Here is a 230,686-nt window from a genome sequence, read left to right as displayed (position 1 = left end):
TGGGGCCCGGTGATGTGGGTCATGCTGGGCGAGATGTTCCCCAACCAAGTGCGCGGTTCGGGGCTGGCGATCGCCGGGCTGTTCCAGTGGGTGGCCAACTTCGCCATCACCATGACCTTCCCGATCATGCTCGCCTCGATCGGGCTGACCGGCGCCTACGGCTTCTACGCCCTGTGTGCGCTGATCTCGATCTTCTTCGTGGTGCGCTTCGTGCGCGAGACCAAGGGCCTGGAGCTCGAAGAGATGGTCTACGAGTAACACTCGACAAGCCCGCGCCGTCGCTCAAGACGGCGCGGGCTTGCGAGTTGCTCGGAAGGTGTCAGCCGCCCAGCTTGGCCGCCAGCTCGGCGACGTGCTTGCCCTGGAACCGGGCGATCGCCAGCTCGTTCTCGCTCGGGGTGCGACTGCCGTCGGCCCCCGCCAGGGTCGAAGCGCCATAGGGCGTGCCGCCGGTGATCTCGCTCATGTTGGTGAGCTCCTGGCAGGCGTAAGGCACGCCGACCACCACCATGCCGTGGTGCAGCAGCGTGGTGTGGATCGAGGTCAGCGTGGTCTCCTGACCGCCGTGCTGGGTCGCGGTGGAGACGAAGGCGCTGCCGATCTTGCCCACCAACTTGCCCTGTGCCCACAGGCCGCCGGTCATGTCCCAGAAGTTGCGCATCTGCGAGGCCATGTTGCCGAACCGGGTCGGCGTGCCGACGATGACCGCATCGTAGTCGGCCAGGGCATCAGGGCTTTCGATCAGCGGCGCATCCTGGTCGGTCTTGTAGCCCGACTGTTCGGCCACTTCCTCCGGGACCAGCTCGGACACCCGGCGCACGTCCACCTGGGTGCCGCCGACGCCGCCGGCACCTTCGGCGATCGCCTTGGCCAGCGTCTCGACATGGCCGTAGCTCGAGTAATAAAGCACCAGTACCTTGCTCATTGCACACTCCTTGCAGCGGGGGTAGCGCCGGCCGCGGCCGGCAAGTCGGGACCAATCCCGGTGAACACTGATGCAAGGCTAGTCCGCCTGCGGCGGTGGCGACACTGGCTTTTTTCGTGCGCGCGCGTCGATGCGATCGAATCGTCGGCGGCAACGGCACCTAGCTCAGCTATCGAAGAATACCCCGAGCACGTGGTCGAGGTGCGCCGCCATCGCCGCGCGTGCGGCCTCGGCGTCGCGCGCTTCGATCGCAGCGAGGATACGGCTGTGATCCTGCTGCGAGCGGCGCGGCATGTCGGTGGACATGAACAGCGCCTGCAGCCGCCGGAACATCACCCCGTACTGATGGCCGAGCAGATGCTTGAGCAGCATGGCGTAGGCGGCGTTGCCCGAGGCCTCGGCGATGCGGATATGCATCAGCCGATCGCCGACCATGTTATTACCACCGTGGCGGTTGTCCTCGACGTTGCGCTGATAGGCCGCGCGGATCGCCTCGAGATCGTCGTCGCTGGCGTTGAGCGCCGCCAGTGCCGCGGTCTCCGGCTCGATGAAGCGGCGCGCCTCGAGCAGCGCGAAGGGCGGAATCTCCTGATCCAGATCGAGCTCGATCTCGCTTTCGAATTCGGGGTCGATCGCCCACGGCTCCTGGCGGCTGGCGATATGCATTACCGGTGCTTCGACCGGCGCCGCGCGCTCCAGCACCAGCACGCCGTGGCCGACGCGGACCTCGACCTGCCCCACCACTTCCAGCGCGATCAACGCCTCGCGCACCGAGGCGCGGCTGACCCCGAGCTGCTGGGCCAGATCGCGCTCCGGCGGCAGCAGCGAGCCCGGCGGGAACTCGCCCTGGCGGATCAGCGCCAGCAGCTGATCGGCGATCTGGCGATAGAGCCGCTGGGCGCGAATGGTCTGAATCGGCATCCCTGGATCTCCTTTGCATGACGGCTTCCGGGTCGCCGGCAGTACAGCTTAGACATAAGTCGCAGACTGCCACGCAATACCGGGCGCTGGCGCTGCCTATTAGACGTTTGGCGGTTTGCGGTCGCCTCGCGCTTAGGATAATACTCGGCCCAATGGTCAGGCCTTTAGACATTAGAAGCGAAAACCCACCTCTCGACAACGCCCCCAGGAGCCACGCCATGCGCCTTGCCCACAAGACCGCTCTGATCACCGCCGCCGGCCAGGGCATCGGCCGCGCCACCGTCGAGCGCTTTCTGGCCGAGGGCGCGCGGGTGATCGCCACCGATATCGATGCGGCCAAGCTCGACGGGCTCGAGGCCGCCGAGTGCCATGCGCTGGACGTCACCGATGCCGACGCGGTGAGCCGCCTGATCGGCTCTCTGGGCGCGCTGGACATCGTCTTCAACTGCGCGGGTACGGTGCCTGCAGGCTCGATTCTCGAGTGCGACGACGCCCAGTGGGCACAGGCCCAGCGGCTCAACGTCGACTCGATGTTCTACACCTTGCGCGCCGCCCTGCCGGCGATGCTGGACAACGGCGGCGGCAGCATCATCAACATGGCATCGCTCGCTTCCAGCACCAAGGGCGTGGTCAACCGCTTCGCCTACGGCACCACCAAAGCCGCGGTGATCGGGCTGACCAAGTCGATCGCCGCCGACTTCATGACCCGCGGCATCCGCTGCAACGCCATCTGCCCCGGTACCGTGGACTCCCCCTCGCTACGCGAACGGGTCGCCGAGCAGGCGCGCCAGCAGGGGCGCAGCGCCGAGGAGGTGTTCGCCGAGTTCGTCGCGCGCCAGCCCATGGGCCGGTTGGGCCGGGTGGAGGAGATCGCCGCGCTGGCGACCTGGCTGGCCAGTGACGAAGCCGGTTTCATTACCGGGACGGTGCAAATGATCGATGGCGGCTGGTCCAACTAGGGAGACACAGGATAAATGGCTGCGCAGGTGAATCGCGGCGTTACGCGGTGCGCGGAATCCTCACCTATACCCCATAGGCTCCGGTTCCTGTGCTCCGGGCGCCTTGCGCTTCACTCTGCTCGCCTGTTTATCCAGCGCCTCCTGGGTCCTGAAAAAGCTTCCGTCTCAACGTCACTCGATCACTTCGTACCCAAATTCAACCAACGCTTTCCTCAAAGGAGTCTTCATGAAACTGCTACGCCACGGCCCCAAGGGTCAGGAAAAACCGGGAATCGTCGACGCCGACGGTCGCGTGCGCGATCTCTCCGGCGAGATCGATGACATCGCCGGCGAGGTGCTCAGCGCCGCCGGCCTGGCCAAGCTCGCGGCACTCGACCTGAGCCGCCTGCCCGAGGTCGCCGCCGACACCCGCCTGGGCCCCTGCGTCGGCCGCGTGGGCAAGTTCATCTGCATCGGCCTCAACTACTCCGACCACGCCGCCGAGACCGGTGCCGAGGTGCCCGCCGAGCCGGTGGTGTTCAACAAGTGGACCAGCGCCATCTGCGGCCCCAACGACGACGTCGAGATCCCCCGCGACTCGACCAAGACCGACTGGGAGGTCGAGCTCGGCGTGGTGATCGGCACCGGCGGGCGCTACATCGAAGAAGCCGACGCCATGGATCATGTCGCCGGCTTCTGCGTGATCAACGACGTCTCCGAGCGCGAGTTCCAGCTCGAGCGCAGCGGCACCTGGGACAAGGGCAAGGGCTGCGACACCTTCGGCCCGCTCGGCCCCTGGCTGGTGACCCGCGAAGAGATCGCCGACCCCCACGATCTGAATCTGTGGCTGGAGGTCGACGGCCAGCGCTACCAGGACGGCTCGACCCGCACCATGGTGTTCCAGATCCCGCATCTGGTCGCCTATCTGAGCCGCTTCATGAGCCTGCAACCGGGCGACGTGATCTCCACCGGCACGCCCCCGGGCGTGGGCATGGGTCAGAACCCGAAGGTATTCCTCAAGCCGGGCCAGACCATGCGTCTGGGCATCGAGGGGCTGGGCGAACAGCGCCAGCGCTGTATCGAGAGCTGAGCGCCCAGCGACGCCGCGCCGCCTTCCTGAGTCTGGAAGGCGGCCTGTGCACCAATTGGCCTGACCTTTAGGCCGATATATCTCATTCGCCAGGAGAATCTACATGCAAGTCGTGGTCTGTTCACGCCCCGGCGAGATGGCGCTGGTCGAGCGCCCGACGCCCCCGCTGGCGCCAGGCGAGGCGCGGGTCGCCATTCGCCGTATCGGTATCTGCGGCACCGATATCCACGCCTTCGGCGGCAATCAGCCCTACTTCGAGTACCCCCGCGTACTCGGCCACGAGCTGGCCGGCGAGGTGGTCGCGGTGGCCGAAGATGTCGACCCGGCGTTGGTCGGCCACGCGGTCTACGTCATTCCCTATCTGCACTGCGGCGAGTGCCGCGCCTGCCGCCAGGGCCGTACCAACTGCTGCCAGGCGCTTCAGGTGATCGGCGTGCATCGCGACGGCGGCATGGCGCAGACGCTCAACGTACCCGCCAGCCATCTGGTGGCGGTGCCCACACTCTCGGCCGAGGCGCTGGCACTGGTCGAGTGCCAGGCCATTGGCGCCCACGCGGTGCGCCGCGCCCAGGTCGCCGCCGACGAGCTGGTGGTGGTGGTCGGCGCCGGGCCGATCGGTATCGGTGTGCTGCAGGTGGCCAAGAGCTGCGGCGCGCGGGTGGCGATGATCGATACCAACCGCGACCGCCTGGCGCTGTGCCGCGACGCGCTGGGCGCCGATGCGACCTGGCACGCCGACGACGACGTGGTGGCCAGGATCGAGGCGCTCAACGATGGCGCCCTGGCCGATGTGGTGTTCGACGCCACCGGCAACCCGGCGGCGATGAATCGTGGCTTCGACTTCGCCGGCCACGGCGGACGCTATGTGCTGGTCAGCGTGGTCAAGGCCGAGATCCGCTTCAGCGACCCGGACTTCCACAAGAAGGAGCTGACCCTGCTCGGCAGCCGCAACGCCACGCGGGAGGATTTCGAGCACGTGACCCAGCTGATGGCCGAAGGCCGGCTACAGACCGCCCCGCTGATCACCCACCGTGCGACGCTGACCGCGCTGCCCGAGCGGATGCCGGTCTGGTGCGCCCCCGGCAGCGGGGTGCTCAAGGCAATGGTGACGCTGGACGACGCAGAGGCCGAAGCATGAGCAAGACGACCATCGCCAGCGACGCCCCGGCGCGTCAGAGCCTGCGCATCCACCCCGGCGACAACGTCGCGGTGGCGCTGACCGACCTGCCCGCCGGGCGCGAGGTGAGGGTGGGAGAGACGCGCCTCACCCTGGCCGATACCGTGCGAGCCAAGCACAAGTTCGCGCTCACCGACCTCGCCTCTGGTGATCTCGTCACCATGTACGGCGTCACCGTGGGGCGCGCCACCCGGCCGATCCCCCGCGGTGGCGCGATCACCACCGATAACCTGGCCCACGCCACCGCCAGCGGCGACGCCCGCCCCGGCTCGCGGGACTGGACGCCGCCGGATGTCTCGCGCTTCGCCCAGGCCACCTTCGACGGCTTCCACCGTGCCGACGGCAGTGTGGGTACCGCTAACGTCTGGCTGGTGATCCCGCTGGTGTTCTGCGAGAACCGCAACGTCGAGGTGCTGCGTCAGTGCGTCGCCGAGGCCCTGGGCGACGACCCCTACCGTGACTACAAGCGCCTGGCCCGGAGCCTGCTCGAGGGCACCGAGATACCGCCGGTGGGCAGCGAACAGAGCGCCACACCGCGGCGCTTCCCCAATGTCGACGGCGTGCGCTTTCTCACCCACAGCCTCGGCTGCGGCGGCACCGACGACGACGCCGAAGCGCTGTGCCAGCTGCTCGCCGGCTACGTCTGCCATCCCAACGTGGCCGGAGCGACGGTGCTCAGTCTGGGCTGCCAGAAGGCGCAGATTCGCATGCTCAAGGCGGCGGTCGCCGCCCGCGACCCGCAGGGGACGAAGCGCGTCGACTACTTCGACCAGCAGGCCTCGCCCAGCGAGGAGCGTCTGATCCGCGACACCCTGACCTCGATCTTCGACGGCCTCGCCAGCGCCGACCGCGTGAAGCGCCAGCCCGCCCCCCTCGACAAGCTGGTGCTGGGGCTGGAGTGCGGCGGCTCCGACGGCTTCTCCGGGCTCTCCGCCAATCCGCTGGTGGGTGCGGTGGTCGACCGCCTGGTGGCACTGGGCGGCAGCGGCATGCTCAGCGAGTTCCCCGAACTGTGCGGGGTCGAGCACGAGCTCACCGCGCGCTGCACGAGCGAAGCCGTGGCGGCACGCTTCGCCGAGCTGATGAGCGCCTACCAGCGTCACGCCGCGGCGGTGGGCGCCGACTTCTCGATGAATCCCTCGCCGGGCAATATCCGCGACGGCCTGATCACCGACGCGATGAAGTCCGCCGGCGCGGCCAAGAAAGGCGGCGACGCGCCGGTGGTCGATGTACTCGACTACACCGAGCTCCACCGCCGCCCGGGTCTGAGCCTGCTGTGCACGCCGGGCAACGACGTCGAGTCGACCACCGCCCTGGCCGCCTCCGGGGCCAATCTGATCCTCTTCACCACCGGGCTCGGCACGCCCACTGGCAACCCGGTGGCACCGGTGCTCAAGATCGCCAGCAACAGCGCGCTGGCGCAGCGCATGCAGGACATCATCGATTTCGACGCCGGCCCTATCGTGAGCGGCGAGCGCACCATCGACGAACTCGCCGAGGCGCTGTTGACGCTGTGTCTGGAGGTCGCCTCCGGGCGCCATGTCACCCGGGCCCAGCGCCTCTCCCAGCACGACTTCATTCCCTGGAAGCGCGGGGTGTCACTATGAGCCATAGCGCCATGCGTTCCCCCACGGAGGCTCTCGACAGCGATGCCAGCATCGTTCAGTTCGGCACCGGACGCTTTCTGCTCGCCCACGTCGACGCCCTGGTCTCGGAGTCGCTGGCCAGCGGAGCCAGCTCGCGCCGCCTGCTGGTGGTGCAGTCCTCGCCGCGCGAAGAGGGCAAGCGCAAGGCGCGCCTGCTCGCCGCCCAGCAGCGCTATCCGCTGCGCATCCGCGGCCGCCGCGACGGCGTGGAGATCGACCGCGAGCAGACCGTCGACAGCATCGACGCCTGCGTCATCGCCGCCGAGCGGTGGCAGGCACTGACCCGGCATGTCGTCGAGCACGCCGAGATCATCGTCTCCAACACCGCCGACGACGGTTTCGAGGTCGGCGCCGATTCGAGCCTGAATCCGCTGCCGACGAGCTATCCCGGCAAGCTGACCCAACTGCTGCGGGCCCGCTTCGATGCTGGCCGCGACGGGCTGACGCTCTTGCCCTGCGAGCTGATCGAGCACAACGCCCAGGAGCTGCTGGCCCGGGTGATCCGGCTGGCGCGACACGACGGTCACCCCGAGGCCTTCATCGACTGGCTCCAGACCCGCTGCGTATGGGCCGACACCCTGGTCGACCGCATTGTCTCGGCGCCACTGGAGCCGCTGGGGGCGATCGCCGAACCCTATGCGCTGTGGGCCATCGCCCGCCGCCCGGGGCTGACGCTGCCCTGCGTGCATGCCGACGTCGAGGTCGTCGACGACCTGCGCCCGGCGATGCTGCGCAAGCTGCACATTCTCAACCTCGCCCACAGCGTGCTGGTCCACCACTGGCAGCGGCTGGGTCAGCCGGTGGCGACGGTGCGCGAGGCGATGCAGCGCGACGAACTGAGCGAGCCGCTGCGCGCGCTGCTCGACGACGAGGTGCTGCCGACGCTGGCCGCCGAGCTGCCGCTCGACGAGCTCGAACGCTACCGCGACGTCACCCTGGAGCGCTTCGCCAACCCCTTCCTCGACCACCGCCTGGCGGACATCGCCCAGCACCATGCGACCAAGCTGGAGCGCCGCGTGCGTCCGGTGGTGGAACGCGCTGAGCGCCAAGGGCGTCAGGTGCCGGGGCTCATCGACGCACTCGGCGGGGCGAGCTAGCGCCTATCACCTAGCACCTGGCGCCTGGCGGCTCTGACGCCGTCCGTGCACGAAAGAGCACGCCCGAACGATCTCGCACGAACGATCACGAACGATCACGACAAGATCCACAACGAACAGCTCAACGACACAAGGAAACACCCATGACAATGCAGCGCTGGCTCCGTTTCACCGCCTCCCTCTCCCTCGCCGGTCTGAGCGCCCTGGCGCTCACCGGGCCGGCCCAGGCCGCCACCGAGATCCGTGTCGCCTACGGCAACCAGCCGGGCGAGCCGGTCGACGTGGCGGTCAAGGCATGGGCCAAGGAGGTCGAGAAGGCAAGCCATGGCGAGTTGACGCTGAAGGCGTTTCCCGCCAGCCAGCTCGGCGGCGAAACCGAAGTGATGGAGCAGGCACGCTTCGGCTCGCCGCTGATCACGATCACCGCCTACTCCAACTTCATGAGCTCGGTGCCCGATCTTTCGGTGCTGGACGCGCCCTATCTGGCCAAGGACTTCGACAGCAAGCTCAAGGTGTTCGACTCAGCCTGGTTCGCCGAGCAGGAGAAGAAGGTCGAGGGCGCCGGCTATCACATCGTGATCCCCAACACCGTCTACGGCGTGCGCCAGCTGCTCTCCCGCGACCCGGTGGCGACCCCGGCGGATCTCTCGGGGGTCAAGATCCGAGTCCAGAACTCGCCGATGTACGTCGCCGCGATCAAGGCGATGGGCGCTGTGCCCACGCCGATGTCGCTGGGCGATGTCTATCCGGCGCTGGCCCAGGGCCTGGTGGATGGCGTCGAGAACCCGCTGCCGGTGCTCTATGGCGGCAAGTTCTATGAAGTGGTCAAGAACCTCAACCTCACCTCGCACATGCACACCGTCGCCCCCTTCGTCACCGGCGAGGCGTTCTGGCAGCAGCTGAGCCCGGAGGACCAGAAGATCCTCACCGAGACCGGTCAGGCGATGGCCGCCAACCTGCGCACCCTGGTCGAGAAAGAGACCGACAAGTCGCTTCAGCAGCTCAAGGATGCCGGCGTCCAGGTCAACGAGGTGGATATCGCCCCCTTCCGCGAGCGCGCCCAGGAGGAGATTCCCAAGGCGTTCCCGCAGTGGAGTGAGGGGCTTTATCAGAAGGTCAGCAACATCATCAACGACTAGTATCGATGCCTGCGCGAGCGAATCGCGGCGTTGCGCGGGGCTCGAAGCTCTCGCCTAACACCCCGATCGCGTCGACACCCTGGCATGACAGCGCTCCCGCTCGACATCGCGCGGGAGCGCCATGGAGTTGAACATGCAAACGCTTTTCAAGGCGCTCGACCGCCTGATGCGGCTCGATGAGGTCATCGCCAGCCTGGCGCTGTTCGGGCTGTTCGTGGTCGCCATCGCCAACGTCTTCATGCGCTATCTGTTCTCGTCTCCGCTGGCGTGGAGCGAGGAGATCCTGCAGCTCTTGATGGTGTGGGCGACCTTTCTCGGCGCCAGCGCGCTGGTGAGACGCAACGAGCACGTGCTGATCGGCCTGCTGGGGGACAAGCTGCCACCCCGCCTGCGCCGCTGGAATACCCGACTCTTCAATGTCGGCATCGTCATGCTGTGTGCCCTGGCGATGCTCTACTGGGGGCTGGAACTGCTGCCCTTCTCGCGTTTCCGCAGCACGCCGATGCTGCAGATCCCCTACACCTGGATCCATGTCGCCATCCCCATCAGCGCCGCCATGATGCTCTACCACGGGCTGGTGCGGCTGATCACCGATGACCGTGGCGTGGCGTCAGCGGACGCGACCGCCGACGTCTTGAACACCGACGTCTTGCACATCAAGGAGTGATATCGATGGCCGTTGGCATCGCGCTCGTCGCGCTCTTCGTCCTGTTCTGCCTGGGCACGCCGGTAGCCTTCGCGCTGTTCGCGTCGAGCCTGACCTACTTCCTGATCGGCGCCGACCAGCCGATGGTGACACTGATCCAGCGCCTGGCCGGCGGGCTGGAGTCGATCTCGCTGCTGGCGATTCCGTTCTTCATCATGGCCGGGGTGTTCATGAACCACTCCGGCATCACCGAGCGACTGCTCAAGCTGGCCGAGCTGATGACCCGCCGCCTGCACGGCGGGCTGGCCCAGGCCAACGTGCTGCTGAGCACCTTCATGGGCGGGCTCTCCGGTTCCAACATCGCCGATGCGGCGATGAACGCCAAGCTGCTGGTCCCCAGCATGACCCAGGCCGGCTACCCCAAGGCGTTCTCGAGCGCGGTCACCGCGTCGTCTTCGCTGATCACCTCGACCATTCCGCCGGGTATCGCGCTGATCGTCTATGGCTACGTCAACAACGTCTCGATCGGGCGGCTGTTCCTCGCCGGCGTCGTCCCCGGGGTGCTGATGGCGGTCGCCATGATGGTGCTGGTCTCGATCCAGTGCCGGCGTCTCGGCTACCAGAAGCCGCGCCGCGAACGCGTATCGCGTCACGAGTGGATCAGCGTGACCCGCGCCGGGATCATCGCCCTGCTGCTGCCGGTGGTGGTGATCGGCGGTATCCGGATCGGCGTGTTCACGCCCACCGAGGCGGGCGCCATGGCGGTGCTCTACGCGCTGATCGTGGGGCTGTTCGTCTACCGTCAGATGGGTCTGGGTAGCGTCGCCGTGGCCACCCGCGAATCGCTGATGGCCGCGGTCAACGTGCTCTTCATCATCGCCGTGGCGTCGGGCTTCGCCCGCGTGCTCACCTGGGAGCAGATTCCGCAGCAGATCGCGCTGATGCTCTCTTCGGGGGTCGGCAGCGCGATCGCCTTCCTGCTGATCGCCAACCTGCTGCTGCTGATCCTGGGCATGTTCCTTGAGGGCAACGCCATCCTGATCGTACTGTCGCCGCTGCTGGCGCCGGTCGCCGCCCAGTTCGGCATCGACCCGGTGCACTTCGGCATCGTCTTCATCCTCAACGCCTCGATCGGCACGATCACGCCACCGCTGGGGACGGTGATGTTCACCACCTGCTCGATCACCGGCGTCTCGATCGGCGCCTTCATCCGCGCGATCCTGCCCTACTGGCTGCTGCTGGTGGCGCTGCTGCTGGTGGTCACCTTCGTCCCCGCGATCTCGCTGACGCTACCCAACTGGGTGTTCTAGCTAGGTTTGTGCCCGGCGGGCCCGGGCCAATGCCCCGATATCCTCCGGCCCGGTGCGACAGCAGCCGCCGATGGCGCTGGCACCGGCGGCCAGCCAACGCGGCAGGCCCTCGGCGAGATCCCGCGGCGCCGGCGCGTGGGCGCAGCCGGCGTGCCAGGTCTTGGTCACCGGGTCGTAGTGCTCGCCGGAGTTGGGATAGACGATGATCGGCAACTCGGTGACGCCGCGCAGACGCGTGACCAGGCTCTCGATATGAGCCAGCGCCGTGCAGTTGATGCCGATGGCGGCCACCCCGGGTAACGCGTCCAGGGCCTCACCGCAGCGCTCGATCGGCGTGCCGTCACTGATATGCCCCTCATCGCGGGCGGAGAAGGTGAACCAGGCCGGCACCGTGGAAAGGTCGGGCAGCAGCCCGGCCACCGCCAGGGCCTCTTCCAGCGAGGGCAGGGTTTCCACCGCCAGCAGATCGGGGCCTGCCTCGAGCAGCGTGCGCAGCCGTGGACGATGGAACTCGGCCAGCGCCTCGCGCCCGATGGTATAGTCGCCGCGATACTCGCTGCCATCGGCGAGAAAGGCGCCGTAGGGCCCGACCGAAGCCGCCACCAGCGGGTAGGGGCGCGAGGCGTCGGCGTGCGCCGCCCAGCAGGCGTCGCGCGCCTCCTTTGCCAGCGTCACCGCGCGCTGGATCAGGGCGTCGGCCTCGGCGGCCTCGATCCCGGCACGCATGAACCCCTCCCGCGTGGCCTGATAGCTGGCAGTGATGGCGACATCGGCCCCCGCCTCGAAGTAGGTCCGGTGCACGTCACGGATACGTTCGGGCGCCTCGCGCAGCACCCGAGCCGACCACAGCGCATCGTTGAGATCGCAGCCCAGCCGCTCGAGCTCGGTGGCCAGCGCGCCGTCGACGATCATGAAACCGGCCTGGGCGGCGATCGCCGCGATCGGATTGGCGTCGGTCTGGGTAGCGCTCGGATTGGCAGCACTCATGAGGTGGGCTCCTCGGTGACATCAGCGTAGCGGCGGTGCGAATCGCCCGCCGGATCGGCCTGGGTGGCGGGCTGGCGCGGGCGGGTCAGGTAGTAGCAGGCGTAGCAGAGCGCCACGAAAGGCACCCCGAAGTAGAGCGCGATACGCTGCTGGGGGTCGAAGGCGATGCCCACGCAGGCGAACAGGCAGAAACCGAAGGCGGCCAGCGGCACCCACGGATAGCCCGGCGTGCGGTAGACCAGATCGCGCGGGTCATTGCCGGCGCGCACGTAGACCCGGCGGAAGCGCCACTGGCTGGCGGCGATCGCCATCCACACCAGCACCACCGCCAGCCCCGAGATCGAGACCAATGCCAGGTAGACCAAATCCGGCGCATAGACGCTGGAGAAGAGCGCGCCGAAGCCGCCGAGCATGCTCAAAATCACCGCGTTGAGCGGAATGCCCCGGCGGTTGAGCCGACCCAGCGCGCGCGGCAGCGTGCCCTGGCGCGACAGCGTCCAGAGCATGCGCGACGACGCGTAGAGCCCCGAGTTGGCTGCCGAGATCAGCGCGGTGATGATCACCAGATTGATCACGTCCGCCGCCCCGGGCACCCCGATACGGTCGAAGACCGCCACGAACGGACTCTCCACCAGCCCGGCCTGCTCCCGCGGCAGCAGCGCCGCGATCACCACGATGGTGCCGACGAAGAACAGGATCAGCCGCCACAGGGTGGCGCGAATGGCGCGCGGCACGTTGGTCGCCGGATCGACGGTCTCACCGGCGGCGATACCGATCAACTCGGTGCCGGAGAAGGCGAACATCACCGCCAGCAGCGTGGTTCCGATGGCCAGATAGCCGGTGGGAAAGGCCCCCTCGGCCCACAAGTTGGAGAGCCCCGGCGCCGGTGCCCCGGCCGGCGCGTCGGCCAGCGGCACGAAGCCGAGCACCGCCGCGGCGCCCAGCACCACGAAGATCACCACGGTGGCGACCTTGATCAGCGACAGCCAGAACTCGGTCTCGGCGAACAGCCGCGTGGTGAAGGCGTTGGTGGCGAAGACGATGGCGGCGAAGATCGCGCTCCAGTACCAGCCCGGCACCTCGGGGAACCAGCGCCCCATGAACACCGCCGCCGCGGTGAACTCGGAACCCAGCGCCACGGTCCAGGTGAGCCAGTAGAGCCAGGCCACGGTGTAGCCCGTGCCGGGGCCGATATAGCGCGTGGCGTGGGCGCTGAAAGCCCCCGCCTCGGGCATGTGCACGGCGAGTTCGCCGAGACACATCATCACCAGCCAGGCGACCAGACCGCCGATGAGATAGGCCACAATGGCGCCCAGCGGGCCGGCCTGATTGACGGTGTAGCCCGAACTCAGAAAGAGTCCGGTGCCGATGACCCCGCCCAGCGACAGCATCACCAGGTGGCGGCTCTGCATGCTGCGCTTGAACGGGGTCTCTTGGCTCTCTTGCATAGCGAATGTCCGGTTGAAAATCGGGGTGAAGACGACAGGCGCGCCATGTTACCCAATCCATCCCGCTTGCGGGTAACCGTGATCCGGGGCCGAAAGATCGATTTGGAACAAGCTGATAGCGGCCGGCCCGGCACACCGGGCATCGCCACCCGCGGCCCGCGGCGGTTAAGATGAGCGCTATCGGTCCTCGCCGCGCGAGCCCCCCAACCTGGATGCCGAACCATGCCCGAGGTGAAAGCCGCCCGCCGCTCCCCGCCCGCACCGCGCCCCAGCGTCGCCGAAGCGCTGGCCGAGGAGATATTCACCGGCCGCTACCAGCCCGGCGAGTTCGTGCCCAAGGAGATCGATCTCTGCGAGCGCTTCGCGCTCAACCGCTCGGCGGTGCGCAGCGATCTGCGCCAGCTGGTGGATGCCGGCATCATCGAGCGCATCTCCGGCTACGGCTCCCGCGTTCGCCCTTACTCCGAATGGAATATTCTCGACCCTCAGGTCACCGCCTGGATGACCCGCTTCGCCACCCCCAACCCCGGCATCCAGCGCGAGATCCTCGCCTTCCGCTTCGACGTCGAGCCCTACGTGGCAATGACCGCGGCCAAGCGTGCCACCGCCCGCGACCTGGTGGCGATCGAGGAGGCCTTCGACGGCATGGGCCAGCATCTGCGCCAGCCCAGCGATGAGGGCCAGCGCGCGCGGCTGCACAGCGACTGTGACGTGGCCTTCCACGTCGCCATCTTCAAGGCCACTCACAACATCGTCTGGACCCAGCTCTCGCACATCCTGCGCCCGTCGATCCATCTCTTGGTGGAGACCTCCAACGTCAGTGCCAGCGACCCCGAGGAGAGCCTGGAGCGTCACCGGGTGCTGATGGAGAGCATCCGTACCCGGCGCCCTGCCGAGGCTTTTCAGGCCTCGCTGGCGGTGCTCCAGGGCACCGCCAGCGCGCTGGGGCTGGCGCTGCCGGAGACGCTGCTGGGGGAGAGGCCGCCGCCCGGCGACTGAGAGAGTATCGGCAAAAAAAGCGCCCGAGCGGTGAGCTCGGGCGCAGTCGACAGGCGAGACGCGGCCTGTAGAGAAGTCGCTCTGGAGAGGCGCGGCGCTGAAAGAGACAAGCGTCCGGCGTCGCGCTCAGAGGGTGGTTAAAAATTCGCCGAGCGCAGGCATTTTGTAAACACCCGCTCAGCCCCCTCTCAGTGGTTGTCGCGCGGCAAGTCCCAGGCAATGGCGCGGTACTTGGTGGCCGGTGCCAGCGTCATGCCGCGGTCCAGCGGCTCGACCATGCCGCGCTGGATCTCCTGCCACGGCGTCTGGTGATCGCGGTAGGGGTAGCCGCCGCGCGCCTCCAGGCTTGCTCGCCGCCGCGCCAGCTCGGCGTCGTCGACCAGCAGATTGGCCTCGCCGCGACGCAGATCGATACGCACCCGGTCGCCGCTCTCGAGCAGCGCCAGCCCGCCGCCCACCGCCGCTTCCGGCGAGGCGTTGAGAATCGAGGGTGAGCCCGAGGTGCCCGACTGGCGTCCGTCGCCCAGGCACGGCAGCGACTCGATCCCGCGCGCCAGCAGCGCTTCCGGCGGCTGCATGTTGACCACCTCGGCGCCCCCGGGGTGCCCCACCGGGCCGGCACCGCGCATCACCAGAATGGTCTTCTCGTCGATCCCCAGCGTCGGGTCGTCGATCCGCGCGTGGTAGTCCTCGGAACCATCGAATACCGCCACCCGCCCTTCGAAAGCGTCGGGATCGTCGGGATCGGAGAGGAAGCGCCGCCGGAAGTCGTCGGAGATCACGCTGGTCTTCATCAGCGCCGAGTCGAACAGATTGCCCTTGAGGTTGATGAAACCGGCCGCCGCCACCAGCGGGTCGGCGTAGCGGCGGATCACGTCGCTATCCTGGGTCTCGCGCCCCTGGCAGTTGTCGGCGAGGGTGTGGCCATTCACCGTCAGCACCTCGCCGTGAACGCGCCCCGCCCCCAGCAGCTCGTGGATCACCGCCGGCACGCCGCCAGCGCGGAAGAACTCCTCGCCCAGATAGGCGCCCGCCGGCATCACGTTGGCCAGCAGCGGCACGTCATGGCCGAGCCGCTGCCAGTCGTCGTTGGCCAGCTCGATACCGGCGTGGCGGGCGATGGCGTTGATATGGATCGGCGCGTTGCTCGACCCGCCCAGCGCCGAGCACACCACGATGGCGTTCTCGAACGCCTCGCGGGTCAGGATACGGCTGGGGCGCAGGTCCTCCCACACCATCTCGACGATGCGCGCACCGGTGGCGTAGGCCACCATGGGGCGCTCCTTGTAGGGCGCCGGGATCATTGCCGAGCCTGGCAGGCTCATCCCCAGCGCCTCGGCCATGGAGTTCATGGTCGAGGCGGTGCCCATGGTGTTGCAGTGCCCCACCGAGGGCGCCGAGTCGGCGATCCGGGCGAGGAAGGTGGGATAGTCGATCTCGCCGGTGGTGAGGCGCTTGCGCAGCTCCCACACGATGGTGCCGGAGCCGACCCGCTCGGCGCCGCGCCAGCCGTTGAGCATCGGCCCGCCGGAGAGCACGATCGCCGGTAGATCGGCGGTGGCCGCGGCCATCAGGCAGGCCGGCGTGGTCTTGTCGCAGCCGGTGGTGAGTACCACACCATCCAGCGGATAGCCGTGCAGCACCTCGACCAGACCGAGATAGGCGAGATTACGGTCCAGCGCCGCGGTGGGCCGGCGCACGTTCTCGTGGATCGGGTGCAGCGGGAACTCGAACGGCACCCCGCCGGCGGCGCGAATCCCCGCCTTGGTGCGCTCGACCAGCTCGAGATGATGACGGTTGCACGGCGTCAGGTCGGAGCCGGACTGGGCGATACCGATGATCGGCTTGCCCGCGGCCAGCTCCTCCAGGGTGATGCCGTAGTTCATGTAGCGCTCGAGACACAGCGCCGTGGTACCGGCGTGGTCAGGGTTGTCGAACCACCAGCGCGAGCGCAGTGACTCGCGACGGCGCGCGGGGGAATCAGACATCGAAAGGCTCCAGAGAGGCGCCACGCGCCGCGCGGCACCGACGTGCCAGGGACCCCGGACGGCGCCGGGAGAGACGACGTGACATCAGGCGGTTCATAGCGGCTTGGCCGCCGCATAGCCCAGGTCCGTATCGGACTCCAGGGTGTTGCGTAGCGGGCGGCCCAGGGCCGGCAGCTCGATCTCGTAGCGGTCGCCCGGTTCGACCGTCACCTGGTCGGCGAAGCTCAGCGTCGCGGTGCCGAAGAAGTGCACGTGGACATCGCCCGGGCGGCGGAAGTTACGGTACTTGAAATGGTGGTGCTCCAGATTGGCCAGGCTATGCGCCATGTTGGCCTCGCCGGTCAAAAACGGCTTTTCCCACAGGGTCTTGCCATCGCGCACGATGCGGCTGGTGCCCTCGAGGTGCGCGGGCAGCTCGCCCACCAGCAGCTCCGGGCCGTAGCTGCAGGCGCGCAGCTTGGAGTGGGCCAGCCACAGGTAGTTGAAGCGCTCGGTGACATGATCGGAGAACTCGTTGCCGACGGCGTAGCCGACCCGCCACGGGGTGCCGTCGTCGCCGATCACGTAGAGCCCGGCCAGTTCCGGCTCCTCGCCGGCATCCTGGGCGAAGCTCGGCGAGCGTAACGCCGCCTCGGGCGCCACCACACAGTCGCCGTCGCCCTTGTAGAACCACTCCGGCTGCGGCCCTACCTCGCCGGCGCCCGGTTTGCCCGCCTCCACGCCCATGCGGAACATGCGCATGGAGTCGGTCAAGGTGCTCTCGTCGACCTGAGTCGCGGCGTGCATGGCCGAACGCGTGTCGGCACTGCCGAGGTGAGTCAGCCCGGTGCCGGTGACCAGCCAGTGGGCAGGGTCCGGGTGGGTCAGCGGCGGCAGCAGCTGGCCGTTGTCGACCAGCGCGGCGTAATCGAGCCGGGTGTCGGTCAGCGCCGCCTCGACCATCTCGCTCAGCGGGCGCCCCGCGGCGATCGCCTGGCGCGCCAGACCGTAGACCCCCGCCTCCGCGGCCACCACCTGCACGCTCTGGGCGTCGACCACCAGGCCCACCGTCAATCGCCCCTCGTGGCGACATTGAATCAGGCGCATTGTCTTTGCTCTCCTCGGCATTGATTGGGCTCACACTCACGAGCGGTTTCGGGCTCGCTGGACAATCGAGCGGGTTCGGGCGCGGCGGATAGACACCGATGCAGGATATGTTGAACATACTAGCAATAAGTACAACATAGACTTTCGGCGCAAATACCCCACCCGCGAATCACGCTAGGCTGGACAGCTCACTCGGCGAGCGCTGCTGGCCCGATTCATTGACCGCCATGGTGACAGCTTCCGGCCCCAGCGGCAGGTGCACTCGACCAATGTCTAGCTAACACGGATATTGCACTCAATGTTCATTCACCCTAGCTTCGAAGGCGAAAAGCGCGCCATCTGATGCGCCCGAATTCAGCGCCATTCGCACGACCTCAGCTGCCCGGCAGCGGCGTCGATCGATAGCGGCGTAAGTGGCGTATTCAGCGACATGCTTTTCATGTGTTCGCGATCCACTGTCCGGAAAGCGGACACCATGACCACCGCTGCTCTGAGCAAGACCCACGACAACCAACAATCACTACAGAGTCACTCTGGAGACACCGCCATGATCTCGACGACCGCGAAACGCTTCTGCCTCGGCCTGCTCGGTGCCGCCCTGGTCCTGCCCCTGCCGGCGCTGGCCGACTATCCCGAAAAGCCGATTACCCTGATCGTGCCGTGGGCGGCGGGGGGCGGCACCGATGCCACTGCGCGCACCATCGCCACGGCGCTGGAGAAGGAGCTCGGCCAGACCGTCAACGTGGTCAACCGCACCGGCGGCAGCGGCGTTGTAGGACACACCGCCATCGCCATGGCCAGGCCCGACGGCTACACCCTCGGCCTGGTCACCGGCGAGATCAACATGATGCACTGGCAGGGCCTGACCCAGCTCACCTACGCCGACTACACCCCGATCGCCCAGATCAACTACGACTACGCCGGCATCCAGGTCGCCGCCGACGGCCCCTTCGATTCGGTCAAGACCCTGCTCGACAAGGTCAAGGACGAGCCCAAGGGCACCTACAACGCCTCCGGCACCGGCCAGGGTGGCGTATGGCATCTGGCCTTCGCCGGGCTGCTGCTCGACCAGGGCATGGAGGCCGACCGTGTGACCTGGATCCCCAGCCAGGGCGCGGCGCCGGCGATGACCGAGATGGCGGCGGGCAGCATCGATATCGTGCCCAGCTCGGTGCCCGAAGGACGCGCGATGATCGAGGCGGGCAAGGTCAAGAGCCTGGCGATCATGGCTCCGGAGCGGCTCGCCAGCTTCCCCGACGTACCCACGCTTAAAGAGGCGATCGGCAGCGACTACACCATCGGCGAGTGGCGCGGTATCGCCGGCCCCAAGGGCATGGACCCGGCCGTGGTCGAGACACTGGAGAAGGCGGTCGAGGCGGCCTATCAGAGCGACACCTACCAGAACTTCATGGCCAAGCAGGGCTTCGGCACCGAGTGGCGCGGCGCCGATGACTTCGGCAAGTTCATGGCCGAGCAGGATCAGCGCTTCGGCGAGATCGTCAAGCAGGTCGGCCTGGCCAAGTGATAGCGCAGCCCGCGGGAGTCGCACGATGAGAGACTTTCTCCTGGGTCTGGCCTTCGCCATCGGCGGTGGCGTGGTGATCGCCGTGGCGCAGACCTACCCCACCATGCCCTCGCTGCAGTACGGGCCATCGCTGTTCCCCTCGCTGATCGGCGCGGGGATGCTGATCGGCGGTGCGCTGCTGGCACTGAGTCAGGTCCGCGTGCTCGCCGCCCGGCGGCACGCGCCCGAGGATCCGGGGCTCTCGCGCTACGACTACCTCGGGCTGGCGCTGTCTCTGGTGCCCTGCGCCCTGATCGTGTTCTACATCCTGGCCGCCGAGACCCTCGGCGCCGGGCTGTGCATGCTGCTCTCGATGTGGCTGCTGATGCTGATGCGCGGTGCGAAATGGTGGCTGGCGCTGGGCGTCGCCCTGGTGGTGTCGCTCATCGTCACCCTGCTGTTCTCGCGCTATCTGCTGATTCCGCTGCCGGAGGGCGTACTGCTCCCGCAAAGTCTGGCCTGGATCGGGTAATCGCTCATGGAAACCTTCTTGCAAGGCCTGGCCATGGTGTTCAACGCCCAGACGCTGCTGGTGATCGTCGCGGCGGCCGTGTTCGGGCTCTTCGTCGGCGCCATCCCCGGCCTCACCGCCACCATGGCGGTAGCCCTGCTGGTGCCGATCACCTTCTACATGGACGCCACGCCGGCGATCGCGGCGATCGTCGCGACCTCGGCGATGGCGATCTTCGCCGGTGACATTCCCGGTACCTATCTCAATATCCCCGGCACCCCCGCCTCCGCCGCCTATGTCGGCGAGTCGTACCGGCTGGCGCGCCAGGGTCGGGCCCGGGAGACGCTGGGTACCAACCTGCTGTGCTCGGTGTTCGGCGGTCTGTTCGGCACCCTGGTGCTGGTGTTCGTCTCACCCTCGCTGGCCGAGGTGGCGCTCAACTTCAGCTCCTTCGAGTACTTCTGGCTGGCGCTGCTGGGCTTGAGCTGCTCGATCTTCATCGCCATCGGCTCGCGGCTGAAGGCGTTTCTGTCGCTCACCGTGGGCCTGCTGCTCTCCACCGTGGGGCTCGATATGATGAGCGGCGCGCCACGATTCACCTTCGGCGTGCCCGACCTGATGGCCGGGGTCAACTTCATTCCGGTGATGATCGGCATGTTCGCGCTCAACGAGATCATGCTGTTCTACGGCTCGCGCAACGAGGCCCGCAGCGTGCCGGCAATGGCCAAGGACAGCGTGTTCCGTCATGCCCCCGCCACCCTGCGCCGCTACTGGCGCAACATGCTGCGCGGTAGCGCCCTGGGTACGCTGATCGGCGCGCTGCCGGGCGCAGGGGCGGATATCGCCGCCTGGATCGCCTATGCGCTGGGCAAGAGCCGCTCGAAGGAGAAAGAGAAGTACGGCAGCGGCCATATCGAAGGGATCGTCGATGCCAGCTCGGCCAACAACTCCGGCATCAGCGGTGCCTGGGTACCGGCGCTGGTGTTCGGCATCCCCGGCGACACCATCACCGCCATCGTCATCGGTGTGCTCTACATGAAGGGCATGAACCCGGGGCCGACTATCTTCATGAACGGCGGCAGCCAGGTCTACGCCCTGTTCACGGTGTTCTTCGTCGCCAACCTGATGATGCTGCCGCTGGGCTATCTGGCGATCCGCGCCTCCAAGATCTTCATCCTGACCCCGCGCAAGATGCTGATGCCGGTGATCTTAACCTTCTGCATCGTCGGCGCTTTCGCTATCAACAACTCGGTCACCGATATCTGGATCATGCTGGTCATCGGCCTGGTCGCCTTCGTGCTGGCACGCAACGACTTCCCCATGGCGCCGGCGATCCTGGGGCTGGTGCTCGGCGGCACGCTGGAGAACAGCTTCATGAGCTCGATGCTCAAGTCCGGCGGCGATCTGCTCGCCTTCTTCGAGCGCCCCATCAGCGCCGCTCTCGGCGCGCTGGTGATCCTGATCTGGCTGCTGCCGACGCTGATCAAGCACATCCGCCGACTGCGCCGCCCCGCAGCCGCCACCGCCGGAGACGAGAAATGACGCGCTACGACGCCGCCACTCTGCGTACTACCCTGCGCGCCCTGTTCCGCGAGGCGGGGACGCAGGAGGAGGTCGCCGAGACCACCGCCAGGATTCTGGTCGAGGGCGATCTGCTCGGCCACCACACCCACGGCGTGAAGCTGGCCGACGGCTACCTCAAGGATCTCGCCGCCGGCAACGCCAGCGGCGACCCCGGGGTGCTCGAGATTCAGGAAAACACCCCGGTGGCGGCGCTGTTCGACGGCCACTACCTGCTCGGGCCCTATCTGGTGCAGCGCGCCCTCGACCACTGCCGCGCGGCCGCTGCCACCTTCGGCCTGGGCATGGTCAGTCTCAAGCGCTCGCACCATATCGCCTGCCTGGCGGCCTATCTACAGCCACTGGTGGAGGCCAACCTGGTGCCGCTGATCCTGAGTTCGGACCCTGCGGTAGCCTCGGTGGCACCGTTCGGCGGTCTCGATCGGGTCTACACCCCCAACCCGCTGGCAGCAGGCATCCCCGGTCGCGAGCAGCCGCTGCTGATCGACGTCAGCATGTCGACCATCACCAACGGCACCGTGGGCAAGACCCACGCCGCCGGCGAGCGTCTGGCGCATCCGGCGATCCTCTCCGGGCACGGCGCGGTGAGCGATGACCCCGCCGACTACTTCGCCGAGCCGGGCGGCAGCATCCTGCCGCTGGGCGAACTCGCCTTCGGCCACAAGGGCTTTGCCCTGGGGCTGATGGTGGAAGCGCTGACCTCGGCCCTGGCCGGGTTCGGGCGCAAGGATGGCCCTACCACCTGGGGCGCCTCGGTAATGGTGATGGTGATCGACCCGGCGCGCTTCGGCGGTACTCAGGCGTTCCTCGACGAGACCGATCATCTCGCCCGACGCTGCTTTGAGGCGCGCCCGCGCGATGCCGAGCGCCCAGTGCGCCTGCCCGGCCAGTCCGGCCTGGCGCGGCGGCGCGACTATCTCGCCGACGGCATCCCGCTACCCGAAGACGTGGTGGCGGCGATGCGTCAGGCAGTGGCACGCTCATCGCTGGCCGGCACGACGCCCTTCGGCTGAACGCCGGACACCCCTTTATCCGCGCCGCGCAAGCGCAGCGGCGCCCAGTCACCCCTGATCATCGAGAGCTGGTTTTCCCATGACCCAAGCCCAAGCACCCGACCGCCTGCCCGAGTCACTCGACTGTCTGCCCGAGGACGCCGATCGCGCCCTGCTGGTGGGCCGCGCCTGGCTGGGCGACGACCCGCAGCGCGGCGGCCCGGCCATCGTCGCCGTACGCGGCGATGCCCTGGTCGATCTCTCAGCGCATGTCGCCACCATGGCCGATCTGCTCGAGCACCCCGACGCCGCGGGCCTGGTGCGCGACGCCGAGGCACCGCTGATCGCCCCGCTGGCGACGGTGCTGGCCAACAGCGCCGCGGCCGAACCGATCGCGCCCTATCTGCTCGCACCCTGCGACGTGCAGGCCATCAAGGCCTGCGGTGTGACCTTCGCGGTCAGCCTGCTGGAGCGGGTGATCGAGGAGCAGGCCGGCGGCGATCTCAACCGCGCCGCCGAGCTGCGCCGCGAGATCCAGACGCTGATCGGCAGCGACCTGTCGCGCATCCAGCCCGGCTCGGAAGAGGCGATGACGCTCAAGCGCGAGCTGCAGGCGCGCGGCGCCTGGTCGCAGTACATGGAGGTGGGGATCGGCCCGGATGCCGAGGTCTTCTCCAAGGCGCAGCCGCTCTCCGCGGTGGGCCACGGCGCCCGGGTCGGCCTGCATCCGGCCTCGCAATGGAACAATCCGGAGCCGGAGATCGTGCTCGCGGTGGACACCCAGGGGCAGGTGCGTGGCGCCAGCCTGGGCAACGACGTCAACCTGCGCGACGTCGAGGGGCGCAGCGCGCTGCTGCTGGGCAAGGCCAAGGACAACAACGCCTCCTGCGCCATCGGCCCGTTCATCCGCCTGTTCGACGCCCACTTCGGCATCGACGACGTGCGCCAGGCGCGGGTCTCGCTGCGTATCGAGGGCAGCGACGACGGTTTCGTGCTCGAGGGCGACAGCGACATGCGCGAGATCAGCCGCGACCCGCTCGACCTGGTGGGTCAGACCCAGGGGGCGCACCACCAGTACCCGGATGGCTTCATGCTCTTCCTCGGCACCATGTTCTCGCCGATCCAGGATCGCGACGGCGAGGGCCAGGGCTTTACCCACCATCTGGGCGACCGGGTCGACATCAGCACGCCCAAGCTGGGGCGGCTGAGCAACGTGGTCGCACGCAGCGACCAGCTGCCGCCGTGGACCTTCGGCATTCGCCGCCTGATCGCTCACCTCGCGCATCGTCAAGGCGCGTGAGGCGATATCACCCCGTGGCGGCCGGCCCGGCCGTCACGGGGTGAGCCAAGCCGCTGTGCGATCAGCGACCTGAGTCTCTACACGACGAGGAACACGCCATGAAAATCACCCGCGTCCGTGCCCGTGTCTTCGAATGGAAAGGCCATACCGTGCCTCCGACGCCGCATTTCTGCGCCAACGCCATGGACGAGCTGTGGGACAAGAGCGACTCCATGGGTACCTTTCGCTTCCACGGCTGGACCGTGGTCGAGGTCGAGACCGACACCGGTCTGGTGGGGCTGGGCAATGTGGCGCTCGCGCCGCGGGTCGCCAAGACGATCATCGATCAGTATCTGGCGCCACTGGTCCTCGGCCAGGATCCGTTCGACTACGAATATCTGTGGCAACGTATGTATCGCGCCACCCTGGCCTGGGGCCGCAAGGGGATCGGCATGGCGGCGATCTCCGGGGTCGAAATCGCGATCTGGGATCTGATGGGCAAGGCGGCCGGCCAGCCGGTGTTCAAGCTGCTCGGCGGGCGCACCAAGGAAAAGATCCCCTGTTACGCCTCCAAGCTCTACTGCATGGACCTGCCGTCGATGCAGGAAGAGGCGCAGTCCTATCTCGACCAGGGCTTCAAGGCGATGAAGATGCGTGTCGGCTATGGCCCCAAGGATGGTCCTGCGGGCATGCGCGCCAACCTCGACAGTGTCGCCGCGGTGCGCGAGGTGATCGGCGACGACATCGACCTGATGATCGACTGCTACATGGGCTGGAACCTCGACTACGCCAGGCGCATGCTGCCCAGGCTGGAGCCTTTCCAGCCGCGCTGGGTGGAAGAGCCGGTGATCGCCGATGACATCGACGGCTATGCCGAACTCAATCGGCTGACCAGCATTCCGATCTCCGGTGGTGAACATGAATTCACCCATTACGGCTTCCGCCAGTTGCTCGAGAAACGCGCGGTCTCCGTCATCCAGTACGATACCAACCGGGTCGGCGGCATCACCGCGGCGCGCAAGATCAATGCCATGGCGGAGGCCTTCTGCGTGCCGGTGATCCCCCACGCCGGTCAGATGCACAACTACCATCTGACCATGGCCTCCCTCGCCTCCCCCATGTCCGAATTCTTCCCGGTCCACGATGTCGAGATTGGCAACGAACTCTTCTACTACCTGTTCGAAGGGGACCCCGAGCCGGTCGACGGCTGCCTCGACCTCGACGATGACACCCCGGGGCTGGGGCTGTCGCTCAACGAGCGCTACTTCGATCAGTTCCATATCATCGAATGACACCGCCCTGTCGCCGCGTGAAGGCGCAAGCCGCTGTCCCGAGCTGAGTGGACAGCGGCCGCGCCGGTCTCGCAATGCGACGCTCAGCCTTCGGAGCGCGTCATCAGCAGTGAGATGAAGGCTTCCACCACCTCGGCGCGCTCCTCGCCCTTGCGCGTCATCACCCCGTAGTAGCCCAGCGGCTCGCCGATGGTCAGCGGCAGCGCGGCGAAGCGCCCGGAGGAGATCGCCGTGCGCAGTATCGAGGTGGGCAGCAGCGCGATGGCATCCGAAGCGCTGACCAGCTGCAGCGTGGTCTGGGTCGAGGTGGTCTCGATCACATTGCGCGGCGAGCGCACCTGGGCCTCGGCCAGGGCCACCTCGAAGAGGCCGCGCATGGGGCTGGAGGTGGGGTGCATCACCCACGGCCAGCGCACTACCTCGGCCAGGGTCGGGGTGTGCTGGCACAGCGGGTGGCCGGCACGCACCACGATCGAGACCGGCTCGGCCTGGAGCGGCAGGAAATCGAACAGGTGGTGCTGGGCCGGTTCGGTATAACGCCCAAGCACCACGTCGAGACGCTTGTACTCGAGATCGGCCAGCAGACGATCGCTGGAATTCTCCTGAACGTTCACCGCCAGCTGCGGGCGCTCATGCTTGAGCTGGATGATCGCCTGCGGCAGCAGTACCGGTGCCGCGCCGGGGACGCTGCCGATCACCAGCTTGCCGTGGCCCCCCTCACGCAGCGAGATCAGATCGTCGATCAGGCGGTCAGTGTCGTTGAGAATGCTGCGCGCGTAGCGCACCAGCAGACGGCCACCACTGGTCAATGTCATCTGCCGTGGCTGGCGCAGAAACAGCGCCATGCCGAAGAAGTTCTCGATGTCCTTGAGCATCTTGCTGGCGGCCGGTTGGCTCATGTTCATGTGCCGCGCGGTGGCGTGAAGACTGCGACTTTCGTCGAGGGTCACCAGCAGCACGAGGTGCTTGATACGCAACCAGCTCTTGATGTGAATTCGACTATCGTGGGACATGTGCATCCCTGCCTTTATTCTTTGGTCAAAGACAATAACCCCGGGTTATTCCAGTTGCAAAAAAAACGATTATTCGGGGCTTCAGCGCTCCTTTAGGCTGTTCGGAATCGCCGAAGAGACCATCGATTGAGGTCTCGAGAATTGGCGCATTCCCCGACAATAGCGCGACCTATTTCGTGCCGTAAGCCATAAGGAAAACCGCGCCCCATGACCACCATTCAGCGCGTCGAAGCCCAGGACATTCGCTTCCCCACCTCGCGTGAGCTCGACGGCTCGGACGCGATGAACGCGGCGCCGGACTATTCGGCCACCTACGTCATCCTGCACACCGATGCGGACGATGGCATCAGCGGTCACGGGCTCACCTTCACCATCGGCCGCGGCAACGAGATCTGCGTCGCCACGGTCAACTCCCTGGCCTCGCGCCTGGAGGGCCGTACGCTCGAGGAGATCACCGCCGACATGGGCGCCTTCTGGCGCGACCTGACCAGCGGCGACAGCCAGCTGCGCTGGCTCGGCCCGGAAAAGGGCGTCATCCATCTGGCCTGCGCGGCGATGGTCAACGCAGTGTGGGACCTGTGGGCCAAGCGCGAGGGCAAGCCGGTCTGGCAGCTGCTCGCCGACATGACCCCGGAAGCACTGGTCCAGTGTCTGGACTTCCGCTTCGTCAGCGATGCACTCACTCCGGAAGAGGCGATCGCTCTGCTGCGCCGCCAGGCACCGACCAAGGCCGAGCGTGTGGCGCATCTGCGCGAGCACGGCTACCCCGGCTACACCACCTCGGCGGGCTGGCTGGGCTACTCGGAAGAGAAGATGCGCAAGCTCTGCCGCGAGGCGCTGGACGAGGGTTGGCGCCACTTCAAGCAGAAGGTGGGCGGCGACATCGAGGAGGATCGCGCCCGTGCCCGCATTCTGCGCGAGGAGATCGGCCCCGAGTGCACCCTGATGATGGATGCCAACCAGATGTGGGATGTCGACGAGGCGGTCGCCAACATGCGCCGGCTGGCCGAGTTCGACCCGCACTGGATCGAGGAGCCGACCAGCCCCGACGATATTCTCGGCCACGCCGAGATCCGTCACCGTCTGGCGCCGATCGGCGTCGCCACCGGTGAGCACTGCCACAACCGCGTCATGTTCAAGCAGCTGTTCCAGGCCGAGGCGCTCGACTTCTGCCAGCTCGACGCCGCCCGCCTGGGCGGGCTCAACGAGGTGCTGGTGGTACTGCTGCTGGCGGCCAAGTACGGCATCCCGGTGTGCCCCCACGGTGGTGGCGTGGGCCTGTGCGAGTACACCCAGCACATCTCGATGTTCGACTACATCGCGGTCTCCGGTTCGCTGGAGGGGCGCCTGCTCGAGTACGTCGACCATCTGCACGAACACTTCGAGGCCCCGGTGCAGATCCACCGCGGCCGCTATCAGGTACCGGATGCCCCGGGTTACGGGGTGACCATGAAGGCGGCGTCGCTCGCGGCCCACCGCTACCCCGACGGCAGCGCCTGGCACTCCGCCTAGCGCCGTCCCCCGGCAGGCGCGGCCGCCCTCGACAAGCCACAACAAGGTGGCACCGCCCTGCCCCAGACCACCAGCCCACATGCTCTGGAGTCGAAGATGAAAACAACCACACGTCCCCTACGTACCCTGCCGCTGCGCCGCTCGCTGATGTCGCTGCTGACCGCCGGCGTGCTCGGCCTGGGCAGCCTGTCGGCGGTGGCCGCCACCGAGATGCCGCCGCTGCCCGAGGTCAAGGGCAATGTCGTACAGGGCGACGGCAAGGACTACAGCCTCAAGTTCAACATCGGTCTGACCCAGTCCAGCGCCCAGTATCGCGGCCTGGAGTACTTCAAGAAGATCGTCGAGCAGCGCAGCGACGGCCATATCCAGGTGCAGATGTTCCACAGCGCCCAGCTGGGTGACGATCTGCAGTCGGTGAGCGCACTACAGGCCGGCACCCTGGAGATGACCTCGCCCTCGACCTCGCCGATGGTCAACATGTTCCCGCAGTTCGCGGTGTTCGATCTGCCGTTCCTGTTCCCCAAGCCGGAAGTCGCCGACAAGGTGCTCGATGGCGAGATCGGCCAGCGCATGCTGAAGGAAGCCTCGACCAAGGGGCTGGTGGCGATCGGCTGGTCGGAGAACGGCTACCGTCAGCTGACCAACAGCAAGCGCCCGGTCTCCAAGCCGTCGGATCTCGACGGTCTCAAGATCCGCACCATGCAGAACCCGATTCACCTGGATATCTGGCGCACCCTGGGGGCCAACCCGACACCGATGTCGTTCGCCGAGCTGTTCACCGCTCTCGAGCAGCACGTGGTCGACGGCCAGGAGAACCCATGGATCACCATCAAGTCCTCCAAGTTCAACGAGGTGCAGCAGTACGCCACCGAGACCAACCACGTCTACACGCCCTTCATCACGCTGGTCTCCGAACGCTTCTGGAACCGCCTGCCGGCCGACTACCAGCAGCTGCTGCGTGACGCCGCCAAGCAGATGGGCGACTACGAGCGCCACGTCAGCCGCAGCATGAACGACCAGATCAAGCAGGAGCTGAAAGACGAAGGCATGCAGATCACCGAGCTGACGCCGGCCCAGGTCAAGGTGTTCCAGGACAAGCTGGAGCCCGTCTACGCCAACTGGCGCGACAAGATCGGTGGTGACCTGATCGACAGCATCCGCCAGGCCGCCGCCTCGGCCCAGTAATCCCACCCCCGCGGCCGGTCGAGAGACTGGCCGCGCCTCATTGTCTGGGGCGTGCCGGCCTGGCCGTCACGCCCCGCTTGCTCGGAGAGCGCGATGACCGCTTCCTCGTCCACTGCACGCGGCGTGCTGGGGTGGCTCAAGCTGACCCTGGAGATCGCCGTCGGCCTGCTCGTGCTGGGTGTCGTCTTCTGCGTCACCGCCAACGTCTTCGGCCGCTACGTGCTCAACTACTCCTACACCTGGGCCGAGGAGATGTCCCGGGTGCTGTTCATCTGGCTGGTGCTGCTGGGCGCCGGTGTCGGCAGTCTCGGCAACGAGCACGTCGCGGTGACCTTCTTCCGCGACAAGGCGCCGAGCGCGCTCAAGCGCGCCGCCTCGCTGCTCGCCATCGCAGTGATCTATATCGTCTGCATCTGCATCCTGTTCGGCTTCCGCGATCTGATCTCGGGCTACACCAGCGCCACGCCGATGCTGGGCATTCCGCAGACCTTCCTCTACAGCGCCATGCCGGTGATGGCGATCCTCACGCTGATCGCCAACAGCGTCGCGCTCGTCGCCCTGCTGCGAGGAAAAACAGCATGATTCTCTGGAGCATTCTCGTCGGTCTGGCGATCTGTATCGTCATCGGCATGCCGATCTCGTTCGGCCTCGCCGCCATTACGCTGTTCATCTTCTTCGAGTCGGACTATGCGCTGTCGCCGATCGTGGCGCAGGCGGTCAACGGGCTCGACTCCTTCCCGCTGCTGGCGATCCCGCTGTTCATCCTGGTCGGCGAGGTGATGAGCGAGGGCGGCATCGCCACACGCCTGGTCCGCCTGGCCAGCGCCCTGGTCGGCTTCGTCGCCGGCGGCCTGGGGCAGGTCGCGGTGCTGACCTCGATGTTCTTCGGCGGCATCAGCGGCTCGGCGGTGGCCGACGCCTCCGCCGTCGGCAGCATGATGATCGAGCCGATGAAGCGCCACCGCTACAGCGGGCCGCTGGCCACGGCGATCGTCGTCGCGGCCTCGGTGGTGGGGATCATCATCCCGCCGTCGATTCCGATGATCCTGTTCGGCGTGGTCACCAACACCTCGATCTCGGCGCTGTTCATGGCGGGTATCGTGCCCGGCATCCTGATCACCCTGGGGCTGGCGGTGACCACCTACGTGCAGTCGCGCAAGAACGGCCGCGGCCAGCCGTTCTCGCTGCCGGAGCTGGGCCGCGCGCTGAAGGACGCCGCCCTTGCCCTGCTGCTGCCGGTGATCATCGTAGGCGGCATCCTCTCGGGGGTCTTCACCCCCACCGAGAGCGCGGCGATCGCGCTGGTCTACGCCTTCGTGGTGTCGTTCGTGATCTATCGCAGCCTCAGCCTCAAGCGCTTCTTCCAGCTCTGCATCAACACCGGCAAGCTGACCGGCGTGGTGATGCTGCTGCTCGCCTTCGCCAGCGTGCTGGCGTGGCTGCTGACCGCCAACATGATCCCGCAACAGCTGGTGGTGACCCTCTCGGCGCTGACCGACAACCGCTTCCTGCTGCTGCTGATCCTCGCCGCCTTCCTGCTGGTGGTGGGCTTCTTCATGGATCTGACCCCGGCGATGGTGATCCTGGCACCGCTGATGACCCCGGTCGTGGTCAAGCTGGGCATCGACCCGGTCTACTTCGGCGTGCTGATGTCCTTCATCCTCGGCATCGGGCTGATCACGCCGCCGGTGGGTACGGTGCTCTACGTCGGCTGCGGCGTGGGCAAGGTGGGCATGGAGAGTCTGGTCAAGAGCCTGCTGCCGTTCTATTTCACCCTGCTGGGCCTGCTGGTGCTGTTCCTGGTCTTCCCCGGCATCGTGCTGTGGTATCGCTGAGCAAAGGGAGACGACGATGAACCGCGACAACGCCCTGATCGGCGAACTCGAAAAATTGCTGGGCGCGCGCGGCGTGCTCACCCAGGAGGATGACCTGGCCCGCTACCGCACCGACTGGACCGGGCGCCGCGGCGGCATGCCCCTGGCCGTGGTGCGCCCGGAGAACACCGCCCAGGTGGCGGATATCGTCGCCTACTGCCACCGCCACGACGTGCCGCTGGTGCCCCAGGGCGGGCACAGCGGGCTGGTGTGCGGGGCGATGCCGGACGAGGAGTGCGCCGAGCTGGTGCTCAGCCTGGAGCGCATGAACCAGGTACGCGAACTCGACCCGCTCAACTTCAGTCTGAGCGTGGATGCCGGCTGCGTGCTGCAGACCATCAAGGAGGTGGCGGAGGAAGCGGACTGCTACTTCCCGCTGGCCCTGGGTGCCCAGGGCAGCTGTCAGATCGGCGGCAATATCTCCACCAACGCCGGCGGGCTCAACGTGCTGCGCTACGGCATGACCCGCCAGCTGGTGCTGGGCCTGGAAGTGGTACTGCCCGACGGGCGAATCCTCAGTCACATGCGTGCGCTGCACAAGAACAACACCGGCTATGATCTGAAGCAGCTGTTCATCGGCGCCGAGGGCACGCTGGGGATCGTCACCGGTGCGGTGCTCAAGCTCTTCCCCAAGCCCCAGGTCACCCGGACCGCCCTGCTCGCCTGCGCCGACATCGAAGCGGTGCTGGCGCTCTACGCCCTGGCCCGGCGCTGCTGCTGCGATCTGCTCACCGCCTTCGAGCTGATTCCGCGGCACTGCCTGGAGCTGGCCATGCGGGCAGCGCCGGACCTGCGTGACCCGCTCGACGCGCCCCACCCCACTTACGTGCTGATGGAGGTAGCGGCGAGCGGCCCCGCCGATCTGGATGCGATGATCGAGGCGCTGTTCGAACAGGGGGCCGAGGCGGAGCTGCTGGTCGACGGCGTGCTCGCCTCCAGCGAGGCCCAGGCCCAGCAGCTGTGGCTGATCCGCGAGGCGATGCTGGAGGGCCAGCGGCAGACCGGCGAGCATCTGCGCACCGATATCTCGCTGCCGATCTCGTCGCTGCCGCTGTTCCACGCCCAGGCCTGTCACGCCATCGCCGAGGCCTGCCCGGAGGCGACGGTGATCGCCTACGGCCACATCGGCGACGGCAACCTGCACTTCAATATCCTGCCGCCGGCGGCGCTGACGGAGGCCGAGCGCCTGCCGCTGCTACACGATCTGGAGCTGCGCCTGTTCGAGATCGTCGAAGCGTTCGACGGCAGCATCAGCGCCGAGCACGGTATCGGGCGGCTCAAGCAGGCCGCTTTTCTCGATACCCTGCCGGGGCCGGAGTACGACCTGATGCGCGGTATCAAGCATCTGCTCGACCCGCGCGAGCTGCTCTCGCCGGGGCGTATCCTGCCGCGCAGCGGCGATTGAAACCGACACGGGCGGTGCGCGCCGCTCCACGCCGGACCGCGCGCGGCGCATCCGGCAAGACACAGTCAGGTAAGGACAAGGCGAGATGACCACACAAAGACGCGTCGGTGTTCTGGGCACCGGCATCATGGGCGCCCCGATCGCCCGCCGCCTGGCCGCTGCCGGCTATGCCGTCAGCGCCTGGAACCGCAGCCGCGACAAGCTGGCACCGCTGGCCGATCACGCCATCCATCTCGCCGCCACCCCGGCGGAGGCGGCCGCGGTCGATACCCTGATCGTGATGCTCAGCTCCGGGCCGATTTGCGACGAGGTGCTGCGGGGCGACAACGGCGCGATCGCCGCAATGCCTGTCGGCAGCCGGCTGATCGTGATGAGCTCGATCCCGGTGGCCACCGCCCGCGCCCAGGCCGAAGCCGCCGCCGCGCGGGGCATCGACTATCTCGATGCGCCGGTCTCCGGCGGCGAACGCGGCGCCATCGAAGGCACCCTGGCAATCATGGTCGGCGGCGAGGCTGCCGCCTTCGACGCCAGCCGCGAGCTGCTGAGCCACCTGGGCCGCCCCACCCATGTCGGCCCCGCCGGCTGTGGTGAACTGGCCAAGCTGGCCAATCAGATGATCGTCGCCAACACCCTGGCCACGGTGGCCGAGGCGCTGCTGCTGGTCGAACGCGGCGGGGCCGACCCGGCCCGGGTGCGCGAGGCGCTGCTCGGTGGCTTCGCCGACTCGACCATCCTCGCCCAGCACGGCCAGCGCATGCTGGCAGCTGACTTCGCTCCCGGGGGGCCTGCCAAGTGGCAGCACAAGGACACCCAGACCGCTCTGGCCGAAGCCGCCAGCCTGAGCCTGGAGCTGCCACTGAGCCAGCGCGCCGATGCCCTGTTCGGCGCCATGCTCGAACATGGCGACGGCGATCTCGACCACAGCGGCATCATTCGTGAGCTGCGCCGCCACAATGGTCTACCAGTCGATGGCTGACTGGGCGATGGCTGACGGTTCGATGGCCTGGGCGTGCCACCGGATAACGTGATTGCCGCGGCTCAGCAGCGGCTGAGCCAGCGCAGATAGGCAGGAATGCGAATATCGCCATCACGCTGAAAGTTGACCAGCCGCGCCTGCACCAGTGACTCGGAGCAGGCCAGATGGTCGCTCAACGCCTGACTGGCACGTGCCGCCTGCCCCGCCGCCAGCGCCTCGAACACCTGGCGGTGGGCCGCGAAGAAGGGGTCCCCCGGCGGTAGTGCGATCTCGCCCCCCAGCAGGTGCTTGCTGATCAGCAGGATCGGCCGCGTACGCTGCAGCATCGACAGCAGCTCGTCGTTGGCACCGTGGATCAGGGCGTCATGGTGCAGATCCTGCTCCAACGCATCCAGCCGCCCCGGGTCGATATGCGGATAGCGCCGCTCGGCCTGGGCCAGCCGCTGCAGATAGCGCTCGACATCCTGTGCCCCGATACGCGTGCACGCCTTGCCGATCATGAACGGCTCGAGCAGGCGGCGTGCCTCGTAGAGCTGGTGCAGCCGGTCACTATCCAGCGGCACCACGTTCCAGCTCGAATACTTGACCTTGGCCACCACGCCGAGGGACTGCAACTGCAGCAGAATGCGGTGGGTCACGCTGCGACTGACGTCGAGCGTACGCGAGAGCTCCAGCTCGTTGAGCTCCAGCCGGCCCTTCATCGACCCGAGCACCACGTCGTGCTCGACCCGTTCGGCCAGTGCACGCCACGACTCGGTACGCTTGACCGAGGCAAGCCCGCCGGCGGCACGGAAGTCGGCCGCAGTGAGCGAGCGTCGCACCACCTCGCTCGGCTCGCCGCCGACCACGTAGCCGCGCCCTTCGAAGCGGCTGATCGCCCCTTCGTCGTGCAGCCGCGCCAGAGTCTGGCGTACCGGCGAGCGGCTCATGCCGAAGATCTCGGCGATATTGCTCTCCAGCAGCACCAGACCGGGCTCGAGATGACCGCTGGCCATGCTGCGCAGCAGCGCCTGGTAGAGCTGGTCCTTGAGCGTCTTGACCATATCGTTCCTCAGCCATCGGGGCACACCGCGCTGGCGCGACACCTGTCTCGATTCAGCGAACAGAAACGATTATTGCACACCATGATCATTGGTCGCTGTCCGACCATGGCCAAAGCCGGTGGCGGCGGGCGCGAGGCTCGGCGACGACTACCCCGCAAATGTGCGGGGCGCGCACACAAAAACGCCGCCCCTGAGATCAGGGGCGGCGTGGGACCGGCAGTGCCTACGATCAGGCGCGCGAGCGGCGCATCGGCGCATCGCCGTCGTTACGGCGGCGCGGTGCACGCTCCGGCGCGCCCTGATCTTCGGCGATCTCCAGCGAGCGACCGGCGACCCGAGCACGTGCCATCTTGGCCAGAATGGTGCTGGGCAGGCCGCTGGGCAGCTCGACCACCGAGAAGGCGTTGCGGATGTCGATACGACCGATCCGGGCGCCTTCGATACCGCCTTCGTTGGCCAGCGCACCGACCAGCTGGCCGGGCTTGACGCCATCTTTATGGCCGACCGACACACGATAGCGGGTCATGCCTTCACGCGGGGCACTGTCGCGGCGGCGCGGGCCCCGCTCGCGGCCGGCATCGCGGCCACCGTCACGCGGGTTGTCGCGGCGCGCAGGGCCGGCGGTGATACGCCCGATCGGGGCTTCACCGGCGCGTGCCAGGGTCGCCATGGCGGCGGCCAGATCGATGGGGTCGTGACCCTCTGCGACCAGCTTCTCGATCAGCTCACGCTGCTGGCCGGCACCGGCTTCGAGCATCTCGAGCAGACGCGCACTGAAGCGGTCGTCGCGATGGGCGCGGATGGCGTTCTCGTCGGGCAGCGGCATCTCGGTCATCGGCTGGCCGGTGGCCTGCTCGACCCAGCGCACCTTGCGCGTTTCGCGGCCGCCGGCGAAGGTGATCGCCACGCCGTCACGGCCGGCACGGCCGGTACGCCCGATACGGTGGATGTAGGCTTCCGAATCCTGCGGCAGATCGTAGTTGACCACGTGGGTGATACGCGGCACGTCGAGGCCACGCGCCGCCACGTCGGTGGCCACCAGCACGTCGACCTTGGCGCGCTTGAGACGGGTGATGGTGCGCTCGCGCAGGCTCTGGTCGAGGTCGCCGGAGAGGCCGGCGGCGTTGACGCCGCGCGCGGTCAGCTGCTCGACCAGCGTGGTGCAGGCGGCACGGGTGCGCACGAAGACGATCGCGGCATCGACCGGCTCGACTTCGAGGATACGCGCCAGCGCTTCGAGCTTGCTCGGGCCTTCGACCCGGACCACACGCTGCTCGATGTTCTCGCCGGTGCTGACCTTGGATTCGATCGCCACCTTGACCGGATCGACCAGATAGCGGTTGACGATACGCTCGATCTCGCTCGGCAGGGTGGCCGAGAAGAACACCCGCTGGGAGTCGCTGGGGGCATCGGCGACCACGCGCTTGACGTCGTCGATGAAGCCCATGCGCAGCATTTCGTCGGCTTCGTCGAGCACCAGGGCGGAAAGCCCTTCCAGCTTGAGGCTGCCACGATCCAGGTGATCGATGATCCGGCCCGGCGTGCCGACCACCACTTGAGCGCCGCGCTTGAGTGCGCTCAGCTGCTCACGGTACTCCTGACCGCCACACAGGGTGGCGATCTCGAGACCTTTCAGATTCTGACCGTACTTGGAGAACGAGACGGCCACCTGCTGGGCCAGCTCGCGGGTCGGTGCCAGTACCAGCACCTGAGGTTCACGCCGCTCGAGCTCGATACGGCTCAAGAGCGGCAGCGCGAAAGCAGCGGTCTTGCCGGTGCCGGTCTGGGCCTGGCCCAGCACGTCGCGGCCGTCCAGCAGCGCAGGGATGGTCTGCGACTGGATCGGGGATGGTGTTTCGTAGCCCAGGGTATCGAGGGCAGAGAGTACTTCCGGCAATAGCGCCAGATCGCCAAAGCTTGGCGTCGCAACTACAGTCGAGGTCATTTCACACCTTGGAGTGGCCGGTGGAGGTACCGGCGAAAATGTCATGGTGCCGCGGGCTTGTGGCCCGACCAACACCGGTCGCACCTGGCATTGTCACCGAGCCGGCGCGAGTGCCGGAGTCGGAGACGTCTGTGGCGACCTTGCTGCGCCCGATCGTGAGAGTCATCGATCGATAAAAGCGCGCCATCGTTGCATCCGGACGCAGAAGTCGGCTTGCGCCGTGCGTCGTACACGAGATACGTCCGGTAGTGGCATCGACTCACGGGTCGATGGCGTGGATTGCAGACATATCGGCAGGATGGTGGGGTCAACACATGCGAGGAAGCGCAACTATACCATGGGTGAAGCGCCACCTCCACCATGATCGTAAATTTCCTACATCACCTCTCTTTCTTCTACCCCCCCTCTTTCTTCTACGGCTTCTTCTGCGGCGCCTTGTCATCGAGAGGTGCCATCGAGAGGTGTCATCGAGAGGTGAGTGCGCGGCCTATCACCGCTAGAATCGCAGCTGCCCGTCACCCGGCTCCAGGAGAAGCGCCGATGATCCAAGAGATACCCGAAGAGCGCGCGGACGAGACATCCGCCGTGACCCTGTGGGTCGATGCCGACGCCTGCCCGCGGGCAGCCCGCGAGATCATACTGCGCGCCGCCGAGCGCACCCGCACCCAAACCTGGATGGTCGCCAACCACGCCCTGCCGCTGCCGCCCTCGGTCTGGGTCAAGGCGCGTAGCGTGGCCCACGGATTCGATGCCGCCGACGACCTGATCGCGGCCTCGGTACGCCCCGGCGATCTGGTGATCACCAGCGATCTGCCGCTGGCCCAGGAGGTGATCGAGCGCGGCGCCGATGTCATGACCACCCGTGGAGAGCCACTGAGTGCCGACAACGTGCGAGCCAAGGTACAGATGCGCGACTTCCTGGAGACGCTGCGCGCCAGCGGCGAGCAGACCCGCGGCCCCGACGCCTACGGCGACGCCGAGCGGCGTGAGTTCGCCAATGCGCTGGACCGCTGGTTGCGGCGCCATAGGTAATACGCCACACCTGACTCGCTAGCGCGGTATCAGGCGCGTTCGCGGATACCGTGCCCCTCCAGCCGCTCGCGGTCATGGGGGCGCTCGAGATCCAGCTGCGGCCCCCGCGGCACGATGCGCGTCGGATTGATGGTATCGTGACTGTAATAGTAGTGGCGCTTGATGTGGTCGAAGTCGACCGTCTCGGCGATACCCGGCCACTGATAGAGTTCGCGCAGATAGTTGGCGAGCTGCGGGTAGTCCTCGATCCGCCGCCGGTTGCACTTGAAGTGGCCGAAGTAGACCGCATCGAAGCGGATCAGCGTGGTGAACAGGCGAATGTCGGCCTCGGTCAGCCAGGCGCCGGCCAGATAGCGCTGCTCGGCGAGACGCGCCTCGAGCCGGTCGAGGCAAGCGAACAGCGCCTCGTAATGCTTCTCGTAGACCGCCTGCTCGGTGGCGAAGCCGGTCTTGTAGACGCCATTGTTGACGTTGTCGTAGACGTCGGCATTGACCGCATCGATCACCTCGCGCAGATCCTCCGGATAGAACTCGAGCCGATTGCCGGTGAGCCCGTCGAAGGCCGAGTCGAACATGCGCACCAGCTCCGCCGACTCGTTGTTGAGAATCCGACCCTGCTGCTTGTCCCACAGCGCAGGTACGGTGACCCGTCCGGTATAGCGCGGCTCGGTCAGGGTATAGAGCTGATGATGGTACTCGACCCCATTGACGGCATCGCCGCTGGACCCTTCGTCGCGGTGATAGGACCAGCCCTGGTCGAGCATCAGCGGACTGGTGTGGGACACCCCGATCAGATCATCGAGACCCTTGAGCTTACGCATGATCAGCGCCCGGTGGGCCCAGGGGCAGGCCAGCGAGACATAGAGATGGAAGCGCCCGGCCTCGGCGGGCACCCCCGGCTGCCCATCCGGCCCCGCTTCACCGTCGGCCGTGACCCAGTCGCGCAGTTTGGCGGATTCGCGCACGAACTCTCCGCCGTGGCTCTGGGTGTCGTACCACTTGTCCTGCCATTCACCGTTGACCAACAGGCCCATGCGTCTCTCCCTGTTTCGATATTCCCGGCGCGCCGCGCACGCGATTCGCTTTAAGCATGATTCGCCTTCAGCATAGAGGGCCGGAATCGAATATCGAGCGGATAAATTCGCTGCCACCGTTCGGCGCAGACGAACCTTAATGCGCAGTCTGGTCGGCCAGCGGCACCTGGTGCGCCCCCGCGTCCTCCTGCAGTAGTAACTGCTCGGCGTCGCGGCAGCTGGTGACGGTCGCCTCGATCAGCGCCTGGGCCAGGGCCTGAGTCGCCGGGCCGGCGCCATCGATATCGCGGTGGACGATCTGCAGCGAGGCATAGCGGATACCACCGACCCGCAGCGGCAGCGCCTTCAGCCGGCCGCCGTCGAGCGCCGCCTGGATACGCGTCTGCGGCACCCAGGCAAAGCCCAGCCCACGCTCGAGCATGTCGATGGAGGTAGAGAGATGCGAGAGAGTCCAGCGCTGCTCGGCCTTCAGCCAGCCGGCGTCCAGCCGGTGGCGTACGGCGGAGTCACGCACCACCAACTGGCGATGGCCTTCCAGATCACGCAGATCGAGCGCCCGCCCCAGGCTGTGCAACGGATGCTCGGGGTGAGCCACGGCGATGAACGGAATGTCCACCAGCGGCTGCCCCAGAAAGCCCTGCGGGCTGAAGCCCGAAATGATCAGGTCGGCGCGCGACTCGTACAGCATTTCGACAGCGCCGTTGAGCACGGTCTCGTGCAGCTGCACGCGCACGTGGGGATAGGCTGCCGAGAAGCGGGTCAGCGCCTCGGCCAGCGCGCAGCCGGGAAAGATCTGATCCACCGCCAGCGTGATCTCCGCCTCGAGGCCGCCGGCGAGGCGCTCGGCGACATCTTCGAGCAGCGCCGCGTTCTCGATCAGCTGGCGCGCGCGGCGCAGCAGCATCTCCCCGGCCTCGGTCAGCACCACCTGGCGCCCCTTGGGCTCGAACAGCCGCACACCCAGCTGCTCCTCGATCTTGTGAATCGCATGGTTGAGCGTCGAAGGGCTCTTGTGGATCGCCTCCGCCGCCTTGGCGAACCCGCCATGGTCGGCCACTGCCGCCAGCATCTGCCACTGCAGCAAGGTCACTCTCGGCATGCGCTCATCTCCGGCTGAAAAACGCTCATGGGCCCGGGCAGGGAAGCCGCGCCCCCACCAGTTTACCTCGTCACAGGCATCGAGAAACCCATTGCGCGCGGCCATTCGGCCCGTACACTGTGGCCGCGGGCATCCGTATCGGACGAGCCCTTCCAGCACTTCCCGGCAGAGATTTTTCGGTGTCATCGAAAACTGATACAAGGGTTTTACGCGGCACCATTGGCGCGAAATAGCGACGTTTTTATTGCACCATATTAGTGCAAATCGCTGCGCAAAGCGGGGCTATTCCGGGCCTGGAAAGTTAGGCTGCAAAACATCTGCTTGACACCGGGGCACTCTTCTCCGCGTCCCATGGCGTCTGGGATCCGATGCTGTACATTAATACAGACTAGGCAATTAATACCCCCATGGGGTATGGTTCCCGAGCCTTTATATTAGTTTGTCACCTTTTTTACTCGGGCCTTCACCTTCATGCTGCGAATTTTCCATTCGCTACCCCGCACTCATAAAGTGTTGCTGCTTCCGGTCGCCACCATGGTCACCGTGCTGGGTACGCAAAAGATCATCGGCGTCTTCGACCACGCCGACACCGCGCAGACACCGATTCCCGTCGCCTCGACCGCCACGATTTCGCAGTCGATCATCGCCTCGGCTGGCGATCATGATCCTGCGGACGGTCCTTCGACGCTCCAGCGTCTTTCCGATGATATTCCACTGGCGCAGTTGAAGCCGCTGGAAGTGATGGACGTCGATCTGATTCCCCAGGCGCAGGCCAGCGAGGATATCCCCGCAGCCAGCACCCCGGCCGCGACCGGCACCGGCTCGACCACCGCTCCCGCCACCCCGCTGCTCGCCGCCACGGCCCTCAAGTCGGCTCTGGCGCTGGGCGCCAGCGGCCATGATTTCGCCGCCGACAGCGACAGCGACGACGATATCGGCGGCACCTCCTACGAGGACTGGACTTCCGATGGGGCGCTCGATCCCAGCGGCAATCCCGAGCTCGGCAGCGAGATCGCTTCGCATGAGCAGTACGTACCGGAGTGGCAGAGCTACACCATCCAGCCGGGCGACTCCTTTGCCCTGACCGCCGAGCGCACCCTGGGGCTGGCATACAGCGACGTGACCCAGATCCTCGGCGCGGTACCGGACAAGAAGGTGCTGACCCGCTGGCGCGTCGGTCGTACCTTCGATTACAAGCTCGACGAGAACGGCCAGCTACTGGCCCTGCGGGTGATGAAGAACCCCCGCGACGGCTATCTGATCGAGCGTGACAGCGAGACCGCCGAGTTCGCCTACTCGCCGATCGAGAAAGCCGGCGAGGCCACCCAGCGCATGTTCAGCGGTACTGTCAGCGGCTCCTTCGCGCTCTCGGCGCAGTCCACCGGGCTCTCCAGTGCCGAGGTCTCCGAACTGACTCACGTGCTCTCGAAGAAGCTCGATTTCCGCCGCGACGCCCGCGCCGGCGATCACTTCCAGGTGCTGGTCGAATCCGACATGATCGACGGCCAGTCGCTGGACTCCAAGATCCTCGCCGCCAAGTACGAAGGCCAGCGCATGGATCTGACCGTGGTGCGCAACAGCGCCGACGACCACTTCTATACCCCGGACGGCAACGGCCTCGATCCCGCTTTCGATCGCTACCCCTTCCAGGGTCACTACCGGATCAGCTCGCCGTTCAACCTGCGCCGACATCATCCGGTCACCGGTCGAATCAGCCCGCACAAGGGCACAGACTTTGCCATGCGTAGCGGCACCCCGATCGATGCCCCCGCCGACGGCCGGGTCGAAAAGGTGGTCAACCATCCGCTCGCCGGCAGGTACATCGTGATCCGTCACGACAACGGCTACGTCACCCGCTACCTGCACCTGAGCAAGGCGCTGGTGAAGCCCGGCGACCGGGTCAAGATGGGTCAGGAAATCGCGCTCTCCGGCAATACCGGACGCACCACCGGGCCGCACCTGCACTACGAGATCCTGGTCAACAACCGCCAGGTCGACGCCATGCGCGTGAAGCTGCCGGATTCGCAGAAGCTGACCGGCAAGGCGCTGGCCGCCTTCAAGCGTCAGTCGGAAAACCTGCTGGCCAAGCTCGATCAGGGCAACGGCGACGAACCGGCCATCGCCCAGGTCAACCCGCAGAAGACCCAGCGCGGCGACGACAACATCTGATCAGTCGGTGGCCAACACAAGACTGATGGCCAATACCAGAAAAGCCCTGCCTCGAAAAAGCCCCGCCCAGTGCGGGGCTTTTTGCTGTCTGCCTGGGGTAAAAAATGCACCGGCCCGCGTCACGCCAGCGGACCTATCCCGGGGGCACCGATAATTTCCGTATCCCGGGGGGTAGAAGTTTGCGCCGCTTGGGCTCATTCTGAGACTGACTCCGTTACGTCAGGGAGGTATCGCCGACACCGTTCTTGCGTCCGACACGATAGTGGCACTGACGGAGTTCCCTGCCCGACATCGACTTGTCACGGCACTCTGTCAGGGTCGAGAAGCCTTGAACTCACAGGAGTGCTTTTGCCGATGGTGCGTATCGACAAGAAAGCGAACAGGCTCTACGTACTGGACACCAATGTCCTGATCCACGACCCCGCAGCCCTCTACCATTTCGAAGAGCATGATGTGGTCATCCCCATGACCGTGCTCGAGGAGCTCGACAAGCACAAGAACGGCATGCGCGAGATCGCTCGCACCGCCCGTCAGATCAGTCGCACACTCTCCGACCTCACCGCCCACGTCACCCCCGAGGAGATTCAGCAAGGCATTCCCATCCCGCGCGCCAGCGGCGACCCCGCCGGCCGCCTGCGCTTCCTCTGCTATCAGGATCTGGAACCGCTGGAGACCCTGGAGAACTCTCCGGACAACCGCATTCTCGCCGAGACCTGTCGCCTGCGCCGCGACCGCCCGGACGCCTCGGTCATCCTGGTGACCAAGGACATCAACCTGCGGGTCAAGGCCGCCGCGCTCAAGGTGCCGGTGGAGGACTACCTCAGCGACAAGGCCTTCGACGATCTCGACGCCATGATCGAGGGCGCCAAGGTCTATGCCGACGCCGGACGTGACGGCCATGGCCTGTGGGAGTCGCTGGATGTCGAAGTGATGGTCGAGCGTGCCGAGGGGCACACCCTCTACCATCTGGAAGGCACCATCCCCGAGGACTGGCATGTCGGCATGCTGGTCTCCGACAGCGACAACGGCGCCGACTTCGAGGCGATCGTGCGCAGCCACTCGCCCCGCCGTGCCACCCTGCAGTTGCTCACCAACTACCGCCATCACGACGGCGTCTGGGGCGTCCACGCCCACGACAGCCGCCAGAACTTCGCCCTCAACCTGCTGATGGACCCGGAGATCGACTTCATCACCCTCGCCGGCAGCGCAGGTACCGGCAAGACCTTCATGACCCTGGCCGCGGCTTTCCAGCAGACGCTGGACGCCAAGCAGTTCGAACGCATCGTCTTCACCCGCGCCCCCATCCCCATGGGTGAGGATATCGGCTTTCTGCCCGGCACCGAGGAGGAGAAGATGTCACCGTGGATGGGTGCCTTCCACGACAACATGGACAACCTGTTGCGCGACGAGCGCGAGGGCTCGACCAGCTGGAGCGATGGCGCCACGCGTCAGCTGATCGGCTCGCGGGTGCAGATCCGCTCACCCACCTTCATGCGCGGGCGCACCCTCAACGATACTTTCCTGATCATCGACGAGGCCCAGAACTTCACCCCCAAACAGCTCAAGTCCCTGGTCACCCGGGCCGGGCGCAACACCAAGATCGTCTGCCTGGGCAACGTCGGCCAGATCGACACGCCCTACCTCACCGCCAACACCTGCGGCATGGCCGCAGTGGTCGAGCGCTTCCGCAACTGGCCCCATGCCGGACACATCACGCTCAAGAGCGTGGAGCGTTCGCGCCTGGCGCTGGCGGCCGAAGAGCTGCTGTAACCCGGATGTGACCAGACGGCGGGGGTTCGCCCCCGCCGCTCCCGCCAAAGACGAATCCCGATAAACGAAGAACCCCGGCGCTGAGGCCGGGGCTCTTCGTTCATGCAGAGAGCATCACGCCCTCAGAGGGTATTTACAAATTCGGCGAGCGAAGACGAGACAAGGCGAAATCGGACGAAAAAGCGGAGTTTACACGGGGTAAATGAGCATTTTGAGGTCGATTTCAACGCCGTATCGTCGAGCGCAGACATTTTGTAAACACCCTCTCACTCGTCGTCGGTATCGGGCTTCTTATTATTGATCACATCTTCGATCAACTGCTCGGACTCGCTGCGCGGGGTCTCGTCGAGGATTCGCTCGGCCTGGTCCCAGGCGCACACGTCAGTATTGCACGAGGTGCAGAAGACCCGATCATCGGGCTGCTTGGCCTGGGAGACCTTCATCATGTGGTTGCCGCAGTTGGGGCAACCCTTGGGCATCCGGAACTCCACGGAAAAGTCTGACACGGCGTTACTCCTTGTCGGCCGTCGGGAATGAACTTCAGTGTAGTCGACTCGCGGCGCTCAGGCCTGCGCGGCGCGGCGCCACACCAGGCAGAGGTTGTTGGCCGGCATCTCGTGCACCTGCAGCGCCCCCAGCCCGGCCGTGGCGGCCAGCGCTTCCAGCGCCGTCAGATCGCGAATACCCCAGCGCGGGTCGCGCGCGCGCAAAGCCTCGTCGAAGCGGGCATTGCTCGCGGCCAGCGGCGTCTCGGCGCGCTTGAACGGCCCATAGAGCACCAGAAGCCCACCCGGCGGCAGCTGGCGGCCGGCGCCGGCGAACAGCGCTTCGGCCACCGCCCAGGGCGCGATATGCACCAGATTGAAGGCACACACCGCGGCCAGCTCCGCGATCTCCGGCCACTCGGCGGTGACATCGAGCGCCAGCGGCGCCAGCAGGTTGGGCGGCGCGGCGTGCGCGCGCCAGGCGGCGATCGAGCGCAGCGCCTCGGAGCTGGTGTCCGAAGGCTGCCAGCGCAGGCCGGGCAGCGCCTCGGCCAGATAGACGGCGTGCTCGCCGCTGCCGCTGGCGATCTCCAGCACACTGCCGCGGGCCGGCAGCAGCTGACGCAGGATCTCGGCGATGGGCCCGCGATTGCGCTGCGCCGCCGGACTCGATAGCCGCGGGTCGTCGGCTGCGCCGCCGATATCGTCCATGCTGTGCATCGCGATACCCGCTCAGCCCAGCCGCGCCTGGAGCCAGGCCGCGATATCGCTGGCCTGCTCGGGGCACAGGCTATGGCCCATGTCGTAGGTGCGATAGTTCACCGGGTAGCCCAGCGCCTCGACCCGCTCGGCGCCCTCGCGGCCCAGCGCCTCGGGCACCACCGGATCGGCGCTGCCGTGGTGCACCTCGATCGGCAGCTGGCGATTCTCCTCGGCCAGGGCGATGCTGTCGGCAGTGGCGAAGTAGGTCGAGAGCGCGAGCAGCCCGCCCAGCGGATGCGGGCACGACAGCGCCGCCTCGTAGGCCACCGCACCGCCCTGGGAGAAACCGGCGACGATGATGCGCCGGCTGTCGATGCCGGCAGCGATCTGCGCCTCGATCAGGCCGTGCACCCGCTCGGCGGAGGCGCGCAGCTGAGCGACATCGACCCGCCGCCCCAGATTCATCTCGAGAATGTCGTACCAGGCCGGCATGCTCATGCCGCCGTTGACGGTGACCGGCAACTGCGGCGCATGGGGCAGCACGAAGCGCACCGAAAGCGTCGCATCCAGGCCCAGCGCCGGCACCAGCGGCTCGAAGTCGTGGCCGTCGGCACCGAGGCCGTGGAGCAGAATGACGCAGGCGTCGGCGGCGCGGCCGTGACTCGGCTCGACGATGAGTTCCTGAGCGGATGACATGGCGGGTCTCCTGTCGCGTGAATTCGATGGGCGCTAGGTGCTGTCTGAAAAGTCGACGAGCGAAGGCCAGGCAAGGCAAAAATCGGCGAAAACGCGGAGTTTACGAGGTGTAAATGAGCACTTTGAGCCGACTTTTAACGCCGCATGGGCGAGCGCAGTACTTTTCAGACGGTGCCTAGTCTAACGTGGCTGCGGCCACCCTGTCCGCGACGATTACCTTGCACGTCCACCGTGGCCAGGCGACCCCGGTGCTATGCTCGGGCCAAGACTTCCCGCTTACTGGATTCAGGACGCATCATGACGCTTTTCCCCAAGTCGGCCAGCGCCAGGGCCGGCTGGCGCCTGCTGCTGGCGTGGCTGCTGCTCAACGCCCTGCTGCTCACGCCCGAACTCCCCTGGGCGGGCTTCCCGCCGCGCCACTGGCTGGCGCTGGAGGCGCCGCTGCTGCTCGGCCTGCTCCTGCTGATGCCACCGTCACGCCTGCGCCAATGGGCCTGTGCCGGGGTTGCCCTGTTCGGCGTGAGCATCGCCCTGGGCGCCCTCGGCGACGGCCTGATGCAGGCGATGCAGGGGCGCTCGATCAACCTCTATACCGATCTTGCGCTGCTGCCGATCCTGATCGAGCTGCTGGTCGCCAATCTTGGCCTGGCGCTGACGCTGGCAGTGACCTGCGGGCTGGGCCTGACGCTGTTAGCGGTGGGCTGGGCGCTGAGCACGCTGCTGGCGGCGCGCCATCGCTCTCGACTCCCGCGCGGGCTGGGGGTAGCGCTGCTGGCCTTCGGTGCCGGCGGCCTGGCGCTGCAGCACGCCGGGCGCCTCGAGGCCACGCGTATCGGCAGCCCGGCGCTGGGCTTCGTGACCTTCGAGTGGCAGCGCGCCATGGAGACACGCCACGCGCTGGCGGCGTTCGGTGGCCAGCTCGAGAACGATCCCGGCGCGCGGGCGCTGCCGGGGCTGGCAGGGGTCGACGTGGTGCTGGGCTTCATCGAGTCCTACGGGGTCGCCGCGATCGAGCGCGAACCGTTCGCCGACGAGATCCGCCCGCGCCTGGCGCGGATAGAGTCAGAGCTGGCCGCGTCCGGGCTGTCGATGGTCACCGGCCGGGTCACCGCCTCGACCCTGGGCGGCCAGTCCTGGCTCAACCACGCCACCCTGCTCAGCGGGCTGCCGATCACCTCGCAGCTGCGCTTCGAGCTGATGCTCAACCGCCACCGCTCGACCCTGGTCGACGACTTCGCCGCCAGCGCCCACCGCACCCTGGCGGTGATGCCGGGAATCGTCCGCGACTGGCCCGAAGGCCGCCAGCTCGGCTACGACGACATCCACACCGCCGACAGCCTCGGCTACCGCGGCCCGCCGATGGGCTGGGCCAGCATGCCCGATCAGTTCACCTGGAAACGTGTCGGCGACTATCTGGATGCGGCATCGGCAAGCGCCACCGGGCCGTCGTCGCGCGCCACCTTCGCCGAACTGGCCACCCTCTCCAGCCACGCCCCCTGGTCACCGGTGATCACGCTGGTCGACTGGGACAGCGTCGGCGACGGCCAGGTGTTCTCGCGCTGGGCCGGCGCCGGCGACGACTACGCCTCGCTGTGGCAGAACACCGAGGAGATGCGCGCCCACTATGCGCCAGCCATCGACTACGCCCTGCAGGCGGCGGCGGGCTTTGCCGAGCGCCAGGTCGGCGAGCATACGCTGATGCTGATCCTCGGCGACCACCAGGCTGCGCCGAGCATCATTGGCCCGCGTCCGGGCAGGGACGTACCACTGCACGTGATCAGCGGTGACCCGGCGCTGCTCGCAGGCTTCTTGCACAACGGCTTCCGGCCCGGTGCGTTGCCGCCCGGGCCGGAAGCGGCCATTCCCATGTCGCAGATCCGCGCGCTGCTGCACCGGATCTATGCCGCGCCGCCGACCCTCAGCCGGTCTGGCGCTGCCCGCGGCTCTTGATCAGGCTGGCCACGGTGGTCACCACCAGGGTGCCGACGATGATCGTCATCGACAGCCAGATCGGGATCTCCGGCACCAGATGCAGCGGCTGGCCGTCATTGATGAACGCCAGATTGTTGGTGTGCATCGCCTCGATGATCAGCTTGACGCCGATGAACGCCAGGATCAGCGACAGCCCGATCCCCAGATAGACCAGCCGCGACAGCAGCCCGCCGATCAGGAAGTAGAGCTGGAGCAGCCCGAGCAGCGCGAAGGCATTGGTGGTGAAGACGATATAGGGCTCCTTGGTCAGCCCGTAGATCGCCGGGATCGAGTCCAGCGCGAACAGCACGTCGGTCATGCCCAGGGCCACCACCACCATGAATAGCGGCGTCACCAGGCGCTTGCCGTTCTGCACCGTGATCAGGCGGTCGCGATCATAGGTATCGGTGGCGGGAAGACGCTGCTGCACGAAGCGCACGATGGCGTTGGGCTCGTACTCCTCGTTGGCGTCGTGGCCTCCGGCGCCCTCGCGCATCAGCTGAACCGCGGTATACAGCAGGAACAGTCCGAACAGGTAGAACATCCAGCTGAACTGGGCGATCGCCGCCGCCCCCACCGCAATGAAGGCGCCGCGCATCAGCAGTGCGATCACGATCCCGATCAGCAGCGCCTTCTGCTGGTAGGCCGGTGGCACCGCGAACTTGGACATGATGATCAGGAAGACGAACAGATTATCGACCGAGAGGCTTTTCTCGGTGATGAAGCCGGCGAAGTACTCGGCGCCGTGTTGCGGCCCCCAGACCCACCATAGCCCGCCGCCGAAGAGCACGGCGAGGGCGACGAAGAACACCGACCACCAGGCCGCTTCGCGGAAGGTGGGTTCGTGCGGCTTGCGCACGTGGGCGTAGAAATCGAAGACGAACAGCGCAGCGATGCCGGCAATCGTAGCCAGCCAGACCCACAGGGGGACATGCATGAGGAAACCTCCGGTTGACGGTGAACGTCACCGAAAGTCTCTCCCGCTGGCCGCGGCACCCGCTGGGTGCCCGAACAACCGATGATCCCGGGGCAATGTGGCCCGTGCTGACGACATCATCGACCGGCGGCGCACGCGGCGCCGGCGGCGGAATACTCCCCTTCCGTGCCCGCGCATTGTGCGCCCGCCGCGCATCGCGTAGCAAGTAAAAAAGCCCGTGGAAACACGGGCTTTTTCAGCTTTTCGACAGGGGCCGGCGGGGTAAGCCGAGCCGCGCTCAGCCGGAGAGCACCACCGTGCGCCCGGCGTGCAGGAAAACGCGCTTCTGCAGGTGGTAGCGCACCGCCCGCGCCAGGGTCAAACACTCGATGTCGCGCCCGCGCGCCACCAGATCTTCGGGGTAGTGGGCGTGGTCGACCGCCTCGACGCCCTGGGCGATGATCGGCCCCTCGTCGAGATCGTCGTTGATGTAGTGGGCGGTGGCGCCAACCAGCTTCACGCCCTTCTCGTAGGCCTGGTGGTAGGGCTTGGCACCCTTGAAACCGGGCAGCAGCGAGTGGTGGATATTGATCGCACGGCCGGCGAAGTGGTGGCACAGCTCGGGCGACAGCACCTGCATGTAGCGCGCCAGGATCACCAGTTCGGCCCCGCTCTCCTCGACCACCCGGCGCACCTCGGCCTCCTGCTCCGCCTTGGTCTCCGGGGTGATCGGCAGATGGTGATAGGGCAACCCGTGCCACGCCGCCAGCGGCTCCAGATCCGGATGGTTGGAGACAATGGCACGCACGTCGATCGCCAGCTGCCCGGTCCGATAGCGGTAGAGCAGATCGTTGAGGCAGTGGTCGGTCTTGGAGACCATGATCACCACCGGCAGACGATAGTCCGGCGGAGTCAGCTCGAAATGCATGTCGAACGCCGACGCCCGCGCCGTGAACTGCTCGCGGAAGTCGTCGCCATTGAAATCGGGCTGCTCCGGCAGAAAGGCCGCGCGGATGAAGAACTGCCCGCCGCGGTAGTCGTCGAAGGAGTGCAGCTCGGTGATATAGCAGCCCTGCTCCTTGAGGAAGCGGGTCACCACGTCCACCGTGCCCAGCCGACTGGGGCACTGGGCGGACAGAATCCAGCTGTTGTTCTCAGAGTGCATGTTGGCTCCCGCTGAGCGCTGTCGAGATGCCAGACGTTGATCAAACGGGGCGTCTCGACAGGGCCTGGCCCCCGCTATGACGGGGGCGCTCGATGATCAGGGCGACGCGGATTCCACGCGCAGCCCGTACTCGCGCCCGGCATCCCGCAGCCAGCGCACGCAGTAGTCGGCAAAGCTGCGCCGCACCACCAGCTCGAAGCGCTCTTCGCTGGGACGCCGCAGCACCACGCTGGTCTTGGCGAAGACGGTGCCTACCGCCTTGCCCACCGGCAGCCCATGCTCGTGCACGTCGTAGGTGACCGACTTCATCAGCAGCTCACGTGCCTTCTCGCCGGAGAGTTCCAGCAGAGTCTGGCCGCCGCCGACGTTGACGATGGCGAAGTGGGCATCCCCCAGCCGCGCCCGCAGCCGATTCTCCAGCTCGAACTCCTCGCCGGCGGGGACGATCACCAGCCACTCGTCCGGCGAGACCCACTGCACCGAACGACTGCCCTCGGCGTCGAGCACCAACCCCAGCGGCTTGCCTGGCAGGCTCACGCCGAGTTCGGCGCGCACCGCCTCGTCGAGGGTGATGGCGCCGCCGCGCAGCACCAGATGGCCGAGGAATGGCCGTTCGACCACCCTGATCTGCTCGGCCGCGCCACCTTCCTCGGTGACGCGCCCCTGTACCCGGCTCCACTGCAGCGGCGACTCGGGGGTGACGCCGGCGTCGGCGCCCGGATGCGTATCGAAAGTGGCGGCGTTGCCGACACTCGCTTCGGAACGGGCTTCAGACATTCTGGCGCTCTCCCTTGGGATCGATGAAGACGGTACTCACGACTTCGGCCTGGTGGACACTGCCGTCGGACATCGGCAGATAGACGGTCTCGCCCATCCGGTTGCGTCCGCCCTTGAGCACCGCCAGCGCAAAGCCGCTCTCCAGTACCGGGCTGTAATAGCTCGAGGTGACGTGACCCATCATGGTCATGGGAATCTTCTGCTCGGGGTCGAGCACGATCTGCGCCCCCTCCTCGAGGACCACCTTGGGGTCCTTGGGCTTGAGCCCCACCAGCTGCTTGCGATCCTCGCGGGCGGTGTCCGGACGCGTCAGCGCGCGCTGGCCGATCCACGAGAACGGCTTGTCGTAACCCACCGCCCAGTGCATGCCGAGATCCTCCGGGGTCACCGAGCCGTCGGTGTCCTGACCGGCGATGATCAGCCCCTTCTCGGCACGCAGCACGTGCATAGTCTCGGTGCCGTAGGGCGTGAGGTCGTACTTCTCGCCGTGGGCAAAGAGCGCCTTCCACACGTGCATGGCGTAGTTGGCCTGGACGTTGATCTCGAACGCCAGCTCGCCGGTGAAGGAGATACGGAACACCCGCGCCGGGACGCCGGCGACCTTGCCCTCCTTCCAGTCCATGAACTTGAACTGCTCACGGTCGAGGTCGATATCGGTCACTTCCGACATCAGCTTGCGCGCGTCCGGACCGGTCACGGTCATGGTCGCCCAGTGATCGGTGACCGAGTTGAAGTAGACCTGCAGCTCCGGCCACTCGGTCTGGTGCCACAGCTCCAGCCACTCCAGCACGCCGGCGGCGCCGCCGGTGGTGGTGGTCATCAGGAAGTGGTTTTCAGCCAGGCAACTGGTGGTACCGTCGTCCATCAGCATGCCATCGTCTTTGCACATCAGGCCGTAGCGCACGCGCCCCGGTGCCAGCTTGGCCCACTTGTTGGTGTAGACCCGACCCAGGAACTCGCGCGCATCCGGCCCCTGGATGTCGATCTTGCCCAGGGTCGAGGCATCGAGAATACCCACACCGCGGCGCACCGCGAGGCACTCGCGTGCCACCGCCTCGTGCATCGTCTCCAGCTTGCCGTTGACCCGGCGCGGGAAGTACCAGGGGCGCTTCCACTGGCCGACATCCTCGAACTCGGCGCCGTTCTCCACGTGCCACTGGTGCAGCGCGGTATAGCGCTCGGGATCGAACAGATCGCGGCAGTGGCGGCCGACGATGGCGCCGAAGCTGACCGGGGTGTAATTGGGACGGAAGACCGTGGTCCCCACCTCGGGAATCGAGCGATTGAGGCAGCGCGCGGCGATCGCCATGCCGTTGATGTTGCCCAGCTTGCCCTGGTCGGTGCCGAAGCCCAGCGCGGTGTAGCGCTTGACGTGCTCGATCGACTCGAAGCCCTCGCGGGTCGCCAGCTCGACGGCGGCCGCGGTGACGTCGTTCTGCAGATCGACGAACTGCTTGGGCGCGCGCAGCGGCGGCTTTTCATGGGGGATCTGGTAGAGCGCGCTGGTCGGCGACTCCTGGCGCACTGCGACCTCGGGCACCGCGATCGCCGCGGCCTCCTCGAAGCCCGCCGCACGCGCCGCCTCGGCTCCCACATCGGCGCCGTCGGTGAGCGTCTCGCCGAGGGCGTAGACCCCATGAACGCCGCCGGCAAAGTGCATACCCTTGACCTCGCCGGGCACGAAGCCGAGCAGGTCATCGCGCCACTGCGGGCGCTTGCCGGTGTGCGAGGCCAGGTGGACCACCGGGCTGTAGCCGCCGGAGCTGGCGATGGTATCGCACTCGAGCGTCTCGACCTTGCCGGTCACCACGAAGCGTTCGGTATCGATCGCCACCACCTTGGCACCGCTGACGCGCTGGCTGCCGGTGGCCTCCATCACGGCACTGCCGGTGATGACGCGGATACCGGCGTCGCGGGCCTGCTTGACCAGATCGCCGTCCGGCTTGGCCCGCGAGTCGACCACCGCGACCACCTCGCGGCCGGCCTCTTGCCAGTCCAGCGCCGCGCGGTAGGCGTGGTCGTTGTTGGTAGAGAGCACCAGACGCTGCCCCGGTACCACGCCATAGCGGCGGATATAGACGGAGACCGCCCCCGCCACCAGGTTGCCGGGCACATCGTTGTTGGCGTAGACCAGCGGGCGCTCGTGGCTGCCACTGGCCAGCACCACGCGGCCGGCACGCACCCGATGCAGCCGTGCACGCACTTCACCTTCGCGACCGGCGCCCGCGGCGGTATCGGCGAGGTGCTCGGTGCGCCGCTCGTGCAGGGTGACGAAGTTGTGGTCGTGATAGCCGTTGGCGGTGGTGCGCGGCAGCAGCGTGACGTTGGCCAGGCCACCGAGTTCGGCGACCGCCTGCTCGACCCAGGCGCTGGCCGGCTCGCCGTCGATCGATTCACGGCTGTCGAGCAGCGAACCGCCCATCTCTTCCTGCTCGTCGCACAGGATCACCCGCGCGCCGGCGCGGGCGGCGGAGAGCGCGGCGGCAAGCCCTGCGGGGCCGGCACCGATCACCAGCACGTCACAGTGCTGATTGAAATGGTCGTAGATGTCCGGGTCGGCTTCGGTGGGCGCGCGACCGAGGCCAGCGCCCTTGCGGATGAACTTCTCGTAGGTCATCCACATCGAGGCCGGGGCCATGAACGTCTTGTAGTAGAAACCCGGCGGCATGAAGCTGCCACCCAGCTTGCCGACCCAGCTCATGACGTCACGCTGCACGTTCGGCCAGCCGTTGGTACCGCGTGCCACCAGACCGTCATACAGCGCCTGCTGGGTGGCGCGCACGTTGGGGACCTGGGCGGCTTCGGTGGCGCCGAGCTGGACGATGGCGTTGGGCTCTTCGGGCCCGGCGGCGGTGATTCCGCGCGGACGCGAATACTTGAAGCTGCGGTTGACGATATCCACGCCGTTGGCCAGCAGCGCGGAGGCCAGGGTGTCCCCGGCGAAGCCGGTGTATTGCTGACCGTTGAAGGTGAACGACAGCCGCCGAGAGCGATCGATGCGCCCGCCCTGATTGAGACGGTTGGACTGGGTCATGACGGCGTCTCCTCGTTGAGCCGGCTGTTCTCGGGCTGTGCGCCCACGGTCTGCCAGCCGCCGTCGGCGGTCTGCACGCCCTGCTCGCGGCGCACCTCGGCGTTGGCGGCGGTGATGCTCGGCTGCTCGCCCATGCGATAGGTCTCGAGAATCTCGTAGGTCGCGGTGTCGCGGGTGATATTGAAGAACTTGCGACAGCCCAGGCGGTGCACCCACATCTCATGGTGGATACCGCGCGGGTTGTCACGGAAGAACAGGTAATCGCCCCACTCCTCGTCGCTCACGCTGGCGGGATCGGCCGGCCGGACGAGGTGTGCCTGACCGCTGGGATGAAACTCCTCTTCCTCGCGGTACTCCTGGCAGTAGGGACAGAAGATATGAAACATGGTGTGCTCTCCTCAGTGCGCCACGCCGGCGGCGCCGTGTTCATCGATCAAGGCGCCGGTATTGAACCGATCGATGGAGAACGGCGCCGCGATGGGGTGCATTTCCCCTTTAGCCAGACTGGCTGCAAAAACGTGTCCGGAGCCGGGGGTGGCCTTGAAGCCACCAGTGCCCCAGCCGCAGTTGAAATAGAGTCCCTTGACCTTGGTCTTGGACAGGATCGGGCAGGCGTCGGGGCAGGTATCGACGATGCCGCCCCACTGCCGGTTCATGCGTACCCGCGAGAACATCGGGAACATCTCGACGATCGCCTGCAGGGTGTGCTCGATGGTGGGGAAGCTGCCGCGCTGGCCGTAACCGAGATAGCCGTCGATCCCCGCGCCGATCACCAGGTCGCCCTTGTCTGACTGGCTGACGTAGCCGTGCACGTGGTTGGACATGGTGACGGTGTTGAGAATCGGCTTGAGCGGCTCGGAGACCAGCGCCTGCAGCGGGTGCGACTCCAGCGGCAGCTTGAGCCCGGCCATCTTCGCCAGCACGCCGGAGTTGCCCGCGGCCACGCAGCCCACCGTATGCGCTTCGATGTCGCCGCGGTTGGTGTGCACGCCGTAGACCTGACCATCACGGATCTTGAAGCCGGTCACCTCGGTGTTCTGCAACAGATCGACGCCCAGCGCGTCGGCGCCACGGGCGAAGCCCCAGGCCACCGCGTCGTGACGCGCGACCCCGGCACTCTTCTGCCACGAGGCGCCCATGATCGGGTAACGCGCGCTCTTGGAGATATCCAGCGCCGGTTCGATCTCCTTGATCTGCTCGGGGGTCACCACCTCGCTGTCGATGCCGTTGAGACGGTTGGCATTGACCCGCCGCTGCACGTCACGCATGTCCTGCAGGGTGTGCGCCAGGTTGAGCACGCCGCGCTGCGAGAACATCACGTTGTAGTTGAGATCCTGGGACAGCCCCTTCCACAGATCGAGGGAGTGGTTGTAGAGCTGTGCCGCCTCGTCCCACAGATAGTTGGAGCGCACGATGGTGGTGTTACGCGCGGTATTGCCGCCACCCAGCCAGCCCTTCTCGATCACCGCCACATTGGTGACGCCGAACTCCTTGGCGAGGTAGTAGGCCGTCGCCAGACCGTGGCCGCCACCGCCGACGATGATCACGTCGTAGCGCTTCTTGGGCGCCGGGTTGCGCCAATGGCGCTGCCAGTTCTCGTGGTGGCTGAGCGCGTGTTTGACCAGGCTGAAACCGGAATAACGTTGCATGGGGACCCTCTCTACGTCGCTCGTCGCCGTGGCGACACGCGGTCGGCGTGCGGTGATTTTCCGCGATGGTATCGCCCGCCCGGGGGAGCATGATGCTCTGCCACGTCACGCTAGAGTGCGTTTGCGACATACCCTGACGATTAGCGACAACAGGGGGCGAAGAGAGGCGTGAGGGGACAACGCTATCCGAGCGTGCAGACAGCAGAAATGCCGCCGCCATGCCTGGCAAGGCGGCGATCCGACCGGCAAGACCGGTCTGGGCAGCGATTCAGCCCATCGCAGCCACGGGCTTGCGACGATGGCAATCCTCGGCGTGGTCGTTGACCATGCCGACGGCCTGCATCCAGGCATAGACGATCACCGGCCCGACGAACTTGAAGCCGCGCTTCTTTAGCGCCTTGGAGATATCGACAGAGAGCGGCGTCTGGGTGGGAACCGAACCGTCGCTGCCGATGGAGTCCTGGATCGGGCGGCCGCCGACCATGCTCCACAGAAAGTCGGCGAAATCCTCGCCGCTGTCACGCATGGCGAGATAGGCGCGGGCGTTGCCGATGGTCGCCTCGATCTTGGATCGCGAGCGCACGATGCCGGCGTTGCCGAGCAGCCGCTCGACGTCGGTCTCGTCGTAGCCGGCAATACGCTCGGGGTCGAAGCCCTCGAACGCCTCGCGGAAGGCGTCGCGCTTCTTGAGAATGGTGAGCCAGGAGAGCCCGGCCTGGAAGCCGTCGAGGATCAGCTTCTCCCACAGCGCCCGGCTGTCGTACTCGGGGACGCCCCACTCGGCATCGTGGTAGGCGGCATTCAGCGGGTGTGTCTGCGCCCAGGCGCAGCGTGAAAGGTCAGGGTCGGGTACGGTCATGCTCGGCTCTCTTCAGCGGACGGCGGTCGCTCTCGATTCTGCCGCCCAGGGCGGCCAAAACCAAACGCAAAACGGCCGGAAGCGCCCGCAGGCGCTTCCGGCACGTCACACTCGCCCTGACATCGGGCGGGGTTGGTCAGGCCTCGCGATCAGCCGAGGGTCCCGTGGGGGTCGATCACGAACTTCTTGGCCGCCCCGCCATCGAAGGCGGCGTAGCCCTTGGGCGCGTCGTCGAGCGAGATGGTCTGGACGTTGACCGCCTTGCCGATATGCACGCGCTCGTGAAGGATCGCCTGCATCAGCTGACGCTGATAGCGCATCGCCGGGGTCTGGCCGGTGTGGAACGACATCGCCTTGGCCCAGCCCAGCCCGAACTTCATCGAGATGTTGCCGTGCTTGGCGTCTTCGCTCTCGGCGCCCGGGTCTTCGGTCACGTAGAGCCCCGGAATACCCACGGCACCACCGGCCTGGGTGATCTCCATGGTCGCGTTGAGCACCGTCGCCGGCTGCTCGTGGGCATGGTTGTGGCCGTGGCAGTTGGCTTCGAAGCCCACCGCGTCGACCGCGCAGTCCACCTCCGGCACGCCGAGCACCGACTCGATCAGGTCGGACATGCTGGCGTCCTGCTTGAGATCGAGCCCTTCACAGCCGAAGCTGCGCGCCTGCTCGAGACGCTGATCGTTCATGTCACCGACGATCACGCAGGCCGCGCCCAGCAGTTGCGCCGAGACCGCCGCCGCCAGGCCCACCGGGCCCGCGCCGGCGATATAGACGGTCGAGCCGGGCTTGACGCCAGCGGTGACACAGCCGTGGAAGCCGGTGGGGAAGATGTCGGAGAGCATGGTCAGATCGAGGATCTTCTCCAGCGCCTGCTCCTTGTCCGGGAACACCAGCAGCTGGAAGTCGGCGTAGGGCACCATCACGTACTCGGCCTGCCCGCCGACCCAGCCGCCCATGTCGACATAGCCGTAGGCGCCGCCGGCGCGGTCGCCGTTGACGTTGAGACAGATATGGGTGTCGCCGCGCTTGCAGTTGCGGCAGCGCCCGCAGGCGACGTTGAAGGGCACCGAAACGATGTCGCCGACCTTGATGAACTCGACGTCACGCCCGCACTCGACCACCTCACCGGTGATCTCGTGGCCCAGGACCAGGCCTTCCGGCGCGGTGGTACGGCCGCGGACCATGTGCTGGTCGCTGCCGCAGATATTGGTGGTCAGAACCTTGAGAATGACACCGTGCTGGCACTGACGGCTGCCCAGTGCGAGTTCCGGGAACGCGATGTTCTCGACGGCGACTTTACCGGGGCCGCGATAGACGACGCCGCGATTGGCGGGTGAAGACATGAGGTGAACTCCTGTGGCTGGTCTCTGGCTGCCGTCGCGTCCGACCGTCTGGCGGGGCGGATCCGGAACAACAGGCCAAGTTCAGCGTAGAAGTCCCCGCCCCGGAGGAGATGTCTCGTTGCGCCACCGGGTGACGCAACGACGACAATGGCCATGTCCAAACGTCTTAACTAGATCAACGGACTCAGCGCCACGCAACCCAAGGCGAGAAAGCCCGAGCCGCCATTGCCTGGCGTATCGCCCCGGACATCCGCCCTAGAAGAGAGCGACGCTCAGTAGTCGATCACCACCTTGCCCTTGGGCTTGGAGCAGCAGGAGAGGATGTAACCTTCGGCCTCGTCCTCCTCGGTGATCCCGCCGTTGTGCTCCATTTCCACCTCGCCTTCGAGCTTCATCACCCGGCAGGTGCCGCAGATCCCCATACCGCACGCCTTGGGAATGTGCAGCCCCAGCTTGGCGGCGGCGGCGTGGATGGTCTCGCTCTCGCCGATGCGGATGCTCTTGCCGCTGCTGGCGAACTCCACCGGGGTCAGATCGGCGACATCGACCTCTTCGGCCGCCGCCTCGGCCTGCTCGGCCAGCTCGATGACATCCTCCTGGACCCCCAGCGGTGTGGCCCCGAACGACTCCTGGTGGTAATGGGCCATGTCGAAGCCATCTTCCAGCAGCACCTGACGCACCGCCTGCATGAACGGCGCCGGGCCACAGCAGAAGATTTCGCGTTCGAGATAGTCCGGCGCCATCAGGCTCAGCATCTGGCGCGACAGGTAGCCGCGGAAACCGGCCCAGGCCTGGCTCAGCTCGTCGCTGCGCTCGCACACGATATGCAGGCGGAACTCCGGCAGCCGCGAGAACATGTGCACCAGCTCGCGGTGATAGATGATGTCGTTGGGTGCCTGCGAGCAGTGCACGAACTCCAGATCTACCGCGGCATTGGTATCGAAGAACCAGCGGGTCATCGACATCAGCGGGGTGATGCCGACCCCGCCGGAGAGCATCAGCACTTTCTCCGCCGGGTGGTCGATGACGTTGAAGTCGCCCACCGGACCGTGCACGACCATCTCGTCGCCGGCGCCGAGGTTGTCATGCAGCCAGTTGGAGACCTGGCCGCCCGGCAAGCGCTTGACCGTGATCGAGAAGCTGTAGGGGATCGAGGGCGAGCTCGAGATGGTGTAGGAGCGCATCACCGGCTTGCCCGCGATTTCAAGCTCCAGGGTGACGAACTGACCCGGCTTGAAGAAGAACATCACCGGCTGATCGGCCATGAAACAGAAAGTCTTGACGTTCCAAGTCTCTTGGATGACTTTGACGCAGCGCACCTGGTGGCGGCCGTTGGTCCAGGTCTGAGTTGTGACCGGATTGAAAAATTGCATCGTCATGGCACTCGATCAGGGGAAGCGGCCACAGCGCCCACTTCCGGTGGGTTACCTTATGGCCGGATTCTGAGCACGCAGGCCGGGTACGACTTTCCCGTCAACGACACGGGCATGCCAGCCACCCCCAACCCGGGCACTCTTTCGTCGATTTGGCCGCCGCGTCGCGCCCCGGGGAAAACGCCACCGGTCGCCCTGGTATCGACGAATGTCGCGGCTGGACAACTTCCAAGCTATCGCCTGAGCGACACTCCGCCGAACGGATCGAATCGCTACAGCCTAGCCACGCGCCGCCACACCCAGGTCGATCCCGCCGATGGGCTCGGGAAAGACCCACAATATATTGTTTGATGAGGATGCGACCATGTCACCACTTCCACGCGACAGCCTGGATGACACTCTCAGCGCGACCCGCAAGGCCGTGGCGGATATGCTGGAACAGCGTAACCCGACCTATTCACTGCCCCAACCCTTCTACAACGACCCGCGCCTGTTCCAGGTCGATATGGAGGAGATCTTCGAGAAGCAGTGGCTGTTCGCGGGCATGAGCTGCGAGATTCCCGCCAAGGGCAACTACTTCAAGCTCGAAGTGGGCAGCAACTCGATCATCATTCTGCGCGGCGCCGAGAACAAGATTCACGCCTTCCACAACGTCTGCCGTCACCGCGGCTCGCGCCTGTGTCTCAAGGACAAGGGCAAGGTGGCCAAGCTGGTCTGCCCCTACCATCAGTGGACCTACGAACTCGACGGCCGCCTGCTGTTCGCCGGCAGCGACATGGGCGACGACTTCGACATGAGCGCTTTCGGCCTCAAGCCGGTGGCGGTGAAGAGCGCCGGCGGTTTCGTGTTCATCAACCTGAGCGAGAACCCCGAGCCGATCGACGACTTCCTGGTCTCGCTCGAGCACTACCTCTCACCCTATGACATGGACAACGTCAAGGTCGCGGTGGAGTCCAACATCGTCGAGCGCTGCAACTGGAAGCTGGTGATCGAGAACAATCGCGAGTGCTACCACTGCAGCGGTTCGCACCCGGAGCTGCTCAACTCGCTGATCGAGTTCGACGACACCGACGACCCGCGCTCCACCGGCGAGTACCGTGATCTGGTCGCGCGCAAGCAGGCCGACTGGACCGCCTGCGAGGTGCCCTGGCAGCTGGCGCGCTTCGGCAAGCGCAACCGCCTGACGCGCACCCCGCTGCTCGACGGCATCGTTTCGATGACCCTGGATGGCAAGCCCGGCTGCAACAAGCTGATGGGCAACATCCCCAACGCCGACATGGGCTCGCTGCGCATCCTGCACCTACCCAATTCGTGGAACCACTTCATGGGTGACCACGCAGTGGTCTTCCGCGTTCTGCCGCTGGGCCCGCAGGAAACCCTGGTCACCACCAAGTGGCTGGTGCACAAGGATGCCGTGGAAGGTGTCGACTACGACCCGGCGCGCCTGCGCCAGGTGTGGGATGCCACCAACGAGCAGGATCGCCGCCTGGCGGAAGAGAACCAGCTCGGCATCAACTCGCTGGCCTATCAGCCCGGCCCCTACTCGCAGACCTACGAGTTCGGTGTCATCGACTTCGTCAACTGGTACAGCGAAACCATGCGCGAGAATCTCGGCGTCCAAACCTCTGCCCCGCTGCAGGTGGCTTCGCAGTAACGCCATGGCGCTCAGTGCGACTCACTGACGCCAGGGTCGCCCATGAAAAAGGCGCCTCCCAAGAGAGGCGCCTTTTCATTGATGGTCATGCTATCCGCGGGCTAGAACTCCACCGTTGCCGACAGCTTCAAAGTCCGCGGCTCGCCCTGAATCAGGTAGCCGGCAAAGGCCGTGGATGCACCCGCCCAGTAGTCCTCGTCGGTGACGTTGTCGATACCGGCACGCCACACCCAATCGGCACCACCGATCGGCGTGGTGTAGCGCACGCCCAGGTCCAGCCGCGTCCACGGGTCCAGTTCGAGATCGTTGCTGGCATCGGCGTACTGCGTCCCGGTGTGAATGACACGACCTGTCGCGGTGAGGCGATCGACATGCGGGATATCCCACTCTGTGCCCAGCACGACGCGGTACTCGGGCACGCCGGTCGCATGGTTGCCCTCGGTGCCATCCTGGGTCTTGGTCAGCTCGGCATCGATCCAGGTCGCGCTGCTGAACAGACGCAGGCCCTCGAGGGGTTCGCCGTAAAGGCTGAGCTCGAGGCCACGATTGCGCTGCTCGTTGTCCAGACTGCCGACACCGTCGACGACCGCTGCCGTCGGTAGCTCGATCTGAAACAGGCTGATACCGCCGCCGATGTTGCCATAATCGAACTTGCTGCCCACTTCATACTGCTTGGCGTGGGCGATGCCCAGGTACTCGCCATAGTTCGAGGCCGCGGTATCGCTGACGGTGCCACCATCCTGCAGGGCCTCGACGTAGTTGGCGTAGAGCGACACGTTGGAAGTCGCCTTGAACACGACGCCCACCGCGGGCGTGACTCGGCGGTCGGCATAACGGTTGTTACCACCGGCGTTGGGGCGCTCGTCGACCTCCAGCTCCTGGTAGCGTGCCCCCAAGGTCAGTAAGACGCGATCATTCACGAACCCCAGCGTATCGCTCAGGGTGACACCCTGAGACCGCGTCCGCGTCACGCTGCCACCGACAGAGGGATCGCCTTGCGGCCGCGACAGATCCTGCGGATCGTAGATATTGGTGGTGCCCGCCGCCAGAAAGCTCCAGTCGGTATCGAACTTGCGGTAGGCACTGGAGTAGCCAAGAGTCACATCGTGGCTCACCGGGCCAGTCAGGACATAACCGCGCACACCCGCCTGACTGGCGAAGTTATCGATGTGGTTACCGGTCTCGAAATCGTTGACGCTGGCATTGCCGTTGTCATCGGTCAGTCTCGGATTGGCCGAGACGATATTCTCGATGGTGCGGTTCCCGCCGACCGCGGCAAAGGCGGTCCAGTCGTCGTTCAGGTCGTACTCTCCACGCACCATGCCGAAATGGGTCTCGAGTGCGGAGCCACCGAAGGCGGGCGTGTAGTTCGAGCTGGCATCCGGCACGGTGGGGACTGTCGTCGCTGCCCCGGTGTAGAGGCTGGAGCGCGCGCCCTCCAGCGTCGATTTCTGATGACCGACATCGAACAGCACACGTCCGCGTTCGCCGCGATAGTCGAGGCCGACCACCACCGAGGTGTCACGCTGACTCTCGTCATCGATGGCGGTATCGCCGCGGCCACGCACAGCGCTGACCCGCGCGCCCCACTGCTTCTGATCACCGAAGCGCCGGCTCGCATCGACCCCCACTTCACCATAGCTGTCGGAGCGATAGCCGCTGGAGAGCTTGAGCATCGGCTCATCACCGGCGTGCTTGGGCTCGATGTTGACGGTGCCGCCGATGCCACCATTCCCCCCGATGGGAATACCCGAGGTGAAGGCGCTGGCCCCCTTGAAGACTTCGATACGCTCGGCAATATCGGTGTTGATGAGCTGGCGCGGGAGCACGCCGTAGAGCCCGCCGTACGCCACGTCGTCGCCGGTCAGGTTGAAGCCGCGAATCTTGAAGGCTTCGCCGTAGATGCCGTACCCCTGACCTACGCTGACGGAAGCATCGTTCTGCAGCGTATCGCCCAGGGTTTGCGACTGCTGATTCTCGATCAATTCGCTGGTGTAGCTGGTGACGCTGAAGGGGATGTCCATCGCATCCTTTTCACCCAGCAGGCCGACACGACCACCCGCGGCGATCTGGCCACCGGCAAAGGCCGGCGGCGGGGTATCGCCATAGGTCGGCACCGTGCCGGTGACGGTCACGGTGTCCAGCGAGGGCCCATCCGTTGCGCTCTGCGCCCAGGCCGGTGTCACCAGGGGTGCACTCCCCATGGCAACGATCGTCAGCACGTGACGAGCCTGAAGCCGGCTCGCCGAAGGAGAGTTCCCTGATGACATGGTCTAGACCCATTGTTCTAATGAATAGTTTTGATGAATCGTTGTGACGAATTGTTGTGACGAATGGTTCGTAATGGTTTGGCGCCTGGCTCGTCGAGCGCCTGAATCGAACGTATACGTCACGTCGGGCTATTCTAGACCGCTTTACGCTGGATGAAAATGCGAATGCTTCTTAGATGTACTCACATCAATCTCTTGTGTGACGATTGATAACGATTGTCATTCGATCTACCATCATTCGCGGTCGCCGGCCTCGGCAGACGGCCCCTCAACCGCCCATGCCGACACGCCAGGCCGGGCATCCGCGCTCGAATCCCGCTGTCAGGAACCGTCACGTTGCCGCGAGTTCGCCCTTCACGCCCAGCCGTCGTCACCCGAATCGCGCTGCTGGTGGGCGTGTGGCTGCTGACGGCAGCCGCTCAGGCCGCCGCCACGCCGCGCATCGCCGCCGCCAACTGGTCCTCCGCCGAGACGCTGATCGCCCTCGGCGTCGCCCCCTACGCGGTGGCGGACATCGCCAACTACCGCAAGTGGGTCAGCGCGCCGGCGATACCGGCGGAGACCATCGATATGGGCCTGCGCAACCAGCCCAACCTCGAACTGCTGGCCCAGCGCCCGCCGGACCTGCTGCTGACCAGCGCCCTGTTCGTACGCGACGATCAGCGCCTCACACGGCTGATGCCGGTGGAGATCGTGGACAATTTCTATACCGGCAAGGACTACTTCGCCGGCACCTGCGCCATGACCCGCCGTATCGGCGAGCTGGTGGGCCGGGAGGCGGCAGCCGAGGCGTTGATCGCACGCACCGAGCTCGAGCTCGCGTCGGCCGCGAAGGCGCTCGCCGACAGCATCCGGCCGGTCTACGTGGTGCAGTTCGCCGATGCCCAGCACGTGCGCGTCTTCGGCGCCGGCAACATGGTCGGCACGCTGTTCGAGCGCACCCCGCTCACCAACGCCTGGCAGGGGCCGACCAACGGCTGGGGCTTCGCCAGCGTGCCGATCACCCGCCTGGCCGAGCATCCCGAGGCGCGCATCGTGGTGATCAAACCCTACCCACGCAACGTCGCCGCCGAACTCGCCGACAACCGGGTCTGGCAGCTGTTGCCCGCGGTGCGCGCCGGCCGCGTCAGCGAGATCGAGCCGGTGTGGACCTTCGGCGGTCTGCCCTCGCTGTCGCGCCTGGCGAGTGAGCTGGTGGCAGCGCTGCAGCCCGCAGCGGCGGCACAGCCATGAGCACACATCCCTTGCCAGGCTCGGCCCTGCGCCCCTCGCCGCTGCGTCACTCCCCGCTGGGACTGGTGGCAGCCATGGGCGTGCTCGCCGCCGTGCTCGGCTATCTCACTCTGGCGTCACAGTTCGGGGATCTCGCCGGCCACTGGTGGCAGGCGGCGGTCGCCCCCGACGACGGGAGTATTCGCGAGGTGGTGCTCCACTACACCTTTCTGCCGCGGCTGTGCGTGGCGCTGCTGGGCGGAGCCGGGCTGGCGCTGGCCGGCTGCCTGATGCAGCAGGTGCTGCGCAATCCGCTCGCCTCGCCGGCCACCCTGGGGGTGACCAGCGGCGCCCAGCTGGCGCTGGTGATCGCCACCCTGTGGGGGCCGAGCTGGCTGCTGGCGGGACGTGAGTGGATCGCGCTGGGCGGCGGGGTGCTGGCCACCCTGGTGGTACTGGCGCTCTCCTGGCGCCGGCGGCTGGCGCCGATGGTGGTGGTGCTCTCCGGCATGGTGGTGAGTCTCTATATCAGTGCTCTCAACAGCGCACTGCTGCTGTTCCATCAGGAGAGTCTCGCCGGGCTGTTCATCTGGGGCTCGGGATCGCTGTCCCAGAACAACTGGGAGGACACCCGCTTCCTGCTCGCGCGCCTGCTCGTCACGCTGGGGCTGGCGTGTATTCTGCTGCGCCCGCTGGCGCTGCTCGATCTCGAAGAAGAAGGCGCCAAGAGCCTGGGTATCTCAATGCGCAACCTGCGTATCGCCGGGCTCGGGCTGGGTATCTTCATCACCGCCTGCGTGGTCAGTGCGGTCGGCTTGATCGGCTTCGTCGGGCTCGCCGCGCCGGCCATCGCGCGCCTGGCCGGCGCGCGGACCCTGGGCCAGCGGTTGGGCTGGTCGATGGCGATCGGCGCCCTGCTGCTGCTGCTGACCGACCTGGTGGTGCAGCAACTCTCGCCGTTGACCGCCTCGATGCTGCCCACCGGAGCGATGACCGCGGCCCTCGGCGCGCCGCTGCTGCTGTGGCTGCTGCCCCGCCTCAAGCTCGCCGGCACCCGTCCCCAGCCGAGCGCCGGGCTGGTCCTGCCGCGACGCGCCGACCCGCACCGCCGGCTGTGGCTACTGGGCGCGCTGGCGCTCCTCGCCGTGGTGGTGGCACTGGGCTTCGGCTTCCGCCTCGATGCCCACGGCGCCCATCCGGCCTGGGCGAGCTGGGGCCAGCTCGATCTGGTGATCGACTGGCGCCTGCCACGGGTCGTCACCGCCGCCGCCGCTGGGCTGCTGCTGGCCGCCGCCGGCACCCTGCTGCAGCGCATGACCGGCAACCCCATGGCGAGCCCGGAGGTGCTGGGGATCAGCGCCGGGGTGGCCATCGGGGTCATCGCACTGATGCTGCTGCCGCTGGGGATCGCGCCGCTGAGCGGCGGGATCACCGGCTTTGCCGGCGCCGTGGCCGCGCTGCTGGTGCTGGTGGCGTGCAACCGCCGCAGCGGCTTCGTGCCGGAGCGGCTGCTGCTGACCGGGATCGCGATCACCGCCCTGCTGGACGCCCTGCGCGCCATCGTGCTGTCGAGCAACGACCCGCGGGCCCAGCAGCTGCTGGCGTGGCTGGGCGGTTCGACCTACTACGCCAGCCTCACCTCGGCGGGGGTGATCGCCGTCGTGGCACTGGTGCTGTTCGCGCTCACCCTGCCGCTGGGCCGCTGGCTGACGCTACTCCCGCTCGGCGCCCCCACCGCCAGGGCGCTGGGTGTGGATGTCGATCGCAGCCGGCTTTTGCTGCTGGCGCTGGTGGCGCTGCTCACCGTCGCCGCCACCCTGGTGGTGGGGCCGCTCTCGTTCATCGGCCTGCTGGCACCGCACATGGCGCGACTGATGGGCCTGCATCGGGCCCGCCACCAACTGCTCGGGGCGGGACTGCTGGGCATCGTGGTGATGGTGCTAGCGGACTGGCTGGGGCGCAATCTGTTCTTCCCCTACCAGCTACCGGCGGGGCTGATCGCGGCGCTGATCGGGGGGATGTACTTTATGTGGGGCTTGCGCAAGATTTGAGCAGCTGCGGTGCCCGGCACGGATACCTCGGGACATGGGCACCGCGGAGAGGGAGGCGGGCTTCTCGTCAGTGCCCATCGAAGGCGGGCAGCAGGTGCTGATCGATGGCGGTTTTCACCGATGGCAGGAGCATATCGCTCTGCTCGGTCAGCTCGCGGATCGCCGCCGGCAGTTCGGGCACGCGTCCGGCACGGTAGCAGCCGGCGGCCAGCCGGGCGCAGGTGTCCGGGCAGGCGGCTTCGGGCACATGGATGCCCAGCGCGACCAGCCGCTGGCGGAAATCCTCGCCGTCGACGAGATTGACGATCATCATGCAACACCTCCTCGGGTCTGATCGGACTCATGCCCTGCCGATCTTGGCCCGGGCTCGGCCAGGTTTCGGCGCCGGGCCCGCGGCTCGTTACCACCGCATGAGTCGCTGTTTACGCCACTGATCTCTATTTACTGCACTCGACCGCGACGGGTCGATACGCGTATTGTCTGACTGTCGCTCCCGGGACAGTCGACGTCCGCCACGGAAACCTCTGCATGCCCTCTCGCGCTGCCAAGCCCCCACCCTACCGGCGAGTCATCGCCCTCTCTCTGCTGCTGGGTGCCGCCATCGCCCCGGCGGCCAGTGCCGGCAGCTTCACCTACTGGGACGACCCCAGCGCTTCGGCGGTGACCCTCACGCGCGCCGAGTTCGTGGCCAAGGCCCGGCAGCTGCACGGTGAAAAACGGCTGGTCTACGTCAACCGCGTGGTCAACAACGCCGCTCGCCAGCAGTTCGAGAAGGTGGATACCTGGAAGGGCTTCGACCGTCTGGTGAGAGACGGCTACGGCGATTGCGAGGACTTCGCCATCGCCAAGTACCAGATCCTGATCCAGGCGGGGACACCGTCCGCACGGCTGGATTTCCTCGCCGCCGACGACACCCTCACGCCGACCTATCATGCGGTACTGCGCTACCGCCAGGACGACGGCAGCCATCTGATCCTCGACAATCTGACGCTGATGATGCTGCCGGAGTCGAAGCGTACCGACCTGAAACCGCTGGTGACCTTCGACCGCACCCACGCCGCCTACTTCCAAGACGGCGCCTTCCAGCCGGTGGCGCCGAGCCGTATCGTGCTCGGCGGCCAGCCGCTCTCGGAAAGAATGCCGAAACTGCTCGACTACTGAGGCAAACGCCGCTGCGCTGGTGAGGCAAGCGCCGCTGGCAACGCCAGCGGCTGGCCGCACTCAGGCGGAAGGCTGCCCGTCTTCTCCGGGCTGTACCGCCGGCAACACCTTCTCGGCGCGCAGATAGTCGATCAGCTTCTGTGCGGCCTCGTCCGGCGTGAGATCGGTGAGCACCTGCCCTCCGGAAGCCGCCGACTTGGCCGCCGCCGCCTTGAAGCGGTCGCGGGCGTTGGTCGACTTGACCACCTTGAGACGCTTGGGGCGGGCCCGCGCCGGCTGCCACTGCCACGCTGCCTGCAGCGTATCGGGCTCGGCGGTGACATTCGCCACCGCCTCCACCCGCCCGCGTCGGGAGGGACCGAAGGCGCTCTGGCGCGGCATGGGTGCCACGCCGTCGACGCACAGCAGGCACGGCAGGCGCACCTCGAGCCGCCGTCGCTGGCCCTGGGGTAGCGCCTGCAGCACGGTGACCCGGTCGCCCGCGTAGTGCTCGATCGCGGCGACACCGGTGGCCACCGCCCAGCCCAGCCGCTCGGCAAGCAGATAGGGCAGCAGGCCCGAGCCCTCGCCGCACTCGGCGCGCTGCCCGGTCAGCACCAGGTTGGCGCCATAGGCCTCGAGCCAGTTCGCCAGCAGCGGCACGGCATCGTCGCCGGCGGCCATCGGCAGCAGCGAGAGCTCACCGGGCCCGCCGGCACCCTCGAGACCGTGGAACATGCCCAGGTACTCCGGCAGCGCCGCATCCTCGGCATCGCCGGCGTGGGCCAGATGCAGCGAGGCCCCCGCCAGTGCCAGCCCCATCTCCACCGCGCGGGCATCCTCCCGCGCTCGTCCGGCGCGCCCGGAGACCGGATGCCGGCCGCTGGAGACCAGCGCGACGACCCTGGCCTCACCGGCCGCGCTGGCGCTGCGCTCAGGCTGCGTCATGGCGCACCTCCTCGTGCCGGCTGTCGCCGCTCTCGGGTTGGGGTTGGCCCAGCTGGGCGCAGACCGCCGCCAGCACCGCGTCGCCATCGCCGATGATGGCGAAGTCGGCACGCTTGACCATGTCGCAGCTCGGGTCGCTGTTGATCGCGACCACCCGCTGACACTTGGTGATGCCCTGCAGGTGCTGTACCGCGCCGGAGATCCCCACCGCGACATAGCAGCTCGCGCTGACGAAGGTACCGGTGGCGCCGACCTGGCGCGCGCGCGGCATGTAGCCGTCATCGACGGCCACCCGCGAGGCACCCTCGCTGGCACCCAGCACCTTGGCGGCGTGATGGTAGCCGTCCCAGTCGCTCACACCGCGGCCGGCGGAGAGAATGAATGGCGCCTGGGCCAGCGGGATCTGCTGCGGGTCCACCGCGACCCGGCCGCGGTCGATGACACCCGGCGCCGCTGACGCATCACCCGCCGAGGCGTCGAGATCCAGCAGCGTCGCCGCATGGCGGGTGTCGCTGACCGGTTCGGCGCACTCCGGCAGTGCCAGCAGCACCCGCGCCACGTCGCGCTGGATGTCCTGGCGGTCACCGGCGCGGGAGAGCGTCTGGCCCTCACTGAGCTGCCACACCCGGGTCGCCGCACGCGCCGCGGCGTCGCCGGCAAGCGCCAGCCGCGCGGCCAGGCGCCGGCCAAGATCGCCACCACCGGGGAAGTCGTCGGCAAAGATCCAGTGCGCCGGGGCGAGCGCGGTTTCCACCGCCGCGAGCGCTGCCAGACGCGCTTCAGGCGCGTAGCTGTCGGCGTCGACTCGCGACGACAGATCGATCCGGCGGTCGGCGCCGGCCTCCTCGAGCCCGGCGACCTCGGCCTGGAAGGCGACCGCAACCACGGCCACCCCCGCCTCGGCACCGCCGCGGGCCTCGGCCAGCTGGCGCGCCAGCCCGAGCAGGTCGCGGTCGTGATCGCTCAGGCGCCCTTCCGGCAACTCCGGCACCACCGCGACATACGCCGTGGGCGTGTCGATAGTGACCTGGCGCCGGCTCGGCTCGGCGCTGGCCTGGGGGCCCCCAGCCGCAGCCGCCTCGACGCTGGCGCCGCTGCGGTCGATGCGCTTGATGCCGTTGGGGCCGATCGCGCCCAGGGCGTGAGGATTGATCCGGGTCACGCCGTCGGCACTGGTCCAGCGCCACGCCGGCCGTGCGAATTCGAGATGACGCGGATGCAGCCGATTGCGCCGGGCGCGTTCGGCGTGCGGGTCGAGTCGTCTGACACTCATGCCGGAACCTCCTCAGGGGCTTCGGTGCTGTTACGCGCGGTCGGCGCCGCAGCCGGCTCGGCCAGTGCGGCGGCGACCAGCTCGGCGAGATCCTTGACCTGCGGCCGCGGCTCGACCACGCCCTCGAGCATCGCGGTGCACTGGGGGCAGGCCACGGCCACGGTGGTCGCCCCGGTCTCGCGCACGTCCTCCATACGCATGTCGGGGATACGCGCCTTGCCCGGCACGTCGGAGAGCGCGGCACCGCCACCGCCGCCACAGCAGCGCGAGCGGTAGCCGGAGCGCTCCATCTCGGCGACTTCGACGCCGAGCGCGGCGAGCACCTGGCGCGGCGCGGCGAACTCACCGTTGTAGCGGCCCAGATAGCAGGGGTCGTGATAGGTCACCGTCTCGCCCGGCTCGGCGGCCTTGACGCTGAGCCGACCGGCGTCGAACAGCTCGGCGATGAAGGTCGAGTGGTGCTTGACCACGTAGTCCCCGCCGAAGGCACCGTATTCGCGGCCCAGCACATGGAAGCTGTGCGGGTCAGCGGTGACGATGCGCTGGAAGCGGTAGCGCGACAGCGTGGCGATATTGCGCTCGGCGAGGCGCTGGAAGGTGGCCTCGTCACCCAGGCGGCGGGCGACGTCGCCGCTGTCGCGCTCTTCGTCACCCAGCACGGCGAAGTCGACCTCGGCGGCGCGCAGGATCTTGACCAGGGCGCGCAGGGTGCGCTGGTTGCGCATGTCGAAGGCGCCGTCGCCCAGCCACAGCAGCACGTCGACTCCTTCCGGGCGCTGCTGGATACGCGGGATATCGAGGTCCGCCGCCCAGTCCAGGCGCGAGGCGTTGTCGAGCCCGCCGGGGTTGTCGGTGGCGATCAGATTGTCGATCGCCGCGGCACCCTTCTCCGGGGTCTCGCCCCGCTCCAGGGTGATGAAGCGGCGCATGTCGACGATGGCATCGACGTGCTCGATCATCATCGGGCACTCCTCGACACAGGCGCGGCACGTGGTGCACGCCCACAGCGTCTGCGCCTCGACCAGCTGCGGCACGATGGCATCAGTCGGCCCGCCATGGTGCTTGCCGACCTCGATGCCGGGATAACCGGAGCCGGCATAGCGGGCGTCACTGCCGCCGGCCATGCCCACGACCATATCCTGGATCAGCTTCTTGGGGTTGAGCGGCTGGCCGGCGGCGTAGGCCGGGCAGACGTTCTGGCAGCGGCCGCACTGGACGCAGGCGTCGAAACCGAGCAGTTGCTCCCACTGGAAATCGGCGGGCTTCTCCACGCCCAGCGTCTTCGCCGTGAGATCGAGCGGAAAGAGCGCGGTGGAGCGGCTGCCACGATGCACATCGTGCGCCACGTCGCGGTGCTGATCGTCGAACCGCTCGGGGCGGCGATGAAAGGCCAGATGGAAGGTACCGGCGAAGGCGTGCTTCATCGGCCCGCCCCAGCCCATGCCGATCAGCATCTCGGCCAGGCCCCAGGCGACCAGTGCCAGCAGGATCAGCGCCAGCACGCCGCCACCCAGTACGGTCGGCGCCACGCCCACCAGCGGCAGGCTGACCAGGAACATGCCCACCGAGTAGGCCAGCAGACTCTTCGACAGCCGCTGCCACGGCCCCTTGGAGAGCTTGGCCGGCGGATCGATACGCCGGCGGTTGACCGCCAGCGCGCCGATGAACATGCACAGGCTCGCCGCCAGCAGCAGCCCGCCCAGAATCGGGTTGCGCCAGCCGAAGCCGTGAACCACCAGCGCCAGCGCCATGGCAGCGACGAAGCCGCCGGCGGTGGCCACGTGGGTGTGCGCGATCGCCTTGTCGCGGGCGACCACATGGTGCAGGTCGTTGAGATAGCGCTTGGGCATCAGCACGAGCCGATGCCAACGCATCGGCGTGCGCCGCCCCTGGCGCCACAGCCGGATGCGGCGCACCGCGCCCGCCGCACCCACCGCCAGCGCGGCAAAGATCAGAATGGGGAGTAGCGTCTGCAGCATCGGACTTCTCCGGAAATCGCACCGACCATGAAAGCGTATCGGATCGGGTTGGCGAGAGGCGGTCGAAAAAGCGCGTACCGCCCTGTCACCAGGCTAGAGAAAGCGTCATGAGCGACGCTCAGGCGCGGCGAAGGACGGCGAGCCAGCGGAGTGGACGTGTTTGTCCATGAGCATGGCGAGCCGGACTTCAACAATGCCTGAGCGAGCGCAATCGCTTTGCACTAAAAGTGCATGCACAGCCGCAGGGCGTCGTAGATCGCCGCATGCGTATTGCGCTGCGCCACACAGTCACCGATCCGGAACAGCGCGAACTCGCCGCTCTCGGCCAGGGTCGGCTGGGGCGCGATCGCATACAGCGCCTCGATATCGATCTGGCCGTGGTTGCGCGAACGCGACTTGAGTGCGTAGTAGAGCGACTCGTCCGGACGCACGCCGTTCTCGATCACCACCTGATCGACCACCCGCTCCTCGTGCTCGCCGGTGTACTCGTTCTCGAACAGCGCAACCAGCTTGTCACCTTCGCGGTAGACCTTGTGCAGCCCCAGGTCGCCGGTCATCACCACCGACTGCTGATAGAGGCTGCGGTAGTAGGTCGGGAAGGTGGTGCCACCAATCGCCACACCGGGCTTGGTGTCGTCGGTGACGATCTCCACCGTGGCGCCCTTGCTGGCGAGATAGTCGGCGGTGGACATGCCGCTGAACTCGCACATGGTGTCGTAGACCAGCACGTTCTTGCCCGGCTCGACCTTGCCGCTGAGGATGTCCCAGCTGCTGACAGCCAGGCTCTCCTCAGGATTTTCCGAGTAGCCCCACTCCGGCACCTGTTCGAGGAACGGATGGCCGCCGTTGGCCAGCACCACCACGTCGGGCTGCAGGTCGCGCACCATCGAGTCGTCGGCGCGGGTGTCGAGCTGGACATCGACGCCGAGGCGCGAAAGCTCCATCTCGTACCAGCGGGTGATACCGGCGATCTGATCGCGCTGCGGTGCCCGCGCAGCCAGGGTGATCTGGCCGCCGAGCTGGGACTGGGCTTCGATCAGGGTCACGTCGTGACCACGCTCGGCGCTGACGCGGGCCGCCTCCATGCCGGCGGGGCCGCCGCCGACCACCACCACCTTGCGCTTGGGTCCGCTGGTCTTCTCGATGATGTGCGGCAGGCCCATGTACTCGCGCGAGGTCGCCGCGTTCTGGATGCAGAGCACGTCGAGGCCCTGGTACTGGCGGTCGATGCAGTAGTTGGCACCCACACACTGACGAATCTGGTCGGTCTGGCCATCCTTGATCTTGGCGATGATGTGCGGGTCGGCGATGTGCGCCCGGGTCATCCCCACCAGGTCGACGTAGCCGCCTTCGAGGATACGCTCGGCCTGGGTCGGATCCTTGATGTTCTGGGCGTGGATGACCGGGACCGAGACCACCTCCTTGATGCCCGCCGCCAAGTGCAGAAACGGCTCCGGCGGGTAGGACATATTGGGGATGACGTTGGCCAGGGTGTCGTGGGTATCACAGCCGGAGCCGATCACGCCGAAGAAGTCGACCATGCCGGTGGCATCGTAGTAGGCGGCGATCTGCTTCATGTCGTCGTGCGACAGGCCATCGGGATGGAACTCGTCGCCGCAGATGCGCATGCCGACGCAGAAGTCGTCGCCGACTTCTGCACGCACCGCCTTGAGCACTTCCATGCCGAAGCGCATGCGGTTCTCGAAGCTGCCGCCCCACTGGTCGGTACGCTTGTTGACGCGCGGGCTCCAGAACTGGTCGATCAGGTGCTGGTGGACCGCGGAGAGTTCGCAGCCGTCGAGCCCGCCCTCCTTGACCCGCCGTGCACCCTGGGCGAAATCACTGATGATGCGCCAGATCTCTTCTTCTTCGATGGTCTTGCAGGTGGCGCGGTGAACCGGCTCCCGGATCCCGGAGGGCGAGACCAGGGTCGACCAGTTGTGGCCGTCCCAGCGCGAACGCCGCCCCATGTGGGTGATCTGGATCATGATCTTGCCGCCATGCTTGTGCACGGCATCGGCGAGATTCTGGAAATACGGAATGATGCGATCGGTGGAGACGTTGACCGAGCTCCACCACTGCTGCGGGCTGTCGATGGAGACCGGCGAGGAACCGCCGCAGATACAGAGCCCACAGCCACCTTTCGACTTCTCTTCGTAATACTTGACGTAGCGATCGGTGGTCATGCCGCCGTCGGTGGCATGCACCTCGGCGTGGGCGGTACTGACCACACGGTTGCGGATCGTCAGCTTGCCGATTTGAATCGGCTTGAATAGCGCTTCATGGGCCATGGCCGGTCATCTCCTCGAACTCGCACCGCGCCGGGAGAGGCGCGGCCGCCAAGAGTTCTTCAGTACACGGAATTGCTTGAATTATGGGTCGCTGTCGCGGGGCGTGTCGGCGCCGCCGTCAGCGTGGCGTCACTTCGAAGTAACCAACCTCGCAGCCCGCCTCGGCCCCGCTCTGGGTCTGCTCGGCACGGGTGCGCAGGCTGCTGCCGCGGGCCTTAAGAATCTGGTCCATGGCGCCGGCGAACCAGCCGGTGAACATGTACTCTTCCTTCTTGCCGGTCTTGCCCAGCTGATAGACGAAACAGGAGTGCTCCAGGCGCACCTTGGCGGTGCCGGCGTCGAGATCGATCGCCTCGGTGATGAACAGCCCCCAGCCGCGCTGCGACAGGCGCTTCATGTAGTGTTCGAAGACCGCCACACCCTCGAGACCGTGCAGCTCGGCTTCCTTCTCGCACCAGTGCCAGGCGGACTTGTAGCCGGCGTCGTAGAGAATCTTGGCGTAGGCCTCGGCCCCCAGCGCCTCTTCGATGGCGACGTGGTTGTTGATGAAGAAGTGACGCGGCACGTAGAGCATCGGCAGCGCATCGGTGGTCCAGATACCGGTGTCGCTATCGACATTGATCGGCAGTTCGGGAGCCATCTGGGTCATATCGGTCACCTCTGAAGTTGTTCTTGGGCGGCGCTTCCAGCCGCGGGCTAAGAGCAGAATGATGGCTTGGGGGCTCCAGCCGACTCCGCTAGTCTTGCGGAGCCGTCATGAGCGAAGCGGGCGCTAGGCGCGGATTGGGGAGCCAGCGGAGTGAACGTGTTTGTTCATGAGCATGGCGACCCGATGCGCAACAACGCGCCCGCGAGCGCAATAGGCTCGGTGGTTTACTCGCCCCAGACATCTTTCAACGTCCGCACCCAGTTCTCCCCCATGATCTTGCGCACCACCGGCTCGGACAGGCCGTGGTCCAGCAGCGCCTGGGTCAGGTTGGGGAACTCACCGATGGTGCGGATGCCCTTGGGATTGATGATCTCGCCGAAGCGGGTCAGGCGGCGGGCGTAGCCCTTGTCGTGGGTCAGCCACTCGAAGAAGGCTTCGTCCTGGCCCTGGGTGAAGTCGGTACCGATACCGATGGCATCCTCACCGACGATGTTCATGATGTAGACGATCGCCTCGACGTAATCCTCGACGGTGGCGTTGACACCCGCCTTGAGGAAGGGCGTGAACATGGTCACGCCGACGAAGCCACCGTGGTCGGCGATGAACTTGAGCTCCGCGTCGGACTTGTTGCGCGGGTGCTCCTTGAGCCCGCTGGGCAGGCAGTGGGAGTAGCAGACCGGCTTGCTCGATTCGAGAATGATCTCCTCGGAGGTCTTCGAGCCGACGTGGGAAAGATCGCACATCATGCCGACCCGGTTCATCTCGGCGATCACTTCACGGCCGTAGCCGGAGAGCCCGCCGTCGCGCTCGTAGCAGCCGGTACCGACCAGGTTCTGGGTGTTGTAGCAGAGCTGGGTGATGCCCACGCCGAGCTTCTTGAAGATCTCGATGTAGCCCAGCTTGTCTTCGAAGGCGTAGGCGTTCTGGAACCCGAGGATGATGCCGGTCTTGCCCTCTTCCTTGGCCCGGGTGATGTCGCGGGTGGTGTGCACCGGGCGCACCAGCTCGGCGTTGTCGCGCATCAGCTGGTTGACGGCGACGATGTTGTCGACGGTGGCTTCGAAATCCTCCCACACCGACACCGTGCAGTTGGCCGCGGTCAGGCCGCCCTTGCGCATGTCCTCGAACAGGGCGCGGTCCCATTTGGCAATGATCAGGCCGTCGATGATGATGGCATCGTCGTGCACGGATGACGTCGACATGCGGAAATCCTCCTCGGTTGCGCGCTCCCGGTTTGGCATCACGATGATGAAGCGGCGAGAGCGACTGTTCCGCGCAGCATATCCCTGCGCCCTGCCCGCTCGCCGACCGAAAGCGAATCCGAGTGTTCCGATTGCGTCACGGCGGACGTTCTCTCCACGACGCCCCGGCGCACGCTTCCCGGGGGCCACCGATGCCCCGATTTCGCGACTCGGCGTCGCACTTGCCGGCCCGCTGCTCGCCAGCCGCGGCGCCAGCGCGCTTGACGCGCAGTTGTTCCTTTTGTAGAACGTTCTCTTAATAGAACAACCGCCCGTAACGCGATTCCAATCGCGACATGCCGCGACTGTTCTCGGCGCCACCGCCTCCTGGCGCCACAGCACCGAAACTTCGTAACGCCATAACGCCGCTCAGGAGCCTGCTGCCATGGATTCGATCTCACGCCACACCCTCGGCCAGCATCTGCAGACACTGCGCCAGGCCCGCGGGCTGTCGCTGTCGCAGCTGGCCGCCGAGGCCAAGGTCGCCAAGTCGAACCTGTCGCGGCTGGAACAGGGCGACGGCAACCCCACTCTCGATACCCTGTGGCGGCTGGCGCGCCAGCTCGGCGTCCCCTTCGGTACCCTGGTCGCCCCGCTCGCCGCCGCGGTCGATGACGCCGGGGCCAGCGTGCAGCTGATCATGCAGAGCCGCAGCGACGTCCCGGTGGACGCCTATCTGATGCGCCTGGCCCCGCATCACCGGCGCGAGGCCGAGGCGCACACCGCCGGCACCCGTGAGACGGTGCAGCTGATCGAGGGTAGCCTGACGGTGGGGCCGCCGGCGGATAGCCGCCAGCTCGATGTCGGCGAGTGCTACACCTTCGCAAGCGACGTGCCACACGCTTATCTCAGCGGCGACAGCGGTGCCGCGCTGCTGGTCACCATCGTCTATCTGCCGGAGCCCGCCGCCCATGTCTGATCACGACAGCGCCACCTCCGCCGCATCGGCCTGGGTGGGGGGCGTGCGCGACTCGCTGCCGCTGCTGAGTGGCTATATCCCGGTCGCCGTCTCGTTCGGGCTGGTCGCCACCCAGGCCGGCTTCAGCAGCCTGGAGACGCTGGCGATCTCGGGGTTGATCTACGCCGGCGCCTCGCAGTTCGTGTTCGTGGGCATGGTGGCCGGCGGCGCACCACTGTGGCTGGCGGTCGCCATGACCCTGCTGATCAATCTGCGCCACGTCGTCTATGCGCCCAACCTCGCCCCCTGGCTACCGCCGAGCCGGTGGTGGCCGTGGCTGATGCATGGCTTGACCGACCAGGTCTTCGCCCTGGCCCTCGCCCGCCTGCCCCAGCTCGCCGAACGCCAGCGGGTCGGCTGGTTCTGCGGCGCGGCGCTGCTCGCCTGGCTGAGCTGGATCGCCGGCTCGCTGCTCGGCGCCCTCGCCGGGGAGTGGCTGATGACACAGTGGCCGCTGCTCGGCGAGGTGATGCCCTTCGCCTTGCCGGCGCTATTCCTGGTACTGGTGGCACCGCGCTTCACTTCGCCGCGCTGGGCACTGGCACTGTGCGTGTGCATCGTCGCGGCGCTGGCCTTCACCCTGGGCGGCCTGGCCAACGTCGGCATCCCCCTGGCGGCGGCCCTCGGCGGCCTCTGCTTCTTCACGCTGCGGGCCCCGCGCCTGCCGGGAGGCCAGCGATGAGCATCGAACTCTGGCTCGCCCTGCTCGCCGGCGCCCTCGGCACCTACCTCATTCGGCTGCTGCCACTACTCTGGATGCAGCGCCGCCTGCGCCACTCCCGCGAGCGCGCGGGGACGGAATCAACGCCGGCGTGGCTGGGTGTGCTCGGGCCGATGATGATCGCCGCGGTGCTCGGGGTATCGCTGGTGCCCAGGACACTGGACAGCAGCGGCTGGTACGCCACCGGGTTAGGCCTGCTGGCGACCCTGCTGGTATGGCGGCGCACCCGTTCGCTGGGGCTGCCGGTGGTTGTCGGGGTAGCGAGCTTTGCCGCAGTGGTCCTGCTGCTGCGTTGAGCAGCACGGACAGGCGCTAGGGCAGGCAATCGTTGGGGTGGCGAAAGCAACGCGGCGGCAGTGAGAACACTGCCGCCGCGATCTTTACCCCATACCAAGAGCCTCGGCGCTAGGTGCTGCCTGAAAAGTCGACGAGCGAAGGCAAGGCCGGGGCGCGCAGCTAAGGCAAAAATCGGCGAAAACGCGGAGTTTACGGGGTGTAAATGAGCATGTGACTCGCTCCGCTCGCCCTCCGGGCCGTCCTACGGACGTTCTGAACGTTGTTCAGTGAGCCGATTTTTAACGCCGTATGGGCGAGCGCAGTACTTTTCAGAAAGTGCCTAGTTCAGCGTGACGCTGGCGTAGGTGGGCTCACCGCGCGCGTGGTTGAGCGCGACGCTGGCGCTGCTGAACTGCATCAACGCACCCTCTTCCGGCGTGGGCTGGCGCAGAATCGGCTCCAGACGCCGGATCTTCACCGACTCGCCACGATCCTCCCGCGGCGGCGTACCGAAGTACTCGCGGTAGCACTTGGAGAAGTGCGGCGTGGAGACGAAGCCACAGGCGGAGGCGATCTCGATGATCGGCAGCGGGGTCTGCTTGAGCAGCTGGCGTGCCCGCGTCAGGCGCAGCTTGAGATAGTAGCGCGACGGCGAGCAGTGCAGATGGCGCTGGAACAGGCGCTCGAGCTGGCGACGCGAGACATCGACATAGCTGGCCAGCTCATCGAGCTCGATCGGCTCCTCGATATTGGCTTCCATCAGCGCCACGATCTCCAGCAGCTTGGGCTGGGTGGTGCCGAGTACATGCTTGAGCGGTACCCGCTGCTGATCCTCTTCGCCGCGCACGCGCTCGCAGATGAACATCTCCGAGATCGCCGCCGACAGCTCGCGGCCGTGATCGCGCCCGATCAGGTTGAGCATCATGTCCAGCGGCGCAGTGCCGCCGGAGGCGGTGAAGCGGTCGCGGTCGATCGAGAACAGGCGCGTGCTCCAGGCGGTGCGCGGGTACGCCTCCTGCATTGCAGCCAGGCACTCCCAGTGAATGCTCGCTTCGTAGCCATCCAGCAGGCCGGCCTGGGCCAGCGCCCAGCTGCCGGTACACACCGAGCCGACGCGCCGCAGCGTGCGCCCGCGACTCTGCAGCCAGTTCAGCAGCGCCGGCGATACCGCGCGCTGCGGCGCCACGCCGCCGCACACCACCAGCCAGTCGAGATTCAGGGGTGCCTGGGTGCTGGCGTCGGGGGTCACCTGCATGCCGTCGCTGGCACGCACAGGGGCGCCGTCCAGGGTAATGATGTACCAGCGGTAGAGCTCGCGGCCGGCCAGCTGATTGGCCATGCGCAGGGGTTCGATCGCCGACGCCAGGGAGATCAGGGTGAAGTTGTCCAGCAACAGGAAGCCGAGGGTCTGGGGTTCGGATACCCCCAGATCCCGTTCGCGGGAAACGGGAGAGGAAATCGCCATGTCAGGTCACTCCATCACAGTGTCAGGTGGTTATTCTTATCGCGCGTCCCTGGCGTCGGTCGCTCCTGCGGGCGCATTGCACCGTCAGCCCGTCACGGCAGGCGCCCTCAGGAGAGGCTGAAACTGGCCGTATCTTTGCACTTCCTGGATCGTTTTTCGGCCTTGAATCGACTCTAAATCGTGTGACAACGCGACGCATGCTTTTTTACCTGTCTGCGACAGCATAACCGCCCACAGGACGAAAAGTGTCGCTTCTGGAACATTTTCTGCGCCATGAGCGATGCCAAGGTCGCTCTCGGGCTCCCGATAGCGCCACGCCGCCCCCCTCTGCGCCCCCACAGGACCCGCCGCCGACCCGCCTGCGCTTGCGCAATCGGCAACAAACTGTTACTCCATTGAGTTGGAAACAAGTATCATTCGCGCAACGAAGTGTTTCTCTCTTATCATTCATCCTCTTCACCCGCGTCAGGTTCGACACATGCTCATCCCCTTTCTCATCATGCTGCGTGAAGGCCTCGAGGCCGCGCTGATCGTCGGCATCATTGCCACCTATCTGCATCAGACCCAGCGCCAGGCCTGGATGCCCGCCGTCTGGACCGGCATCTTCCTGGCGGTGGCACTGGCCCTGCTGGTGGGTGCCGGCCTGCAGTTCGCCAGTGCCGAATTCCCCCAGCGCCAGCAGGAGCTGTTCGAGGCCGTGGTCGGGCTGCTCGCGGTGGGCATGCTGACCTGGATGGTGCTGTGGATGCGTCGCGCCGCCGCCGGCATGAAGCGCGAGCTGACGTCGGCGCTCGATCAGGCCTTTCGCGGCGGCAGCCACACCTGGGCGCTGATCGGCATGGTCTTCCTGGCGGTGGCGCGGGAGGGGCTGGAATCGATCTTCTTCCTGCTGGCGGTGTTTCAGCAGAGTACGAGCAGCGCCGCCCCACTGGGGGCTCTGCTGGGTATCGCCGTGGCGGTGATCGCCGGGCTGGCGATCTACCGCGGCAGCCTGCGCCTGCCGCTGGGCCACTTCTTCCGCGTCACCGGCGTGTTCATCCTGCTGGTCGCCGCCGGGCTGCTCGCCGGTTCGGTGCGCGCACTGCACGAAGCGGGGCTGTGGAACCACGCCCAGCAGGTGGTGTTCGATCTCAGCAGCGTATTGCCGCTGGATACCCCGCTGGGTTCGCTGTTCGCCGGGATCTTCGGTTATCAGCCGGCGCCCACCCTGAGTGAGGTCGTCGTCTATCTGGGCTATCTGCTGATCGCCCTGTGGCTGCTGCGCCCGCGACGCCAGACGCACACCCTGGCCACCGCGGAGAGCCAGGGATGAGCACCACCCACACCACGTCGAGCACCGCCCACCACGCGCCCTCACCGCGCCTGCTGCGTCTGGGTCTGGTGATTTCCTTTCTGCTCATGCTGATCGCCCTCGGGGTGTTCGCGCTGTCGCTGCGCGCCGTCGAGAGCGGCAGCGACGACGGCACGCTGATCACGATCAGCGCCAAGGGCTGCCAGCCGGCCCGGGTCGAGGTGCCGGCGGGCGAGCGCACCTTCACCATCGTCAACCGCTCGGATCGCGCCATCGAGTGGGAGGTGATCGACGGCGTCATGGTGCTGGCCGAGCGCGAGAACATCGCCCCCGGGATGCGCCAGCCGCTGCGCGTCGACCTGACCGCGGGCGACTACGCCATGACCTGCGGGCTGTTGAGCAACCCCCACGGCGAGCTGCACGTGACACCGAGCGGCGATGCCGGGCCCGCCCGGGCGCTGGCGGCGCACGACTTCGTCGGCGCGCTGGCCGAGCTGCGCGTCTACACCACACTGCAGATGCGCAAGCTCGAACGTGCCAGCGCGACGCTCGAGCAGGCCATCGCCGCCGGCGACCTGACCGCCGCGCGCACGGCCTATCTCCAGGCCCGGCGCATCGACCAGCGTCTGGCGATGCCGATCGGCCTGTTCGGCGATCTCGACCAGCGCCTCAACGCCCCCGCCGACTATTACGCCGGGCGCGAGAAGGATCCGGATTTCGGCGGCTTTCCGCGGCTGGCGCTGGGTCTGTTCGGCGCCGATACCACAGCCGGGGACACCACAGCCGGGCTGGCGCCGGTGGCCAAGCAACTGGTGGCGGATCTCGATACCCTCTCCCAGCGCCTCGCCCAGGCGTCGGTGCCACCGGCGCAGCTGGCCAATGGCAGTGCCCGCGCGCTACAGACCTGGCATGACCGCACCGCTGACGGTGAGATGACGCCACTGGCGCTCAATGACCTGATCGGCCTCAGCGAAGGCAGCGCCAAGATCGTGTCGCTGGTCGACCCGCTGCTGGCACGTCAGGCACCGTCGATCCAAAACCAGCTCGACCAGGCCCTGGCCGCGCTGCAGCAAGCGCTGGCCGAGGCCTCCCCGCCAGGCGCCGATGGCAGCCCATCCACGGCGGAGTCAGCGGCCTCCGATGCGCCCCAAGCGCTGCTCGCCGCCGGTGCCCTGCCGCAAGCCACCGCGCAGCGTCTGCTCGCGGACAGCGAGGCGCTGGCCAAGGCGCTGGCGGCGGTCAATCACGCGCTCGCCCTGAGCGGATGAGTTCATCGTCAATCGTTACCGTATAGAGTCAAACAGCCATGAGTGACACGTCTTCTTCCCGCTGCCCGTTTGGATTCTCTAGCGATAGTGACACCCGCCTGGACCGCCGCGGCTTTCTGCGCGGCGCCGGCGCCACCGGGCTCGGCCTGGGGCTCGCCGGACTCTGCCCCGGCCAGGCGCTGGCCACTCCGTCCAGCGCGGACACCGCCGGCCACACCGCGCGCAGCGCAGAAGTCACCAGCGCCCCGCTGACCCAGGACGCCGAACTCGCCTACCCCTTCCATGGCGCGCATCAGCAGGGCGTGACCACGCCACGCCAGGCCAGCGGCATGCTGGTCTCCTTCGACGTGCTGGCGCGCGACCGCGAGGGGCTGGATGCACTGCTGCGCACGCTGACCGCGCGTATCGCCTTTCTGACCCAGGGCGGCGCCTATCCCCAGCGCGATCCGCGCTTCCCGCCGCCGGACTCCGGCATCCTCGGCCCGCGTATCGCACCGGACGGCCTGAGCGTGACAGTGGCACTGGGTGCATCCTTGTTCGACGCGCGCTTCGGCCTCGACACCGCCCGCCCCAAGCACCTCGAGCGCATGCAAGGGTTCCCCAATGATGCCCTCGACGCCGCGCGCTGCCACGGCGACCTGGCGCTGCAGATCTGCGCCAACACTCTGGATACCGCCTATCACGCGCTGCGCGACATCATCAAGCACACCCCGGGTAGCCTGCTGGTGCGCTGGAAGCAGGAGGGCAGCGTGCCACTGCTGCCGCCCTCGCCGGGCGACATCGACGGCAGCGCGCGCAACTTTCTCGGCTTCCGCGACGGGACCGCCAACCCCAGCGCCCAGGACCAGGCGCTGATGAACGAGTTGATCTGGATCGATTCACAGCGCGGCGAACCCGAGTGGGCGGTGGGCGGCAGCTACATGGCGGTGCGCATCATCCGCAACTACGTCGAGCGCTGGGATCGCACCCCGCTGGGCGAACAGGAGGCGATCTTCGGCCGCGAGAAGATGAGCGGTGCGCCGCTATCCGGCGGGGTCGAACAGGACGTGCCGGACTACGCCAGCGACCCCGAAGGCAAGATCACCCCGCTCGATGCGCATATCCGCCTGGCCAACCCGCGTACCCCGGCGACCGAGAAGAACCGTATCCTGCGCCGCCCGTTCAACTACTCCAACGGGGTCGAGCCCAACGGCCAGCTCGACATGGGCCTGCTGTTCATCTGCTTCCAGGCGGACTTGGCAGCGGGCTTCATCACGGTACAGAAGCGCCTGGATGGCGAACCGCTGGAGGAGTACATCAAACCGGTGGGCGGCGGCTACTTCTTCGTGCTGCCCGGCGCCCGGGACGAGCAGGACTACCTGGGGCGGGGGCTGATGGCAGCCACCGCCTGACGGGGCTCGCGCGCTCACAGACCAGGCCCGTAAAGAAAAGGCCCGTAAAGAAAAGGCCCGTAAAGACAAGGCCCGCGAAGACGGGCCCCGGCCAAGACCACACGGCTAGCAACATGGCATCGACCCGACGCTGCCCCGGCAGCGTCTGAAAAATCATCACCACGGATCATCGAAAGGAGCTTCACCATGCAACCGCTCTCCCGCTGGATCAGCGTCAGCGCCCTGGCGCTGATGGCGCTCAACGCCCCTGCCCAGGCCGCCGTCACCGCCGATGCGCTGGTCGGTCCGGTCGCCGAGTACAAGCTTTACGTGCTCGACAACCTGGAACAGCTGGTCGCGCATACCCGCGAGTTCACCCAGGCGATCGATCAGGGCGATCTGGACAAGGCCCAGGCGCTGTACGCCCCCACCCGCGTCTACTACGAGCGCATCGAACCGATCGCCGAGCTGTTCGCCGATCTCGATGCCAGCATCGACGCGCGCGAGGACGACTACGAACACGGCGTCAAGGATCCCGACTTCACCGGCTTCCACCGCCTCGAGTACGGTCTCTTCCACGACGACAGCACTCAGGGTCTCGCCCCCTACGCCAAGCGGCTGATGGATGACGTCGACGATCTCGACCAGCGCGTGCAAGGGCTCACCTTCCCGCCCTCGACCGTGGTGGGTGGTGCCGCAGCACTGATGGAGGAGGTCGCGGCGACCAAGGTCTCCGGTGAAGAGGACCGCTACAGCCGCACCGACCTGTGGGATTTCCAGGGCAACGTGGATGGCGCCCAGGAGATCTTCGAGCTGTTCAAGCCGCTGGCGGCCAAGGAGAACGCCGACTTCGTCAAGCGCGTGCAGGGCAACTTCGATGACGTCGAGGCGATCCTGGCCGACTACCGCGTCGATCCCCAGGACCCCAAGAAAGGCTTCGTCTCCTACGACAAGGTCAGCGACGCCGACCGCCGTGCCATGACCGGCCCGGTCAATGTGCTGGCGGAAGATCTGTCGACCTTGCGTGGGCTGCTCGGCCTGAACTAGGCCATGACTGAAAAGTACTGCGCTTGCCCATACGGCGTTAAAAATCGGCTCAAGATGCTCATTTACACCCCGTAAACTCCGCTCTTTCGCCGATTTTTGCCTTGTCTGGGCTGCGCTCGACAACTTTTCAGACAAGGCCTAAACCACCGAGGCCTCGGCTGGCGCCTCCCGTCCCCAGGACGGCCGGGCGCCAGTCTGCGGCCCCGGCCCTGGATATCCCGCATCAGGCGTGACGGACGGGCTCCGGCTCCAGCAGCGCGCGCACCCGCGCGCGATCCGCCTCCAGCGACATGGCCTGCTCGCAGCGCGCCACCAGCAGCTGCATATGCTCCCGGGCCAGCGCCTGAATGGGCGCATCCCCCGCCGCCGCCAGCGCGCGCAGCGCCTTCTGCAGGCGAATGCCGACCTCGACGCTGCCGGCGCCATCCCGCCCCACCGGGGTAAAGAAGTCATCGAACAGATCCTGACTCGACAGCGCCGCGACATAGACATGACGAATCGGCGCCTCGGGTTCGTCGATCCCATCCTTGGCGTGCTCGACCCAGGGGGTCAGCACGCGCACCATGCAGCCGATCGCGTCGATCGCCGTACCGGAATCATTGATGCCGGGTGAGAGCGCGCGCGAGGCGACCTCGGCCATCACGATCAGGCCGAAGCGCGGGTCCTGGTCGAAATGCCGCGACGGCCCGATGGTGAAGGCTGCCCGGATCGACGCCGCACGCGTCTCGTCGAGGCCAGGGCTGGCGGCCAACCCGGCATCACGATCGACGAAGCTGCCCGGCAGCGCCTGCACGTAGATCGCGGTTTCCGCGTCCTCGGCCAGCGTGCCGAGTCGCGCGGTGTCGATATGCTGCACGTAGCCCACCTGCTGCGCCCGCACCTGGCGCAACCCAGAGGGCAAGTTGGCGGGCATCGCCTCGCCGCCCAGATAGGGGTTGTCTATACGCGCCTGGAGGGCGGCGCTGGCGGCCCGCTCTACCTTGCCGATGGTGTCGCGCACGCGACCCAGCCGGGTGAGATATCCCGCCCACTTGATCAGCTGATAGACCACCAGCACGATCACCACCAGGGTGGCGGCAAACAGCAGCGTGCGCCCGTCGGCGTCGTAGACCCCCGCCGCCAGTGCCACGATCCCCACCAGACTGAACAGGAAGGCGCCGATGAAGGTGGCCAGGGTGTTCTGGGTGATCCGGTCCTCGATCAGCAGCAGGGTCGCCCGCGGGCTGACGTTACTGGTCGCCGAGCCGTAGGCGGTGACCATGGCGCTGAGCGAGAAGGTGGTCACCGCGAGCATGCTCGAGGCGATGATGTCGAGGATGCTGTCCACCGCCTTGGCGCCGATGGTGAAGAACTCGGGCAGCGTCAGCCACGGCGTCAGCACCCAGGCGACCAGGGCGGTCACCACCCCCGCCAGCGAGTAGAGCGAGGCCCGATACCACAGCGAGCGGTGGAGCCGTCGCCAGATCCATTGAAAACGTCCCATCATGCGCGGCTACTCCTCGCTATCGCCATTCTCCGGGTCGGGCTGCCAGCCGGTCTGCGGCCAGCCGCGCCATGGACGACCGTTGGCTCTTAGGGTAGCCGAGACATCCAGACGAAGCGCGCTAGACGTAGCGCGCCGGACTGAAGGCACCGCGCTGGGGATCCTCACCGCCACGCAGAATGTCCTCGGCCAGCCACTCGCCGGTGACCGCCCCCGTCGACAGCCCGATATGGCCGTGGCCGAAGGCGAACCAGAGACCGGGGTGGCGCGGCGCAGCGCCGATCATCGGCAGACCGTCCGGCAGCGAGGGGCGGCGACCCAGCCAGGGCTCCCCCTGGGGTTCACCCAGCGCCAGTACCTGGCGAACCCGTGGCAGCACGCGCTCGAGCTGGCGCGGCGTCGGCTTGCGGTCGCGAGCGTCGAACTCGATCCCGGTGAGCACGCGCACCCCGCCGTTCATCGGCGTGCACACGAAGGCCCCCTCGACGTCGTGGAACGGCATCGCCAGGCCCTGCTCGGTACCCAGCGCGAACGCCTGGTGATAGCCACGCTCGAACGCCAGCGGGGGGCGATAGCCCAGCGGCGCCACCAGCTCCCGCGACCAGGGCCCGGCACAGATGGCCACCTGGGCATAGCGGGTATCGCCGCCCTGCAGCCGAAAACCGCCGGAGACCGCTTCGATGCCCGCCACGCTGGCGCACTGCCAGCGCCCGCCGCGGGCCACGAAAAGGTCACGATAGCGCGCCACCAGTGCCCCGGGGGTATCCACATAGGCGGTATCGGGAATACGCAGCCCAAGGCTGTAATGGCGCGAGGCGCCGTGGAAGACCTGCTCCAGTGCCGCCCCGGTGAGGGGCTCATAGGCGACATCGTTGGCCTCCCACAGCTGGCACTCCCGGCGTACGCGTTCACGCGCCTGTGGATGACGGTAGAGCTTGGTCCAGCCGGTTACGTGGAACAGCGACTCGGCGCCCGCCTCCCGCGCCCAGTGGCGGTGCGCCGCGAGCGCGGGCCGGATCAGGCGCGCCAGCGCGGCGGCACGACTGGCCACCGACTCCGCCTGACAGCCACGCATGAAGCGCAGCAGCCAGGGCATGGCCCGCGGCAGAAAACCCGGCGCGATGCGCAGCGCCGGGTCGCGATTGAGCAGGTAGCGCGGCACCTTGCCGAGCAGCCCGGGAATATTGAGCGGAATGACCGACGCCTGGGTGATCACCCCGGCGTTGCCATAGGAGGTCATCTCCCGCGGCGCCTCGGGGGCCACCAGGGTCACCGCAAAACCGCGCTGCTGCAGCGAGAGTGCGGTACACAGGCCGACGATACCGCCGCCGACCACTGCAATGGCGCGTGTATTCATCGTTCGTTCCGTCGCCTCATCCCGCCTGTCCGTCGACTCACCCGCCCCATCCAGTGCCTCCTCTCTACCCCATGAACCAGAACACGAACCCGACCAGGGTGAAGTAGACCGTCACCGGCAGCGCCAGCAGCATGGTCTTCACCGGATCGACCTTGACCCCCACGATACCGCCTACCAGCCCCGTCACCACGAAGGTGGTCAACCCCACCGGCGGCATCGACTGCCCGGCCATGGCCAGATGCGCCGCGCCCACCGCCACATGCGTCGGATCACTGCCAAGATGGGTCAGCGCCGGCGCCATCATGCTCACGATCATGGTCTGGGAGGTGGTCTGCGAGCCGGTGAGCATGCCCACGGCGAGGGTCGCCAGGCCACCGGCGGCGGCCATCCAGTGGGCAGCCAGGTGGGCAGTGGCCTGCTGCACCAGGTCGATCAAGCCGGCCTGGTAGAAGACCCCCACCATGACTCCGGCGCAGAGCTGGATCTGCACCGTCTTGGCGACATTCTTCAGCCCCGAGGAGAACACCGCCCCCGCCTGTCGGCGCACCGCCCGGAAGGCGAAACTCACTGCCAGAGCCACGATCACCGCCAGCACCACCCGGAACGCCAGCCCCTTGACGATGGGAATACGCTCGAGCCAAGCGACCAGTTCGGCAAGCCCCGGGGTGCGCTCGAACACGTTGAAGCCGAGCGAGGCGGAGATCACGATCACCAGCAGCACCGCCATCGGAATCAGCGTCCGCCAGCGCTGGACGAGCACCTGCAGCAGCGGCTCGGGGGCGGTCAGCAGCGCAGTCGAGGTGTGTCCGCGCGCCAGCCACGCGCCGACGACCATCGCCAGCACCACGCTGACGCTCATGGTGGCATAGGCCCAGCCCAGAATCTGACCAGGCTCGATGCCGGTCAGCGATGCCGCCAGGAAGAACGACTGCGAGATCGGCGGCATGCCGGAGCCGATCACCGCCCCCATCACGATGATCACCGCGATACGCTCGCCGCTCAGCTTGAGCGACGCCAGTGTCGGCACCACCAGCAGCCCGATCACGGTCGCCGCGGCGATGGCATCGCCAAGCAGCGAGCCGCTCAGCACCAGGGTCAGGATCACCGCACACACCAGCCCCGTGGTCGAGCGTCCGAACAGCGCGCGAAAGCCGTCCAGGGCGGTCTGCATGGCACCGATGCGCACCTGCGCCTCGGCGTAGAGGCTGCCGAAGATCGACAGCATGATCACCCAGGAGAGCTTGTCGATGCCGCTGATGGCGGCCGTCATCAAGGCCATCGGCCCCAGGCCGCCGAGCAGCGCGGCAGCCAGCGCCGCGGCCAGCAGCCCCAGCATGACATTGCCACCGATACGCGGGAGCGGTAGCAGAATGATGGCGAACAGCAGCGCCATCGGAACGAGTACCAGCCACATGGCGAAAGCGTCCTTTTATTGTTGGAAAGCCCGGTTATTGTTGGAAAACACGGGGGTAAAAAGCGGTTTTTGCCCAGCAGACAGCGCCAGCAGACTCTCGCCGCATGAGGTGACCTTGTCTGGCCCGGACGCGCACACACGGCTCATGCTGCGCCACCCCGACGAGTCATGGCGATGGCGTCGTGAATGTCGTAGACCGGCAGGCCGAGCGCGGCCGCCAATCGCTGCCGGTAGGGCGACAGATTGGTGCACTCTAGCAGCAGCGCCGCCATGTCGGGCTGGCGACGTTGCAATGACAACGCCGCCTCGAGCACCTCGCATGCCACCTGATCGGTGTTCCATTGCGGGCGATCGAAGCGGATGGTGGGGTAGAAGTGGGCGCTGTGCTGCAGCCCGTGGATGACGCAGCCCTCGCGCCAGAAACGGCCGAAGTGGGCACGGCTCAAGGTATCGGCATCGAAGGTGAGAATACCGATCGGCCCCTGGGCGGCATGCCGCGCATGCAGCCATGGAACCAGATTGAGTGCCGAGGAGACCAGCGGCACCGGCAGCTGCGCCTGCAGGCGATCGTGAATGGCGCAGACGAAGCCGCAGGAGGTCGCCAGGCAGTCCACACCGGCAGCGATCAACCGCTGCCCCACGCCGACGAAGGCGGAAACCACCGGCTCGGCGATCTGCGCGCTGACCACGGCGGGCACACTGGCCGCGGCCACGGTCATATGGCGCACCGGATAGGTGAAGCTGGCAGGGTTGCCGATGTCGCCGAGCGGGCGCGGAAAACGCGTTGCGAGCATCATCACCCCGAGACGAAACTCGCCCCCCTCGCAGGGCATCTGGGACACAGCCTCTGGCACCGCCACCCACCTCCTGACCGGACACGGCGCTCAGACCGCGAAGTGTCCGAGACTACCCCACACGGCAGCGTTTACCCAGCCCCGCTGGCGCACGGCCGGGGGCATCCGATGATACCGGCGCCGCCTCTGCCGATACGGCCGGTTCACACACCGGCCGCGCCGACGCCGACTATCCTGAATGCATTGAGGCGGTGTAGCCGACAGGAAGTCGGCGCTACCGCCCTGCCCTGCGCTCTCTTCATCGGCAAAAGGAGCTTGCCATGCCCTCTTCGACCCCGCGGCGCGTCACGCGCCACCGCTGCGGCAAAGGCTTCACCTATCGCACCCCCGACGGCAACACCCTCAAGGACAAGCGCTGGCGCGAGTGGATCGCCGAGCTCGCCATCCCGCCGGCCTGGCGCGACGTGGAGGTGTTCCTCGACAGGCGCCATCGGATCCACGCCACCGGCCGCGACAGTGCCGGGCGCAAGCAGTATGTCTACAACGACGACTGGCGCGAGCAGCGCGAACTCGAGAAGTTCGACCGCATGGTCGAGTTCGCCGGCCGTCTGACCCGCATGCGCCGGGTCACCGGACAGCACCTGACCCTCGACGGCATGCCCCGGGAGAAGGTGCTGGCGTGCATGGTACGCCTGATCGACAGCGCCTACTTTCGCCCCGGCAGCGAGCGCTACCGCCAGGAGAACGACTCCTACGGGCTCACCACCATGCGCTCGAAGCACCTCACCATCGACGGGGACGAACTCATCTTCGACTACCAGGGCAAGAGCGGCCAGCAGCAGCACCGGGTGGTCGAGGACGCGCGCCTGGCGGCGATCGTCGCCGAACTCGACGACATTCCCGGCTACGAGATCTTCAAGTACTTCGACGATGCCGGGAACAAGACCCGCGTCGACAGCCACGACCTCAACGACTATATCCACGAGGTGATGGGCGAGCGCTTCAGCGCCAAGGATTTTCGCACCTGGGCGGGCACCTCGATCGCCGCCCTGGCGCTCGACGAGCTGGGCCTGGGCGAAGACGATCAGAGCAGCGAGAAGAACGTGCGCGAGGCGGTGGCGCGGGTAGCCGAACGGCTCGGCAACACTCCCAGCATCGCCAAGGCGAGCTATATCGACCCGCGGGTGGTGGAGAGCTATCTCGACGGACGTACGCTGTCGCACTTCCGCCAGCTGGTGGAGGCCGAGATCGACCATGGCGAGACGCTGACCAGCCCCGACGAGCGTGCCATCCTCGAGCTGCTGCGCAGCCGCCTGAAGCGCGAGGGGGCGTGAACGCCTCGCCCCCGCCGAGTCGCCAATCGACGCCGAGGCACGTGCGATGCTAAAACAAGAACCCTTTTCGCCCACCCGAGGAGCGCGCATGTCGTCATCCGATTTCGATACCGTCGTCTACGTGGCCAATGCCGGCGACGGAACCATCGGCAGCTATCGCCTGCACCGCGAACACGGCCGGCTCGAGCCGCTCGCCACCACGCCGGCTGCGGAGAACGTGATGCCACTGGCGATCAGCCCGGACCGCCGCTTCCTGTATGCCGCCATTCGCAGCCAGCCGCTGCGCGTGCTGAGCTACCGCATCGAGGACGACGGTGCGCTCACGCCGCTGGGCAGCGGCCGCCTCGACGGCAGCATGGCGTATATCGCCACCGACCGCAGCGGGCGCCATCTGCTCGCCGCCTCCTACGGCGACAGCGTGGTCAGCGTCAGCCCGATCGGTGCCGACGGTGTGGTCGGCGACGCCAGTCAGACCTGCCCTACCGGCAGCCGCGCCCACGCCATTCTTGCGACCCCGGACGACCGCCATGTGCTCGCTACCAATCTCGGCGACGACCGCCTGGCGCAGTTCCGCTTCGATGGCCAGTTGACCCCGAACACGCCGGACGCCGCCGCCACCGACGCCAACGTCGGCCCACGCCACTTCGTGTTCTCTCCCTGCGGGCGCTTCGTCTACGTGCTCGGCGAGTTCGATGCCAGCGTCACCACCTTCGCCCTGGATGCCGACAGCGGCACCCTCAGCCGGCTCGGCGTGTGTGCCGGCCTGCCGCCGGAGAGCGAGCTGGCCCGCGGCATGCCGCGCGAAGAGATCCCGCAGGGCGACGACACCCCGCGGATCTGGGCCGCGGATCTGCATGTCAGCCCGGATGGCCGCCACCTCTATCTGTCGGAGCGCACCACCAGCACCCTGAGCACCCTGCGCGTCGACCCCGAGAGCGGCAGCCTGACCTTCGTCACCAATCAGCCCACGGTGGCCCAGCCGCGCGGTTTCGAGATCGACCCGCAGGGCGAGTTCCTGGTCGCCGCCGGCGAGCGCAGCGATCATCTCGCGCTCTACCGGGTCGATGCCGCCAGCGGCGAACTGACCCATGCCAGCGACGCGCCGGCCGGTAACAAGGCCAACTGGATCGAGATCGTCACCCTGGCACGCTGAGGCAAACCCGGGGGCTAAGTCCGCGCCGACGCCGGGCGTGGACCCGCGTCCGTGTGAATGCGTCCTTCATCGGGCGCTGTTATACTCTGCCCCGATCCGCCAGGTTGTCGACAACTCCTGCGCGCGCCCTCACTCGTCATCCAGGGGCGCCCATCGACAACCAGGGCCGCCGATTTTGCGCGCGTGGCATCGTCCGTATCGCGATGCCGGGTGCCTCGACGGGCTCTGGATCGCAGCGTAGCCGGCGCATCCGCCCGCGCTCGACACCCCGTGCCATCGCCAACGTGCCATCGCCCACGTGCAATCGCCAAAGAGAGGTTAACGAACAGACATGTCCAATACGCCGAAGATCATCTACACCCTGACCGACGAAGCCCCGGCACTGGCCACCTACTCTCTGCTGCCGATCATCGAGGCCTTCACCGGCACCGCCGGCATCACCGTCGAGACCCGCGACATCTCGCTGGCCGGCCGCGTGCTGGCACAGTTCCCCGACCTGCTCGACGACAGCCAGCGCGTCAGCGACGACCTCGCCGAGCTGGGCCAGCTGGCCAAGACGCCGGAAGCCAATATCATCAAGCTGCCCAACATCAGCGCCTCCGGTCCGCAGCTCAAGGCCACCATCAAGGAGCTGAAGAGCCAAGGCTACCCGCTGCCGGACTACCCGGACGAGCCCAAGAACGACGAAGAGAAAGCGATCAAAGCGGCCTACGACAAGGCCAAGGGCAGCGCGGTCAACCCGGTGCTGCGCGAAGGCAACTCGGACCGTCGTGCGCCCAAGTCGGTCAAGAACTACGCCCGCAAGTACCCGCACCGCATGGGCGAGTGGAGCAGTGACTCGCAGTCCCACGTCGCCCACATGAGCGACGGCGACTTCTACGGCAGCGAGCGGTCGGCGATCATCGAACAGGCCGGCAAGCTCAAGATCGAGCTCAAGCAGAAAGATGGCAGCAGCCAGGTGCTCAAGGAGGGCCTTGCGGTCCAGGCCGACGAAGTGGTCGACGCCGCGGTCATGAGCAGCCGCCAGTTGCGCAACTTCATCGACAGCGAGATCAAGGACGCCAAGAAGCGCGGCGTGCTCTTCTCGCTGCACCTCAAGGCGACCATGATGAAGGTCTCCGACCCGATCATGTTCGGCATCGTGGTCGAGGAGTTCTACAAGGAAGCGCTGGAGAAGCACGCCGACGCCCTCAAGCTGGCCGGCTTCAACCCCAGCAGCGGCATCGGCGATCTCTACAGCGCGATCGAGAAGCTGCCGAGCGAGCAGCAGGACGCGATCAAGGCCGACATCGACGCGCTCTACCAGGAGCGTCCGTCGCTGGCGATGGTCAACTCGCACAAGGGCATCACCAACCTGCACGTGCCCTCCGATGTGATCATCGACGCTTCGATGCCGGCGATGATCCGCGACTCGGGCAAGATGTGGGGCACCGATGACGCCCTGCACGACACCAAGGCGGTGATCCCGGACCGCTGCTACGCCACCATCTACCAGACCGTGATCGAGGACTGCAAGCAGCACGGCGCCTTCGATCCGACCACCATGGGCAGCGTGCCCAACGTGGGCCTGATGGCACAGAAGGCCGAGGAGTACGGCTCCCACGACAAGACCTTCCACATCCCGGCCGATGGCACCGTGGTGGTCACCGACGAGCACGGCCACACCCTGTTCAGTCACGACGTCGAAACCGGCGACATCTGGCGCATGTGCCAGGCCAAGGACGCGCCGATCAAGGACTGGGTCAAGCTCGCGGTCACCCGCGCGCGCGCCAGCGACACCCCGGCGATCTTCTGGCTCGACGCCAACCGTGCGCACGACGCACGCCTGATCGAGAAGGTCGAGACCTACCTCGAGGAGCACGACACCAGCGGTCTGGATATCCGTATCCTCAGCCCGGTCGAAGCGATGAAAGTCTCCCTCGAGCGTATCCGCAAGGGCGAAGACACCATCTCCGTCACCGGTAACGTGCTGCGCGACTACCTCACCGACCTGTTCCCGATCATGGAGCTGGGCACCAGCGCCAAGATGCTCTCGGTGGTCCCGCTGATGAACGGCGGCGGCCTGTTCGAGACCGGCGCCGGTGGCTCCGCACCCAAGCACGTGCAGCAGTTCCTCGAAGAGAACCACCTGCGCTGGGATTCGCTGGGCGAGTTCCTGGCTCTGGCGGCGTCGCTCGAGCATCTCGGCAACACCTTCGACAACGCTCGCGCCAAGGTACTCTCCGCAACCCTGGACAAGGCCAATGGCGAGTTCCTGGATGCCGACAAGTCGCCCAAGCGCAAGGTCGGTGAGCTCGACAACCGTGGCAGCCACTTCTACCTGGCGCTCTACTGGGCCAAGCAGCTCGCTGAGCAGAGTGAAGACGCCGAACTGAAGTCGCTGTTCAGCGAGATCGCCAAGACTCTGGAAGAGAGCGAGAAGACCATCGTCGACGAGCTCAATGCCGTCCAGGGGCGTCCGGTCGACATCAAGGGCTACTACAACCCCAGCCGTGGACTGGCGAGCCAGGCCATGCGCCCGAGCCAGACCCTCAACGCCGCGCTGGACAAGCTCTACAAGGCCTCCTGAGGCGGCGCGCCGGCAGCCCTGCTACCGGCGCGCTCTCAACGCCAGGCAGAGCCGGCCACGCTCATTCAAGCCGGCCCTTCTGGATTCAGCCTTTCCCATAGAAACGGGCCCGTGCCAATGGCACGGGCCCGTTTTTCTGTGTCACGCTCGTCTGCGTCTCCCGCGTTCGAGCGCCTGTCTCGCCAGCTCTGGCTCGAAGGCGCCAGGCGCGGCCCGGCTGGGCCGCACCTCGACTCAGTCGGTCGCCAGCTCGCCGAGCTGGCCGTTGGCCTTGCGGCGCGGCGCCTCCGGCTCGTCGACGGCGAAGATGCCGCCGCTCAGCCGGCGCACGCGCTTCATGAACAGCGCCACGCAGATCAGCGTACCGATCGCCGCGACCACGTAGCTCACCTGCAGCGTCAGGCCGAAACCGATCGGCGCGTAGGCCAGGTAGGTGAAGGTGGCCATGGTCATGAACAGCGCCGGGATCAGGGTGATCAGGTACGGCTTGCGCGACAGCACCAGGTACATGGTGGCGACCCACAGCGCGATCACCGCGGTGGTCTGGTTGGCCCAGGAGAAGTAGCGCCACAGCAGGGTGAAGTCGATATGGGTCAGCGCGTAGGAGATCACGAACAGCGGCGCGGCGATCAGCAGACGGCGCACCAGCGGACGCTGGTCGACCTTGAGGTAGTCGGCGATGATCATGCGCGCGCTACGGAAGGCCGTATCGCCGGAGGTGATCGGCAGCACGATGACGCCGAGCACCGCCAGGGTGCCACCGACAGCGCCGAGCATGGTGGTGGAGACCTGGCTGACCACAGCAGCGGGGCCACCGGCGGCGAGCACGTCGGAAAGAGTCTGGTCACCGTGGAACAGGCTCATCGCGGCGGCGGCCCAGATCATGGCGATGACCCCTTCGGTGATCATCATGCCGTAGAAGATCTTGCGCCCGCTGCCCTCGTTCTCGGTGGTGCGCGAGATGATCGGGGTCTGGGTGGCGTGGAAACCGGAGAGCGCACCGCAGGAGATGGTCAGGAACAGCAGCGGGAAGATCGGCGCATGCTGCGGATGCATGTTCTCGAACGACAGCTCCGGAATCGGCGCCCCGGTAAAGATCATGCCCAGACCGATCCCCAGCGCGCTGAACAGCAGCAGTGCGCCGAAGTAGGGGTAGATACGGCCGATGATCTTATCGATCGGCAGCAGGGTCGCCAGCAGGTAGTAGGCGAAGATCACCATGGTGATCAGCGTGATCGAGAGCGGCGTCATGTTGGCCAGCAGCGCCGCCGGCGAGGTGACGAAGACCGTCCCCACCAGCAGCAGCAGCAGGATGGCGAAGCCGTTGACCACGTGCTTCATCGCCTTGCCCAGGAACTTGCCCGCCAGCTGCGGCAGGTGCGCGCCATGGTTGCGGATCGAGATCATCCCGGTGAGATAGTCGTGCACAGCACCGGCGAAGATGCAGCCGATGACGATCCAGACGAAGGCGACCGGCCCATATAGCGCCCCCAGGATAGGCCCGAAGATCGGCCCCACCCCGGCGATGTTGAGTAGTTGGATCAGCGAGTTGCGCGTGGAATTCATCGGCACGTAGTCGATGTTGTCGCGCATGGTGAAGGCTGGCGTACGCCGCTTGCGATCGGCGACAAAGACACGCTCCACGAATTTTCCATAGGTGAAGTAGCCCGCTATCAATAGCAGGATCGATGCGATGAATGTGATCATGAATGGCCCCTGGTATGGAGAGAACGCCTCGTGAGCGTCAGGCGGGAATTACGCGCAGCCCCGTGCGGGCCGCCGCCCGGTCCGGCCTCAATGTACTTAGGTAACAGAATGAAAGCAGCTAGACTTTAGTGGCAGCCAGGCCACGAAGAGCGCCGCAGCCGGCTTGTCTCCCCGGCGCTTCTCGCGCATGCTGGCGCTTTACGCGACCGCCCACGCTCCCCGCCGATGAAGATCTCGCTGACTGCCCTGCTGCTGGCGCTGCTGCCCTGTGCCCCCGTTGCCCTTGCGGCACCAGCGCCCGACCTGCTCGCCCGCGCCGCCACCGTGCCCCAGCTCTCGGCCGAGACGCTCGCGCGCCTGGCCCCGGATGCCGACCCCGAGGTGCTGGCGCTGGGGCTCGCCACCATGCAGTGCGCGCAGCACCACGGGGTCGCCGAAGACGCCGCGCGGCTGGCGGTGATCGACTACAGCCGCTCGTCGCTGGCGCCGCGGCTGTGGGTGTTCGATCTGGCCCACCGGCGCCTGCTCTATCGCGAGGTGGTGGCGCACGGCCAGGGCTCCGGCGGCGATATTCCCGCGCACTTCTCCAACCGCGATGGCTCCCACGCCTCCAGCCTCGGGCTTTTCGTCACTCGCCAGACCTATCAGGGCAAGAACGGCTATTCGCTGCGCCTGGACGGGCTCGAACCCGGCTTCAACGACGCCGCCATGAGTCGGGCGATCGTGATGCATGGTGCCAGCTACGTGGACCCGACCCGCGACGCCGCCCAGGGCCGCCTGGGCCGCAGCTGGGGCTGCCCGGCGCTGCGGCCGGAGATCGCCGGTGGGGTGATCGACGTGCTCAAGGAGGGTCAGTTCGTGTTCGCCTACTATCCCCAGCGCGACTGGCTGCTGCATGCCGCCCTGACCCGCTGCGGCCAGGCCCGGATGGCCCGTACCCAGAGTCGCGAGCGTATGCTCGGTGCACGCTGAGTCGACACTGCCCCGCCCGAGTTGCGAGGCGCGCGCTGACGTACCAGAGTAAAGTAGAGGGTCAGAGTCACCCTCTGAAAGGTCCTATCGGAAGTCAACCGCCTCGGTTATGGAGACGACATGGAAAGGTACCGGAGCGCGACCGCGCGACCGCGGCGAATCGCTACCTGGCTACTGGTCACCCTGCTCGCGGCGCCACTGCCGAGCCTGGCAGCGCCGTTCTGGGGCGAGCGCCAGTCGAGCCCGGTGGATACCCCGCTGGACGACCTGGCGCCGGGCGCCTGGATCTGGGGTGGCGATGACGAGCGTGGCGGCCCCATGGCGGTGGTGGTAAGCCTCACCGAGCAGCGCGCCTACGTCTATCGCAACGGAGTGCTGATCGGCGTGAGCACGATCAGCAGCGGCCGCCCCGGCTACGAGACCCCCACCGGGGTGTTCACGGTGCTGCAGAAGGACCGTGACCACCACTCCAACCTCTACAACGATGCGCCGATGCCCTTCCAGCAGCGGCTGACCTGGGACGGTATCGCGCTGCACGCCGGCGGTCTGCCGGGCTACCCGGAGTCCCATGGCTGCGTGCATCTGCCGAGCGCCTTCGCCCGCCACCTGTTCGACGCCTCCAACCTGGGCATGACGGTGGTCGTGTCCAAGGCCGGCGAGGCGCCGGTATCGCTGGTACACCCCGGCCCTGCCAGCCCCATCGACCCCCATACCGGCGCCGATATCGACAGCCCGCCGCTGGCCAACGGCCAGCCCTGGGCGTGGGCGCTCTCGCCGCCCAGCGAGGGGCCGATCTCGATGATCTTGAGCCGCAGCGACCGGCTGCTGGTGGTCTACCGCAACGGCATCGAGATCGGGCGCTCACGGGTCGAGCTGGCACGCCCCGACGAGCACGGCGGCACCCGCGCCTATATCGTCGAAGGCACCACGACCGACGCGTCGACCACCACAGAGCCTGCGGCTGCGGCCGCGCCGGACCGCAACACGGCGATGCCGAGCTGGATCGCGATCGGGGTGCCCGGCGCCGAGCAGTACGCCGGCCAGCGCGTCCCCGCCAGCGTGGTCAATCAGGTCAGCCTGCCGGACGCCTTCAAGGCGCGCCTGCTGCCGTTGCTGGTCCCCGGCAGCGTGCTGGTGGCCACCGATGCGCCGCTCAGTGCGCAAGGCAGCGGAGAGCATCTGCGGGTGATCGACAGCGTCGGCCCCCGGAGCTGGCTCGATGAGGTCGACGCTGCCCGTCATCAGGGGGGCTGATCTCCGGCCCTGGGATTGACACAGCCTCTTATTGACCTGAGCGCCGGCTGACGCGCCACGCACCATCGAGTCGCCGGTCGGCGCTCGCGGGTGCGACAATCGCGCACTGGGCGGGTGCGCCCACCTGGCCTATCGTGGTTTTAGCGGGTGCGGTCGCGCCCGCGACCACGGCAGCCGAACCACGGTGCCGGACCTGACCCCGCCCGAGCCGATCGGGCCTGCAAGGAGGTCGTCATGTTCAAGTCACTGCTGATTCCCATCGATGGATCGCCGGACTCCCATATCGCGTTGAACGTCGCCTGCCAGTTGGCCGCGCCGGTCCAGGGCAAGTTGCACCTGCTCAACGTGCGCGAGCCTTTCCCGCCCCTGCATCAAGGAGAGCTGATCAGCGTCGAGGCAGCACTCAAGGCCGCCTCGGTGGAGACGGCGCAGCGCGAGGGGCGTGCGGTACTGGACGCCGCCCTCGACACTCTGCCCTCTTTCCCCGGCTACAACGGCGAGTTCGATCTGCTGATCGAGCAGGGCTACCCGACCCGGGTGATCGTCGCCGTGGCCGAGCGCCTGGGCGTCGACGCCATCGTCATGGGCAGCCGCGGCCTCGGCCAGCTGCAAGGTCTCATGATGGGCAGCGTGTCGCACAAGGTGACCCATCTCGCCCCCTGCCGCGTGCTCTGCGTGCACGAGCCGCCGCGGGAACACGCGCGTCCGACCGGCACCCAGTCGGTCTGATCTCGCCCCCGTGGCTTGCCCAGGGCTTGTCGTCGGAGCGATTCGACACCATCTTGTGATGAGATGGACTGGCAGCGGATCGGCAAGAGAGCACGGGTCTCGAGAGAGGAGCATCACCATGGCCGGAGGCTGGGCACACGACGGCGCGGTACAGGATCAGATCGACACGACCGTGAACGACGGTATCGACGAAGTGCGCAGGCGGCTCGAACGGCGCGGTCCGAGCCTGACACACTGCGAAGAATGCGAAGAACCGATACCCCAGGCGCGGCGTGAAGCCGTACCTGGCGTCAGGCTCTGCGTGGCATGTCAGGCCGAAGCCGACAAGCACCATACCCACCAGTCGGGGTACAACCGCCGCGGCAGCAAGGATAGCCAGCTGCGCTGACCCCTATCTGCTCGGATTATCGATACGGCCGCCCCAAAACGGCGGCCGCGATTTTTTACTATGCCCGGCTAAACAAGCATCGATATTCTTTTTTTCTTTCCGTGAAAACACTGTTAGCCTTGCGTCAATAAACGAGTGTTTGAGTGCCTTTTTCATCCATTCCGCAGTCTTCATTATTGAGTAAAGTACGATAGAAGCGACGCGGCATTCACGGCTTACACTTTTGTCGTATCTCGATAAAGCCGTGACCGTCGTCCTACCAGGTTCATGGTCGCGATCTCGCGATCTTTATGCCCGGCTGCAGGCAACTCCTGCTACCGGGCTTTTTTTATGCTCGCCGTCCCTGGCGAGCCCCCTTCGGGCCGTCGCTGCGCGACGTTCAAAATCACTCCCGGCTATTTTGTATGCTCGCCGTCCCTGGCGAGCCCCCTTCGGGCCGTCGCTGCGCGACGTTCAAAACCGCTCCCGGCTATTTTGTATGCTCGTCAGCCTCTCCCACCCTGACGGTGCAGCCAGCAAAAAAAAGTTACCCACGCCTCAACTCCTGGGAGCCACGGCCGATAAGTTCAGGAAGCCGCAGAGATACACGGCGACCTCAGCGGTGCTCCTCCCATGAAGCCCCGTCCGAGGCTGCCCCGCGTGGCCGAGAAAAAGATTCGGCCACACGCTTTGGGTTGCTCCCTGCGACCGCCTCGACCCGACTGGTCGCACGGACAACCCCGTCGCCCTTATCGGGTCTTTTTTGTAGCCGATTCCATCCGATACGTATCGCTTACAAAAGTCTTCAATTTAGCTCTTACTAATGCTAAAGGATTGCGCCATTCTGAGCCTGTGACTTGGCCAAGAAGTCACGTGTCTCCTATCTCCCCTCATTCGTGATGGGTAGCAATAGGCCCCTCTTTTGCCCGGCTTGGATGCTCACCTTCGGGTCTGCGTCGGCCGGGATTTTTTGTCTCTTGCACGCAGCATCCCCCTGCATGCCGAGCTAGATGCGGCTGCCACGCGCATGAAAAAAGCAGCGTCTCCGTTGCCCTGTCTTGCGACAATACGCAAAAGAACATACCCCGGTAGCTTCGCGTTCGGCTTACGCTATGGCATGAATGCTCTTGGCACGACAGGAGATGCCGATGCGCCCGACGCTTACCGAGGCCAGCGACCTGGACAGCCAGGACCCGCTCGCCGACTTCAAGGCTCACTTCGCCCTGCCCGAGGGTGTGCTCTATCTGGATGGCAACTCGCTGGGAGCACAGCCGCGGGCCGCCCGCGACGCGCTCGAGGCGACCCGGGATCAGTGGCGCGATGCACTGGTCGGTGGCTGGAACCAGGGCTGGTTCGATGCCCCCGAACGTCTCGGTGAGCTGCTGGCACCGCTGATCGGCGCCCGCGCAGGCGAGGTGCTGGTCAGCGACAGCATCACCCTCAATCTCTACAAGCTGCTCGGCCACATCACCGAGGGCCAGGGGCGCGCCCGGCCGGTCATCCTCAGCGAAGGCGGCAATTTCCCCGCCGATGGCTACATCGCCGAGGGTTTCTGCCGTAGCGCCGGTTTCACCCATCGCTTACTGCCCGAGGGCGCCCCGCTGGAGGCGCATCTGGACGAGCAGGTGGCAGTGGTGGTGCTGAGCCAGGTCAATTATCGCACCGGCCGGCTACGCGACATGGCCGATACCACTCGCCGCATCCACGCTCAGGGCGCCGAGGTGATCTGGGATCTGGCCCACTCAGCGGGCGCGTTGGCGGTCGATCTCGCCGGCAGCGACGTGCGCTATGCGGTCGGCTGCACCTACAAATATCTCAACGGCGGCCCGGGTTCACCCGGCTTCCTCTATGTCCGCGGCGATTGCCAGCAAGCAGGACGGCAGCCGCTCTCGGGCTGGCATGGCCATCACCAGCCCTTCATCTTCGAGACAGACTATGCCCCCGCCGCGGGGATGACGCGTTTTCGCACCGGCACCCATTCGGCGCTGGCCTACGCCCCACTCGAAGCCTCGCTGAGACTATGGCAGCGGGTGGACATGAGCGCGCTGCGCGCCAAGAGCCTGGCGCTGGCCGACCTCTTCCGCGCCTGCATCGAAGATCTGTTCGCGCCCCATGGCATCGAGGACATCACCCCGCCCCCGGGAGAGCGCGGCAGCCAGGTGGGGCTGGTCCAGCGCGAGCACGGCTACGCCATCGTCCAGGCCCTGATCGCGCGAGGCGTGATCGGCGACTATCGCGAACCGGGGCTGATGCGCTTCGGCTTCACCCCGCTCTATCTCAGCCATGTCGATGTCTGGCACGCCGCCGCGCAGTTGCGCGAGGTGGTGGAGAGCGCCGAGTACCGCGACCCGCGTTTCCAGACCCGCACGGAGGTGACCTGATGTCCGATACCCAAAGTCTCGAAGCCCGCGAGCATGACCATTCGCCACGCCGCTGGGCACACGATGCCGAGGCGAGCCTGGCTCACCAGGCCGAGCTGGGGCGCACGCTGCGCGAGGCTAACCCGCCGCAACGTCTCGCCTATGGCGACGCCGACCACGCCTGGCTGCATCTGCACCGGCCGGCGGGCGATGGCCCCTGGCCGCTGATGATCTTTCTCCACGGCGGCTACTGGAAGGCGCTGGACGCCACCGCCACCGACTTCATGGCCACCAGCTGGCTGGCGCGCGGCTGGGCCTTCGCTTCGCTGAACTACCCGCTGGCCCCCGCGGCCACGCTGGAGACACTGATCGCCGAGAGCACCCAGGGCGTGCGCTACCTGCTCGACCAGTGCGAGCCGCTCGGCCTGAGTGGCCGCGTGCGCCTCGGCGGTCACAGCGCCGGCGCCCATCTGGCGCTGATGAGCTGCCTCGCCCCCGAGTGTCCGAAAACGATCGAAGCGCTGTGGCTGATCAGCGGCGTCTATGACCTGCGCCCGCTGCTCGGCACCTCGATCGCCCAGCCGCTCGACCTGGACCAAGCCCGCGCCCACCGCCTGAGCCCGCTGTGCCAGTCACTGGCCGGCCTGCCTCACCTGGATCTGGTCCACGGTGAGCAGGACCCACCGGTATTTCAGCGCCAGGGCGAGGCGCTCGCGGCCCAGGCCGAACGCGACGGCGTCACGGCGACGGTCACCCTGATGCCGGGACGCGATCATTTCGACATTCTCGAGTACGCCGGTGAGGCGCTGGAACTGCGTCCGACAGAGACAAGGGGGTAAACCCTATGCACGACGATACTCCGACCCCACGCGCCCCCGGCGCCGTCGATCTGGCCGACGAGCCGCAGGTGCACTGGGACCAGCACATGAGCTACGGCGAGTATCTGGACCTGGCGCCGCTGCTCGCCTGCCAGAACCCGATCAGCGACCAGCACGACGAGATGCTGTTCGTGATCATCCATCAGGTCTCGGAGCTGTGGCTGAAGCAGTGCCTGCACGAGGCGCACGCGGCAGCGCGGGCGATCAGCACCGACGCGCTGCGCCCGGCGTTCAAGATGCTCACCCGGGTGGCACGCATCCAGGCGCAGATGATCAATGCCTGGGAAGTGCTCGCCACCATGACGCCTTCCGACTATCTCGCCTTCCGCGACAGTCTCGGCCAGAGCTCGGGCTTTCAGTCGTATCAGTACCGCGAGCTGGAGTTTCTGCTCGGCAACAAGCACCCGCGCCTGGCCGAAGCACATCGCCGCCATCCCGCGCACTACCAGCGGCTGCACGAGGTGCTCGCCAGCCCCAGCCTCTACGATGTCTGCCTGCAGCTACTGGCGCGACGCGGCTTCGAGCTGCCGCAGACGCACCTTCAGCGCGACTGGTCGACACCCTACGTCGCCTCGCCCGAGGTCGAAGCCGCCTGGTCGAGCATCTATCGCCACCCCGACCGCTACTGGGATCTCTACGAACTCGCCGAGAAGCTGATCGATACCGAGTACAACTTCCACAAATGGCGCTTCAGCCACATGAAGACGGTCGAGCGCATCATCGGCCAGCGCAGCGGCACCGGCGGCACCTCGGGTGTGGCCTATCTCGAGAAAGCGCTGGCGCTCAAGTTCTTCCCGGAACTATGGGCAGTGAGAGGCGAGCTATAACGTCACCGCCGCCTCCGTTGGCTCGAATAAAGCACCGGGCCGGCCGCTGCGGCGTGCCGGCCCGGCGCCTGTCGCGACTCAATCGGCCGCGCTCAGCCCCATGGCCTTGCCCAGATCGATGCCGAACTGCAGTGCCACGACGACTCCATCATCGTTGAGACGCGGGGCTGCCGGATTGAAGAAGTTGCTGGGGTTGATGACGTACTGCACCGACGGCTCGAGGAACATGTAAGCCGGCAGGCCGAGATGGTAATTCGTCTCGATGCGGAACACGTCTCGGGAACCCCGCTCGTCAGTGCCGCCATTGGCCACGCGGGCATCGCGCTGCGCCTCGATCTGGCGGCTGCCCAGGCGGGCGTAGCTCGCCTTGATGTTGGCCATGTCGGCCGACCTGTCGAAGGGCTTCAAGTAGGTGAGACCGGTCTCGATGAACGCCTGGTAGGGTTGGTTGTCACCGGGCGCCGCCTCCACCGACCCGAACACCAGCAGCGCCTGGGGATCTGCTATGCCGCCCCTGCCGCCGTCCGGGCGCCAGACCGCCTGGCGGAACTTGAACATGGCGCCGGCGGTGCCGCTGCCATCGCGCTCACCGCTGCGCGGGTCGTACTGATCACTGGTGTTGTAGAAGCCGATGAGCTCGTAGCGGCCGGGATACGCCTCATCCGAGAAGGTCGTCTCGTGCCCTATCGCGGCCAGAATGCTCTCCCCGGCTGAATCCGAGGGGTTCCAGTCGAAGCCATGCCCCTTGTCCAGATACTGCTGCGGGTCGGATTCGAACACACCCAGCTTCAGGCTCTTGTGGTTGCCGAGCTGAAGCTGCCCGAACGCGCCCCACGAGGCGTAGGGTGGCGGCAGTGAGCCGGTGGCGAAGTCCCAGATGGGGTCGTTGCAGGCCACGACACTGGAGCAGTTGTTCTCGAAGAAGTAGCGCCGGGCATTGGTGCGCCCCAGCACGGCTTTCAAGCGCCCGCCGAAATAGTTCTGCTCATAAGAGAATTCGGAGAGATAGCCGCTGGAAATATCGTTGCGCGCCGGCGACCCACCAAAGTAGCTCCCCGCCGCCCCCGCATAGGCAGGCGGCGTCGGCTGCCCGACGTTATGGTTGCCGGGGAAGAAGGTATATTCCAGATGGAAGGTCGCATCGGGAATGTTCAGCATCTTCTGCAGGTCGAAGTCGGCGCCCGCGAAGATATCGTTGGTGATGGCGTGGCTCCCCTGCCTGGGGCCGGTCGACGGGTTACCGACCCACAGCGACCAGAGTGAGAGATGTGGTGTGATGCCGGCCGCTTCCAGCCCGCTGCCCATATCCGCGAACAGGGGCTTACCCTGGGTATAACGTGGCATTTCCTGATTATCGTCGAGCCGCGCCGAGACTTCTGACGTCTGAGCCCAGGCGTTGACCGAGAAAGCCATGATCACGGCTGCCGAGAGCATCGGCTTGGCCAGCTTCATCATGCGGGATCGAGGCGCGGGCCGACTGCCGAGGCCGCGCGGGTATTTGGCGTGAAGACGTGCATAACGTGAGGACATTATTATTATCCTTATCATCGATTGAGATGCGCTTAACGCAGGAATGACGGGGGCAGCAGTTTTCAAAAAAATGACTCAGGCTTTTACGAAAACTCGGCGAGCGAAGGCCAGACCGGAGCGCGTAGCTAAGGCAAAAATCGACGAAAAAGCGGAGTTTACGGGCTGTAAATGAGCATTTTGAGTCGATTTTTAACGCCGTATTGCCGAGCGCAGACAGTTTTCGTGCAAAGCCTACGCGAGCGCAGCCTGTGACCGCCTGGCAACCACCACCGGCGCCGTCTCCTCGAGCCCCATGGCAAGAAAGCCGGCCACGACACAGATGACGCTCATCAGCCACAGCGGCGCCGCATGCCCGGCGAGATCGGCCGCAGCCCCGGCCACCGTGGGCAGGATGCCGCCCCCCAGCACTTCACCGACACCACAGACGAAACCGAGGGCGGTGGCGATATAGCGCGGGTCGACCGTCTCTGAGGGGACGATGGCCATGAACAGCGGGAAGATGCCGTTCAGCGACCAGCCGAAGAAGAACAGAATGGCCAGAATCACCGCACTGCCCTGGAAGTACATCGCGCCCAGGGTCAGGACCAGCCCCATGAACGGCGTGATGATCATCACCGGCTTGCGCCCGATCCGGTCGGAAATCCCGCTGACCACGAAGCTCCCCACGGCCGCCGAGAGCCCCAGCACCCCCATCAGCCAGCCCATCTCCTGCGGTGAGTAACCGCGCACGCTGGTGAGATAGATCGGCATGAAGGACCAGCAGACCACCAGGTAACCGATCAGCAGGATCGCCATCAGCGAGCAGATGAGCATGTTCCGATGGGCGAGCATCTCGCGGATACTCGGTCGGCGTGGCGCCGGCCGTTCGGCCACGGTGGCCGGCACCGATGCCGTGCCGGGTTCGCGCATCAGCCACCAGATCAGCCCGGCGGCGAGCAGCCCGGGCACACCGGCGAGAAAGAACGCCTCACGCCAGCCGAAGGCCGTGGCGACGGCGACCAGCACCACCGGCGCGGCGAAGGAGCCGAGCAGGTTGGAGCCGAAGTTCTGCATCACCCCCATGGCCACACCGCGACGCTTGGGCGAGACTTCTATCGCTGTCACCGTCTGCGAGATCGGCAGGATGGGCCCTTCGGCGATCCCCATGAGCAGCCGCGCACCGAGCAGCAGCAGAAAGGAGGTGGCGAGCCCGGTCAGAAAGGAGCAGAGCGAGAAGATGAGCGTGGCGATCACGAGAAAGATCTTGCGCCGCCCGCTGCGATCCGACATCGCGCCGAAGATCAGCCCGGAAATGGCCCAGGTGATCGAGAGCGCGGAGGCGGTCAGGCCGATTTCCGTATTCGACAGCCCGAGATCGGGCTGAACGAAAGGCATCAGGAAATTGAGCGCGTTCCTGTCGAAAAAGACGATACCGAAGTTCAAACTCAGCAGTGCCACCAGCAGAATTTGATAGCGTGAGCTGCGGCGCGCCTTGGGTGTCACGTCGGCTGTGGAATCAGTTGTGACGTTGGCTGTGGCGTTGGCTGTTACATCAGAGTTGTTGTTGTTCATGGCTGATGAGTACCTTGCATTGACGAGTGCGGCTTTTCAGGGCCTCGAATACCGCTGGCACGTTGGCTAGCGGCACCATTTCGGTAATCAAATGGCGCGGTTCTACAGCGCCGGCATCGAGCACATCCAGGGCACTTTCGTATTCGCGTCGGGAGAAGAAGGCGGCGGTCTGCAGGCGTATCTCCTTCGATAGTGCGGCGAAGGGAACGAACGCATCCGGCCGAGTGCACAGGCCGAGGAGCAGAATGGTGCCGTGGGGCCTGACCTGCTCGATGGCCTGGGCAATCAGCCCGGGGACGCCGGCACACTCGAAGACGATATCCGCCTCGCCACCGAGCTGGCGTGTCGCCGCGGCCACCGGCTCATCCGGCGCACAGACGAAGCCGGTAGCGCCCATGTCACCGGCCCGCGCCTCCTGATAGCGGGCGATGTCCTGGACCACCACCTGCCTGGCGCCGAAGCGGCGCGCCCAGAACGCCACCGCCAGGCCGATGGGGCCGGCGCCGAGAATCAGCACGCGGTCGCCGGGTCGCAGGCCGGAGAGCTGGACCCCGTGGAGCGCCACGGCCAGCGGCTCGACGATCGCCCCGTCACGCGTGCTCACGCCCTCGGGCAGCGGGATGCACTGGCGCGCGGCGGTGGCCGCGTACTCGCCGTAACCGCCACCCTCGAGCACCATCTGCCGACACCAGGCCGGCTCCCCGGAGAGACAGGAGAGACAGCGCCCGCAGCTACGAAACGGCATCACCGAGACCCGCTGCCCCGGACGCAGACTCGTCACCTCCTGGCCGCAGCCCACGATCTCACCGGCGTACTCATGACCCAGCACATCGCCGGGGCACAGGCCGAACACGGCGTCTTCGGTCATGTGCAGGTCGGAGCCACAGATGCCGCAGCGCTCTACCTGGACGACGACCTCATCAGCCCCCGGCGTGGGGTCGGTAAGCTCGCGGACCTCCAGAGGCCGGTGCAGCGCATGGAAAACGGCTGCCCGCATCAGCCAACCCTCCCCAGTGAGGTCCCGCCATCGATGACCAGCTGCGCGCCGGTCATATAGGCGGACGCATCCGAGGCCAGATAGAGCGCGAGCGCCTTGATCTGCTCGGGCTCCGCCAGCTGCCCCAGCGGCACCTTGGCATCCCAGCTCCGGCGCACGTCCGGATCTTTCAGCCAGCCGCCGCCGATATTGGTGACGAAGCCACCCGGCGCGATGGTATTGACGCGAATGCCGAACTCGGCGAGTTCCAGCGCCAACTGACGCACCATGTGGGACACACCGGCCTTGGCCGGCATGTACGGCAGCCCGACCACCGGCTCGGTGATGATGGCGGCATTCGACGAGGTGACCACGATGGCACCGCGGCGCTGGGGCTTCATGTAGGACGCCGCCAGGCGCAGGGTATTGAAGGTCCCGGTCAGATTGATCGCGATCGTGCGGTCCCAGCGCTCGGGATCGAGGGTATCGACCTGCCCCTCTTCGTTGCGCCAGCCGCCCGGGTTCCAGAATCCGGCGCCGGGGTCGATCCCCGCATTGGCGAAGACGATATCCAGCCCCGCATGGCGGCCGACATGGGCCTCGAAGGCCTGGGCCATTTGCGCCCGGTCAGCCACATCGAGGGCCTGCGCCTGCACCGCGAACCCCTGCTCTCTCAGCCGTGCCGCTTCACGCTCGGCGGTATCGATATCGATATCCGCGAGGGTGACGCTGGCGCCGTTCTCCGCCAGCACCTCGACATAGGCCAGCCCCAGACCCGAGGCGCCCCCCGTGACCAGTGCCGAACGTCCCTCGACGCTGAACTGTTCGAAAACATGCATGGGCATTCCCTCACAGAAACAGCTGTTCGTTGATGGGAATGCCGTGGGCTTCGCAGTGAGTCACGTAGTGATTGATGAACCAGAAAACGTCCAGCGTCTCCGCCCATTCGCCATTTTCGTCGAAGAACTCATTGGCGCCCTGCATCCAGAACAGCGCCTTCATACCGTTCGGCTCATCGGTCACCAGGGTATGCGCCTGGCCGGGCATTTCGGTGATGAATTCGCCGGGGCCGCAGGTCCAGTCGTACTCCAGATAGCGGAAAGTCCCCTCCATCCCCACCGCCCAGACCATGCCACGGTGACGGTGCGTGCCGATCACGCCAGGGCCCTTGATCCACAGGATATTGCAGTAGACGTTGTTGCGAACATCGAAAGCGAGATGGCGTATGGCGGCGTTTTCACCGAATGGGACCCATGGGCTTTCCGTTTCCGAGAGCCCGACATAGCTCCCCTCGCGCCCGAATCGATCCTGCATTGCCTTCATCGGCTCCGGCACTTCGACGATGCGATAAGCCGTACTGGCAGGTGCATTGGACATGGTCTTTCTCCTCTTGGATGGAATCGGTCTGCTTCCCATCAATACGGAGCAAGCCACATGCCATCGGCGTGCAGGCGTAGACCTATGTCTAAGCAAGGCGGCTAAGCCACCGCCAAACCAGCAAAAAGTCATTCACCCGGAAGACCAAGGGATAACGGCAAGAGGGATCGTGTTTTATTAAGATTGATAAAATTCATCATTTTTATAAAAAACGACAGATAAAAAGCGGAAATGGCGCCCTTTTTTCTGCGACTTTGGTAGGGTAAATCCATGCCTGGAAAACTGCGTCTATCGGAAATAACGGCGAAGGCTGATCAAGCAAGATCTATAAAAGATGCGCTGCATGCTGGAGACCCGCCGACGCTGCACGACCTGACCGAAAGCCTGCGGTTCACGCCCAACGACGGGCGGATCTGGTTCGACACCCGCCGCATGCTGCTGTTCGGTGCCCACTCGTTCGGCGCCCTGCGGCGCGAGCTGATCGAAACCCTGGGGCCCGCAGGGGCACGCGACCTGCTGATGCGCGTCGGCTTCTCGGCCGGCGCCTCGGATGCCGCCTTCGTGCGCAAGCACTGGCCGGACAGCGACGACGCCGGCGTCTTGAGCGCGGGTGAGCGCTTGCATGCGGTGATGGGCATGGTGAAGGTCGAGACCATCCGCCGCGATCATGACATCCCCAACGGCACCTTCGATGCCGAATTCCTGTGGCACGACTCCATCGAGGCCGCCGAGCATCTCAAGGCCCACGGGCTCTCCCCCGAACCGGTGTGCTGGATGCAGCTCGGCTACGCCAGCGGCTATGCCAGCGCCTTCTACGGCAAGCGCGTGATCTATCGCGAACTCGAGTGCGCCGGCTGCGGCGCCGCGCACTGCCGCATCGTGGGCGAAACGACCAGCGAGCGCATGGAAGCGGACGACGATCTCGACTGGCTGCAGCTCGACCGCCAGCGGCTTTCACCCGCCACAGCACAGCCACGCACCGCACGCCGGCAAGCCGTCGCGACTTCCCCCTCGCCACGCCATGACGCTGCGGAAACCGGTGCCACCGGCATCGAACCTCATGGAAGCAGCGCTCAGCGGATCGTGGGGGTCTCCGCGGCGGTCAGCATCGCCCTGCAGAAGATCGAGCGTGTCGCCCCCACGCCGGCCACGGTACTGCTCAACGGCGAGTCGGGGGTGGGCAAGGATCTTTTCGCCAATGCCCTGCACCGCAGTAGCCTGCTGGCCAAGGGCCCCTTCGTCGCGCTCAACTGCGCGGCGATCCCCGATACCTTGATCGAAGCCGAGCTGTTCGGGGTGGAGAAAGGTGCCTTCACCGGCGCCGAGCGCAGCCGCCCCGGGCGCTTCGAACGCGCCGACGGCGGCACCCTGTTTCTCGACGAAATTCCCTCGCTGAGCCTGGAAGCCCAGGGCAAGCTGCTGCGCACGCTGCAGGATGGCGAGATCGAGCGGGTCGGTGGCAACCAGCCGATCCGGGTCGACGTGCGCATCGTCGCCGCCGCCAACAAGGATCTGTTCCAGGAGGTGCAGGCCGGGCGCTTCCGTGAGGACCTCTACTACCGCCTCAACGTCTTTCCGATCCGGCTGCCGCCACTACGGGAGCGACGCGATGACATCCCGCTGTTGGTCGAGCACTTCTCACGCCACTACGCCGAGCGCTATCGGAAATCGATCACCGGGCTGACACGCCAGGCCTCCGATGCCCTGCTGGCCTACGACTACCCCGGCAATGTGCGCGAACTGCAGAACCTGGTGGAGCGCGGCGTGATCAACGCCCTGGACGGCGGGCCGATCGACGCCTTTCATCTGTTCGAGGATGCCGGCTTCTCCTCCAGCCCCGGCGCCAAGCTCAGAATCAACGCCGCGGGCGATCTCGAGACCGCCGAGCCCGAAGAGGTCTCGCTATCTCGCCCCAAGGAACCCCCTACCGCGAGCCACGCCGAAGACACCGTGACAGAACGGGAAAGGCAGATGCTCGAACGTGTACTCGGCAACGCCGAAGGCAACGTCTCCCAGGCCGCCCGCGACCTGGGCATCACCCGGGCCAAGCTGGCCTATCGGCTGCAGAAGCTGGGGCTGGAGCCCAGTCGGTATCGGTACCCCAATGACACATGAGTGGGGCCGCGATGTGCTGCCGACGAGATTAGCGGCTTGGCTTGGCGCTGATTAGCAGCGCCGCTGCTTGCGGCTTGTGGGTAGGTGGTCTCACGCGAAGAACGGACGTCGGTGATGCCTGGAGAGGTAGCAGAGAGGCGGACGGAAAAGTGCTATATCACCGACTCGATATCGGACCAAGTAGCACCGGCCCCGAAGACCGAGAAGTCATTTACTCGCTTATCAAACAACAAGCCTCTGAAATCCAGAACAAAAACCCACCACCCCTAAAAAAACAACAAAATCAGTTGCTTGGGTTTTTCCCAAACAACACAAGCATCTGACATGTACTCCACTCCACCGATCACAGCGCTCTTGGAGAGGGCCATACGCTCCCCGGCTGACAGACTGCATCTATCTTGTCCCGGACTAGCGGAGAGAATGGTAAAATTTACGTATCTTCAAGATATGATAATAGCCCCAGCGTAGGGAAACGGTGACATGGGAAAGACAGCGCTAAGCGAACGGGATATCTGCACCAAGTACATCACCCCCGCTATCCAGCAGGCTGGGTGGGATATTCATACCCAGGTGCGCGAGGAGTATCCCGTCAGTGATGGCCGCATCACGGTACGCGGTCGCATGCACCACCGGGCGCACCCACGTCGGGCGGATTACGTGCTGTCTTTCCAGAAAAACCAACCCATCGCCGTTATCGAGGCCAAGGACTCCAGCCACAGCCTGGGCCATGGCATGCAGCAGGCCCAGGCCTACGCAGAGAAACTCGATGTCCCCTTCGCCATTAGCTCCAACGGCAGCGGCTTCCTGTTCAGCGACCCCCACCGCCTGGTCTTCGATCAGGCCGAGACCACACTGGCGCTCGATCAGCTCCCCGGGCCCGATGCGCTCTGGCACGGCTACCGCCGCTGGAAAGGCCTAAGTGAAGAGGCACGCCCGGTCGTCGAGCAGCCCTTCTACGACGACGGCAGCGGCCGCACGCCCCGCTACTACCAGATGGTCGCGGTCAATCGCACGGTCGAAGCCATCGCCAAAGGGCAGGATCGCCTGCTGCTGGTGATGGCCACCGGCACTGGCAAGACCTACACCGCTTTCCAGCTGATCTGGCGACTGTGGAAGGCCGGGCGCAAGCAGCGCATCCTGTTTCTGGCCGACCGTAACGTACTCGTCGACCAGACCAAGAGTGGCGACTTCAAGCCCTTCGGCGCGGCCATGACCAAGATCACCAAGCGCCAGGTAGAGAAATCTCACGAGATCTACCTCTCGCTGTATCAGGCCGTCACCGGCAGCGAAGAAGAGCAGAACATCTACAAGCAGTTCAGCCCGGACTTCTTCGACCTGATCGTCATCGACGAATGCCACCGGGGCAGCGCCGCCGAAGACTCCGCCTGGCGCGCCATTCTGGACTACTTCAGCGGGGCGACACATATCGGGCTGACCGCGACGCCCAAGGAGACCAACGAGGTTTCCAATATTCACTACTTTGGCGAGCCCATCTATACCTACTCACTCAAGCAAGGCATCGACGACGGCTACCTGGCACCCTATAAGGTGATTCGGATCGATCTGGACCGCGACCTGCAAGGATGGCGCCCCAGTGAGGGCCAGACTGATATTTATGGAGAGTTGATCGAGGATCGTATCTATAACCAGCGCGACTTCGACCGCAATCTAATTCTGACGCAACGCACCGAGCTGGTCGCGCGCACCGTCACCGATTACCTGACCCAGACCGACCCGATGCAAAAGACCATCGTCTTCTGCGAGAACATCGATCATGCCGAGCGGATGCGCCAAGCGTTGGTCAATCTCAACCCTGAGCACGTGGCCAGGAATCGTAAATACGTGATGCGTATCACCGGGGATGAGCTCGAGGGTAAGGCCGAACTGGATCACTTCATCGACCCCGAAGAGCCTTATCCGGTGATCGCCGTCACCAGCAAGCTGATGACCACCGGCGTCGACGCCAAGACCTGCAAGCTGATCGTGCTCGACCAGCGCATTCAGTCGATGACCGAGTTCAAGCAAATCATCGGGCGCGGTACGCGGATTGATGCAGAGCACGATAAGTTTTGGTTCACGATTCTGGACTTCCGTAAGGCCACGGAGCTGTTTGCCGATCCCGCCTTCGATGGCGAACCAGAAAAGGTCTACGTGCCAGGCGCCAACGACCCACTACTGCCCATAGAAGACGACGATACCGAAGACACGGATGACGGGAGTGATCCTACGGACGAAGATGTCGTCTCTCCTGATGATGAGTCACCGACGTATCCCTACCCCACCGGAGAAGATGACGAGGGGCTTGTCATCGGCGAGCCGCGCAGAAGGTACATAGTGGATAACGTCACCGTGGCGGTCATTGGCCGACGCGTGCAGTATATGGGCCCAGATGGCAAGCTGATCACCGAAGAGCTGACCGATTACACCCGCAAGACGGTACGCGCTCATTACGCCACTCTGAGTGACTTCCTACGTCACTGGGAAGCCAGCGACCGCAAACAAGCCGTGCTGGATGAATTGGCAGAGCAAGGCGTGTTCTGGGAAGACCTTACCAGCGAGGTCGAGAAGACCCTCGGCGATGCGCCAGATCCCTTCGACGCCATTTTGCACATTGTCTACGGCCAACCCGCACTCACCCGCCGCCAGCGCGCGGCCAAGGCCCGCCAGTCGGATTACTTCGAGCGTTACGAGGGTCAGGCCCGCGCCGTGCTGGACGCGCTGCTCGACAAGTACGCCGACAACGGCGTGGCCACGATCGAGGACACTAAAGTCCTACAGATGGCACCGCTGGACCGGCTCGGCACCGTCGTGGAACTGGCCGGTGCCTTCGGTGGCAAGGCCGGCTATCACGAAGCCGTGCGGGAACTTGAGATGCAAATTTACGCCAGCTAAAGATCAATAAGAGCATGACACCTTGAGATACGCCTATATTTCGAAATCATCTGCAAACGAAAGCCATGAAAAATGGCTCAGGATCGATGACAAAGGCATTGGCTTCTTGCTAGCGCCAATTCTCAGAAGCGCTAGTTTTACAGAGAGCCATGATGGAAAAATCTGGCACCTGGGCTTCTTCCAAAAAAAATTTAGCCGAAGCCTTTTCAAGATAGAGCTGAAAGTCGAGTTCTCGGACTCCCCCAAAGCTGCGGACGAAGAAAGCAATTATTTAGCCAAGGCCATGTGGCTGCCTCGAGAACAGGCTGTTTCCAGAGAAGACATGCGCCGCCAGTCTTCCGAATTCTTGAGGCATTCTAATGCCCTGGGGCTATCCAGCTTTGTAGAGACAACTCGAGATCGCGATTTTGTCACAGACAGAAAAGGGCTTGTCTACGTATCCAATGACGAACACCAATTTCATCGCGTCCTATTATGCCTTGCGCTAACGGTAGCCTATGGCAGAGTGATTCAACGCTGCATAGAAAAGCTGGTCGACTCCATCAACAGCGGCAACTCTTCAGAGCTTTCCAAGCTTTACAAGGAGGTGCTCTCCTACAATGCCACTGACTACTTTGGCCAACCTGTCGAGCTCGACCGGCACGAGCTTTTGGCCGTTTGGAAAAAACTAAAAACACACTGGCACATCGATGAACTGCACAACGAACTAGTCCAGCAACTATCAGGCATTGCCGAACTCATTGAAGAGGAACGCAAGAAAGAAGACATCCAACAAAGGCACCAATTTTACGCAAATCAAAATAAAGCCTGGCAGAAAGAGCAACAACTTTGGCATCAAGAGAACCAGCGCCTGAAGCAATTGCACGCTGAAGAACGAGAAAGATTCGAGCAGGAAATATTGAATCACAAGAGGCTCACCAACGCGTACCGGGAACAGAAAGAGGCACAAGCGGCCAGCCAGCAAAGAGTCGAAAAACAGTACAAAAAACTAAACATCGTCCTTGTGATCATAACGGTAATCTTTACAGCCATCGCAACGCTCAGCACAACGCCTTCCGACATTTACAGATCACTTCAGGAGTGGTTTTCTTTGCTAACACGTTTCTATTCATGGGTCGCCACCCATGCTGTAGAATTGTGGCCATGGCTTATTTCCCACCTTGGATGACCCCTATTTCATGAGCATCAGCACCACCATCAAGAGCATCCAGGACATCATGCGCAAAGACGTCGGCGTCGACGGCGACGCCCAGCGCATCGGCCAGCTGGTCTGGATGCTGTTCCTGAAAATCTACGATGACCGTGAACGGGAATGGGAGCTGGTCTATGACGACTACGTGAGCCCCATCCCCGAGCAATTGCGCTGGAGAAGCTGGGCCGCTAACTCGGAGGGGCTGACTGGCGATGGCCTGAAGGGCTTCATCGACAACACCCTCTTTCCAAGGTTGCAACAGCTGGATGCCGGCGGCGACGCCCGCGCCGCCGTCATCCGCAGCGTGTTCGAAGACGCCTACAACTACATGAAGTCCGGCCAACTGCTGCGCCAGGTGATCAACCGCATCGAAGACGGTATCGACTTCAACGCCTCTCAGCAGCGTCACGCCTTCGGCGACATGTACGAGCAGATCCTCAAGGACCTGCAAAGCGCCGGTAATGCCGGTGAGTTCTACACACCGCGCGCCGTGACCGAGTTCATGGTCAACCGCATCGATCCCAAGCTCGCCGAGACCGTGCTGGATCCGGCCTGCGGCACTGGTGGCTTCCTGACCTGCGCCATCGAACACAAGCGCAAGCACTATGTGCAGACCCCGGACGACGAGCAAACACTGCAACGCAGCATCTACGGCTGGGAGAAGAAACCGCTGCCGCACCTGTTGGCCACCACCAACATGATCCTGCACGGCATCGAGGTGCCCAGCCAGATTCGTCACGACAACACCCTGAATCGCCCTTACCGTGACTGGGGTCCGAAGGAACGTGTCGATGTCATCGTCGCTAACCCACCGTTTGGTGGCACCGAAGAAGATGGCATCGAGAACAACTTCCCGGCGGAATTCCGCACTCGTGAAACCGCCGATCTGTTCCTGGCGCTGTTCATCCGCCTGCTGAAATATGAAGGCCGCGCCGCCGTGGTGCTGCCGGACGGTTTCCTGTTCGGCGAGGGCATGAAGACGCGCCTCAAGGAAAAGCTGCTCAGCGAGTGCAACCTGCACACCATCGTTCGCCTGCCCAACGGCGTGTTCAACCCCTACACCGGCATCAAGACCAACCTGCTGTTTTTCACCAAGGGCCAGCCGACCGAACAGGTGTGGTACTACGAGCACCCCTATCCAGAGGGCTATAAGAACTACAACAAGACCAAGCCTATGCGCGTCGAGGAGTTCGCCACCGAGATCGACTGGTGGGGCGACGAGGCCGATGGCTTCGCCAGCCGCCAGGAAACCGAGCAGGCCTGGAAGGTCGGCATCGAGGAGATCAAGGCGCGCAACTACAACCTGGACATCAAGAACCCCTGGCAGGAAGAGCAGGTCAGCCACGACCCCGACGAGCTACTCGCACAATACGCTCGCCAGCAGGCCGAGATCCAGGAGCTGCGCGATCAGTTGAAGACCGTGCTCGGCGACGCGCTCAGCCGAACGCCTCAAGACCAGGCCGAACAGCAACAAACTGAGGAGTCGGTATGAGCACTAAGGAGCTGATAACCGACCATCTCGACCTCTGGACCGGCGCCGTGACGCACAAAAGCGGCACGGGGCGTGGCAACAACGGGAAAATCGAACTCACCGGTATCAAGAAGCTGCGCGAGCTGATCCTGGAGCTCGCCGTGCGCGGCAAACTGGTGGAGCAAGACCCGAGCGAAGAGCCCGCCAGCGTGCTATTGGATCGTATCGCCGAAGAAAAGACCCGGCTGGTCAAGGAAGGGAAGATCAAGAAGCCGAAGAACCTGAAGGAAGTGGCGGACGAAGAGAAACCGTTTGGGCTGCCAGAAGGGTGGGCTTGGGCTCGCATGGAGGCCGTCAGTGAATATATCCAGCGTGGAAAGGGCCCGAAATACGCAGAATCAGGCAAGGTACGGGTTATTTCTCAGAAATGCGTCCAATGGTCAGGATTGAATCTAAGCACCACGCGCTTTGTCGATGACAACAGCCTGAATGGCTATCAGGATGAGCGATATATCCGAAAAAACGACATCCTCTGGAACTCTACAGGCACAGGTACTGTTGGCCGAGCCATTGTAGTTAAAGAGCCGCAGCACTCAACTGTTGTCGATTCACATGTGACAATAGTTCGCCCACTGATTACCGAGCCATGTCATATCCTGAATTACATTTCATCTCCCAGCATTCAGAAAAGAATAGAGCCTGACCATAAAGACTCCTTGGTATCAGGAAGCACTAAACAAGTTGAATTAAACTCAGGTTCAGTAAAGCTGCTTGCAGTTCCATTACCTCCCTTGAGTGAACAACACCGCATCGTAGAAAAAGTCGACGAGCTAATGGCCCTCTGCGACCGCCTAGAGCAGCAGGTCGGCGATCAGCTTGAAGCCCATGAGGTGTTGGTCGATACCCTGCTCGATGCCCTCACCCGCTCCACGGATGCCGCCGAATCAACCGAGAATTGGGCCCGCGTAGCCGAGCACTTCGATACCCTGTTCACCACAGAAGCCAGCATCGACAAGCTCAAGAAGACCATCCTCCAATTGGCGGTGATGGGACGACTGGTGGAGCAGGACCCCGGCGACGAGCCCGCCAGTGTGCTGCTGGAAAGAATTGCCGAGGAGAAGGCGCAACTGGTCAAGGAGGGGAAGATCAAGAAGACAAAGAAAATTCCTGACGTAACTGAAGATGACTTTCTCTTTGAACTTCCAAAAGATTGGGCCTGGACTCGGTTTGAAAATATTGTAGATCCGAAATTTTCTATTTCTTACGGCGTACTTGTTCCTGGTCCTGAGCCAAAAAATGGCGTCCCTTTAGTTAGGGTTGCTGACCTGTCTTTGAGCAACCCTTCTGATCAGCCAGAGAAAAGCATCTCCCATGAGGTTGACAAAAAATTCGCTAAGACTCGACTTAATGGAGGAGAGATCCTTCTCTGTGTCGTGGGAAGCATCGGAAAACTTGGTGTAGCTCCAAACAGCTGGAAGGGAGCGAATATTGCACGAGCGATTTGCCGAATCATGCCCACCAAGCTGGTTTCAGAAAGCTATATCCTGATGCTATTGCAAACAGAGTTCATGCAAGTTAGGTTCGGCAAGGATACGCGAACTTTGGCACAGCCAACATTGAATGTCGGTCTCATAAGGAGTGCATCTACTCCGCTGCCCCCATTTGAAGAGCAAAAGCGCATCGTCGATAAAGTCGACAAGCTGATGGCCCTCTGCGACCAGCTCAAGGTTCGCCTGGCCAAGGCCGGCGAGACCCGCAAACACCTTATCGAAACGGTAGTGGAACAGGCGGTGGGCTGATGGCTTACGATCGCCCGTGGAAGTCGTTTCAAGAGCCGTTGGCGCTGCTCACCCTAAGAAGCATTGGGCGTAATGTCATCAAGGCAGTCTGCTCAATACCGGGTGGCATCGACGGTTGCAGGCTCGTTGTGCCGCATTCCAGGCGGAGGCTATCGCTGGAGGATATGGGAGCTCCATCGGGCTGGGCGCGCTGGTGAACCAAGTAAGGCGGCGAGAATACAACCAAGCCCCCGCGTAAGCTCGTGAGAGCCAAGAAGCGGGGGCCGTGTAGACAACCATGAAATAGCATCCCCCATGGGCTAAGCAACGCTATTCACAACCAAACCGCAAGAAGGCGCCTAAATGGCCATTGAGCAAGGCATCTGGAAGCTGGCAGGTACGACGGGCGAGTTGCCGCAAAAACTGCGGCCTACGGGCTTGGCTGACGAGGGGCTGCTGGAAGAGCAGATCATGCAGGATGTCTCGATCCTCAATCGAGACTGGCTGCTAATCGGCCGGCAGGTACGCACCGGCTTCGACAAGCTGATCGACCTGCTGGCCATCGACGCCAACGGCACGGTCATCGTCATCGAGCTCAAGCGCGACAAGACGCCCCGCGACGTGGTGGCTCAGGCCATCGACTATGCCTCCTGGATCGTCACCCTGGCCGACTACCAGCTGATCGAGATATACCAGGCCTTCGCCGAACGCCATCAGCGCCCTCACGCGTCTCTCGAGGAGGCGTTCGAGGCCAAGTTCGGCATCCCGCTGGATAGCGTCACCCTCAACGAGAATCACCAACTGGTCGTCGTCGCCACCCAGCTCGACGCCAGTAGCGAACGGATCATCAACTACCTCAACGCGCATGCCCAGCTCTCGATCAATGCCATGTTCTTCTCAGCCTTCGAGGATCAGGGTAACCACTATCTCAGTCGCGCCTGGATGATCGACCCGGACGAACCCACTCAACCAGCCGTGCGCAAGACACGTAAATCGCCCTGGAACGGCGAGTTCTACGCCTCCTTCGGCGATGACCGGCCTTGGGAGCTGGCACGCCGCTATGGCTTCATCGCGGGCGGCGGTGCGGCCTGGTACTCGAAAACGTTGGCGATGCTCTCGGAGGGAGACCGTGTCTGGGTCAACATCCCCAAAACCGGCTATGTCGGAGTCGCCGAGGTGATGGGAGAGCGCTGCCGCGCCGATCAATTCATGGTCGAGACGGAACAGGGGCCCTCTCGGCTACAAGAGATCGTCACCCTGAACGAATATCCGCACATCCACCGATCGGTGGCAGAGGGAGAGGAGGAGACAGCGGAGTACCTCGTGCCTGTTCGCTGGGTAACCTCATTCCCTACATCGCAGGCATTCAGCGAGGTGGGTCTATTCGGCAACCAGAACACCGTGTGCAAGCCGACAACCCCGAAGTGGGAACACACCGTTACCCGTTTGAAGCAGGCCTGGGGCATCAACTGAGGGGCGAAGTCCTGTTTTCCCCTAACCAACGATGCCACCGCTGCCGCGCGTAGCCTTCCCCAGCAAGCGAAGTCGCGTCAGCCAATACAACCTGACGAGGGACTTAACATCCCTCGCGCTCTTCGCTGATCTACCAGCCAGGCATTCCATGCCCCCTCTGAACAGCACAACGCGCTGAACCGAACCGCCTGGGCGTTGCCCAAGAGATCGGCCCGGCACGCCGTTCGTCTGCGCGGGCAGCACGGCATAGCGCCAATCGCGGGGTCGAGCGCGCGAAGCGCATCAGTTGGAGAAGCTGGTGCTTGGATATAGGCAGTTCGAGAGTAGGCACTCGAGCCCTGAAATGGTCCGGGGTAGACCTGAAAGACGGGAAACTGTGGTGGGCCCAGTAGGACTTGAACCTACGACCAAGGGATTATGAGTCCCCTGCTCTAACCAACTGAGCTATAGGCCCTGAAACGCGGGAGCCGTATGATACCCAAAGCCGGGGGCGCAGACCAGACGTTGCCCCGCTCGTCTCTGTCCAGGGAGGACACCATGTCATCGAATACGCTTTTACGCCGCGTTGCCGGCGTCGTCCTGCTGAGCGCCGCGTCGGCGTTCGGCGGTGTGGCGCAGGCGGCGTGGCAGATGGACCCCAGCCACTCAAAGGTCACCGCGGAGGTGACCGAGATCACCAGCAGCGGCCAGCGGATCCCCCATCAGCACGCGCTCCAGCGCATGGAGGGCGAGATCAGCGCGGATGGCACGCTGCGGCTGCCGGTGCGGCTCAACCAGACCGATCTGCTGGATCGGCTGGGCCAACTGCCGCCGTGGATGTCGTCGCTGACCAACTCCACCCTGGTCACGGTGGTGACCCAGCTGCCGCCGGAGCGCATCAACTCGCTGCGCGTGGGGCAGTCCACCGTCGAGGTGCTGAAGCTGCGCACCGATGCCAACGGCGAGCAGCGCCAGGAGCGCCTGCCGGTGCGCTTCACCCGCGAGGCCGAGGATCGGGTCCGAGTGCGCAACGCCGAGCCGGTGTCGCTGGATGGCAAGCAGCTGATGAAGAACGGCACCGTGCGCACGATCCTCTCGCTGCTGGGCTATCAGCAGATCGGCGATGAAGTGCCGGTCACGCTCGATGCCCTGCTGGTCGACCGCTGATTCATGAGTGGGCCTGCCGGTATGAGCCCGAGGATGGGCGCCGATGCGCCCGTGAGCACGAGCGCTTCATCTGAGACGCTGCCGCCGGGTTGCCAGGGTGAAAGCACCGCCTGGCCCTGGCCGCAGCCGCTCGCGGGGGCGCACTGTGCCCGGCTCCACTTTGCTGTCGATGCACTGAGCGAGGCGGATCTCTCGGCGTGGCAGGTCGCCCTGCCGGAGCGTCTGGCCAGTGCCGCCGCCAAGCGCCGCGCCGAGTATCTGGCCGGGCGTTTGTGCGCGCGGCAGGCGCTGGGCGCGCTCACCGGCACGCCCGCCACGCCGCAGGCGGATAGCGAACGCCTGCCGCTGTGGCCCGCGGGCTGCGTGGGCTCGATCACCCATAGCCAGGGGTTGGCAGCGAGCGTGGTGGCAAAGCGCTCGTGCCTTGCCGGTATCGGCCTGGATGCCGAGGGCGAGCTCGACCCGGCCCGCGCGCAGCGCCTGGCGCCGCAGATTCTGGTGGAGAGCGAGCGCGAGTGGCTGGCAAGCCTGCCGCCGGCGCAGCAGGCGGCCTTCGTGACCCAGGTGTTCTCGCTCAAGGAGAGCCTGTTCAAGGCGCTCTATCCGCTGGTGCGCCAGCGCTTCTACTTTCCCCACGCTCGGCTGGTCGCGTGGCAGCCCGCCGCCGGTGCGGTCACGCTGGAGCTGGGCAAGACGCTGTCACCGCAGTGGCCGGCGGGGCGTAGGCTCACTGGCCAGGTGGCACGGGTGGATGGCTATCACTTGACGCTGGTCACGATTCCGCGACAATCGTGAGCAGGCAAAAAGTTATCTCTCACACTATCCCCTGAGACGCTCGCCCGAGACCTGACTCTCATATCCGACACCTGACCCTTACACCTTCTGCTATGGAAACGGACTCTCCATGATCAAGTGGATTCTCATCCTGCTGTTCATTGCCAGCGTGCTCTATACCCACTATCGGGGTCGAGTGCGCCATCGGCCGCTGCGTCAGATCTCCGACCACTCGACCTTCATGGCGCCGATCAATGCGCTGATGACCCTCTTCGGCCGCGACAAGGACCAGCCCTATCACGACCTCGGCAACTACCCGGAGCTGGAGCGTCTGACCGGCAACTGGCAGGAGATTCGCGACGAGGCGATGGCGCTGCAGGACCATATCAAGGCCTCCTCGCGCTATGACGATGCCGGCTTCAACTCCTTCTTCCGCCGCGGCTGGAAGCGCTTCTATCTCAAGTGGTACGGCGAGAGCCACCCCTCCGCGCGCCAGCTCTGCCCGCGTACCACCGAGCTGCTCGCCGGCATTCCCAACGTCAAGGCGGCGATGTTCGCCGAGCTGCCCGCCGGCAGCCATCTGACCCTGCACCGCGACCCCTACGCCGGTTCGCTGCGCTACCACCTGGGGCTGGTGACACCCAACGACGACCGCTGCTATATCGATGTCGACGGCGAGAAGTACAGCTGGCGCGACGGTGAAGCGGTGATGTTCGACGAGACCTACCTGCACCGCGCGGAGAACGGCTCGGATCAGGACCGCCTGATTCTGTTCTGCGATATCGAGCGGCCGATGAAGTACGGCTGGGCGCGGCGTCTCAACCGCTTCGTCGGGCGCACCCTGATGGCCGCCGCCAGCTCGCCCAACGATGACAACGACCGCACCGGCGGCCTCAACCGCGCCTTCAAGTATCTCTACGCGGTGCGCCGCCAGGGCAAGGCGCTGAAGAAGCGCAACAAGACGCTCTACTACGCCATCAAGTGGGCACTGTTCGCGCTGGTGGTGATCGCGATCATCGCCTGGTAAAGAAGAGACTGGCAGCAAGTAGCGAATGAAACGTATTATCGTTTACTCGCCAGAGCGTCGATGGCATCGCCGTCATGCCATCGACGCTACCGCACTGCTTTTCGCTGCCAGGTCTCGCCGATGCCCACCTCCCCCACCCCGGATACCGTGCCCGCCGCTGGCGTGGCCCCCCACCGCGCCCTGAGCGTCGACGATTTCGCCCACTTCGAGCGGCGCTACCATCTCGCCCACCGTTTCCCCGACTTCGAGGCTGGCCGCCCCGGCGGCTCGCGCTGCGTGGTCGAGGGGCGGATCGCCGAGTGTCAGCCATGGCCCGGGTGCCAGTGGGTCAGCTCGGATATCGGCATCGCCCAGACCTACGAGAGCCACGCGCTGCCCGGCGCGCCGCCGCATCTGTCGATCATTGTGGTGCTCGAAGGTGAGGCCGAGCTGGCACTGGGTGGCGAGCGCTGCCGGCTGCTCGCCGGCCAGAGCGCCCTGCTCGACTATGACGTGCCCGACGACCCCATGCGCGAGGACACCGTGCCCGACGCCACCCCGCCACCGCCGCTGAGCGCCCGCCATGTGGCCCAGCCGCGGGTGCGGGCGATCAACCTCACCCTGCTGAAAACGCCACAGGCACCCCATCTCTCTCCCTGGCTAGCACGCCTGGCGCTGGGTAACGGCTGCCGCAGGCTCTCCCTCTCCGATGCGCTGCTGCGTAGCCTCGAAGAGTCGCTGCATTGGCCGGCGGGCGCCCCCGGTACCGAGCTGATGACCGAGGGTCTAGCACTACAGATGCTGGGGCAGGCGCTACAGCACGGCGCGGGTATGGATAGCGGCGAGCACCGCGCCGCGGAGGCCGCCGGCGCGCTGAACCCTCGGGACCGCGCGCTGCTGGCCCGGGTGCATGCAGAGCTCGAACGTTATCCGGGCCGGGCGCACTCCCTCGACGCCCTCGCCCGGCTCGCCTGCATGAGCCCCAGCGCCCTGCGCCGCAAGTATCGCTGCCGCTACGGCCGCTCGCTGTTCGATCAGCTGCGCGAGTTCCGCCTGCGCCTGGCCCACCGCCTGCTGCGCGAGGGCCTGCCGGTGCAGGAGGCGGCGCGCCACGCCGGCTATCGCCATGCGACCAACTTCGCCACCGCCTTCCGTCAGTTCCACGGCGTGTCGCCCAGTGAAGTGAGAAGCGAACGGTAAGAGGTGAACGGTGAGACGCGAACGCTGAGGGTCGAATAGACAAGCTCGAACAGCAAGCGGGGCAAAACGTGCCCGTCGATGCGAGCGCCTTGGCAGCACGCATAGCTTTTGTGGCATTCGGCATAGGCGGCGGCCCGGCCTAATCGTGAATAATTCTCGATTACATCCACGCACATTCGATAACAGGGAACACCATGCCGGCCATGCGCTACCGCTCTCCGTTCACCCTCTGCCTGCTGGGCGCCTCGCTGCTGCCACTCAGCGCCGCCGCCCAGAGCGCGGCTGACCCGGCGAACGCCGATCTCGATACCTTCACCGTCACCGCCCCGTCGGCGGCGACCAAGACACAGACGCCCTTCATCGAGACCCCACAGAGTGTCTCCAGCATCGACCGCGAACAGATGGATATCCGTCATGTGCGCAGCGTGCGGGAAGCGGCCGAGTACACCCCGGGCGTCTATACCAATCAGGTGGGGGCCTCCAACCGCTATGACTATCTGGTCATGCGCGGCTTCTCGGATGGCAGCCTGAGCAACGTCTATCTGGATGGGCTCAAGCTGATGGGTGACACCAACGGCTACAGCTCGATGGTGATCGACCCCTGGTTCCTGGAGAACGTGGAGATCGTCAAGGGGCCGGCCTCGGTGCTCTACGGGCGCTCTTCCCCCGGCGGTCTGGTCGCCCTGACCAGCAAGCAGCCGCTGTTCAGCCCGCGTCACGAACTCCAGTTCAGCAGCGGCGATCACGACCGCCGCAGTGCCGCCTTCGATCTCTCCGGCCCGCTGGGCGAGAGCAGGCGCGTCGCTTATCGCCTGGTCGGCCTCGGCAGCAAGGCCGACACCCAGTTCGGCCCGGTAGAGGACGAACGCTACGCCATCATGCCCTCGCTCACCTGGGATGCCACCGACGACACCACGCTCACCGTGATGGCCTATCTGCAGAAGGACCCGGAGGGCGGCTACCACTCAGGGGTGCCCTATGAGGGGGCGGTCAGCCGGCGCAATGGCCGGCATATCGACAACGACTTCTTCGACGGGCAGGACGACTTCGACAAGTTCGAGCGCTACCAGCGCCTGTTCGGCTATCGCCTGGAGCACCGCTTCAGTGATGCCGTGGTCGCGCGGCAGAAGCTCAGCTATCTCAACGCCGATGTGCGCATGGATCAGGTGGCCCAGCTCGGCTGGATCGATGACACCAACCAGCTCGCCCGCGGCTACTACGGCGCGCGCGAATCGCTGCAGGCGTGGACGCTGGACAACCAGGTCGAGGCCAAACTGAACGATGGCTTCATCGATCACACCGTGCTGGTGGGGATCGACTACCAGAAGCGCAAGAACGACGTCACCTATTCGAGCGCCGGTTTTTCCCCCATCGACCCGTTCGCCCCGCGTCGCGACGGCGGCTTGACCAGCGCGCGCAGCGTCTACGCCGACGAAACCCACCATCTCGACCAGACCGGCATCTATCTGCAGGACCAGATGGCGCTCGGGGGCTGGCGTCTCACCCTCGGCGGGCGCTACGACTGGGTCGATATCGAGAACGACAACCACCTGGCCGGCGGCAGCGACAGCAGCCTGGACGCCACCCAGTTCAGCGGGCGCGCCGGGCTGCTCTACCGGTTCGACAACGGCCTCGCCCCCTATCTGAGCTACAACACCGCCTTCACGCCGACGAGTTTTACTGGCGCCGACGGCGACCTGCTCGAACCGATGGAGGGCCGCCAGTGGGAGACCGGGCTCAAGTATCAGCCGCCGGGCAGCCGCAACCAGTACAGCGTGGCGCTATTCCGCATCAACCAGGAGAACGTCGCCACCAAGGAGCAGCCCGACGATGACTACCGCTCGGTGGGCGAGATCCAGTCCCAGGGGGTCGAGCTCGAGGCGCGTACCTGGCTCTCGGAGGCCTTCTACCTCCAGGCCGGCTACGCCTACACCGACATTACCTACAAGGAGAGCGACGTCCCCGGCGAGAGCGGCAATTACGCCATCTACGCGCCGCGCCACCAGGCCAGCCTGTGGGCCCATTACGATGTCGCGCACGGCGCCCTGGCGGGGCTGGATGCCGGCGTCGGCGCACGCTACTACGGCGGGATCTATGCCGACCGCCAGAACAGCGAGACCCTGCCCGACTACACCCTGGTCGATGCCACCCTGGGCTACGACCTGAGCGAGATCGGCCTCAGCGGCGTGGACGCCCGGCTCAACGTCGGCAACCTGCTCGACAAGTCCTACGTTGCCTCGTGCAACTCGCTGACCTACTGCTACTTCGGCGCCGAGCGCAATGTGACCGCCACGCTCTCTTACCGGTTCTAGGCGCTCAGCGCGTCGACTCCGCAGGCGACCCCGCCCCCTCTGCCACCGGTGCGCCCGCAGATGCCGGGCGCACCGAACGCGCCAGCCAGCGCGGGGTGCGCGAGGTCATCTTCAATAGCGGCACCAGCAGCCACAGCATCGGCGCCAGCACCCAGCGGTAGACGAAGCGCGTCACGATCAGCAGCGGCCACAGCACCACTAGCCACACGCCGAACTGGCCCAGCCACACCGGCCAGCCCAGCCAGCGGGCGGCACTGGCGCCGGCCGCACTGATCAGGCTGGGGTGGCGCACCACCAGATAGGCGCTACCCGCCACCGCGGCGACCTTGGCCCCGCGAGAGAGCGTGGCGAAACGCCCACCGACCAGCACGCCGCGGGAGGCGGCGCGTACGCCCTGCCCCTCCACCGCCGCGCCGGCGCGCAGTGCACGCCCCGCCCGCAGCACCTTGACCGCGCTGGCCATCACCAGCAGATCGACCCCGGCCCAGCCGACATCCACGGCATCGATCGACTCGCCGCGACGCCACTGGCGCTCGAGATCGCGCACGCCGCTGGTGAAGAGATCGCCGATATCGCTGACCAGGCGCTCGCTCTGCACCCGCGTCACCTCGCCATCCGGCCCGATCACGAACTCGCGCAGCAGATCGTGCCCCTCCACCGCCAGGGCCGCGATGGCCAGGCGGCCGCGCATCAGCGGCGTCAGCTCGGCAGGCTGGTCATCCTGGGCCCGCGCCTGAGGCGCGTGCCCGGTCTCGTCCTGGGCGCCGTCACCAGCGCTGTCCTGGCGGCCGCTATCCGCCTCGGCAGCCGCGCGCTCTTCGCCCCACCACTGGTCGAAACGGCTGCTGGCCTCGCGGTAGCGCTCGCCCAGCCAGTGCTGCAGCCGCAGCGTGGCGATGTCGTGCTCGCGGTAGTAGATCACCGGCAGCACGCTGTCGGCGCCATAGCGGGCGAGCACCTGCTGGAATGCCGGGTCGAGGCCGTAGTCGACCAGGACATCCCGCGCCGCGTCGCCGTAGTGGAGGATCGCCAGCCGCGCGCTCATCCACAGCGAGGGGTCGTCGGCAATGGCCAGGAACACCGCGTTGAGCGCCGGCGACTCCCGCGCCAGCATCGGCGCCTGAGATGGCAGCGCCCGCTGCGCTTCCAGCGACACCAGGCGCTGATCGAACGCCTGCGGCGAGGCCACCAGCACGATCCCCGCGGCGAACAGCAGCGCGATCAGCGCGCTCTTGAGTATCCAGCGCATCGTTTTCTCTCTCCTGGCTGCCGGTCGGGCTTGGGATGGCGGGCTGACGGCGGCGCGATCTTTTTGATAAGCGTTCGTATTTGAATTAGGATTGCATCTTGTCACGCCCATCCCCTGCGTTGCGAGGTCGTTCCGGCATGTTCGAACTCCAGGCTGCGAGCTTCGAAATTGCGGGCCGCGAGCTGCTCTCCCCGATCGATTTTACCTTTGGTGAAGGGCGCATCTACGGCCTGATCGGCCACAACGGCTCCGGCAAGTCGACCCTGCTCAAGCTGCTCGCCCAGCAGCAGCCGGTGAGCCGCGGCACCATCAGCCTCGACGGCCGCCCGCTGGCCAACTGGAAACCGCGCGAGTTCGCCCGCCATGTCGCCTATCTGCCCCAGCATCTGCCCAGCGCGGAGAACCTCACCTGCCGCGAGCTGATCGGCTTCGGGCGCTACCCGTGGCACGGTCTGCTGGGGCGGCTCAACGCCCACGACCAGCAGCAGATCGAGCGCGCCATCGCGCTGACCCACACCGAGGCCTTCGCCGACCGCCTGGTCGACACCCTCTCCGGCGGCGAGCGCCAGCGCGTGTGGCTGGCCATGCTGCTGGCCCAGGGCAGTCGCTATCTGCTGCTCGACGAACCGCTGGCCGCGCTGGATATCGCCCATCAGGTCGAGGTATTGGCGCTGGTGCGCAAGCTCTGCCGCGAGCTGGGCCTGGGCGTGGTGATCGTACTGCATGACGTCAATATGGCGGCGCGCTACTGCGACCATCTAGTCGCCCTGCACAGCGGCCGCCTGCTCGCCGAGGGCGAGCCGGGCACGCTGATGTGCGATGCCACCCTGGAAGCGATCTACGGTATCCCCATGCGGGTCATGCCGCATCCGGGGGATGAGTGCCCCATCGCGGTGCTGCCCTAGGCACAGTCTGCCCACTCTCTAGGCACAGCCTGCCCCCTCTCTGAATGCTGTCCGGGCGGCGGCCTCCGCCTGCGCGAGACAATCGGCAATCGATGACGCAACGATAGCGAGACAACGCCTGCCGGCGGCAGCGTTCGCTGTTACAAACAGCGTCTTTCCCACTCGCCTATCCTGACACAGCGCGCCGACAGCGCCGTACCCCGGCGGCGTTCGTCGCCGTGCGCGGCCGGTTTCGTCACACGATCTCACCCTCCCGTCGTACGGCGGTTTCAGTGGATGCGCCATGTCACCAATTCTCAAATACGAATCACTATCATTTTGCTTTTGATTAGTGCTAGCATCCGGGACTCGATTCGACACAAGCGATAACGTTTCGTTACCGGCAAGGGAACATCCATGAAGAAGACAATGACGCTTGGCCTCGCGGTCGTCGCCGGCGCGTCCGCACTGCCGCTGCAGGCCCAGGAATCCAACGACACCGTGGTGGTGGTGGGCTCGCGCACCCCGACCCAGATCAGCCAGATCCCCGGAACGGTCTGGGTGATCGAGCACGAAGAGCTACAGCAGCAGCTGGATACCGGCGCCGACCTCAAGAGCGCCCTGGGCAAGCTGGTGCCAGGGCTCGATCTGGCGCCGCAGGGGCGCACCAACTACGGCCAGAACATGCGCGGGCGCAGCGTGCAGGTGCTGATCGACGGCGTCTCGATGAACAGCTCGCGCGGGCTGTCGCGCCAGTTCGATGCCATCGATCCGTTCAACATCGACCACGTCGAGGTGATCTCCGGGGCCAACAGCCTCTACGGCGGCGGCGCCACCGGCGGCATCATCAATATCATCACCCGCAAGGGCAAGGCGGGCGCTCCTACCCTGCGTACCCAGGCGGGCGTGACCAGCGGGCTCAACGACGGCGACGACCTCGACTACCATCTCGATCAGTCGGTCAGCGGCGGCAACGAGCACGTCCAGGGCTATCTGGGGGTCGCCTACCGCGACAACGGCCGCCAGTTCGACGGCAGCGGCAACGAGATATTCCCCGACATCACCCAGACCGATCTGCAGGACAACCGCAGCATCGATCTGATGGGCAACCTCAATATCGTGCTCACCCAGGAGCAGTCGCTGAGCATCGGCGCCCAGCTCTACCGCTCCGGCTACGAGGGGCACCGCGGGGTCTACTTCCCCCATCTCGGCGACGCCACGCCCAACCTCGACGACGCCGAGATCCGCGACGGCTACAGCTCGGACCGCGACCCGGCCACCGATCGCAAGATGATCAATGTGCAGTATCACCATGGCGATCTGCTGGGTCAGGACTTCTATCTGCAGGCGTTCCACCGCGAGGAGGAGGCCAAGTTCAACGCCTTCCCCTACCCCTCGCCGAACTGGCGCAACCCGGACTACTACGAGTTCCGCGCCTCGCAGCAGAACACCAAGCTGAGCGGCATCAAGGGGCTGTTCGATGCCCAGCTGAGCGACAGCGTCGGCCTCACCTACGGGGTCGATCTGAGCCGCGAGAAGTTCGATGCCGACCAGATCTTCTTCGATCGTGACGTCACCAATGCCAGCGGCGCGCTGACCCAGCGCGAGGCGCGCTCCGAGGATCGCTATCCCGGCTACCAGGTCGACACCGTCGCCGCCTTCGCCCAGGCCGACTGGCAGGCGACCCGCGGGCTCAAGCTCTCGGCGGGTGCGCGCCAGCAGCGCATGAACGTCGACGTCGACGACTTCAAGGGCGTCCCTGGCGGCAGCAACCACTACGATGCCACCCTGGTCAACGCCAGCGCCCTCTACGACTACGGTAACGGCCACCAGAACTGGCTGCGCTACAGCCAGGGCTTCGAGCTGCCCGACCCGGCCAAGTACTACGGCAAGAGCCCCGACATCAGCGTCTCGGCCAACCCGCTGAGCGCGATCAAGACCGATCAGGTCGAACTCGGCTGGCGCTATCAGGGCGGTGGCTGGAGCACCCAGGCGGCGGTCTACTACGCCTGGTCCGACAAGGCGGTGGAGAACGCCGAGGATCTGAGCGTCGAAGTGATCGACGAGAAGAAACGCGACTACGGCCTCGAGGGCGCCGTGACCCGCTACTTCGACAACGGCTTCGAGGCCGGCAGCACGCTGAATCTGGTGCGCTCCGAGCAGAAAGACGCCGACGGCGACTGGAAGAAGCGCGACGCCCGCTACGCCTCGCTCTCCTCGGCGACCGCGTTCGTCGGCTGGTCCGACTTCGAGCGCTCGGTGCGCCTGCAGGCCAACCACGCCTTCGACCTCGAGGACGACAACGACCGCGAAATCGACGGCTACACCACCTTCGATCTGCTGCTGAGCCAGCAGACCGGCTTCGGCAAGTTCAGCCTGGGGGTGGAGAACCTCACCGACAAGCAGTACTCCACCGTGTGGGGGCAGCGCGCGACCATGTTCTACTCGCCCTACTACGGCCCCGAGTATCTCTACGACTACCAGGGCCGCGGCCGCACCTACAGCCTGACCTGGTCACACCAGTACTGACGACGCAGGGATCGCCTCCCGCCGAGCCGACGCCCACCCGAGTGGTGGGCGTTGGCCTGTCGTTCGTCCATCCATCGTCATCATTCCCGCGTGCGACGCCCCGGCGCCCTGAGCCCTTCTCTCTCTGCAGGCGACCCCTCCGCGCGCGACGAACCCTCCACGCGCGACGAGACCCGTCGCGACGATGCCTTTAGCAAGAACCCCTGATACGAACCTTCACGCAACGCTGCGTATCGCGCGTTGACACCCACCTCTAATATGATAATAATTCTTATTCTCAAATTTTCAGCGAGCGTGGCATGTCCTTACCTCCCCTGTGGCGCCTCGGCGCCTGCGCTGCCCTGCTGGGCCTGGGTCAGAACGGCCTGCTGGTGATGCTGCCGCTGCTGGTGGCGCACTTCGGGCTGCCGCTGTCGCAGTGGGCGGGGTTGATTCTGCTCGGGTCGATGCTGTTTCTCGTCGGCAGTCCCTTCTGGGGTGGCGTCGCCGACCGGCGCGGCGCGCGGCTGGTGGTGGTGCAGGCGCTACTGGGCTATCTGCTCAGCTTCGCGCTGATCGCGGCCGCGCTGTGGGCCTCGGTGGCGGGCCTGCTCTCGCCGCTGGCCATGCTGGTGGTGCTGGCCGTGGCCCGGGTGCTCTACGGCCTGACGGTGTCGGGCATGGTGCCGGCCTGCCAGCAGTGGGCGCTGGCATTGCACCCGGGTGGCGAGCGTCTGCCGGCGCTGGCCGCGGTCAGCGCCGGCCTCAGCAGCGGCCGCCTGCTCGGCCCGCTGCTCGCCGCCGCCAGCCTGAGCCTGTCGGTGTATGCGCCGTTCGCGCTGATGCTGGTGGCCGGGCTGCTGGCGCTGCTGCTGCTGCCCGGCGTCCCGCAGCCGACCCGCGACACGGGCACTATCGATACCGCGCATTCCGCCGCACGCGACACCACCGCGCAGTCACCCCAGGGCATCGCCCGCCGTTTGCCCCCGCGCAGCAACCTGGCCTATCTGGCCATGGCACTGCTGCTGGCGATGTCGGTCTCGCTGATGCAGCTGGGTCTGCCGGCCTCGCTGCAGCAGGCGCTGGCGATCGATGCCACGCGTGCCGGCCACTGGATGGGCGTGCTGCTCTCGCTGGGGGCGGTGGGGGCACTCGCCACCCAGATCGGGGTGGTCCGAGCCCGCCGCCTGGAGAGCCGCGCGCTGCTGGCACTGGGTGCCGCAGGGCTGGCGCTGGGCTATGCCCTGCTCGCCGCCACCGCCACGTTCACACTCACGCCGGGTCTGTATATCGGCCTCGGCCTGCTGTTCGCGCTCGGCGTGGTGCTGGCGAGCACCGGCGCCGCCCTGGCCGTCCCCGGCTATACCGAGGCGGCTACCCGCCACCAGGCCCAGGGTACCAGCGCCGGCCTGCTGAGCATGGCGCACACCCTGGGCTACGGCCTGGCGGCGCTCTGCGTCAGTCTGATCGACCCTGGCCGCCTGCTGCCCCTGGCACTGATGGCCGCCGTGGCGCTGCTGCTGCTGATCCCGCTGGCGCGCCGCGGGCGAAGCGGCGAACGCACCGCCATGGCCCGGCATGGCGGTCACCCCTGATGCCCACCCACCTTCACGTTGGGGCCGCATGCATGACCGCCCATCCCTGACACGTTACGAGCCAGAAACAGCACGAACTAGAAACGCCACGACCCGAGAACACCACACGCCGGAAATCCCACGCGATGACCCTGAATCAACACACTCAATTAAAATGAATGATTTTTATTTGCCTTAGCATTCTCAAAAGGATTCTCGGAAAAGGAGTCGTCCCATGCCGAATACCACGCCCTCTGCGGCCCCCTCGCGCGTCGATCTCGCCGCGAGCTGTTTCTTCAATGCGCTACTGCGCGAGTGCTCACACTGGCGGCTGGTCAGCGACGCGAGCGGTGAGCGTGCGGTGCTGCCGCTGAGCGACGGCGAGCTGCATCTTCGCCTGCACCACCGCAGCGCCAGCGGCGAGTGCCGCTTCGTGTGGCCGCCGCACCAGGTGCGTCACGGCACATCGCAGCCGCTCGACTTCGCCACGGCGCTGGATCGGGTGCTGGCGACGCCGGCACTGGTCGGCGAACTCGACGCCGACTCCCGCGCCCGCTTCCGCGAGCGGGTGCTGGAGAGCCGCGCCAATACCCAGGAGAGCTTAGAGGCGCGGGACGATCTGACCCGGCTGCAGCAGGGCCCGCTCGATTTCGTCGCCGCCGAGCAGGGCCTGCTCGCCGGCCACGCCTTCCACCCCGCGCCCAAGTCGCGGGCACCCTTCACCGCGCAGGAGGCGCAGCGCTACTGCCCCGAGCACCGCGCCCGGGTCGGTCTCGCCTGGTGGGGTGTCGCCCCCGAGCGGGTGGTCGAGGCTTCCAGCCGCGACCAGAGCGCCGCCGAGCTGGCCGCCGACCTGCTGCCCGCCGAGCTGGCCGCGCGGCTGCCGATGAGCGCGACCGGGCAGGCGTTCGTCGCCCTGCCCATGCACCCATGGCAGGCCCGGCACCTGCGCGCGCAGCCCGGCGTGCAGGCGCTCGAGGCCGCGGGTGAGCTCGTATGGCTGGGCGAGAGCCAGGCCGAGTGGTACCCCACTTCATCGCATCGTTCGCTCTACGCCAGCGGTGCGCCGTGGATGGTCAAGGGCTCGCTCTCCGCCCGCCTGACCAATTCACTGCGCCTGCTCAGCGTCAAGGAGGTCACCCGCGGGCTGCGTCTGGATGCCTGGATGCGCGATCTCGATATCGCCCGGCGCTTCCCCGGCTTCAACGTGATGCAGGAGCCGGCCTGGCTCGGCTGGCGTGACGCCGAGGGCGAGGTGGATGCCGCCAGCCTGGTGCTGCTGCGCGAGAACCCGCTGCAGCACGCGCCGCAAGCCGAGGCGGTGGTGCTCGCCACCCTGACCCAGCAGCCGCTGGCGGCTGAGGGCGAATCGCTGCTCGCCGCCCGGGTCCGCGCCGCCGCCAACCAGCGCAACGAGCCGCTGGCCGAGGCCACCCGCGGCTGGTTCGCCGCCTTCTGCGAGCGGGTGCTCACACCGCTGTTCGGGCTGGTGGTGGAAGAGGGCATCGTGCTGCTGGCGCATCAGCAGAACATCGTGCTGCGCCTCGACCAGGGCTGGCCGGTGGGCATGGACTACCGCGACTGCCAGGGCAGCGGTGTGAGCGACCACTTCCTCGCGCGCCATCCGCAGCTGGCCGAGACACCGGAAAACCACTGGTCCCGCGACACCCTGCGCCGCTACTTCCTCTACTACCTGCTGATCAACTCCACCTTCGCCGTCACCAGCGCCCTGGCCGCCGACGGCCTGGCCGAGGAAGCGCTGCTGCTGGCCGATCTGCGCGCCCATCTCGAAGGCCTGCGCGAACGGCTCGACGGCGATCTCGACTGCCTGGATCACGCCCTGAACGCCGCCGAACTGGAGGTGAAGGGCAACTTCTTCTGCTACCTGAGCGGCGTCAACGAGGCGACCCTGGGCAACCCCGCCCGCCTCTACCTGCCGCTGCGCAATCCGTTGACGGCCCCGCTGATCCACCCCCTCGACGGCTCGCAGGCAGCGCCGACCGCGACGCCGAACGCCAACCGCCCCACCGGAGCCATCGCATGACTGCTACGTCGCCAGACACGCTGCAAGACACGCCGACAGACGCACTGACAGCCACGCCCGATCACTCGCTCGGCCAGACCGACGCTGCCAAGACACGCGGTGCCGAGAACTCGCTTGCCTTCCTCGCCGACCGCGCCGCGCGCCTGAACGCCACCGGCGAGCGCGCTCCGCACTCGCTGATCGCAGTCCTCGATGCCGCCTTCGCCCGCCACCCGACGCTGGAGCTGCTGGTGCTCGAAGACGCGGAGTGGCAGGCGCACCCGGACTGGCCGACGCTCATCGCCACCCTGGGCGGCCCGCGGGTGCTGCGCTCGGTCTTCTATCAGCAGCCGTGGCACTGGCTGCGCCATGCCCCGCCCACCCCGGCGCAGACGCCCTTCGCCCCCGAGCTGGGCCACCCCCGGCGCCCGGCCAAGCCGAGCGGCGAGGTCTACCGGCGGCAGATGCCCAAGCTGGGCCAGACCTTCAGCCTGCGCGTGATCGAGCGCGAGCGCGACCTCGAACGCTTCGTGCGCTGGATGCATCTGCCGCGGGTGGCCGAGTTCTGGGAGCAGGCGTGGCCCGAAACGGAGCTGGCCGAATTCATCGACCAGCGCCTGGCCGACCCGCACACCCTGCCGCTGATCGGGGAGTTCGACGGCCGCGCGTTCGGCTACTTCGAACTTTACTGGGCCGCCGAGGATCGTCTCGCCCCCTACTACCCCTGGGCACCCTTCGACCGCGGCATTCATCTGCTGGTGGGCGAAGAGGACGTGCGCGGGCCGCAGTTCGTCGATGCCTGGCTGGGCGGGCTCAGCCACTACGCCTATCTCTGCGAGCCGCGCACCACTCGCCTGGTGCTGGAGCCGCGCCACGACAACCAGCGGCTGTTCCGCCATCTGGGGCGCCTCGGGCTCGAGCGCCTGCGCGACTTCGACTTCCCGCACAAGCGTTCGAGCCTGGTGATGGGCCAGCGCGATCACTTCTTCAGCGAGATTCTGTGATGCCCCGACCTTCGATAATGCACGGAGCCCCGGAGATGGCCGCGCTGGATGCCTGCCTGGCGCCGCACTGGGGTGCAGCCAACCGCGCGCTGATCGCCAAGATGATCGGCGAGCTGAGCTACGAGCGGATTCTCGAGCCGCTGGGCGACGATGACAGCGGCTACCGCCTCGATCTGGGCGAGCACGGCAGTTGGCACTTCAGCGCCCGCACCAATCTCTGGGGCCAGCCGCAGGTCGACCCCGAGAGCCTGAGCCCGCCCCCCGGGGCGAGTCTGGAGGCGGCCGATTTCCTGCTCGCGCTGGCCGCGCCGCTGGGCATGCAAGATAGCCAGGTCGCCGAGCATCTGGAGGACCTGTTCGCCACCCTGCGCGCCGACTGCCAGCTGCGCCAGGCGCGCCGCGGGCTCAGCGCCGATGCCGCCATCCGCCTGCCCGAACCGCAGCGCCAGCGGCTGCTCGACGGCCATCCCAAGTTCCTGTTCAACAAGGGGCGCCGCGGCTGGGGGCTGGAGGCGCTGGCGCGCTACGCCCCGGAACATGGCCACAGCTTCCAACTGGGCTGGGTGGCGGTGGCCGCGTCGGCGCTCGAGAGCGGCGGCACGGCCATCGACACCCCGGAACTCCTGCGCTCGGCGCTCTGCGAGATCGAGCTTGGGCGGCTGCGCCAGGTGCTGGCCGAGCGCGTCGACGACCCCGCCGACTACCGCCTGATGCCGGTACACCCGTGGCAGTGGCAGCGCTGGCTGGCGCCGCTGCACGCCGGCGATATCGCCCATGGCCGGCTGCACTATCTGGGCGAGTTCGGCGACCACTACGCGCCGCAGCAGTCGCTGCGCACCCTGACCAACGTCAGCCGCCCCGCCAGCCACGATATCAAGCTGCCGCTGACGATCATGAACACCTCCTGCTATCGCGGCATCCCTGGGCGCTATCTGCTCGCCGGCCCGGCGGCCTCGGCGTGGCTCAAACGCCGCGCCCAGGAGGACGCTGAGTTTGCCCGCGCGGGGCTGGAGATCCTCGCCGAACCCGCCGGTGCGGTGCTGCCCCACGCCCAGTACGCGCGCCTGGATCAGGCGCCATACCGCTACGCCGAGCTGTTCGGGGTGATCTGGCGCGAAGCGCTGGCGCCGCGTCTGGCAGCCACCGAGCAGGCGCTGCTGATGGCCGAGCTGATGCAGCGCGACGACCACGGCCGGCCCTGGCTCGCCGCCTATCTGCGCGCGGCCGGGGCGGAGTCCCCGGCCGCCGCGGAGCGCTGGCTCACACGGCTGTTCGAGGTCACCGTGGTGCCGATGTGGCATCTGATGTGCCGCTACGGCGTATCGCTGATCGCCCACGGCCAGAATCTCACCCTGATCCTGCGCGACGGCTGGCCAGCGCGCCTGGCGCTCAAGGATTTCCAGGGCGATCTGCGCCTGGTCGACGAGGACTTCCCCGAGGCCAGCGACCTCCCGGAGAACCTGACGGCGGTAACCGTGCGCCTGCCGCCGGAGAAACTGATCCACGATCTGCAGACCGGCCATTTCGTCACCACGCTGCGCTTCATCGCGCCGCTGGCTGCCGCCTGCGGGGTCAGTGAGACACGCTTCTACCAGCTCTGCGGCGACGTGCTCACCGCCTACCGTGAGCGCCACCCGGCGCTGGCCGAGCGCTTCGCCCGTTTCGATCTGTTCGCGCCGCGCATCCTGCGTCTGACGCTCAACCGCGCCAAGTTCCTGCACGCCACCGACAACGCCCGCGAACGCATGCTGGCGGAGATGGATCTGCACGTGGCCAACCCCTTGCACGGCGTGCGCCAATCCGCGCCACGCGCCGACGTCATCACAGCCCCGGAGGTGTCCGATGTCTGAACGCTCTACTCTCGATCTGGCCGGCGTGGGCGCCGGCCCCTTCAACCTGAGCATCGCCGCGCTGGCGGACTCGCGCCTGCCGCAACTCGCCACGCGCTTCTTCGAACGGCGCCAGGCGCTCTCCTGGCACCCCGGCCTGATGCTGCCCGACACCCACCTGCAGACCGGCTTTCTCAAGGATCTGGTCACCGCGGTGGCACCGGACAGCCGCCACTCCTTCCTCAACTATCTGGTCAGCCACCGGCGCTTCTACCGCTTCCTCAACGCCGAGCTGGGCAGCGTCAGCCGCGCCGAGTTCTCCGACTACCTGCGCTGGGTCGGCGAGCGCCTGGAGAGCGTGACGCTGGGCCAGGGCGTGCGCGAGATCGATCTCGACGCCCACGGTTTCCGCCTGCGCACCGACAGCGGCGACTACCGCGCCCGGCATCTCTGCCTGGGCACCGGCAAGGCGCCGTGGATGCCAGAGTTCGCCACCGCGCTGCGCGGCCCGCACTGCCTGCACGCTTCCGAGATCGCACACACCCGGCGCGACTTCTCCGGCCTGCGCGTGGTGGTGGTGGGCGGCGGCCAGAGCGGTGCCGATGTGTTCCTCAACGCCCTGCGCGGCCACTGGGGTCAGCCGCGCTCGCTCGACTGGATCTCGCGGCGGCGCAACTTCGAGCCGCTCGACGAGACCGCGTTCACCAACGAGTACTTCACTCCCGGCTACACCAGCGCCTTCCACGGTCTGCCGCGGGCGGTGCGGGAGCGCGAGGTGGCGGCGCAGAAGCTGGCCAGCGACGGCATCACCCCGGTCGCACTGCAGACCCTCTACCGCGAGCTCTACCACCGCTTCGACGTGCTCGGCGAGCCGCGCTGGGCGCGCCTGCTGCCGCATCGCAGCGCAGTGGCGCTGCAGCGCCAGGGCGCGGGGATGCGCCTGACCACCGAGCACGGCCTGGGCGGCGAGCGCGAGCGCTTCGACGCCGACGTGGTGATATTCGCCACCGGCTTCTGCTCGCAGCTGCCGGCGTGCCTGGCGCCGCTGGCCGAGCGTCTGACGCGCGACGCCCAGGGCGAGCTGGTGCTCGGCCCGCACTTCGAAGTGGCCTGGGATGGCCCCGCCGCCCACCGGCTCTATGCGGTCAACGCCGGGCGCCATAGCCACGGCATCGCCGAGCCGCAGCTATCGCTGATGGCGTGGCGCTCGGCGACCATTCTCAACCACGTCGCCGGGCGCGAGGTGTTCGATCTCGCCGACAGCGACGGCCCCGTGGCCTGGCATCCGCTGGCAGCCCATAGCGAAATGGTGGAGCAGCGCTGGGCCCAGGCAATCTGACCCGCCGCTTCCCTGACGACCCGCACCGCCAGGCCCTGGGCCTCAATCCGCCCACTGCCATGGCGGTGCATCCAGCATGCCCTGATCGACGATCACGCTCTCTCCCAGGCTTTTCTCCAGCGCGATGGCATTGCAGTGAGCATCGCGCTCCAGCGTCGCGACCAGTCGTGGAGCGTGGGAAACCACCCACACCTGCGTCTCGCGGGACGCACGCACGATCAGCCGCCCCAGAGCGGGCAGCAGATCCGGATGCAGGCTGGTTTCCGGCTCGTTCAGCACCATCAGCGACGGCGGCCGGGGGGTCAGCAGCGCCGCCACCAGCAGTAGATAGCGAAGCGTTCCATCCGACAGCTCCGCCTGGTTCAGCGGCCGCAGCAGGCCCTCCTGCTGAAACCGCAGCAGAAAGCGATTACCCGCATCGGCCTCGAAACCGAGCGTGGCCCCGGGGAATGCATCCTCGATCGCCGCATGCAGGGCTGGCCTGTCGCCGATCTCGTGGATGGTGCGCAGTGCGGCCACGAGTCCATGACCGTCATGATCCAGTACCGGGGTGCGAGTGCCGATCTGTGGGGTACGAACGGGGGCGTGAGAATCGCTGCGGAACTGGTCATAGAAGCGCCAGCCACGAACAGCCTGGCGCACAGCGTGCACCTCGGGCACTGCCACCGGATCGCTGATTTCGCTCAGAATGCTGTCACGCGGATCGAGATGGGCATCGTGCACCCGCCACTGACGCCCCTGACGTATCTTGACCGTCGCCCCCTGGCGATCGACCAGACAGTTGCTGGGCCGATAGACCTCGCCCGCCCAGATGCACTCACGCTTGATCTCGGGATCGAGCTGGAACAGCGAGGGCTCCTGGTAGCCGGCGAACCCCTGTGGCGACGGCATGCCCAGCGAAATAGCGTAGCCGAAGGTTTCGCCTACGAAGCCCAGCCGCAGCCGCGGACTGCGTCTGCGCGAGCCACCCTGGATGGGAGCAGTGCCCTCGCGCATGCCCCGGGTCAGCGTTTCCGGTCCGGCCCAGAAGGTGTGGTCGAGTCCGCCCTCCTGGGCGAGGGAGGCGATCAGATTGCCCCGCGCGGTTTCGGCCAGCAGCCGCAGCGACTTGTAGAGATTGGACTTGCCGCTGCCGTTGGGACCAGTGACCACATTGAGTTCGGAGAGCGGCGAGACGATCTGCCTCAGGCTGCGATAGTGAGACACCGCGAAGGTGCTGATCATGTTCGAAAGGACTCCCTGGCGGACATCGAGGTCTGCGGTCGCAGCGCCCACCTTATCATCGACACCAGGTGCAATAGCGTCTGCTGCCGTTATCGAACAGGCTTTGGCAAACGGGTGTTGACGAAAGAGTGAGGAGCAAGAGCGCGTTGAACGCAGAAGGAACTGCACAGGATGCTAATATTTAGCCACTGAACCCTGGACTTCCGATTCGCCCGCCGACAGCGAGCCCGCCATGCTGCAACCCGTTTCCCGCCAGAGCGATCTGACCCTCGAGCCCGACCAGACCCCACCGCGCCCGGCAGACGTGAGCACCTTCGCGCCGCTCGGCGTGCCCGCCTTCCGTATGATCTGGATCGCCAACCTGTTCGCCAACCTGGGCGTGTGGGCGCAGTCGGTGGCAGCGGCCTGGGTGGTCACCTCCAGCGCCGGCGGTGCGCTGCTGGTGGCGCTGATCCAGGTGGCCGCGGCGCTGCCGCTGGTACTGATGTCGATCGTCACCGGGGTGGTCGCTGACAACTACGACCGCCGCAAGGTGATGCTGTTCGGGTTGACCATCGAGCTGCTGGGCGGCGCCTTCATCACCCTGATCGCCTTTCTCGGCCTGCTCTCGCCTACCCTGCTGCTCACCTCGATCCTGTGCGTCTCGATCGGTGCCGCGATCACCACCCCGGCCTGGCAGGCGGCGGTCAACGAGCAGGTGCCGCGCAATCTGGTCTCCAGCGCCGTGCTGCTCAACAGCGTCAACTACAACGCCGCGCGTGCCATCGGCCCGGCCATCGGCGGGCTGCTGCTGGCGGCGGTGGGGCCGGCGTGGATCTTCCTGCTCAACGTGCTCTGTTTCTGCGGCCTGTTTGCCGCGCTGTGGCGCTGGAAGCGCGCGGTGATGCCCAAGTCGCTGCCACCGGAGCGGCTATGGGAGGGGGTCAAGGCGGCGCTGCACTTCGTGCAGTACTCCAGCGTCACCCGCCTGGTGATGCTGCGCGCCTTCATCTTCGGCATCTCGGCCAGCGCGATCTGGGCGCTGTTGCCGCTGCTGGCGCATCAGCACCCCAGCGGCAGCGCCTCGCTCTATGGCTACATGCTGGGTGGGCTGGGGATCGGCGCGATCGCCGGCAGCACCCTGGTCAACCGGGCACGCCAACGGCTCGGCAGCAGCCGCCTGATCAGCATCGCCGCCATACTGCTGGGCGGGGTGATGCTGATCCTCGGCGGGGCCGACCGGCTGTGGCTGCTATTCCCGGCACTGGTGATCGGCGGGGGCTGCTGGATCGCCGCGGTCGCCTCCTACAACTCGGCGGTGCAGGTGCTGGTGCCGGACTGGGTCAAGGCCCGCGCGCTGGCGCTCTACCAGACCGCGCTCTACGCCGGGCTGACTCTGGGCTCGCTGCTGTGGGGCCAGCTCACCGAGGGCCTGGGGGTGCACCTGGCGCTGCTGCTGGCCGGCGCGCTGCTGCTGATCTCGGCGCTGCTGCTGTTGCCCTCGCGGCTGCCCGATCTCGATGCCAGCGGCCTGATCGAAGCGCCGGAAGCGCACACCGAGCGCCCGGACTTCGAGTTCGACCCGGCCCGCGGTTCGGTCATGGTGACCATCGAGTACCGCATCGACGCCGAGCATCTACGCGACTTCGCTCGCGCGGTGCGCCCGCTGCGCAGGCTGCGCCTGCGCAACGGCGCCAAGCGCTGGTCGCTCTATCGCGATATCGTCGACCGCGACCTGTGGCAGGAAGTCTTCCTGGTACCCAACTGGCTGCAGCATCTGCGCATGCTCGACCGCATGACCCTGGGTGACCGCGCGATCATCGAACGCGTCACCGCCCTGCACGCCGGCACCGAGCCGCCGCGGGCGCGCCACGGGGTCAGCTACCGCTCCTCACGCCACGCCCAGGCGACGCTGACGCCGACTCAGACCCAACCGCCCGATGAGCCGGCGATGGCCGCCAATCCCAGCGCGGCCCCTTGGCCGCAGCGCGATACTCCGGCGCCATAGCTCTTCGTGATGGCTCTTAGTGATAGACCGACGCCATAGCCCTTCGCGATAGCCGAGCGGGCACGCCGGCACTTGCCAGCGAGTCTGCCGTGCGCGCCGCTGACACGGCAGCGACCTGCAAGCGTCACCCGGGCGTGCGATACTGCGGCCCCGCAGCGCCGGGCCGGACGCGCTGCATCGGCCAACCCAGGGAGCCCGACATGACCCAAGAGACCGCTCGCCAGACCCTCAAGCGCGTCTTCGGCTTCGACGATTTCCGTGGCGGCCAGGGCGCGGTGATCGAGCGCGTCATCGGCGGCCGTTCGACCGCGGCGATCTTCGCCACCGGCGCCGGCAAGTCGCTGTGCTATCAGCTCCCGGCGCTGCACCTGCCCCACCTCACCCTGGTGGTCTCGCCGCTGCTGGCGCTGATGCAGGACCAACTCGCCTTTCTCCAGCGCCACGGCGTGTCCGCCGCCAGCATCGACTCCACCCAGGACCGCGACACCGTGCGCGAGATCATGGAGCGGGCGCGGCGCAACGAGCTCAAGATTCTGATGGTCTCGGTGGAGCGGCTCAAGAACGAGCGCTTCCGCCACTTCCTGCGCCAGATCGCGATCTCGCTGCTGGTGGTGGACGAGGCCCACTGTATCTCCGAGTGGGGCCACAACTTCCGCCCGGACTATCTCAAGCTGCCCGACTACCAGCGCGAGTTCGACATCCCCCAGGCGCTGCTGCTCACCGCCACCGCGACCCCGGCGGTGATCGCCGATATGCGCGACAAGTTCGCCATCGCCGCCGAGGACGTGATCACCACCGGCTTCCATCGCCCCAACCTCGAACTGCTGGTCGAGCCGGTGCCGGCCGCCAAGCGTCTGGAGACCCTGGCGGCGTGGTTGGCACCGCAGCAGCAGCCGGGCGCGGCCGCGCCCACCATCGTCTACGTCACCCTGCAGCACAGCGCCGAGCAGGTGGCGGCGGCCTTGAGCGCCCGCGGTATCGCCGCGCGCGCCTACCATGCCGGGCTCGACAGCGAGACCCGCGATACCATTCAGCAGGGCTTCATGCACGGCGAGCTCGCCTGCATCGTCGCCACCATCGCCTTCGGCATGGGCATCGACAAGGGCGATATCCGCAACGTGCTCCACTACGACCTGCCCAAGTCGATCGAGAATTACAGCCAGGAGATCGGCCGCGCCGGACGCGACGGCCAGCCCTCGCGCTGTCTCACCCTGGCCGGCCGCGACGGCCTGCGGGTACTGGAGAACTTCGTCTACGGCGACACCCCGGAGCGCGCCGGCATTCGCCACGTGCTCGGCGAAATCGCCGCCGCCGGCGCCGGGCCGGAGCGCCAGTGGCCGGTACTGCTCAACACCCTCTCGCGCGACAGCAACGTGCGCCTGCTGCCGCTGAAGACGCTGCTGGTGCGCCTGGAGATGCACGGCGTCATCGCCCCGCGCTATGCCTATCTGGCCGAGTACCGACTGCGCTACGTCGAGCCGGCAGAGGCGCTGGTGGCGCGCTTCGAAGGCGAGCGCGCCGACTTCGTGCGGCTGATCGTCGACAACGTGCCGATGGCGCGCACCTGGGGCACGGTGGATTTCGAGCGTCTCTATCAGGCGGGGGCGGCGGCCGGCATCGACGCCTCGCGGGGGCGGGTGATCACGGCGCTGGAGTATTTCCAGGAGAAGGGCTGGGTGGTGCTGGAGGCCAAGCGCATGACCGATGTCTACGAGGTGCTGACGCCCGAGTTCGACATCGACGGCCTGAGCGAGACGCTGCTAGCCGAGTACCAGGCGCGGGAGGCGAGTGAGATCGCCCGGCTGCACGCCATGCTCGACCTGTTCGAATCCACCACCTGCCTGACCTGGCGCCTGGCGGCCTATTTCGGCGAAGCGCCGCCGGCGGGTACTACTGGCTGCGGCCACTCGGTCCAGGCCGCCCAGGGCTGCGGCCATTGTTCGGTATGCCACGGCCGTATCGCCCGCCTGCCGCCGGCACCGCCGCTGCCCGAGCCCGATGCGCAGACGCTGCAGCAGGCGCTGGCGCCGTTCATCGCCCACCACCGCGACACCCTGGGCGAGGCCCCCGGCCCCCAGCGCATGGCGCACTTTCTGTGCGGGCTGGCGATGCCGCTGTTCACCCCGCTCAAGGCGCGCAAGCTGCCCGGGTACGCGCGCTTCGAGGCCTACCCCTATGCCGAGATCCGCACGCGCTGCGAGGCGCTGGCGGCGGCAGGCGAGACATCGGCCTGATACGCACCGGGCATATACGGAGACACGAATACTGTATGCAAAACCACTGTTTTTGAGTACAGTATTTGGCATTACGCTCCCCGATCGCGGCGGCCACCCTGACAGGGGCGGCCCGCCACCGGGGCTGCCGTCTCCCCTGCTCGAGGTGCGCCATGGAGCTGATCGACAAACTCTCCATCCTGGCCGATGCCGCCAAGTACGACGCCTCCTGCGCCAGCAGCGGCGCGCCCAACCGCAGCTCCCGCGGCAAGGCCGGGCTGGGCGCCTCCAGCGGCATGGGGATCTGTCACAGCTTCACCCCGGACGGCCGCTGCGTCTCGCTGCTCAAGGTGCTGCTGACCAACTTCTGCCTCTACGACTGCCAGTACTGTATCAACCGCCGCTCGAGCAATATTCCGCGCGCCCGCTTCACGCCGGAAGAGGTGGTGCGGCTCACGCTCTCCTTCTATCGCCGCAACACCATCAGCGGGCTGTTCCTGAGTTCGGGCATCATCCGCTCCAGCGACTACACCATGGAGCAGTTGATCCAGGTGGCGAAGCTGCTGCGTGAGACGCATCAATTCCGTGGCTATATCCACCTCAAGGCGATCCCCGAGGCCGACCCCAAACTGCTGGAAGAAGCCGGGCGCTATGCCGACCGCTTGAGCGCCAATATCGAGCTGCCGACGCTCACGAGTCTCAAGACCCTGGCCCCGGAGAAGGAGCTGGGTACCATCCACTCGGCGATGGGGCAGATCCGCCAGGGCATCGATGCCGCCAACGACGCGGCCACCCAGGACGCCAGACAGCCACCGCGCAGCGCCAACCCCAAACGTCTGGCGCCGCGCTACGCTCCGGGCGGGCAGAGCACGCAGATGATCGTCGGCGCCGATGCCACCGACGACCGCACCATCCTGCAGTCCGCCGAGCAGCTCTACCGCGACTTCCGCCTCAAGCGTGTCTACTACTCGGCCTTCAGCCCGATCCCCGAACGCCCCGCTGGCCTGCCCCAGGCGGCGCCACCGCTGCTGCGCGAACATCGGCTCTACCAGGCCGACTTCCTGATCCGCGGTTACGGCTTCGCCGCCGCGGAGCTGCTCGGCAAACCGGGCAATCTGGAGCTGGAGATCGACCCCAAGCTGGCCTGGGCGCTGACCCATCGCGATACCTTCCCGGTCGATCTCAACCGCGCCGAGCCTGCGCTGATCGCGCGCGTGCCGGGGATCGGCCTGAGGAGCGTACAGCGGCTGGTCGAGCTGCGCCGCCAGCGCAGGATCCGCTTTCAGGATCTGATCGCGCTGCGCTGCCGGGTGGAGACACTGCGCCCCTTCGTGGTGACCCAGGACTATCGCCCCGCCGATGGCCAGCGCGACAGTGCCCGCCTGCGCCAGCAGCTGACCGCGCCGCAGCCGGCGCAGATGGCACTATGGTGAGCCCGCGATGATGCCTGCGCCGTCAGCCGGTGCCATGCCCTGGGTGGTTCCCGCCGAGGACTTCGGCCAGTGGCGCGACGCTGCCCGGCGTCTGCTGCAGGCCGGTGTGCCGCCGGCGGCGGTGGTGTGGCAGGATGCGCGCGAAAGCCAGGAGGATCTCTTCGCCAGCGCCGAAGCCGATACCGCCTCCGGCGCTGTCTCCAACACAGGGGCCGGCGCTGTCAGGCTGCCCGAGCCGAACGTGCCGCCACCGCCGGTACGCATCGGCCGCGAGGACCTGGCCCTGCTCGAAAGCGCCTCCCGCTATCGCAGCGGCGGCGGCGAACAGAACCGCTGGGCGCTGCTCTATCGGGTGATATGGCGCCTGCACCACGGCGAGCGCGACGCCACCCACGCCGCCGACAGCGATGGCCGCGTGCTGCATCAGCGCCGCCATGCGGTCAAGCGCGAGGCGCACCATATGCACGCCTTCCTGCGCTTTTATCGCGACGCCACGGACGCCGACACGGCGGATACCCGGTGTGCCAAGGTAGCCCCTGGCGGAGAGGGTTTGCATGGCAGAGCGGATTGCCTCGGCAGGAGGGATGACCGCGACAGAGAGAATGACCTCGGGGTGGAAGAGTCCCAGGCCAGCTTTATCGCCTGGTTCGAGCCGGCCCACGACGTGCTCGACCTGGGCGCCGAACACTTCGCCGACCGCTTGGGCGGCACCCCCTTCCTGATTGCCACCCCGCGTGGCGGCGTGTTCTGGGACGGCAAGCAGCTGGATTACCGCACGCCCTGCCCCGAGGCCTGGGCCACCCGCGCCCGGACTGCCCAGGCCGCCGGCGCGGATGACCAGCATGCGCTATGGCGCACCTACTTCGTCAGCACCTTCAATCCAGCGCGGCTCAATCATCGGGCCATGACCCAGCACATGCCGCAGCGCTTCTGGCGTCATCTTAGCGAAGGCGACCTGATCCCCGCGCTCGAAGCCCGCGCTCGCCACGGCGGGCGCCGCCTGGCTCAGGAGGCGAGCGTCGGTGAGCGCAAGGGGAAGACGCTACCACCCACGCGCCGCTAGTCGCTCAAGAAGAGGCGGTATCGATCCGCGCCACCGCATCACGGCTGGCGAGATCGCGCGCCTCGCCGGTGAGTTCGTAAAGCCGGCCGTCGCGCATTTCCAGCAGGCGATCGGCTTCGGCGAAGTAGTGGTCGTCGTGACTGATGGCGAACACGGTGATGCCGAGTTCGCGGAAGCGCGGCATCAGCTCGCGGTAGAAGACCCGACGGAACTGCGGGTCCTGATCCGCAGCCCACTCGTCGAGCAGCAGGATCTGACGCTGCTCGACCAGTGCCATCAGCAGTGCCAGGCGCTTGCGCTGCCCTTGGGAGAGTTCGGTATCCAGCACCTGGCCGGCCTCCAGCTCGAGCTTGCGCGCCAGTTGCAGCGTCTCCAGCCAGTTGTCGAGCAGCGCCGGATCGGCGGCCCCGCCGCGCGGCCCCATCAGCCGGTCGAACTGATGAAAGTCGGTATAGACCGCGGCGAAGCGCTGACGATAGCGCGGCCATTCGGCCTCGGTGACCGCCACACCGTCGATCTGGATCTCCCCCGCATGCGGCCGGTAGAGCCCGGTCAGCAGCTTGGCCAGGGTCGACTTGCCGCTGCCGTTACCGCCGATCAGATAGACCTGCTCGCCGCGGACGAGCTCGAGGTCGAGCGGGCCCACCGCGAAGCCCTCACGCCCGCCACGCTCGGGGTAGCGATAGGTGACCCCGCGCAGTGCCAGCGTCTGCCACTCGCCGTGCTCTTCGACCAGGTCGAAGGAGGGCCGGTAAGGCGCCAGTTCCAGCTCGCGCAGCTTGTCGAACGAGACCTGGGCGGTGATCAGGGTCGGCGTCGCCCCCACCGCCTGGATCAGCGGCGAACGCAGGAACAACAGCGTCAGCGAGAAGGTGGCGGCGACCGCGGTATTGGACCAACCCAGTCCGTTGGCGAGGAAGAACACCACGCCGATGGCACCGAGCATCATGATGTTGGTCCAGTTGCCGGCACTCAGATGGCAGGTGTCGGCGCGGATGATGTGGTCGCGGTAGATGCGGGCGTGGGTGTCATACACCTCCTCCAGCAGATGCCGCGCGCGGTCGCGGTTGAGCGACAGCTCCTTGCGGCCGTGGATCACCGTCTCGTAGTCGCGATAGAGGCGGTCGTCGGTGGTGCGGGTGATATGGATATGGTGATAGACCTGCGACACCAGCCACCACCCCACCAGCATGGTGATGGCGATCCACACCGCGGTGACCATCAGCAGCGGCGGCGACAGCCAAAACAGATAGGCCACCGAGGCCAGGGTGATGATCACCCCCTGGACCAGCTCCGGTAACCGCACGAAGGCGATGGTGATATTGCGGATATCGCTGGACAGGCTCGCCAGCAGATGCGCGCTGCCGAGCTGCTCCAGGCGTTCGATGTCGGTGTCGAGGATGCGCTTGATCAGACGCCCGCGCAGGCGATAGACGAAGTGATGGCCCAGCGTGGTGAGCGCCAGCTGCGAGCCCAGGGTCACCGCCAGCAGCAGCGCCACCAGGCCGATGAACGGTACCAGGGTGGTCAGCACGCGGCTGTCGCCGGCACCGGCCTCGGTGGCGATCAGCGCATGGTTGATGAAGGCGATCACGCCGATCCCCAGCACCGCGCTGAGCAGGCTGAGCAGCATGACGCCGACGAACGGCCAGCGGTAGTGACGGAAGACGACGCGCAGTAGTTCCATGCCGATCCTGTGGGTGGCGAAAATGGCTCCGCCCGTGGGACGGCCGGCAAGCGCGAATGATTCTGATCTACACCCACAAAGTCAAGCCGCGCCCCCCCCCCCTGGGCGCTACCTTTGCCATCCCTGGCAAAGGACCCACGCTTTGCCCTGCCCCCGACGCCCATCGTCAGATGAGTATGGACATGCACGCTTAATCGTCTGCGAACATCATCTGAATCCGCGAGCGCAGCCAGCGCTCGGCGGGATCGTTGTCGTAGACGCTCTGCCACACCATGCTCAGCGGCGAAGGGTCACGCGCCAGCGGCAGCTCGTCGACGCGCAGCCCGCCCTGGGCGGCGAGCACGTCGGCGGCGTAGTCCGGTACCGTGGCGAGCATGTCGGTCTCCTGCAGCAGCGAGGCGAGGCTGTTGAACTGCGGCACGGCAAGCACGATCCGGCGCTGGCGCCCGTGGGCGGCCAGGAGATCGTCGACATAGCCGTGCAGATCGCCGTCGAAGGAGACCAGCACATGGGGGCGCTCGCAGTAGTCGTCCAGGGTCAGCGCACCGGGGCGGCCATCGGCGCGCAGCACCTTGGCACGGGAGCGGCGCAGGATCTTCTGCTTGGCGTTGGCCGGCAGATCGCGGGCATAGCCGGCGGCGACGGTGATCTCGCCGGTATTGAGCAGTTGCGGCATGAGGTGGAAGTCGGCCCGGCGCACCACCAGCACGATACCCGGCGCTTCGGTACGCAGGCGCTTGAGCAGCGCCGGCAGCAGGGCGAACTCGATATCGTCACTGAAGCCGACACGGAACACCGCTTCGCTGCTGGCAGGGTCGAAGCTGCTGGTGCGGCTGAGCACGCTGGAGATCGCATCCAGCGCCGGCTGCAGCTGATCATAGATCTCCAGCGCCCGCGCCGTAGGCACCATCTGGCGCCCGGTACGCACCAGCAGCGGATCGCCGAATACGTCGCGCAGCCGCCCCAGCGCGGCGCTGGTCGCCGGCTGGCCCAGGAACAGCCGCTCCGCCGCCCGGGAGACGCTGCGCTCCTGCATCAGGGTTTCGAAGACCACCAGCAGTTTGAAGTCGACACCACGCAGGTCGCTTCGATTCATCACCCACTCCCTTGCCTAGCCCTTCGCATCTCCCACCACACGGCAGCGGATCACTCGCACAGGCCTGCTCCCCCGGCACCTGGGTCCGAGGGTAGCGGCGGCGAATACCGGCGTCTCATCGCGGTTATCGATACGCGTTATAGCCAGTATCGATGATCGAGCATAGTGTGTCGCGGTCATCATCGATAGAGTCGGGCAATAGATTCGGAACGCCCAAGGTGTGCCATGTCACGCACGATACAATTTCAACGATTCGGCGGTGCCGAGGTCCTCGACCTCATCGAGACTCCTGAGCGGGAACCCGCTGCGGGGGAAGTCGCGGTCGCCACTGAGGCGATCGGGGTCAACTGGCACGATGTGCTCTGGCGGCGCAACATGGGGCCGACCCGCGCCACCCTGCCCGCGGGTCTGGGCACCGAGATGGCCGGGCGCGTGGTCGCCGTCGGGCCCGACGTCGAGGCCTTCCGCCCCGGCGACCGGGTCGCGTCGATCCCCGCCTTCGACCCTAACCGCTACGCCACCTACGCCGAACATACGCTGCTCCCGGTGGAGGCGCTGATCGCCTACCCGAGCCAGCTCTCGGCGATCGAGGCGAGCGTGCACTATCTGCCCTCTCTGGTCAGTTGGCTCGGCTTCCGCGAGGTCGCCGCGCTGGAACCCGGCGAGACCGTCCTGATCACCGGCGCCTGCCATATCGGCGGCCCCTACGCGGTGCAGGTGGCCCACGCCTTGGGCGCCCGGGTGATCGCGGCGACGCCCCACGAAGGCGCCATCGACTATCTGAAGTCGCTGGGTGCCGACGCGGTGGTGCATACCGAGACCCAGGACCTGGTCAAGAAAGTGACCAAGCTCACCGACGGCCAGGGCGTCGACGTCGCCCTGGATGCTCTCGGTGGCCCGCAGTTCAACCTGCTGGGCGAGGTGATGGCGCCGCGCGGGCGGCTGATCCTGTATGGCCTGCTCGGCGGCAACGAGACCTCGTTCCCGGCGCAGGCGGCGTTCCGCAAGAACATCCAGTTCCACGTCCACAGCCTCTCCAACTTCAGCGGCAAGCCGGAGCTGGGGATTCCCCAGAATCGCCCGGCGCTGACGCGGGCGATTGCCGACGTCGAGCGCATGACCCTGGCCGGCGAGCTGCGCCCGCAGATCGACCACTGCTTCGATTTCGGCGAGGTGATCGAGGCGCATCGCTATCTGGAGACCTGCGCCAATCATCACGGGCGCATCGTGCTCGAGGTGACACGGAGCTGATCGCCATCGCGGTGGCGGCGGCCGGGGGCTGCGAATTGACGCCGCCGCGGGATTGACGACAATGGCGCGCCTGGACCCTGCCGGCGTTTGCCCGGGTCGCATTGTCACCGCTGATGGGGAAACGCCCGCATGCTCGCTCAACTCTTCGCCGTGATGGCGCCGGTGCTGGCCGGCGCGAGCATCGGCTTCGGCTGGATTCGACTCGGCTACAGTTACCCCACCGAGTTCGTGACCAAGCTGGTGTTCAACGTCGGCACCCCGGCGCTGGTGCTCGCCTCGCTGGCCAATGCCGATGTCGACCCGGGCGATTTCGGCATGACCCTGCTGGCGACCTTGCTGGTGCTCGCCGGGCTGGCGCTGGCGAGCCTGGGCGTGGCGCGCCTGCTGAACAAGTCGTGGCGGGTGATCCTCTCCCCCATGATGTACCCCAACACCGGCAATATGGGGCTGCCGGTATCGCTCTACGCCTTTGGCCATGCCGGCTTCACCTACGCCATGACCGCCTGGGTCGCCAACGCCCTGATCCAGTTCACCGTCGGCATGATGATGGCGTCGCGGGGCAACCCGTGGAAGGCGCTGCTGAAAAATCCCACGCTCTACAGCATCGCCCTCTCCCTGCTGTTTCTGCTCAGCGGCACCCCGCTGCCGGCCTGGCTCGGCAACACCGTGCATCTGCTCTCCGGGCTGACCATTCCGCTGATGCTGATCACCCTGGGGGTCTCGCTGGCCAGCATCCAGGCGCGCAACCTCTCCTCCGGGCTGATCTTCACCCTGTGCCGGGTGCCCATCGCCCTGGGGCTCTCCTTCGGCATTGCCGCCCTGCTCGGCCTGCCGCCACTCGCCGCCAGCGCCGTGGCGCTGCAGATGAGCATGCCGGTGGCAGTCTACAACTATCTGTTCGCCCAGCGCGCCCGGCGCGAGCCGGAGTACGTCGCCAGCCTGGTGTTCTGCTCGACGCTGCTGGCGTTCGTTTATTTGCCGCTGGAGCTGGCGTTCCTATTGCCGAGCTAAGCTCGCAGGCACCTTGCAAAGGCCCACTCAACGACTATATTACAGTACGTAATCTGACGGTTTTTCAAAGTATTACCGCAGGTTGCCAAGGATATTGGTTCGTCAATGGAGCCTTCAGGCAAGGAGACGAAGATGCAAAAACTGTCATGGAAGCAGACTCTGGGTGCCGCCGCGCTGGTCGCCGGCTCCGCCGCCATGTCCCAGGCCGCCCTGGCCCAGGACACCGCCAAGCATGACCTGCAGGGGCTCTACTCCGCCGGGGAGCTGATGGACGCCGACGTCTATCTGAAGAGTGCGCCCAAGGACGACATCGGCGATGTCGAAGACATTCTGCTGGGCGAAGACATGAGCGTGCAGGCGCTGGTGATCGAAGCCGGTGGCGTGCTCGACATGGGCGATCGCGAGTTCGTGGTCCAGAAAGGCGACTTCACCGTCGAGACGGTTCACGCCGACAATCTCGATGACATCGAGTACCGCGTGGTACTGGATCTCGACCAGGGTGCCCTGAAGCAGCAGCCCGAGTACACCAACGACTGGTGGAAGCAGGCCAAGACCAATGCCGCGCAGGCCTGGGAGCAGACCAAACAGGGCGCCTCCAGCGCCTGGCAGAGCACCAAGGAGGCTACCTCCAACCTGCTGCGTGATGCCAGCAATGCCATCGACGGCAACAACTGAGCCGTCGTCGCAGCCATGAGGTGCGATGACATGAGATGACCTCATGGGTTGCCGAAACCAGACCGCCGATCCTGTGATCGGCGGTTTTTTTTGGCCACGCTGGTGGACCCGATACTGCCGCCCCCGTGATCAGATTCTGGCATCTCAGAACTCCAGCGCCCCAGAATTGAACGCCAAAAGCAGAGCGCCCCGCCCCGGACGATCCGGGGCGGGGCGCTTCAGGCGCTGGTGAGCGTCGCTTACTGCTTCTTCTGCACCATGCCCTGTACCCGCTGCATCAACTGCGGGTCCTGCTGGATGGCTTGCCCGATGGCGTTGAACTGCTCGACGCTCATCTCGTTGTCCTTCACGGCCTCGACCATCTCGTCGTTGGCCTGCTGACGAATTTTCTGCTGCTGGCCTTCGTCGGAGGCATTTTGCAGCTGCTCGGTGTAGTCCTGCGAGATCGAGGCGATCTGCTGCGAGGCGTCAGCGAAGTGCTGCAGCTGCTCGTCGGAGAAGTTTTTCGCCGGCGCCTGAGTCTTGGCGGCGCTGTCGGCGGTGTCCTGGGCCATGACCGGGGCGCTGGCCAGACCGGTGGTCATCATGGCTGCCGCGAGAAACGCAGTGATCCGTTGCATTCAATCCTCCAGAAGTCGATTTGCTGCATGTGCCTAGTTGGGATGCCGCACATGGCCGAGAGTTCCCATAGAAAGTGTTTCTCTCGGCAATGAAATGTGTCCCGCGCTTTCTGGCAGGCCGAGAAAACGCTGCGGCCATCGGCCAGCAGCCTCGCTCATGCCGGCGGCGGCACACCCCTTCTCAGGATAGCCACTCGACGAGGGCGTGGATACCGTCGCGGACCCGGGCCAGAGCCGCCACCTGCAGCGGCGCTTCGAGCCGCGCCGGGTCCTGACCCAGGAGCTGCTCGCCGTCGAAGTCGACATAGGCCAGCCTGGCAGTCAGCTGCGTGGGTGCACAGCCGAAGGCCGACCCGGGCAGCAGCGCCACGCCGGTCTCCTCGAGCAGGCGGGCGGTGAGCTCGACGCTGGTGTGGATGCCGCGCGCCGCGAGCCGGTCACGCTGCGCCTCGAAATCGGGGAACAGATAGAAGCCGCCGTCCGGGGCGTGGACGCGAATGCCCGCGGCATTGAGTTCGGCACTGCACCACTGGCCGATCAGCGCCAGCCAGGCGCGCTGGCGCTGAAGATAGGCGTCCAGCTGCGGCGTGTGACGATAGGCGACGCAGGCCGCTTCCTGCACCGGGCTGGCCACGCTCGACCAGGTCTCGGAGGCAATGCCCAGCAGCCGCGCCATCATCTCTTCGCCCAGCGCCGGCGGCACCTGCATCACGCCGAGCCGCCAGCCGCCGGCGCCACACCACTTGGAGAGGCCGCTGGTGGTCACCGTGGCTTCGGGATAGTCGCGCGCAAAGGCGCGGTGGGCGCCCTGATGGTGCAGCGGCGCGTAGATCTCGTCGGCCAGCACGATGATGCCATGGCGTCGCGCCACCTCGGCCAGCGCGGCCTGGTGGTCGGCGTCCGGCGACAGCCCGGTGGGATTGCCCGGGGCATTGAGGATCAGCAGACGGGTACGCGGGCCGCCGGCGCGGCAGTGGGCGTCGAGCTGCTGCGGCGAGATCTGCCAGCGCGAGTCGAAGCTCGCCTCCAGCTTGACCGCGGGCTGCCCCGCCAGGCGCGCCTGCGGCGCATAGGAGACCCAGGCCGGGGCCGGGATCAGGATCTCGGCCGCCGGCAGCGCCTTGATCAGCGCGAACAGCAATAACTTGCTGCCGGGGCCGATCAGCACCCGCTCCGCCAGCCACTCGGTGGCGTCGAGCTCGCGATGGAACGCCGCCACCTGCTCACGCAGCGCCGCCAGCCCCTGTACCGGCAGATAGGCCTTGCTGGCGGCATGGGTGGAGAGCGCCTCCACCGCCGCCCCGAAGACCGGGAACGGTGACTGACCGAAACCGAACTTGACGATCCGCTGCCCCTGCGACTCGCGCAGACGGGACTGTTCGTTGATCAGCAGCGTATCCGATGCCGGCGTGGCGTTGGCGTCTTGCCGGTAGGCGGCGGCCAGGTGCTCGGCGGCGAGCCCGGGAGAAGCGGTCATGCGCGGGTGGCTCCTAGATAGGTAAGTGTAACGGGGTCGGGGGCAACGGGGTCGAATGCAGCCTCAGCGGATGCCATTGGCCTGCTGCGTGCGGCGGTGAGTGGTGGTGGCCGGACGCGCATCGGCGGCCACGGCTTACTCGACCTGCCAGCGCGCGATCATGGCCTCGCGACGTCGGATCGAGGCCACCGCATCAGCGCCCATGTCGTGCGCCATGCGCGCCAGCAGCGTTTCGATGATGACGAACAGGCTGCCCATGGGGTTGAAGAAGAACGGCCCCTGGGCCTGGGCTACCAGGGTCAGCCAGGCCATCTCGGCCAGGCGTGATGCGGGATGGTTGGTCAGCGCCAGCAGCCGCGCCCCCTGCTCCTGCGCCTGCTGGCAGTAATCCACGCTGACCCGTGTCTCGGGGCGGTAGGCGATGCCGACCACCAGATCGTCTTCGCCGAGCTCCCGCGAAAGCTCCAGATTGGTGCCGCCGAGGGAGTCGATCAGGCGCACGTCGCCGCGCACATAGCCGAGGTAGTAGGCGAGATAGTGGGCCCCGGCGAAGCAGGCACGCTGCCCGACCACATGGATGCGCCGCGCCTCGATCAGTGCCTGCACGGCCCGCGCCAGCTGCTTCTCGTGCAGGTGCTCCAGCGTCCGCGCCAGATTGCTCGACTCCTCGTCCCACAGCAGCTGCTGCTGCGGGCCACCGGCCTCGCTCACGGCGCTGTGGCTGAGGTCGAGCAGGCGCTCGGCACGGGTGGAGTAGAAGGCACCGCTGGCGGCATCGGCGCGAAACAGCGCCTGCAGCGCCTTGAAGCCGGCGAGCTCCAGGGCGTGGGCCAGACGGGTCAGGCTGGAGGCGTTGACTCCGTTGCGCTCGGCCAGCGCCGAGATACTCAAGCTGGCGGCCGACTCGGGGTCGCCCAGCAGTTGTTCCAACAGTTTGAGCGCGCCGGGGGTGAGCTTGGGGGCCTGGGCCTCGCCGCGGCGTGCGGCGATCGCCAGCGCCTGCAGGGCAGCGATGGAGCTGGGGGGCATCTCGAAAGCGGTGGTGGCGGCCATGACCGTCCTCCCTGTGATGAAGTGACGCTAACCGTTAATTTCCATTTTTGCAAATTTATTTGCAGAACATCCTCGACGCTGAGCGCTCCCCGCCGTGATGTAGACAAGCTAGGCTGTATCACAGCACGCCATCGTTGGATCGCAGTTACGCGCCCGGGCTCTACACACTCATGGTCCAGGTCGGTGATTCGCGCCACCCGACCTTGATCGAGTCTCGAGCCCGCGGGTGAACGCGACGGCTCACCCAGGAGAGATATCGCCATGAAAGTCTGGAAGATCGCTACCCTCGCGCTGGCCGCGGCCACGCTCATCGGCAACGCACAGGCGCAGAACGCACAAGGCGCCGACCCGGCCAACCCGCTGATCACCGACCGCTGGCAGTTTCGGCCGCTGATCGTGGTCACCCCCGATGCCCAGGCGCCCGCCTACCGCGACCTGCGCCGCCAGCTGGCGGCGAGTCAGGCACAGTTCGACGAGCGCGAGATGCTGCTCTACACGGTGGAGGGTAATCAGGGCACGCGCCACGGCGTGGCGATGACGCCCTATGAGACCCGGGCGCTGATCGAGGCGCTCGGGGTCGACCCGAACCGGGGCGTGACCACCATTCTGGTGGGCAAGGATGGCGGCAAGAAAGTGGAGCTGCGGGGCGAGGTCGATCTACAGCAGATCTACGACACCATCGATCGCATGCCGATGCGCCGCGCGAACGGCTGATGCCTGACAGCGGTGCGCCGGCCATGGCCGGCGCACTGTCGCTTGCTGAGGATCACTGCTCGCGACAAATCACTGCCCGCGAAGGATCACTGCCAGCGGGCGAGCTGGGCCAGATAGTCGCGTCGCGCCCGCTGCGGCGTGACCGCCGCAAAGTGTACGCTCTCCCCCGGCTGGCACTGGGCCAGACGCGCGCAGGCGAGCGGCGACAGCGCGCCCAGCCGGGGGTAGCCGCCCACTGTCTGGCGGTCGTTGAGCAGCACGATCGGCTGCCCGTCGGGCGGTACCTGGACCGCACCGAGAGGAATGCCCTCCGAGATCATGCCGCCCAGCCGGCAGCGCAGCACCGGCCCGGTGAGTCTCACCCCCATGCGATCGGCGCGACTGTCGACTTGCCAAGCCCGATTGAACGCCTCGAACAGGCTGGCGCCGTCGAAATGTGCGATCTGCGCACCGGTGACCAGCGCCAGCGGCACGTCGGCGGCGGCCGGGTCCGGCGGCGTGTCGAGCCGGCGCGACTGGCACTCGGCGTGGCGGGCGACAAGGCGATCCCCCTTGGACAGCGCCCGGCCCTGGCCGTCGAGACCGCCCAACTGTTCGCGCATCACGCTAGCGAGGCTGCCCATCACCGGTGCGGCGGCGATGCCGCCGGGCAGTGCCAGATATGCCCGCAAGCCGTGGACGGGCCGTTCGAACACCAGCCGCTGGCCGGGCTCGATGACGAAAACGGTGTAGGGCGCGATCGGGGTATCGTCGAGCCGCACGCCCAGGTCCGCCCCCGCCAGGGCCAGCGTCAGCCGCGACTCTGCCTCCAGCGTCAGCCCGCCGACCGCGATCTCCAGCCCCGCGGCGTCGGGTGCATTGCCGAGCAGCCAGTTGGCCCAGCCCAGCGACACCCAGTCGAGCGCGCCGCCCTGGGTCACGCCCAGATGACGCACCCCGAAACGCCCGTGGTCCTGCACCAGCGCCTGGGGGCCGGCTTCGGCCACCACCAGCGCACCGCCCGTCGCTTCCCGCGCCATATGCGCTCCTGTCTGCTGCCTGGCCGTCGGCTGTGCACTCGTCTGCCGATCGGCGGTGTTGTCCGACCCGGCCATCAGCGCTCCTCCATCGGCGTGACGTCGCCGCCCTGATCGATGAAGGTGGCGCGATCGATCGCTTCGAAACGCACCCGATCGCCGGGTTGGAACAGGCTGATCTCCTCGCGCTCACGGTCGAACAGCTTGACCGCGGTACGCCCCAGGATGTTCCAGCCCCCCGGCGAGCGCATCGGATAGATCGCGGTCTGGCGCTCGGCGATGCCGACGCTGCCCGCCGGCACGCGCTGGCGCGGCGTCTCGAGCCGCGGCGTGGCCAACGACTCCTCGACCAGGCCCATGAAGGCGTAGCCCGGCGCGAAGCCCAGGGCGAAGGCGCAGTAGTCCCGCGCGCAGTGGCGGCGCACCACCTCCTGCGGGGAGATGTCGAGCCGCGCGGCGATGGTCTCGAGTTCCGGGCCGACGCTCGGGTCGTACCACACCGGAATCACATGCTCGCGTGCCGTGCTCGCCGCCGCCGGGGCGAGACCGTCGAGGGCCGTCAGCGCCAGCTCGCGTGCCTCGGCATGGGTGAGCCGAGCGACGTCGTAGTGGATCAGCAGTGTGGTATAGGAGGGCACCAGATCGATCAGCGCCGTCCCGAAACGCTCGCGCAGGGCGCTGTCGGCGGCCAGGGTCCAGGGCATGTTGGCTTCGTCGATGCGCGAGAACAGACGCACCATCAGCGCATCCATGGCGACGGTCTCGAGCCGCGGCGTGGGTGCCTGGCTCATGCTGCCTCCAGCGCCTGAAACGCTTCACGGATCGCCTTGACCGCGGCCACCGACTCGGCGTTGTCGCCATGCACGCAGAGGGTATCCGCGGCCAAGGTCAGGGCGCTGCCATCGCTGGCGGTGAGCGCCTCGCCCTTGGCCAGGGTCACCGCCTGGGCGACGATCGTCTCACGCGCATGGTGGACCGCACCGGGCTGGCGCCGCGAGACCAGATGGCCATCGGCGTCATAGGCGCGGTCGGCGAAGGTCTCGAACCACAGCGTCACGCCCATCTCTTGCGCCAGCGCCCGTGCCGGGGCGGGGTCGGCGGTGGACATCACCAGCAGTGGCAGCTCGCGGTCGTAGCGCACGATGGCGCGCATCGCCGCGCGCAGCAGCTCGGGGTCGCGGGCCATGTCGTTGTAGAGCGCGCCGTGCGGCTTGACGTAGCTGACCCGCCCGCCCTCGGCCCGGCACAGCCCCTCCAAGGCGCCGATCTGATAGAGCATCAGGTTCTCAACCTCAGCCGCCGAGCAGGCCAGCGAGCGGCGGCCGAAACCGACCAGATCGGGATAGCCGGGATGCGCGCCGATGCGCACGTCATGGGCGATCGCCAGCGCCACCGTGCGGCGCATGACATCCGGGTCGGAGGCGTGGAAGCCGCAGGCGATATTGGCACAGTCGACGTAGGGCATCGCCTGTTCGTCGAGCCCCAGGGACCAGTTGCCGAAGCTCTCGCCCATGTCGCAATTGAGCAGGGGGACGCGCATCGAATCACCTCTTGGCTGTCGTCATGACTCGCTGTCGTGACTTGTTGTTATGGCTAGTCGTTATGGCTTGCTGTGATGACTTTGCGTTATCACGCTTGGTGGTGCTGCCTGATGGCACTGTAAGAAAGCGCTGACGTCAGGGTCCAATCGTTTTTCGCGATGCGCAGTATCGGCGCAACCTTTCATGCCCCGGGCCTAGCGGGTGGTTGACGCGGCGATACCCTTCGCGGTTGACGCCCACGCCCCGCCGCCCAAGAATCGATCACCTTTTGCATCTGTTCGAGGGCCCTGCATGTTCGATTTCAAGGAGCTGGAAGCCTTCGTCTGGGTGGTCAGACTGGGCTCCTTTCGCAAGGTCGCCACGCGCCTGCATCTGACCCAACCCTCCATCTCCGACCGCATCACGCGGCTGGAGGCCTCGGTGGGCGAGTCGCTGCTCGACCGCTCGGCGCGGCCGGTGCAGCCGACCCTGCGCGGGCGCGAGTTCTACGCCCATGCCGAGCGTCTGCTTGAGAGCCGCGAGGAGGCGCTGCGCCTGTTCCAGAACCAGGAAGACTTCTCCGGCACGCTGCGCCTGGGGGTGATCGAGACCATCGCTCACAGCTGGTTCAACACCTTCCTCAACCGCCTGGCGGAGCGCCACCCGCAGTTGACCATCGAGCTGACCGTGGACATCTCGCCGTTCCTGCAGCAGCGCCTGGCCGACAACGATCTCGACATGATCTTCGCCATGGACGGCGTGGCGCCCAATCTGGCGGTGGAGCAGCTGCCGCTGGCGACCTACGAGATGGGCCTGTTCGTGGCGCCGCAGCACCGCGCCGCGCTGGAGGGCGGTGGCAACGCGGCGCTGTCGCGCTTTCCTTTCGTCTCGTTCAGCAAGCTCGCCCGCCCCTACGGCGAGCTGGTGACCTATCTCGCCGAGCAGGGCCTCGAGGACCCCAAGATCCACTGCTCGACCACGCTGATGACCATCGTGCGCATGAGCGTCGACGGTGTCGGCATCGGCTCGCTGCCGGTCGCCACCGTGGCCGATGCCTGCGCGCGTGGCGAACTGCTGCGGCTGGCCCTGCCGAGCCCGCTGCCGGCGATGTACTACGACGCCATCTGGCGCACCAGCAACTACCCCAGCTTCTGCCGCCGGGTATCGCAGCTGGCCCAGGCCTGCGCCGCCGACTACTTCCGGGCGGACACCGAGCAACCCGAGGCGCCGCTGCCTGGAGTGAAAGTCTGGACCGATACTGCGGATAAGAATTAACGATTTGACGCCATCGGCAGCCTGCTTGAAGAATGATTCTGATGTCGTTCATTCAATAATAATCAGGACTGCACCATGCCCAATCGCGTCTTTTCCCTCTGCATGCTGGCCACCGCCGGCGCCCTGAGCCTGTCGACGCCGGCCTTCGCCGAGCAGTGGAACCTCGCCACGCCTTACGGCGATGCCAGCTTCCATACCCAGAACACCAAGGCGTTCGCCGAGGATGTCGCCGCGGCCACCGACGGCAAGCTGACCATCAATGTCCACAGTGGCGGCTCGCTGATCAGCCATGCCGAGATCAAGCCGTCGGTGCGCCGCGGCACGGTACAGGCAGGTGAGGTGTTCCTTTCGATTCTCTCCAACGAGTCACCGATCTACGAGGTCGATACCCTGCCCGGTCTCGCCACCAGCTATCAGGACGCCTTCGATCTGTGGCAGGCGTCCAAGCCGATCATCACCGAGCTGTTCGCCAAGGAGGGGCTGATGCCGCTCTACGCGGTGCCGTGGCCGGCTCAGGGGATCTATACCGACTTCACCCTGACCGACGCCTCGCAGTTCCAGGGCCTGCGCGTGCGCGCGCCCAACATCAACACCCAGCGCTTCGTCGAGAACCTGGGCGGCATCCCCACCCAGACCGAAGAGGCGGACATCCCCACCGCCTTCAGCACCGGCCGGGTCGACGCCATGATCACCTCTGTCTCCACCGGCAACTCGATGTCGGCGTGGGACTACGTCTCGAACTACAACGACGCCAAGCTGTGGCTGCCCAAGAACATCGTGTTCGTCAACAAGCGCGCCTTCGACCGTCTCGACGCGGACACCCGCCAGGCCGTGCTCGACGCCGCCGCCAAGGCCGAGCAGCGCGGCTGGATGATGAGCAAGGCCGATGCCGCCAAGAGCGCCAAGGCGCTGGAGTCCCACGGCATCACCATCAGCCAGCCCAGTGACAAGCTCCAGCAGGAGCTCAAGGCCGCCGGTCAGCAGCTGTTCGACGATTGGCAGGCCCGCGCCGGCGATCAGGCCAAGGAGCTGGTGGCACGCTACCGCGAGCGCCAGGCCCAGCAGTCCCAGTAAGCCTCCCACAGGGCCGCCCGCGCGGCGGTCCTTGCCGGGCCCCTCCGCCGTTGGGCCCTCGTTCCCTACCGCCAATCCGTGAGCTAGCGCGATGACGTTCCGACTCGATCCGCTCTACCGCCTCGGCGCCTGGGGCGCCGCCGCCTGCATGATCTCGATCTGTGCCCTGGTCACCATTCAGGTGCTGCTGCGCTGCCTGGATGCCCTGCTCAACGCCGTCGGTGCCAGCCGCCTGGGCCTGGAGATCAGCGGCGTCTCCGAGATCGCCGCCTATCTGCTGGTCGGCGCGACCTTTCTGAGCCTGGCCTACACCTTCACCCACCACGCGCACATTCGCGTCACCCTGCTGATCGGACGCCTGCCGCCAGCGCTGCGGGTGTGGTTCGAGGCGGCCTGCCTGGCTATCTCGCTGGCGCTGAGCGGCCTGCTGGTGTGGCAACTGATCGGCCTGGTCCAGGAGAGCCTCGACTATGGCGATGTCTCCTCGGGGCTGATGGCGATCCCGCTGTGGATTCCGCAGAGCGTGCTGGTGAGCGGCATCGTGCTGCTGTGCCTGGCGCTGGCCGAAGCGCTGCTGGCGACCCTGGGTCAGGCCATCACCGCCCCGAGGGCCTATGTGGCGCCGGGCGACGACGCCCACGGCGGGGAGTGACACACGATGCCATTGCTGACTCCCGACACCGCTTCGTTCGCTGACTCCGAGGGCCTCGCATGCTGACGCTCAGCCTCGCTACGCTGTTCACCCTGGCGCTGCTGCTCGGCGGCGGCGTCTGGATCGCCTTCGCCCTGCTCGGTACCGGCTGGCTGGCACTGACCGGCTTCTCCAGCTTCGAGGTCGGGCCGATTCTCGCTTCGGATTTCTGGGGCGCCAGCTACGGCTGGGACCTGACCGCGCTGCCGATGTTCGTATGGATGGGCGAGATCCTGTTCCGCTCGGGGCTCGCCGACAATATGTTCCGCGCGCTGTCGCCCTGGCTCAACCGGCTACCGGGCCGGCTCTTGCACGCCAATATCATCGGCAGCGGCCTGTTCGCCGCGGTGTGCGGCTCCTCCGCCGCGACCTGCGCCACCGTCGGCAAGATGACCCTGCCGGAGCTCGAGCGCCGCGGCTACAGCGACACGCTGGCGGTGGGCACGCTCGCCAGCGCCTCGACGCTGGGCCTGCTGATCCCGCCCTCGATCATGATGATCGTCTACGGCGTGGTCACCGAGCAGTCGATCTCGCGGCTGTTCATGGCCGGTATCGGCCCGGGGTTACTGCTGCTGGCACTGTTCATGCTCTACCTGGTGGTGTGGTCGCTCAGTGCCGGCCGCCGCGGCGGTGCCGGTCACGCCGAGCCATCGATGCCGCTGGGCGAGAAGCTGCGCAACAGCTGGCGCCTGCTGCCATTGCTGGCGCTGATCGGCGGTATTCTCGGCAGCATCTACGGCGGCGTCGCCTCGCCCACCGAGGCCGCGGCGGTGGGCGTGGTGCTGTCGATGCTGATCGCGCGGCTCAACGGCCACTTCGACCGGCGAATTTTCCTCGACTCGATGTTCGCCGGGCTGCGCACCTCGTGCATGATCGCCTTCATTATCGCCGGGGCCTCGTTCCTCTCTTCGGCGATGAGCTTCACCCAGCTGCCGACCCAGCTGGCCACCGCTATCGCCGACATGGGGCTCTCGCCCAACCTGCTGCTGGTGGTGCTGACGCTGTTCCTGCTGGTGCTGGGCTGCTTTCTCGACGGTATCTCGCTGATCCTGCTGGTGACCGCGATCATCATGCCGCTGATCAATGCCGCCGGCATCGACCCGATCTGGTTCGGCATCTATCTGGTGATCGTGGTGGAGATCTCGCAGATCACGCCGCCGGTGGGCTTCAATCTGTTCGTGATCCAGGGGCTGACCGGCAAGAACATCTTCACTATCGCCAAGGCGACGCTGCCGTTCTTCCTGCTGATGCTGCTGGCGATTCTGCTGCTGCGGCTGTTCCCGGAGATCGTGCTCTATCTGCCCCAGGCAATGAATCGCTGAGCGCCTCCACGGGCTCAGAAAGCGGCTCACCCGCAAAAAGCAAAACACCCCCTGCGGCCTGGCCGCAGGGGGCGTTATCGTCTTGCGTCCGGCGACAGGCTGTCGCCGCCCCGCCGGGCGAGCTACTCGATGAAATCCTCGACCGAATGGCGATACCCCAGCATCAGGGCATCGGCGACGTGGCGGAAGGGACTGACATCGACATCCGACTGGCCGCGACCGATCAGCCCGGCAAAACGCTCGTAGAGCCCGGCGTATTCGGCATCCGGGCCCTCTTCGAGCAGCTCGCCGTCGACCCGCATGCGACTGCCGCCGGCCTCGAGGGTGAGGCGGCCGTCATCGGTCTCGACGTGGATTTCCCAGATCGGCGGCGTGCCGACCTGGCGGAAATCGAACTCGGCGTGAATCGGCACCTTGAGCCCGTCGACGAAATCGAGCGAGGCGGCGATGGGGGTCTGGCAGTTGCCCGGCACCTGCAGTTGGGCATCGATCAGATGGAACGGCCGCGGCAGAATGGCGGTGGCGATCGACAGCGCATTGATGCCGGGGTCGAACACGCCCATGCCGCCCGGTTGCCAGATCCACGCCTGCCCGGGATGCCACTCGCGCACGTCCTCCTTCCACTCGATATCGACCCGCTGGATCTTGCGCGTCGACAGCCAGCGCCGCGCCGGGGCGACACAGTGAGCGTGGCGCGAGTGCCAGCTGGCGAACAGGGTGACGCCGCTGCGTGCGGCGTCTTCGCGCAGCGTCTCGATCTCGGCCAGGGTCGCTCCCGGCGGCTTCTCGAGCATCACATGCTTGCCGTGGGACATCGCCAGCCGCGCCTGGGCGGTGCGCACGCCGGCCGGGGTACAGAGAGCGACGGCGTCGACCGTCGGCCCCTCCTTGAGCAGCGCCTCCAGCGTCTCGAAATGCGCGACCCCGGGCACGGCGGCGTTGCGGCTGGCGACCGCACTCAGCCGATAGGCGGGGTTGGCGTCGATGGCGGGGTGATGCTGATCGCGGGCGATCTTGCCGTACCCGACGATGGCGAGACGAATGGTATCCATGGGGTAAAACTCTCCCGCTGACGTGATGCGTGGACGATACCCAGCGCGCGCCCGACGCCGGCGCGCGATTCTTCCGGACCCGACCTGGCCCGGACGCTATCTGACATGCCAGTGGCCACGCGTCACCTTCGCGACGGGCCGGCGTTGCCGATCATGACATCCTCGGCCACACGCTCCAATCACCTCTTGGTTGAGATCTTCCGGTTGAGGCCTTTCGCTTGAGACCTTTCGCTTGAGACCTTGGCGGGACAAAAGAAAGATGAACCACCACGCTGCCGGCAGCTCACTCGATCCGCTTAAGGAAGGCAGTGCCCCCTAGCTGGCGCATCTGACGCTGGATCCAGGCCGCACGCTGGAGCACGTAGGGCGAGGGCCGCGAGGCGCTCCAGTCGCGCGGGTTGGGCAGGATCGCCGCCAGCCGACTGGCCTGGGAGACGCTCAGATTGGCCGCGGAGGTGCCGAAGTAGTGCTCGGCGGCGGCTTGCAGGCCGAACACTCCGGTGTCCCATTCGGCGATATTGAGATAGACCTCGAGAATGCGCTGCTTGGGCCACAGCGCCTCGAGCAACAGCGTGAACCACGCCTCCAGCCCCTTGCGCACCCAGCTGCGTCCGGTCCACAGGAACAGGTTGCGTGCGGTCTGCTGGCTGATGGTGCTGGCGCCGCGCAGATCGCCGCCATCCGACCACGAGGTGAGCGCGCGGCGAATCTGGTCGGTATCGAAGCCCCAGTGATCGGGGAAGCGCTGATCCTCGCCCGCCATCACTGCCAGCTTGGCGTTGTCGGAGAGTCGCGACCAGGGTGTCCACTGCTGCCGGATCTCGAGATTGTCACCATGGAGCCAGGCCCCCACCTTGCGCTCGACCATCACCATCGAGCCGAATACCGGCACGAAGCGGAACACCAGGACGAAGAACACCGACAGGCCGACGAAAGCGGCAATGGCGATCAAGAAGTAGCGCAACAGTTTGCGGGGCCAGCCTGTCTGCATGCGTGTAGCTCACGTCGGTCAAAGGCGCACAGTATAGCAACGTGTGGCTAGCGCCGGGGGTGGCGGCGCCTTATCGTGGGACCGCCCCCGCCAAGAGGAGTAGCCGCATGTCGATCGACGCCTTCATCCGCCGCCTCGAGCGCCTGGATGCCGAGCCCGACGCCCCGCTCGCCGAACGCCGCGCGGCCTACGAGCGTCTGCACCGCGAGCGGCGGCCGCCCGACCCGGCGGGCCTGCGGTTCGAGGATACGCGAATTGCGGGGGTGCCCGTGCGCCGCTTCACGCCACGCGGCGCGCAGAGCGGCTGCGTGGTCTATCTGCATGGCGGCGGCTGGAACCTGGGGTCGGCGACGAGCCATCACGGCATCACTGCCGATCTGGCCGCGCGTCTCGGCCGCGAGGTGGTGAGCGTGGTTTATCGCCGCGTGCCCGAGGCGAGTTATACCGCGGCGTTGGCCGACTGTGTGGCGGTGGTCAACGCCTGCGCGCCGCTGGCAGTGGTCGGCGACAGCGCCGGCGGGCGCCTGGCGATCGATGTTGCCCATGACGGCTGGCAAGGGGTGCTGGGGCTGATCTATCCGGTGGTGGGCGCGCCCACCGCAGAGACGCTGGGCGACGACGCCCCGCTGCTGTCGCGCGCGGAGATCCTGGCGCTATGGCAAAGCGTATCCGCCGAGGTGCCGGCGATCCCCGCAGAGCGAGCGCCGACGCCCGCCATCGAGGTGCTGGCGGTGGCACGCGATCCGCTCACCCGCCCGCTGGAAGCGGCGGTTGCAGCGTGGCGCCATGCCGGCGCCGAGGTGGGCTATCGCTGCGCACCCGGCATGGTCCACTCGGCGCTGCACGGCCACGCCGAGCTGCCGGCGATGCGCGAAGCCTGGCAGGCGTTCTGCGGTGCCCTGGCTGCGCACCTCATCTGAACGCGCGTGCCGATCCGTGTAAGAACGCCACTCAGAGGGTGTTTACAAAGTCGGCGAGCGAAGACGAGACAAGGCAAAATCGGTCGAAAAAGCGGAGTTTACACGGGGTAAATGAGCATTTTTAGGCCGATTTTAACGCCGTATTGTCGAGCGCAGGCATTTTGTAAACACCCTCTCAGTTCGCGAACTCAGCCCTGACCTCCTCGATCGCCGGCTTGCCATTCTTGGCGGTGACGCCCTCGAGCCACTGGGCCACGGTCGCCTCATGGCTCTGGATCCATTCGCTGGCAACCTCGTCCGCGGGGCGCTCTTCGTGGCTGTACTGGTAGACCCAGTCGTTCTGGTCGGCGATGTCGACCCGGTACTGGGAGAAGAAGCGATAGAGATTGGCGTCCTGCTGCTCGAGGTCCCCCGGGACCAGGGTCCACACCGTGCTGACGATATCGGCGACCCCGCTGTCGTCGGCATCCTTCAGGTAGTAGAGGTCGTAGTTGACGTTCATCCAGTGCGGCTCCCAGCCGACGAACGTCACCCACTCGTGGTCGGCGATCTTCTGCCCGGCATAGGCCAGCATCGCCGCGGTGGAGCTCTCCTGCAGCTGCCAGTCGCCGAGCCCGGCCTTGTCCTCGGCGATCGCCTTCAAGATGGCGTCGTTGATGCCGGTGCCCGCTTCGATGCCCTGGATCTTGCCACCGAAGCGATCGCGGTAGCGGTCGAGATCGGCCACGCTGTCGACCCCCGCCTCGTGCACGTAGGACGGCACCACCAGCCCCGAGGTGGCGTTGCTGATATTGGCCGCGGCGTGGGCCAGACGTCCCGACTCGAGCAGCGGCTCGGTCATCTCCTGCTGCACCGGGTACCAGTTGCCCAGGTAGGCATCCAGCTGACCGTTGGCTAGTCCGTTGAGGATGACCCCCACCGCCAGCTCCTTCTGCTCGGTGCGGTAGCCCATGGCGTCGAGCAGTTGAGCGGCGATCTCGGTCTTGACCGTGACCCCGGGCCAGGGCGAAACGCCGAAACGCACCTGGTCGAGATCGGCGTGCGCCGGGCCGGCGGCGAGCAGGCCGAGCGTGGTGAGCGTCAGGCAGTAGTGCGGCAGCGTGAGTCTTCGCATGCGGGCGTTCCTCGGTGTTGTTGTCGGATACCCGCTTACTGTGACGCAATCGGGCGTTACGACTTGACGCCAAGCGACAGGGAGTGGGCGCTAACGGACACAGAACACGGGACGCGCGGTCGAGCGCGCTGGCGACGATGGGCCAGCCGAGTCCGCTCTCACCACGCTTTATCGCCCCATATAGACCCCGTTCGAATAAAAAACAAAACCGAAAGCCGATATGGTTATGAAGATAATCTATTTATGCGCCTGGAAGACTCGCTCTATCCTCGCGGAAATAGACCGCCATCGAGCCCGCCATGAATTTCCAGCAGCTACGCATCGTGCGCGAGACCGTGCGCCAGCGCTTCAACCTGACCGACGCCTCTAACGCCCTATTCACTTCGCAGTCCGGGGCGAGCAAGCATATTCGCGATCTCGAGGAGGAGCTCGGCGTCGAACTGTTCGAGCGACGTGGCAAGCGCATTCTCGGCCTGACCACCGCCGGGGGCACTCTGCTGGAGACGATCGAACGCATCCTGCTCGACGCCGAGAACCTGAAGCGCTCGGCGCAGCAGCTGGCCAATCAGGATCAGGGCCGGCTCGCCATCGCCACCACGCACACCCAGGCGCGCTACTCGCTGCCGCCGATCGTGGCCCAGTTCAAAGAGCGCTTCCCCAAGGTGAACCTGGAACTCCACCAGTGCAGCCCGTCGGAGATCGTCTCGCTGCTCAAGAGCGGGCGCGTGGATATCGGCATCGCCACCGAGGCCGTCAACGACGAAGGGTCGTCGTTCGTGCGTTTTCCCTTCCACCACTGGCATCACGGCATCGTCGTCCCCACCGGCCACCCGCTGGCACAGAGGCAGGACCTGCGACTCGAGGATATCGCCGACTATCCCATCGTCACCTATCACGAGGGTTTCACCGGACGCACGCGTATCGATCAGGCGTTCCAGGCGGCGGGGTTGGTGCCTAACGTGGTGCTCACGGCGCTGGATGCGGACGTGATCAAGACCTACGTCGAGCTCGGCCTGGGCATCGGCGTGATCGCCTCGCTGGCCTACGCCGCCGAGCGCGATCGCGGTCTGACCCTGCTCTCTGGCCGGGCGCTGTTTCCCCGCAACACCACTTACCTCGCGCTGCGCCGTGGCCACTTCCTGCACGCCTTCGCCTACGCATTTCTACAACTGTGCAGCGATGATCTCGACGAGGATACGGTACAGCGTGCGCTCGGCGGCCGTCGCGACTGAGTGCCGGCGACCCGCGGACAGCCAGCCCCATAAGCACGGCAGGATTTCTTATTTCTCCGCGCCACCGAACCCCTGCTAGCGTCGAAGCGCTTTCGGTAACCCCCATGCGCCCCAGACCAGAGAGGATCGCCATGCATCTCGTCACCCTCGCCGGTAGCCCCGGCAGTCACTCACGCTCGACACGCATGCTGACCCACGTTACCCAGCGGGCGCGCGCCGTGGGGGCGCACTGCCGCGCTTTCGGTCTGGCGGATTTCGATCCTGCCGTGCTGGTCGAGGGGCGCTGGGACAATCCTGCCGTCGCCGCACTACGCGCAGCAGTGGCAGACGCCGACGCCCTGGTCGTGGCCACGCCGGTCTATCAGGCCTGCTTCAGCGGCGGCCTCAAGCTGCTGCTCGACCTGCTGCCGCAGAACGCCCTGGCGCATACCACGTCGCTGACGCTGGCCAGCGGCGGCAGCGACCGTCACCTGCTGATTCTCGATTATGCCCTCAAACCGGTCCTGGCAAGTCTCGGTGCCCGCCGTCAGCTCGCCGGCGTCTACGCCAACGCGGCCCAGCTCAGCCGCGAAGACGACGGCGAATACCATCTCGGCGTCGATCTGCAAACACGTCTGAACGAAGCCTTCGACGAGCTCCGCGAGAGTGTGATGGCGCAGCACCGTCCACGCCACCCGGCACGCCCGGCAGTGATGGCCTAGACGCTGGTCGATAGTGGCCGCACTCGGCCATCCGGTGTCGATCATCGATCCGATGGACGACGTTCAACGCGCCGGCATAGCGCCCATTGGAGGCGACGTTTCTCAGTCGATACCGCTGCCTGTTCGCGCTCATGTGTCGAGTCACCGCCGGTGATCGATATCTTGAGAGCACTCTCCGAAGATGTCTTTTCGTGCGCTCTTCACGCACGCCATTTTCACACTCTATGCCCATAGAATTTTCTATACCCTCTTCCTTAGGCTTTCGTTAACAGCCTCTTTACCCCTTTGACTTCACTCTCTTTCTACGCCCCGATCCTCCTTCCATCTTCACCATCCAAGCCCTCTTTAAATCTTTAAAAAACTTCTTTATATCCGGCTAGCGATAGGAACCTAGAAGCCATAAAACGGCATATCAATAAACAGAAAATTCAGCTTAACGTGCTTTCCCTTTCAGCCCATAACCAATGCATTATTTCTCATTTCTCACGCCTACCCTGTCGCTGCTAGCGTTATTTACAGACAGCTATTTCATCGACCATGGCGAGGGAGAAGAGATCGATGACACCTGCTCGAAGACGCACTCTGGGCCGCTGGCTTCCCTGGCTGGTGCCACTGCTCATCGTCCTGTTCTGGCAGTGGCTGGTAAGCGACGGCTGGATTTCCAGCCGACTGCTGCCCACCCCACTGTCAGTGCTCGGGGCAGGTTGGCGACTTAGCGCCAGCGGCGAACTGCCGCATCATTTGCTGATCAGCTTCCAACGCGCCGCGCTGGGTTTTCTGATCGGCGCCAGCATTGGCCTGCTGCTCGGTACACTCAGCGGACTCTCCTGGTGGGGCGAGAAGCTGCTCGACAGCAGCGTACAGATGGTCCGAAACGTGCCCCATCTGGCACTGATTCCAATGGTGATTCTGTGGTTCGGCATCGACGAGACCGCGAAGATCTTTCTCGTCGTACTGGGCACCGCTTTTCCCATCTATCTGAATACCTTTCACGGCATTCGCGGGGTCGATGCCGATCTCATGGAGATGGCCAGAAGTTACGGGCTCTCGGGCCGGGCACTTTTCACCCATGTCGTTCTGCCCGGCGCGATGCCGTCCATTCTGGTAGGTGTGCGCTACTCGCTGGGACTGATGTGGCTGACCTTGATCGTCGCCGAGACCATCTCTGCCAGTTCGGGGATCGGTTATCTGGCGATGAACGCACGTGAATTTCTGCAGACCGATGTCGTGGCTCTCACCATCGTGCTCTATGCCATTCTCGGCAAGCTCGCCGATGAATCCGCCCGCTTTCTCGAGCGCCGCTGGCTGCGCTGGCATCCCGCCTACCGCGGAGGTCAGATCCAATGAGTCCATCCATACTCTTTCATCCTCGCGACAGTTTCCCCGAGTCCCATGCCGAGCCCCACGACAGCGCGAACTACCGTGAGATCTCGGCAGCGGGCCGCCCCCGGGCGGGTAGCCATCTGAAGCTCGAGGGCATCGGTAAACGCTTCGGCGAGCTGGCCGTGCTCGACCGTTTCGACCTGGAGATCCCCAGCGGTCAGTTCGTCGCCATCGTCGGCCGCAGCGGCTGCGGCAAGAGCACCCTGCTGAAGCTGATCGCGGGGCTGGAAACGCTCGGCAGCGGCCAGCTGAGCACCGATGACCAGCCACTTTCGGCCCACCGTGATGACACGCGGCTGATGTTCCAGGAGGCACGTCTGCTGCCGTGGAAGCGCGTGCTCGACAACATCGGACTCGGCCTCGCGGGGGACTGGCGCCCACGTGCGCTGGAGGCGCTACGCGAGGTAGGGCTCGAGGACAAGGCGGCCATGTGGCCGGCGCAGCTTTCGGGGGGACAGCGTCAGCGCGTCGCCCTAGCTCGGGCACTGATTCATCAGCCGCGTCTGCTGCTGCTCGACGAGCCGCTCGGGGCACTGGACGCGCTGACCCGGCTGGAGATGCACGCGCTGATCGAGAAGCTGTGGCAGCGTCACGCTTTCACCCTGCTGCTGGTCACCCACGATGTCGCCGAGGCCGTGCAGCTCGCCGACCGAATCATCGTGCTGGAAGACGGCCACATCGGCCTGGATCTGACAATACCGCTGCCACGCCCGCGGGAGCCGGCCTCGCCCGGGGTCTCGGCTCTGGAGACACGAATTCTGCATCGCGTACTCGGACGCAGCGAGCCCGACGGCGATGCGGCGTCACCTCACGCTTCTCGGCCCCCAACCCTCTAGGCTCATGGAGAGACCTGCATGACGACACTGCCCCCCAACGATACGACACGCCTCAAGGTGCTGTGGTTTCTGCCCACCCACGGCGACGGCCACTATCTCGGCACCTCGGCGGGTGGACGCAACGTGGATATCCACTACCTGCGCCAGATCGCCCAGTCCGCCGACCAGCTCGGCTACTACGGGGTGCTGCTGCCAACGGGAAGAAGCTGCGAAGACGCCTGGGTGGTGGCCTCGGCACTGGCCCCCCTGACGCAGCGGCTGCGCTTTCTGGTCGCTGTCCGCCCTGGGCTGCAGTCGCCTGCGGTTGCCGCGCGGATGACCGCGACGCTGGACCGGATTTCCGGCGGCCGCCTGCTGATCAATGTGGTGACCGGCGGCGATCCGGTCGAGAACCGCGGCGATGGCATCTTCCTCGATCACAGCGAGCGCTACGCCGTGACCCGCGAGTTTCTCGACGTCTACCAGCGCCTGCTGGCCGGCGAGACCGTCAACCACGCTGGCGAGCATCTGCATATCGAAGAAGGCAAGCTGATCTTCCGGCCGGTGACGCCCAACGGTCCCCCCCTCTACTTCGGCGGCTCCTCCCAGCCGGCGATCGACGTCGCCGCCAGCACGATCGACAAGTATCTGACCTGGGGCGAGCCTCCGGCGCAGGTCGCCGAGAAGATCGCCAGCGTGCGCCAGGCGGCAGCCAAGGCCGGCCGCGAAGTGACTTTCGGTATTCGTCTGCACGTCATCGTCAGGGAGACCGACGAGGAGGCGTGGCACGCCGCCGACAAGCTGATCTGCCATCTCGACGACGACACCATCGCCGCCGCCCAGAAAGTGTTCTCGCGCATGGATTCGGTGGGCCAGGCGCGCATGTCGCAATTGCACGGCGGCGATCGCAGCCAGCTCGAGATCAGCCCCAACCTGTGGGCCGGCGTCGGATTGGTACGCGGTGGCGCCGGCACCGCACTGGTCGGGAGCCCGGAGACGGTGGCGGCACGCATGCGCGAATACCAGACACTGGGAATCGACACCTTCATTCTTTCCGGCTACCCGCATCTGGAGGAGGCCTGGCGATTCGGTGAATCCGTCCTCCCGCTGCTGCCGCTGGAAGACGCCACCGACAGGTCCGCGGCGGGAGCCGACATGGGCCCTTTCGGCGAGACCATCGCCAACAGCGAACGACCGTCCGCTGCGGTAACCAGCCGGTCCTGAGCGACCCAGCTCGCCACCTCGACACGACCGCCCCCTTCCAGACGACAGGACTCACCATGCCCCGAACCGACATCTCCGATCGCCGACCCCACGAGACGATCATGCCCCTCGCGACCTCCGCCCTACCGACCTCCACCCTTGGGATGTCTGCCATGGCCCGCGGCTATCGTCGAGTCTTGGCCTGCCTGAGCGTGCTGCTGCTCGCCGCTCTGACTGCAGCTTTCGCCAGTCTGGCAGCGGCCGACGAGCCACCGGCGAGCGTGCAGATCGGCTTTCAGAAAAGCAGCATCTTCACCCTGCTGAAAGCGCGCGGTACGCTCGACGAGGCGCTGAAGGCGCGCGGTATAGACGCCCGCTGGATCGAATTCCCCGCCGGCCCGCAGATGCTCGAGGCGCTGAACCTAGGTAGCATCGACTTCGCCACGGTGGGGGATGCGCCGCCGATCTTCGCCCAGGCCGCCGGCGCCGATCTGGTCTATGTGTCGCGGACACCGGCCAACCCGAAGACCGAAGCCATTCTGGTCCCGAAGGATTCACCGCTTCACAGCGTTGCCGATCTCGAGGGCAGAGCGGTTGCGCTCAACAAGGGTTCCGACGTCAACTATCTGCTGGTGAAGGCGCTCGCCGCCGCCGGTCTCGACTATTCACGGATCACCCCGCGCTATCTGAAACCGGCCGACGCCCGCGCCGCCTTCCAGCAGGGGGCGGTCGATGCCTGGGCGATCTGGGACCCCTATTATGCCGAAGCACAAGTGAATGCCGGCGCGAGGCTACTGACCGACGCCACAGAGCTGGTGCCACACTACAGCTTCTATCTCTCGAGCCGTGACTTCGCCGAGGCTCACCCGGAGATCGTCGATCTGTTCAACCAGCAGATCGCGGCGGTCAGCCGCTGGGCCGAGGCGCATCCCGACGATGCCGCTCGGATCCTGTCCCGCGCCACGGATCTACCGGTATCGATCTGGCAGCGCGCCATCGCGCGCACCCACTACGGTCTGGCACCGGTCGACGACGACGTCCTCGCCGAGCAGCAAACCCTGGCCGACACTTTCCACGACATCGGCCTGATCCCCAGGGAGGTAGATGTCAGCACGGCCAAATGGGCGCGCTCCGCAGAGAGCGTCGCCGCGACCCGGTAACCGCAGTTAACCCGCCCGGTTGGCAAGCGCCAGAGCGCCTGCGAAACGACAAGAGATCGCCGTAAGACCACCAGACAGAGAAGCGGCCCCAGTAGGGGCCGCTCGTCAGGGTCGTGGAGGCACGCTCGCGAGATTCAGCGCTTGGCGTGGAGCCGCTCGGCGTGGTAGCGCAGGTGGTCATCGATGAAGCTGGCGATGAAGAAGTAGCTATGATCGTATCCCGGATGACGACGCAGCGTCAGCGGGTGGTCGTGCTCTTCACATACGGCTTCCAGGCGCTCCGGCTTGAGCTGCTCGTCGAGGAAGTTGTCGGCCTCACCCTGATCGATGAACAGCGGCTGGCGCGACGACCCCTTGGCCACCAGTTCGCAGGCATCGTACTGGGTGCGCAGACCGACATCTTCGCCGAGGTAGTGCTCGAACGCCTTCTGGCCCCAGGGCACCTGCGTCGGGTTGACGATCGGTGCGAACGCCGACACCGCGGCGTAACGCCCCGGCTGGCGGAGTGCCAGGACCAGCGCGCCGTGACCGCCCATGGAGTGGCCGCTGATCGACTCGCGGCCATTGACCGGGAAATGCAGCCGCACCACCGAGGGCAACTCCTCGGTGACGTAGTCGTACATGCGGTAGTGGCGCGACCACGGCTCGCGCTTGGCGTTGAGATAGAACCCGGCGCCGGAGCCGAAGTCGTAGCTGTCGTGCTCGCCGGGCAGGTCGAGCCCACGCGGGCTGGTGTCCGGGCAGACGATGGCGATGCCCAGCTCGGCGGCGGTCTTCTGCGCCCCCGCCTTCTGCATGAAGTTCTCGTCATTGCAGGTGAGCCCGGAGAGCCACCACATCAGCGGCACCCGGCCCTCCTCGGCCTGCGGCGGGAGATAGATCGCGAAGATCATGTCGCAATCCAGCGCCCGCGAGTAGTGCTTGTAGCGCTTGACCCAGCCACCGAAGCTCTTGGTGGCGGAGACCAGCTCCAACTGCTCGCTCATCGACATGGTTTTCTCCTGGCAGCACCGGCGGTATCACCGCCGGTGGATTGAGCGCGTCTCAAATGTGTTTCACGCGAGTTCGGCTTCGGGCGCGTATCACAAGCCTTTCGCGCGGTTCCGGGCGCGTATCAATCGGGCAGTTCCGGGCCCGTGTCAATCGGGCAGTTCCGGGCCCGTATCAATAGTGCAGCACGGTGCGGATACTCTTGCCCGCATGCAGCAGCTCGAACGCCTCGTTGATCTGGTCGAAGGCCATGTCATGGGTGACGAACTCGTCGATCTTGATCTCGCCATCCATATAGCGCTGAACATAGCCCGGCAGCTCGCTGCGTCCCTTGACGCCACCGAAGGCGGAGCCCTTCCAGACCCGGCCGGTCACCAGTTGGAACGGCCGCGTCGAGATCTCCTCGCCGGCACCGGCGACACCGATGATGATCGACTCGCCCCAGCCCTTGTGGCAGCACTCCAGCGCCGAGCGCATCACGTTGACGTTGCCGATGCACTCGAAGGAGTAGTCGACACCGCCGTCGGTCAGATCGACGATCACCTGCTGGATCGGATCGCTGTAATCCTTCGGATTGACGAACTCGGTGGCACCGAACTGGCGTGCCAGCTCGAACTTGTCCGGGTTGACGTCGATGGCGATGATGCGCGACGCCTTGGCCATCTGCGCGCCCTGGATTACCGCCAGGCCGATCGCGCCCAGGCCGAATACCGCGACCGTAGCGCCGGGCTCGACCTTGGCGGTGTTGAGCACCGCGCCGATGCCGGTGGTGACACCACAACCGAGCAGACAGATCTTGTCCAGCGGCGCTTCCTTGGAGACCTTGGCCAGCGAGACCTCGGGCAGCACGGTGTACTCGGAAAAGGTCGAGCAGCCCATGTAGTGGTGGATCGGCTTGCCGTCGAGGGAGAAGCGCGAGGTGCCATCGGGCATCAGGCCCTTGCCCTGAGTGGCACGTACCGAGCTGCACAGGTTGGTCTTGCCCGAGAGGCAGAACTTGCACTTGCCGCACTCGGCGGTATAGAGCGGGATGACGTGGTCGCCCGGTACCAGCCCGGTCACGCCCTCACCCACCGCTTCGACGATACCGGCGCCCTCGTGGCCCAGCACCGAGGGAAACAGCCCTTCCGGATCCTTGCCCGAGAGCGTGTAGGCGTCGGTGTGACAGACGCTGGTGGCGACCATGCGCACCAGCACTTCGCCCTGCTTGGGGTCCTGGACGTCGATCTCTTCGAGGGAGAGGGGCTTGCCCGCTTCCCAGGCTACGGCAGCACGCGATTTCATCTTCTGGTCTCCTTTTGAGGATGTCGGTTCGCTCACCCCACCGGTGCGGGGCATGGCGATGATCTTGATCTGAAACCAGTCTAGGCGCTCATCAGTTAGCAATAAACCCGATCAAAGGCACATAATCATTGCTGCACAGCAATAATCGGGGAGACACCATGTCACGCTGGGAGGGGATCGAGGCGTTCGTCGCGGTGGTCAGACTGGGCACCTTCACCCGCGCTGCCGAATCGCTGAAGGTCTCAAGCTCGCATGTCAGCCGGCTGGTCAGTCAGTTGGAGCAGAGTCTCGGCGCGCCACTGCTCTACCGCACCACGCGGCAGATCCGTCTGACCGACGGCGGCGCGGTCTACTACGAGCACTGCCGTTCGCTGCTCGACGGCTTCCGCGAGGCCGAGGATGCGCTCAACGCGCTGCAGCCGCTGCCCCAGGGGCGCCTGGCGATCAGCTGCGCCACCACCTTCGGCGAGCGCTACATCGCGCCACTGGTCAACGAGTTCCACTGCCGTCATCCCCAGCTCGACGTCCAGCTCCACTTCACCAATCGCGCCGTGGCGCTGATCGACGAGGGCTTCGACATCGCCATTCGCATGGGGGTGCTCAAGGACTCCAGCCTGCTGGCCCGACGCCTGTGCGAACGTCGCGAATACGTGGTCGGCTCACCGGCCTACTTCCAGCACGTGTCGCCCCCGCACAGCCTGTCGGAACTTTCCCATCACAACTGCCTGAGCGGCTCGCGCGACAGCTGGCTGTTCCAGGTCGACGGCCAACAACGCGAGATTCGTGTCTCCGGTAACTGGCGCGGCAACTCGGGGCCGGCGCTGCTGGACGCGGCACGCCGCGGTATCGGCCTGGCCCAGCTGCCGGACTACTACGTCGAGCAGGCCATGGGCCGCGGCGAGCTTGTCTCGGTGCTGGACCGCTACCAGTTCACCGACACCGCGGTGTGGGCGGTCTATCCGCGCCATCGTCAGCTGTCGTCGAAGATCCGCCTGCTGGTCGATTTCCTGGTCGCGCGGCTACCCTCCACCATCGCCGGCTGGTCGGCAGGCGGGGTCCTCCGCGACATCGAGGAACCTGGGACAGAGACCTGACGGCAGCGATGGTGACCACCGCCTCAGTCGAGGGGCCCCTAGCGCCTCAATGGTTGAAGAAGTGGTCGATGCCGTCGTTGAGATAGGCGTCGCCGAACTCAGCCTCGCGGGCCAGCGCGGCCGGGTCGGGCAGCTCGATGCGCTGGCGCGAGCGCAGGACCAGCCCCTCCTCGCGGAAGGTGGTCAGGGTCCGACTGACATGCACCGACGATAGCCCCAGCGCGTCGCCGAGATGCTGCTGCGACAGCGGCAGACGGATGCTGTTGCCGTCGCGCGCGTTGGTGCGCTCCAGGCGCACGTACATCTCGTAGATCAGGTGGGCCAGGCGCTGACGCGCGCTGCGCCGGGCCAAGTTGACCAGCCGCTCGGTGAGCAGTGCCTGCTGGTGCGACGAGATGGCGAAGAAGATCGCCGAGAGGGTCAGCGATTCGCGAAAGACGTTGATCAGGCGACGATGCGGGAAGTGGCAGATGACGCCATCCTCGAGCATGGCGACGCCAGTGAGACGATCCTTGAAGGCGAACTCGCGCAGGCCGATGATGTCGCCGGGTAGGTAGATCTCGAGAATCTGACGCGAGCCGTCCTCCATATGCCGGAAGGAGTAGGCCCAGCCGCGGCTGAGAGTGCAGAACTCGCGCGCGCTGTCGCCCTCCTGCCACAGGATCTGATCGGCCTTGACCTCGCTCGGGCTCTTCTCCAGATCCGCCAGCAGCGCCTCGTCGTTCTCGGAAATCTCACCGTAGTGTTTGAAGTGACGAATGATGCAGCTGTCTTTGCTCATTTCCCTTGGCCTTGTGGTCTAACCCGCAACGTGGCGCGCGCCCCGCTTCCGTGATGACAGAGCACCATCATCACGGATCGCGCGACGCACACCAGACTGCCCCGAGAAGCCCCACGCACGGCCTGTGGCCGCGCCGACGCTCTCGCTGCAGGGACTCCTGGATTCAGGGATTTGATAGTGGCACAGCTCTAGCTCAATTTCCTTATCACTGTTGTTATCGCGCTCACCGACACCGCTGCCAGTGTGGCCACGGCCATGGTCCGGGCGCTCAGCACTCGATGGTGTTGACCGCCAGCCCCCCGCGCGAGGTCTCCTTGTACTTGTCCTGCATGTCGCGACCGGTGTCGCGCATGGTACGGATTACCTTGTCCAGCGAGACGAAGTGCTCGCCGTCACCGCGTAGCGCCATCTGGGCGGCGTTGATCGCCTTGACCGAGGCGATCGCATTACGCTCGATGCACGGCACCTGAACCAGTCCGGCGATCGGGTCGCAGGTCAGCCCGAGGTTGTGCTCGAGGCCGATCTCGGCGGCGTTCTCGACCTGTGCCGGCGTCCCGCCGAGCAGCTCGGCCAGCCCCGCCGCAGCCATCGCGCAGGCCGACCCCACTTCCCCCTGACAGCCGACCTCGGCACCGGAGATCGAAGCGTTGGTCTTGCACAGAATACCGATCGCCGCGGCCGCCAGCAGAAAGCGCACCACATCCTTCTCGCACGCCCCGGGCTGGAACTTCATGTAGTAGTGCAGCACCGCCGGGACGATCCCTGCAGCGCCGTTGGTGGGCGCGGTGACCATGCGCCGCCCGGCGGCATTCTCCTCATTGACCGCCAGGGCGAAGAGGTTGACCCAATCCATCGCCGAGAAGGTGCTGGCGATCAGCCCCTTGTCGTCGTCGAGCGCCATCAGGCGTCGATGCAGATTGGGCGCGCGCCGACGCACGTTGAGACCGCCCGGCAGTACGCCCTGCTGATCCAGGCCGCTGTCGACGCACGCCTTCATCGCCTCCCAGATGCGCCACAGTCCGGCGCGGGTCTCGGCCTCGCTACGCCAGGCGCTCTCGTTGGCGAGCATCACGTCGCTGATCGAGAGCTCTTCGCGGCGGCAGATCTCGAGCAGCTCCACGGCATTGCGGAACGGGAACGGCAGGCGCACGCCGCGGGTGGCACTCTCGCCGTGTTCGGCCTGCTCCTCGTCGACCACGAAGCCGCCGCCGACCGAGTAGTAGGTGTTGGCGTAGATCGTCGCGCCGCGGCGATCGCTGGCCACCAGACGCAGCGCGTTGGTGTGGTAGTCGAGGATCTCGTCGCACCACTCGACGTCGCGGGCGGGATCGAAGTCGATAGCGTGCACGCCGGCCAGCGACAGGCGGTGGTCACGCTCGACGGCAGCGAGCTTGAGCGCCAGCTCGTCGGGATCGACGCTCACCGGCTGTTCGCCCATCAGCCCACCTAGCACGGCGCTGTCGGTGTTGTGGCCCTTGCCGGTGGCGCTGAGGGAGCCATAGAGGGTGACCTGCACACGTTTGACCGGCTGCAGCAGCGCATGCTCGCGCAGCGTAGTGACGAAGGTGTGTGCGGCCTGCATCGGGCCCACGGTGTGTGAGCTGGAGGGCCCAATGCCGATCTTGAACAGGTCAAACACGCTGAAGGTCATGGTCGTCTCCCCTGGGAGCGTCGCACTGGAATCAGAAAGCGTCGTTGCGAGAACCGATGCTTGATGTAGTTTGACTTCAGTGTGCTCGCCAGTTACACCGGTCTCAATCGAATATATCTGCCCAGGGTTTTAGTCAGGCTAAATCATGGCCCAGTCACTCAATGCTCAGACTCACGCCTGGCTGAAGGTCTTCGCCGTCAGCGCCAGGCATCTCTCCTTCACCCGTGCGGCGGAGGAGCTGCACGTGACCACCGGTGCGGTCAGCCAGCAGATCAAGCAGTTGGAGGAGCGCTTGGGGTTCCGGCTGTTTCGGCGCTTGCCGCGGCAGCTGGCGCTCACCGAGGAGGGCGAGCGCCTGGCCGGGGTGGTGTCCCAGGCCTACGATGCGGTGGGGCTGGAGATCGACCGCCTGCGCGGCGGGGTGATGAGCGGCGTGCTGCGTCTGCGCTGCCTGCCCTCGTTCTTGGCCAAGTGGCTGATGCCGCGGCTGCCGCGGCTGCAGGCGCGGTTTCCCGACATCGAGCTGCACCTGAGCGCCGAGGACAGCAACCTGTCGCTGCTCGACGGCGGGTTCGATCTGGCGATCGATCTCAACGACGGCCACTACCCCGGGCTGCAGACCTCGCCGCTGATCGACGAACGCATCTTCGCGGTCTGCTCGCCGCAGCTGCTGCGCCGGCGCCCGCCGCTGACCCACCCCGATGCGCTGGGCTACTACCCGCTGCTGCATGATGTCACCGCCTGGCGCGGCAGTCACGACTATGCCGAATGGGAACACTATCTGGCGGCGATCGGCGGCGAACACGTCAATGTCCGCCGGGGCTACACCTTCAACCGCAATCAGCTCACGGTGGAGGCGGCGATCTCCGGGATGGGCGTGGCAATCGCCCGGCGCACCCTGATCGGCGACGAGCTGGAAAGCGGCCGCCTGATCGCGCCCTTTGCCGGCTCGGTCGCCACCGGCAAGCGCTACGGCCTGGTCTATCAGCAGGGCGCCCTCGACGACCGCCGCGTTCGCGCGATCCACGACTGGCTGGTGGAGGAGGCAGAGCGCGGCCGGAGCACGGAGCAATCACTCAGCGACGCAGCTGAGGGGCAGTAGGCGAGAAAGAGTCGTGGAGAAGAAAGCCACTCCACGCAAGACGCCCGCACGACACGCCCATTGTGTGCGCCATCAGCGGGCGCAATGTGTGGGCGAGACGTGCGGGCGTCGCGGGTATTCGGCTGGAGCGCGGCCAGTGCCGTGGCCTGGGTTGTGCCGTGACCTACGTTGTGCCCTGGCTTGGCTGTGCGCTGGCTTAGTTGTCGACCACCTTGGGCGGGTCGATCTCGAGTTTCTGCGCCGCGATCACCGCCTGGGTGCGGGAGTGCACGCCGAGCTTGCGCAGAATGGCGGTGACGTGGGCCTTGATGGTGGCTTCGGAGACGTTCAACTCGTAGGCGATCTGCTTGTTGAGCAGCCCCTCGGTGAGCATGTTGAGCACGCGAAACTGCTGCGGCGTGAGCGAGGCGATCGCCTCGGCGAAGCGGGCGTCCTCCTCATTGCCCTCGCCCATGGCATCGGCCATCTCGGCGGGCAGCCACACTTCCCCTTTCAGCACTTCACCGATCGCCTCGGCGATGGCGTCGAGCGAAGCCGACTTGGGAATGAAGCCGGAGGCGCCGTAGTCGATGGCGCGACGTACCACGTCGAGCTCTTCACTGCCCGAGACCACGGTGACCGGGATATCCGGCATCTGTCCGCGCAGCTGAATGAGCCCGGAAAAGCCGTGCGCCCCCGGCATGTGCAGATCGAGCAGGATGAGATCGGCATCCGGGTGACGCGTCACCACCTCGGTGGTCGCTTCCATGGTATCCGCTTCGACGATTTCCGCCTGAGGCGATACCTGGCGCAGCGCCTGATTGAGCGCCGCCCGGAAGAGTGGGTGGTCATCGGCAACGATGAATTTCTGGGCAAAAGCCATTGAATCTCCTCCGGGACTGTCGAAACGTCGAGCGAGTTCGGGGCATGTGGCTCGTCAACGGACAAAGTGGTTCAACTTTGGATTAATGGCATGTTACCCCATGCAATCGTCGATTCCCAAGCCTCAAATCGAGGCGTGAAAAAACTGCCGTCTGACGCCGCTGTGGGGCACGCCTGGACGCTGGAAACCCGGCGTAAAAAGCCGCTCTCCCAGCCACAAAGAAGGGGAATCACTCGCACTACCGGCTTAACCCAGGATAACGCCGATACCCCTACTTTATCCGCAACGCTCGGATTAAAAGCGCGGATATCGGCATCACCCTGAATCACTCATTTAATCATACAGATGAAAACCGGACTTCCCGAGAAGTCCGGTGTCTACACCTATTCACGACTTGATATGGCGGTTCTCGATCAGATCCTCGACCACGCTGGGATCGGCCAGCGTCGAAGTATCGCCGAGACCGTCGCACTCGTTGGCCGCGATCTTGCGCAGGATACGGCGCATGATCTTGCCCGAACGCGTCTTGGGCAGCCCCGGCGCCCACTGGATCACATCCGGCGTGGCGATCGGTCCGATGTCCTTGCGCACCCACTGCTTGAGGGTCTGCTTGAGCTCATCGCTGGAATCGACATCGTCGTTGAGCGTCACGTAGACGTAGATGCCCTGCCCCTTGATGTCGTGGGGATAGCCCACCACCGCAGCCTCGGCCACGTCCGGATGGGCGACCAACGAGGATTCGATCTCGGCCGTGCCCATGCGGTGGCCGGAGACGTTGAGCACGTCGTCGATACGCCCGGTGATCCAGTAATCGCCGTCTGCATCGCGGCGGCAGCCGTCACCGGTAAAGTAGACGCCCTCATAGGTCGAGAAGTAGGTCTGCACGAAGCGCTCGTGATTGTTCCAGATCGAGCGCGCCTGGCCCGGCCAGGAGTCCAGAATCACCAGATTGCCGTCGGTCGCCCCTTCGAGGCGATTGCCGTCGTTGTCGAGCAGTGCCGGCTGCACGCCGAAGAACGGCTTGGTCGCGCAGCCCGGCTTGAGATCGGTGGCGCCCGGCAGCGGCGTGATCATGTGCCCGCCGGTCTCGGTCTGCCACCAGGTGTCGACGATCGGGCAGCGCGAGTTGCCCACCACGCGGTAGAACCAGTCCCACGCCTCGGGATTGATCGGCTCGCCGACGGTACCCAGCACGCGCAGCGTCTCGCGCCGGCTGTCGTCCATGATGCGCTCGCCGTGGGCCATCAGCGAGCGGATCGCGGTGGGCGAGGTATAGAGGATCGAGACCTCGTGCTTGTCGACGATCTGGCCGATCCGGCCATGGCTCGGGTAGGTCGGCACGCCCTCGAACATCAGCGTGGTGGCACCATTGGCCAGCGGCCCGTAGACGATATAGCTGTGGCCGGTGATCCAGCCCACGTCCGCGGCGCACCAGTAGACCTCGCCATCGTGGTAGTCGAAGACGGCGCGGTGGGTCAGTGAGGCGTAGAGTAGATAGCCACCGGAGGTATGCTTGAGCCCTTTCGGTGTGCCGGTGGAGCCGGAGGTGTAGAGGATTAACAGCGGGTCCTCGGCGTTCATGGTCTCCGCCGGGCACTCCTCGGACTGCGCGTCGACCTGCTCGTGGAACCACTGGTCGCGGCCTTCGTGCCAGGCGATCTCGCCGCCGGTGCGCTTGACCACCAGCACATGTTCGACCACATCGGTACCGTCGCGGGTCAGCGCCGCGTCGACGTTGTCCTTCAACGGCACCTGCTTGCCACCGCGTACCGACTCGTCGGCGGTAATCACGATGCGTGACTGGGAGTCGACGATACGCCCGGCCAGGGCATCCGGCGAGAAGCCGCCGAACACCACCGAGTGCACCGCGCCGATACGCGCGCAGGCGAGCATTGCCATCGCCGCCTCCGGCACCATCGGCATGTAGAGGGTGACGGTGTCGCCCTTGCTCACGCCCATCGCCTTCAGCGCATTGGCCAGCTGCGATACCCGGGCATGCAGCTGGCGATAGGTGATCACCTTGTGGTCGGAAGGATCATCGCCCTCCCAGATGATCGCGGTCTGATCACCGCGGGTCTCCAGGTGGCGGTCGAGGCAGTTGTAGGCGACGTTGAGCTCGCCATCTTCGAACCAGCGAATATCGACGTTGTCCGAGGCGAAGGAGGTGTTCTTGATACGTGTCGGCGGGCGGCTCCAGTCGAGCGCCTGGGCCTGCTCACGCCAGAAGCCCTCGGGGTCCTCGACCGACTGGCGATAGAGTGTTTCGTAGCGCTCGCGATCGATCCAGGCCTTGTCTGCCAGCGTCTGGTCGACAGGATAGACCCGCTGCTGCTCGCTCATGGCGATCTCCCCTTTTATTCGGATTCGAGACTTTTACTCGGATTCAACGGTCGACGCGCCGACTTCCGACGACCCGCACAACCCTCGCTGTAACGGTGAAAGCTCAATCAGCTCAATGTGATAGCGGATCGGCTACGAAGACCGCCAGCATATAACGCTGGTGACGGTCACCCCCTATTAGACCTTCGTCTGATCTCAACCTAGATCACTCGACGAGTCGCAGCCAGTGGCGGTCAGCCAATCCCTGGTGCCACGGCTAGTCGGCTTCGTGGCCTGTGTCGTACCCGAGATAGTCCAGTTCACCGCGGCAGCGGCGGCAGCGGTAGCGGGTGCCGCGCTGGGCGCCGGCGTGGCGCCGCGCGCTGAAGCGGTGGGGCTGCGTGCAGCGGCAGCGATAGAGATAGGGCATGGGGCTGGCCCGGGCCACGTCGAAACGGTGGGTGACGGTCGGCGCCAGCCCGTAGAGACCGCGCATCACGCGCTGCCACTCGGGCCCATGGGGCCGAGCGCGAAGCCCCTCGTCGAGATGGAACACCAGCCAGTGGGCCATCTCGTGGGGCACGATCTCATCCATGAAGGCGACCCGATTCTCGTCGAGTAGGGTGGCGTTGAAGCGCAGCCCGCCGCGCTGATAGTGCGCCTGCCCGGCGCTGCGGCCGCGCAGGTCGAACCAGATCTGCGGGCGCGGCAACCCGGGGTGGACCTCCCGCGCCAGTTGCCAGGCGCGTTCGGCGCGCGCGACCAGGGCCTGCTGCAGGGCAGTGCGATCCAGCCGCGCCAGGGCGTGCGGATCGGCGGGATCGAGTGCGGGCTTGCGCGTTGACGTTGAGAGCGAAGTCATGAGGTGGTCGCGTGGCATGGCTGAGTATCGATGACGGCGGTCGCTCGGGTCGATCGCTGCGGGCAGGCGATGAGCGGGACGCCGATGGTAGAATGCAGTCAACGGCAGGAGGCGTCCAGCGCCCCCGCAACGTGATTCTTTATCCCAGTCCAGGAGCCCTCATGTCCGACGACCACGACGACGCCATCGCCAGCCATCCGCCGCTGGACGATACCGGCTTGGCGAGGCTCGACGAGCTCCTCGCCCCCGAGCATCTTGGCGAGGAAGCCCCCGATGTGGTCAGCGCCCACGGCTTCCTGGTCGCCCTGGCCGTGGCTCCCCAGTCACCGCCCCAGGCGCAGTGGCTGGCGGAGCTGTTCGAGACGGCACCAGCGTTCGCCGAGCTGGAAGCACGCGACGAAGCGGTCGCCCTGATGGAGACCCTGACACGCCAGGCTGGCGATATCCTTGAACGCGGCGAATGGCTGGAGCTGCCATTCGACACCGAGCTCGACGACGACGGCGAGATGGCCGCCGCCATCGAGGACTGGTGCGCGGGTTTCATGCAGGCCGTATTCCTCGACGAGGCGGCCTGGTTCGCCCAGGACGAGTCCCACGTCGCCGCCCTGCTGCTACCCTTCATGGCGCTGTCGGGACTGTTCGAGGAGGAGCCGGAAATAGCCGAGATGGTCGCCGACGAGGCGCAGTTCAGCGCCCTGGCCAACCAGTTGCCGGAGCTGACCCTCGACCTCTACCTGCACTTCCGCGTACCGCCGGAAGCCCCCAAGCGCGGTCCGGGCAAATCGGGCGGGAAAAAGGCAGGCGGGAAAAAGGCAGGCGGCGCACGCCAGGGTAATGCTCGGCAGCGCGGCAGCAAGCGCTGAGACATCTCTACTTGAGCCGCGTCATCCAGGCGTTGAGGGTGCCGAACGCCCACTCGCGCACCCGCTGCCACCAGGGACGGCGACGCCAGGAGGCGGCGTCGATTCGCTGACTGGCGGCGAAGTTACGCTGGAACAGCTCGGCGACCTCGGTGGCGAAGGCGCTGTCCTCGATCTCCTGGTTGGCCTCGAGATTCCACTGCAGGCTCCAGTGGTCGAAGTTGCACGACCCCAGTGAGACCCAGTCATCGACGACACAGAACTTGGCGTGGATGAAGGTGGGCTGGAACTCGTAGATCTGCACGCCGGCCTTGAGCAGGCGCCCATAGAAACGCTGCCCGGCGTAGCGGATACCCGGATGATCGTGATGCCCGCCGGCGAGCAGCAGGCGCACGTCGATGCCGCGCCGCGCGGCCTGGGCCAGCTGGCGACGCAGGCTCAGGGTGGGCACGAAATAGGGCGTGCACAGCCACAGCCGCCGGCGCGCGGTGGAGATGCGCCCGTGGAGCGACAGCCGGATCGCCTGATAGCGGTGGCCACGCCCGGAGATCACCCGCCCGCGTGCGCCCTCCCCGGCATTCGTCACCGCCTCCGGCGCCGGCGGCAGGCGCGGCGAGAGCCTTGCCCGCGAACGTCCGCCCCGGGTCAGCGGCGAATCCCACACCTGTGCGAACAGCCGCATCCAGTCATGGACCACCGGCCCCTCGACGCGCACCGCCACCTCGTACCAGGCATCCACGAACTCGTCGACGATGCCGAAGCCGCCGGTGAACGCCACCTCGCCATCGACCACCACCAACTTGCGGTGGTCGCGCATCAGATTGCCCCCCAGGCGCGTCACCGAGAGCGGGTTGAAGAACCGCAGCTCGACCCCGGCGGCGCGCAGGCGCTGGCGGTCACGCCGAGCAAGCCCCATGCTGCCGACGCCGTCGAGCATCATTCGCACCGCCACGCCGCGGGCCACCGCCGCCTCCAGCGTGTGCAGGAAACGTTCGGCCAGGGCACCGGACTCCATCAGATAGAGCTCGATCCACAGCTGCTCGCGCGCGCCTTCGATTGCCGCCCGCATGGCTGGCCAGAAGCGCTTGCCCTCCGGGAGTAGCTCGAAGCGATTGCCGCTCTTCCATGTTGCGCGCATGCCATTTCCCGCCGCTGGTATCGGCCCCGATTGACGCACGTTTCGCCGCGCCAGAAAAGAGCCGTCCCCGCTGCCGCCGCCCGCACGAGTCCGAGATACCGCGCGCCATCGTCGGCGCCGGCGGATATCGCTATACTCATGAATTTGCGAGGGCTTCACGCATGCGGTCATTCAGCGGCGCGGGTCGACTGTGGCATCGCCTGAGTGGCGGCATCGTACGCCGCTGGCTCGGCTTCCGCCTGATCGAACCCGACCCGGTATCCCTCGATCCCGAGCCGGTCACGCTCTACGTCATCCCGCACCCGGCGCTCAGCGACGAGCTCGCGGTGGCTCAGTTGACCCGCAAACTGGGGCTACCCGACGCCGGCCGCCGGGTCGAGCTGAATGGGCTCACGCTGCCGGCCTGCCTGCCGTTGCCGCGTCTGCGCCGCACCTGGCGCGGCGTCAAGCGTCAGGGCGCCGAACCGCTGGGCCCATTGCTCGCCGCTCTCGAACAGGACCCCGACCTGGATGTACAGCTAGTGCCGGTGAGCGTGTTCTGGAGCCGCGCCCCGGGCAAGGATTTCGGCTTCTGGAAGATGCTCGCCGCCGATGACTGGGCCTGGAGCGGGCGTCTGCGACGCCTGCTGTCGTTGATCGTCAACGGCCGCCACCTGGAAGCCCACCTGGGCGAACCGATCCACCTGCGAGCGCTGCTCGACGACCCGCAGACCCGACTGACCCAGCGCACCCTCGCCCGCGTGCTCCGGGTCCACTTTCGCCGCGTCCGCGCCCGGGTGCTGGGCCCCGATATCTCCCACCGCCGTACCCTGGTCCGCGGCGTGGTGGGCAGCCCGGCGGTGCGCCAGGCGATCGACGAAGCCGCCTCCGCCAACCGCAGCAACGCCCTCAAGGAGCGCAAGCGCGCCGAGCGCTATGCGCGCGAGATCGCCTCCAACATGTCCTACCCGGTGCTGCGCTTTCTGTATGAACTGCTCAAGCGGCTGTGGAACCGCCTCTATGATGGCGTCGACGTTCACGGCCTCGAAGCGGTCAAGGCGATCGCCGGCGAGCGCACCCTGGTCTACGTGCCCTGCCACCGCAGTCATATCGACTATCTGCTGCTCTCTTACGTGCTCTACCGCGAAGGCTTGATGCCCCCGCACATCGCCGCCGGGCGCAACCTCGACATGCCGCTGATCGGACCGCTGCTGCGCCGCGGCGGGGCCTTTTTCATGCGCCGCAGCTTCAAGGACAACCGGCTCTATGCCGCGGTATTCAACGAGTATCTGCACCGCCTGATCGCCCGCGGCCAGCCGGTCGAGTACTTCATCGAGGGGGGGCGTTCGCGCACCGGTCGCATGCTCGACCCGCGCCCCGGCATGCTGGCGATGACGCTGCGCTCGTTCGTGCGCGACGCTACCCGCGACGTCGCATTCGTCCCGGTCTACATCGGCTATGAGAAGGTGCTCGAGAGCAACGCCTATCTACGCGAGCTGCGCGGCGGCAGCAAGAAGAAGGAGTCGCCGCTGGACCTGCTACACGTGCTGCGCCATCTGCGCCAGCCCCACGGCCGGGTTGCAGTCAACGTCGGCGAGCCACTGTCGCTGACCGATTTTCTCGATGGCCTCGCCCCCGCCTGGCGTGAGGAGCGCAGCCAGCCCCGTCCCGAGTGGCTCAAGCGTGCGGTCCCGCAGCTGGGGCGCACACTGGCCGAGCGCATCAACGATGGCGCCACCGTCAACGCCGTCTCGCTGGTGGCCATGGCCCTGCTGGCGACACCGCATCACACCATCGAATCCGATTTGCTGGCGCATCAGGTGGCGCTGCTGGTGCGGTTGCAGCAGCGCGTGCCGGGCAGCGCACACTGCCGCCTACCCGCGGGCGACGCCGCCGCCTGGATCGACCAGGTGGTCGCGCTCGGCTTCATCCAGCGCCGCCCTCAGGCGCTGGGCGAGTTGATCAGCGCCACGCCCGAACAGGCCACGTTGCTTACTTGGTATCGCAACAACGTACTGCACCTGTTCACGCACTTCGGGCTGGTGGCATTCGCCTTCCGCAACAATTCGGCGTTCTGCCTCGATGAGCTGGACACATTGCTGGCGCCGGCGTGGCCGCTGATCGCCCGCGAGCTCAACGCCCGTGAGGTGGCAGAGCATCGCCAGCATCTGGCAGCGACCCTCGACGCCCTGAGCGCCGAGGGGCTGCTCAAGCAGAGTGACAGCGAGTGGCGCCGCCAGCCCGGACACCTGGAAGCCAGCGAGCAATTGCGTCTACTCGGCCAGCCGATACAGCCGACGCTCGAACGCACCTACCTGCTGCTGGCCTCGCTGCTGCGTTACCCGAGTGGCGAACTGACCCGTGAGACGCTGGAGGAGCACAGCCGCCAGCTGGCTGAACGGCTGACGCTATTGGCCGGCCTCAACGCGCCGGAATTCTTCGACAAGCGGCTCTTCTCGGCGCTGCTGGAAACGCTGGAAGTACAAGGTTGGCTGCGCGTGGAAGCGGATCGGCTGCAATACGACGAGGCGCTGATGCGCGCGCAGAAGCGCAGCCGCACGCTGTTCGACCCGGAACTGCGCCACCGGCTGGTGCGACTCACCCGGCAGTGAACCGGGTCAGCACGCGTGCCGCTCATACGCTCGTTCCAGCAGGTATTGAAGCTCTATTCAGTCTCCTTATGTGCACACTGATGCCTCCCTGTTCGGGACTGCACCGCGTGATGTTGGAAGCCGGCTTCCCTGGCACTTTATCGAAAGTCGATAAGCGCACTCATAATAAAGGCGCAAAATTTATGGGGTTGAATGATCTTTGCCGAGCTGCCGTCAGCCTGGCGATGACATCCACCCTGCGGTGAAAAAGACGCGAGAAAACGGCAAGAAAAGACGTCATGAAAGTCGTCGGATCTAACCTACGGCGACCCAGGAAAAACTCGGAACAGCGCAGGAAAAGCCCCAAATGGCTATCAGGCAGCACCGGTTAGACGGACGACAATAGCAGCGACATCAGGCAAGCAGCGGCATCGAGATCGATGGCACCGGCTACGCAGGCCGGAGAGAGAGAGTAGTCGAGTTCGCTGACAGACAGACACGAAAAAGCCGACCCAAGGGTCGGCTTCGTTCGAACGAGCGGCCATAGCCGCTCGCGTCGGGTATCGCTTAGAAGCTGTAGACAGCACCCACAGCGACGCCGTTGCCCACATCGTGGGTACGGTCGTACAGGGCGCCTTCAACGAAGGTGTACATCGCCGGCGAGATGTTGTAGGTCGCGCCGAGGATGAATTCGTTGAAGTTGTCGTCGCCAGCGTAGTTGCCATCGCTGTCGACAGCACCACGGTTGGTGGCGATAGCAACGTTCTCGTCAGCGTCGACGTACTGGTAGGAACCGTAGAGGTCACCAGCGAAGTTGTCGGACAGGGCGTAGCCGTAGCGTGCGCCGACGGCGTAGCGCATGATGTCGCCGCTTTCACCGTTGATCTTGAGGTCGCTGTCTTCGACTTTGGCCGACAGACGCAGCGTGTCGATGGTGTACTGCGCGGTCACACCGTAGGCTTTGGCCTCGACCTTGTCGCCAGTCGTGTCGTTGGTCAGCTGATAGTTGTCCAGATCATCGTAGACAGCAGCGACAGAGAACGCACCCACGGCGTACTTCAGACCACCGAAGAACGAAGCGTTGGAGCCCTGGTTGCTGTAATCATTAGTCTCGAACTCGTCTTCCGCGTCGCCCTTGTACTGGGTACCAACGGCGAACTGCAGGCCAGCCCAGACCGGAGACATGTACTGGAACTTGTCGCCTTCACGGTCAGCTTTAGCACCACCAAGAACGCCATTGTTACCGTAGATGCCGCCCAGGTCGCTGGTCGAATCGGTGTTATCGAAGTATTCGTTGTTGGAGATCGGATCCTGGACCCAGTCGTCGATCAGCGGATCCCAGGAGCCCAGACGAACGTCACCGAAGTTGCCCTTCAGACCCAGGTAAGCCTGGTCGCCACTTTTCAGGCCACCGTTGATCTTCTCTTCGTCGGCGTCGTGCTCGAACTCGGCCTTGAAGTAGCCGGTCAGGCCCGGGTTGATGACGTGCTGGCCGGAGAAGCCGACGGTGGAGCCGTTGTCGAACAGCTCGTCTTCGGAATCGGAGCCAGTGATACGGCCAGCAGCGTCATAGCTACCAGTCTCGATGGACTTGTAGGCGATCTGGATGTTGCCGTAGATGTCGAGCTGCGTGCCGTCCTGGTTGTAGACAGTCGCCGCCTGAGCCGCAGCGGAGGCGCCCAGGGCACCGGCAATAGCAGTCGCTAAGAGCGTCTTTTTCATCGCGATAGGTTCCTTAACTAGCTTACTGTTCGATCGTGTCTGCAGATGCAGTCGGCTTCGGTGCCTTCAACCAGCCTCGTCACGCGAACGAATGACGGCTGCGGAACTCTGAAGCCTTGTTATTGTCCAATGCTCGCCGAGAAACCATATACTGGACGTGTGGCGAACGCAACAAGAAAAAAACACTGTTTTCGTTGCTCGCCGCACGGACCATGACGGCCTTGGCGCTCATACTTTGCGTCATCATCGACGGCTGAGAGACATCATCACGCTAGCGCCGAGCGATGTCATTTCAATGACATGGGCGCAACACCCAGCGGCGGATGCGCCACGCCGGGCGCACCATAGCGCCCGAGTCGGCCTGGCAAAATACGACGAAAGTGTTATCTCGTTTGGCATGACGCGGCCGACACTCATGGCCGCGCTTGTCACAGCGCCTTCAGCGGATCGCTACCCGGTTTCAGCTATCATGACGGCCATGCTTGGCCAGCAGCTCGCCGATCTTGCGGTCGAGCTTGTCGGCGCGCTGGCGCGTCTCCTTCACCTGCTGTTTCTTCTGCAACGCTTCCAGCTGGCGCTTGGCGTGCTTGGCCTCTTCGGCACTGACCACGTCGCTGTCCGCGCCCTGCAGATCGACCCGGCGCGCGCCCTCACGCACCGACTTCAGATAGCGCGGAAGGTGGACATAGCAGGCCAGCGCCCGCCGCACCAGCTTCTCGGGCCAGGGCTCGCAGGCGCAGAGATCGAGATGGATACCGGTCTTGAGCGGGCGGGTATGTCCCTTGAAGAACGCCTTGGGGTAGCGCTTGTACCATTGGGCCAGCAGCGCATGCGGCGAAGGCGCCTCGTGCTCGGCGCCGAATGCCAGCGTGCTCTGGGCAGAGCCCGAGTCAGTAGGCTCGGCACCGCCTGCGCCATTCGAGTCCCCGGCTGGATCGGTACTTGCCCGCGGTAGCGAAGACGCTGATGCAGCGCTCGCCGAGGCGGATTCCGGAGCGTCACTGGCGCCGGACGCCAGCGTCGCACGTGGCGCAGATGCCACCGGCTCGGTTGGGGCCTCCGGCTCAGCGGAAACCTCGGTTGGCGCGGGCGGTGTCGAGGTGAGGCGCTGCAGCGGCGAAGGCCCCCGCCGCGAGGCTTCGTCGGTACCCTCCTCCCGCGGCCGCGAGCGGCGGAAAGCCAGATTGCCCAGGCCGCGCACCCGGGTGCCGCCGTCGGGATCTTCGGGATGGGTGTGGCCGCCGGCGATCAAGGGGTCGAGTTCGGCCAGCGCCAGCAGACGCTCCTTGAGCGCGCGATTTTCCGATGCGAGCGTCCTGCTGCGTTCCCGCTCGGCCTCCAGCGCCGCCTGGCTGGCATCGATCTTGCGCTCGATCTCCGCCAGCAGCGCCTGTGTTCGTTCCGTCAACACGGCCTGACTCCTCCCTCGCTTGTGCGGCGACCCACGCGTCGGGCGCGCGGATCGTTCAGACTCAGCCAGCGCTTCCCGCCCGGCGGTAGTGGACAAAAGCATAATCCGGTTGGCCCGGCTTGGCAGCCCCGGGCTCGCGCTCGACCTCTTGCCACTCGGCGGCGTCGAACGCGGGAAAGTGTGCGTCGCCGTCGAGCGTCACCGCGACCTCTGTGAGGTAGAGACGCGATGCCACAGGCAGCGCCTGGGCATAGATCTCGCCCCCGCCCATCACCATGATCTCGTCGGCACCGTCGATCAATGCCTGATGGTCGGCGAGCGCCAGCGCCGCGGCCAGATCGTGGCAGACCCGAACACCCGCGTGGCGATAGCTCGACGAGCGCGTGATCACGATATTCAGTCGTCCGGGCAAAGGCCGCCCGATCGATTCGAAGGTCTTGCGCCCCATGACCAGCGGCTTACCTAGTGTCAACGCCTTGAAGTGCTTGAGGTCCTCGGGCAGATACCAGGGCAACTGGTTGTCCACGCCGATGACCCGATTCTGCGATAGTGCGGCGATCATCGCCACCGGGGTATCGAGCTCGGCGCGCGAGGCGCTGTCGGGGGGTAAATCACTCATACGGCAATGGGCGCCTTGATCGCCGGGTGGGAGCGGTAGTCTTCGATCGCGATGTCGTCGAAACGGAACGCGAACAGGTCATCGATCTCGGGGTTGAGTCGCAGCCTCGGCAACGGCAGCGGCTCGCGGCTGAGCTGCAGCCGGGCCTGGTCGAGATGATTGAGATAGAGATGCGCATCACCCAGGGTGTGCACGAACTCCCCCGGCTCGAGACCACAGACCTGCGCCACCATGTGGGTGAGCAGCGCGTAGCTGGCGATATTGAAGGGCACCCCGAGGAAGATATCGGCACTGCGCTGATAGAGCTGGCACGACAGCCGACCCTCGGCGACGTAGAACTGGAACAGCGCATGACACGGCGGCAGCGCCATCTCGTCGACCAAGGCCGGATTCCAGGCCGAGACGATATGCCGGCGGGAGTCCGGGTGGCGGCGGATCTGCTCGACCACCCTGGCGATCTGGTCGATCGACTCGCCGTCCGGCGCCGGCCAGCTGCGCCACTGATAGCCGTAGACCGGCCCCAGGTCGCCGTTGGCATCCGCCCACTCGTCCCAGATGGTGACGTTGTGCTCATGCAGATAGGCGATGTTGGTGTCGCCACGCAGGAACCACAGAAGCTCATGGATGATCGAGCGTAGATGCAGCTTCTTGGTCGTCACCAGCGGAAAACCCTGGCTCAGATCGAAGCGCATCTGATGGCCAAAGACACTCAGCGTGCCGACACCGGTGCGGTCGGCTTTCTCGATGCCGCTATCCAGCACCCGTTGCATCAGATCGAGATAAGGCCGCATGGGGCTCGCACTCCTTGACTAGCGGCACCGCGGGCCGATGACGACAGCCGCGCGGCGCTTGAAATCGAATGTCTCGCGCGTCGGGCGCCGCGCGCCCAGGCATCGCTGCCCGCGCGGGCGACGCCAGACACGTTCAGTCGGCGGTGCGCTCGCCGCGGGCGTCGTCGACCGCATTACGGCGCGACCATCCCACCAGCGCCGCGCCGGCCAGGATCATCGGCAGCGACAACAGCTGCCCCATGGTCAACCAGCCAAAGGCGATGAAACCGAGCTGCGGATCCGGCTGACGGAAGAACTCCGACAAAAAGCGGAAGCAGCCGTAACAGATCAGGAAGAGCCCGGAGACGAAACCGCGCCGGCGCGGGGTCAGCGATACCAGCCAGAGAATGGTGAACAGTACCACACCCTCAAAGAAGAACTGATATAGCGATGACGGATGCCGCCCCTGCCCCCCCATCCCGGGGAACACCAGGGCCCAGGGCACGTCGGTGACGCGGCCGGGCAGCTCGTGATTGATGAAGTTGCCGATACGCCCGGCGCCCAGCCCGATCGGCACCAGCGGTGCGACGAAATCGGTGAGCTGGAAGAAGGCCAGCCCGTGCTTGCGGGCGAACAGCAGCGAGGCGATCAGGACCCCGATCAGGCCGCCATGAAAGCTCATACCGCCATCCCAGACCTGGAACACCCACAGCGGGTTTTCGATCAGGCGGTCGAATCCGTAAAACAGTGCATAGCCCAGGCGCCCACCCAGCACTACGCCCAGCGCGCCGTAGAACAGCATGTCGCCGATATCATCGGGCTTGAGCCCTAGCCTGGCGGCGCGCAGACGCCCCAGCCACCAAGCACCGACGAAGCCGACGACATACATCAGCCCGTACCAGTGAACCTTGAGAGGTCCCAACGAGACGGCGACGGGATCGATATCGGGATAGGCCAGCATGCGCGCTCCTTCGGCAGCAGGGGTCGAGATCGCCGGTCAGCCCAGCATCAGCTTGAACCCGACCACGATCAACAGGAGGGCAAAGATACGTCGCAGCACCTTGGCAGGCAATGCGTGGGCGACTTTCACTCCCACCCGGGCCATCGGCACGCTGGTCACCATCAAACCGAGAAACGCCGGCCACATCACGAAACCGGTCGCCCCGCTCGGCAGCCCGGCTTCGCCCCAGCCCACCACGACATTGGTCACGGTACCGATCAGCGCGATCGGCAGGCCGATGGCAGCGGAGGTACCCACCGCCTCGGTCATGTGCTGGGTGAAGCGCGACAGCCACGGCACCGACATCACCCCGCCGCCGACCCCGAACAGCGTCGAGACACCGCCGATCACCGCGCCCGCCGCGGCCATCGGCCAGCGCTGGGGCTGACGACCCTGGGTGGCCGGCGGACGCGACAGCAGCATCTTCAGCGCCATGACCAGGGCAAAGACACCGAACAGCCGCGTCAGCGCCGCCCCGGGCAATGCCGAGGCCAGCAGCACGCCGAGAATACCGCCGACCAGCAGGCCCGGAATCATCAGCCGCAGCCAGTCGCGGCGCACGCTGCCCCGGCGCCAGTGCCCCCAGGCTGAGGAGGCGCCGGTGACGACGATGGTCGCCAGCGACGTCCCCACAGCCAGATGCGCAGTCACAGCCGGGTCGACCTGCTGGGCGAGAAAGGTGAAGACCAGCGCCGGCACCATCACGATACCGCCACCGATACCGAAGACACCCGCCAGCAGCCCGGCGATGGCGCCCACCAGCAGATAGATGAGGACAGCGGTCAGCATCGTTCTACCCCGCGTTCAGGCACTGAATGAGCGATCTCGCCGGGAGGCGCTACCAGCGCGGGGTCTCGAGACATGCGGTCGATCCTTGGGTGTGACATCCGGGGGCGGGAAGTAAATAGCCTGCTCATGTTACGCTGCCAGTTTGCCGCTGTCATGGCTGCCGCTGCCAGGGCAGCCCCTGGCACCATCCACGCTGCTGGAGTCGCACCATGTGTCTGATCGTCTTCGACTGGCAGCCGGATAGCGATCGGCCGCTGCGTCTTGCCGCCAACCGCGACGAGTTCCACGCCCGCCCCAGCGCCGCCCTGCACCACTGGCAGGATGCCCCGCTGCTCGGCGGCCGCGATCTCGAAGGCGGTGGCACCTGGCTGGCCGCCACCCCCGGCGGGCGCTTCGCCGCCCTGACCAACGTGCGCGATGCTCATCTGGCGACACCTGCGAGAGCCCCCAGCCGCGGCGAGCTGGTGACCGCCGCCCTGCAAGCGGCCGAGCCGCAGCGCTGGCTCCAGAACCTGGCCACCGCTGGCGCCCAGCGCTATGCCGGTTTCAATCTCCTGCTACGCGTTCATGATCGACTCTGGGTACTCCACCACGGCCGCGACGAGACCACCCTCAGCGAGGTCACGCCCGGCCTGCACGGGCTCTCCAACGCCGCGCTGAATACTCCCTGGCCCAAGCTGGTGCGCGCGCGAAAGGCGCTACGACAGGCTCTTGCCGATGGCGATTGGCAGACCTCGATGTGGCAGGCCATGCATGACACCCGCCCCGCCGCCGACGCCGAGCTGCCCGATACCGGCGTCGGCCTGGCGACCGAGCGCCGACTATCACCCATCTTCATCGTCGGGGAGACCTACGGCACCCGCGCCACCACGCTAGTGAACGCAACGGCGAACGGTGTCATCGAAATCGCGGAACGCCGCTACGCTGGCATGGGCGTGCCGGAGGGAGAGCGCGTGAGCGAATCAGTGTCAGCCTAGCCACAGACTCCGGCGCGAAGACTCGTCAATCCTGCGGCGGTAGCAGATGCGCAATCTGCCAGTCGGAGAGCCGCTGGCGCAGGTGGGCGCGCACCGCCGCGGTGGTCGGCAGGCCCAGCGTCTCCTGCACCAGCGCCTTGGCGTCATCGAGCCCGACCCGGCGGATGGCGGCCCGCACCCGAGGCAGGCTCGGCGCGTTCATCGACAGCGCGTCGAAGCCCATGCCCATCAACAGCAGCGCCCCGGAGGGGTCTCCCGCCAGCTCGCCGCACACCGAAGCCGGCACGCCCAAGGTCTGGCTCTCGGCGGCGAGCCGCGACAGCGCGTTGAGCACCGCCGGGTGGCAGGCATCGTAGAGACTGGCGACGCGGGCATTGTTGCGATCCACCGCCAGCAGATACTGGGTCAGGTCATTGCTGCCGACGGAGAAGAAGTCGACCCGCTCGGCCAGCGCCGCGAGCTGATAGAGCGTCGCCGGCACTTCGATCATCACCCCGACCTTGGGCGAGGCCACCTCGATGCCATCCTCGGCCAGCTCCTGACGCGCCCGCGACAGTAACCGCAGCGCCGTATCGACTTCGTCGACACTGGTGATCATCGGCAACAGAATGCGCAGATTGTCGAGCCCGCGCGACGCCATCAGCATGGCGCGCAGCTGCACCATCAGTACTTCGGGATGATCCAGTGTCACCCGAATGCCACGCCAGCCGAGGAAGGGGTTGGCCTCGTTGATCGGAAAGTAGGGAAGATCCTTGTCGCCGCCGATATCGAGGGTGCGCATCACCACCGGCAGCGGTGCGAAGCTCGACAGCTGCTCATGGTAGAGACGCGTCTGCTCCTGCTCGCTGGGAAAGCGCTCGTTCATCATGAACGGCACTTCGGTACGATAGAGCCCCACGCCGCTGACCCGTGACTTGAGCTGTGCCACCGCATCCACGGCGAGCCCGGTATTGACCAGCAGAGGCATGGCGTGGCCGTCCGGCGTCTGGCTGGGCAGGTGCTGCTCGTGCTCGAGCACTTCGGCTAGCGCCCGCTCCTCCTTGATCAGCCGCGCGTAGCGCTGCGCCAGCTGAGGGTCGGGCCGCACGAAGAGCCGTCCACGATGGCCATCGAGAATCGCCTTGGCCCCGTTGATCCGCGGCAGCGGCAGATCGACCATTCCCAGCACCGTAGGAATGCCCATGGCCCGCGCCAGTATCGCCACGTGGGAATTGCTCGACCCGCGCACCGAGACCAGCGCCGCCAGGCGATCCTTGGGTACCTCGCCCAGGGTCGCGGCGCTGATCTCGTCGCCGACCAGAATGGTGTTCTCGGGATAGGTGGAAGCGGTCCGCTCGCTGCCCTCCTGCAGGTGCGCGAGCACCCGCCGGCCGAGATCGCGGATATCGGCGGCGCGCTCGCGCAGGTAGCCATCGTCGACCCGTTCGAGGTACTGGGTATGGCGTCGGACCACGTCGGCCAGCGCGCCCGGGGCCCACTGCCCCTCACGGATGCGCTTCTCGACCTCGTTGCCCAGCGCGGCGTCGCCCAGCATCTGCTGATAGACATCGAACAGCGCCAGCTCCTGGGCCGAGATGCGGCTGGCCAGCCGCGCCCCGGCTTCGCGAATCTCCTCGCGCACATGGGCGATCGCCGCCTGCAGATGGGCGACTTCGGCCTCCGGATCGGTGGGAATCAGGTCGGGCACGCTGTCGAGATCGGCCGGCGGCGCGATCACCACGATCTCGCCGATCGCCATGCCCGGTGAGCCCGGCGCCCCGGAGAACATGGCCTGGCCATCGGGCTCGGCGCGGCGATTGAGCGCGCCGGAGACCAGCGCATGCGCCAGCACCCCGGCGAGCTGGGCCGCCATGGTCACCAGGAAGGCCTCGTCACCCTCGTCGAAGCGGCGTTTCTCCTGCTGTTGCACCACCAGCACGCCGAGCATGCGGCGCTGGTGGATGATCGGCACCCCGAGAAAGCTGGAGAAGCGCTCTTCCCCGGTCTCGGCGAAGTAGCGAAAGTGTGGATGCGCCGGGGCGTCCTCGAGGTTGAGCGGCTCCTCGCGCTGCCCCACCAGGCCCACCAGCCCCTCGCCCAGCCCAAGCGCTACCACCCCCACCGCCTGGGTGCGCAGGCCGATGGTATCCATCAGCACCAGCCGTTCGCGCTCGCGATCGAACAGGTAGACAGAGCAGACGTCGGTGCGCATCGCCTTGCGGATGCGCCGCACCATGGTGGCGAGCGCGGCATCCAGGCTGCGGGCGCCGTTGACTTCCTGAACGATGCGGCGAAGGGTATCGAGCATGGGCCTTTTTCTTGTCTGCGAGGCGATCCTCGTGGTGGCATCGAGACGGCCCGCTAATGCTGGGCCGCCATGGTGTTCGCGCGGGCTAGGCTCTTATACGAAAGCTACCTGATACGACAACTACCTGCGCTCGGATCAACTCGCTGTCAGGTCACCTCGTCCAGCGCCAGACGATGAAAGTCCGGTGCCAGTTCGCGCAGGGCGCGGCGGTAGACCTCGCGCTTGAACGAGACCACCTGCCCCAGAGGATACCAGTAACTGACCCAGCGCCAGCCGTCGAATTCCGGTTTGGGCGTGCTGTCGACGCAGACTCGGCTGTCATGGCAGCGGATCTTCAGCAGAAACCACTTCTGCTTCTGGCCAATGCACAGCGGCTTCGAGTGCGTTCTCACCATGCGCCGTGGGAGTCGGTAACGTAGCCATCCTCGCGTACAGGCCACCACATCGACATCATGGGACTTCAACCCAATCTCCTCCTCCAGCTCGCGGAAGAGTGCCTGCTGCGGTGACTCATGGGCCTTGATACCGCCTTGCGGAAATTGCCATGCTTCCTGACCCGCCCGACGCGCCCAGAGCAGTTGGCCGTCACAGTTGGCGATGATGATGCCAACGTTCGGCCGAAAGCCATCGGCGTCTATCACGGAGTTCACCTTAACTCAATTGTCGTTGAAACCATTCTTCCACAAAGCGAGAAAGCGCATCAATAAGAGGGTGTTTACAAATTCGACGAGCGAAGGCAAGACCGGGGCGCGTAGCTAAGGCGAAATCGGCCGAAGAAAGGACCGGGCTGGCGTTCCAGTTTACAAGGGTAAATGAGTATTTTGACCGGGCTCGCGTACGAGGTCGATTTCAACGCCGTATTGTCGAGCGCAGGCATTTTGTAGACACCCGCTAAGCGTACTGGGCAAAAGCCCTGGCCAGCGTCCTGACGCCGACCGCCAGAGATGCGCACGCGCCCGGCCCCGGCATGGGCAAGTGTCGGGGAGTTTGCGATACTGCCCGGCGTCGCCAGCGCGACCCGACCGTCATGTCATCCTCACATCATCGCCACTTACCGGGAGCCAACCTTGAGTCTGGCCATTTTCGATCTCGATAACACTTTGATCAGCTGCGACAGCGACCACGCCTGGGGCGAGTTTCTCATCGAGCAGGGCGCGGTCGACGGCGATGCCTACCGCCAGGCCAACGATAAGTACCTGCGGGACTATCAGGCGGGGCAGCTCGATATCATGGCCTACCTGGCAATGGCGCTCGAGCCGCTGACCCGGCACAGCGAAGAGCAGCTCAACGCCTGGCACCAGCAGTTCATGGCGTGCAAGATCGAGCCCCACGTGCTGCCCCAGGCCGAGGAGCTGCTCGCCTGGCACCGCCAGCGCGGCGACCATCTGCTGATCATCACCGCCACCAACCGCTTCATTACCGGGCCCATCGCCCGGCGCCTGGGCGTCGACGATCTGATCGCGATCGAGCCCGAACGCGACGGCAAGCGCTACACCGGACGCGTGGCCGGCATCCCCAGCTATCGTGAAGGCAAGGTGACAAGGCTCGAGCAGTGGCTCGAGGAGCAGCCCGCGCTGACCCTGGATGATGCCTGGTTCTACAGCGATTCGATCAACGATCGCTTTCTGCTCGAGAAAGTCCCCAACCCGGTGGCGGTCGACCCCGACGACGCTCTGCGTAGCCTGGCCGAGGAGCAAGGCTGGCGCGTGATCACCCTGCGCGACTGAAGGGCAAAAGCCGAGGAGTAAGAACCGAGGGGTAGCCGAGAAGCGAGACCGGGAAGGTGGACCCAGGGGTCAAATCGAGGGAAGAGAACCGAGCAGGCGAGACAACCGATCATCGAACGCGATTCGACCGACCGCCTCGGGCGCCGCACCCACGGCTCATGTCCAAGAGCCAGGCCGCGGCATTGAGAGACCCCGGAAAACCGATCTGGCAGGCGCCGACGGCAGCCAGCGCCCCTAGCGGAGATGACTAGTGAGAATCGGAGCGCCCGGCCAGCAGTCGAGGACGGGCGCAACAGCGCGATTCAGGAGGAGACGGGGTTGGCCTGACGCTGGCCCGTCGACTCGCCATTCGGTGCGTGCACCGCATGGACCCGGGCGATCAATTGATCTTCGAGGCCGAAACGCTCCACCAGCCCCGCACCCAGGCGCTCGAGCCATGCCGGCAGGCGCGCGGTGTGGTGCTGACAGCGCGTCGGCGTGGCGTAGTCGTTGTCGAAATCGAGCACTAGCTGGGTCGAGTCCTCGACCCGCGCCAGCAGCTCGTCGGCCAGCGCCAGCGCCTCGTGGTCATCGAAGGCCTTCGCCTCCTCGCGCAGCTGCGGGTAGATCTCGAAGTGACCGGCGCTGATGTAGTCCATCAGCGCTTCGCTGAAGGCATCGATACGCGCCTTGGTGACCGCATCGAGATCGCTTTCGCACACCTCGCGCAGGTCGACCAGGGTCACCAGCATGTCGTAGCGCTGCTCGAGCCAGCGATCGATCAGCGAATGGACCCCGCCCCAGCGCTCCTGCGCCGTCTTGCAGTGCTCCAGCATGTATCATCTCCTTGCTTGGCAGGCCGGCGCTCAGGCCGCGGTCGCCGGTTGCGTCGCCGTCTCGCCGCGCAGGCGGGCGACGATCATCGCCAGCGGTATCAGCGCCATGATCGCGAAGCCCAGCAGTGTCCACTGGGGCAGCGTCACGCCCCACAGCGCGCCTTCCACCGCGGCGCACTCGCCCGATCCGGAGAGCACGCGGGACATCACGTCCCACAGCGGCAGCGCGCCGAGCATGTAGTCTAAGCCAGGTCCACAGCTCGGCACACTATCCGGAGGTAGCGTCTGCAGCCAGACGTGGCGCCCGGCGACGATGATGCCGCCGGCCACCGCCAGCAGCGCCAGCACGCCGTAGACGATGGCACCGCGACGGCGCGGATTGTGCAAAAGGCCGACCAGGAAGACGCAGCCGGCAATGATCACCGCCACGCGCTGGAAGATGCACAGCGGGCACGGCTCCAGGCCAACGCCATACTGCAGATAGAGCGCCACTGCCATCATCAGGCAGCACATCGCCAGTCCCAGCCCACACCACTGGCGCGCGCTCGCCTGCGCCGCCCACCGCTTGATCTGCATAGTCTCGATGTCCTCGATATTGATCCTGCTCGCACCCGCCGCTACCCGACGGGCACGCCAGGCCTTATGGACTCACGCCGCCGGGCGCGGTTCCCGTGCGCGGGCAAAATAGTCGGCGATGAACTGGGCAAACGAGACCCGATCCTCCGCCTCGATATCGTGCTGCTGCTGATGCGAGGTCGCCACCAGCTCGTCGAACAGCGACGCCCGTGCCGCGTCCATCGGCGTGGTGCGCCACGCTTCGGCCTGACGCCGGGCCAGATCGGTCATGAAATCGGCCCACTCGCCGCCATGTGCCTCGAGTTCGCGCAGCATGCGCGCCGACGGGGTCGTCTCGGGATCGTCGAGCCGGGTCGCCAGCGACTCCACCGCGGCCAGGTGCAGCTCCGAGCCTTCGATGGTATCGAGCAGCGACGCGACCTGACGCATCCCAGCGATGATCTCATGCCCCCGCTCGGCCAGCGGCACCTGGCGTTCGCCCACCTGCAGGCGCAGTGCCGGATCGCGGCCGCGCTCGACCACCAGGCGGCGATTGTCGTCGAGACGGTCGCACTCCTCATCGGGGATCCACGGGCTCTCGGAGAGCAGACACCAGAGCAGGAAGGTATCGATGAAACGCATCTGCGGCTCGTCGATGCCCAGCGGCAGGAAGGGGTTGAGATCGAGACAGCGCACCTCGATGTACTCCACGCCACGCGCCTCCAGCGCCTGGGTCGGCGTCTCGTCGTGGCGCGCCACCCGCTTGGGCCGGATATCGCTGTAGTACTCGTTCTCGATCTGCAGGATGCTGGCGCTCAGCTGGTGCCATTCGCCGCCCTCCTCTACCCCCAGGCGCTGGTAGTCCGGCCACTCGGTGGAGATCGCGTGGCGCAGCGTGCCGACATAATTGGAGAGCGAGTTGAAACAGATCTTGAGCTGCGACTGCACCTTGTTCTGGTAGCCCAGATCGGACATGCGCAGGCTGGTGGCATAGGGCGCGTAGAGCGTCTCGCCGTCTCCCTGCCACGGCTTCAGCTTGTCGCAGCGCCCGTCCAGGCCGGCAGCACCGAGGAAGCTGCGATCCAGCGCCGGCGAGGCGCCGAACAGGTAGAGCAGCAGCCAGCTGTTGCGGCGGAAGTTGCGGATCAGATCGAAGTAGCGCGCCGAGCGGTAACCCTTGGGCGACTCCGCCTCGCGACCCTCCAGCGATTGCAGCAGCGGCCAGATGTCCTCCGGCAGCGAGACGTTGTAGTGGATCCCGGCGATCGACTGCATGATACGGCCGTAGCGCAGATCCAGCCCCTTGCGGTAGACGTGCTTCATGGTGCCGACGTTGGAGGTGCCGTAGTCGGCGATCGGCACGCTCTCGTTGCCCGCCAGCCTCGAGGGCATGCTCGCCGGCCAGATCCACTCTTCCCCCAGGTGGCGATAGCTGAAGCGCAGCAGGTCGCCGAGAAATGCCAACGCGTCCGCCGGCCGGCAGTAAACCGGGGTGATGTACTCGAGCAGCGCTTCCGAATAGTCGGTGGTGATATGCGGATGAGTCAGCTTGGAGCCCAACGCGTAGGGGTGCGGGGTGGGCACGATGCGACCCTCGCCATCGACCCGCAGCCCCTCTTTCTCGATGCCTCGCCGCAGACGACCAAGCAATCCTTTGCGTGCCGGCGTCATCAGCCGGTCGACGTTCGTGGCGAGTTGATCAGACACGCGCAACACCTTCATCCGATGGGGAGAGATGCCTCTCCCGTTGTCCGTGCATCGCTGTCGGTGGCCCTCACAGGCCGCCGGCAGCGATACGTCGCGAGCAAAACCCCATTATGGAGTCGGCGATAGCGCTTTCAAGGCTAACGACTTCGTCAGCGACGCTTCTGCGCTTTCAGCAGCGCCTCGCCCAGCGCGCCCATGCCCGGGTTCTGAGCCTGGCCCTGACCGCCGCCGCGGCCGCTGCGCTGCGGCTTGCCACGCTGGCGCTGCTCGCCGCGCCCGCCCCCGGGCTGGCGCTCGCGCTGGGCACCGGGCTCATCGCCAAGACGCATCGATAGCCCGATCCGCTGACGCGGCAGGTCCACTTCCATCACCTTGACCTTGACGATATCCCCGGCCTTGACCACCTGGCGCGGGTCCTCGACGAACTTCTCGGCCAGCGCCGAGATATGCACCAGCCCATCCTGGTGCACGCCGACATCGACGAAGGCACCGAAGTGGGTGACGTTGGTGACTACGCCCTCGAGCAGCATGCCCGGCTTGAGATCGGAGAGCTTCTCCACCCCCTCACGGAAGCTTGCCGCCTTGAACTCGGGACGCGGATCGCGCCCCGGCTTGTCGAGCTCCTTGAGGATGTCGATGACGGTCGGCACACCGAAGTGATCGTCGACGTAGTCGGCGGGCTTGAGCGACTTGAGATACTGGCTGTCGCCGACCAGCCCGGCGAGCTGGCGCCCGTTGCGCTCGGCGATGCGCGCCACCAGCGGGTAAGCCTCCGGGTGCACGGCGCTGGCATCCAGCGGGTTGTCACCGCCCATGATGCGCAGGAACCCGGCGCACTGCTCGAAGGTCTTGGGCCCCAGGCGCTCGACCTCGAGCAGCTCGCGCCGGCTGCGGAACGCGCCCTCGCGGTCACGCCGTGCGACGATATTCTCGGCGAGCATCGGGCTCAAGCCCGAGACCCGCGACAGCAGCGCGCTGGAGGCCATGTTGAGATCCACACCCACGGCGTTGACGCAATCCTCGACCACCGCCTCCAGGCTGCGCGACAGACGCAGCTGAGAGACATCGTGCTGGTACTGGCCGACCCCGATCGACTTGGGATCGATCTTGACCAGCTCCGCCAGCGGGTCCTGCAGCCGGCGTGCGATCGACACCGCACCGCGGATCGAGACATCCAGCGCCGGAAACTCCTTGGCCGCCAGCTCCGAGGCGGAGTAGACCGAGGCCCCGGCCTCGCTGACCATCACCTTGGCCAGCGGCCGCGGCGCCACGCGCTTGACCAGCTCGGCCGCCAGCTTGTCGGTCTCGCGGCTGGCGGTGCCGTTACCGATCGCCACCAGCGCCACGTCGTGGCGCTCGACCAGCTGGGCGAGGGTCGCCAGCGCCGCATCCCACTGCTTCTGCGGCGCGTGTGGATAGACCACCGCGTGCTCGAGGAACCGCCCGGTGGCATCCACCACCGCCACCTTGCAGCCGGTGCGCAGACCGGGGTCGAGAGCCAGCGTCGCCTTGGGTCCCGCCGGCGAGGCCAGCAGCAGATCCTTGAGGTTGGCGGCGAATACCTCGATCGCCTCCTGCTCGGCACCCTCACGCAGACGCCCCATCAGCTCGGTCTCGAGGTGAGTGTAGAGCTTGACCCGCCAGGTCCAGCGCACCACCTCGCGCAGCCAGCGCGAGGCCGGCAGCTCGGCCCCCAGATCGATACCGACATGGCGAGCGATCGCCACCTCCGCCGGGTGGATCGGCGCCTCGTCCTCCCCGGGCATGACCAGGGTCAGCGCCAGTACGCCCTCGTTGCGCCCGCGGAACATGGCCAGCGCCCGGTGCGAGGGCGTCTTGGCCAGCCCCTCGTCATGCTCGAAGTAGTCGGAGAACTTGGCCCCCTCCTGCTCCTTGCCCTTGACCACCCGCGCGCGCAGTTGCCCCTCCTCCCACAGCCGCTCGCGCAGGCGGCCGACCAGCTCGGCCTCTTCGCTGAAGCGTTCCATCAGAATCTGCTTGGCGCCGTCGAGTGCCGCCTTGGCGTCCTCGATACCGCGCGACTCGCCGGTGGCGCTATCGAGATAGGCCGCTGCCTCGGTTTCCGGGGTCAGTCCGGGCTCGGCCAGCAGGCGCTCGGCCAGCGGCTCGAGACCCGCTTCGCGGGCGATCTGCGCCTTGGTACGGCGCTTCTTGCGATACGGTAGGTAGAGATCTTCCAGACGCTGCTTGGTGGTCGCCGCCATCAGCTCGCCGAGCAGCTCGGGGCTCATCTGGCCCTGCTCCTCGATCGCCTGGACGATGGCGCTGCGGCGCTCTTCCATCTCGCGCAGATAGCGCAGTCGCTCCTCAAGGGTGCGCAGCTGACCATCGTCGAGCCCGCCGGTGGCCTCCTTGCGATAGCGCGCCACGAACGGCACCGTGGCGCCGCCATCGAGCAGTTCGACGGCCGCGGCGACCTGCTGCGGGCGGACACCGAGTTCTTCGGCGATGGCGGAGACGATTGCAGTTTGCATCTTGGACATGAATCACATCACGGCTGAAAAGATCGCGCCAAGGTAGCACACAGCCGCCAGCGGCTCCTACTGCGCGCCGCTGGGCGGATACCCTGACACAGGAAAGGGATGGCCGCAGCCATCCCTTTACGAGCGTTCACTGCCGAGCGCCGCCGGCGTGAGTTCAGATAGCGCGCGGGCCGGCGGCGACGATCGCCGGATCGACACAGTCGAACTTGGCGAAGTTGTGGGTGAACTTGTCGATCAGCGCATTCATCTGGGCCTCGTAGGCCGCTGCATCGGACCACGCCTCGCGGGGGTCGAGCAGCTTGGCGTCGACACCTTCCACCGCCACCGGCACCTCGAGGTTGAGCCCCTCGATGTGACGCGTGTCGACATCGCGCAGCGCACCGCTCTGGATAGCGCCGATCACCGCCCGAGTGGTGGGAATGCTGAAGCGGCTGCCACCCTGACCGTAGGCGCCGCCGCTCCAGCCGGTATTGACCAGATAGACACGCGAGCCGAAGGCCTCGATGCGTTTGATCAACAGCTCGGCGTACTCATGCGCCGGGCGCGGGAAGAACGGCGCGCCGAAGCAGGTCGAGAAAGTCGCCTCGAGCTGGCTGGTAGAGCCCATCTCGGTGGAACCGACCTTGGCCGTGTAGCCGGAGAGAAAATGGTAGGCAGCGGCTTCCTTGGAGAGCAGCGACACCGGCGGCAGCACGCCACTCATGTCGCAGGTCAGAAAGACGATGGCGCTGGGCTCACCGGCACGGTTGGCCATCACCCGCTTGTCGACGAACTCCAGCGGATAGGCGGCGCGCCCGTTCTGGGTCAGGCTGACATCGGCGTAATCGGGAACCCGCACCGCATCCAGCTTGACGTTCTCGAGCACGCTGCCGAAGCGGATCGCATCCCAGATGATCGGCTCATTCTGACGCGACAGATCGATGGTCTTGGCGTAGCAGCCGCCTTCGAAGTTGAACACCGTGCCCTCGCCCCAGCCGTGCTCGTCGTCACCGATCAGATAGCGCTCGGGGTCGGCGGAGAGAGTCGTTTTGCCGGTGCCGGAGAGCCCGAAGAACAGCGTGGTCTCGCCATCTTCACCGACGTTGGCGCTGCAGTGCATCGGCAGCACGTCCTTGGCCGGCAGCAGGAAGTTCTGCACCGAAAACATCGCCTTCTTCATTTCGCCGGCGTAGCGCATGCCCACCACCAGTACCTTGCGCTGGGCGAAATTGATCATCACCGTGGACTCGGAGCGGGTGCCGTCACGATCCGGCTCGCAGACGAAACCGGGCGCACTCATCAGCGTCCACTCGGGCTTGTCCGCGGCGTGGGTCTCGGCCACATCGGCCGCGGGGCGCACGAACAGGTTGCGGCAGTAGAGCGCTTGCCAGGCCAGCTCGGTCACCACGCGCACCGGCAGGTAGTGCTGCGGGTCGGCACCGACATGCAGCGACGAGACGAAGCGCTCGCGCGCGGCCAGGTACGCCTCGACACGCGCCCACAGGGCATCGAACACCTCTGCGCCGATCGGACGGTTGACCGCTCCCCACTCGATCATCGCCGAGGTCGAGGGCTCGTCGACGATGAAGCGATCGAGGGTCGAGCGCCCCGTGCGCGCACCGGTCTCCACGACCAGCGCGCCGTTGTCCGCCAGCACGCCCTCGCCGCGGGCCAGGGCAAACTCGACCAGCTCGGCTGCGCTGAGGTCGCTGTATACCTGGGGGGAGGTGATGTCCTGGGCTGCCTGGCGGGGGGCTTGAGAGGTGGTCATTGTCCAGTCCTGGGCTCTGAGGCCTTCGTCGTCACGTTTCACGGCAAGAAGCCCGCGATCGCGGTGGAGCGTGGCGCTGCCCAGGCGTACCCGGCCAGTCACGCATCACCGCACTACGTTAACGACGCTGGTCACGGAGATCGGCGACTTCAACGCTCGGCGGGCGCAAAAAAGGAGCGCCATTATGGCAAAAAGCGCCCGGGGCGCAAATCGCCCCGGGCGCTGGTCAATTGGTCTTTGATCGTAGGGTTTAAGTGACGGTTCAGTGCACGGTGGGCGGCGGCGCCTGGGGCGACTCGATGATCGCTTCGACTTCGGCGGCGCTGAAGTGGTAGCGGGTATGACAAAAATGGCACTGGGTCTCTACCGCGCGCTCCTGCTCGAGAATGTCACGCAGCTCATCGGCGCCCAGGGTGTGCAGAGCGTTGGCCACCCGCTCGCGCGAACAGGTGCAGCCGAACGCCAGCGCCTTGGGCGTGAAGACCCGGGTGGTCTCCTCGTGGAACAGGCGGTAGAGCACCGCCTGGCGCTCGAGGCCCAGCAGCTCGTCGGCGGTGATGGTCGAGGCCAGATGCACCACGCGATCCCAGGCGTCCGGATCCTTGTTCGAATGGTCATCGGGCAGCTGCTGCAGCAGCAGCCCCGCACTGCGCTCCCCGTCGGCGCTCAACCACAGCCGTGTGGCGAGCTGCTCGGACTGGCTGAAATAGGCCTCGAGACAGCCTGCCAGATCAGCGTGCTCGAGCGCCACGATCCCCTGATAGCGCTGGCCCTCCTTGGGATCGAGGGTGATCACGATCTGCCCCTCGCCGACCAGCTCGCGCAGGCTGGCGCCAGCGTCGAACTCGCGTGTCTCGTCGAAACGCGCGATGCCGCGCAGCTCGCCGCCCGGGTTGGACTCCACCATCAGCACTTCGATGCCCTGGCGCCCGCGCACCTCGAGACTCACGGTGCCATCGAGCTTGACCGTCTCGGTCAGCAGCGCCACCGCACTGAGCAGCTCGCCCAGCTGGCGTGCGATCGCCGGCGGGTAGTCATGGCGTGCCAACACCTCGGCGTAGGCCGCCTGCAGCTGGACGATCTCGCCACGCACATTGGTGTCGTCGAATAAGAACCGCTGAATCTGATCACTCATCGCTGAAATCTCTTGCCGGGGACCGCGACGGGTCCCGCCAGAACGGAAATCGGAACAGAACCGCCGACACGGCGCGACGCCCTTCACAGGCACAGCCACGCGGGTCGACGTCCGGCAACGCAGAAGCCAGGGCACAGGGAGGCGGCGGCCATCGAGAAGGCATTCGCCGCCCGCCTCACTCCTCGGTACGCTGGCGCTGGAAGCGCTGGATGTTGCGCCGCTCGCGCTTGTCGGGGCGCTTGATGGGGGGCTGCATGGCCTGATTGGCCAGCTTGCGCTGCTGGGCCTCGCGCTCGCGACGCGCCACGCTGGCCTCGGTCTCGCGGTAGAGCTTTTGCGCTTCGGGGGCACCGCGGCGTTGATCCGACAGTGCCTCCACCGTCACCTCGAGGGTATCCCAGCCCTGCGGGACCTCGAGCCGAGCGCCGAGCTCCACCTGCTTGCTGGTCTTGACCCGCTGGCCATCGTAGCGAATCTTGCCGCCCTCGATCGCCTTTTTCGCCAGCTGGCGCGTCTTGAAGAAGCGCGCCGCCCACAGCCACTTGTCGATTCGAACCGTTGACGTCATTGCTCTCTCACCTCGGCCGTCTTAAGTGGGGGCTCACTGGCGCCGCTTCAACCCTCGACCCGGCCGCCGGCCAATGGCGGGTTTCCAAGGCGTGCCGCGCTGATTATTGTACGCTGAGTAATTGCCCTTTGACCTGGAGGCCGCATGGCGCCCACCGACTTTCCGCCGACTCCCCCCGCCAAGCCCAGCGTACTGGCGCGCCGCGAGGTGGCCAGCAGCCAGCTGTTCGCGATCGAATCGCTCGATCTGCGCTTTTCCAACGGCGCCGAGCGCACCTTCGAACGGCTCAAGGGCAAGGGGCGTGGCGCGGTGATGATCATCGCCATGCCGGACCCGGATCACGTCCTGCTGATTCACGAGTATGCCGCCGGTTTCGACGACTATGCGCTCACCCTGCCCAAGGGTCTGGTCGACCCCGGCGAGGACATCGTGACCGCCGCCAACCGCGAACTGATGGAGGAGTGCGGCATGGGCGCCCGGCGCATCGAGCCGCTGATCGAGCTGTCGCTGGCGCCCAACTACATGGATCACCGCATGCAGGTCATGCTGGCCAGCGATCTCTACCCCAAGCGCTTGCCCGGTGACGAGCCGGAGCCGCTGACGGTGGAGGCGTTTCCCATCGAAGATATCGCGAGCCTGCTGGCACGCGAGGATTTTCACGAGGCCCGCGCCATCGCCGCGCTGTTCATCGCGCGTGACAAGCTGCGCAGCGAGCGTGATGGCGAGAGCTGGTGGTGACCCCTCTCCGGATCGATCACCCACTTACCCTTCCTGGACCCCGCCCTGACACGCAAAAAGCCATCCGTCGATGTGACCGGATGGCTTTCTCTACGACATGGCGCCGTCGCCGGGTAAATGCTCGTGCCACAGCCTGACGCCGGCACACGGCACCGCTAGTGCGTCATCACTGACTCGGCGTGACATCCTGAGCGGAGTCGACGCCATGGTTATTGTCCATGGTATCGGTGATCGGCCTCTCGGCGGCCTGCGGATCCTGTGCCGTCGGCCCTTCGGCTTTCAAGCTGCCGGGCTGCGTATTGGCCGACCCGGTCTGGGCGTTGTCAGTGTCCGGCAGGCTGTTCCCGGATTCGAGCGAGCCGTGAACCTTACCACTGGCAGTGGCGCCCTCGACCTTGGTGGTGGCGCCACCGGTGCGGGTATTGGCCGAGCCGGTCTCCGGGCTGACACTGGGCGCGCTCTCGGCAAAGGCGCCCGCGGCGGGCAGGCTCAGCAGGGCGGCGAAGAGAGCAGCGTTGCGCTTTTTCATCGGAATCCTCCGTCATGCGATGGGCCCCGGGATGGAACAGGGGGCTTGGTCCTTGCCGGGGCGACATCTCATTGGCGATCTTGCTCGACCCCGGATCACCCGGGCCCGGCGATCGGCAGAGAGAAGCGCCCCACAAACCTGTACAAAACCTAGACAACAAAGAAAAATTGCGCAAGTATCCAGCCACCCACCTCGTCGCAGCCCCCTAGACTGACGCCACCGGTCCCTCCTGAGTACCGGCCCCCTCCCCCGCGCAGGCCCGATAGCAGTCGATAAAGCGGCTGGCGGCTGGCGACAGGGCACGGTCGCGTCGCCACAGCAGCTCGAACGGCGGGTTCTGGGTCAGAACGCGATAGTCGATGCGCGCGATCTCTCCCCGTCCCACCGGGTCGCGGGCAATCCCCTCCGGCAGCAGCGCCAGCACGCCGTCATCGCGCCCCAGCATCGCCAGGATGGCGTAGGTCGAGGAGATCTCGAGCGACTTGACCGGCTGCGCCAGGCCCGCCGCCACGAACTCCTGCTCGAGCAGGCGCGGCATGCTCACCGGATAGACGATCCAGGGCTGCTCAGCCAGCCGGGTGAAGTCGGGCTGCCTCTCACTGGCCAGCGCATGGTGCGGGTTGGCCACCACCCACAGCGGTTCGGGGAAGCTACCCTGGCGATGGTAGTCCGCCGGCCGGCGACCGAAGTGCGAACGACAAAGCGCCACGTCCAGCCGCCCCTGGTCGAGCAGACGCAGCAGTCCCTCGCTGGTGTCCTCGACGATCTCCAGCGACAGCGAGGGCTGCTCGGCACGCAACCGGGCGATGGCATCGACCAGGGTGGCGATCGCGCCCATGGTCCCACCCACCGCCAGGTGCCCGCCGTAGCCCTGCTGAATGCCGATCATCTCCTCGCGCAGATGCGCCACGTCGGTCTGGATCAGCCGCGCGTAGCGCACCAGGCAGCGCCCCATGTCGGTCGCCTCCAGCCCGCGCGCACTGCGTACGAAGAGTGTGGTGCCGAGGGTCGCTTCGATCTCGCTGAGTGCGCGGGTGGCGCCCGGCTGGGAGATCGCCACCCGCTCCGCCGCCTTGTGTATCGAACCGCACTCGTCCAGCGCCATCAGCAGCCTGAGTTGGCGCAGGCGCAGGCGCGACATCATTTCGTCCAGGGTTGGGGTCATGGGTCGCCCTCGAGGGGTGGATGGGTACTTGCGGAGCGTCCCATAAGACATTGGTCCAATGCGGCCAGGTTATCCCACGATCAGCAACTCTCAGTAGCGCTCGATGCCGCCCAGAGATAGGGTTCGTCCAAGACCGAGACATACCAAGCAACTGATCATAAAAGCCTTTTAGCCATGAGTCGCATAGACGAAAGTGGCACGATGACGAGGAGAAGACCATGGCCCTGATTGCACAAGCCAGCGACGCGCCGGCACCGGTCGTCCGCCTACACGAGCGTGACGACGTCGTCATCGCCCGCCACCCACTACCGGCCGGCACCGAGGTCAGCCCGGGTGTGGTGCTGAGCACGGCCGTACCCGCCGCGCACAAGATCGCCCTGCGCCCTATCCGCGTCGGCGAAACGATACGCCGCTACGGCCAGATCATCGGCATCGCCACTGCTGATATCGCCACCGGCGACCACGTTCATGTGCACAATCTGAGCATCGGCCATCTCGAGGACGGGGCCGAAGGCGCGGCCAAGGACTACGCCATCGGCAGCGAAGTGGTGCCGGTGGTACCGGTTGCCGAACCGGCGACCTTCATGGGCATCCCGCGCCCTGACGGTCGGGTGGCGACGCGCAATTACATCGGTATTCTGACCTCGGTCAACTGCTCGGCCACCGTGGCCCACGCGATCGCCGACCACTTCCGCCGAGACGTGCACCCGCAAGCGATGGCGCCCTACCCCAATGTCGATGGCGTGGTCGCGCTGACCCACGGGGTCGGCTGCGCGGTGGCCGCCGACGGCGAAGCGCTGGCCATGCTGCAGCGCACCCTCGCCGGCTATGCCCGCCACGTCAATTTCGCCGCCGTACTGGTGATCGGGCTCGGCTGCGAGACCAACCAGATCGAGGCGCTGATCGAATCCCAGGGGCTGCAGCCGGGCCCGCGCCTCTACCCCTATACCATCCAGCAGATCGGCGGCACCACCCGCGCCATCGCCGAGGGTATCCAGCACATCGAAGGCCTGCTCGCCGAGGCCAACCGGGTCGAGCGGGTGCCCTGCGGCGCTGAGCATCTGCGGGTAGCGCTGCAGTGCGGCGGCTCCGACGGCTACTCCGGCATCACCGCCAATCCGGCCCTGGGCGCCGCGGTAGATCGTCTGGTCGCCCACGGCGGCAGCGCGGTGCTCGCGGAGACCCCCGAGATCTACGGCGCCGAGCACCTGCTCACGCGGCGCGCGGTCAGCCCGGCGGTGGCCGACAAGCTGATCGCGCGGATTCACTGGTGGGAAGCCTACTGCCGCGTGCGCGGCGCTTCGCTGGACAACAACCCCTCCGCCGGCAACAAGGCAGGCGGGCTGACCACGATTCTCGAGAAGTCGCTGGGGGCGGTGGCCAAGGCCGGTACGGTACCGCTGGTCGAGGTGCTGGAGTACGCCGAACCGATGCGCGAACGCGGGCTGGCGTTCATGGACTCTCCCGGCTTCGATCCGGTCTCGGTGACCGGCCAGGTCGCCTCCGGCTGCAACCTGATCGCCTTCACCACGGGCCGCGGCAGCGCCTTCGGCTGCGCCCCGGTGCCGTCGTTGAAGCTGGCCACCAACAGCACCCTGTGGCAGCGCCAGCGTGACGACATGGACATCAACTGCGGCACCCTGGTGGATGGCGAGACGGATCTCGACACCCTCGGCGCAGAGATCTTCCAGCGGCTGCTCACCCTCGCCTCCGGCGAGTCCAGCCAGAGCGAGCGCCACGGCTACGGGCAGCAGGAGTTCGTGCCGTGGCAGATCGGCGTCATTACCTAAACTTCGATCACTGCCTACGCGTGACTCAGGCGCCGCCGATGGCGACCGCCTGACCGCTGCGAGCGCTCTCCACCCCGGCTTCGAGCAGGCGCATCACCTCGAGCGCCGCTTCCGCCGTCACCGGCAGCGGCGCGCGGCCGAGAATGGCGTCGCGCACCCCGGTGTAGTAGGCGAGATAATCTCCCGGCAGCGTCGGCACTTCGTGCAGCTCCGGCTGCCCGCCCTCGCGCACCTGGCCGATGGTGAGCATGCCGTGGCGCCAATCCTCGCCCCAGTGGGGCGTGGGCAGACGGTCGCCGCGCTTGAGCATATCCTCCTGCGGATCGAGACCATGCTTGATATAGCTGGCACGGCTGCCGTGCACGGTGAAACGTGCCCCGGCGGCGGCCACCAGCGTCCCCGCGTGCAGCACCACCCGGCGCTGGTCGTAGCGCAGCACGGCATGGAAATAGTCGTCGACCTGGGCGCCGTCACGCTGCTCGGCGAGATCCAGCCAGATCGACTGCGGCCGACCGAACAGCACCAGCGCCTGATCCAGCAGATGCGAGCCGAGATCGAACCACAGCCCGGCCCCGGGCCCCGGCGCCTCGCGCCAGCGCGTGGGAATCTCCGGACGGTAGCGGTCGAAGTGCGACTCGAAGTGCACCACGCGACCTAGCGCCTGGCTGTCGATCAGGTTGCGCACGGTGAGAAAGTCGCCATCCCAGCGGCGATTGTGAAACACCGAGAGCAGACGCTTGGCCTCGATCGCCTGCAGGCAGAGCTTCTCCGCCTCCGCCACGTTGACCGTAAACGGCTTGTCGACCACCACGTGCTTGCCGGCGGCGAGCGCCTGGCTGACCAGCGGGTAGTGCGTGGCATTGGGCGTGGGGATCACCACCAGGTCGATGTCGTCACGGGCATACAGCGCCTCGGGCGACGCTTCGACCGGTACATCGGGCCAGTCGGCCCGGACCTTGGCGCTGTCGCGGCTGGCGATGGCCACCAGCGATAGCCCTTCCTGAGCGGCGATCAGCGGCGCATGGAACCGCTTGCTGGCCATCCCGTAGCCGACCAGCCCTACACGTATGGTTCCCTTCATGCAGCGTTCCTTGACGATGGATTCGCGGGTCCGGAAGCGCCCACACTGGGCAGACATCCATGGACCCGAAAACGGCTAGGATAGCGCAACTTGGCGCAGTGCGGTCGGCTGATCGCCGCCACTCGCCCGTGGCGTGGGCTGCCACGCCGCCGGCAGCCGCCGCTCCAGCCATTCGCGCAGCGGCTTGACCACATAACGCTGCATGATCAGCGCCAGCACCACGATCAGCGCCAGATGAATGGCCATCGTCCACAGTGGGATGGCGAACTTCAGCGCCGCGTTGCCGCTCGCCGCGACCCAACCCTCGTGCCAGCGCAGCAGCAGCCAGCGCGTGGCGCGGGCAAACGGGCCGATCAGCGGCGTGTGCAACGCGAAGATGCACAGCGCCGCCTCGCCCAGGTGCTGTAGCCGGGCACGATTCGCCGCGCTGGCAGGCGAGGCGAAGGCGGTAGCACTCAGCAGCACCAGCGCCTGGAACGGCAGCAGCAGGCCGTTGTGGGTCAGATAGTAGAGATGCAGGCCATCGAGCTTGAGCAGCCACACGCCCACCGGCACCCCGCACAGCCCCAGCGCCAGCAGCGGATAGCGGAAGCGGCGCAGCAGCTCGGCCAGCCCGGCCGTCTGCAGGGCGCGGTAGAGCAGGATGCCGGTCAGGAACTCCGGCAGTCGGAACAGCGGATTGCGGTGCAGCATGCCGACAGTGACATAGTCGAAGGCACCGCTCAGGGTCGCCACCAGCGGACCCGCCGCATACAGCCCCCACACCACCAGCAGCGCCAGGCCCCAGCGCTGCAGGCGCATCAACCGCGGTGCCAGAAGTGGAAAGCAGGCGTAGAAGAAGAGCAGCGCGGAGATCGACCACGAGGCGCCGTTGAGCCACAGAAAACGCGGTTCCCAGGCCTGCAGCAGCGTCAACTGGAGCGCGATGTGGCCGAGCGCGCTGGGCCAGGAAATGCGCCCGGCGAAGGCCGCCCGCGCCTCGTCGCTGAGTGGCAGATAGGGGTGCGAATTGAAGTAGACATGCACGCCCTCGGGCCGGATCGGATACTGGAACAGCAGCAGCCCCAGCGCCAGCAGCATGGTGATGACGTGGATCGGATAGAGGTTGCACAGCCGCCGCGCCACGAACGCGGGACCGCCCATCTTCATCCCCCCGCTGTCATCCAGCGCGACATGGGCAAGCAGAAAGCCCGAGAGCATGAAAAAGGTACTGGTGGCGAAAAAGCCCATGCCGATGACACTGCGCAGCAGGTCCGGCATGTCGCTGTAGATGCCGCCGAAATGGTAGGCGACCATCCACAGCGCCATGAGAAAGCGCAACCATTCGAGACCGTGGTAGCGGCGCTTCTTGGGTGCATGCATGAATTCCTCCCCCCCAGTAACCGGGTAGCAGGCCGATGAATGTCCCCTTCGTCGGAAAGGGAGTGAAATGCGACACGATGATCCAAGCGAGCGCCGGAGATGATCGGATTGAGGTCGGAGTCAGCGATGAACGGGCGAGTCTCTCAAGGACTCTTGCCGGAGGCGTCGGTCGGCGTGCGTGCACGGCGGCACGGATTGTGCCTCAGCGCATGCTCAAAGTGTAATCAAACTGCAAATGAACGCGTATATAGCGACCGGGAATCACCGGGTTTTACACAAAGCCCAACGCCCTGTCGGTGATTGCCGACAGGACCTCTCCCCTTTCCCCGGCCGGCGTGCCCCGCTATCTTGAGGTGCTATTTTGAGGTGCTATACAGCGTCGGCCGCCGCGCCGCCGCCTCATTGTCGATAAGTCGATCGTTCAAGGAGTCCCAATGAGCCAACCCCCTGTCGCTTTCATCACCGGTGCCACCTCCGGCTTCGGCCGCGCCTGCGCGGAGCGCTTCGCCGAGGCCGGCTGGGCACTGGTGCTCACCGGCCGTCGCCGCGAGCGGCTTGAGGAGGTGGAGCAGCAACTGGCCGCCAAGGTGCCGGTACATATCGCGACCCTCGACGTACGCGAGCGCGACACGGTCGCCCAGGTCGTCGACGCCCTGCCCGAGCCGTTCAAGGCGGTCAAGGTCCTGGTCAACAATGCCGGCCTGGCGCTGGGTGCCGGCCCCGCCCAACAAGCCGACCTGGATGACTGGCAGACGGTCATCGACACCAACATCACCGGCCTGGTCAATGTCACGCGTACGCTGCTGCCGACGCTGATCGAGGTCGGCCGCGGCGCCGCGATCATCAATATCAGCTCCACCGCCGCCCTGTGGCCCTATCCGGGCAGCCACGTCTATGGCGCTTCCAAGGCCTTCGTCAATCAGTTCTCCTACAATCTGCGCTGCGATCTCAAGGGCACCGGCGTGCGCGTCACCGACGTCGCTCCGGGCATGGCCGAGACCGAATTCACCCTGGTCCGCATGAAGGGCGACCAGAACGCCCATGACAAGCTCTATGGCGGGGTCGAACCGATCCAGCCGGAGGACGTGGCCGAGCAGGTCTTCCACGCCGCGACCCTGCCGGCACATCTCAACATCAATCGCCTCGAACTGATGCCGGTGTGCCAGTCCTGGGGCGGCCTGACCATCGACCGCGACTGACGCGCGGGGTTAGCCCCTCACGCCGTCCCTTCGCTTGGCCCTTTCGCTTCAACATCCTCGCTTCATCATCCTCGCGCCGCCCGCTGGCAACACCGCAGGGCGGCGCAGCCTCGTCGTGACTCGGCCTCGGCCGAGAGACACCGAGGCAGACCGTCATTGACGCCACCCCGGCGGCGACTCACCATCTGACTCTGACGACATTTCTCTCTCTGCGACCCGGTTACACCATGTCCACGCTCGACCAACGCGACACGCTGACGCTGCCTTCAGGCCACGACAAGCTGCTGCTCCACTCCTGCTGCGCGCCCTGCTCCGGCGAGGTGATGGAGGCGCTGCAGGTCTCCGGCATCGACTATGCGATCTTCTTCTACAACCCCAACATTCACCCCAAGAAGGAGTATCTGCTGCGCAAGGAGGAGAACATCCGCTTTGCCGAGGAGAACGGCATCGCCTTCATCGATGCCGACTACGACACCGACAACTGGTTCGCCCGCGCCAAGGGCATGGAGTACGAACCGGAGCGCGGCATTCGCTGCACCATGTGCTTCGACATGCGCTTCGAGCGCACAGCGCTCTACGCCCATGAGCATGGCTATTCGCTCATCTCCAGCTCCCTGGGCATCTCGCGCTGGAAGAACATGGCGCAGATCAACGACTGCGGCCATCGCGCCGTCGCCCCCTACGCGGGCATGGCCTACTGGGACTACAACTGGCGCAAGAAAGGTGGCTCGCAGCGCATGATCGAGATCAGCAAGCGCGAGCGCTTCTATCAGCAGGAGTACTGCGGCTGCGTCTATTCGCTGCGCGACACCAACCTGCATCGCAAGGCCCAAGGCCGCGAGTTGATCCAGCTCGGCGTGCAGTACTATGGAGATGATGAGTAAAAACGGGGGGATGATTAAAAACGGGGGATGATGAGTCAGAAACGCGGGACGCGGCTCATCGATCCACGAAAAGCGGCGGCGCCAAGGCGCCGCCGCACACCTGCCAAGAGACCGGCGTTCGGGTCAGCAGTTGCCCTTCTTGGCCTGACCCGGCGGGCAGAAATTGCCGTTGCCGTGGCCATGATCGCCATCGCCGATGATCACTGCCGGCTCCGGCTCGATTCGCGCCGGGTGATAGCTGCACGCACTCAGCAGCGCCATGGCCAGCATGGCCCAGACGACCTGGGTGGCGTAGCGATAACGGCGAGAGGGATTGGTCATGGTTGTTCCTCGAGTTTCACGGTCATTCAAAGTCTAGCAGCCCGGGCGCTTGTCAGCGCCCGAACACCACCTTCGCGACATCCTGATAGACCTTTGCGAAATGCACCGTCATGCCTGCCTTGAGATAGTCAGGTAGCTCGTCGTAATCGCGCTGGTTGGCGTCCGGCAGGATCAGCTCGAAGATCTCACTACGCCGGGCGGCGATCACCTTCTCGCGGATACCGCCCACCGGCAGCACCTGGCCGGTCAGAGTCAGCTCGCCGGTCATCGCCAGCGGCCGGTCGATGCTCTGATTCTTCGCCAGCGACATCAGTGCCGTGGTCATGGTCACGCCGGCCGAGGGGCCATCCTTGGGCGTGGCGCCCTCGGGCACGTGAACATGAATGAAGGCCTCGTTGAAGAAATCGGCATCGGCACCGTACTCGCCCAGATGCCCGAGTGTGTAGCTGTAGGCGATATTGGCCGACTCCTGCATCACCTCACCGAGCTTGCCGGTGAGCTTGAATCCGCGCGTCAGCGCATGCACCTTGGTCGCCTCGATCGGCAGCGTGGCGCCGCCCATGGCGGTCCACGCCAGGCCGGTGACCACGCCCACGCCCTTGAGCACCTTCTCCTTGCGGAACAGCGGCGCGCCGAGGAACTCCTCGAGGTTGTTGACCGAGACCTTGACCGTCTCCTGATCCTGCTCCAGCAGCTTGACCGCGGCCTTGCGCACGATGCGGTGGAGCTGCTTCTCGAGCTGGCGCACCCCGGCCTCGCGGGCGTAGCCTTCGATCACCTGCTTGAGCGCGGCGTCGGTCAGGTTGATGCGCTTCTTGGGAATGCGATCCCGCTTGAGCAGTTTCGGCCACAGATGGTGCTTGGCGATCGCCACCTTCTCCTCGGCGATATAGCCGGAGAGGCGGATCTGCTCCATGCGGTCGAGCAGCGGCCCGGGAATGGTATCGAGCTGGTTGGCGGTGCACACGAACAGCACCTTGGAGAGATCCAGGCGCACGTCGAGATAGTGATCGAGAAAGTCGACGTTCTGCTCGGGATCGAGCACTTCCAGCAGCGCCGACGCCGGGTCGCCCTGGAACGACTGCCCCATCTTGTCGATCTCGTCGAGCATGATCACCGGGTTCTCGACCTCGACCTCCTTGAGCGCCTGCGCCAGCTTGCCCGGCATGGCGCCGATGTAGGTGCGTCGGTGACCCTTGATCTCCGCCTCGTCGCGCATGCCGCCGACCGAGAAGCGGTAGAACTCGCGCCCCAGGGCGTCGGCGATGGAGCGCCCGACCGAGGTCTTGCCGACCCCCGGCGGGCCCACCAGCAGCACGATCGAGCCGCCTACGTCACCCTTGAACGAGCCCTCGGCAAGGAACTCGATGATGCGCTCCTTGACGTCGGCCAGGCCGTCGTGGTCGCGGTCCAGCACTTCACGGGCGCGCTTGAGGTCGAGCTGATCCTCGGAGGTAATGCCCCACGGCAGCGAGGTGAGCCAGTCGAGATAGTTGCGCGTGGTGCCGTACTCCGGCGAGCCGGTCTCGAGCATCGAGAGCTTGTCGAGCTCGTCGTCGATACGCGTCTGCACCCGTTCCGGCACCTGCAGGTTTTCCAGGCGCCCGCGGAAGGTATCGACGTCGCTCTCGCGATCATCCTTGGAGATGCCCAGCTCTTTCTGGATCACCTTGAGCTGCTCGCGCAGGAAGAACTCGCGCTGGCGCTCCTGCATCTGCGAGTTGACCTGCTCGCTGATCTGATTCTGCAGCTGGGCGACCTCGATCTCCTTGCGCAGCAGCGGCAGCACCCGCTGCATGCGATCCATGATCGGCAGCGTCTCCAGCACCTGCTGCAGCTCGCGCCCCTTGGCCGAGGTGATCGCCGCGGCGAAATCGGTCAGCGGGCCCGGCTCGTGGGGGCTGAAACGGTTGAGATAGCTCTTCAGCTCCTCGCCGTAGAGCGGGTTGATCGGCAGCAGCTCCTTGATGCCGTTGATCAGCGACATCGCGTAAGCGCGCGCTTCCTCGGCCTCGGCATCCACCGGCTCACGCGGGTAGGAGACCTCGACCAGATAGGGCGGGGTCTTGGAGAGCCAGCGATGGATGCGGAAACGCCGCATGCCCTGGGCGATGAACTGGATCTGGTGCTCTTCGCTCTGGGTGCGGTGCACCTTCACCGCGGTACCGATCTCGGGGAAGCTGCCGGGGCTCAGCTCCTCCATGCTGACATCGCCGATGAAGGCAACGCCGACCATGTGATGCGGGGTATTGGCGACCCGCTGCATGGTCTCTTCCCAGCGCTGACGCTGGATGATCAGCGGTTGCACCTGGGCCGGGAAGAACGGACGGTTGTGAATCGGCAGCAGATAGATGCGCTCCGGCAGATAGTCGCCGGACGGCACCACGGCACCGCTGGCCGACTGCCCCTGCTTCGGCGTCTCGTCGCCCTGGGCCGCGTCGCCGCCCACGTCGATATGGCTATCGGCGTTCCAATCGTGTTCGCTCATCGTTCATCCTGTATCCGTCCATGGCCAAAGCGGCCCGATATCTGTGGGATGTGGGCAGGGGTACGTAAGTTCAAGTGAACCCGCGACCGGCTAATGACAATACAGGATAGGAGAGCGCCGCCAGCGCGGTGCCATAGGCGGCAGAAACAGGAAGGCCGAGCGGGATGCTCGGCCTTCGCAGGAGTATCGACACCGCGCCCCGGACCGGGGCGCCTGACGCTCAGGGCTGAGCGGGTGCTGCCCCCGGCACCAGCGGTACCTGCTGGTCATTGAGGGTCATCACGCCATCGTCGAGCGCGATGCGCAGCGGGCCACCGCTCATCGGCAGACCCAGCGACATCAGCAGGATCGGCGGCGCCCCCTTGAGCTCGAAATGACCGTCGAGACGCTTTAGCACCTCGCGATCGAGCGTCTCGGCGTCCATCGTGTCGAGGTTCCAGTCAGCCATTCCGTCGCCGTCGAACTGGAGCTCACCACTACCCTGCATGTCGACGCCCATCAGCGGGCTCTTCAGCGCCAGCTTGTCCACGGCCCAGCGCGGCGAGCCGGCAAAGATCGCCGCCAGCTGCGGCTTGAGCGGTGCCAGCGCTTGCGCCATCGCATCCTGATCGTCGGAAGCCGCGGCCGCCTGGATCTCGCTGGTGCGCGCTTCGAGCGCCGCCGCCAGGGCGCGATAGGCATCGCCATCGACATGATCCAGGGTCATTGCCAGCTCGCCACTGCCGAGCTGCTGATCGTCCATGGTGGTGTCGCCGAGTCGGGTCTCGAGATGCATCGCCATCTCCTTGGCATCGAGCTTGGCGTCGAGGGCGTAACGCGAGTCGTGCGATACCAGCTTGGCGCCATCCGGCGAGACCACGGTGATGGTGGGCAAGGTGAGCGCGAGCGACTGGTCGAAGGCCTGACGGTCGCCCTGGAAAGCGCCCTCGATGGCCACGTTCTCCAGCAGCATGTTGGCTTCGGCGTCCTGCAGCTGCAGGCGCGGCGCCTGGCCATCGAGGGTGACCCGATCCGCGTGCTGCGTGAGATTCAGCGTCAGACCCGAGAAGTCGACCTGCATCGGCCGCGCAGGGCGAAACTCGCCGCCGACTTCACCGGCGGGCACGGTCCACTGCTGAGAGAAACCGGGCAGCGCGATCGTGGCTTCCATACGCTGCTCGCGGGTCAGAAAGCGTCCGTTCCAGGTCAGCGGGCCGTCACTCTCGAGCAGATCGCCGAACAGCGTGCGGTCGTCGCCGATATGCACCTGCCCCTCGCCGGAGAAGCTGGTCTCGAACAGTCCATGGTCGGCCTGGTAGGGCGCCTCGATCACCACCGGCTCGATCTCGTCATCGAGGTAGCGCGCTTCCAAGCGGCCGCTGGAGTGGAACCAGCCGCTGTCGACGTCGGTGCGTTCGACCTGCCACTGCGGGCTGGCATCCAGGCGTGCCACGAGCTGCGACATCTCCTGCTCGAAGCGATGGCTGGAGTAGGCCTGGGCGCCGAGATAGCCCCCGCCCACGACGATCACGATAGCGGCACCCGCGCCGATCCACTTGCGCATTCCGCGCTCCTTGTCAGAGTTGATTGAGGGGGTCGCTGTAGATATTGATTCGGCGACGTCTTCTCAGGTGATGTACGCAACCCGGGACGCCGCTCGTTCAGTGCAGCCAGAACCAGAGATGCATCACGCTCCAGGCATAGACCGCGGCCAGGATGTCGTCGAACATGATGCCGATCCCCCCGGCCACGCGCCGGTCGACCCAGCGGATCGGCCACGGCTTGATGATGTCGAACACCCGAAACACCACGAAACCCCAAAGCGCCGACTCCCACGAGAACGGCACCGCGGCCATGGTCAGCCAGTAGCCGACGAACTCGTCCCACACGATACCCGAGTGGTCGTGCACGCCGAGATCCCGCGAAGTCTTGCCACACAGCCAGATGCCGAGCAGCGTGGCGATACCCATCACGCCCAGATAGAGACCCAGCGGCAACCCCGAGAGCAGCCAGTAGAACGGGATCGCTGCCAGAGTCCCGAAGGTACCCGGTGCAAAGGGCACGGCGCCACTGCCAAGCCCGAAGGCCAGAAAGTGAGTGGGGCGACGCCAGACGCTCTTGGGGGCCCGGTTCATGCGCGTCTCTCCGCGAAATGATCCCAGCCGCCGAGCCCGGCGAACGCTTCAGGCAGCCCACCGATACCCTCGCCGGCGACGATGCGGCCGATCGGCGTGAGCGGCAGATGCAACGCCGCCAGCTGCTGCTGTGCACTCGAAAGCTGGGCCGATGGTAGCGTCACCAGCAGCTCGTAGTCGTCGCCGCCGGCGAGTACGCGGCGCTGGACCTGATCGCCGTCGAGGGTGGCGCGCAGTGGCGTCGCCAGCGGCAGTGCCGCCAGATCGAGCTGTGCGCCCACGCCGGAGGCGCGCAGCAGATGACCGAGATCCGCCAGCAACCCGTCGGAGACGTCGATGGCCGCGCTGGCCAGTCCGCGCAGCGCCTCACCGGCCGCCAGCCGCGGTTGCGGGCGCAGATAGGCATCGAGCAGCGGATGTGCCAGATCGCGCTCGCCCTGCTGCCAGCGGGCCAGTCCTTCGGCAGCGCGGCCCGGATAGCCGGTCACCGCGATCCAGTCGCCGACCTGGGCGCCCGCGCGGGTCAGCGCGCTGCCGGCGGGCAGCTCGCCATGTACGGTCACGCCAAGACTCAGGGTGCCGCGGGTCACGTCACCGCCGATCAGCGCACATCCACAGCGCTCGGCGAGGGCGTGAAAGCCCTCGCCGAGCGCTGCAAGCCAGTCGGGATCGGCCTCCGGCAGGGTCAGCGCCAGGGTGCACCAGCGTGCCCGCGCGCCCATTGCCGCCAGGTCGCTCAGCGCCACCGCCAGCGCCCGGTGGCCGATCGCCGCCGGCGGCGCATCAGCGGGAAAATGCACGTCCACCACAGAGGTGTCGACGCTGATCGCCAGCTGGTGGCCAGGGGTGGGGGCGATCACCGCGCAGTCGTCGCCGTTGTCGACGACGATATCCGCCCGGCCACTGGCGGGGCGCGCCAGATAGCGGGCGATCAACGCGAATTCGCTCAACGCAGCGCTGCTCATGTCAACGACGGCGAGCAGCGACCTCGGCACCCCGCAGGCGCGAGGCCAACTTGTCGAGGATGCCGTTGACGTATTTGTGGCCATCGGTGGCGCCGAAGATCTTGGCCAGCTCCACCCCTTCGTTGATCACCACGCGGTAGGGAACTTCCGGACGCCGTGACAGCTCATAGGCGCCCAGCCGCAGGATCGCCAGCTCGATGCGGTCGAGATCCTCCAGCCGGCGGTCGAGCAGCGGCGCGATGGCGGCATCGAGTTCGCGCTGATGCTGAGCGGCGTTGTGCAGCAGGTCGTGGAACAGGGCAGCATCGGCAATCTCCATCACCTTGTGCCAGTTCTCGTGATCCTCGAGATCCTCATCGGCGATCTGGGCGCGAAACTCGGCCTCAACCGCGGTGATCGACTTACCGGTCATCTGCCACTGGTAGAGCCCTTGCACGGCCAGCTCGCGAGCCGCACGGCGCGACTCCTGGGCCTTGCTCGGCTGACGCGATGGCGCGCTCATGCCTCACCTCCCAGACGCTTGAGCAGCGAGACCATCTCCATCGCCGCCATCGCCGCCTCGGTGCCCTTGTTGCCGGCCTTGGTACCGGCGCGCTCGATCGCCTGATCGATCGAGTTGACCGTCAGCACACCGTTGGCGATGGGCGTGTCGTGGGCCAGCTGCAGCGCAGAGAGCGACGAGTTGCAGTTGCCGGCGACATACTCGAAGTGCGGCGTGCCGCCGCGGATCACCGCCCCCAGCGCAATCACCGCATCCGGGCGCGACACCGTGAGCACACGCTTGACCGCCAGCGGCAGCTCCCACGCGCCAGGCACATGGATCAGCTCGATGTTCTCTTCACTCACACCGTGACGCATCAGGCTGTCGACCGCCCCTTCGACGAGACTGTCGACGACATGATGATTGAAACGGCCGACGACGATGGCGTAGCGCCCATCGACATCGGTGAACTGACCTTCCAGTTGCGCGATCGGTTGCATTGTCGGGTTCCGGAGTCACTGCGCCTGAAGCGGATCGGGGGATCCCCTCAGGCGTACGCTAAAAAAGAGTGATTGGCCGGCGCCAGAACGAGGCGCTCGGCGCGCGAAGCCGGCCATCTTACCATGTCCCGGCCGGCGCGGGCATGGCTCGACGCCAGCGGGCGACATGGCCACCGGCGCCTGGACGGTATCGGCATGGCCACCACGGGATCAGACGTCACCGCTGACCAGTTCGACCACCTCGAGGTCGAACCCGGAGAGCGCCGAGAAGCGCCACGGCGAGCTCAACAGGCGCATCTTGCCGACGCCGAGTTGACGCAGAATCTGGGCGCCGGTGCCGATCGACAGAAAGTTGCCACTGCCATCGGCAGCGCTGGAGCGCGGCGCCGGACGGTGGCCCAGCAGCACGTCGAGCTGGGTCTTGAGATCGCCGCGCGGACTGGCATCGTCGAGCAGCACGAAGACCCCGGCCTCGGCCTGACTGACCGCCTCCAGCGCGGTGTAGGCGGTCCAGTGCCCTTCGCCCTTGCACAGCGCCAGCAGGTCACCCAGGGTGTCGCCGGCATGTACCCGCACCGTGGTCGGCCGCATCGCCTCGGGCTCGCCCTTGACCAGGGCCAGATGGTGAGTGTTCTGAATACGGTCGTGGAAGACGTGCAGTGCCATCTCGCCAAAGGCCGTGGTGACGCTCTGGCGCTCGACAGCATCCACCGTGCGCTCGTTGAGCATGCGGTAGTGGATCAGATCGGCGATGGTGCCGATCTTGAGATCGTGCTCGGCGGCGAAGCGCTCGAGTTCGGGCCGCCGCGACATGCTGCCGTCATCGTTCATGATCTCGCAGATCACGCCGGTGGCCTCGAAACCGGCCATCGCCGCCAGATCGCAGGCCGCCTCGGTATGACCGGCGCGCCGCAGCACCCCGCCCGGCTCCGCCATCAGCGGAAAGATATGGCCCGGCTGGACCAGGTCCTCGGGACGCGCGTCACGCGCCGCGGCGGCTCGCACCGTGAGCGCGCGGTCAGCGGCGGAGATACCGGTGGAGACGCCCCTGGCGGCCTCGATCGAGAGCGTGAACTTGGTGCCATAGCCGGAGCCGTTGTCGTCGACCATCAGCGGCAGCTTGAGCTGCTGACAGCGCTCCCGGGTCATCGGCTGGCAGATCAGACCGCGCGCGTGACGCGCCATGAAGTTGATGTGGCTCGCCTCGACGCACTCGGCGGCCATGATGATATCGCCTTCGTTCTCGCGGTCCTCGTCATCCATCAGGATGACCATCTTGCCCTGCCGAATGTCTTCGACGAGCGCCTCGATGCTGGCCAACCGGCCCGATTCCCCTGTCGTCATAGCTCTATCGCCATCGCCTTGGTCATGCGCGCCGCGCGCTTGGGTTCGATGACGGCACAGACTACCTGTCGGGCGGCGCCGACGCTACTGTCGTCGCATCGCAACGCCGTCACCGACCGGCGACGCCAGGGCTCAGGCGTCCACCCGCGGGCGGGCGCGAATCCACCAGTCGTCGCCCACGGCGCGGATCTCGTCGATCTCGAGCCGACGCTGCTGACGCATGCTGTCGATCCCGGGCAGCGCGAACAGCGGGCGCGCGCCGCTGCCCAGCAGCGTTGGCGCGACGAACAGTTCGAGACGATCGACCCAGCCGGCATCGAGCAGCGCGCCGGCCAGGGTGGCGCCGGTCTCTACCAGCACTTCGTTGCACGCTTCCCGGCTCGCCAGATAGCGCAGCGCCGCCTCGATGTCGACCCGTCCGTCGCGGTCGGCGGGCAGCGTCACCACCTCCGCACCAGCGGCTTCGAGGCGTTCACGCCGGGCCTCTTCGGCGCCGGCGACGCCGAATACCAGGGTGCGGCCCGGCTGGCTCAGGCAAGCTGCTGCGAGCGGCAGGCGCAGTTGGCTATCGAGCACCACCCGCAGCGGCTGGCGGCGCACGATCTCGGCGGCCTCATCGAGCTCGAGCTGATCGGCACGCAGGGTGAGCCGGGCATCGTCGAAGATGATCGACTCGACGCCGGTGAGAATCGCACTGGCGCCGGCACGCAGACGCTGGACCTGACGCCGTGCCGCCGGCCCGGTGATCCACTGCGACTCGCCGCTGGCCATGGCGGTACGCCCGTCCAGGCTCATCGCCATCTTCAGGGTCACCCGCGGCAGCCCCTGCTGCATGCGCCGCACGAAGCCCGGATTGAGTGCCTGCGCCGCCGATTCGAGCAGGCCTACCTCCACCGTGATGCCGGCCTCACGCAGCTGGGCGAAGCCGCGTCCGGAGACCGCCGGGTTGGGGTCCTCCATTGCCGCCACCACCCGCGCCACGCCGGCGGCGATCAGCGCCTGGCTGCAAGGTCCGGTGCGCCCGGTGTGCGAGCAGGGCTCCAGCGTGACGTAAGCGGTGGCGCCGCGGGCGGCCTCGCCGGCCACGGCAAGGGCATTGATCTCGGCGTGGGCCTCGCCAGCGCGACGATGGAAGCCCTCGCCCACCACCTTGCCGGCGCTGACGATCACGCAACCGACCCGCGGATTGGGGTCACAAGTGTAGTGGCCGCGCTGCGCCAGGCGCAGGGCACGGCTCATCCAGGCGGTATCCTCGGCTGCGGCGGCGTCGGGTAGCTCGAGGTCGGAGACGGTGACAGGGGGGGCATCGGACATCGGCATCTCTCACGGGGTGGCGAGGCCGGCAGCCGCTGCCGGCCAGCGGGGTCAGGGAAGGTCGATCAGCGCTTGGCGTCGCTCGGGGATTTCGGCTCCTGAGCCAGGCGGTCGATCTCGGCACGGAACTCATCGAGATCCTGAAAGCGGCGATAGACCGAGGCGAAGCGGATATAGGCCACGTGATCGAGCCGCTTGAGCATCTCCATCACCTCCTCGCCGACCTCCCGCGCCTCCACTTCGCGGTCACCGCGCGCGCGCAGACGCTGGCGGATGCGTTCCACCGCCGCCTCGAACGACTCGACGCTGACCGGACGCTTCTCCAGGGCCAGCGACATGCCGGCGCGCATCTTCTGCTCGTCGAAACTCTCGCGCGAGCCATCCGCCTTGATCACCCGAGGCATCACCAGCTCGGCGGTCTCGTAGGTGGTGAAACGCTCGCCGCAGGCGGCACACTGGCGACGCCGACGCACCTGATCCCCCTCGGCGACCAGGCGCGAGTCGGTCACCTTGGTATCGTGGGTACCGCAAAAAGGACAATGCATCGGTGGTTCACTCGTCGGCGCGGACAGCGCCGGGGCCTGTCCGCGACTTTGACTATCCATCGGTAATGGCAGACGCGCAGGAAGCGGCTGGCATCCGTCATCGGCTTATCCGCGCAGTGTAACGGTTTGCACAAGATACCGGAAACACGGTGATTTTCATGTTTCTTTCCCTGTTGGCCCGAGTTCTGCAAGGATAAGGGCAGAGACTCGCTCCGCCGCCATGCAGGAACCCTCTCATGCCCAGCCGCGCCGCCAACTACCCCGCCCTGTCCGAAGACGCCTTTCTCGCCCGCGCCGGCGCCAGGCTCGAAGAGATCTATGGGCAGCGCCGGGACGAGGTGCTACGGCGTCTGACCACGCTGCTTGCGCACCATGAAGGTGCGCTCGACCGCCAGCCCCGTCCAACCTGGAGCGAACGCGACCAGATACTGATCACCTATGGCGACAGCCTGATCGACGGCGAACGCCCGCCGCTGGACGTGCTCGACGATTTTCTCGCCACGCGGCTCAACGGCGTCTTCAGCGGCCTGCACATCCTGCCCTTCTTTCCCTGGAGCAGCGATGACGGCTTCTCGGTGATCCACTATCGCGAGGTCGACCCCAAGCTGGGCGACTGGCAGGACATCCGACGTCTGGCCGCGCGCAGCGACCTGATGGTGGATCTGGTGATCAACCACGTCTCGCGCGACTCGCTGTGGTTCACCGACTATCTGGCGGGCACCCAGCCCGGGCGCGATTACTTCATCGAGATGGACCCGCAGACCGATCTTTCCCAAGTCACGCGCCCGCGCAGCTCGCCGCTGCTGGTGCCGGTGTCGACCCGACGCGGCACGCGCCACCTGTGGGCGACCTTCTCCGAAGACCAGATCGATCTCAATTTCGCCAATCCGGACGTGCTGCTCGAGTTCGTCGGCATCCTGCTGTTCTATGTCCAGCAGGGCGCGCGGATCATCCGTCTCGATGCGATCGCCTATCTGTGGAAGGAGGTCGGCACCCGCTGTATCCATCTGCCGCAGACCCACGCCGTGGTGCGCCTGCTGCGCGCGATCCTCGATTACGTGGCACCGGGCACGCTGCTGATCACCGAAACCAACGTGCCCCACGCCGAGAACATGAGCTACTTCGGTCTGGAAAGCACGCCGGTACCGACTGCTGGGGGCGACGAGCCCGCCGCGCCTGGCGACGCCGTCGAAAACCATCCGGCGACGCCCGACGAAGCCCACATGATCTACCAGTTCACGCTGCCGCCGCTGCTGCTGCACACGCTGACCAGCGGCGACGCCAGCGCGCTGGCCGAATGGGCGCGCTCGCTGCCGCCCCTCCCCCCCGGCTGCACCTACTTCAATTTCACCGCCAGCCATGACGGCATCGGCGTGCGCGCGCTGGAGGGGCTGCTGCCGCCCCATGAGGTCTCGCGCCTGCTCGAATTGATGCACCGCTTCGGCGGCTACGTCAGCATGAAGACCAACCCCGATGGCAGCGACTCCCCCTACGAGATCAACATCACCTACTTCGATGCCATGAAGGGCACCCGCCGTGGCGCCGACGCGTGGCAGGTCGAACGCTTCCTGTGCAGCCAGAACCTGATGCTCGCGCTGCAGGGTATCCCCGGGGTCTATCTGCACTCCCTGACCGCGACGCTCAATGACCACGAAGGCGTCGAGCGCAGCGGCCGGCTGCGCTCGATCAACCGTCACCGCTGGGCCAAGGAGGAGCTCGACGAGCTGATCGACAGCCGCAGCACGCCCACCCGCGAGGCCTTTACCTCGCTCAAGCGTCGGCTCAATATCCGCGCCAGCGAGCCCTGCTTCCACCCCGAGGCGCCGCAACGCGTGCTCGACACAGGGCCGGGACTGTTCGCCATCGAGCGCGGCCCGCTGGACAGCGGGCGCCGCCTGCTGGCGATCTACAACATCAGCGACAAGCGCCAGCCGCTGGATATCGAGGCGTTGGCGAGCGGCGAGTGGTACGACGTGCTGAAGGATGGCAAGCGCTGGAATCCGCACCCCGAAGAGCGTGAGATCCTGCGGCCCTACCGCAGTCTGTGGCTGGTCCAGCCGTGACTTGCCGCGGCTGTCACGGCTGGCTAGAGTAGCCTCGGGAGATGGCATTCCTCCCGCGGCACAGACCCCGGCCGCGAACCGCAGCCCGCTGATGATGCCTGCCAACGCACCCGAGGTGTGTCCTGCGCAGGCTTCACGCGCCCGCGCTCACCGCCCGCAGGACGCGCATCGTCTGCCGAGATCGACGAGGAGCGCAATACATGTGGATTTCGATCGCCGCCATCAGTCTGGGCGCCGCCATTGGCGCCAATCTGCGCTGGTGGCTGGGCGCGCACTACAACGGCTACTTCCTGCATATCCCCCCGGGCACGCTGATCGCCAACCTGCTGGGAGCATGGCTGATCGGTATGGCCCTGAGCTTCTTCCAGGACTCGTCGCTCAGCGTGGAGTGGAAACTGTTCGCCATCACCGGCCTGCTCGGTGCCCTGACCACTTTCTCCACCTTCTCTGCCGAGATGGTCACCGCTATCCAGGGCGGACGCTGGCTGTGGGCCATCACCGGTACCCTGGTGCACGTACTCGGCTCGTTTGCGATGACCCTACTGGGCATCGCCTGCTACGGCTGGCTGCGCCATTGACCCCGACTCAGCACCGACCTCACGCGAGCAGCGCCAGCGGCACCACCTGAACGTTGCCGCCAGGCGCCGTGACCACCAGATGCTCGCCGATACGCTCGAGGATGGCCGCCGCCAGCGCCGGGTCGCCCAGCGTCAAGCGTTGGCGTTCGCGCCCTTCCAGCGCGTCGATCACCACCAGCTCGCCGCGCGCGCTGATGACGTAGAACCGTTCGTTGTCCGCCAGCGGCGCCGCCAGCGCGGGCGGGTGAGTCGCGTCGCGCTCCCCCAGCGCGACTTCCCAGACGCGTTCGCCGCTGCTCGCATCGAAGCCGAACAGGCAGAGCGAGATCGGTGCCGCGCCGCCATTCTGTACCGCCAGGCTCACCGCCACACGCTCCGCCTCCACCACCGGACGCGCCGCCAGGCTTGCGGGCACGGCCTCGGGCATCTCGGCCATCCACAGAACCGCGCGCGTCAGCGGATCGATGCGCAAGAGCCGAGCGGGATCGGTGTCGCCCAGGAAAAGCCGCCCCTGATCATCGAGCAGCGCCGTGGCCAGATCCACCGGCGCCCCCATGCCGATGCATCCTGTCTGGTGACCGTCGTGCAGCGACAGGGCGTGAATGGCGCGGTCACCGCCGCCGACATAGACCTCGCCGGCGTGCAGCAGCGGAAACGGCAGACCACCCCCGGAATAGCGCTGATGCCACAGCGGTTTGCCACTATGTAGGTCGAAGGCGAGCAGACCACTGGCCGGAGGTGTCTCCCCGCAGCGGGAAGACGAAGTGGTAGAGAGAGATCGTTCGGCATAGGCGACCACGCCGACGGCCGGCGTGGTGGTGATACGGGCGTGGGCCCAGTCAGGCACCTCGAGCTGCCACAGTAGAGCACCGGAAGTGGCTTCGCGCCGCCGTAGAGAGCCTGGCGCCGAGGTATCGAAGCGTGGCGAGGTCGACGCCCACGCGCCATGCCAGGGCATCTCGGCCCGGGATGCGTAGACGCTGATGCGGTCATCGGGGGCTGCCAACGCGAATGGCGCAGCGTGATCGATCTCGAGCGCACTCTCTGCCGGAGAGCATGCCGCTCCCATGTCTGACATCGACAGGACGCGACGGCCAGCCGGCATGGATGACACAAAGTCAGGCGACGCCTCACCCACAGGCGTCAGCGCGGGCGGGTCGAAAGATGCATCAGGCACGGCGAATCTCCTCTCGGGGATAGGACGTGGCCCTGCGTAGGGTCGTTTTTGAGGTTATTCTCGCTGACGTTATTCTCACCGGTCTCGACGATTCGCGCCGGTGCTCGACTCCACCCTACCCGTAACCGAGCGGTGCCG

Annotated in this window: 189 protein-coding genes, 1 tRNA gene and 1 riboswitch (1 of these 191 running past the window's edge); of the genes, 96 read left to right on the top strand and 94 right to left on the bottom strand. The window is 66.3% G+C overall.

Annotated elements, in window-relative coordinates; translation table 11 throughout:
• On the top strand, positions 1-258 hold the final stretch of the coding sequence (locus ABV408_RS06430; RefSeq protein ID WP_353981625.1) for a sugar porter family MFS transporter. 1,149 nt of this gene lie to the left of the window's left edge; only the last 258 of its 1,407 coding nucleotides appear in the window; its start codon lies off the left edge, out of view; its stop codon occupies positions 256-258.
• A 61-nt stretch (positions 259-319) separates the two neighbouring features.
• Here the strand turns inward: ABV408_RS06430 and wrbA are convergent, their stop codons facing one another.
• Positions 320-925, bottom strand: a complete 606-nt coding sequence (gene wrbA / locus ABV408_RS06425; protein ID WP_353981624.1) for an NAD(P)H:quinone oxidoreductase — start codon at positions 923-925, stop codon at positions 320-322.
• 165 nt (positions 926-1,090) lie between these two features.
• Entirely contained in the window at positions 1,091-1,846 is a 756-nt protein-coding gene (locus tag ABV408_RS06420) for a FadR/GntR family transcriptional regulator (protein WP_353981623.1), read from the bottom strand.
• 218 nt (positions 1,847-2,064) lie between these two features.
• Between ABV408_RS06420 and ABV408_RS06415 the strand changes: the two genes are divergently transcribed.
• From ABV408_RS06415 to ABV408_RS06380, 8 genes are all read left to right on the top strand, one after another.
• Entirely contained in the window at positions 2,065-2,805 is a 741-nt protein-coding gene (locus tag ABV408_RS06415; protein WP_353981622.1) for an SDR family oxidoreductase, read from the top strand.
• 226 nt (positions 2,806-3,031) lie between these two features.
• Positions 3,032-3,874 (top strand): fumarylacetoacetate hydrolase family protein, encoded by an 843-nt coding sequence (locus ABV408_RS06410; RefSeq protein ID WP_353981621.1) that lies wholly within the window; start codon positions 3,032-3,034, stop codon positions 3,872-3,874.
• A gap of 103 nt (positions 3,875-3,977) precedes the next feature.
• Entirely contained in the window at positions 3,978-5,012 is a 1,035-nt protein-coding gene (locus tag ABV408_RS06405) for a zinc-binding alcohol dehydrogenase family protein (RefSeq protein ID WP_353981620.1), read from the top strand.
• Complete coding sequence (locus ABV408_RS06400) at positions 5,009-6,658, top strand: altronate dehydratase family protein (protein WP_353981619.1); 1,650 nt, start codon at positions 5,009-5,011, stop codon at positions 6,656-6,658. Before ABV408_RS06405 ends, ABV408_RS06400 begins: the two co-directional genes overlap by 4 nt.
• An 11-nt stretch (positions 6,659-6,669) precedes the next feature.
• The gene (locus ABV408_RS06395; RefSeq protein WP_353981618.1) at positions 6,670-7,794 is read left to right on the top strand and encodes a mannitol dehydrogenase; all 1,125 of its coding nucleotides are present in this window, start codon (positions 6,670-6,672) and stop codon (positions 7,792-7,794) included.
• 143 nt (positions 7,795-7,937) lie between these two features.
• Positions 7,938-8,933: a C4-dicarboxylate TRAP transporter substrate-binding protein gene (locus tag ABV408_RS06390; RefSeq protein WP_353981617.1), complete on the top strand. Its 996-nt coding sequence runs from the start codon at positions 7,938-7,940 to the stop codon at positions 8,931-8,933.
• Positions 8,934-9,066: 133 nt separating this feature from the next.
• Entirely contained in the window at positions 9,067-9,600 is a 534-nt protein-coding gene (locus ABV408_RS06385) for a TRAP transporter small permease (RefSeq protein ID WP_353981616.1), read from the top strand.
• 5 nt (positions 9,601-9,605) lie between these two features.
• Entirely contained in the window at positions 9,606-10,889 is a 1,284-nt protein-coding gene (locus ABV408_RS06380; protein WP_353981615.1) for a TRAP transporter large permease, read from the top strand.
• On the opposite strand, the gene mmuM is transcribed toward ABV408_RS06380, so the two are convergent.
• A complete protein-coding gene (mmuM, locus tag ABV408_RS06375) occupies positions 10,890-11,876 on the bottom strand; it encodes a homocysteine S-methyltransferase (protein ID WP_353981614.1) in 987 nt (328 codons plus the stop codon). It lies immediately after the preceding gene.
• Positions 11,873-13,324: an amino acid permease gene (locus ABV408_RS06370; protein ID WP_353981613.1), complete on the bottom strand. Its 1,452-nt coding sequence runs from the start codon at positions 13,322-13,324 to the stop codon at positions 11,873-11,875. Before ABV408_RS06370 ends, mmuM begins: the two co-directional genes overlap by 4 nt.
• 222 nt (positions 13,325-13,546) lie before the next feature.
• On the opposite strand from ABV408_RS06370, the gene ABV408_RS06365 reads away from it, so the two are divergent.
• Positions 13,547-14,323: an FCD domain-containing protein gene (locus tag ABV408_RS06365; RefSeq protein WP_353981612.1), complete on the top strand. Its 777-nt coding sequence runs from the start codon at positions 13,547-13,549 to the stop codon at positions 14,321-14,323.
• A 188-nt stretch (positions 14,324-14,511) separates the two neighbouring features.
• Here the strand turns inward: ABV408_RS06365 and ABV408_RS06360 are convergent, their stop codons facing one another.
• Positions 14,512-16,311, bottom strand: a complete 1,800-nt coding sequence (locus ABV408_RS06360) for an IlvD/Edd family dehydratase (protein ID WP_353981611.1) — start codon at positions 16,309-16,311, stop codon at positions 14,512-14,514.
• Positions 16,312-16,404: 93 nt separating this feature from the next.
• Positions 16,405-17,397 carry an AraD1 family protein gene (araD1, locus tag ABV408_RS06355; RefSeq protein WP_353981610.1) on the bottom strand — a complete coding sequence of 331 codons (993 nt, stop codon included), beginning with the start codon at positions 17,395-17,397 and terminating at the stop codon, positions 16,405-16,407.
• Positions 17,398-17,944: 547 nt separating this feature from the next.
• On the opposite strand from araD1, the gene ABV408_RS06350 reads away from it, so the two are divergent.
• From ABV408_RS06350 to ABV408_RS06325, 6 genes are all read left to right on the top strand, one after another.
• The gene (locus ABV408_RS06350) at positions 17,945-18,922 is read left to right on the top strand and encodes a tripartite tricarboxylate transporter substrate binding protein (protein WP_353981609.1); all 978 of its coding nucleotides are present in this window, start codon (positions 17,945-17,947) and stop codon (positions 18,920-18,922) included.
• Between the two features lie 25 nt (positions 18,923-18,947).
• Positions 18,948-19,433 (top strand): tripartite tricarboxylate transporter TctB family protein, encoded by a 486-nt coding sequence (locus ABV408_RS06345; protein WP_353981608.1) that lies wholly within the window; start codon positions 18,948-18,950, stop codon positions 19,431-19,433.
• Between the two features lie 6 nt (positions 19,434-19,439).
• Positions 19,440-20,954 carry a tripartite tricarboxylate transporter permease gene (locus ABV408_RS06340; protein WP_353981607.1) on the top strand — a complete coding sequence of 505 codons (1,515 nt, stop codon included), beginning with the start codon at positions 19,440-19,442 and terminating at the stop codon, positions 20,952-20,954.
• Positions 20,951-22,006 carry an Ldh family oxidoreductase gene (locus tag ABV408_RS06335; RefSeq protein ID WP_353981606.1) on the top strand — a complete coding sequence of 352 codons (1,056 nt, stop codon included), beginning with the start codon at positions 20,951-20,953 and terminating at the stop codon, positions 22,004-22,006. Before ABV408_RS06340 ends, ABV408_RS06335 begins: the two co-directional genes overlap by 4 nt.
• 79 nt (positions 22,007-22,085) lie before the next feature.
• The gene (locus tag ABV408_RS06330; protein WP_353981605.1) at positions 22,086-23,285 is read left to right on the top strand and encodes a fumarylacetoacetate hydrolase family protein; all 1,200 of its coding nucleotides are present in this window, start codon (positions 22,086-22,088) and stop codon (positions 23,283-23,285) included.
• 98 nt (positions 23,286-23,383) lie between these two features.
• On the top strand, positions 23,384-24,556 hold the full coding sequence (locus tag ABV408_RS06325; protein WP_353981603.1) for an L-rhamnonate dehydratase: 1,173 nt from the start codon (positions 23,384-23,386) through the stop codon (positions 24,554-24,556).
• 83 nt (positions 24,557-24,639) lie between these two features.
• On the opposite strand, the gene ABV408_RS06320 is transcribed toward ABV408_RS06325, so the two are convergent.
• Positions 24,640-25,569 carry a LysR substrate-binding domain-containing protein gene (locus tag ABV408_RS06320; protein ID WP_353981602.1) on the bottom strand — a complete coding sequence of 310 codons (930 nt, stop codon included), beginning with the start codon at positions 25,567-25,569 and terminating at the stop codon, positions 24,640-24,642.
• A gap of 207 nt (positions 25,570-25,776) precedes the next feature.
• Here ABV408_RS06320 and ABV408_RS06315 point away from each other — a divergent pair, with 207 nt between their 5' ends.
• The 6 genes from ABV408_RS06315 (at position 25,777) to ABV408_RS06290 (ending at position 32,521) form a co-directional block, all read left to right on the top strand.
• Complete coding sequence (locus ABV408_RS06315; protein WP_353981601.1) at positions 25,777-27,081, top strand: L-fuconate dehydratase; 1,305 nt, start codon at positions 25,777-25,779, stop codon at positions 27,079-27,081.
• A gap of 96 nt (positions 27,082-27,177) precedes the next feature.
• Positions 27,178-28,266 carry a TRAP transporter substrate-binding protein gene (locus ABV408_RS06310; RefSeq protein ID WP_353981600.1) on the top strand — a complete coding sequence of 363 codons (1,089 nt, stop codon included), beginning with the start codon at positions 27,178-27,180 and terminating at the stop codon, positions 28,264-28,266.
• Between the two features lie 93 nt (positions 28,267-28,359).
• A complete protein-coding gene (locus ABV408_RS06305; protein ID WP_207034912.1) occupies positions 28,360-28,848 on the top strand; it encodes a TRAP transporter small permease in 489 nt (162 codons plus the stop codon).
• Entirely contained in the window at positions 28,845-30,101 is a 1,257-nt protein-coding gene (locus ABV408_RS06300) for a TRAP transporter large permease (protein ID WP_353981599.1), read from the top strand. Before ABV408_RS06305 ends, ABV408_RS06300 begins: the two co-directional genes overlap by 4 nt.
• A gap of 16 nt (positions 30,102-30,117) precedes the next feature.
• On the top strand, positions 30,118-31,545 hold the full coding sequence (locus tag ABV408_RS06295) for an FAD-binding oxidoreductase (RefSeq protein ID WP_353981598.1): 1,428 nt from the start codon (positions 30,118-30,120) through the stop codon (positions 31,543-31,545).
• Positions 31,546-31,630: 85 nt separating this feature from the next.
• A complete protein-coding gene (locus ABV408_RS06290; protein WP_353981597.1) occupies positions 31,631-32,521 on the top strand; it encodes an NAD(P)-dependent oxidoreductase in 891 nt (296 codons plus the stop codon).
• A 62-nt stretch (positions 32,522-32,583) separates the two neighbouring features.
• Here the strand turns inward: ABV408_RS06290 and ABV408_RS06285 are convergent, their stop codons facing one another.
• Positions 32,584-33,564: a GntR family transcriptional regulator gene (locus tag ABV408_RS06285; protein ID WP_353981596.1), complete on the bottom strand. Its 981-nt coding sequence runs from the start codon at positions 33,562-33,564 to the stop codon at positions 32,584-32,586.
• Between the two features lie 229 nt (positions 33,565-33,793).
• Complete coding sequence (locus ABV408_RS06280; protein ID WP_353981595.1) at positions 33,794-35,509, bottom strand: DEAD/DEAH box helicase; 1,716 nt, start codon at positions 35,507-35,509, stop codon at positions 33,794-33,796.
• A gap of 540 nt (positions 35,510-36,049) precedes the next feature.
• On the opposite strand from ABV408_RS06280, the gene ABV408_RS06275 reads away from it, so the two are divergent.
• Positions 36,050-36,541, top strand: coding sequence for a YaiI/YqxD family protein (locus tag ABV408_RS06275; protein WP_353981594.1), 492 nt, complete (start codon positions 36,050-36,052; stop codon positions 36,539-36,541).
• Between the two features lie 29 nt (positions 36,542-36,570).
• On the opposite strand, the gene ABV408_RS06270 is transcribed toward ABV408_RS06275, so the two are convergent.
• A complete protein-coding gene (locus ABV408_RS06270; RefSeq protein ID WP_353981593.1) occupies positions 36,571-37,575 on the bottom strand; it encodes a glutathione S-transferase family protein in 1,005 nt (334 codons plus the stop codon).
• A gap of 136 nt (positions 37,576-37,711) precedes the next feature.
• A complete protein-coding gene (locus ABV408_RS06265) occupies positions 37,712-38,674 on the bottom strand; it encodes a LysR family transcriptional regulator (RefSeq protein WP_353981592.1) in 963 nt (320 codons plus the stop codon).
• 510 nt (positions 38,675-39,184) lie between these two features.
• Here ABV408_RS06265 and ABV408_RS06260 point away from each other — a divergent pair.
• Positions 39,185-40,843: a peptidoglycan DD-metalloendopeptidase family protein gene (locus ABV408_RS06260; protein ID WP_353981591.1), complete on the top strand. Its 1,659-nt coding sequence runs from the start codon at positions 39,185-39,187 to the stop codon at positions 40,841-40,843.
• A 354-nt stretch (positions 40,844-41,197) separates the two neighbouring features.
• Entirely contained in the window at positions 41,198-42,613 is a 1,416-nt protein-coding gene (locus ABV408_RS06255) for a PhoH family protein (RefSeq protein WP_353981590.1), read from the top strand.
• A gap of 266 nt (positions 42,614-42,879) precedes the next feature.
• Here ABV408_RS06255 and ABV408_RS06250 read toward each other — a convergent pair whose 3' ends face one another.
• From ABV408_RS06250 to ABV408_RS06240, 3 genes are read right to left on the bottom strand one after another with little or no spacing between them, the layout of a single operon-like run.
• Positions 42,880-43,119, bottom strand: a complete 240-nt coding sequence (locus ABV408_RS06250; RefSeq protein WP_353981589.1) for a hypothetical protein — start codon at positions 43,117-43,119, stop codon at positions 42,880-42,882.
• Positions 43,120-43,176: 57 nt separating this feature from the next.
• Positions 43,177-43,809 carry a DUF938 domain-containing protein gene (locus ABV408_RS06245; RefSeq protein WP_353981588.1) on the bottom strand — a complete coding sequence of 211 codons (633 nt, stop codon included), beginning with the start codon at positions 43,807-43,809 and terminating at the stop codon, positions 43,177-43,179.
• 21 nt (positions 43,810-43,830) lie between these two features.
• A complete protein-coding gene (locus ABV408_RS06240; protein WP_353981586.1) occupies positions 43,831-44,496 on the bottom strand; it encodes a dienelactone hydrolase family protein in 666 nt (221 codons plus the stop codon).
• Positions 44,497-44,793: 297 nt separating this feature from the next.
• Here ABV408_RS06240 and ABV408_RS06235 point away from each other — a divergent pair, with 297 nt between their 5' ends.
• Positions 44,794-46,446, top strand: a complete 1,653-nt coding sequence (locus ABV408_RS06235; protein ID WP_353981585.1) for an alkaline phosphatase — start codon at positions 44,794-44,796, stop codon at positions 46,444-46,446.
• On the opposite strand, the gene ABV408_RS06230 is transcribed toward ABV408_RS06235, so the two are convergent.
• The 9 genes from ABV408_RS06230 to ABV408_RS06190 form a co-directional block, all read right to left on the bottom strand.
• Complete coding sequence (locus ABV408_RS06230; protein ID WP_353981584.1) at positions 46,415-47,404, bottom strand: TerC family protein; 990 nt, start codon at positions 47,402-47,404, stop codon at positions 46,415-46,417. The two genes, ABV408_RS06235 and ABV408_RS06230, sit on opposite strands and share 32 nt — an antisense overlap.
• A 277-nt stretch (positions 47,405-47,681) precedes the next feature.
• On the bottom strand, positions 47,682-48,548 hold the full coding sequence (purU, locus tag ABV408_RS06225; RefSeq protein WP_353981583.1) for a formyltetrahydrofolate deformylase: 867 nt from the start codon (positions 48,546-48,548) through the stop codon (positions 47,682-47,684).
• A 96-nt stretch (positions 48,549-48,644) separates the two neighbouring features.
• Positions 48,645-49,325 (bottom strand): sarcosine oxidase subunit gamma, encoded by a 681-nt coding sequence (locus tag ABV408_RS06220; RefSeq protein WP_110714539.1) that lies wholly within the window; start codon positions 49,323-49,325, stop codon positions 48,645-48,647.
• Positions 49,318-52,359 carry a sarcosine oxidase subunit alpha family protein gene (locus tag ABV408_RS06215; protein ID WP_353981582.1) on the bottom strand — a complete coding sequence of 1,014 codons (3,042 nt, stop codon included), beginning with the start codon at positions 52,357-52,359 and terminating at the stop codon, positions 49,318-49,320. Before ABV408_RS06215 ends, ABV408_RS06220 begins: the two co-directional genes overlap by 8 nt.
• Positions 52,356-52,745, bottom strand: a complete 390-nt coding sequence (locus ABV408_RS06210; protein ID WP_106418260.1) for a sarcosine oxidase subunit delta — start codon at positions 52,743-52,745, stop codon at positions 52,356-52,358. Before ABV408_RS06210 ends, ABV408_RS06215 begins: the two co-directional genes overlap by 4 nt.
• Before the next feature lie 12 nt (positions 52,746-52,757).
• Entirely contained in the window at positions 52,758-54,008 is a 1,251-nt protein-coding gene (locus ABV408_RS06205) for a sarcosine oxidase subunit beta family protein (protein WP_110714541.1), read from the bottom strand.
• A gap of 268 nt (positions 54,009-54,276) precedes the next feature.
• Positions 54,277-54,867 (bottom strand): DNA-3-methyladenine glycosylase I, encoded by a 591-nt coding sequence (locus ABV408_RS06200; protein ID WP_353981581.1) that lies wholly within the window; start codon positions 54,865-54,867, stop codon positions 54,277-54,279.
• Between the two features lie 149 nt (positions 54,868-55,016).
• Positions 55,017-56,210, bottom strand: coding sequence for a formaldehyde dehydrogenase, glutathione-independent (gene fdhA / locus ABV408_RS06195; protein WP_353981580.1), 1,194 nt, complete (start codon positions 56,208-56,210; stop codon positions 55,017-55,019).
• 272 nt (positions 56,211-56,482) lie between these two features.
• Positions 56,483-57,589 (bottom strand): hybrid-cluster NAD(P)-dependent oxidoreductase, encoded by a 1,107-nt coding sequence (locus ABV408_RS06190; protein ID WP_353981579.1) that lies wholly within the window; start codon positions 57,587-57,589, stop codon positions 56,483-56,485.
• Positions 57,590-57,947: 358 nt separating this feature from the next.
• On the opposite strand from ABV408_RS06190, the gene ABV408_RS06185 reads away from it, so the two are divergent.
• Entirely contained in the window at positions 57,948-59,237 is a 1,290-nt protein-coding gene (locus tag ABV408_RS06185; protein WP_353981577.1) for an aromatic ring-hydroxylating dioxygenase subunit alpha, read from the top strand.
• A 101-nt stretch (positions 59,238-59,338) separates the two neighbouring features.
• Here ABV408_RS06185 and ABV408_RS06180 read toward each other — a convergent pair whose 3' ends face one another.
• On the bottom strand, positions 59,339-61,441 hold the full coding sequence (locus ABV408_RS06180) for a TonB-dependent siderophore receptor (RefSeq protein ID WP_353981576.1): 2,103 nt from the start codon (positions 61,439-61,441) through the stop codon (positions 59,339-59,341).
• Positions 61,442-61,843: 402 nt separating this feature from the next.
• Between ABV408_RS06180 and ABV408_RS06175 the strand changes: the two genes are divergently transcribed.
• Together ABV408_RS06175 and fhuB are read left to right on the top strand one after the other, a co-directional pair.
• Complete coding sequence (locus ABV408_RS06175) at positions 61,844-62,740, top strand: ABC transporter substrate-binding protein (protein ID WP_353981575.1); 897 nt, start codon at positions 61,844-61,846, stop codon at positions 62,738-62,740.
• A complete protein-coding gene (gene fhuB, locus ABV408_RS06170; protein ID WP_353981574.1) occupies positions 62,737-64,770 on the top strand; it encodes a Fe(3+)-hydroxamate ABC transporter permease FhuB in 2,034 nt (677 codons plus the stop codon). The genes ABV408_RS06175 and fhuB overlap by 4 nt, the downstream gene beginning before the upstream one ends.
• 67 nt (positions 64,771-64,837) lie before the next feature.
• On the opposite strand, the gene ABV408_RS06165 is transcribed toward fhuB, so the two are convergent.
• A complete protein-coding gene (locus ABV408_RS06165; RefSeq protein WP_207034962.1) occupies positions 64,838-65,083 on the bottom strand; it encodes a hypothetical protein in 246 nt (81 codons plus the stop codon).
• 215 nt (positions 65,084-65,298) lie between these two features.
• On the opposite strand from ABV408_RS06165, the gene ABV408_RS06160 reads away from it, so the two are divergent.
• Entirely contained in the window at positions 65,299-65,931 is a 633-nt protein-coding gene (locus tag ABV408_RS06160; RefSeq protein WP_353981573.1) for a transglutaminase-like cysteine peptidase, read from the top strand.
• Positions 65,932-65,991: 60 nt separating this feature from the next.
• On the opposite strand, the gene ABV408_RS06155 is transcribed toward ABV408_RS06160, so the two are convergent.
• The 6 genes from ABV408_RS06155 to ABV408_RS06130 form a co-directional block, all read right to left on the bottom strand.
• Entirely contained in the window at positions 65,992-66,858 is an 867-nt protein-coding gene (locus tag ABV408_RS06155; protein ID WP_353981572.1) for an electron transfer flavoprotein subunit beta, read from the bottom strand.
• On the bottom strand, positions 66,845-68,131 hold the full coding sequence (locus ABV408_RS06150; RefSeq protein WP_353981571.1) for an electron transfer flavoprotein subunit alpha/FixB family protein: 1,287 nt from the start codon (positions 68,129-68,131) through the stop codon (positions 66,845-66,847). Before ABV408_RS06150 ends, ABV408_RS06155 begins: the two co-directional genes overlap by 14 nt.
• Positions 68,128-70,110, bottom strand: coding sequence for a (Fe-S)-binding protein (locus ABV408_RS06145; protein WP_353981570.1), 1,983 nt, complete (start codon positions 70,108-70,110; stop codon positions 68,128-68,130). The genes ABV408_RS06150 and ABV408_RS06145 overlap by 4 nt, the downstream gene beginning before the upstream one ends.
• Positions 70,111-70,331: 221 nt before the next feature.
• Complete coding sequence (gene dgcA, locus ABV408_RS06140) at positions 70,332-72,401, bottom strand: dimethylglycine demethylation protein DgcA (RefSeq protein WP_353981569.1); 2,070 nt, start codon at positions 72,399-72,401, stop codon at positions 70,332-70,334.
• 118 nt (positions 72,402-72,519) lie between these two features.
• Positions 72,520-73,050 carry a DUF5943 domain-containing protein gene (locus tag ABV408_RS06135; RefSeq protein ID WP_035474732.1) on the bottom strand — a complete coding sequence of 177 codons (531 nt, stop codon included), beginning with the start codon at positions 73,048-73,050 and terminating at the stop codon, positions 72,520-72,522.
• A gap of 224 nt (positions 73,051-73,274) precedes the next feature.
• Complete coding sequence (locus ABV408_RS06130; protein ID WP_207034977.1) at positions 73,275-74,252, bottom strand: dipeptidase; 978 nt, start codon at positions 74,250-74,252, stop codon at positions 73,275-73,277.
• 424 nt (positions 74,253-74,676) lie between these two features.
• On the opposite strand from ABV408_RS06130, the gene ABV408_RS06125 reads away from it, so the two are divergent.
• The 3 genes from ABV408_RS06125 to ABV408_RS06115 are packed head-to-tail and all read left to right on the top strand — an operon-like array spanning position 74,677 to position 76,266.
• Positions 74,677-75,210, top strand: a complete 534-nt coding sequence (locus ABV408_RS06125) for an XRE family transcriptional regulator (protein ID WP_353981567.1) — start codon at positions 74,677-74,679, stop codon at positions 75,208-75,210.
• Entirely contained in the window at positions 75,203-75,931 is a 729-nt protein-coding gene (locus tag ABV408_RS06120) for an AzlC family ABC transporter permease (RefSeq protein ID WP_353981566.1), read from the top strand. The genes ABV408_RS06125 and ABV408_RS06120 overlap by 8 nt, the downstream gene beginning before the upstream one ends.
• Positions 75,928-76,266 (top strand): AzlD domain-containing protein, encoded by a 339-nt coding sequence (locus ABV408_RS06115; protein ID WP_353981565.1) that lies wholly within the window; start codon positions 75,928-75,930, stop codon positions 76,264-76,266. The genes ABV408_RS06120 and ABV408_RS06115 overlap by 4 nt, the downstream gene beginning before the upstream one ends.
• A gap of 320 nt (positions 76,267-76,586) precedes the next feature.
• Here ABV408_RS06115 and ABV408_RS06110 read toward each other — a convergent pair whose 3' ends face one another.
• Positions 76,587-77,711 (bottom strand): GlxA family transcriptional regulator, encoded by a 1,125-nt coding sequence (locus ABV408_RS06110; RefSeq protein WP_353981564.1) that lies wholly within the window; start codon positions 77,709-77,711, stop codon positions 76,587-76,589.
• 478 nt (positions 77,712-78,189) lie between these two features.
• On the opposite strand from ABV408_RS06110, the gene efeU reads away from it, so the two are divergent.
• The 4 genes from efeU to efeO all read left to right on the top strand — a co-directional run bounded on the left by efeU (position 78,190) and on the right by efeO (position 82,687).
• Entirely contained in the window at positions 78,190-79,023 is an 834-nt protein-coding gene (gene efeU / locus ABV408_RS06105) for an iron uptake transporter permease EfeU (RefSeq protein ID WP_353981563.1), read from the top strand.
• Entirely contained in the window at positions 79,020-80,270 is a 1,251-nt protein-coding gene (locus tag ABV408_RS06100; RefSeq protein WP_353981562.1) for a cupredoxin domain-containing protein, read from the top strand. The genes efeU and ABV408_RS06100 overlap by 4 nt, the downstream gene beginning before the upstream one ends.
• Before the next feature lie 38 nt (positions 80,271-80,308).
• Positions 80,309-81,661 (top strand): iron uptake transporter deferrochelatase/peroxidase subunit, encoded by a 1,353-nt coding sequence (efeB, locus tag ABV408_RS06095; protein ID WP_353981561.1) that lies wholly within the window; start codon positions 80,309-80,311, stop codon positions 81,659-81,661.
• Between the two features lie 186 nt (positions 81,662-81,847).
• Complete coding sequence (efeO, locus tag ABV408_RS06090; protein ID WP_353981560.1) at positions 81,848-82,687, top strand: iron uptake system protein EfeO; 840 nt, start codon at positions 81,848-81,850, stop codon at positions 82,685-82,687.
• A 223-nt stretch (positions 82,688-82,910) separates the two neighbouring features.
• Here efeO and ABV408_RS06085 read toward each other — a convergent pair whose 3' ends face one another.
• From ABV408_RS06085 to ABV408_RS06070, 4 genes are all read right to left on the bottom strand, one after another.
• Positions 82,911-84,173, bottom strand: a complete 1,263-nt coding sequence (locus tag ABV408_RS06085; RefSeq protein ID WP_353981559.1) for a DUF2254 domain-containing protein — start codon at positions 84,171-84,173, stop codon at positions 82,911-82,913.
• Between the two features lie 118 nt (positions 84,174-84,291).
• Positions 84,292-85,527 (bottom strand): FAD-dependent oxidoreductase, encoded by a 1,236-nt coding sequence (locus ABV408_RS06080; RefSeq protein WP_353981558.1) that lies wholly within the window; start codon positions 85,525-85,527, stop codon positions 84,292-84,294.
• A gap of 64 nt (positions 85,528-85,591) precedes the next feature.
• A complete protein-coding gene (locus tag ABV408_RS06075; protein WP_353981557.1) occupies positions 85,592-86,941 on the bottom strand; it encodes a TRAP transporter large permease subunit in 1,350 nt (449 codons plus the stop codon).
• Between the two features lie 143 nt (positions 86,942-87,084).
• Positions 87,085-87,795 (bottom strand): aspartate/glutamate racemase family protein, encoded by a 711-nt coding sequence (locus ABV408_RS06070; protein ID WP_353981556.1) that lies wholly within the window; start codon positions 87,793-87,795, stop codon positions 87,085-87,087.
• A 260-nt stretch (positions 87,796-88,055) separates the two neighbouring features.
• Here ABV408_RS06070 and ABV408_RS06065 point away from each other — a divergent pair, with 260 nt between their 5' ends.
• From ABV408_RS06065 to ABV408_RS06055, 3 genes are all read left to right on the top strand, one after another.
• Complete coding sequence (locus ABV408_RS06065) at positions 88,056-89,069, top strand: DNA topoisomerase IB (protein WP_353981555.1); 1,014 nt, start codon at positions 88,056-88,058, stop codon at positions 89,067-89,069.
• 88 nt (positions 89,070-89,157) lie between these two features.
• Entirely contained in the window at positions 89,158-90,222 is a 1,065-nt protein-coding gene (locus ABV408_RS06060) for a beta-propeller fold lactonase family protein (RefSeq protein WP_353981554.1), read from the top strand.
• A gap of 331 nt (positions 90,223-90,553) precedes the next feature.
• Positions 90,554-92,791, top strand: coding sequence for an NADP-dependent isocitrate dehydrogenase (locus tag ABV408_RS06055; protein ID WP_353981553.1), 2,238 nt, complete (start codon positions 90,554-90,556; stop codon positions 92,789-92,791).
• A 234-nt stretch (positions 92,792-93,025) separates the two neighbouring features.
• Here ABV408_RS06055 and ABV408_RS06050 read toward each other — a convergent pair whose 3' ends face one another.
• Positions 93,026-94,498, bottom strand: a complete 1,473-nt coding sequence (locus tag ABV408_RS06050; RefSeq protein WP_353981552.1) for a carbon starvation protein A — start codon at positions 94,496-94,498, stop codon at positions 93,026-93,028.
• Between the two features lie 225 nt (positions 94,499-94,723).
• Here ABV408_RS06050 and ABV408_RS06045 point away from each other — a divergent pair, with 225 nt between their 5' ends.
• The 7 genes from ABV408_RS06045 to kynA all read left to right on the top strand — a co-directional run bounded on the left by ABV408_RS06045 (position 94,724) and on the right by kynA (position 101,885).
• The gene (locus ABV408_RS06045; RefSeq protein WP_353981551.1) at positions 94,724-95,470 is read left to right on the top strand and encodes a murein L,D-transpeptidase catalytic domain family protein; all 747 of its coding nucleotides are present in this window, start codon (positions 94,724-94,726) and stop codon (positions 95,468-95,470) included.
• Between the two features lie 120 nt (positions 95,471-95,590).
• Entirely contained in the window at positions 95,591-96,724 is a 1,134-nt protein-coding gene (locus ABV408_RS06040) for a L,D-transpeptidase (protein WP_353981550.1), read from the top strand.
• A gap of 234 nt (positions 96,725-96,958) precedes the next feature.
• Positions 96,959-97,453 (top strand): universal stress protein, encoded by a 495-nt coding sequence (locus ABV408_RS06035; RefSeq protein WP_353981549.1) that lies wholly within the window; start codon positions 96,959-96,961, stop codon positions 97,451-97,453.
• A gap of 118 nt (positions 97,454-97,571) precedes the next feature.
• Positions 97,572-97,841, top strand: coding sequence for a DksA/TraR family C4-type zinc finger protein (locus tag ABV408_RS06030; protein WP_353981548.1), 270 nt, complete (start codon positions 97,572-97,574; stop codon positions 97,839-97,841).
• 1,127 nt (positions 97,842-98,968) lie between these two features.
• Positions 98,969-100,201 carry a kynureninase gene (gene kynU / locus ABV408_RS06025; RefSeq protein WP_353981547.1) on the top strand — a complete coding sequence of 411 codons (1,233 nt, stop codon included), beginning with the start codon at positions 98,969-98,971 and terminating at the stop codon, positions 100,199-100,201.
• Positions 100,201-101,019, top strand: coding sequence for an alpha/beta hydrolase (locus ABV408_RS06020; protein ID WP_353981545.1), 819 nt, complete (start codon positions 100,201-100,203; stop codon positions 101,017-101,019). Before kynU ends, ABV408_RS06020 begins: the two co-directional genes overlap by 1 nt.
• Before the next feature lie 5 nt (positions 101,020-101,024).
• Positions 101,025-101,885, top strand: coding sequence for a tryptophan 2,3-dioxygenase (kynA, locus tag ABV408_RS06015; protein WP_353981544.1), 861 nt, complete (start codon positions 101,025-101,027; stop codon positions 101,883-101,885).
• 78 nt (positions 101,886-101,963) lie between these two features.
• On the opposite strand, the gene ABV408_RS06010 is transcribed toward kynA, so the two are convergent.
• The 5 genes from ABV408_RS06010 to ABV408_RS05990 all read right to left on the bottom strand — a co-directional run bounded on the left by ABV408_RS06010 (position 101,964) and on the right by ABV408_RS05990 (position 107,319).
• Positions 101,964-103,481: a carbohydrate porin gene (locus tag ABV408_RS06010; RefSeq protein ID WP_353981543.1), complete on the bottom strand. Its 1,518-nt coding sequence runs from the start codon at positions 103,479-103,481 to the stop codon at positions 101,964-101,966.
• A gap of 165 nt (positions 103,482-103,646) precedes the next feature.
• On the bottom strand, positions 103,647-104,966 hold the full coding sequence (locus ABV408_RS06005; protein ID WP_353981542.1) for an MFS transporter: 1,320 nt from the start codon (positions 104,964-104,966) through the stop codon (positions 103,647-103,649).
• Positions 104,947-105,963: an alcohol dehydrogenase catalytic domain-containing protein gene (locus tag ABV408_RS06000; RefSeq protein WP_353981541.1), complete on the bottom strand. Its 1,017-nt coding sequence runs from the start codon at positions 105,961-105,963 to the stop codon at positions 104,947-104,949. Before ABV408_RS06000 ends, ABV408_RS06005 begins: the two co-directional genes overlap by 20 nt.
• On the bottom strand, positions 105,963-106,781 hold the full coding sequence (locus ABV408_RS05995) for an SDR family NAD(P)-dependent oxidoreductase (protein ID WP_353981540.1): 819 nt from the start codon (positions 106,779-106,781) through the stop codon (positions 105,963-105,965). The genes ABV408_RS06000 and ABV408_RS05995 overlap by 1 nt, the downstream gene beginning before the upstream one ends.
• Before the next feature lie 10 nt (positions 106,782-106,791).
• Complete coding sequence (locus tag ABV408_RS05990) at positions 106,792-107,319, bottom strand: 2,4'-dihydroxyacetophenone dioxygenase family protein (protein WP_353981539.1); 528 nt, start codon at positions 107,317-107,319, stop codon at positions 106,792-106,794.
• A gap of 270 nt (positions 107,320-107,589) precedes the next feature.
• On the opposite strand from ABV408_RS05990, the gene ABV408_RS05985 reads away from it, so the two are divergent.
• The 6 genes from ABV408_RS05985 (at position 107,590) to ABV408_RS05960 (ending at position 118,240) form a co-directional block, all read left to right on the top strand.
• Complete coding sequence (locus ABV408_RS05985) at positions 107,590-109,434, top strand: sigma 54-interacting transcriptional regulator (protein WP_353981538.1); 1,845 nt, start codon at positions 107,590-107,592, stop codon at positions 109,432-109,434.
• A 480-nt stretch (positions 109,435-109,914) separates the two neighbouring features.
• Positions 109,915-112,326, top strand: coding sequence for an EcoAI/FtnUII family type I restriction enzme subunit R (gene hsdR / locus ABV408_RS05980; protein ID WP_353981537.1), 2,412 nt, complete (start codon positions 109,915-109,917; stop codon positions 112,324-112,326).
• Between the two features lie 22 nt (positions 112,327-112,348).
• Positions 112,349-113,494: a hypothetical protein gene (locus tag ABV408_RS05975; protein ID WP_353981536.1), complete on the top strand. Its 1,146-nt coding sequence runs from the start codon at positions 112,349-112,351 to the stop codon at positions 113,492-113,494.
• Between the two features lie 10 nt (positions 113,495-113,504).
• Positions 113,505-115,010 carry a class I SAM-dependent DNA methyltransferase gene (locus tag ABV408_RS05970; RefSeq protein ID WP_353981535.1) on the top strand — a complete coding sequence of 502 codons (1,506 nt, stop codon included), beginning with the start codon at positions 113,505-113,507 and terminating at the stop codon, positions 115,008-115,010.
• Positions 115,007-116,788 (top strand): restriction endonuclease subunit S, encoded by a 1,782-nt coding sequence (locus ABV408_RS05965; RefSeq protein ID WP_353981534.1) that lies wholly within the window; start codon positions 115,007-115,009, stop codon positions 116,786-116,788. The genes ABV408_RS05970 and ABV408_RS05965 overlap by 4 nt, the downstream gene beginning before the upstream one ends.
• 342 nt (positions 116,789-117,130) lie before the next feature.
• Positions 117,131-118,240, top strand: coding sequence for a hypothetical protein (locus ABV408_RS05960; protein WP_353981533.1), 1,110 nt, complete (start codon positions 117,131-117,133; stop codon positions 118,238-118,240).
• A 377-nt stretch (positions 118,241-118,617) separates the two neighbouring features.
• Here the strand turns inward: ABV408_RS05960 and ABV408_RS05955 are convergent.
• A tRNA-Ile gene (locus ABV408_RS05955) sits at positions 118,618-118,694 on the bottom strand.
• A gap of 83 nt (positions 118,695-118,777) precedes the next feature.
• On the opposite strand from ABV408_RS05955, the gene ABV408_RS05950 reads away from it, so the two are divergent.
• From ABV408_RS05950 to ABV408_RS05930, 5 genes are all read left to right on the top strand, one after another.
• Entirely contained in the window at positions 118,778-119,386 is a 609-nt protein-coding gene (locus tag ABV408_RS05950) for a hypothetical protein (protein ID WP_353981532.1), read from the top strand.
• A gap of 51 nt (positions 119,387-119,437) precedes the next feature.
• Positions 119,438-120,181, top strand: coding sequence for a 4'-phosphopantetheinyl transferase superfamily protein (locus ABV408_RS05945; RefSeq protein ID WP_353981531.1), 744 nt, complete (start codon positions 119,438-119,440; stop codon positions 120,179-120,181).
• A gap of 109 nt (positions 120,182-120,290) precedes the next feature.
• Complete coding sequence (lpxO, locus tag ABV408_RS05940; protein WP_035470987.1) at positions 120,291-121,187, top strand: lipid A hydroxylase LpxO; 897 nt, start codon at positions 120,291-120,293, stop codon at positions 121,185-121,187.
• Positions 121,188-121,307: 120 nt separating this feature from the next.
• Positions 121,308-122,366, top strand: coding sequence for an AraC family transcriptional regulator (locus ABV408_RS05935; RefSeq protein WP_353981530.1), 1,059 nt, complete (start codon positions 121,308-121,310; stop codon positions 122,364-122,366).
• A gap of 194 nt (positions 122,367-122,560) precedes the next feature.
• The gene (locus ABV408_RS05930; RefSeq protein ID WP_405049925.1) at positions 122,561-124,678 is read left to right on the top strand and encodes a TonB-dependent siderophore receptor; all 2,118 of its coding nucleotides are present in this window, start codon (positions 122,561-122,563) and stop codon (positions 124,676-124,678) included.
• Positions 124,679-124,682: 4 nt separating this feature from the next.
• Here ABV408_RS05930 and ABV408_RS05925 read toward each other — a convergent pair whose 3' ends face one another.
• Entirely contained in the window at positions 124,683-125,927 is a 1,245-nt protein-coding gene (locus ABV408_RS05925) for a hypothetical protein (RefSeq protein ID WP_353981528.1), read from the bottom strand.
• 137 nt (positions 125,928-126,064) lie between these two features.
• On the opposite strand from ABV408_RS05925, the gene ABV408_RS05920 reads away from it, so the two are divergent.
• The 7 genes from ABV408_RS05920 to ABV408_RS05890 all read left to right on the top strand — a co-directional run bounded on the left by ABV408_RS05920 (position 126,065) and on the right by ABV408_RS05890 (position 137,088).
• On the top strand, positions 126,065-126,832 hold the full coding sequence (locus ABV408_RS05920) for an ATP-binding cassette domain-containing protein (protein WP_207035075.1): 768 nt from the start codon (positions 126,065-126,067) through the stop codon (positions 126,830-126,832).
• Positions 126,833-127,228: 396 nt separating this feature from the next.
• Positions 127,229-129,340, top strand: a complete 2,112-nt coding sequence (locus ABV408_RS05915; protein WP_353981527.1) for a TonB-dependent receptor — start codon at positions 127,229-127,231, stop codon at positions 129,338-129,340.
• A 299-nt stretch (positions 129,341-129,639) separates the two neighbouring features.
• Positions 129,640-130,914 carry an MFS transporter gene (locus tag ABV408_RS05910; protein ID WP_353981525.1) on the top strand — a complete coding sequence of 425 codons (1,275 nt, stop codon included), beginning with the start codon at positions 129,640-129,642 and terminating at the stop codon, positions 130,912-130,914.
• Positions 130,915-131,128: 214 nt separating this feature from the next.
• Positions 131,129-132,937 (top strand): IucA/IucC family protein, encoded by a 1,809-nt coding sequence (locus ABV408_RS05905; protein WP_353981524.1) that lies wholly within the window; start codon positions 131,129-131,131, stop codon positions 132,935-132,937.
• Positions 132,934-133,920 (top strand): GNAT family N-acetyltransferase, encoded by a 987-nt coding sequence (locus ABV408_RS05900; protein WP_353981523.1) that lies wholly within the window; start codon positions 132,934-132,936, stop codon positions 133,918-133,920. Before ABV408_RS05905 ends, ABV408_RS05900 begins: the two co-directional genes overlap by 4 nt.
• A 35-nt stretch (positions 133,921-133,955) precedes the next feature.
• Complete coding sequence (locus tag ABV408_RS05895; RefSeq protein WP_353981522.1) at positions 133,956-135,770, top strand: IucA/IucC family protein; 1,815 nt, start codon at positions 133,956-133,958, stop codon at positions 135,768-135,770.
• Complete coding sequence (locus tag ABV408_RS05890) at positions 135,763-137,088, top strand: SidA/IucD/PvdA family monooxygenase (RefSeq protein WP_353981521.1); 1,326 nt, start codon at positions 135,763-135,765, stop codon at positions 137,086-137,088. Before ABV408_RS05895 ends, ABV408_RS05890 begins: the two co-directional genes overlap by 8 nt.
• A 42-nt stretch (positions 137,089-137,130) precedes the next feature.
• Here ABV408_RS05890 and ABV408_RS05885 read toward each other — a convergent pair whose 3' ends face one another.
• Positions 137,131-138,312, bottom strand: coding sequence for an AAA family ATPase (locus tag ABV408_RS05885; protein WP_353981520.1), 1,182 nt, complete (start codon positions 138,310-138,312; stop codon positions 137,131-137,133).
• 232 nt (positions 138,313-138,544) lie between these two features.
• On the opposite strand from ABV408_RS05885, the gene ABV408_RS05880 reads away from it, so the two are divergent.
• The 4 genes from ABV408_RS05880 (at position 138,545) to ABV408_RS05865 (ending at position 145,008) form a co-directional block, all read left to right on the top strand.
• On the top strand, positions 138,545-140,299 hold the full coding sequence (locus ABV408_RS05880; RefSeq protein ID WP_353981519.1) for an MFS transporter: 1,755 nt from the start codon (positions 138,545-138,547) through the stop codon (positions 140,297-140,299).
• 200 nt (positions 140,300-140,499) lie between these two features.
• Entirely contained in the window at positions 140,500-142,533 is a 2,034-nt protein-coding gene (locus ABV408_RS05875) for a RecQ family ATP-dependent DNA helicase (RefSeq protein WP_353981518.1), read from the top strand.
• Positions 142,534-142,685: 152 nt separating this feature from the next.
• Entirely contained in the window at positions 142,686-143,945 is a 1,260-nt protein-coding gene (locus ABV408_RS05870) for a putative DNA modification/repair radical SAM protein (RefSeq protein ID WP_353981517.1), read from the top strand.
• 7 nt (positions 143,946-143,952) lie between these two features.
• Positions 143,953-145,008 (top strand): DUF4130 domain-containing protein, encoded by a 1,056-nt coding sequence (locus tag ABV408_RS05865; protein WP_353981516.1) that lies wholly within the window; start codon positions 143,953-143,955, stop codon positions 145,006-145,008.
• A gap of 4 nt (positions 145,009-145,012) precedes the next feature.
• On the opposite strand, the gene ABV408_RS05860 is transcribed toward ABV408_RS05865, so the two are convergent.
• Positions 145,013-146,695: a multidrug ABC transporter permease/ATP-binding protein gene (locus ABV408_RS05860; RefSeq protein WP_353981515.1), complete on the bottom strand. Its 1,683-nt coding sequence runs from the start codon at positions 146,693-146,695 to the stop codon at positions 145,013-145,015.
• Positions 146,696-146,885: 190 nt separating this feature from the next.
• On the bottom strand, positions 146,886-147,791 hold the full coding sequence (locus ABV408_RS05855; protein ID WP_207035098.1) for a LysR family transcriptional regulator: 906 nt from the start codon (positions 147,789-147,791) through the stop codon (positions 146,886-146,888).
• 225 nt (positions 147,792-148,016) lie between these two features.
• Between ABV408_RS05855 and ABV408_RS05850 the strand changes: the two genes are divergently transcribed.
• The 3 genes from ABV408_RS05850 to ABV408_RS05840 all read left to right on the top strand — a co-directional run bounded on the left by ABV408_RS05850 (position 148,017) and on the right by ABV408_RS05840 (position 150,728).
• Positions 148,017-149,042, top strand: coding sequence for a zinc-dependent alcohol dehydrogenase family protein (locus ABV408_RS05850; RefSeq protein WP_353981514.1), 1,026 nt, complete (start codon positions 148,017-148,019; stop codon positions 149,040-149,042).
• Between the two features lie 129 nt (positions 149,043-149,171).
• Complete coding sequence (locus ABV408_RS05845) at positions 149,172-150,053, top strand: AEC family transporter (protein WP_285951928.1); 882 nt, start codon at positions 149,172-149,174, stop codon at positions 150,051-150,053.
• Positions 150,054-150,185: 132 nt separating this feature from the next.
• A complete protein-coding gene (locus tag ABV408_RS05840; protein WP_285951927.1) occupies positions 150,186-150,728 on the top strand; it encodes a PRC-barrel domain containing protein in 543 nt (180 codons plus the stop codon).
• 239 nt (positions 150,729-150,967) lie between these two features.
• On the opposite strand, the gene ABV408_RS05835 is transcribed toward ABV408_RS05840, so the two are convergent.
• The 3 genes from ABV408_RS05835 to ABV408_RS05825 all read right to left on the bottom strand — a co-directional run bounded on the left by ABV408_RS05835 (position 150,968) and on the right by ABV408_RS05825 (position 153,878).
• Complete coding sequence (locus ABV408_RS05835) at positions 150,968-151,348, bottom strand: DUF4168 domain-containing protein (protein ID WP_207035106.1); 381 nt, start codon at positions 151,346-151,348, stop codon at positions 150,968-150,970.
• Between the two features lie 181 nt (positions 151,349-151,529).
• Positions 151,530-152,825: an aminotransferase class I/II-fold pyridoxal phosphate-dependent enzyme gene (locus tag ABV408_RS05830; protein ID WP_353981513.1), complete on the bottom strand. Its 1,296-nt coding sequence runs from the start codon at positions 152,823-152,825 to the stop codon at positions 151,530-151,532.
• Between the two features lie 135 nt (positions 152,826-152,960).
• A complete protein-coding gene (locus tag ABV408_RS05825; protein WP_353981512.1) occupies positions 152,961-153,878 on the bottom strand; it encodes a MurR/RpiR family transcriptional regulator in 918 nt (305 codons plus the stop codon).
• 261 nt (positions 153,879-154,139) lie between these two features.
• Here ABV408_RS05825 and ABV408_RS05820 point away from each other — a divergent pair, with 261 nt between their 5' ends.
• Positions 154,140-154,592: a DUF4174 domain-containing protein gene (locus ABV408_RS05820; protein ID WP_353981511.1), complete on the top strand. Its 453-nt coding sequence runs from the start codon at positions 154,140-154,142 to the stop codon at positions 154,590-154,592.
• 86 nt (positions 154,593-154,678) lie between these two features.
• Here ABV408_RS05820 and ABV408_RS05815 read toward each other — a convergent pair whose 3' ends face one another.
• The 3 genes from ABV408_RS05815 to ABV408_RS05805 all read right to left on the bottom strand — a co-directional run bounded on the left by ABV408_RS05815 (position 154,679) and on the right by ABV408_RS05805 (position 157,148).
• A complete protein-coding gene (locus ABV408_RS05815) occupies positions 154,679-155,611 on the bottom strand; it encodes a biotin-dependent carboxyltransferase family protein (protein WP_353981510.1) in 933 nt (310 codons plus the stop codon).
• A 74-nt stretch (positions 155,612-155,685) separates the two neighbouring features.
• Positions 155,686-156,399 carry an allophanate hydrolase subunit 1 gene (locus tag ABV408_RS05810; RefSeq protein ID WP_353981509.1) on the bottom strand — a complete coding sequence of 238 codons (714 nt, stop codon included), beginning with the start codon at positions 156,397-156,399 and terminating at the stop codon, positions 155,686-155,688.
• Positions 156,396-157,148 (bottom strand): 5-oxoprolinase subunit PxpA, encoded by a 753-nt coding sequence (locus ABV408_RS05805; RefSeq protein ID WP_353981508.1) that lies wholly within the window; start codon positions 157,146-157,148, stop codon positions 156,396-156,398. Before ABV408_RS05805 ends, ABV408_RS05810 begins: the two co-directional genes overlap by 4 nt.
• Before the next feature lie 292 nt (positions 157,149-157,440).
• Here ABV408_RS05805 and ABV408_RS05800 point away from each other — a divergent pair, with 292 nt between their 5' ends.
• From ABV408_RS05800 to ABV408_RS05785, 4 genes are all read left to right on the top strand, one after another.
• Positions 157,441-158,403, top strand: a complete 963-nt coding sequence (locus ABV408_RS05800) for a LysR family transcriptional regulator (protein WP_353981507.1) — start codon at positions 157,441-157,443, stop codon at positions 158,401-158,403.
• A 75-nt stretch (positions 158,404-158,478) separates the two neighbouring features.
• Complete coding sequence (locus ABV408_RS05795) at positions 158,479-159,477, top strand: TRAP transporter substrate-binding protein (protein ID WP_353981506.1); 999 nt, start codon at positions 158,479-158,481, stop codon at positions 159,475-159,477.
• A gap of 91 nt (positions 159,478-159,568) precedes the next feature.
• Positions 159,569-160,129, top strand: a complete 561-nt coding sequence (locus tag ABV408_RS05790) for a TRAP transporter small permease (RefSeq protein ID WP_353981505.1) — start codon at positions 159,569-159,571, stop codon at positions 160,127-160,129.
• 59 nt (positions 160,130-160,188) lie between these two features.
• A complete protein-coding gene (locus tag ABV408_RS05785; protein WP_207035123.1) occupies positions 160,189-161,490 on the top strand; it encodes a TRAP transporter large permease in 1,302 nt (433 codons plus the stop codon).
• Positions 161,491-161,612: 122 nt separating this feature from the next.
• Here ABV408_RS05785 and ABV408_RS05780 read toward each other — a convergent pair whose 3' ends face one another.
• Both ABV408_RS05780 and mtgA read right to left on the bottom strand, forming a co-directional pair.
• Positions 161,613-162,542, bottom strand: a complete 930-nt coding sequence (locus tag ABV408_RS05780) for a Gfo/Idh/MocA family protein (RefSeq protein ID WP_035474915.1) — start codon at positions 162,540-162,542, stop codon at positions 161,613-161,615.
• 283 nt (positions 162,543-162,825) lie between these two features.
• The gene (mtgA, locus tag ABV408_RS05775) at positions 162,826-163,533 is read right to left on the bottom strand and encodes a monofunctional biosynthetic peptidoglycan transglycosylase (RefSeq protein WP_353981504.1); all 708 of its coding nucleotides are present in this window, start codon (positions 163,531-163,533) and stop codon (positions 162,826-162,828) included.
• 107 nt (positions 163,534-163,640) lie between these two features.
• Between mtgA and ABV408_RS05770 the strand changes: the two genes are divergently transcribed.
• Positions 163,641-164,453 (top strand): alpha/beta hydrolase fold domain-containing protein, encoded by an 813-nt coding sequence (locus ABV408_RS05770; RefSeq protein WP_353981503.1) that lies wholly within the window; start codon positions 163,641-163,643, stop codon positions 164,451-164,453.
• Positions 164,454-164,628: 175 nt separating this feature from the next.
• Here the strand turns inward: ABV408_RS05770 and ABV408_RS05765 are convergent, their stop codons facing one another.
• Complete coding sequence (locus ABV408_RS05765; RefSeq protein WP_353981502.1) at positions 164,629-165,567, bottom strand: ABC transporter substrate-binding protein; 939 nt, start codon at positions 165,565-165,567, stop codon at positions 164,629-164,631.
• Between the two features lie 299 nt (positions 165,568-165,866).
• Here ABV408_RS05765 and ABV408_RS05760 point away from each other — a divergent pair, with 299 nt between their 5' ends.
• From ABV408_RS05760 to ABV408_RS05735, 6 genes are all read left to right on the top strand, one after another.
• Complete coding sequence (locus tag ABV408_RS05760) at positions 165,867-166,799, top strand: CysB family HTH-type transcriptional regulator (protein WP_353981501.1); 933 nt, start codon at positions 165,867-165,869, stop codon at positions 166,797-166,799.
• A gap of 131 nt (positions 166,800-166,930) precedes the next feature.
• On the top strand, positions 166,931-167,500 hold the full coding sequence (ssuE, locus tag ABV408_RS05755; protein ID WP_353981500.1) for an NADPH-dependent FMN reductase: 570 nt from the start codon (positions 166,931-166,933) through the stop codon (positions 167,498-167,500).
• Positions 167,501-168,058: 558 nt separating this feature from the next.
• A complete protein-coding gene (gene ssuC, locus ABV408_RS05750; protein WP_353981499.1) occupies positions 168,059-168,847 on the top strand; it encodes an aliphatic sulfonate ABC transporter permease SsuC in 789 nt (262 codons plus the stop codon).
• On the top strand, positions 168,844-169,719 hold the full coding sequence (locus ABV408_RS05745) for an ATP-binding cassette domain-containing protein (protein WP_353981498.1): 876 nt from the start codon (positions 168,844-168,846) through the stop codon (positions 169,717-169,719). Before ssuC ends, ABV408_RS05745 begins: the two co-directional genes overlap by 4 nt.
• 18 nt (positions 169,720-169,737) lie before the next feature.
• Positions 169,738-170,922 carry an FMNH2-dependent alkanesulfonate monooxygenase gene (gene ssuD, locus ABV408_RS05740; protein ID WP_353981497.1) on the top strand — a complete coding sequence of 395 codons (1,185 nt, stop codon included), beginning with the start codon at positions 169,738-169,740 and terminating at the stop codon, positions 170,920-170,922.
• A 101-nt stretch (positions 170,923-171,023) separates the two neighbouring features.
• On the top strand, positions 171,024-172,061 hold the full coding sequence (locus tag ABV408_RS05735; RefSeq protein WP_353981496.1) for a sulfonate ABC transporter substrate-binding protein: 1,038 nt from the start codon (positions 171,024-171,026) through the stop codon (positions 172,059-172,061).
• Positions 172,062-172,195: 134 nt separating this feature from the next.
• On the opposite strand, the gene fghA is transcribed toward ABV408_RS05735, so the two are convergent.
• Positions 172,196-173,053, bottom strand: a complete 858-nt coding sequence (gene fghA, locus ABV408_RS05730; protein ID WP_353981495.1) for an S-formylglutathione hydrolase — start codon at positions 173,051-173,053, stop codon at positions 172,196-172,198.
• 172 nt (positions 173,054-173,225) lie between these two features.
• Positions 173,226-174,335 (bottom strand): S-(hydroxymethyl)glutathione dehydrogenase/class III alcohol dehydrogenase, encoded by a 1,110-nt coding sequence (locus tag ABV408_RS05725; RefSeq protein WP_353981494.1) that lies wholly within the window; start codon positions 174,333-174,335, stop codon positions 173,226-173,228.
• 158 nt (positions 174,336-174,493) lie between these two features.
• Here ABV408_RS05725 and ABV408_RS05720 point away from each other — a divergent pair, with 158 nt between their 5' ends.
• Positions 174,494-175,429, top strand: a complete 936-nt coding sequence (locus tag ABV408_RS05720) for a LysR substrate-binding domain-containing protein (RefSeq protein WP_353981493.1) — start codon at positions 174,494-174,496, stop codon at positions 175,427-175,429.
• A gap of 46 nt (positions 175,430-175,475) precedes the next feature.
• Here ABV408_RS05720 and ABV408_RS05715 read toward each other — a convergent pair whose 3' ends face one another.
• Positions 175,476-176,210, bottom strand: coding sequence for a Crp/Fnr family transcriptional regulator (locus ABV408_RS05715; protein ID WP_353981492.1), 735 nt, complete (start codon positions 176,208-176,210; stop codon positions 175,476-175,478).
• 268 nt (positions 176,211-176,478) lie between these two features.
• Positions 176,479-177,861: an L-serine ammonia-lyase gene (locus tag ABV408_RS05710; RefSeq protein ID WP_035474926.1), complete on the bottom strand. Its 1,383-nt coding sequence runs from the start codon at positions 177,859-177,861 to the stop codon at positions 176,479-176,481.
• Between the two features lie 145 nt (positions 177,862-178,006).
• On the opposite strand from ABV408_RS05710, the gene ABV408_RS05705 reads away from it, so the two are divergent.
• Positions 178,007-178,963, top strand: a complete 957-nt coding sequence (locus ABV408_RS05705; RefSeq protein WP_353981491.1) for a LysR substrate-binding domain-containing protein — start codon at positions 178,007-178,009, stop codon at positions 178,961-178,963.
• A 196-nt stretch (positions 178,964-179,159) separates the two neighbouring features.
• On the opposite strand, the gene ABV408_RS05700 is transcribed toward ABV408_RS05705, so the two are convergent.
• From ABV408_RS05700 to ABV408_RS05690, 3 genes are all read right to left on the bottom strand, one after another.
• On the bottom strand, positions 179,160-179,825 hold the full coding sequence (locus tag ABV408_RS05700) for a response regulator transcription factor (RefSeq protein WP_106418338.1): 666 nt from the start codon (positions 179,823-179,825) through the stop codon (positions 179,160-179,162).
• Between the two features lie 387 nt (positions 179,826-180,212).
• Positions 180,213-182,165: an acetate--CoA ligase gene (acs, locus tag ABV408_RS05695; RefSeq protein ID WP_353981490.1), complete on the bottom strand. Its 1,953-nt coding sequence runs from the start codon at positions 182,163-182,165 to the stop codon at positions 180,213-180,215.
• A gap of 256 nt (positions 182,166-182,421) precedes the next feature.
• The gene (locus ABV408_RS05690; protein ID WP_353981489.1) at positions 182,422-183,006 is read right to left on the bottom strand and encodes a SprT-like domain-containing protein; all 585 of its coding nucleotides are present in this window, start codon (positions 183,004-183,006) and stop codon (positions 182,422-182,424) included.
• Between the two features lie 161 nt (positions 183,007-183,167).
• Here ABV408_RS05690 and ABV408_RS05685 point away from each other — a divergent pair, with 161 nt between their 5' ends.
• The gene (locus ABV408_RS05685; protein WP_353981488.1) at positions 183,168-183,869 is read left to right on the top strand and encodes a YecA family protein; all 702 of its coding nucleotides are present in this window, start codon (positions 183,168-183,170) and stop codon (positions 183,867-183,869) included.
• A 7-nt stretch (positions 183,870-183,876) separates the two neighbouring features.
• Here ABV408_RS05685 and ABV408_RS05680 read toward each other — a convergent pair whose 3' ends face one another.
• The gene (locus tag ABV408_RS05680) at positions 183,877-185,004 is read right to left on the bottom strand and encodes a phosphatidylserine/phosphatidylglycerophosphate/cardiolipin synthase family protein (protein ID WP_353981487.1); all 1,128 of its coding nucleotides are present in this window, start codon (positions 185,002-185,004) and stop codon (positions 183,877-183,879) included.
• Between the two features lie 161 nt (positions 185,005-185,165).
• Here ABV408_RS05680 and plsB point away from each other — a divergent pair, with 161 nt between their 5' ends.
• A complete protein-coding gene (plsB, locus tag ABV408_RS05675) occupies positions 185,166-187,595 on the top strand; it encodes a glycerol-3-phosphate 1-O-acyltransferase PlsB (RefSeq protein ID WP_353981486.1) in 2,430 nt (809 codons plus the stop codon).
• A gap of 546 nt (positions 187,596-188,141) precedes the next feature.
• Here the strand turns inward: plsB and ABV408_RS05670 are convergent.
• The 6 genes from ABV408_RS05670 to ABV408_RS05645 form a co-directional block, all read right to left on the bottom strand.
• Entirely contained in the window at positions 188,142-189,296 is a 1,155-nt protein-coding gene (locus ABV408_RS05670) for a porin (protein ID WP_353981485.1), read from the bottom strand.
• 460 nt (positions 189,297-189,756) lie between these two features.
• Entirely contained in the window at positions 189,757-190,704 is a 948-nt protein-coding gene (locus ABV408_RS05665) for a ProQ/FINO family protein (protein WP_353981484.1), read from the bottom strand.
• 64 nt (positions 190,705-190,768) lie between these two features.
• Positions 190,769-191,326: a dihydrofolate reductase gene (locus ABV408_RS05660; RefSeq protein ID WP_353981483.1), complete on the bottom strand. Its 558-nt coding sequence runs from the start codon at positions 191,324-191,326 to the stop codon at positions 190,769-190,771.
• Entirely contained in the window at positions 191,323-192,117 is a 795-nt protein-coding gene (locus tag ABV408_RS05655; protein ID WP_353981482.1) for a thymidylate synthase, read from the bottom strand. Before ABV408_RS05655 ends, ABV408_RS05660 begins: the two co-directional genes overlap by 4 nt.
• 133 nt (positions 192,118-192,250) lie before the next feature.
• On the bottom strand, positions 192,251-193,057 hold the full coding sequence (lgt, locus tag ABV408_RS05650; RefSeq protein WP_353981481.1) for a prolipoprotein diacylglyceryl transferase: 807 nt from the start codon (positions 193,055-193,057) through the stop codon (positions 192,251-192,253).
• A gap of 36 nt (positions 193,058-193,093) precedes the next feature.
• Positions 193,094-193,885 carry a sulfite exporter TauE/SafE family protein gene (locus ABV408_RS05645; protein WP_353981480.1) on the bottom strand — a complete coding sequence of 264 codons (792 nt, stop codon included), beginning with the start codon at positions 193,883-193,885 and terminating at the stop codon, positions 193,094-193,096.
• Between the two features lie 209 nt (positions 193,886-194,094).
• Here ABV408_RS05645 and ABV408_RS05640 point away from each other — a divergent pair, with 209 nt between their 5' ends.
• A complete protein-coding gene (locus ABV408_RS05640; protein WP_353981479.1) occupies positions 194,095-194,862 on the top strand; it encodes an NRDE family protein in 768 nt (255 codons plus the stop codon).
• A 25-nt stretch (positions 194,863-194,887) separates the two neighbouring features.
• On the opposite strand, the gene ptsP is transcribed toward ABV408_RS05640, so the two are convergent.
• Entirely contained in the window at positions 194,888-197,149 is a 2,262-nt protein-coding gene (gene ptsP / locus ABV408_RS05635) for a phosphoenolpyruvate--protein phosphotransferase (protein ID WP_353981478.1), read from the bottom strand.
• A 146-nt stretch (positions 197,150-197,295) separates the two neighbouring features.
• Positions 197,296-197,790, bottom strand: a complete 495-nt coding sequence (locus tag ABV408_RS05630; protein ID WP_353982202.1) for an RNA pyrophosphohydrolase — start codon at positions 197,788-197,790, stop codon at positions 197,296-197,298.
• Positions 197,791-198,216: 426 nt separating this feature from the next.
• Here ABV408_RS05630 and ABV408_RS05625 point away from each other — a divergent pair, with 426 nt between their 5' ends.
• A complete protein-coding gene (locus tag ABV408_RS05625; RefSeq protein WP_353981477.1) occupies positions 198,217-198,876 on the top strand; it encodes an HAD family hydrolase in 660 nt (219 codons plus the stop codon).
• Positions 198,877-199,178: 302 nt separating this feature from the next.
• Here ABV408_RS05625 and rsd read toward each other — a convergent pair whose 3' ends face one another.
• The 7 genes from rsd to ABV408_RS05590 form a co-directional block, all read right to left on the bottom strand.
• Positions 199,179-199,691, bottom strand: coding sequence for a sigma D regulator (gene rsd, locus ABV408_RS05620; RefSeq protein ID WP_353981476.1), 513 nt, complete (start codon positions 199,689-199,691; stop codon positions 199,179-199,181).
• A 30-nt stretch (positions 199,692-199,721) separates the two neighbouring features.
• Positions 199,722-200,267 carry a disulfide bond formation protein B gene (locus ABV408_RS05615; RefSeq protein ID WP_353981475.1) on the bottom strand — a complete coding sequence of 182 codons (546 nt, stop codon included), beginning with the start codon at positions 200,265-200,267 and terminating at the stop codon, positions 199,722-199,724.
• 72 nt (positions 200,268-200,339) lie between these two features.
• On the bottom strand, positions 200,340-201,968 hold the full coding sequence (gene gshA / locus ABV408_RS05610) for a glutamate--cysteine ligase (RefSeq protein ID WP_353981474.1): 1,629 nt from the start codon (positions 201,966-201,968) through the stop codon (positions 200,340-200,342).
• Between the two features lie 134 nt (positions 201,969-202,102).
• Complete coding sequence (locus ABV408_RS05605; RefSeq protein WP_353981473.1) at positions 202,103-204,457, bottom strand: Tex family protein; 2,355 nt, start codon at positions 204,455-204,457, stop codon at positions 202,103-202,105.
• A gap of 154 nt (positions 204,458-204,611) precedes the next feature.
• Positions 204,612-206,207: a phosphoenolpyruvate carboxykinase gene (locus tag ABV408_RS05600; protein ID WP_353981472.1), complete on the bottom strand. Its 1,596-nt coding sequence runs from the start codon at positions 206,205-206,207 to the stop codon at positions 204,612-204,614.
• 262 nt (positions 206,208-206,469) lie between these two features.
• Positions 206,470-207,342 carry an Hsp33 family molecular chaperone HslO gene (hslO, locus tag ABV408_RS05595; protein ID WP_353981471.1) on the bottom strand — a complete coding sequence of 291 codons (873 nt, stop codon included), beginning with the start codon at positions 207,340-207,342 and terminating at the stop codon, positions 206,470-206,472.
• A 175-nt stretch (positions 207,343-207,517) separates the two neighbouring features.
• Positions 207,518-207,910 carry an RNA-binding S4 domain-containing protein gene (locus tag ABV408_RS05590; RefSeq protein WP_035475178.1) on the bottom strand — a complete coding sequence of 131 codons (393 nt, stop codon included), beginning with the start codon at positions 207,908-207,910 and terminating at the stop codon, positions 207,518-207,520.
• A 144-nt stretch (positions 207,911-208,054) separates the two neighbouring features.
• On the opposite strand from ABV408_RS05590, the gene nudE reads away from it, so the two are divergent.
• Positions 208,055-208,648: an ADP compounds hydrolase NudE gene (gene nudE / locus ABV408_RS05585; protein WP_353981470.1), complete on the top strand. Its 594-nt coding sequence runs from the start codon at positions 208,055-208,057 to the stop codon at positions 208,646-208,648.
• Between the two features lie 166 nt (positions 208,649-208,814).
• Here the strand turns inward: nudE and ABV408_RS05580 are convergent, their stop codons facing one another.
• Positions 208,815-209,177: a hypothetical protein gene (locus ABV408_RS05580; RefSeq protein WP_353981469.1), complete on the bottom strand. Its 363-nt coding sequence runs from the start codon at positions 209,175-209,177 to the stop codon at positions 208,815-208,817.
• Between the two features lie 205 nt (positions 209,178-209,382).
• Positions 209,383-210,342: a LysR family transcriptional regulator gene (locus tag ABV408_RS05575; RefSeq protein ID WP_353981468.1), complete on the bottom strand. Its 960-nt coding sequence runs from the start codon at positions 210,340-210,342 to the stop codon at positions 209,383-209,385.
• 218 nt (positions 210,343-210,560) lie between these two features.
• On the opposite strand from ABV408_RS05575, the gene ABV408_RS05570 reads away from it, so the two are divergent.
• Positions 210,561-212,132: an altronate dehydratase family protein gene (locus ABV408_RS05570; protein WP_353981467.1), complete on the top strand. Its 1,572-nt coding sequence runs from the start codon at positions 210,561-210,563 to the stop codon at positions 212,130-212,132.
• Between the two features lie 25 nt (positions 212,133-212,157).
• Here ABV408_RS05570 and ABV408_RS05565 read toward each other — a convergent pair whose 3' ends face one another.
• Together ABV408_RS05565 and ABV408_RS05560 are read right to left on the bottom strand one after the other, a co-directional pair.
• Positions 212,158-213,213, bottom strand: a complete 1,056-nt coding sequence (locus tag ABV408_RS05565; protein WP_353981466.1) for an oxidoreductase — start codon at positions 213,211-213,213, stop codon at positions 212,158-212,160.
• A gap of 75 nt (positions 213,214-213,288) precedes the next feature.
• Complete coding sequence (locus ABV408_RS05560; protein WP_353981465.1) at positions 213,289-214,575, bottom strand: acyltransferase; 1,287 nt, start codon at positions 214,573-214,575, stop codon at positions 213,289-213,291.
• Between the two features lie 434 nt (positions 214,576-215,009).
• On the opposite strand from ABV408_RS05560, the gene ABV408_RS05555 reads away from it, so the two are divergent.
• The gene (locus ABV408_RS05555; protein WP_353981464.1) at positions 215,010-215,774 is read left to right on the top strand and encodes an SDR family NAD(P)-dependent oxidoreductase; all 765 of its coding nucleotides are present in this window, start codon (positions 215,010-215,012) and stop codon (positions 215,772-215,774) included.
• Positions 215,775-216,001: 227 nt separating this feature from the next.
• Positions 216,002-216,658: an epoxyqueuosine reductase QueH gene (locus ABV408_RS05550; protein WP_353981463.1), complete on the top strand. Its 657-nt coding sequence runs from the start codon at positions 216,002-216,004 to the stop codon at positions 216,656-216,658.
• A gap of 123 nt (positions 216,659-216,781) precedes the next feature.
• On the opposite strand, the gene ABV408_RS05545 is transcribed toward ABV408_RS05550, so the two are convergent.
• From ABV408_RS05545 to nrdR, 10 genes are all read right to left on the bottom strand, one after another.
• Positions 216,782-216,979: a hypothetical protein gene (locus ABV408_RS05545; RefSeq protein WP_207035194.1), complete on the bottom strand. Its 198-nt coding sequence runs from the start codon at positions 216,977-216,979 to the stop codon at positions 216,782-216,784.
• A gap of 52 nt (positions 216,980-217,031) precedes the next feature.
• Positions 217,032-219,467, bottom strand: coding sequence for an endopeptidase La (gene lon / locus ABV408_RS05540; protein ID WP_353981462.1), 2,436 nt, complete (start codon positions 219,465-219,467; stop codon positions 217,032-217,034).
• Positions 219,468-219,687: 220 nt separating this feature from the next.
• Positions 219,688-221,010 carry a DUF945 family protein gene (locus tag ABV408_RS05535; RefSeq protein ID WP_353981461.1) on the bottom strand — a complete coding sequence of 441 codons (1,323 nt, stop codon included), beginning with the start codon at positions 221,008-221,010 and terminating at the stop codon, positions 219,688-219,690.
• A gap of 97 nt (positions 221,011-221,107) precedes the next feature.
• The gene (locus tag ABV408_RS05530; protein WP_035475196.1) at positions 221,108-221,581 is read right to left on the bottom strand and encodes a phosphatidylglycerophosphatase A; all 474 of its coding nucleotides are present in this window, start codon (positions 221,579-221,581) and stop codon (positions 221,108-221,110) included.
• The gene (gene thiL / locus ABV408_RS05525) at positions 221,578-222,531 is read right to left on the bottom strand and encodes a thiamine-phosphate kinase (protein WP_353981459.1); all 954 of its coding nucleotides are present in this window, start codon (positions 222,529-222,531) and stop codon (positions 221,578-221,580) included. Before thiL ends, ABV408_RS05530 begins: the two co-directional genes overlap by 4 nt.
• Positions 222,532-222,547: 16 nt before the next feature.
• Positions 222,548-223,048 (bottom strand): transcription antitermination factor NusB, encoded by a 501-nt coding sequence (gene nusB, locus ABV408_RS05520; protein WP_353981458.1) that lies wholly within the window; start codon positions 223,046-223,048, stop codon positions 222,548-222,550.
• Complete coding sequence (gene ribE / locus ABV408_RS05515) at positions 223,045-223,527, bottom strand: 6,7-dimethyl-8-ribityllumazine synthase (protein WP_035475199.1); 483 nt, start codon at positions 223,525-223,527, stop codon at positions 223,045-223,047. Before ribE ends, nusB begins: the two co-directional genes overlap by 4 nt.
• Positions 223,528-223,737: 210 nt before the next feature.
• Entirely contained in the window at positions 223,738-224,871 is a 1,134-nt protein-coding gene (gene ribBA / locus ABV408_RS05510; RefSeq protein ID WP_353981457.1) for a bifunctional 3,4-dihydroxy-2-butanone-4-phosphate synthase/GTP cyclohydrolase II, read from the bottom strand.
• Positions 224,872-225,003: 132 nt separating this feature from the next.
• Positions 225,004-226,110 (bottom strand): bifunctional diaminohydroxyphosphoribosylaminopyrimidine deaminase/5-amino-6-(5-phosphoribosylamino)uracil reductase RibD, encoded by a 1,107-nt coding sequence (gene ribD / locus ABV408_RS05505; protein ID WP_353982201.1) that lies wholly within the window; start codon positions 226,108-226,110, stop codon positions 225,004-225,006.
• A 140-nt stretch (positions 226,111-226,250) separates the two neighbouring features.
• Positions 226,251-226,730: a transcriptional regulator NrdR gene (gene nrdR, locus ABV408_RS05500; protein WP_110678244.1), complete on the bottom strand. Its 480-nt coding sequence runs from the start codon at positions 226,728-226,730 to the stop codon at positions 226,251-226,253.
• Positions 226,731-226,966: 236 nt separating this feature from the next.
• On the opposite strand from nrdR, the gene ABV408_RS05495 reads away from it, so the two are divergent.
• Positions 226,967-228,793 (top strand): sugar phosphorylase, encoded by a 1,827-nt coding sequence (locus ABV408_RS05495; protein ID WP_353981455.1) that lies wholly within the window; start codon positions 226,967-226,969, stop codon positions 228,791-228,793.
• Between the two features lie 28 nt (positions 228,794-228,821).
• Positions 228,822-228,901: riboswitch (Fluoride riboswitch) on the top strand.
• A gap of 92 nt (positions 228,902-228,993) precedes the next feature.
• The gene (gene crcB, locus ABV408_RS05490) at positions 228,994-229,371 is read left to right on the top strand and encodes a fluoride efflux transporter CrcB (RefSeq protein WP_353981454.1); all 378 of its coding nucleotides are present in this window, start codon (positions 228,994-228,996) and stop codon (positions 229,369-229,371) included.
• 19 nt (positions 229,372-229,390) lie between these two features.
• Here the strand turns inward: crcB and ABV408_RS05485 are convergent, their stop codons facing one another.
• Positions 229,391-230,449, bottom strand: coding sequence for a PQQ-binding-like beta-propeller repeat protein (locus ABV408_RS05485; RefSeq protein ID WP_353981453.1), 1,059 nt, complete (start codon positions 230,447-230,449; stop codon positions 229,391-229,393).
• Positions 230,450-230,686 lie beyond the last annotated feature (237 nt).

Origin of the sequence: Salinicola endophyticus (assembly GCF_040536835.1) — a bacterium.
Taxonomy (GTDB): Bacteria; Pseudomonadota; Gammaproteobacteria; order Pseudomonadales; family Halomonadaceae; genus Salinicola; species Salinicola endophyticus_A.
This window is presented reverse-complemented; position numbering and strand designations above follow the sequence as displayed.

Coding starts and splice junctions, on each gene's coding strand:
- ABV408_RS05910 (WP_353981525.1), top strand. CDS start 129,640: ATGTCCTTACCTCCCCTGTGGCGCCTCGGCGCCTGCGCTGCCCTGCTG.
- ABV408_RS06410 (WP_353981621.1), top strand. CDS start 3,032: ATGAAACTGCTACGCCACGGCCCCAAGGGTCAGGAAAAACCGGGAATC.
- ABV408_RS05485 (WP_353981453.1), bottom strand. CDS start 230,449: ATGTCAGACATGGGAGCGGCATGCTCTCCGGCAGAGAGTGCGCTCGAG.
- ABV408_RS05805 (WP_353981508.1), bottom strand. CDS start 157,148: ATGCGCGTCCCCCTGCTCAATTGCGACATGGGCGAGAGCTTCGGCAAC.
- lpxO (WP_035470987.1), top strand. CDS start 120,291: ATGATCAAGTGGATTCTCATCCTGCTGTTCATTGCCAGCGTGCTCTAT.
- ABV408_RS05850 (WP_353981514.1), top strand. CDS start 148,017: ATGTCACGCACGATACAATTTCAACGATTCGGCGGTGCCGAGGTCCTC.
- ABV408_RS06115 (WP_353981565.1), top strand. CDS start 75,928: ATGAGCATCGAACTCTGGCTCGCCCTGCTCGCCGGCGCCCTCGGCACC.
- acs (WP_353981490.1), bottom strand. CDS start 182,165: ATGAGCGAGCAGCAGCGGGTCTATCCTGTCGACCAGACGCTGGCAGAC.
- ABV408_RS06280 (WP_353981595.1), bottom strand. CDS start 35,509: ATGACCTCGACTGTAGTTGCGACGCCAAGCTTTGGCGATCTGGCGCTA.
- ABV408_RS06345 (WP_353981608.1), top strand. CDS start 18,948: ATGAGAGACTTTCTCCTGGGTCTGGCCTTCGCCATCGGCGGTGGCGTG.
- ABV408_RS05890 (WP_353981521.1), top strand. CDS start 135,763: ATGTCTGAACGCTCTACTCTCGATCTGGCCGGCGTGGGCGCCGGCCCC.
- ABV408_RS06415 (WP_353981622.1), top strand. CDS start 2,065: ATGCGCCTTGCCCACAAGACCGCTCTGATCACCGCCGCCGGCCAGGGC.
- ABV408_RS06385 (WP_353981616.1), top strand. CDS start 9,067: ATGCAAACGCTTTTCAAGGCGCTCGACCGCCTGATGCGGCTCGATGAG.
- ABV408_RS06265 (WP_353981592.1), bottom strand. CDS start 38,674: ATGCCGAGAGTGACCTTGCTGCAGTGGCAGATGCTGGCGGCAGTGGCC.
- wrbA (WP_353981624.1), bottom strand. CDS start 925: ATGAGCAAGGTACTGGTGCTTTATTACTCGAGCTACGGCCATGTCGAG.
- ABV408_RS05800 (WP_353981507.1), top strand. CDS start 157,441: ATGTTCGATTTCAAGGAGCTGGAAGCCTTCGTCTGGGTGGTCAGACTG.
- ABV408_RS06045 (WP_353981551.1), top strand. CDS start 94,724: ATGAAGATCTCGCTGACTGCCCTGCTGCTGGCGCTGCTGCCCTGTGCC.
- ABV408_RS06275 (WP_353981594.1), top strand. CDS start 36,050: ATGATCCAAGAGATACCCGAAGAGCGCGCGGACGAGACATCCGCCGTG.
- ABV408_RS05660 (WP_353981483.1), bottom strand. CDS start 191,326: ATGAGTGATTTACCCCCCGACAGCGCCTCGCGCGCCGAGCTCGATACC.
- ABV408_RS06005 (WP_353981542.1), bottom strand. CDS start 104,966: ATGAACAACAACAACTCTGATGTAACAGCCAACGCCACAGCCAACGTC.
- nrdR (WP_110678244.1), bottom strand. CDS start 226,730: ATGCATTGTCCTTTTTGCGGTACCCACGATACCAAGGTGACCGACTCG.
- ABV408_RS06335 (WP_353981606.1), top strand. CDS start 20,951: ATGACGCGCTACGACGCCGCCACTCTGCGTACTACCCTGCGCGCCCTG.
- ABV408_RS05615 (WP_353981475.1), bottom strand. CDS start 200,267: ATGCAGATCAAGCGGTGGGCGGCGCAGGCGAGCGCGCGCCAGTGGTGT.
- ABV408_RS06245 (WP_353981588.1), bottom strand. CDS start 43,809: ATGGACGATATCGGCGGCGCAGCCGACGACCCGCGGCTATCGAGTCCG.
- ABV408_RS06185 (WP_353981577.1), top strand. CDS start 57,948: ATGTCACCACTTCCACGCGACAGCCTGGATGACACTCTCAGCGCGACC.
- ABV408_RS05760 (WP_353981501.1), top strand. CDS start 165,867: ATGAATTTCCAGCAGCTACGCATCGTGCGCGAGACCGTGCGCCAGCGC.
- ABV408_RS06230 (WP_353981584.1), bottom strand. CDS start 47,404: ATGCATGTCCCCCTGTGGGTCTGGCTGGCTACGATTGCCGGCATCGCT.
- ribD (WP_353982201.1), bottom strand. CDS start 226,110: ATGAGCCGTGCCCTGCGCCTGGCGCAGCGCGGCCACTACACTTGTGAC.
- ABV408_RS06270 (WP_353981593.1), bottom strand. CDS start 37,575: ATGGGCCTGTTGGTCAACGGTGAATGGCAGGACAAGTGGTACGACACC.
- ABV408_RS05925 (WP_353981528.1), bottom strand. CDS start 125,927: ATGCGCTGGATACTCAAGAGCGCGCTGATCGCGCTGCTGTTCGCCGCG.
- lon (WP_353981462.1), bottom strand. CDS start 219,467: ATGAGCGAACACGATTGGAACGCCGATAGCCATATCGACGTGGGCGGC.
- ABV408_RS05575 (WP_353981468.1), bottom strand. CDS start 210,342: ATGACCCCAACCCTGGACGAAATGATGTCGCGCCTGCGCCTGCGCCAA.
- ABV408_RS06160 (WP_353981573.1), top strand. CDS start 65,299: ATGCCCTCTCGCGCTGCCAAGCCCCCACCCTACCGGCGAGTCATCGCC.
- ABV408_RS05845 (WP_285951928.1), top strand. CDS start 149,172: ATGCTCGCTCAACTCTTCGCCGTGATGGCGCCGGTGCTGGCCGGCGCG.
- efeB (WP_353981561.1), top strand. CDS start 80,309: ATGAGTGACACGTCTTCTTCCCGCTGCCCGTTTGGATTCTCTAGCGAT.
- ABV408_RS06135 (WP_035474732.1), bottom strand. CDS start 73,050: ATGACCCAGATGGCTCCCGAACTGCCGATCAATGTCGATAGCGACACC.
- ABV408_RS06155 (WP_353981572.1), bottom strand. CDS start 66,858: ATGACGCAGCCTGAGCGCAGCGCCAGCGCGGCCGGTGAGGCCAGGGTC.
- ABV408_RS05720 (WP_353981493.1), top strand. CDS start 174,494: ATGTCACGCTGGGAGGGGATCGAGGCGTTCGTCGCGGTGGTCAGACTG.
- ABV408_RS05745 (WP_353981498.1), top strand. CDS start 168,844: ATGAGTCCATCCATACTCTTTCATCCTCGCGACAGTTTCCCCGAGTCC.
- ABV408_RS05900 (WP_353981523.1), top strand. CDS start 132,934: ATGACTGCTACGTCGCCAGACACGCTGCAAGACACGCCGACAGACGCA.
- ABV408_RS06215 (WP_353981582.1), bottom strand. CDS start 52,359: ATGACCCAGTCCAACCGTCTCAATCAGGGCGGGCGCATCGATCGCTCT.
- ABV408_RS05930 (WP_405049925.1), top strand. CDS start 122,561: ATGCCGGCCATGCGCTACCGCTCTCCGTTCACCCTCTGCCTGCTGGGC.
- ABV408_RS05895 (WP_353981522.1), top strand. CDS start 133,956: ATGGCCGCGCTGGATGCCTGCCTGGCGCCGCACTGGGGTGCAGCCAAC.
- ABV408_RS05655 (WP_353981482.1), bottom strand. CDS start 192,117: ATGCGGCCTTATCTCGATCTGATGCAACGGGTGCTGGATAGCGGCATC.
- ABV408_RS05905 (WP_353981524.1), top strand. CDS start 131,129: ATGCCGAATACCACGCCCTCTGCGGCCCCCTCGCGCGTCGATCTCGCC.
- fdhA (WP_353981580.1), bottom strand. CDS start 56,210: ATGTCTTCACCCGCCAATCGCGGCGTCGTCTATCGCGGCCCCGGTAAA.
- efeO (WP_353981560.1), top strand. CDS start 81,848: ATGCAACCGCTCTCCCGCTGGATCAGCGTCAGCGCCCTGGCGCTGATG.
- ABV408_RS06080 (WP_353981558.1), bottom strand. CDS start 85,527: ATGAATACACGCGCCATTGCAGTGGTCGGCGGCGGTATCGTCGGCCTG.
- ABV408_RS06350 (WP_353981609.1), top strand. CDS start 17,945: ATGATCTCGACGACCGCGAAACGCTTCTGCCTCGGCCTGCTCGGTGCC.
- ssuC (WP_353981499.1), top strand. CDS start 168,059: ATGACACCTGCTCGAAGACGCACTCTGGGCCGCTGGCTTCCCTGGCTG.
- ABV408_RS06180 (WP_353981576.1), bottom strand. CDS start 61,441: ATGGGGAGTGCACCCCTGGTGACACCGGCCTGGGCGCAGAGCGCAACG.
- ABV408_RS05725 (WP_353981494.1), bottom strand. CDS start 174,335: ATGAAATCGCGTGCTGCCGTAGCCTGGGAAGCGGGCAAGCCCCTCTCC.
- ABV408_RS05995 (WP_353981540.1), bottom strand. CDS start 106,781: ATGCATGTTTTCGAACAGTTCAGCGTCGAGGGACGTTCGGCACTGGTC.
- ABV408_RS06325 (WP_353981603.1), top strand. CDS start 23,384: ATGAAAATCACCCGCGTCCGTGCCCGTGTCTTCGAATGGAAAGGCCAT.
- mtgA (WP_353981504.1), bottom strand. CDS start 163,533: ATGCAGACAGGCTGGCCCCGCAAACTGTTGCGCTACTTCTTGATCGCC.
- ribE (WP_035475199.1), bottom strand. CDS start 223,527: ATGCAACCGATCGCGCAACTGGAAGGTCAGTTCACCGATGTCGATGGG.
- araD1 (WP_353981610.1), bottom strand. CDS start 17,397: ATGCGCCTGATTCAATGTCGCCACGAGGGGCGATTGACGGTGGGCCTG.
- ABV408_RS06290 (WP_353981597.1), top strand. CDS start 31,631: ATGACCACACAAAGACGCGTCGGTGTTCTGGGCACCGGCATCATGGGC.
- ABV408_RS05735 (WP_353981496.1), top strand. CDS start 171,024: ATGCCCCTCGCGACCTCCGCCCTACCGACCTCCACCCTTGGGATGTCT.
- ABV408_RS05950 (WP_353981532.1), top strand. CDS start 118,778: ATGTCATCGAATACGCTTTTACGCCGCGTTGCCGGCGTCGTCCTGCTG.
- ABV408_RS05715 (WP_353981492.1), bottom strand. CDS start 176,210: ATGAGCAAAGACAGCTGCATCATTCGTCACTTCAAACACTACGGTGAG.
- ABV408_RS05985 (WP_353981538.1), top strand. CDS start 107,590: ATGCCTGGAAAACTGCGTCTATCGGAAATAACGGCGAAGGCTGATCAA.
- ribBA (WP_353981457.1), bottom strand. CDS start 224,871: ATGACGACAGGGGAATCGGGCCGGTTGGCCAGCATCGAGGCGCTCGTC.
- ABV408_RS05835 (WP_207035106.1), bottom strand. CDS start 151,348: ATGCAACGGATCACTGCGTTTCTCGCGGCAGCCATGATGACCACCGGT.
- ABV408_RS05685 (WP_353981488.1), top strand. CDS start 183,168: ATGTCCGACGACCACGACGACGCCATCGCCAGCCATCCGCCGCTGGAC.
- ABV408_RS05670 (WP_353981485.1), bottom strand. CDS start 189,296: ATGAAAAAGACGCTCTTAGCGACTGCTATTGCCGGTGCCCTGGGCGCC.
- ABV408_RS05830 (WP_353981513.1), bottom strand. CDS start 152,825: ATGACCGCTTCTCCCGGGCTCGCCGCCGAGCACCTGGCCGCCGCCTAC.
- ABV408_RS05965 (WP_353981534.1), top strand. CDS start 115,007: ATGAGCACTAAGGAGCTGATAACCGACCATCTCGACCTCTGGACCGGC.
- ABV408_RS06035 (WP_353981549.1), top strand. CDS start 96,959: ATGTTCAAGTCACTGCTGATTCCCATCGATGGATCGCCGGACTCCCAT.
- ABV408_RS06200 (WP_353981581.1), bottom strand. CDS start 54,867: ATGACCGTACCCGACCCTGACCTTTCACGCTGCGCCTGGGCGCAGACA.
- ABV408_RS06110 (WP_353981564.1), bottom strand. CDS start 77,711: ATGGCGATTTCCTCTCCCGTTTCCCGCGAACGGGATCTGGGGGTATCC.
- ABV408_RS05555 (WP_353981464.1), top strand. CDS start 215,010: ATGAGCCAACCCCCTGTCGCTTTCATCACCGGTGCCACCTCCGGCTTC.
- ABV408_RS06065 (WP_353981555.1), top strand. CDS start 88,056: ATGCCCTCTTCGACCCCGCGGCGCGTCACGCGCCACCGCTGCGGCAAA.
- ptsP (WP_353981478.1), bottom strand. CDS start 197,149: ATGCTCGATACCCTTCGCCGCATCGTTCAGGAAGTCAACGGCGCCCGC.
- ABV408_RS05605 (WP_353981473.1), bottom strand. CDS start 204,457: ATGTCCAAGATGCAAACTGCAATCGTCTCCGCCATCGCCGAAGAACTC.
- ABV408_RS05645 (WP_353981480.1), bottom strand. CDS start 193,885: ATGCTGACCGCTGTCCTCATCTATCTGCTGGTGGGCGCCATCGCCGGG.
- ABV408_RS05770 (WP_353981503.1), top strand. CDS start 163,641: ATGTCGATCGACGCCTTCATCCGCCGCCTCGAGCGCCTGGATGCCGAG.
- ABV408_RS05935 (WP_353981530.1), top strand. CDS start 121,308: ATGCCCACCTCCCCCACCCCGGATACCGTGCCCGCCGCTGGCGTGGCC.
- ABV408_RS06255 (WP_353981590.1), top strand. CDS start 41,198: ATGGTGCGTATCGACAAGAAAGCGAACAGGCTCTACGTACTGGACACC.
- ABV408_RS05550 (WP_353981463.1), top strand. CDS start 216,002: ATGTCCACGCTCGACCAACGCGACACGCTGACGCTGCCTTCAGGCCAC.
- ABV408_RS05570 (WP_353981467.1), top strand. CDS start 210,561: ATGGCCCTGATTGCACAAGCCAGCGACGCGCCGGCACCGGTCGTCCGC.
- dgcA (WP_353981569.1), bottom strand. CDS start 72,401: ATGGCCCATGAAGCGCTATTCAAGCCGATTCAAATCGGCAAGCTGACG.
- ABV408_RS06310 (WP_353981600.1), top strand. CDS start 27,178: ATGAAAACAACCACACGTCCCCTACGTACCCTGCCGCTGCGCCGCTCG.
- ABV408_RS06360 (WP_353981611.1), bottom strand. CDS start 16,311: ATGTCTGATTCCCCCGCGCGCCGTCGCGAGTCACTGCGCTCGCGCTGG.
- ABV408_RS06040 (WP_353981550.1), top strand. CDS start 95,591: ATGGAAAGGTACCGGAGCGCGACCGCGCGACCGCGGCGAATCGCTACC.
- kynA (WP_353981544.1), top strand. CDS start 101,025: ATGCACGACGATACTCCGACCCCACGCGCCCCCGGCGCCGTCGATCTG.
- ABV408_RS05795 (WP_353981506.1), top strand. CDS start 158,479: ATGCCCAATCGCGTCTTTTCCCTCTGCATGCTGGCCACCGCCGGCGCC.
- lgt (WP_353981481.1), bottom strand. CDS start 193,057: ATGCTGGCCTATCCCGATATCGATCCCGTCGCCGTCTCGTTGGGACCT.
- ABV408_RS06210 (WP_106418260.1), bottom strand. CDS start 52,745: ATGTTTCATATCTTCTGTCCCTACTGCCAGGAGTACCGCGAGGAAGAG.
- ABV408_RS05590 (WP_035475178.1), bottom strand. CDS start 207,910: ATGACGTCAACGGTTCGAATCGACAAGTGGCTGTGGGCGGCGCGCTTC.
- ABV408_RS06365 (WP_353981612.1), top strand. CDS start 13,547: ATGCCCGAGGTGAAAGCCGCCCGCCGCTCCCCGCCCGCACCGCGCCCC.
- ABV408_RS05700 (WP_106418338.1), bottom strand. CDS start 179,825: ATGGCTTTTGCCCAGAAATTCATCGTTGCCGATGACCACCCACTCTTC.
- ABV408_RS06150 (WP_353981571.1), bottom strand. CDS start 68,131: ATGAGTGTCAGACGACTCGACCCGCACGCCGAACGCGCCCGGCGCAAT.
- ABV408_RS06100 (WP_353981562.1), top strand. CDS start 79,020: ATGAGCACCACCCACACCACGTCGAGCACCGCCCACCACGCGCCCTCA.
- ssuE (WP_353981500.1), top strand. CDS start 166,931: ATGCATCTCGTCACCCTCGCCGGTAGCCCCGGCAGTCACTCACGCTCG.
- ABV408_RS06165 (WP_207034962.1), bottom strand. CDS start 65,083: ATGATGATCGTCAATCTCGTCGACGGCGAGGATTTCCGCCAGCGGCTG.
- ABV408_RS05565 (WP_353981466.1), bottom strand. CDS start 213,213: ATGAAGGGAACCATACGTGTAGGGCTGGTCGGCTACGGGATGGCCAGC.
- ABV408_RS05690 (WP_353981489.1), bottom strand. CDS start 183,006: ATGACTTCGCTCTCAACGTCAACGCGCAAGCCCGCACTCGATCCCGCC.
- fhuB (WP_353981574.1), top strand. CDS start 62,737: ATGAGCACACATCCCTTGCCAGGCTCGGCCCTGCGCCCCTCGCCGCTG.
- ABV408_RS05880 (WP_353981519.1), top strand. CDS start 138,545: ATGCTGCAACCCGTTTCCCGCCAGAGCGATCTGACCCTCGAGCCCGAC.
- ABV408_RS06050 (WP_353981552.1), bottom strand. CDS start 94,498: ATGATCACATTCATCGCATCGATCCTGCTATTGATAGCGGGCTACTTC.
- ABV408_RS06340 (WP_353981607.1), top strand. CDS start 19,440: ATGGAAACCTTCTTGCAAGGCCTGGCCATGGTGTTCAACGCCCAGACG.
- nusB (WP_353981458.1), bottom strand. CDS start 223,048: ATGAGCGCGCCATCGCGTCAGCCGAGCAAGGCCCAGGAGTCGCGCCGT.
- ABV408_RS05820 (WP_353981511.1), top strand. CDS start 154,140: ATGAAAGTCTGGAAGATCGCTACCCTCGCGCTGGCCGCGGCCACGCTC.
- ABV408_RS05970 (WP_353981535.1), top strand. CDS start 113,505: ATGAGCATCAGCACCACCATCAAGAGCATCCAGGACATCATGCGCAAA.
- ABV408_RS06060 (WP_353981554.1), top strand. CDS start 89,158: ATGTCGTCATCCGATTTCGATACCGTCGTCTACGTGGCCAATGCCGGC.
- ABV408_RS05810 (WP_353981509.1), bottom strand. CDS start 156,399: ATGAGCCAGGCACCCACGCCGCGGCTCGAGACCGTCGCCATGGATGCG.
- ABV408_RS05990 (WP_353981539.1), bottom strand. CDS start 107,319: ATGTCCAATGCACCTGCCAGTACGGCTTATCGCATCGTCGAAGTGCCG.
- ABV408_RS05560 (WP_353981465.1), bottom strand. CDS start 214,575: ATGCATGCACCCAAGAAGCGCCGCTACCACGGTCTCGAATGGTTGCGC.
- ABV408_RS06130 (WP_207034977.1), bottom strand. CDS start 74,252: ATGTCGACGTCATCCGTGCACGACGATGCCATCATCATCGACGGCCTG.
- ABV408_RS05780 (WP_035474915.1), bottom strand. CDS start 162,542: ATGGATACCATTCGTCTCGCCATCGTCGGGTACGGCAAGATCGCCCGC.
- ABV408_RS06240 (WP_353981586.1), bottom strand. CDS start 44,496: ATGTCATCCGCTCAGGAACTCATCGTCGAGCCGAGTCACGGCCGCGCC.
- ABV408_RS06405 (WP_353981620.1), top strand. CDS start 3,978: ATGCAAGTCGTGGTCTGTTCACGCCCCGGCGAGATGGCGCTGGTCGAG.
- ABV408_RS06390 (WP_353981617.1), top strand. CDS start 7,938: ATGACAATGCAGCGCTGGCTCCGTTTCACCGCCTCCCTCTCCCTCGCC.
- ABV408_RS06125 (WP_353981567.1), top strand. CDS start 74,677: ATGGATTCGATCTCACGCCACACCCTCGGCCAGCATCTGCAGACACTG.
- ABV408_RS06030 (WP_353981548.1), top strand. CDS start 97,572: ATGGCCGGAGGCTGGGCACACGACGGCGCGGTACAGGATCAGATCGAC.
- ABV408_RS05580 (WP_353981469.1), bottom strand. CDS start 209,177: ATGAAAAAGCGCAACGCTGCTCTCTTCGCCGCCCTGCTGAGCCTGCCC.
- ABV408_RS05870 (WP_353981517.1), top strand. CDS start 142,686: ATGGAGCTGATCGACAAACTCTCCATCCTGGCCGATGCCGCCAAGTAC.
- ABV408_RS06300 (WP_353981599.1), top strand. CDS start 28,845: ATGATTCTCTGGAGCATTCTCGTCGGTCTGGCGATCTGTATCGTCATC.
- ABV408_RS05600 (WP_353981472.1), bottom strand. CDS start 206,207: ATGACCACCTCTCAAGCCCCCCGCCAGGCAGCCCAGGACATCACCTCC.
- ABV408_RS06055 (WP_353981553.1), top strand. CDS start 90,554: ATGTCCAATACGCCGAAGATCATCTACACCCTGACCGACGAAGCCCCG.
- efeU (WP_353981563.1), top strand. CDS start 78,190: ATGCTCATCCCCTTTCTCATCATGCTGCGTGAAGGCCTCGAGGCCGCG.
- ssuD (WP_353981497.1), top strand. CDS start 169,738: ATGACGACACTGCCCCCCAACGATACGACACGCCTCAAGGTGCTGTGG.
- ABV408_RS06020 (WP_353981545.1), top strand. CDS start 100,201: ATGTCCGATACCCAAAGTCTCGAAGCCCGCGAGCATGACCATTCGCCA.
- ABV408_RS06295 (WP_353981598.1), top strand. CDS start 30,118: ATGAACCGCGACAACGCCCTGATCGGCGAACTCGAAAAATTGCTGGGC.
- ABV408_RS06320 (WP_353981602.1), bottom strand. CDS start 25,569: ATGTCCCACGATAGTCGAATTCACATCAAGAGCTGGTTGCGTATCAAG.
- ABV408_RS05790 (WP_353981505.1), top strand. CDS start 159,569: ATGACGTTCCGACTCGATCCGCTCTACCGCCTCGGCGCCTGGGGCGCC.
- ABV408_RS06315 (WP_353981601.1), top strand. CDS start 25,777: ATGACCACCATTCAGCGCGTCGAAGCCCAGGACATTCGCTTCCCCACC.
- ABV408_RS05875 (WP_353981518.1), top strand. CDS start 140,500: ATGACCCAAGAGACCGCTCGCCAGACCCTCAAGCGCGTCTTCGGCTTC.
- ABV408_RS05915 (WP_353981527.1), top strand. CDS start 127,229: ATGAAGAAGACAATGACGCTTGGCCTCGCGGTCGTCGCCGGCGCGTCC.
- ABV408_RS05680 (WP_353981487.1), bottom strand. CDS start 185,004: ATGCGCGCAACATGGAAGAGCGGCAATCGCTTCGAGCTACTCCCGGAG.
- ABV408_RS05545 (WP_207035194.1), bottom strand. CDS start 216,979: ATGACCAATCCCTCTCGCCGTTATCGCTACGCCACCCAGGTCGTCTGG.
- ABV408_RS05785 (WP_207035123.1), top strand. CDS start 160,189: ATGCTGACGCTCAGCCTCGCTACGCTGTTCACCCTGGCGCTGCTGCTC.
- ABV408_RS06000 (WP_353981541.1), bottom strand. CDS start 105,963: ATGCGGGCAGCCGTTTTCCATGCGCTGCACCGGCCTCTGGAGGTCCGC.
- ABV408_RS06085 (WP_353981559.1), bottom strand. CDS start 84,173: ATGATGGGACGTTTTCAATGGATCTGGCGACGGCTCCACCGCTCGCTG.
- ABV408_RS05640 (WP_353981479.1), top strand. CDS start 194,095: ATGTGTCTGATCGTCTTCGACTGGCAGCCGGATAGCGATCGGCCGCTG.
- ABV408_RS05530 (WP_035475196.1), bottom strand. CDS start 221,581: ATGAACCGGGCCCCCAAGAGCGTCTGGCGTCGCCCCACTCACTTTCTG.
- ABV408_RS05885 (WP_353981520.1), bottom strand. CDS start 138,312: ATGATCAGCACCTTCGCGGTGTCTCACTATCGCAGCCTGAGGCAGATC.
- ABV408_RS05815 (WP_353981510.1), bottom strand. CDS start 155,611: ATGGCGCGGGAAGCGACGGGCGGTGCGCTGGTGGTGGCCGAAGCCGGC.
- ABV408_RS05765 (WP_353981502.1), bottom strand. CDS start 165,567: ATGCGAAGACTCACGCTGCCGCACTACTGCCTGACGCTCACCACGCTC.
- ABV408_RS05840 (WP_285951927.1), top strand. CDS start 150,186: ATGCAAAAACTGTCATGGAAGCAGACTCTGGGTGCCGCCGCGCTGGTC.
- ABV408_RS06420 (WP_353981623.1), bottom strand. CDS start 1,846: ATGCCGATTCAGACCATTCGCGCCCAGCGGCTCTATCGCCAGATCGCC.
- hslO (WP_353981471.1), bottom strand. CDS start 207,342: ATGAGTGATCAGATTCAGCGGTTCTTATTCGACGACACCAATGTGCGT.
- gshA (WP_353981474.1), bottom strand. CDS start 201,968: ATGAAGGTGTTGCGCGTGTCTGATCAACTCGCCACGAACGTCGACCGG.
- ABV408_RS05855 (WP_207035098.1), bottom strand. CDS start 147,791: ATGAATCGAAGCGACCTGCGTGGTGTCGACTTCAAACTGCTGGTGGTC.
- ABV408_RS06285 (WP_353981596.1), bottom strand. CDS start 33,564: ATGGTCAAGACGCTCAAGGACCAGCTCTACCAGGCGCTGCTGCGCAGC.
- ABV408_RS06075 (WP_353981557.1), bottom strand. CDS start 86,941: ATGTGGCTGGTACTCGTTCCGATGGCGCTGCTGTTCGCCATCATTCTG.
- nudE (WP_353981470.1), top strand. CDS start 208,055: ATGGCGCCCACCGACTTTCCGCCGACTCCCCCCGCCAAGCCCAGCGTA.
- ABV408_RS05495 (WP_353981455.1), top strand. CDS start 226,967: ATGCCCAGCCGCGCCGCCAACTACCCCGCCCTGTCCGAAGACGCCTTT.
- ABV408_RS05920 (WP_207035075.1), top strand. CDS start 126,065: ATGTTCGAACTCCAGGCTGCGAGCTTCGAAATTGCGGGCCGCGAGCTG.
- mmuM (WP_353981614.1), bottom strand. CDS start 11,876: ATGAGTGCTGCCAATCCGAGCGCTACCCAGACCGACGCCAATCCGATC.
- ABV408_RS05865 (WP_353981516.1), top strand. CDS start 143,953: ATGATGCCTGCGCCGTCAGCCGGTGCCATGCCCTGGGTGGTTCCCGCC.
- kynU (WP_353981547.1), top strand. CDS start 98,969: ATGCGCCCGACGCTTACCGAGGCCAGCGACCTGGACAGCCAGGACCCG.
- hsdR (WP_353981537.1), top strand. CDS start 109,915: ATGGGAAAGACAGCGCTAAGCGAACGGGATATCTGCACCAAGTACATC.
- ABV408_RS06380 (WP_353981615.1), top strand. CDS start 9,606: ATGGCCGTTGGCATCGCGCTCGTCGCGCTCTTCGTCCTGTTCTGCCTG.
- crcB (WP_353981454.1), top strand. CDS start 228,994: ATGTGGATTTCGATCGCCGCCATCAGTCTGGGCGCCGCCATTGGCGCC.
- ABV408_RS06145 (WP_353981570.1), bottom strand. CDS start 70,110: ATGCTGCAGACGCTACTCCCCATTCTGATCTTTGCCGCGCTGGCGGTG.
- purU (WP_353981583.1), bottom strand. CDS start 48,548: ATGCACTCTGAGAACAACAGCTGGATTCTGTCCGCCCAGTGCCCCAGT.
- ABV408_RS06190 (WP_353981579.1), bottom strand. CDS start 57,589: ATGACGATGCAATTTTTCAATCCGGTCACAACTCAGACCTGGACCAAC.
- ABV408_RS05960 (WP_353981533.1), top strand. CDS start 117,131: ATGGCCATTGAGCAAGGCATCTGGAAGCTGGCAGGTACGACGGGCGAG.
- ABV408_RS06120 (WP_353981566.1), top strand. CDS start 75,203: ATGTCTGATCACGACAGCGCCACCTCCGCCGCATCGGCCTGGGTGGGG.
- plsB (WP_353981486.1), top strand. CDS start 185,166: ATGCGGTCATTCAGCGGCGCGGGTCGACTGTGGCATCGCCTGAGTGGC.
- ABV408_RS06305 (WP_207034912.1), top strand. CDS start 28,360: ATGACCGCTTCCTCGTCCACTGCACGCGGCGTGCTGGGGTGGCTCAAG.
- fghA (WP_353981495.1), bottom strand. CDS start 173,053: ATGTCGATGAGCGAGCAGTTGGAGCTGGTCTCCGCCACCAAGAGCTTC.
- ABV408_RS05535 (WP_353981461.1), bottom strand. CDS start 221,010: ATGCGCAAGTGGATCGGCGCGGGTGCCGCTATCGTGATCGTCGTGGGC.
- ABV408_RS06395 (WP_353981618.1), top strand. CDS start 6,670: ATGCGTTCCCCCACGGAGGCTCTCGACAGCGATGCCAGCATCGTTCAG.
- ABV408_RS06235 (WP_353981585.1), top strand. CDS start 44,794: ATGACGCTTTTCCCCAAGTCGGCCAGCGCCAGGGCCGGCTGGCGCCTG.
- ABV408_RS06220 (WP_110714539.1), bottom strand. CDS start 49,325: ATGTCTGAAGCCCGTTCCGAAGCGAGTGTCGGCAACGCCGCCACTTTC.
- ABV408_RS06370 (WP_353981613.1), bottom strand. CDS start 13,324: ATGCAAGAGAGCCAAGAGACCCCGTTCAAGCGCAGCATGCAGAGCCGC.
- ABV408_RS05710 (WP_035474926.1), bottom strand. CDS start 177,861: ATGACCTTCAGCGTGTTTGACCTGTTCAAGATCGGCATTGGGCCCTCC.
- rsd (WP_353981476.1), bottom strand. CDS start 199,691: ATGCTGGAGCACTGCAAGACGGCGCAGGAGCGCTGGGGCGGGGTCCAT.
- ABV408_RS05860 (WP_353981515.1), bottom strand. CDS start 146,695: ATGGAACTACTGCGCGTCGTCTTCCGTCACTACCGCTGGCCGTTCGTC.
- ABV408_RS05825 (WP_353981512.1), bottom strand. CDS start 153,878: ATGGCCGCCACCACCGCTTTCGAGATGCCCCCCAGCTCCATCGCTGCC.
- ABV408_RS05705 (WP_353981491.1), top strand. CDS start 178,007: ATGGCCCAGTCACTCAATGCTCAGACTCACGCCTGGCTGAAGGTCTTC.
- ABV408_RS06330 (WP_353981605.1), top strand. CDS start 22,086: ATGACCCAAGCCCAAGCACCCGACCGCCTGCCCGAGTCACTCGACTGT.
- ABV408_RS06205 (WP_110714541.1), bottom strand. CDS start 54,008: ATGCAACGTTATTCCGGTTTCAGCCTGGTCAAACACGCGCTCAGCCAC.
- ABV408_RS06400 (WP_353981619.1), top strand. CDS start 5,009: ATGAGCAAGACGACCATCGCCAGCGACGCCCCGGCGCGTCAGAGCCTG.